This is a genomic window from Actinoplanes sp. TBRC 11911 (assembly GCF_012933445.1).
Classification (GTDB): Bacteria; Actinomycetota; Actinomycetes; order Mycobacteriales; family Micromonosporaceae; genus Actinoplanes.
In genome coordinates this window covers 1-211,287 of sequence record NZ_JABBNC010000014.1, presented here as the reverse complement: position 1 = coordinate 211,287, position 211,287 = coordinate 1, and the positions used below count along the sequence as shown (strand labels likewise).

The window sequence follows — 211,287 nt, the reverse complement described above, 5'->3', positions numbered from 1 at the left end:
ATAACTCTCCAAGGTCCACAAAACATCGCGGAAAGGGGCCGCACAAAGGCCGCATGAGCGGACGAAAAGCGCTCTACAGTGGACTCAGGTCCCACATTGCGGAATCGTCGCCACGATGTGGGCGTCAGTCCCGCACAACGGACGCTTGTCCCACATCGTGAGCATCGCCTAGCCCGTTCCCACCCGGATACGGCGATCCGCGCCGTGCTCACCCCGGCCCGCGAGCGGTGAGGATTTTGCGGAAGAAGACGCGGCGGAAGTCGTTCTGCTCGGCGCGGTGCGTCTCGGTGTAGCCGTGCCTCGGGTAGTACGTGAGGTTCTCGGTCATCGCCTCGTTGGTGTAGAGGGCGCACCTCGCTCAGGTCGTGCTGCCGGGCATAGTCCTCGGCGAAAGCTATCAACCGGGTGCCGATGCCTGTGCCCTGCGCGGACGGCGACACCGCCACGTTCTCCAGCAGGAGGTGATCCTCCTGGAGTATCAGCACGATCAGCCCGACCAGCACGCCGTTGTCCACGGCCGTCCAGACGTGGCCGGCGCGTACGGCTCGGGGGTAATCGGCTTCCATCGGTGCGGGCGGTTTGCCGATGCGGGACACGTAGACCTCGTACGCGGCGAAGGCCATCGCCCGCAGATCGGCGACGTCCTCGGCTGTCGCGGGGCGCACTATGACCACCGCCACAGAGTAGATAAACGCTTTGACGCCGCGCGCTCATGGTCGCCGCGTCTCCGGCGCTATAAACCGGCCGGCGCCGCGATCGGACGCGCCTGGCGAGGCCCACCCGATCGACCGCCGGATGTGCCGGCTTAGAAGAAGAAGCCCTTGAGGATGACCGTTGCGACCAGGCCGACCGAGCCGAGGACCAGGCCGGTGATCGCCTTGCCCTTGCCGGCGCTGCCGAAGCCGGCCTCGGTGAGCACGCCGGCCCTCTTGATTCCGAGGATCCCGTACACGATCGCGCCGATCGCGGGCAGGCAGAGCGGGTTGATGATCAGCGAGATGATGCCGAGGATGAGGGCGTTCCGGGCCGGCATGTTCTTGCCGCCGGGCACGTCGGCGGCCGCGTTGTACAGGCCTCCGCCCGGCTGGGGCTGCCCGGGGTAGCCGACGCCGTAGCCCGGTGCCGACGGTTGCACAACCGCCGCGGGCTGCCCGTACGCCGGGTCAGCGGTCTGACCGTAGAACTGCTGCGCGGAAACGGGCGCCGGCGGGGTCGGCTGGACGTGCGCGGTCCATGCCTGCCCGTCCCACCAGCGCTGCGCCGGCTGCCCGCTCGGGTCGGCGTACCAGCCCGCCGGAGTGGCCGTGAACGGCGTTGCCGAGTTCTGCGACATTCCTGGGTCCCCGTTCTGCTCGCCTCAAGGTGCGGTCGCCCTGTTCAGTCGGCGCGAGCGACAGCGACTTGAGGTTCACGAACCCGGAAAGTAACGTCCCCGCTACTGAACGAGAAGGTGCGCATGCCGAACAGCCGGGACTCCGCACCCTCCGCCACGAGGGCCGGCGCGGCCGCCACGCAAGGCATACGATGTTATCTAGTCCGTTTTACTTGATACGTCTAGCCGACTAGCCTACGCTGCCGTGAAGCGTGTTGACCTGATCAGAAAGATCGGTGCCGCCGCGAGCATCGCGGGCAAGGAGTTCACTCTCTTACGAGAAGGCGGGCAACATTCGATCTTTCGATGCGGCCACCAGAACATCGTTGTTCCACGACACAGGGAAATTAACGAACATACGGCCCGGAGCATCATGCGCGATCTGGACGACGAACTCGGAGAGGACTGGTGGAAATGACGACCTACTCCGTGGTGTGCCGGCGAGTGGGCAACTGGTGGGCCATCAGCGTGCCCGAGATCAAAGGCGTGCACACCCAGGCCCGCCGGCTCGATCAGGTCGCGGCCATGGCCAGGGACGCGATCGCGTTGCTGCTCGAGATCGACCCGGCCACCGTGCACGTCGATGTCCGGCCGGAGCTTCCGAGCACGGTGATCCAGGCGATCGATGCCCGTCAGGCCGCGCGGGAGGCCGACGAAAAGGCCGACCAGGCAACCGTCAGAGCGGTCCGTGCTCTGCTGGGTGACGGCTACACGGTCCGCGACGCCGGCGCCCTTCTCGGCCTGTCACCCCAACGCATCTCGCAGATCGCCACGCGAGGCTCTGCCCCACCCACCTCAACCGCCGCATAGGACGCGCGAGATCGTCGTCGCTGCCGATAAAGGTCAGGTTCCCGGGGGGATCCGGGCCAGCGTCAGGGCGTCGCGCAAGCCCGCCCGGGACGTGATGCCCAGCTTGGGGAAGATGCGGTAGAGGTGCGCGCCGACCGTGCGTGCCGACAGGAACAGCTCCTCGCCGATCTCCTTGTTGGTCAGGCCGCGGGCGGCCAGCTGGGCGATGAGCCGCTCGCGTTCGGTTAGCGCCGGCTCCGACGCTGCGCCGATCGGCTGGCCGGTGGCGCGGAGTTCGCGGCGCGCGCGTTCCGCCCACGTGGCGGCGCCGAGGCGTACGAAAGCGGCGTGGGCTTTGGTGAGATGTTCGCGGGCCTCGCGCCGGGCCCGGTGGCGGCGGTGGTGCTGGCCGGCCAGGAGTTCGACGCGCGCCTGGTCGAAGGGCCAGCGGTCGGCGTCCGGCGTGGCGAGCGCGCGGTCGAACAGCCGGGACGCCGCGTCGCCGTCCGAGACGAGGGCCTCGGCGGCGGTGACCAGCATGCCGATTCGCGGGGAGATCGTGCGCAGGCCGGTCGCGGCGGTCACGTGCGCCCGGGCCTCGGCGTGCCGGTCGGTGCGGACCGCGGCCTCGACCATGTCGAGCACCGTCCAGATCGCCACCGGACGGAACGGCGGGATGGTGCCGGCCGGGCCGATCAAGACCAGTTCCCGGTACGCGCGTTCGTAGTCCTGATTCCCCAGAGCGAGCAACGCGCGGGTGAAATGGCACAGGTGGCTGACGACGGCCACGCCCCGGGGGACCGCCCAGCGGACCAGGTCCTCGGTGATCCGGATGGCCGTCGCGTCGTCGCCCCGGACGGCGGCGAGCGTGGCCACCCAATGGTCGGTGGCCCAGCTCAACAACCGCAGCCCGTGGTCCTTGGTCAGCTCCTGCGCCTCGCGCAGGTACCGTTCGGTGTCCGGCCACTGGCCCATGAAGTACGCGTCGATCGACAGCATCGCGAGGGCCTGCACGATGACGTTCGCGTCGTCGGCGGCGCGGCCCTGCTCGAGCGCGCGGTGCAGTGCGGCACGGCTGGCGGGCAACCGGTCCACCCACGAGCCGGCCAGCGCGACGCGCACGATCTCGGCCGGGTCGGCGACCGTGTGCAGGTTCTCGACGAGCCGGTCGAGCTGCTCGAAGTGGGCCGCGGTGGCGTACGCGGGGTCGGAATGGGTGTGCCGCATCAGGGAGACGACGTCTTCTTCCGAGGCGTACCGGCGGCTGATGTGGGCGTCGAAGACCGTCCACAGGTGACCGCGGCCGCCGAAGAAGCAGACATACAGCAGGGTGAGCAGGGCTTCGCGGGTCTGGAACGACGGCTCGGCGGCCGTGTCGAGGGCGCCGGCGAGCAGCCGATGCGCGGTGTCGACGTCGCCGTCCGCGTTGAGGATGACGAAGGACGTGGCCATCGCCATGTCGAGCGAACCCGCGAACGTCTCGAGGCGGCGTACCTCGCGCAGGGTGTCCTCGGCGCGCGCCAGTCCCCCGCCGAGGTGCGCCCCGACGTAGGCGGCGGTGGCCAGTCGCCGGGCGCGCTCGGCCCGCGCGGGGCTGAGCGTGGCGGCGTGCGTCAGGGAGGTGACAGCGCCCACCGTGTCACCGCGCCGGACCAGGCGGTAGGCCGCGTCCTCCAGGGCGGCGGCGGCCCGCTCGTCCGGGCCGTGGCTGCCGCGCGCGAGATGGGCGGCGCTGCGGTCCGGGTCGTCGCGGACCGCCTCGGCCAGCCTGCGGTGGGCGCGGCGGCGTTCGGCAGCGGTCGAGACGTTGACGACGGCGGACCGCATCAAGGGGTGGGCGAACGCGACCCGGCCGTCCACGTCGATGAGCCGGGCGCGTTCGGCGGATGCCACGGATTCCAGGAACCGCTCCCCCGCCGCGGCTTCGAGAACGCTCAGATTGCCGGTTGCTTCCAGGGCCACCAGCAGCAGCGCTTTGCGGGTGGCCGCGGGCAGCCCGGCGATGCGGTCGGCGAACGCGGCGTGCAGGCGGCGATTGAGCGGAACGACGTCGGCGTCCCCCGCTGGCAGCCGTCGATTCAGCGCCACCACGTCCGGGTTCGCCGGCACGGTCGGCAATTCGACGAGAGCGAGCGGATTCCCGGCCGCCAATGCCAGCACCCGGCGCCGGGCCGCCGGGGACAGATCCGGATGCCGGGTGGTCAGCATCTCGGCGGACGCCTGCTCATCGAGCGGGGTCAGCGTGTACTCGTTCAGGCGCGCGCGTTCGAAGAAACCCTCCGCCTCCGGTCGCGTCGATCCGAGAAAACCGATGCGCGTTCCGGTGAGGCGGCGCGCGAGAAGGGTGAGGACGGCGGCGCTCGACCGGTCCAGCCATTGAATGTCGTCGACGAGGATGAGGGTGGGGCTTTCGGCGTCCCGCAACCTATCGAGCAATGACTCGGCGACGGACAATCGGTCGCCGCTCAGGTCGGGCAACGCGTCGGGTGGCAGGAGCTGCCGCAGACCCGCGAAGCCGAGATCCGCCTCGAATTCCACGGCGGTCGCCGACAGGACCCGCCCGCCGCGGCTGGTCCACTGCCGGGAGGCGTACGAGAGAAGCGTGGTTTTGCCGAGCCCCGGATCGCCGACGACGATCAATGCGTTGCCGGGGTCACCGAACTTGTCGATGACGCGCAGGGCGTCCCCTCGGCCGACAATTTCGTTCGTCATTCCCCGTACGCTTCCGGTGGTCGCCACGCCAGCGGTGAAGTGTATCCCCGCCGGCGCGAGCGGCCACGAAGCGTAACGGGACGGCTACCAGACCGAGGTGTCCAGCCAGGCGCGAATACGGTCGGCGGTCCGGCCGGATTCGGAACCGAGGGTCATACCGTGGCCGCGTCCGTGCAGGAACAGATAGTCGGAACCGAAGTATTCGGCGGTGCGCCGGGCCACGTCGACCGGGACGATCATGTCGTGCTCGCCGGCGACCACCAGCGACGGGCCGCCCAGCCGGAGCCGGTCCAGCTCCAGCAGGTGATCGGCGCGTCCGACCTCGGCGAAAGCCTTCGGCGACTCCGGAGTGATCATCGCGTAGTAGCGACGGGCGTCCGCCTCGGTGCAATCGGCGAAGAACGCCTGCCGGACGAACTCGAACGGCGGCACCGCCAGCGGCACGGCGAAGTCGAGCGGCAACGGGAAATCCGGAGCCGGCGCCTCCTTGAACGCGGCCGGCGCCAGCAGCACGCGAGCGGCGACGGGGTAGTCCTCGGCGTATTTCTGCACGACGAGCGCGCCCATGCTGTGCCCGATCAGAACGGGCGTCGGGCCCACCCGGGACACGACGATGCCCAGTTCCTCGGTGATGTCGAACAGTGAGCGCTGTATCAGTTCGGCGTCGGTCAGCGTGCGCGATCCGCCATGACCGAACCAGTCGAACGCGTAGCAGTCGCGGCCGTGTCCGGCGAAATGGGCGAGAAACTCGTCCCACACCCACGCGGCCTCACCACCGCCGTGGACGAACACCAGAGGTGCGCCCACCGGCGGGGTATCGGGTGCGACATGGACGATACGAACGCCGGCGGACTGAAACTCCTCGAACTTCAACGCTTCCTCTTTCCAGGCTCCTGCATTTGCCTGGTCGAGTCTCGAACCGCAGCCGTGGCCGCCGCGCCTGCCATGTGACTGCACGGGACCGGCCGCGGCGGGTAATCGCGCCGCTACTGCTCGCGCATCCCCCAGGGGGCGCCGTACTCGATCAGCTTGTCGAGGAACGGAACCGGGTCGAAGGCCTCGGGGCCCAGGACGCCGGTGCCGGACCACGTGCCGGAGGCGAGCAGGTCCAGGGCGATGATCGGGTTCACGGCGGTCTGCCACACCACGGCCTGCGCGCCGTACTCGGCCATCGACCACTCGTTGTCGACCAGGTGGTAGAGGTAGACCTCGCGGGGTGCGCCGTCCTTGCCCAGGCCGGTGACCAGGGTGCCGGCGCAGGTCTTGCCGGTCATCTTGGAGCCCAGCGTGGCCGGGTCGGGGAGCACGGCCGCGACCACGTCACGCGGCGACACGGTCTGGTCGCCCACCCGCACCGGCGTGGTGCGGTCCAGGCCCAGTTTGCGCAGCGTCTTCAGGACGTCGATGAACTCGCTGCCCAGCCCGTACTTGAAGGTCACCTTGCGGGCGTCCACCCAGCGCGGGATCAGCAGCACCTCCTCGTGCTCGACGTGCACGCACTCGACCGGGCCGATGCCGCCGGGGAAGTCGAACATCTCCGGCTCGGCGAACGGCTCGGTGGTGTACCAGCCGCGGTCCTTCTCCCAGATCACCGGCGGGTTCAGGCACTCCTCGATGGTGGTCCACACGGAGAACGACGGGGCGAAGTCGTAGCCCTTCACGCTCAGGTTCGCGCCGTCGCGTACGCCCGCCTCGTCGATGCGACTGAAGAGGTGGTCCGCGGCGTACCGGGCAAAGATGTCGGAGAGTCCGGGCTCGACGCCGATGCCGACCAGGGCCAGCCGCTCGGCCTTCTCCCAATCGGGGGCGGCGGCGAACTGCTGGTCGCCCAGCTTGACACCCGTTTGGGCGTACGGGAGATCGGGGTGTGGTTGGGAGAGTGACATGGCCATGTCGAGATAGTCGGCGCCGGCGGCGAGCGCGCCCTCGAAGACCGGCATCACGAAGCGCGGGTCGACGGCGTTCAGCACGTGCGTGATGTCGTGTTCGCGGCAGAGCGCGGTCACCGCGTCGGCCTGCGAGGCGTCGAGGCGGGCGGCGACGAACCGGTCGTCCCGCACCGCGCGCGCGGCCCGCGCCGGATCGTAGTCGGCGATCACAAAACGCTCGAAAAAGTCATGCCGGGCCGCAATGCCGGCCGCCGCGGACCCTACCCCGCCGGCGCCGACAACCAGGACGCGCATGGAAAACACACCTTCCGGGTGGTTTGACCAAGGAAATCGTTTCCCAAGAGCCTCTAGGCCACGGAAAGACTTGTCAAGAGCGTTTGTCGCCCGGCCTACCGGTGTCGGTCGCGACCACGGATTCCATCGATACGGGTGAACCGTGCGAGCGATTCCATTGCCTGGCACCCGTACGAGGGGAAAGAATCGCGGCGTGACGGCGGAAGTGGCACTGGACGACATCAACAAGCAGATCATCGAGCACCTGCAGCGGGACGGGCGGATGTCGTACGCGACGCTCGCCAAGACCATCGGGCTCTCCGAGGCCGCCGTGCGCCAGCGCGTGCAACGCCTGCTCGACGGCGGGCTCATGCAGATCGTGGCGGTGACCGATCCGCTGACGCTCGGGTTCGCCCGGCAGGCCATGGTCGGCCTCAAGGTGACCGGCGACCTGCGCGCCATCGCCGACGAGATCGCCGCCATCCCGGAGGTCGACTACGTGGTGATCTGCGCGGGCGGCTTCGACCTGCTGGTGGAGCTGGTCTGCACCGACGACGAGCATCTGCTCGACCTGCTCAACGAGAAGGTGCGGGCCATCAAGGGCGTCCAGGTCTGCGAGACGTTCATGTACCTCAAGCTGGCGAAGCAGACGTACGCCTGGGGCACCCGATGAGTTTCTGGCTGCGGAGCCTGGGACCGCTCGCCCGGCGCAAGCCGCTGGCGGGTGACCGGAGCGCGGACGTCGCGATCGCCGGCGGTGGCTATACCGGACTGTGGACGGCCTACTACCTGGCGACGGCGGCACCGCATCTGTCGATCGTGGTGCTGGAGGCCGAGCATTGCGGGTACGGGGCGTCGGGGCGTAACGGCGGGTGGGCTTCGGGGTTGTTTCCCGTGTCGCACGCGAAGCTGACCCGCCGGTACGGGGCCGCGGCGGCGGACGCGATGTACGCGGGGCTGGCGGACGCGGTCGACGAAGTGGGGCGGGTCGCCGACGCGGAAGGGATCGACTGCCACTACGTGAAGGGTGGGACGATCTCGCTGGCGCGTTCGGCCGCGCAGTTACGGCGGGTGCGGTCGGATCCCGGGTTCGTGGGGGCGGCGGAGGCGCGGGCGATCTGCGGGGCGTCGCATGTGCTGGGTGGGGTGTACAGCCCGGACTGTGCGGCGTTGCATCCGGCGCGGCTGGTGCGGGGGCTGGCGGATGCGGTGGAGCGGCTCGGGGTGACCGTGCATGAGGGGACTGCGGTTCGCGGGTTGTCGCGTGGTGCGGTTGTCGCGGACCAGGGCACCATCACTGCCGGTACGGTCGTACGGGCGTTGGAGGGGTATACGGCCCGTCTTGATCGGCGGGCCATCGCGCCGGTGTACTCGCTGATGATTGCCACCGAGCCGCTGCCTTTGTCCGATTGGGAGCGGATAGGGTTGGGGCGGCGGGAGACTTTCACCGACGAGCGCCACATGATCATCTACGGTCAGCGGACGGCGGACGATCGGCTGGCCTTCGGCGGACGCGGGGCGCCGTATCACTTCGGCTCCCACATTTCGGACAAATACGATTTAGTGCCATCCGTGTTCGAGAGTTTGCGGCAGACGTTGACCGAGATGTTCGGCATCCGCCCGGCCATCGCGGACCGTTGGGGCGGACCGCTCGGCATCCCGCGCGACTGGATGCCGTCGGTGGGCCTGCGCGACGGCGTGGGCTGGGCGGGCGGCTACGTCGGCGACGGTGTGGCCGCGTCGAACCTCGCCGGCCGCACCCTGGCCGACCTGATCCTCGGCCGGTCCACCGAGCGGACCGCGCTGCCGTGGGTGGGCCACCGCTCCCGCCGCTGGGAGCCGGAGCCGTTACGGTGGATGGGCATCAACGCGGGCTTACGCGGCGCGTCCCTGCTGGACGTCCTCGATCGATGAGCGCGCGCATCCTGCTCGTCGCCCTCGGCGGCACGATCGCCATGACCGGCACCGGCCGCGGCGTGACGGCGACGATGACCGCCGACGACATCCTGGCCGCCGTCCCCGGGCTGGACCGCCTCGGCGTCACCCTCGAGACGGTCACCTTCCGCAACCAGCCGAGCGCGTCGCTGAGCATTCTTGACATCCTTTCCCTGTACGAGCTCATCGGCTCCCGTCAGCCCTACGGGGTGGTGGTCACGCAGGGCACCGACACGCTGGAGGAGACCGCGTACGCCCTCGACCTGCTCCACGATGGACCGTCGGCGCTCGTGGTGACGGGCGCGATGCGCAACCCGACGCTGGCCGGGGCGGACGGCCCCGCCAACGTGCTGGCCGCCGTGGCCGTGGCGGCCTCGCCCGCGGCGCGCGACCTGGGCTGCCTGGTGGTCGCCTCCGACGAGATCCACGCCGCGCGGCGCGTGCGCAAGACCCACGCGACGAGCGTGGCGACGTTCGCCTCCAGCGAGGGCGGCCCGCTCGGCTACGTCGTGGAGGGCATCCCCCGCTTCGTGAATCGCCCGGCGCGGCGGTCGCGGCCGTATCCGCTCGCCGGGTGTTCGCCCGCGCCGACGTCCGGCGCCGGGTGGACAGCGTTACCCTGGGGCCGCACCGAGGAGCGGCAGCCTGCCTCCGACCACAAGGCCCGGCCGCACGATCTCCCCGCCCACGAGCGGCAGCCGCCTGACGTCCACGGCCAGCAGCCGCACTACCTCGCCGCCCACGAGCAACAATCGCCTGATGTGAGCTACAGAGCGGCCCGGCCAGCTCATCTCCCCGACCACGAGCGGCAACCGCCCGACGTCAGCCACCAGGCGGCCCGGCCGCAGGACCTCCCTGCCCACGAGCAGCAACCACCCGATGCCCGCTCCGAGGAGGTCCGGCCGTTCGACGTTCCCGCGCCGGGGGCGCGGCTGCCCGGCGACGCGGGTGCGTCAGTTTGGCTGCCGCGCGTCGGCCTCTACACCGCGACCCTCGGCGACGACGGTGAGTTGCTCGACGGATTCGCGTCTGCCCTGGACGGTTTGGTGATCGCCGGGTTCGGCGTCGGGCATGTTCCTTCGGCGTGGCCGGAGCGGCTGTCCCGGATCGCGGGGCGTATCCCGGTGGTGCTGACCTCCCGAACCGGCGCCGGCTCGGTGCTGCACCGCACATATGACTATCCCGGCTCGGAGCAGGACCTGCTGCGCCGGGGCTTGATCCCGGCCGGTTTCCTGCACCCGTACAAGGCCCGCCTGCTCCTGCAGTTCCTGCTGTCCCGGGGTGCCGACCGCGACGAGATCACCGAGGCGTTCGCGGCGGAGGGCTAGGGACGATCCCGCCAACGGGAATCACGGCGCACCGGCATCAGCCGACTTGCTCCGGCCGCGCAGGAAGACGACCGCGGTGGTGAGCGCGGCGCCGAGCCAGACCGCGCCGACGACCGGGCGGGCCATCGGGCTGTCGTGCTGGGGCGGCCACAGCCCCATGTTGAGCACCGCGCAGACCGGCACCACCATCCCGGCCAGCATGCCGACCGTGCCGGGGCGGCGGGTGAGCGCCCCCACCGCCCCGAGCAGCGGACCCAAAATGACGGCGCAGACCAGCCACACCTTGGTCGCTCGATGCCAGAAGCCGCCGCCGTCGAACAGCGCGTCCACCCCGTAGTAGACCGCGGTCGCAGCCAGCAGCACGACGGCACCAGCAAGCGCGGAGGCCGGGAGACGTGCGCCCCGACGCGCGATGACCCACCCCACCAGAACGGCGACCGCGGCCCACGCCCAGGCTGCGTCAAGAACCATGCCCAGGAACTCCGCGGCCTGCGTCAAGCCGCCACGGTCGGAGCGCGCGAGCACGCTATCGCCCCGCAGGCCGGCCACGTGGTTGACCACGGAATCCGTTGCGCCCAAAGCAATCCCCGCCACCAAGGGCACAAACTTAGCACGCACCGCACAACCTTAGACGAGGTTATCCACAGTGGATGCGACGGCGCCGAGCGGAGGCTTAGGCTGGCGGGAAGAATGGGCATCCAGGCGCTTGGGCGATCCGCATCCGCGTGGCCGCAATTGATTCGGCATGCCGAAACGGCGCAGTGCACCGGTGTGCGAGAACTCCGCGGCCACGAGAGTGCGGGAACTCCGCAGCCACGAGCATGGGGGAACTCCGCCACCACGAGCGTAGGGGAACTCCGCCACCACGAGCATGGCGGAACTCCGCCACCACGAGCGTAGGGGAATTCCGCCACCACGAGCGTAGGGGAACTCCGCCACCACGAGCATGGCGGAACTCCGCCACCACGAGCATGGCGGAACTCCGCCGCAACGAGCGTGCGCGAACTCCGCAGCAGACGGGCGTGTGGGAACTTGGCAGCAGACGGGTGTGGGAACTCCGCATGCTGAAGGGGCGCAGCGGGTGCGGGCGATCGTCGCGGGCGGCGCCGATACAGGTGGGGCGCGGGCCAAGTGGAGGCGGAACGTGGGGGCGATGCCGGGCTTACCGCCGATGCCCCGGGGAGGAATAGATCGGCCGCCGCCCACCGCAGGACGCGGGCCGGGGAAATTCGGAGGCGGCGGGGCACGGGGCGTGGCAGCATGAAGGGATGACGTGTCTTGTGAGCTTTGGTGGGCCCCCAGGTGACCCGCGGACACGCATGTGACGAATCAAAGGGTCGCCCACTGGGCGGCCCTTTGCGGTCTCTCCCCCGTGGGCGTTCCCGCGCACACGAGAGGGGAGTAACGATGCGCGATCTCAGCGATCCGGCTTGCGGGCCGCACGCTATTCAGCTGATCATCGACGACATCCTGCAGGCGGTCGACGAACGGTGGCCTGGACGCCTCGTCGTTCATCGCGGGCAGCATGTTGTCGACGTGGCGGACAACTATGACCGGCTTGGGTATGAGGCGGAGGCCAAGGCTCGGGACGCGCGATACAGCCGGTATGTCGGGGCCGGGCGGATGTGGCGGTCGCAGACGTCGGCGCTCGTGCCGGGTGGGCTGCGGGGTATGGCGCGAGCCGGGATGGACACCGGGATCCTCGCCTGCCCAGGGATGGTCTATCGCCGGGACGTCATCGATCGGCTGCATACCGGTACGCCGCATCAGCTCGACATCTGGCCGATCGGGCGCCACGTGGGTGAGCGCCGGAAGAGTGGTGAGCCGGTGCCGGCGGTTGGACCCGGGGACGAGCGCGACGGCGGCCGACGGGACGCACTCGAGGACGGCGGGGGTGGCGGGGGTCGGGCGCTCGGACGTAAGGACAGCGGCGACGACGGCAACGGCGATCGGGCGGACAGACTCGGAGATGGCGATCGGGCGAACCGACCCGGAAACGGCAGTCGGTCGAACGGTCTCAGGGATGGACGCGACGGCGGGCTGGCGCTCGGGGGCGAGGTCGCGGACGGCTGCGAGGTTGGGGGCGAAGGGCTCTACGACGTTGCCGGCCTGTGGGAGCTCATTGACGTCGCGGTGACGGCGGCGCTGCCGGGATGCCGGTGGCGGGTGCGGGCGGCGCGGCATCCCTATACGACCGACGGGCTGGAGATTGAGGTTGACGGGGTCGAGGTCGGGGAAGCGGGGATTGCGGGGCAGCATGTGCTGGGTGGGGCGGGGCTTCCGGCGTACGTGCGGGGGCTGGCTCTGGGGTTGGGGTTGGATCGGCTTGTGATGCTGCGCAAAGGGATGGGGGACATTCGGCTGTTGCGGTCGGTGGATCCCCGGGTCGCGGTGCAGCTCACCGATCTGACGCCCTATCGGCCGGTGTCGGCGCAACCGGCGGCGCGGCGGGATCTGTCGGTGGACACGCCGGTGGGGGTGACTGCCGAAGACGTCGGGGATCGGGTTCGTGAGCTGCTCGGGGTCGATGCCTGTCTGGTGGAGGAAGTGAGGCTGCTCGCGGTCACCCCGGCGGAGGAACTGCCCGAAGGCCGGCTGCGGGAAGGTCAGGTGAATGTGCTGCTGCGTATGGTGCTCCGGGATCCGGACGCGTCGCTGCCGCGGCAGCGGGTCAACGCGCTGCGCGACCGGGTTCTCGCGGGGTTGGCGGGGCGGTCGCACTAGACGGGGCCGTCACCCAGCGCCCCTCGCATATCCGACATTTTCGGTCACCACGTCCGATCTGTTGGTGCTGCCGGGCTGCGGATCGCGCGCTCGCTTCCATTCTGTGAGACGGGCGGCCGCCTGGTGAGACCGGCGCCCACGTCCTGGACTCTGCATCCGAGATGTGGGACTCGCGTCCATTATGGAGGATAATTTTGCCCGATAAAGCAGCTTTCGCCCGGCGGGCTTCTCCGGCCAGATGTGAACCTTGGAGAGTTATGGCTCGTATGTGGGCGCAACTCTCCAAGGTTCGCAAAAGGTCCACGATGTGGCTGCGTTTGTCCACATAGTGGAACCAGCGCCGGGAGCGGGATCGCCGTGCGACCATGACGATCTCCGCGGGCGCAGCCGCAGCCGCAGCGGTGCCCGGTGGCAACCGGTCGGCCGTAGCGGTGCCGGTGGCAGCCGGTCGGTGCGCCGCCGGAGGGCTGACGGAATCTCGCGGAGCTCGCGCTCCCGACCCCGCATCACCGGAACCACGCTAACCCGCAGGGCCACCGCATGGTGCGATGCGGTGGCCCTGGGGTGTCCGGTGTTACAGCTGGTTCCAGGCCTCGGTGAGCACCGAACGCAGGATCTGCTCGATCTCCTGGAACTGGGCCTCGCCGGCGATCAGCGGCGGCGCGAGCTGCACCACCGGGTCGCCGCGGTCGTCGGCACGGCAGTACAGGCCGGCGTCGAACAGGGCGTGCGACAGGAAGCCGCGCAGTAGCCGCTCGGACTCGTCGGCGTCGAACGTCTCCTTGGTCGCCTTGTCCTTGACCAGTTCGATGCCGAAGAAGTAGCCGTCGCCGCGGATGTCGCCGACGATGGGCAGGTCGTTCAGTCGCGAAAGGTACGAACGGAAGAGGTCGCTGTTGTCCCGTACGTGGCCAAGCAGGTTTTCCCGCTCCAGAATGTCCATGTTGGCCAGCGCGACGGCGGACCCGACCGGGTGCCCGCCGTAGGTGACGCCGTGGGCGAACCAGTTGGTGCCCTGCAGGAACGGCTCGGCCAGGCGCTCCGACGCGATCATCGCGCCGAGCGGCACGTACCCGCTCGTCAGGCCTTTCGCCACGGTGATGATGTCCGGCGTGTAGCCGTAGCGAACACCGCCGTAGTACTCACCCAGCCGGCCGAAGCCGCAGATGACGTCGTCGGAGACCAGCAGGACGTCGTACCGGTCGCAGATCTCGCGGACCCGCTGGAAGTAGCCGGGCGGCGGCGGGAAACAGCCGCCCGAGTTCTGCACCGGCTCGAGGAAGACCGCGGCCACCGTGTCCGGGCCTTCGTACTCGATCGCCTCGGCGATCCGGTCGGCCGCCCAGATGCCGAACTGCTCGGGCGTCATCGACTCGTCGGGGCGACGGTAGTAGTTCGTGTTCGGCACCCGGAACGTCGACGGCACCAGCGGCTCGAAGTCCTCCTTGAGCGCCGGGATGCCGGTGATCGACAACGCGCCCATCGAGGTGCCGTGGTACGCCACGTACCGGGAAAGGACCTTTGTCTTGGTGGGCTTGCCGGTGCGCTTGAAGTACGAGCGGGCGAGCTTCCACGCCGACTCGACCGCCTCGGAGCCGCCGGTGGTGAAGAAGACCCGGTTGAGATCGCCCGGCGTGTGGTCGGTCAGCCGGGCGGCCAGCTCCACCGCCTTCGGATGCGCGTACGACCAGATCGGGAAGTAGGCCAGCTCACCGGCCTGCTTGCCGGCGGCCTCGGCCAGCTCCTGGCGTCCGTGGCCGGTCTGCACGGCGAACAGACCGGACAGGCCGTCGAGATACCGCTTGCCGGTGGAGTCCCAGATGTAGCAGCCGTCACCGCGCACGATCATCGGCACTTCGGCTTTCTGGTACGAGCTCAGCCGCGTGAAGTGCATCCAGAGGTGGTCGCGGGCGGCTCCGGAGAGCTTCGCGTAGTCAGGTGACTGCAGGTCGGACAAGATGGCGCTCCCAGATCTTTGTTTTCGGGTCAGGACGGTTCGAAGGCCCGCTCGAGCAGCGTGAGGCCGCGGTCGAGCTCCGTGTCGGAGATGACCAGCGGCGGGAGCAGGCGGATGACGTTTCCGTAGGTGCCGCAGGTGAGCAGCAGCAGGCCGCTTTCGTGCGCGGCCTTGGCCACCGCGGCGGTGGTCTCCGGGTCGGGGGCCGGGCCGTTCGGCCCGCTCTCGCCCGGCACGACGAGCTCCAGCGCGAGCATGGCGCCACGGCCGCGGACCTCACCGATCTGCGGGTGTTTGGCGGCCAGCGCCTGCAGCCGCGGCATCGCGATCTCGGCGATGCGCCGGGCCGCTGCCGCGAGGTCCAGCTCGCGCATCGTCTCGATGGTGGCCAGGGCGGCCGCGCAGGCGATCGGGTTTCCCCCGTACGTCCCGCCGAGTCCCCCCGGGTGCACGGCGTCCATGATCTCGGCGCGGCCGGTGACCGCGGCGAGCGGCAGCCCCCCGGCGATCCCCTTGGCGGTGGTGATCAGATCCGGGACGACGCCCTCGTCCTCGGAGGCGAACCACGCGCCGGTGCGGCAGAACCCGGTCTGGATCTCGTCGGCGATGAACAGCGCGCCGGCCTGTTTCGTCCATTGCGCCAGCGCCGGCAGGAAGCCGGGCGCGGGCACCACGAAACCGCCCTCGCCCTGGATCGGCTCGATCAGCACGGCGGCGACGTTGCCGGCGCCGACGTGCTTCTCGATCAGCCCGATGGCATACGTCGCGGCGTCCGCCCCTCCACGGCCGTCGCGTAACGGATAGGACATCGGCATCCGGTAGATCTCGCCCGCGAACGGGCCGAACCCCTGCTTGTACGGCATCACCTTGGCGGTCATCGCCAGGGTGAGGTTGGTGCGGCCGTGGTAGGCGTGGTCGAAGACGACGACGGCCTGCCGCCCGGTCGCGTGCCGGGCGATCTTCACGGCGTTCTCGACCGCTTCGGCGCCGGAGTTGAACAGCGCCGAGCGCTTCTCGAAGTCGCCCGGAGTCAGAGCGGCCAGTTGCTCGCAGACCGCCACGTACGACTCGTACGGCGCGATCATGAAGCAGGTGTGGGTGAATCTCTCCACCTGCGCGCGGACCGCTTCGACCACCTTCGGTGCCGCATTTCCGACATTGGTGACCGCGATGCCGGACGAGAAGTCGATCCACTCGCGTCCGTCCACATCGGTCATCACGGCACCGGAAGCGGTGCCGACGTAGGACGAGATCGTGCTCGAGACGCCCCGCGCGACGGCGGCGCCACGACGACGGTGCAGATCGGCCGAGGTGGCCATCTCTCAACTCCTTCAGGCTTTGAGAACCGATCATTTCACTGATTCCGTCGCATGCAAGAGGCCCGACAACTATTTCCGTATTAAGTAACCCGGTACGCTGCCCGCGTGACCCCCTATTACGTGGCCGGCCGCGCGATGACCAGCGCCGATGTCCGGACGATTCGTCACCCCTTCGACGGTTCCATCGCCGGCGAGACCTCGTACGCCACCCCGGAGCACGTCGAGGAAGCGGTCGCGAGCGCCGTGGCCGCAGCGGCGAAAGGTGCCGCGCTGAGCGCCGCCGAACGGGCCGCCGCCCTCGACGAGATCAGCGCCCAGATCGCGCGCCGGGCCGGCGAGTTCGCCTCGCTGATCACCGCGGAGAACGGCAAACCGCTCAAGTGGGCACGAGCCGAGGTGTCCCGGGCCGTGTCGACGTTCCGCTGGGCCGCCGAGGAGGCGCGCCGCTTCTCCGGCGAGCTGCAGCGCCTGGACACCGATCCGGCCGCGGCCGGGCGCATCGCGCTGATCCGGCGGGTGCCGCGCGGACCGATCCTGGCGATCAGCCCGTTCAACTTCCCGCTGAACCTGGTGGCGCACAAGGTCGCCCCGGCGCTCGCGGTGGGCGCGCCGATCATCGTGAAGCCGGCCCCGGCGACGCCGCTGACCGCGCTGCTGCTCGGCGAGATCATGTCCGGGCTCGATCTGCCGGCCGGCATGTTCTCGGTGCTGCCGCTGCCCAACGAGCGGGCCGCCGCGCTGGTCGAGGACCCGCGCCTGCCGGTCGTGTCGTTCACCGGCAGCGGACCGGTCGGATCGCAGATCCAGGCCGCGGTGCCGCACAAGCACGTCACGCTGGAACTGGGCGGCAACGCGGCGGCGCTGATCTGCCAGGACTGGACCGACCTGGCGCACGCGGCGCAGCGGATCGCGGTGTTCGGCAACTACCAGGCCGGGCAGAGCTGCATCGCGGTGCAGCGGGTGTTCGTGCACCGCGACCACGTCGAGGCGTTCACCCCGAAGCTGCTGGCGGCCGTGGCGGCGCTGCGCACCGGCGATCCGCGCGACACGGACACCGACGTCGGCCCGGTGATCGACGAGCGGGCCGCCGAGCGGATCGAGCAGTGGATCGGCGAGGCGGTCGCGGCGGGAGGGCGGGTGCTCGCGGGCGGCGGCCGCAAGGGCACCACGATCGAGCCGACGGTGCTGACCGGTGTGCCGGCGGACGCGAAGGTGCGGGCGGAGGAGGTGTTCGGGCCGGTGCTGGTGGTGACGCCCGTCGACTCGGACGACGAGGGATTTGCTGCGATCGACGACTCGGCGTACGGGCTGCAGGCTGGGGTTTTCACGCACCGCCTGGATACGGCGTTCGCCGCGCACCGGCGGCTGCGGGTCGGTGGCGTGATCGTCGGTGACGTGCCGAGCTTCCGGGCCGACCAGATGCCGTACGGCGGGGTGAAGGCCAGCGGGTCGGGGCGTGAGGGCGTGGCCAGCGCGATGGAGGACTACACGGAGCCGCGTCTGCTGGTGCTGACCGGAGTCGCCCTCTGAGACCGGTGGTGGGGCGATGGCGGCGCCCCACCACCTCGCAGTGCGGCCTCGGCTCCCTCGCGACGCGCACGCGGGCGGCGGCCTGCAAGCGGGCGGCGTTTCGCGGCGGCCTGCTCAGTGATCCGTGGCCGCGACGGGCATCCACATGGCGTGGGAGGCCTCGGCGACAACAAACCGGTGTCCGATAAATCCGAGTAAAACGCGCTTTCGCCGTTCTAGGTCTCACGGATGAGCCGACGGGTAACGTTGTCGTCCGCCGCCGGTCTCACGATGCGGTCGTGGACGTCCACATACTGGTCAAGAGTCCGAATAGGACACTAGTTTTGTCCAGATTAGGGGCTTTTAGGCGGGCCCTCGGACGGTTGATTTCGAGACCTTGGAGAGTTGCGCCCACATGCGAACCCGAACTCTCCAAGGTCTCGAAATCCGCCCGCGAGCACCAGACACGAGGCCGGCGTCTCTACAACGCCCGCGCCGAGCGTCATCTCGACGGTAATGGCGGACCACGCCCGCGGTGGATCTTGATCCACAGCCGCGTAGACCCTAACCACCCCCACCCTGTTCTGGGTGGGGCGATTAAACCAGGCTGGGGTGACATTTTTGCGTGGTCGTCCACAGGGGGTGGTGGCTCCTCGGCACACAGCACACCGAATCCGGCCACCGCATCCCCAAGGCGTCTCTACGAGTCGAAGCCGAGCCCCATCCGGTCAAGCGTCCGCAACCACAAGTTTCGCCGCCCCTCGTTGCGGTCCGCCCGGGCGATCGACCAGCGGGTCAGCTGAATAACCGCGGACCGCAGCGGCTCCGGCGGGAACGGGATCGGCTTGCGGCGCACCATCTTCAGCCGGGTCCGCTCGGTCTCGGCACCCCCGAGCAGGTCGAGCATCACGTTCGCGCCGAAGCGGGTGGCGCCCACGCCCAGCCCGGTGTAGCCGATCGCGTACGCCAGCCGGCCCCGGAAGGCCGTGCCGAAGAAGCCGCTGAACCGGCTGCACGTGTCGATCACGCCGCCCCACTTGTGCGTGAAGCGTACGTCCGCGAGCTGCGGAAACGTCTCGGCGAAGTGCTGCGCCAGTACCTCGAACGTGGCCTCGCGCTGGTCGTCGCCGACCGCGATCCGGCCGCCGTTGTAGTAGATCGCGTCGTACCCGCCCCAGAGGATGCGGTTGTCGGCGGTCAGCCGGTAGTAGTGGAACTGGTTGCCGGAGTCGCCGATGCCCTGCCGGTTCTGCCAGCCGATCGCCTTGAGCTGCGCGTCGGTCAGCGGCTCGGTCATCAGCGCGTAGTCGTAGACCGGGACCACGAAGTGCCGCAGCCGTTTGAGCAGCCGGCCGTGCGCGCCGGTGGCCAGCGCCACGTGTTTCGCGTCGACCCGCCCGCGCCAGGTGTGCAGCGCCAGCCCGTCCGTCGACGCGGTGATCTTCTCGACCGGGCTGTTCTCGTAGAACCGCACGCCCAGTGACTCGCAGGCACGGCGCAGGCCCCAGACCAGCCGGGCCGGGTCGACCATCGCGCAGCCCGTGCGATCCCACAGCCCGGCCACGTACGTAGGTGAGTCCACCTCCGCGCGTACGGCGTCGGTGTCCAGGTAGGTCACGTCGAGACCGCGCCGCGCGGCAGCGGCCGCCGCCGACGCCAGCTCGCGTGCCTGCCAGTCCGCGGTCGCCACCAGCAGCTCGCCGGTGCGCGCGAAGTCGCAGTCGATGGCGTAACGCCGGACCGTCTCCTCGATCTCGTCGAGGTTGGCCCGGCCCAGCCGTTCCAGCGTGTCCATCTCGCCGGGGAACCGGGACATGCCGTTGTCGAAGCCGTGCGTGATCGACGCCGAGCAGAACCCGCCGTTGCGGCCGGACGCGGCCCAGCCGGCCGTGCCCGCCTCGATCACCACCACGTCGCGGTGCGGATCGCGTTCCTTGGCCAGCAGCGCCGTCCAGAGGCCGCTGTATCCGGCGCCGACCACGGCCAGATCGGCCCGGTCGGCGCCGGCCAGCGCGGCGGCGGGGGCCGGAGCCCCCGCCTGGGTGAGCCAGTAGGGCTCGGGCCGGGCATCAATCACGCTGGGCGCGCCGCGACCGGATGTTGAACGCCACGGCGATGACCACGCCAGCCACGAAGATCAGCGTGCCCATGACGTTCACCTGGGGTGGGATGCCGACCCGGGTCGCTCCCCAGATCCACAGCGGGAACGTGACAGCGTTGCCCGCGGTGAAGTTGCTGACCACGAAGTCGTCGATGGACAACGCGAACGCCAGCAACACGCCGGAGAACACGGCGGGCAGGATGATCGGGAAGGTGATCTTCCAGAAGGTCGTCCAGGCGGTGGCGCCCAGATCGGCCGCCGCCTCCTCGATCGACCGGTCCAGGGTCATCACCCGGGCCCGCACCACGGTGGCGACGAACGAGATCGAGAACATGATGTGCGCGATCGTCAGCGTCACCACGCCCAGCCCCACGCCCAGCGAGACGAAGAACGTGAGCAGCGAGGCCCCCATGACCAGCTCGGGCGACGAGATGGTGGCGAACATGATCAGGTTGACCGAGCCGGATCCGCGGAACCGGTAGCGCCCCAGCGCGTAGCCGATGCCGGTGCCCAGCGCCCCGGCGGCGAGGCTGCTGACCACGGCCACCACCAGCGACGTGATCAGACCCCTGGTGAGGTCGTCGATGTCGAAGAGCCGGCCGTACCACTTGAGGGTGAAGCCCTCCCACGACTGGTTGTACCGGCCCGAGGTGTCGTTGAACCCGAACAGGATCATCACGAAGATCGGGAGGATCAACCACAGGATGATCAACCAGGTGTACGCCCGCATCACGCCCGGACCGGTGATCCGCCGCTTCGGCCGCAGGTCCGCGCCCTTGTCCGTCCGGGCCGGTCGTTGCAGTGTCTGGGGTTGAGCCGTCATCGCGCCGCCACCTTCATGACGTCCTCCGTGCCGAGCACCTTCGCGTACGCGAACACCCCGATCAGCAGGACCGCCATCAGCACGAAGGAGAGCGCCGAGGCCGTCGGGTAATCGGAGTTCGCCAGGTACTGCGCCTGGATCACCTGGCCGATCATCGTGGTGTCCGTTCCGCCCAGCACCGTCGAGTTGACGTAGTCCGAGCTGGTCGGCACGAACGTCATCAGCACGCCGGCGAAGACACCGGGCAGCGCGAGCGGGAACACCACCTTGCGGAACGCGGTCGCCGGATCGGCGTACAGGTCCCGTGCGGCCTCCACCACGCGTGGGTCGATGCGCTCGAGCGCCACGTAGATCGGGAGAACCATGAACGGCAGGAAGTTGTAGACCAGGCCGAAGATCACCGCGGTGGGTGTGCCGAGTATGTGGAACGACTCGGGCACCAGCCCGGCGCTCTTCAACGGCGACAGCACCGGCCCGTCGTCGGTGAGGATCTGCCGCCACGAGATCGTCCGCAGCACGAACGACACGAAGAACGGCAGCAACACCAGGAAGAGGTACGTGGCCTTGCGGCGGCCACCGTAGAAGGCGATCCAGTACGCCATCGGGAACGCCAGCGCGATCAGGATGATCGTCGCGATGGCGCCGTAGATGAGCGAGCGGATCAGCTGCGTCCGGTAGTCGTCGAGGGCGTCCACATAGGTCTGCCAGTGACCGGTGAACGTGTACCCGTTGACGATGTCGCCCTCCTGCAGGGACAGCGACAGCATGGTGATCATCGGGATGGCGAAGAAGACGATCAGCCAGATCCCGCCGGGTAAGACCAGCAGGTACGGGGCGATCGTGCGCTTGAGACGGCTCATGTTATCCCAGCACGATGGGGTCGAATGTTTTCTGGAACTGCTGCTGCTCGGCGACCGACTCGAAGGCGACGTAGTAGTGCAGGTTGGCGTAGGCGGCCTGGGCCGGGAACACCAGCGGGCTGCTCGCCAGCGCCAGCAGGTCGGTCTTGTCCTCGCCGGAGAGCTTCGCCGCTTCCTTGCGCATCTCCGCCTGGGCGTTCGGGACCGGGCAGACGTAGTTGATGTACTCCGCGAGCGAGGCCGCGTTGGGCACCTCGTAGAAGAAGTCCATCAGCGTGATCGCGTCGACCGGGTTCTTCGCGGTGATCGGGATCGTCATGTTGTCGGTCCAGATCGTGCCGCCCTCCTCCGGGATCACAAACTTGAGGTCCCGGTGCTCGGAGAGGTTCTTCTGGTAGATGTCGCCGGACCACGCCTGGGTGAGCCAGACCTCGCCCGAGCCGAGCGCGTCGATGTAGCCCTGGTCGTAGTACTTGCGGACGATGCCGGCGTCCTTCTGGTCCTGGAGCTTTTTCGCCGCCTTCTCCCAGTCCGACGCCGACGACTTGTCCGGGTTGGCGCCGACCGCCATCAGGCCGAAGTTCCCCAGTTCCTGGACGTCGGACATCATGCCGACCTTGCCCTTGAACTTCGGGTCCCACAGGTCGGCCAGCTTGGTGATGTCACGGCCGGTCTTGGTGCGGTCGTACGCGATGCCGGTGATGCCGGACGCCCACGGAATGCTGTACTGGTTGCCCGGGTCGAACGCCTCCTTCTTGTAGGCGTCGCCGGCGAACTTGGCGAAGTTGGGCAGCTTCGCGTGGTCCAGCGGCGCGAGGAAGCCCGAGTCGCGGAACTGCGAGAACTGGAAGCTGTTGGTGATGACCATCAGGTCGTACCCGATGTCCTGGCCGGCCGACAGCTGCGGCTGCACCTTGGCGAACCAGGAACCCATCTCCTGGATCACCTCTTTGTAGGTGAAGTTGATGCCGGTCTTCGCCTTGAACGCTTTCAGCTCCGGCTGCTTCGGGTCCATGTAGAGCGGCCAGTTCGCGAAGCGCACCAGGTTGTTCTGCTTCTTGTCGGACCAGTACTGCTGGACGGCGTCGGGCGCGGCGCTCGCCGGCGCCTTGGTGCCCTTGCCTTGGACGCCGCAGGCCGCCAACGCCATGCCGAGCGCCGATAGCCCGGACATCCGAAGCGCGTCCCGCCGGCCTAGCCGGCGCTGGGACAGGCCACGAACCAGGGAGGGGTCGGGAATATTCGACGCAGACATCAGACTCCGATCAGATATGAGTGCTGGGGGGCCCAGGTCAGGTAGACGCGGTCGCCGCGATCCGCAAGATCGTCGGCGTTGGCCGCGTTTTGATCGAAGACAGTAAAGTCGGCCCCGGCCGCTGTGGCTACGGTGTAATTGGTCGAAGTTCCGTGATAAACGACCTCATTGACGATCCCGGAGAGAACGCTGCCGCCGGTTGCGGTAACGGGGGGTACACCTCGGTGCAAATCGATCTTCTCTGGACGGACCGAGACCTCGAGTTTGTCGCCACGCCGCACCGCACCGGGTACGGGGCATACCACGCGGTCCTGTGTGGAGTAATTCAGCAGGGCCAGTCCGCCCTCGATCCGCTCGACGTGACCGTCCACAATGTTCGACGTGCCGATGAAGCCGGCCACGAACCGCGACGCCGGCTTCTCGTAGATCTCGCGCGGCGAACCGAGCTGCTCGATCACGCCGGCGTTCATCACCGCGATCCGGTCGGACATGGTCAGCGCCTCACCCTGGTCGTGGGTGACGTAGACGAAGGTGATGCCGACCTCGCGCTGGATCCGCTTGAGCTCCACCTGCATCTGCTGGCGCAGCTTGAGATCGAGGGCGCCGAGCGGCTCGTCGAGCAGCAGCGCGCGCGGGCGGTTCACCAGCGCCCGGGCCAGCGCGACCCGCTGCTGCTGGCCGCCGGACATCTCGCGCGGCGCCCGCTTGTCCATCCCGGACAGTGAGACGATCTCCAGGATCTCGCCGACCCGCCGGCGGATCTCGTCGCGCGCGACCTTCTTGCGCTCCAGCCCGAACGCCACGTTCTGGAACACGTTGAGGTGCGGGAAGAGGGCGTACGACTGGAACACCATGTTGATGTCGCGCCGGTTCGGCGTGACGCCGGTGACGTCGCGGCCGTCCAGGTAGACCTTGCCGGCGGTGGGCTCCTCGAAGCCGGCGATCATCCGCATGGTGGTGGTCTTGCCGCACCCCGACGGGCCGAGCAGGGAGAAGAACTCACCCTGAGCGATCTCCATGTCCGTACGCTTGACGGCCGCCACGGTCTCGCCATGCGCGAGATAGTTCTTCACGACGCCGTCGAACCGGATCGCCGGGTGGTCGCCGGTCGCCGTCCGGCCGTTGCCGGCAAGGTGCTGGGGGGTGGTGGTCATCTTGGTGGTCCTCTTCGCGCGGTGTGGGGTGGGTCAGCCGAGGTAGCTCATGACGTGTTTGACGCGGGTGTATTCCTCGAACCCGTACATGGACAGGTCTTTGCCGTGGCCGGAGTGGCCGAACCCGCCGTGCGGCATCTCCGAGACGAAGGGCAGATGGGTGTTGATCCAGACGGCACCGAAGTCGAGGCGCCGCGAGACGCGCATCGCGCGGCCGTGATTCTGTGTCCAGACGCTGGCGCTCAGACCGAATCGGACGTCGTTCGCCCAGCGGACGGCTTCGTCCTCGCCGTCGACCTCCTGCACCGTGATGACCGGTCCGAAGACCTCGTCCTGGATCATCTCATCCCGCTGATCCAGTCCCGCGACAACGGTGGGCTCCAGGAAGTAGCCGCGGTCGCCGACCCGGTTGCCGCCGGTCACGATCCGCGCGTGCGCCGGTGTGCGGTCGAGGAAGCCGCGCACCCGGGCGAGCTGGTTCTCGTTGTTGACCGGGCCGAAGAACGCGTCCGGGTCGCTGCCGGTCTTGGTCGCGCGCGCGGCGGCCGCGAGGGCGTCGGTGAAGTCCGCGGCGACGGCCGAGTGGACCAGGACCCGGGTCGCGGCGGTGCAGTCCTGCCCGGCGTTGAAATATCCGGCGGCGGCGATCGCGGCGGCGGTGGCCTCGATGTCGGCGTCCTCGAAGACGATGACCGGCGCCTTGCCGCCGAGTTCGAGGTGGGTGCGCTTGAGGTCGGCGGCGGCCGCGATGGCGACCTCCGTGCCGGCCCGCGTCGAGCCGGTGATCGAGACCAGCTCGGGCGCCGGGTGGGCGACGATCTGCCGGCCGGTGTCGCGGTCCCCGCAGACCACGTTCAGCACGCCCGGCGGCAGGAACTCGGCGGCGATCTCGGCGAGCAGCAGCGTGGTCACCGGGGTGGTGTCGGCCGGCTTGAGCACCACCGCGTTGCCGGCCGCGATCGCCGGCGCGAACTTCCAGACCGCCATCACCATCGGGTAGTTCCACGGGGTGATCTGCGCGCACACGCCGATCGGCTCGCGCCGCACGTAGGAGGTGTGGTCGCGCAGGTATTCCCCGGCCGACTTGCCCTCGAGCATCCGCGCGGCGCCCGCGAAGAAGCGCAGCTCGTCGAGCAGCGGTCCCATTTCCTCGCGATGGGTGGCCTCGACCGGTTTGCCGGTGTTACGGCATTCCGCCGCGACGATCTCGCCGGCCCGGGCCTCGACCGCGTCGGCCAGGCGCAGCAGCGCGCGCTGCCGTTCGGCCGGTGTCGTGTCGCGCCAGATCTCGAAACCGGCCTCGGCCGCGGTCATCGCGGCGTCGACATCCTGCTTCGAGCTCAAGGGCGCGAGAGCATACGCGTCGCCCGTGGCCGGATCGATTACCGGTGTGGTGGCGCCCTCCGACGTATCGGTGTGTTGTCCACCGACAAAGTTGCGCAACACGGGCAAAGCGGCAATCACCGATCGGACCTCCCGCTCCCAGCCTGTGACAGCTCCCACATGTAACGATCTGCGAGACCTTGACACAAAGTGAGGACGGAAGACAAGGGAATCCGAAAGGATTTTCCCGAAGCGAAACGGAATCAGAGGCGCAACAACCCCCGGACGTACGCATTCGCGCGTACGCCGGGGGTCGCGGGGCTTCGTTATCGGGTCTGCGGGAAGCCAAGATCCACGGTGGAGGTGCCCGGGTCGGGCCACCGTGACGTCACGACCTTGGTGCGGGTGTAGAAGTGGATGCCGTCCGGGCCGTACATGTGCGTGTCGCCGAACAACGAGGCCTTCCAGCCACCGAACGAGTAGTAGGCGACCGGCACCGGGATCGGCACGTTCACCCCGACCATGCCCGCTGCCACGTCGAATTGGAAGCGCCGGGCCGCCCCGCCGTCCCGTGTGAAGATCGCGGTGCCGTTTCCATATTCATTGTTGTTGATCAGTTCGACCGCTTCGGCGTACGTCCTGGCGCGCAGCACGCACAGCACCGGGCCGAAGATCTCGTCGGTGTAGACGGCCATGTCCGGGGTGACGTTGTCGAGCAGCGTGACGCCCAGGAAGTAGCCGTGGGCCGGCAGGTCCGCGTCCCGGCCGTCGGCGACCACGGTCGCCCCGCTGCGGGCGCCGGCCTCGATGTAGCCGGTGACCCGCTCGCGGTGCTCGGCGGTGATCAGCGGGCCCATCTGCGACTCCGGGTCGGCACCCGCGCCGATCTTCAGTTTCGGCAGCCGGGCCGCGATCGCGTCGACCAGCGGATCGGCCACGTCGCCGACGGCCACGACCACCGAGACGGCCATGCACCGCTCCCCCGCCGAGCCGTAGGCGGCACTGACCGCGGCGTCCGCGGCGGCGTCCAGCTCGGCGTCCGGCAGCACCACCATGTGGTTCTTGGCACCGCCCAGAGCCTGCACCCGCTTGCCGTGCGCGGTGCCGGTCTCGTACACGTGCCGGGCCACCGGGGTGGACCCGACGAAGCTGACCGCGGCGATGTCCGGATGGGTCAGCAGCGCGTCGACCGCCTCCACATCGCCGTTGACGACGGTGAATACGCCGTCGGGCAGCCCGGCCTCGCGCCACAGCCGCGCCAGGAAGATCGACGCCGACGGATCCTTCTCGCTCGGCTTGAGCACGAAGGCGTTCCCGGCCGCGATGGCGGTGGCGCACATCCACAGTGGAACCATCGCCGGGAAGTTGAACGGGGTGATGCCGGCGACCACGCCGAGCGGCTGGCGGATCGAGTAGACGTCGACACCGGTGGCGGCCTGCTCCGAATAGGAGCCCTTCATCAGGTGCGGGATGCCGGTGGCGAACTCGGCGTTCTCCAGCCCGCGGGCGATCTCCCCGGCGGCGTCGGCGAGCACCTTGCCGTGCTCGCTCGTGATGATCGCGGCGAGCTCCCCCTCGCGGGCGGCGAGCAGCTCCCGGAACTTGAACATGACCGCGGAGCGGCGCGACAGCGAGGTGGCGCGCCAGGCCTTGCCGGCCTCCTTCGCGACCGCGACGGCGTGGCCCACCTCGGCGGCCGAGGCCAGGGCGACCTCGGCGGTCTGCTCACCGGCGGCCGGATTGAAGACGGGCCCGACCCGGCCCGAGGCGCCGGCGACCTCGCCGCCGCCGATCCAGTGCGCGATACGAATCATGCCCGCACATTACGTACCAGCCACGCACCGAACAATGCCCGAAACGTACTGTCACAATCCGGGTTGCTCAGCGCCAACTAGGCATGAGACACTTTTCGGCATGACCGCGTGCGACACTCTGACCATGACAAAGGCGGACTTCAACCACCCGGATCCGTGGACCGAGGCCGAATATCTCGCGCTCGACGAGACAAACAGCCGAATCGAACTGATCGACGGGGGACTGTGGGTGAGTCCGGCACCAACGAACGAGCATCAGGAAATTTCGTACCTACTGACGACCATCCTGCGACCGCCGGCAAGCGCGGCGAAGCTCTGCGTCACACAGGCAGGCAACGTGCGCCTCGGGCCCGACCGGCTGGTCTCGCCAGATATCACGGTGAGACGGCCGAGCAAGCCCGGAACTCGGACCGAAGCCGCCGACGTCGTCATGGTCGCCGAAATCACCTCGCCGAGCAACGCGACCGCCGACCGCCGCTTCAAGAAATTGCTCTACGCCGAGGCGGGCATCGGCTGGTACCTGCTTGTCGAGCCGGATCATGGGACTTACCAGAGCATCTTCCTGCGACTGCTTCGCCTCGAAGACACGAAGTATGTCGAGCACGCCTTTGCCGAGTACGGCGAAACACTGATCACCGACCTGCCCTTTCCGGTCGAGATCAGCACTGAGCATCTGCTGGACTTCGCCGGGGATTGACCAGTGACATCTGGTCTCTTGATAATGTTCTAGTGACCACCACCATCACGGAGCACTTCGGGCCTTGGGCGGAAGCCGATTACCTGGGCCTCGACACCGGCATCAACCGGGTCGAACTGATCAACGGCAATCTCCTCGTCAGCCCTTGGCCGGACAACTGCCATCAGATCGCCCTCGCGCCCCTGGTCTTCGGCACCATGCGCGCGGCGCGAAAAGCCGGCCTTCACGCGGTCGGTAACGTGTGGGTACGCCTGACCGCTGACACCATCGTGATACCGGATGTCGTCGCGGTGGACAAACGCCAGAACGAAGACGTCACCGACGTGTCCGACGTGATCCTGCTCGGCGAGGTCATCTCCCCCACCACCGAATTGATCGACCGCGTGCTCAAGGCGCACCTGTACGCCGCCGCCGGCATCGGCTGGTTCCTCACGGTCGAGCTGGAGCCGGCGGTCGTGCGGTTACAGCGACTGCAGGGCGACCGCTACTTCGAGCACGCGGTCGCGGTCGCCGGGCAGACGTTGAAATCCTCGTTCCCGTTCCCGTTCTCCATCACCGTCGACGAACTGTTCGACTGACCGTGCGCTAAGGGGCGGCGACCGCGTCGCGCCGCGGTGAGCGGCCAACCGCCACCGCGGCCGCACCGGCCACCGCCACCGGCGGCAACAGGTTCAGCAGCAGGACCGGGATCTCCTCGGCTGCCGAGTAACCGGCGGCGAACACGCCGATCAGCAGATTGACGACGGTGAGGGCGAGCCACAGCGGGACGAACAGCACGGCGGCGACCCGCAGGGCGGCCGCCGCCGTGGCATTCGGCACCAGCAGGCCCGCCAGCAGCGTGATCGCCAGCCACAGGGCCATGCCGGCACCGAGGATCGCCGGAGCGCGGCCCGCGCCGATGAGCGGGCCGCCGTGCCAGCGGTCCCACGTCCACCACCAGACCAGGCCCGCGATCAGCGCGGGCACGCCGAACACGGGGGCCAGCACGACAGATTCCTCGGCGGGCCGGTAGCCCGCCGCGTACACGCCCATGGCCGCGTTGACGACCGCGACCGCGAGCCACAGCGGGGTGAAGACCGCGAACGCGGTTACGCCCACCGACCGGAACGGGGGCTGCGCGAACAACGCCGTCAGCAGCAGGACCGCCGTGAACAGCAGCACGCCGGCCAGCAGTAACCGGGGAAGGCGCACCTCAGGCCCGGATGGTCATGCGGCTGACCTGGTCGCCCGCCACACGGAAGGTGAAGTGCGACTCGCCGTTGAAGCCGTCGCCGCCGACCTGGGCGGTCACCACCACGTCGTCGCCGTTGATCTGCACGTCGGTGACCCGCAGGCTCACCTTCACGCCGATGAACTCGCCGTCGCTCCAGCCGCGGATCCGGTCGTGGCCGCGGAACTCGCGGCCCCAGTCGTCGACCACGCCGTCGGCCGGGAAGCAGGCCAGGAAGGCTTTGGTGTCGTTGGCGTTGGCGGCGTCCAGCGCGGCTTGGACGGCGGCGGGCGGCTGGGTGGTCATGGCGGGTCCCCCGAGGTGAAAAGCGGTGATGGAAACGGCTCCATCATCGTGGCGCGAATGCCACCAGGGGAAACCCGGACCTGGTGAAATCGGTGTGGTGTGCAATACTTCCCGCACCCGAGTGCGAAAGTTTCGGGGGTGCCTTTGCCTGGAGACGAGGAGAGATCGATGGCCGCGGGCGGACGACGCGTAACTATCGCGACCATCGCGGAGGCCGCCGGAGTGTCGGTGCCTACCGTGTCGCGGGTGCTCAACGGGCGTACGGATGTGTCACCGGAGACGCGCGACCGCATCGAACATCTTCTCCGGGAGCACGATTACCGTCCTCGCAACTCTCGGCAACCGCTGCGGGCCGGTCTCATCGACCTCGTCTTCCACGACCTGGACAGCCCGTGGGCGGTGGAGCTGATCCGCGGCGTCGAGGAGGTCACGCACGCCGCCGGGGTCGGCACCGTGGTGTCGGCGGTGCACCGGCGTACGGCGTCGGCGCGGCAATGGTTGCAGAATCTGCGGGCCCGCCAGTCCGACGGGGTGATCCTGGTGATCTCCGACGGCGCCGGCCCGGTCAGCGCCGAGCTGCACCGCCTGAACGTGCCGATGGTGATCATCGATCCGGCCGGCGGGAACGCCGCGGACGTGCCGACGATCGGCGCCACCAACTGGTCCGGCGGGCGCAGCGCCACCGAGCATCTGATCGCGTTGGGGCACCGCCGGATCGGCCTGGTCGAGGGTCCGAAGAACCTGCAGTGCAGCCGGGCCCGCCTGGACGGCTACCGGGCCGCGCTGGAGGAGGCGGGGCTGCGGGTGGACCGGCGGCTGATCGAACCGGGCGACTTCCGGCACGAGTCGGGTTTCACCGCCGGGGTGCGGCTGCTGGACCGCGACGACCCGCCGACCGCGATCTTCGCGTCCAGCGACCAGATGGCGCTGGGCGTCTACGAGGCGGCGCGACTGCGCGGTCTGCGGGTGCCGGACGACGTGAGCATCGTGGGCTTCGACGACCTGCCGGAGGCGCGCTGGTCGTCGCCGCCGCTGACCACCGTGCGTCAGCCGCTGGCGGACATGGGTGGGCTCGCCGCGCGCACCGTCCTGCGGTTGTCACGCGGCGAGCCCATCGAAACTCCCCGGGTGGAGCTGGCGACCGAGCTCGTGATCCGGGAGAGCACCGCCCTATTTGCCGAAACCGGCGGTAAGTCCGCTCAGTAGCTGGCGGCGCCCGATGGCGTACGCGAGCACGATCGGGATGGTGGTGAGCGTGACCGAGGCGGCGACCGCGGGCACGTTCACGCCGAACTCCGACTGGAAGGTCCACAGCGCCAGCGGCATGGTGCGCTGGTTCGGGCTCTGGGTGAGGATCAGCGGCAGGATGAAGCCGTTCCAGATCTGCAGCGCGCTGTAGATCGTCACGGTGACCAGCGCGGGGCGGGTCAGCGGGAAGGCGAGCCGCCACAGCGTGCCCCACTCGGTGGCACCGTCCATCCGCATCGATTCGAAGAGTTCCTTCGGCACGTCCCGGATGAAGTTGCCGAGCACCAGCACCGACAGCGGGATCGCGAACGCGGCCGACGGCAGGATGATCGCCAGCAGCGAGTCGTACAGGTGCGCCCGGATGATGATCAGATACACCGGGATGATCACGGCTTGCAGCGGGATGGCGAGACCCATCAGGAAAAGCGCGTTGATGCCCTTGAGCCACCGGTTGGTCGCGCCCCGCACGACCGCGTACGCCGCCATCAGCGAGAAGAGCACGGCCGGGATGGTGGCTCCGGCGGTGACGATCACGCTGTTGAAGAAGAACCGGACGAAGTCGGCCTCGATCACCGTTTTGTAATTCTCGAAGGTGATGTCGGTCGGCGGCTTCAACGGGTTCGTGATGAAGTAGTTCGACTGCGTCTTCAAGCTGGTGATGACGATCCAGTAGAGCGGGAGCATCACGATCAGCAGCCAGATCCAGCCGAGGCTGCCGCCGACCCAGTTCAGGCGCAGCAGCCGGCCGCCCAGCGACGTGCCGCGCTGCGGTGCTTTGCCGCCGTGTCGCGGCGCGGACTCCTGGGTGATGGTGGAGGTCGCCATGTCACATTCCTTCCAGCTGGCTCTCGTCCGCCCGGCCACCCAGCCGCCGCAGCAGCAGGGAGATCGCGAGTCCGATGAGGACGAGGATGACGGCGATGGCGCTCGCCGGGCCCATCAGGCGGGCCTGGAAGCCGAACTGGTACATCTGCAGCGCCAGGGTGCGCGTGGAGTCGCCGGGGCCGCCGGCGGTCAGCACGTAGATCAGGTCGAAGGACGTCAGCGAGCCCACCACCATCAGCGTCGAGGACGTGATGATCGTGTATTTCAGCTGCGGCAGCGTGATGCTGAAGAACTGGCGCATCCGGCCGGCGCCGTCGATCTGGGAGGCCTCGTACAGCGATTGCGGGATCTGCCGCACGCCGCCCTGGTAGATCAGTGAGTGGAACGGAATGTACTGCCACGACACCACGAAGACGACCACGCCGAGCGCGAGACCGCTCTGGCCGAGCCAGTCCTGGGCCAGCCAGGACACGCCGAGGCCGGCGCTGAGCCCGAAGTTCGGGTCGAGCAGCGCCTTGTAGGTGATCGAGATGGCCGCGGAGCTGAGCAGCACCGGCACGAAATACAGCACCGCGAGCAGGCCGCGGTACTTGGAGCGGGCCGCGATGAAGACGCCCAGCAGAATGGATATCGGCGTCTGCACGAGCCAGGACAGCGCCATGATCACGAACGTGACCCACAGGGCCCGGGGCAGGCCCGGGTCGGTCAGCGCGGCCTTCCAGCTGGTGAGGCCGGAACCATGGATCGTGCCGATGCCGTTCCACGTGGTGAAGCTGAGCAGGAGCACGCCGATCAGCGGAATGACCGCGAAGATCACGAACCACACCAGAGCCGGCAGCGCCATCCATAGGACGGCGCCGCTCCGCCCGCCGCTGGTCCTGGTGGGCTCCTTCACCCGTACGGCGGGCGGAGCGAGCGTCGTCATTTACCGATGACCCCGTTCATGCTGTCGACCCACTGCTGCGGGGAAATCTGCAGTTGGAACAGCTTAGCGATGTTATCGAGCAAAGTCTCTGCCGCGGTCGGGCTCAGCGCCTGGTCCCAGGACTGCGCGAAGATCTTGGCCTTGGACGCGATGTCGGCCATCGACGTCAGGAACTCGGCGTCGTCCGAGCCGGTGAACGACGCGCCCTTGAGCACCGGCACGCCACCCGACTTGATCCAGCCGGCCATCTCGTCGTTGTCCACGAGGGTGGTGGAGAAGAACTTCTTCGCGGTGTCCTTGGCCTCGGCGCTCGCCTTGGACGAGATCGAGAGGTACTGGCCGGGGTTGCCGACGGTGTTGCTCGGGTCGCCCTTGCCGCCCTCGACCGCCGGGAAGTTCATCCAGCCCAGGCCGCCGTCCTTGACGAAGCTGCCGCCGTTGGCCTTCTGGATCCCGTACGACCAGGAGCCGTGCACCATCATCGCGGCCTTGCCGGTGTAGAGCAGGGCCTGGTCCGCGTTGGAGTCCGCGGTGATCGAGGAGAAGCCCTTGACGAAGCCGTTGGCCTTCACCAGGTCCTGGATCTGGGTCAGCATGGTCAGCACGGCCGGGTCGGACCAGGCGTCCTTCTGACCGGCGAAGACGTTGTTGAACACGTCGGAGCCGGCGGTGCGGTCGAGCAGGAACTCGAGCCACATCATGTTGGTCCAGCGGGACTGGCCGCCCAGCGAGAACGGCGCGATCTTCGCGGCGTTGAACTTGGGTACCAGGGCCATGATGTCGCCCCAGGACTGCGGGGGCTGCACGCCGACCTTGTCGAAGACCTTCTTGTTGTAGAACAGCACGATCGGCTGGACCGTCTCGACCGGCATCGCGTAGATCTTGCCGTTGACCGTGGCGGCGCCGAACGACGAGTCGAGGATCTTGCTCTTGACCGCGGCGTTCTGGCCGAACCAGTCGGTCAGGTCCTCGACCTGGCCGGCCTCCACATAGGCCTTGAGGCCGCCGCCGCCCCAGCCCCAGATCATCGTCGGGCCCTGGCCCGCGCCGATCGAGGTGGTGATCTTCTGCTTGTACGCGTCGTTCTGGAAGAACGTCGGCGTGATCTTGGTGTTCGGGTTCGCCTTGTTGAACCGGTCGACCGAGGCCTGGCGGTACTCCTGGCCGGGCGGGCCGCTCAGGGACCAGTAGCTGGCCGCACCGCCGCCGCCACCGCCCGAGCTGCCACCATCTTCGCTCGGGCCGGAGCTGCCACATGCGGCGAGAGCCGCGGCACCGGCGGTTCCCCCGACCAGACCCAGGAACCTGCGCCTGGAGTAGTTGCTATCGATCACGGTGATCTCCGTACTCGAAGTGCCGCTTCAGCTGCGGCGAGTGGATCGTCGTGGTTGGAAGGTCGCCTCTGTCACAGATCCTGCAACTTTCGCGAAACGACCGCAAGTTAACGTGAGGTTTCGTTAACGTAGGGTTTCAGCTTGATCATGTCAAGGGTCTTGCCCTGGTCGCGCTCCCAGCGCAAGAGTGGACGCATTCGTGAGGAACCCGAATGCGGCCGTTCAAGATCCGCCGCGTCGTAACATTGCGCGTTGGTAACAGCGAAACTTTCGGAAATGAGGAACGTGCGCCGTGACCACAGATCGGGCGAATCAGCCATGGCAGGACCGGGCGTTGCCGATCGCCGACCGGGTGGAGGCGCTGCTCTCCCGGATGACGACGAGCGAGAAAATTGCGCAACTCGGCAGCCGATGGCTGGGCAACGACATGCAGGACACCGGTGACGACGCCCGCGCCGACCCGGAGGAGCAGATGAACGTCGCCCCGATGCAGGACGTCTTCGCGGCGTCCGGGACGATCTCGCTGCAGGACGCGAGCCGCGACGGCCTGGGCCAGCTCACCCGCGTGTTCGGCAGCGTGCCGCGCACCGCCGCCGAGGGAGCCGCCGAGGTGGTCCGCCAGCAGCGGATCGTGCTCGGCAACTCGCGTCATGGCGTGCCGGCCATGGTGCACGAGGAGTGCCTGACCGGTTTCACCACGTACGGGGCCACCGTCTATCCCGCCGCGATCGCGTGGGGCGCCACCTTCGACCCCGAGCTGGTCGAGCGGATGGCCGCCGCGATCGGGCGGGACATGGCAGCGGTGGGCGTGCATCAGGGACTGTCCCCGGTGCTCGACGTGGTCCGCGACTATCGCTGGGGACGGGTCGAGGAGACCATCGGCGAAGACCCCTACCTGGTGGCGATGCTCGGATCGGCGTACGTGAAAGGGTTGCAGAGCGCCGGGGTGATCGCCACGCTGAAGCACTTCGCCGGCTATTCGGCGTCGCGGGGCGCCCGCAACCACGGCCCGGTCCCGATGGGCCGCCGCGAGCTGATGGACGTCATCCTGCCGAGCTTCGAGACGGCGATCCGCGAGGGCGGCGCCGAGTCCGTGATGAACTCCTACTCCGATCTCGACGGGGTGCCGGCCGGCGCCGATCGGTGGCTGCTGACCGAGGTGCTGCGCGAGCAGTGGGGGTTCACCGGCACGGTCGTGTCGGACTACTGGGCGGTGCCGTTCCTGGCCACCATGCACCGGACCGCCGCGGACACCGACGACGCCGGCGCGCAGGCCCTGGTCGCGGGCATCGACGTGGAGCTGCCGGACACGCTCGGCTTCGGGCCGGGCCTGGCCTCGCGGGTGCCGGAGGAGGTCATCGACCGGGCCGCCCGCCGCCTGCTCACCCAGAAGGCGTCGCTGGGGCTGCTGGACGCGGACTGGACGCCGGAGGGCTCGGTGGCCGCCGCGGCCGCTGTCGACCTGGACTCGCCGGCCAACCGCGCGCTCGCGCTGGAGATGGCCGAGCGCTCCGTCGTGCTGCTCGACGCGGGCACCGCGCTGCCGGTGTCGCCGTCGGTGCGCCGCATCGCCGTCGTCGGGCCGGCCGCCGCCGATCCCCGGACGTTCATGGGCTGCTACGCCTTCCCGAACCATGTCCTCCCCCGCTACCACGACGTCGGCCTGGGCATCTCGGTGCCGACCGCGGTCGATGCCCTGCGAACGGAGTTTCCCGCGGCCTCGCTCGTATTTGAACAGGGATGCCCGGTGCTAGGCGAGGACCGGTCCGGGTTCGAGGCGGCGCTGGCCGCGGCCCGCGACGCCGATCTGGTGGTCGCCATGGTCGGTGATCTGGCCGGCCTGTTCGGCCACGGCAGCTCCGGCGAGGGCTGCGACGCCGAGGACCTCTCGTTACCCGGCGTGCAGGGCGAACTGCTCGATCAACTGCTTTCCACCGGTACGCCCGTGGTGGTGGTCGTGGTGTCCGGCCGGCCGTACGCGCTGGGGGCGATCCACGCTCGCGCGGCGGGTCTGGTGCAGGCGTTCATGCCGGGCGAGGAGGGTGGCGCCGCGATCGCCGGGGTGCTCTCCGGCCGGGTGCAGCCGGGCGCGAAGCTGCCGGTGCAGATCCCGCGGCACGCGGGCGGGCAGCCCGGCACCTACCTGCAGCCGCCGCTGGGCGCGGAGAACAGCGGGGTCAGCAACCTCGACCCGACACCGTTGTTCGCGTTCGGGTACGGCCGCTCGTACACCACGTTCGAGGTGGACGACCTGCGGATCAGCGCGTCCTCGATCCCGGTGGACGGCGCGTTCACGGTGACCGCGCGGGTGCGCAACACCGGGTCGCGCGGCGGCGACGAGGTGGTGCAGCTGTATCTTCGCGACGTGGTCGCGCAGGTGACCCGCCCGGTCCGCCAGCTCACCGGGTTCGCCCGGGTGCCGCTGGAGGCCGGCGAGGCGAAGGACGTGACGTTCTCGGTGCACGCGGACCGCACCGCGTTCACCGGGCGCGACCTGACCCGGATCGTCGAGCCGGGCACGATCGAGATCATGGTCGGCACGTCCTGTTCGGACCTTCCGTTGCGGGGCACGGTCACGCTGACCGGCGCGGTCCGGGAAGTGGGCCGGGACCGCGTCCTCACGACTCCGGTCGAGGTGCAGAAGGCCTGACCGGATCGGACCGCGTGCCGCCCGGCACTTCAGCGGGGACCGACACCGTCCAAAGGTCCCCGCCGCCGCGGCGGCACGCGCCCGGTCGCGACCAACCGGGCCAGCTCGGTGCGCGAGCGCACGCCCAGCCGGGCGAAGACGTTGCGCAGGTGGTGGTCGACGGTGCGCGGGGAAAGGTGCAGGTGCTGGGCCACCTCACGGTTGGTGGCGCCGTCGGCGACCAGGCCGGCGATGCGCTGCTGCTGGGCGGTGAGCTCGGTGGCCGGCGCCCGTTCGGCTGCCGCGCCCTCGCCGCCCGCGCTTTCGCCGGCCGCCCGCAGCTCGTGGGTGGCCTGGTCGGCCCACGGGGCGGCGTCGAGGCGGCGGAAGGTCTCGGCGGCGCGGCGCAGGTGCTCGCGGGCCTCCACGTGGCGCCGGCATCTGCGCAGGTGACGACCGTAGAGCAGGGCGGTGTGCGCGGCCGGGAAGGCGGCGCCGTCGCGGCGATGCCAGCCGATCGCCTCGCGGAAGAGGTCGTCGGCGTCGTCCGGAGTGGACGCGGTCAGCGCCCGGCACCGGGCGCGCAGCGCCAGCCAGGAGCTTTCGCCGGTACGGGCGGCCCAGCGGTCGAACGGGCCGGCCACGTCGCCGGGGGCACCGGCCTCGATCAGGTGCGGGGTGACGGCGATCCGGAGAATCGGTGAGCCGTGGCCGGTGACCAGCGGGAACAGGCGGGCCAGGGCGTCCGTGCGGCGGCCCTCGACGAGGTCGAGCAGGCCGGCCGCCCAGTCGCCGAACTCGCCGGTCGCGTAGTGCCCCGCCGCGTCCCTGATCGCGCCACCGCTCGCCGGCTCCATCGAGGCTCGGTCACCGCGTAGGGCGGCCAGCACGGACAGCAGTGCGTGGTGCGCGCCGGGGCGGCCCGCGACGGCGGCTCCGTCCAGGGCGGCGTCGGTCGCCGCGTCGTAGCGGCCGGCGGCGAACTCGGCGAACGCGGCCACTTCCAGGGCCGCGGGAATCTGCCCCTTTGTGCCCAGGGCCGCTGCCCGTCCGGCCAGTGTCGCGGCGCAGCGGTCGCGTCCGGTGAGGATGCCGTCGGCGGCCGCGGCGATCAGCAGCGCGGGGTCGGTGACGTGGCCGGCGAGGCGCAGCACCTCGTGCAGGTGGCCGAATCCTTGATCGTCGGCGCCGGTGAGCAGATCGGCCAGGCCGCAGAGGTGGTGGACGGCCAGCCTGGTCTGCGGGTCGGAGGTGTCGCGGTGGTGGGCGGCCGCGTGCCGGGCGACGGCCGGGAAGTCGCCGGGGTCGCCGCAGTGGCCGCAGGCGTCGCCGGCCGCAAGGAGTGCCTCGAGGGCGCCCTGCGGGTCGTGCGGGAGCAGTTCGGTGGCCACGTCCAGGAGCACGTCGCGGGCGGCCGCCGGGTCGTGGTGCAGCGTCAGCCGGGCGGTCAGGGCGCGGGCCCGGTTGCGGACCACGGCGGGTGCCTGTTCGCGTCCCAGGCGGCGCAGCAGGCGGGTGGCCTCGTGCGGGCGCCCGGCGTCGGCGGCGGCGCGGGCGGCGGCCAGCACGGCGCCGGCTTTGTCCGCCCGGCTGTCGAACAGGCCGGCGGCCAGCAGGTGGGCGCGGGCGGCCCGGTCCGGCGTGGCGTGTCGGGCGGCGGCGGTGAGGGCGCGGGCCAAGGCGTCGTCGGGTGCCGGGGTGATCTGGGCGCGGTGCAGCAGGCTTCCGTTGTCGGCCAGCCGGCGGTGGGCGTGGTGGCGGTCGGCGAGCGGGGCGTCGTGGTAGATCAGCGAGCGCAGCAGCGGCGGGGTGAAGGCGATCGTGTCGTCGTGGACGCTGACCAGTCCGGCCCGTTCGGCGGGGGTCAGGGCGGCCGGGTCGGTGACGTCCGCGGGGCGCAGTTCGGGGGCCGCGGCGGCGAGCAGGAGCAGGTCGCGGGTGCCGGGCGGGAGGGCGGCCACCTCGGCGCGGAAGCGCTGCCGCAGCCGGCTGGACGGGGGCAGCGTGGCGGGCGGGTCGGCGAGGCCGCGGCGCTGCCGGGGGCTCAGCGCGGCGGCCAGTTCGACGAGGGCGGCCGGGTTGCCGCCGGCCAGGTCGATGAGGGACGCGGCCACGTCGTCGGCCAGGCCGGGGGCGCGGTCGTGCAGCAGGGTGCGGCTCTCGGCGCGGGTCAACGGGCTCAGGCGCAGGTGCGGCAGGCCGGGCAGCGGTGCCGGGGCGGTGGCCAGGATGGCCGCGCGAACACCGTCCAGGCGGTGGGCCACGAGGGTGAACAGCCGGCGCGATTCCGCGTCGAGCAGGTGCGCGTCGTCGAGCAGCAGGAGCACGGGACGATCCGCGGCGGCCAGCCGGTCGAGCACGACGCGCGCGGCGCCGAGAGCATCCCGCGGGAGGAGACCGGCGTCCGGGTGGGGCCGCACGCCTCCGCGCGGCGTGGACGGGCACTCGCTCAGGCGGGTCAGGAGGCGGTGCGTGGCCGCGTAGGGCAGCGACGATTCGTCGGCGTGGCCGGGGACCGCGATGACTCTCCGGTTGCCGGGGACGGTGCTCACGGCGTACGCAAGCGTGGTTTTGCCCTCGCCCGGGCCGCCCGTCAGGACGAGCGCGCCGCCGCCGAGCAGGAGAACTTCCTGCACTGTCTGTGCAACAAGCATGGGCCGAGTGTGGCCGGTCGTCGAGGCGTACCGGAAGCATCGATGACTTTCTTTTCGAGGGATGCGATTTCGACAGGCCGGTGATTTCGCCGATGCGCGCTCGCGGCGGGGCGGAAAACACTGACGACCATCGATCCCCTATCCCCTGGAGCGTGAACGGTGAAGCCACTCCGTCTCCTCGCCACGATCGCCGCCGCCGTCGCGATGACCGTCGGTTCCGGCACGTCGGTCGCCCTGGCCGCCGACAATCCCTACGAGCGCGGGCCGGCGCCTTCCCTGTCCGTGCTGGATGCCTCCCGAGGGCCGTTCTCGGTGGGCACTGAGAACGTGTCGTCGCTGGTGAGCGGGTTCGGCGGCGGGGTCATCTACTATCCGACCGACACCAGTCAGGGCACGTTCGGAGCGGTGGCGATCTCGCCCGGCTTCACCGCGACCTGGTCGAGCCTGTCGTGGCTGGGGCCGCGGATCGCCTCGCACGGCTTCGTGGTGATCGGCATCGAGACCAATTCGCTGCTCGACCAGCCCGCGTCGCGGGGTCAGCAACTGCTGGCGGCGCTCGACTATCTGACCCGGTCCAGTTCGGTGCGGGGGCGCATCGACGCGACCCGGCTCGCCGTGGCCGGCCACTCGATGGGTGGTGGCGGCACGCTGGAGGCGGCCCGCAGCCGGCCGTCGCTGCAGGCCGCGGTGCCGCTCGCGCCCTGGAACACGACCAAGTCGTGGTCGACGCTGCGGGTGCCGACGCTGATCGTGGGCGGCGAGTCGGACACGGTCGCGCCGGTGGCGTCGCATTCGGTGCCGTTCTACACCAGCATCCCGTCGTCGGCCGAGAAGGCGTACCTGGAGCTGAACAACGCGTCGCACTTCTTCCCGCAGTCGGTGAACACGCCGACGGCGCGGCTGGCGGTGTCCTGGCTGAAGCGGTTCGTGGACAACGACACGCGCTACGACCAGTTCATCTGCCCGGGGCCCACGGGTAGCCAGATCGAGGAATACCGCAATACCTGCCCGTTGACCTGACCCGCTCCCACCCGAGACCGGCCGGCGGTGATCCCGTCGGCCGGTCGCGTGCTGTCGCACCTGAGATCGTTAACACTCGGACGGCGTACGGGAGGGAGGCCTTTGACCTTCTCCGCGGGGCACCGACGCGCCTGCAGACCCCGGTTCACCCGCTTGTTTAGGCGAAGTCGAATATCACGAAAACGTAACGGGCGGGTTGCGGTCCCTTGACAGTACGGGCGTCCGGCACGCATGTTTGCGTTCACAATCCGCCTTTCATCCCCGGCGGTCGATACCCGCGAAGGACGGTCTCGCATGCCCGCAATCCTGTCCGCCGGACCGGTATGAGCCGCCGCCCCGTGATGTCGGACGTGGCGGCCCGCGCCGGCGTCTCGCATCAGACCGTCTCCCGGGTGCTCAACGGACATCCGCACGTCTCCGCGACCACCCGCACCCGGGTTCTCGCCGCGATCGCCGAACTCGGCTACCGGCGTAACCTCTCCGCGCGCGTGCTGGCGACCGGACGGTCCAATGTGGTCGGAGTGGTCGCGCAGAACACGACGCTGTACGGGCCGTCCAGCATGGTGCAGGCGATCGGCGAGGCCGCCCTGGGCGCCGACCTGTCGCTGACCGTCGGGCACGTGGCCGGGTACGACGCGACCGCCGCCTCGCGCCGCATCGTGGAACGGCTGGTGCAGCAGGGCGCCGCCGGGCTCGTGTTCATCGCGCCGGTCGACGCCGCCGCCGAGTCGATGGCCCTGGTGCCGTCCGGGCTGCCGATCGTCACCGTGGACGGCCTGCCCGAGTGGGAGGTCGCCAACGTCTCGGTCGACCAGTACGCCGGCGGCATGCTCGCCACCAGACATCTGCTCGACCAGGGCCACAAGACCGTCTGGCACGTGGCCGGCCCGGAACAGTGGCACGGCAGCCGCGCCCGCGAACAGGGCTGGCGGGCGGCGCTGGCCGAGGCCGGAGCGCAGGCCCCGCCGATGCCCCGGGCGGGCTGGTCGGCCGCGTCCGGCTACCAGTGCGGCCGGATGCTCGCCCGCATCCCGGACTGCACGGCGATCTTCGCGGCCAACGACCACGTCGCGCTCGGCGTCATGCGGGCCATGGCCGAGCACGGCAAGCGCATCCCCGACGACATCAGCCTGATCGGCTTCGACGACGTGCCGGAGGCCGGATACTTCCATCCCGGGCTGACCACGATCCGCCAGGAGTTCGCCGAGGTGGGCCGCCAAGCCCTGCGCCTGCTGCTGGAACAGCTCGCCACCGGGGCCCGCTCCGCGGAGTCGGCACTGGTCGAACCCGTCCTGATCGGCCGCGACACGGTGGCCGCCCGGCCCGCTTGATCACAGCCGCTGGGGCTATTCTGCCTGCAACAGGCGGATGCGGGGTACGAGTGAGCGTGAAGCGCGGACGTCCGCCGGGCATGATGGACGTCGCCCGGCTGGCAGGGGTGTCGCACCAGACCGTCTCACGGGTGCTCAACGAGCACAAGAACGTGAGCGAGCAGACCAGGCTGAAGGTGCGGGCGGCGATCGCCGAGCTGGGCTACCGGCCGGACCGGGCGGCGCGCGCCCTCGTCACGGGCACCTCCAAGGTGATCGGTGTGGTCGCGCAGAACTCGTCGCTGTTCGGGCCTTCGTCGATGCTGGCGGCGTTCGAGGAGGCGGCCCAGGCGACCGGCTTCGCGGTGAACGTGGGCAGCGTCCGCAACCTGGACGAGCGCTCCATCGCCGAGGCCGTAGAACGCCACCTCGATCAGCGGGTCGCGGGCCTCGTGGTGCTGGCGCCGGTGGCCGGGGCGGGCGCCGCGCTCGAGCACCTGCCCGACGACGTCCCGCTGGTCACCATCGACGGCGACCCGGAACGCGCGAGCACCCTCGTGACGGTCGACCAGGTCTTCGGGGCGCGGGCGGCGACCGAGCATCTGCTGGCGGCGGGTCACCCGTCGGTGTGGCACATCTCCGGGCCGTCCGACTGGTTCGACGCGGCCGGACGCGTACGGGGGTGGGAGTCGGCGCTGAAAGACGCCGGGGCCGAGATCCCGCCGCTGCTGAGCGGGGACTGGAGTGCGGCGTCCGGCTACCGCAACGGCCAGCTTTTGGCCCGCCTGCCGGAGGTGACGGCGGTGTTCACGGCGAACGACAACATCGCGCTGGGGTTGCTGCGGGCGCTGAACGAGCACGGCCGGCGGGTGCCCGAGGACGTGAGCATCGTGGGGTTCGACGACGTGCCCGAGGCGGCCTATTTCACCCCGCCGCTGACCACGGTCCGGCCCGACTTCGACGCGGCGGCGGCCGCCAGCCTGGAGTTATTGCTCGCCCAGATCGAGTCGGGCACGGTGGATACGTCTACCCGGCGCACGATCGCTCCGGCCCTGGTCGTGCGCGACAGCGTCGCACCCCCTGCCTGATTTCCCCGTACGCCTGCCGGCCCGCCGTTTCCGCTCCCCACATGGGGCGGCGGCGCACCGCGGTGTGGGAAGGCACGACGGCCGGGCTCCCCACACCAGGCCGCGCCGCACCCGGGTGTGGGAACTGGCGACGCCCCCATCGCCCGAACTCCCCACACCACGCCGCAGCACACGCGGGTGTGGGGACTGGCGACGCCCCCACCGCCCGAACTCCCCACACCAAGCCGCAGCACACGCGGGTGTGGGAACCAGCGACGCCCCCACCGCCCGAACTCCCCACACCACGCCACGACACACCCCGGTGTGGGAACCAGCGACGCCCCCACCGCCCGAACTCCCCACACCACGCCACGACACACCCCGGTGTGGGAACCAGCGACGCCCCCACCGCCCGAACTCCCCACACCAGGCCGCGGCACACCGGTGACCCGCGCGGTCGTAGCTCTCCGCTCTGGCGCGCGCGGGCAACCAAGGGAGGCCGCCCCCGACGGTTCGCGGCCGCGCCTGCCGCGGGGCTGCGCAGGTCGGCGGCCCTGTCCGGGTGGCGCGAATTTCGTGTATTGACTTCCAACGTTGTTATCGTTCACATTCTATGCAGCGCGCGAGCCGACCCGCTGCAAGATTCACTCTTGTGAACGTGAACATCGACGGCCCGTGCCTGCGTGGATGCCCGCCGGGGCCATCAGGGGAGTGATGGTTCCGGCGGGTCGCGCGTACGCTCATCGGGTGCCTGCCGCCCCGCCGCTGCTGCTCGTCCTCGACGGGAACAGCCTGCTGCACCGCGCCTACCACGCGGGTGCGGCCGAGGCGATGCTCTCCCCGGACGGTGCTCCGATCTGGGCGTTGCGCGGCCTGATCGGCTACCTGGCTCGCGGCGCCGCTCAGCTCCGCCCGGACGCGGTGGTCATCGGCTTCGACTGTCCGGTGTCGTCGGCGCGCCGCACGCAGTTCCCGGAATACAAGGCGCACCGCCCGGACAAACCCGCCGACCTGACGGCCCAGCTCGCCGTCGCACCGGGCCTGTTGCGCGCGGCGGGGGTCTGCACGGTCGTACCGGCCTCGTGGGAAGCCGACGACGTGCTGGCCAGCGCGGCAGCAGCGGCCCGGCGCGCGGGCTGGCGTTCGGTTCTGATGACCAGCGACCGGGACGCGTTCGCGCTGATCGACGAGCAGACCTCGGTGCTGCGGGTGCGCAACGGCGGCTTCGACGAGGCCACCCTGATCGACACCGCGGGCCTGCCGGCGCTCTACGGCGTCGACCCGGGCCAGTACCGCGATTTCGCCGCCCTGCGCGGGGATCCTTCCGACAACCTTCCCGGTGTACGCCGGTTCGGCTCCACAACCGCAGCCAAACTGCTCGCCGTGTTCGGCAGTGTGGAGGCCGCCTGGCAGGCCGACCACGCGCTGGTCCGCTCCACCGTGGGCGACCACGCCGCCTCGTACTTCCTGGACCCGTCCGCGCGCGCGACCATCGAACGCAATCGCCTGATCATGCGCATGCGCGACGACCTGCCGCTGCCCGACCTGGCCACCGCCCGGCTGCCGCTGAGCCTTCCGGTGATGCGGCGCGCGTTCCGCGAGCGGGGCATCAACCTGGGCCCGTCCTTGTGGGCGCTGGTGGATGCCCCGCCCCCGCCGGACGACTCGGTACCCGAGTTCCACCCGTGGGCGTTCCGCGGTGGCCTGACCTCACGCCGCGACCCGACCCCTGGGCAGCTCGCCCTCTTCTGACAGCGGAATCCCGGCGCGAGTTCTTGTCAGGACTGTCGATACGGTCAGGGCATGCCACCGTCTGTCTCGGCACCAGCGTGAGGCCGCCGCCCGGACCGCCCGGCCGGATCGTGCTGCTCAACGGCACGTCCAGCTCGGGGAAATCGAGCGTCGCGCGCAGCCTGCTGCAAACCCTGGACACGCCATGGTTCCACCTGTCGGTCGACGCGTTCGGGGAGATGCGCGCGCTGGTCCGCGTCCCCGAGGCCGACATCGACGCGATGCTGGCCCGCACCCGGGCAGGCTTCCACCGCGCGGTGGCCGGCATGGCCGCCGCCGGCAACGACGTGGTGGTCGACCACCTCTTCAGCGAGCCGTGGCGCCTCGACGACTGCCTGACGTTGTTCGAGCCGTTCGACGTCGTGTTCGTGGGCCTGCACTGCTCGGCGGCCGAACTGACCCGCCGCGAACTGGCCCGTGGCGACCGAACCCCCGGACAGGCGGCTGCGCAGCTTGCCCTGGTCCACGCCCACCGCCGGTACGACCTGGAGCTCGACACGACGGCTTTGAACGCCGACTCGGCCGCGCGAATCGGCGCGTTCCTGCGTAGCCGGCCGACCGGCCCGACGGCTTTCGAAAGGCTGCGGGTCGCGCATAAGCGGAACGGTGCGTCCTGTGGACAGGGAGTGAGCCCGGCCGGCGAAACGGATACGATGCCCGCATGAGCTCAGAGGCTGTCGACAGGTACATGCCAGCGGACGTGACGCTCGACGACCTCACCGCGATGATGGCCGCGGACGAACACCACCGCTACGAGATCAGCCCCGACGGGGTCCTGTCTGTCATGCCCCCGCCGGGCCTCGCGCGCGCCATCATCGCCAACCGCCTTACGGCGTGGCTCATAGCAGCCGGGTTCCCTCTGGATCGATTCGCCCAGGGCGTCGGACTACGGATTCCCGGCCGGAACGGTGGCCTCGGCGGCCGGATCCCCGATCTTGTCCTGTGGAGCAAGGCTCAGGCCGACGGTGTCTGGCTGCCGGTCACCAACGTCCTCCTCGTCGTCGAGATCATTTCCCCCGGGTCCGAGGGTGTCGACACAGTCACGAAACGAACTGAATACGCCGGGGCGGGCATCCCTCAATACTGGCTCGTCGACCAGGATCCGGCTCACAATGTCACCATGCATGAACTCGACGGTGGCCACTACACCGTCCGCGAATCGATGCCCCTCGCCTGGCTTCTCAACATGACGCCCGCCGACCACGACCTCGTATAGCGGGCAGCTAGGCGCGGCGGCGCAGCTTCACCGTCGCGTCCGTGCGGGTTGCCGGCTTCCCGTCCGGGCCGGTCTGGGTCCGGGGGTGGACCTGGCTCGTCTCCACCTGCCACGCGTCGTCCAGGGCCAGCGCGGCGATCACCTCGTCCGGCGCCGGGAAGCGCATCTCGTGCTGGTGCTCGTGGTGGAACGGGCCCGGGTCCATGTGGCCCTCGATCAGCAGCGTGCCGCCCGGGACACGTGGGGCTTTCCACCGGCTGCGGGACCGGCGTAGGCGGAACGGTGCGTCCTGTGGACAGGGAGTGAGCCCGGCCGGCGAAACGGATACGATGCCCGCATGAGCTCAGAGGCTGTCGGCAGGTACATGCCAGCGGACGTGACGCTCGACGACCTCACCGCGATGATGGCCGCGGACGAACACCACCGCTACGAGATCAGCCCCGAGGGGATCCTTTCCGTCATGCCCCCTCCCGGGTATGCACATGCGATCATCGCCACCCGCCTCATGATGTGGCTGGCCGCGGCCGGTGTTCCTGCCGAACGCGTCGCTCAGGCTGTCGGCCTGCGGATACCCGGCCGCGACGGGGGCGTCGGCGGCCGGATTCCCGACCTGGTCGTCTGGAGCAAGCCGCAAACCGACGGTGTCTGGCTGCCGGTCACCGATGTCATGCTCGTCGCCGAGATCATCTCCCCGGGGTCCGAGGGCATCGACACCGTCACCAAACGCACCGAGTACGCCGCGGCCGGCATCGCGCAGTACTGGGTGATCGACCAGGACCAGGGCCAGACGGTGACCATGCATCAACTGGATGGTGGCCACTACACCGTGCGCGCGACGATGCCCCTGGCCTGGGTCCTCAACACGACGCCCACCGACCACGACCTCGCCTGACCCCTACGCGCGGCGCCGCAGCTTCACCGTCGCGTCGGTGCGGGTTGCCGGCTTCCCGTCCGGGCCGGTCTGGGTCCGGGGGTGGATCTGGTTCGTCTCCACCTGCCACGTGTCGTCCAGGGCCAGCGCGGCGATCACCTCGTCCGGGGCCGGGAAGCGCATCTCGTGCTGGTGCTCGTGGTGGAACGGGCCCGGGTCCATGTGGCCCTCGATCAGCAGCGTGCCGCCCGGGGCCACGTGGGACGCCGCCGTGCGCAGGATCTTCTCGCGGTCGAAATCGCCCCAGAAATGCAAGAACTGGGCGGACACCAGGTCGTACGAGCCGGACGGGAAGGAGTGCTCCAAGTTGTGGTGCTCGAAGCGCACCCGCACCCCGGCGTCACTCGCGTGCGCGGCGGCCCGGGCCAGCGCCACCGTCGAGATGTCCACGGCCGTGACATCCCAGCCCTGCGTCGCCAGCCACACCGCGTCGGCGCCCTCGCCGCAGCCCAGATCCAGGGCGCTGCCGGGCGTCAGCGAGGACACCTCGGCGACCAGCGCGTCGTTGGGCTTGCCGCTCCAGATGCGGTCGCTCTCGGCGTACCGGGAATCCCATGCTTGTTCGTCGCTCATGCGCTCAGCCTGCGCCGGACCGCGAAGATCGGGCAAAATTCATTGCCAAAACGGCAACATCAGCCGGCGCGCCGGCGTGCCCGGCGGGCCGCCAGCTCATCGCCCGCGGCGGCCGGAGCAGGATCACCGCCGACCGGCTGCGGCCCGGCGGCGGGCTCGGCCGGCAGATGCGACAGCGAGCCCTGGATCTCCTTGAACGCTCCCCCGATCGCGATGCCGAACACCCCCTGACCACCCTGCAGCAGGTCGACGACCTCCTCCGGGGAGCGGCACTCGTACACCGTCGTGCCGTCCGAGATCAGCGTGATGCCGGCCAGGTCCTCGACGCCGCGTGAGCGAAGCGTTTCGATGGCGCGGCGGATGTTCTGCAGGGAGACCCCGGCGTCCAGCAGACGCTTGACGACCTTGAGGACCACTAAATCGCGGAACGAGTAGAGCCGCTGGGTGCCGGACCCCTCGGCGTCGCGAATGCTCGGTACGACCAGCGACGTCCGGGCCCAATAGTCCAGTTGACGGTAGCTGATACCGACCGCCTGGCAAGCCGTGACGCCGCGATAACCGACCGAGCCGTCCTCGCCGACGAACGGGCCCTCGAGTGGCTGCTCGTGCACGCGACTACCTCCCCGCTGCGCGATGCCGCTTCACCTGGACTTCACGAGCGTATATCTCAGTGGCCGCCGAAACAGGGAGGTAACGCCATGACACGCCGCTTACGGGCTAGCCCTTTGTCGATCAAACTGGTGAGGCGCAGGTCAGCCCGCGAAATCCTCGGGGCGCACCTGGTCGAGGAACTCGCGGAACTTCTCCACCTCGTCCTCCTGCTCGTCCGGGATGACGATGCCGGCCTCGGTCAGCACCTGCTCGGCGCAGCGGATCGGCGCGCCCACCCGCAACGCCAGCGCGATCGAGTCGCTGGGCCGGGCGGACACCCGCACATCCTCACCGATCAGCAGGTCGGCGTAGAAGACGTTGTCCTTCAGCTCGGTGATCTCCACGGCCTTCAGCGGCGCCTTCAGCGCCGCCAGAATGTCCCGCAGCAAGTCGTGCGTCAGCGGCCGGGCGGGCTTCACACCCTGCTGCTCGTACGCGATGGCGGTCGCTTCCACCGCACCGATCCAGATCGGCAGGTACCGATCACCGTCGACCTCCCGCAGCAGGACGATCGGCTGGTTGCTAGGCAGCTCCACCCGAACTCCGACCACGCTCAGCTCGCGCACCGCCCGCCTCCGTGTCGTTTGTCGTTGTGCTCCGCACTTGAGGTGCACCCGTACGGCCGCCCTTTGAGTCACGGTACACGCACGCCGTACGGATCCAACCGCTGCGGCATACCCCGTGCAGCGTAGGTGAATCGGCTCAGCGACCGAGTTCGCCGCGCAGGCCCGCCCGCACCAATGCGGCGTGCAATCGCTGCGAAAGAGCCTGCAGCTCGCGTGCCGTCTCCGCGGCCCGCGCCCGGGCCGCCGGATCACTCTGCCGCACCAGCGGCGCCAGAAGCTGCGTGAACAGGCCGACCTCCCGATCGGAGGCGGCCCGGAACGCACGCAGATGACGCGTCTCCAACCCGTAGCGGGTCAGACCCACGACCGCTTCGACGATGATCACCGCGTCGCCGTCGTACCAGCCGGGCGGCTTGGCCGTGACCAGACCGATCTGCTCCAGGTCGTCGAGCAGTTCCCCGCTCACCCCAGTGCGTTCGATCACATCCTCCCGGGGGATCCGGGTGTCGGACGGATCGGCCGCCTTCTCCGTGCCCACCGCGACCAGGGTCGGCCGGGCGGGCACGGGCGGCTCATCGGACATCCTGTCGAGCTGCTCGCGAATGACGCGCAACGGGAGATACTGATCTCGCTGCGCGGTCAGCACGAAACGCAGCCGGGCCACGTCGTTCCACGAGTACTTGCGGTACCCGGAGGCGGTGCGCTGGGGGTCGACCAGCCCCTCCGCCTCCAGGAACCGCAACTTCGAGATCGTGGTGTCGGGGAACTCGGCGCGCAGATGGGCCAGCACCTCCCCGATGCTCATCAGCGCGGCCTCACGCCCGGCCCCGGGGCGAGCCCCTGGGTCGCGCGCTGCCGCCCCCGACGAGTTCACGCCCGGCTGCCCTCGCCCTCCGGCCGGGGGCCGGCGATGAACACGAGGCGGAACTTGCCGATCTGCACCTCGTCACCGTTGCTCAGGGTCGCCGCTTCGACCCGCTCACGGTTCACATAGGTGCCGTTGAGCGAGCCCACGTCGCGGACCGTGAAGGTGCCGCCCTCACGGTGGAACTCCGCGTGCCGGCGCGAAACCGTCACATCGTCCAGGAAGATGTCGCTGTCGGGGTGCCGGCCGCTCGTCGTCACGTCGTGATCGAGCAGGAAGCGGGCACCCGCGTTCGGGCCACGGCGCACCACCAGCAATGCCATCCCCGGCGGGAGCGAGCCGGACATGCGGCTCGGCACCACGTCGGTGTCAGGACCCTCGAGCACCTCGTCGAGAGCGCCGAGGTTCAGCGTGGACGTGACGTCGAGTGGGGGGAACTCGTCGTCTGGGCGCGTCATCGGACCACCTCACGGATCAGTTGGTCGCCGCCATGCGGCACGGGAACTCCCCCACCGCGGCCAAAAGGCCCGGACGCACGACTATCGGTTTCAGGTTTCAAAGGAATAACAGTTGTTGTGCCCCGCGAGCCTAGTAAGTGCCAATATCGCGGGGCAACCGGACGCGCGGATATCGATCAGCTCTCCGTCAGTGCCTTGTAGGCATTCGCGTCGAGCAGACCGGCGATCGCACCCGGATCACTCGGTGCGATCTCCACCAGCCAGCCCGCCGCGTACGGCTCCGCGTTGATCAGTTCCGGCTCGTCGCCCAGCGAAGCGTTCTTGGCCACGACAGTGCCGGACACCGGCGCGTAGATCTCGGAGACGCTCTTGGTCGACTCGATCTCGCCGAACGCGTCGCCGGCCTGCACCTCGGTGCCCTCGTCGGGCAGTTGGACGAACACGATGTCGCCCAGCGCGTCCTGCGCGTAGTGGGTGATGCCCACCCGCACCGGCCCGCTGCCGTCACCGGCCACCCACTCGTGTTCAGCGGTGTACCGCAGGTCCTCAGGAATCACGCCATCTCTCCCGTATCACGCTCTGCCCCTATGACGGCGCCCTCAGGACGCCGGACGCGCATATTGCAATGTCGTCGCTTTACGCAACGCGGTCACTTCGACCATGGTGCGCTGCTCCAGCGTCACGCTACCGCCGTCGCTGTTCACGGACGCCACCACCCCGCCGGGGATCTGCAGCGCGGTCTGCATCGTCTGCGGCGGGCCGATCACATCCAACGTGTACGGCCCGGACAGGGCGATGCCGTCGGCGACGAGTCCGCCACCGTCCGCGTCCACGAAAAAGCTGGACGCCACGATCCGCACGGCCGTCCCGTCCGAGCCGTAGAGCTGCATCACCTCGCCGCCCGCCCCGCGCAACTCCTGCACGGCGTTGAGGATCGCGGCGGCGTTGACCTTGTCCATCACGATCCGCAGGCCCGGTCCCCGGCCGGGCAGCGTGCCCGCCAGCAGACCCAGCTCGTCGGCCCGCTTGTCCGCCTCGGTGAGCGCCGCCTGCCGGCCCGCCACACCCGAGGTGAGCTGCCGCTGACTGCTCTCCAGCCCGTTGATCTCGGACTGCAGGCGGCTGTCGCGCGAGTCCAGGTCGCTGAGGATGCGCACCAGGTCCTCCTGGCGGGCGGTGGCCAGGCCCTGGTCGCCGTCGTTGCTGCGCAACTGCACCACGAGCGTGAAACCGAACACGGCCAGCAGTACGGCGATCAACGCACCGGCCGAGGTGAGGCGGCGCTTACGGCCCGGTTTCGCGTCGGTCACCCTTTCGGGTTCCGCTTGCGCTTCCTCTCCCGTACGCCCGTCCGCCTCGTCCGCCACGGAATCGTCCGCGGGCCGGGGCTCGACCGGCGGTGGCTCGTCGTCCGCGGCCGCGGGGAACGCGGAGGCCGCGGGCTCGGCCGGCGACTCGTCGAGCATCGCCACCGGCTCGTCGGTGTGCGGCGGCTTACGCCCCGCGGTGGGCAGTTCAGGCTCGTCAGTCACCGGCGCACCACCTCAAGCCCGGAACAGGTGACGTCGGATGGCCGCGACATTGCCGAAGATGCGCACCCCGAGCACCACCACCACGCCGGTGGACAGCTGCCCGCCCACCCCGAGCTGGTCACCCAGGTAGACGATCAGGGCCGCCACCAGCACGTTGGAGATGAACGAGATCACGAACTGTTTGTCGTCGAAGATGCCGTCCAGCTTCGCCCGCACCCCGCCGAACACCGCGTCCAGCGCGGCGACCACCGCGATCGGCAGATACGGCTGCAGGGCGGGCGGCACCGCCGGATGGAACACGATGCCCAGCGCGGCACCCGCGATCAAGGCGATTACGGCGATCATCTGCCGCCTTCCGACGAGGACGGTGAGGGTTTCGAGGGCGTCGGCGCCGGCTGCGCCACCCGCAGCTTGAGCTCGGTGGCCGCGTCCAGGGTCACGTCCTTCACCCCGGACGCGCTGAACGACATCCCGTACTGGCTCGCCAGCTGCTTGAAGAACTTCCCGGCGTACCCGTCGCGGAAGTCGGCGGCCAGCGAGTCCGGGCCGATCGCCACCACCTCGTACGGCGTGGTCACCGGCCGGAAGTCGACCAGGATCGCCTCGCCGGCCTGCCGGATCGTCGAGGTCGCGGTCAGCCGCTGCCCGTTGATCGCGATCGCCTCGGCGCCCTGCGACCACAACGCGTTGGTGGCGAGCTGCAGGTCGGTGTCCTTGACCCGGGCCGCGCCGTTCTGATCATCCCCGGTCACCGGATTGACCTTGGCGGGACCGTCCCCGATGGTGATCTTCGCCCCGGAACCGTGCACCGAGGCCAGCCCGGTCTGCGCCTCCAGGTTGCGCAGCTTCGCCACCGCCGACGAGCCGAGCTCCTTCTCCCGCAGGTCGTTGACCTCGGCGCCGAGCGAGTCGGCACGGTCCTGCAACGCGGCCGTCGCGTCCCGGCGCTTGGTCACCTGGTCGATGAGCTCGGCGCGGGCCTTGCTGCGGGCCGGCTCGTCGGCGACCGTCTGCTGGTACGCCACGACGAGCAGGAACCCCAGCAGGACCAGCGTGAGCAGCAGAACCCCGCTCCCGGCGATCTTGCGGGGGCCGCGCGGCTCACCGTCGCGTGCCTTGCGGGCGGCCGCGTCGGCGTACCCGGGGTCGAGGGGGTTGCGGAACAGCTCGGTGAGGAAGTCCGGGGTGTAGTTGCGCTTGGGCGCGGTCATCTCACGACCGCCCCGGCACGGTCCTCCCGGTCGGCCCGCAGCAGCTGGGCGGTCTGGATGAGGTAGAGCGCCGCCGCGGCCCAGTAGAGGGCGAGCGCCCACCAGGCCAGCGCCCACCCGATCGGGCCCATCCACGAGTCGATCGACGGGACGGCCTTGGCGAGCAGGATCGCCGGGAACGCGGCGAGCAACACGAACGTGCCGGTCTTGCCCAGGTAGTGCACCGGCGGCGGACCGTACCCGTGGCGGCGCAGCACCAGCAGCGCGATCGCGAGGACGACCTCGCGCAGCAGCAGGGCGCCGGTCAGCCAGTACGGCACGACGCCGCGCACGGTGAAGCCGATCAGCGTGGCCAGGATGTAGAGCCGGTCCGCGAACGGGTCGAGCAGCTCGCCGAGCCGGCTCACCGAGTTCATCCGCCGGGCCACGAAGCCGTCCACCCAGTCGGTGGTGCCGCCGACCGCCAGCACGATCACCGCGGCCACGTCGTGGTGCGGGCCGAGCAGCAGATACAGGAACAGCGGGACGCCGAGCAGCCGGATGAAGCTGATGACGTTGGGAATCGTCCAGATGCGGTTCGAGGCAACGTAGGACGGCGCAGGCTGCTGCGACATCGCGCTTCCCTCTCCCCCAGTTCGAACCCGGGCATGACGCACCCGGGCGGCGGTTCCCCGAAACTCGCCGAGCAACTATAACCAGCGCCCGATGCTGCCTGATCACCCCGTCACGTCCCGCACACCGTGTGCGTCGTCCTAGGAAACTAGTACTCCAGGGTGGACCGGCGCCAGGAAGCCCCGGCCGACCGGCCGGGGCTTCCCGAAATACCTGATCAGGCGGCGGATCGACCGCGGCCACGACCGCGGCGCGCGCGGACGTAGTCGTCGACCACGTATCGACCGAGCTCCGCGGCGTCCGGGCTGAACACCCGGCCGCCGTTGCGCTCGGCCACCGCCCCGACGAACCGCTGCAGGCCGGGATCCTCGCCCAGCATGAAGAAGTTCAGCGTGGCGCCGAAGCGGGTCAGGTGATCCACCTCGTGGACCGTCGCCCGGATCGTCTCCGGCAGCGGCGGCCACCAGAACATCGCCTCGCCGTCCGGCTCCAGGTGCGAGGTCGGCTCGCCGTCGGTCACCACCAGCACCACCGGCTCCGAGCCCGGGTGCCGGCGCAGGTGACGGCCGGCCAGCTGGAGGGCGTGCTGCAGGTTCGTGCCCTTCTCCGCGTTCGGGTCGAACGCGGCCAGCTCCGCCTCGGACATCGTCTGGGCGTACAGGCCGAATCCGATGATCTGCAGCGAGTCCTGCGGGAACTGCGTGGCGACCAGGTGTGACAGGGCCAGCGCGGTCTGCTTCATCGGCCCCCAGCGGTCGTCCAGCCACATCGAGTACGACAGGTCCACCAGCAGCGCGACCGCCGACGAGGCCCGCCGCTCGGTCTCGGCCACCTCGAAATCCTCGGGCAGCAGCCGGACCGGGACGGTGCCGGGACCGGAGCGGCGCACCGCGTTGCCGATCGTGCGGACCACGTCCAGCGGCTGCTCGTCGCCGAACTCCCAGCGCCGCGACGACCCGATCAGGTCGCCGGCCGCCCCCGCGTCGCGCAGATCGTGCTGGCCCTGGCGCTTGGCGGACAAATCATCGAAAACCTTTGCCAGCGCCGTACGCCCGAGCCGGCGCAACGCCTTCGGCGACAGCGTCAGCCCTTCGGCGTCGCGGGTGACCCACCCCTGCCGGCGCAGCTCGCGTTCCAGGTCGCGCAGCCGCCGCACGTCGTCGCCGGCGGACCGGCCCAGTTGCCGCTCCACCATCTCGACGTCGACATCGTCCAACGTGGCGCCCGGATGCTGCTGACCGAGCTGGTCGAGCAGCTCGTCCAGTTCGCTGATCTCGCCGAGCGCCGCGGTCGCGTCGCCGTAGCCGAGATCGTTCGGGCCGCGCATGCGCTCGCCGCGGCCCCAGTTGAGCTGCGGCCGCAACGCCCGCAGGTTGTCGGTGAGCTCGGCGAGCTGCCCGCGCAACGGACCGTCGCCGAGCGCGGAGTCCATCAGCCGGGACAGCTCCTCCTGCTGCTGCGGGCTGAGCGAGCGCATCAGCCGCTCGGCCGCCGCGGCCCGGCGGGCGAGCGAGTCGATGAGCTCCTCGACGTTGGCCGGGTTGTCCGGGAAGAACTGCCCGTGCTTGTCCATGAACTGCGCGAACGCGTCCGAGGTGTCCTCGCCGCGGGCGTGCTTGGCCAGCAGGTCGTTGAGGTCCGAGACCATGTCGGAGACGCCCTGCATGTCGCCGTTCTCCAGGGCCTGCTTCATCCCGGCGAACCGCTGCTCCACCACCTCGCGCCGTAATCCGTCGAGGATCTGCTGGTACATCTGCCGGGCCTCGTCCGACGCCCACTCGTACGAGGAGAGCTCCTCGACGGCCCGTGACGTCGAGTTCGGCAGGCTGTCCAGCACCGCCTCGTTGAAGCGGGACGCGTCGTCGTCGCGGCGGGCCAGTTCCTCGCGCTCGGTGGACAACGCCTGGTCGAGCATCTGCTGCGCGCGGGTGACCGCGCCGTCCAGGTTGCCCCGGCGCAGCGCCTCCTTGCGCATCCGGCGGGCCCGCTCGCGCAGCGCGTCCAGGCCGCGTCCGTCGCGCGGGCCGCGGCGGATCAGGTCGCGCAGCACGTCGCGCAGGCTGTCGCCGGCCAGCACCCGCTCGCCGACCTCGTCGACGGCGGCCCGCACGTCGTACGGCGGGGCGAGCGGATCGGGCCCGTCCCGCCATGCCCCGTAACGGAATCTGCTTCCGGCCATGTCAGCTCCCGTACAGGGTTCGGCCGTCGTCGGTCAGCTCCTTGGCCAGCCGGCGGGTGAGGTGCAGGCCCTCGAGGACGAACTCGACGCCGGACGCCGCCTGCGCCGGGCTGGGCGCGTCGCCGAGCCCGAGCCGGTCGAGCACCTTGGCCAGCCCCGGCACGGTGCCGATCTGGCCGAGCAGCTCGTCGGCCGAGACCAGGTCACCGGTCTCGATGATGGCGCCCTCGGCGACCAGGTCGGTGAAGCCGGACAGGTCGAGCCCGCCCAGCCGGTCGCGGAACGTCTCGGCGGTGGCGATCCGCAGCAGGTGCGCGAGGACCTCGGTCTCCCGGCCCTCCTCGCCGCTCTCGAACTCGACCTTGCCGCGCAGCGTCGAGGTGACCGAGACCGTGTCGCCGATGCGGGCCACGGCCTCGTTCTCGCCGCGCAGCCCGGCCCGGCGCAGCGCGGACGCGGCCACCGTCTCGGCCGCCGCGATCGCGAACCGGGCCGAGATGCCGGAGCGGGCGTCGACCGCGGGCGACTCCCGCACCGCCCGGGTGTAGCGCGCGAGGACGTCGATCAGGTGTTCCGGCACGGCCGCGACCAGCGTCGCCTCCTGCCGGACCAGCGCGGTCTCCAGCGCCAGGTCGACCGGGTAGTGGGTGCGGATCTCGGCGCCGAACCGGTCCTTGAGCGGCGTGATGATCCGGCCGCGGTTGGTGTAGTCCTCCGGGTTCGCGGAGGCGACCAGCAGCAGGTCCAGCGGCAGCCGCAGCTGGTAGCCGCGGACCTGGATGTCGCGTTCCTCGAGCACGTTGAGCAGCGACACCTGGATGCGCTCGGCCAGGTCGGGCAGCTCGTTGACGGCGAAGATGCCGCGGTTGGTGCGCGGTACCAGGCCGAAGTGAATGGTGTCCGGGTCGCCGAGCGGACGCCCCTCGGCCACCTTGATCGGGTCGACGTCGCCGATCAGGTCGCCGACGCTGGTGTCCGGGGTGGCCAGCTTCTCGCCGTACCGCTCGCTGCGGTGCAGCCAGGCGATCGGCAGCAGGTCACCGGTCTCGGCGGCGAGCCGCCGGGAGGCCGGGGTGAGCGGCTGGTACGGGTGTTCGCGCAGCTCGGAGCCGGCGATGTACGGCGTCCACTCGTCCAGCAGGTCGACCAGGCCGCGGATGAGCCGGGTCTTGCCCTGGCCGCGCTCGCCGAGCAGGACCATGTCGTGGCCGGCGAGCAGGGCCCGCTCGACCTCGGGAAGCACCGTGTCGTCGTAGCCCACGATGCCGGGGAAGCGCGGCGCACCGCTGCGAAGCCGGTCGAGCAGGTTGTCGCGCAGCTCTTCCTTCACGGTGCGGAACTCGTGTCCCGCGGCCCGCAACTCGCCCAGCGTGCGCGGCAGATCGTTTGGTGGGGTGGGTGTGATCGCTGTTGGTGCGTCTGTCACCGCAAGAACGCTACTCCGCGTCGGTGGCACGCCAAGTTGTCCACCGCATCGGTGCCGGGCAGGCTGTCGGGATGACGGAGATTCTGCGGTACGCGGCGTTCACCGACGACCCGCGCGGCGGCAACCCGGCCGGGGTGGTTCTGGACGCGTCGAAGCTGAGCGACGCCGAGATGCTCGCGATCGCCGCCGACCTGGGCTATTCCGAGTCGGCATTCCTCACCGGACCGGCACCTTCGCCGACCTCCGCGTCGCCCGACAAATCCGGAAAGCCGGAAATGTCTGGCGGCCGGGCCGATGCCGAGCCGGCGGGGGTGCCCGCTCCTGGCGCAGCCGCGGCGGTGCCCGCTCCTGGCGCAGCCGCGGCGCCCCGGCGCGTCCGCTACTTCAGCCCGCTCGCCGAGGTCCCGTTCTGCGGTCACGCCACGGTGGCGGCCGCGGTCGCGCTGGGCCCGGGCGAGCACGTCTTCGTGACCAACTCGGGCGAGGTCCCGGTGACCGTGGACGATCACGGACGCGCCACCCTCACCAGCGTCGCGGCAAGCGTCGGCGATCTCGGCGGTGACCGGCTCACCGCGCTGCTGGCGGCGTTGCGCTGGAGCGAGTTCGACCTCGACGACACGCTCCCGCCCCGGGTCGCGTACGCCGGGGCGTACCACCCGGTCATCGCGGCGGCCTCGCGCAAGCGCCTCGCCGAGCTGGACTACGACGTGCCGGCGCTGAAAGCGCTGATGGAGGCCCACGACTGGACCACGGTGCAGCTGGTGTTCCGCACCGGCGACGACTCGTTCGACGTGCGCAACCCGTTCCCGGTGGGCGGCGTCTACGAGGATCCGGCGACCGGGGCGGCCGCCGCGGCGTTCGGTGCCTACCTGCGCGACCTGTGGCTGGTCGAGGACGACGCGGTGATCCACCTGGCGCAGGGCGACGACCTGGGCCGGCCGAGCCGGATCACGGTCCGCCTCACCCCCGGCGAGCCAGGCGTCCGGGTCACCGGCACGGCGGTGCCGATAACCGCTTGAGCCGCGCCTTAGCATGGTGCTCGAGATGAGTGCCACGATGATCGCCCGGGACCTCGCCGCCGGGCACGGCGACCGCCACCTGTTCAGCTCCCTCGATCTCGTGGTCGCGCCCGGCGACGTGATCGGCCTGGTCGGGGTGAACGGCGCGGGCAAGACCACGTTGCTGCGCACGCTGGCCGGCCTCGCCCCGGCCGGGAACGGCACGGTGTCGCTGAGCCCGCCCACCGCCACGGTCGGCTATCTGCCGCAGGAACGCGAGCGGCGGCCCGGCGAGACCGTGCGCGAGTTCCTGGCCCGCCGCACCGGTGTCGGCCCCGCCCTGACGACCATGGACGAGGCCGCCGCCGCGCTGGCGAGCGGGGCGAAGGGCGCCGACGAGGCGTACGGGATCGCCTTGGAACGTTGGCTGGGTCTGGGTGGCGCCGACCTGGAGGAGCGCGCCGAGCACGTCACCGCCGAACTGGGCCTGGATTTCGCGCTGGACGCCGCGATGACCTCGCTGTCCGGCGGCCAGGCGGCCCGCGCCGGCATGGCATCGCTGTTGCTCAGCCGCTACGACATCGTTCTGCTCGACGAACCCACCAACGACCTGGACCTGGACGGCCTGAGCCGGCTCGAGATGTTCGTGACCGGGCTGCGCGCGGGGACGGTGGTGGTCAGCCACGACCGCGAGTTCCTCACCCGCACGGTCACCAAGGTGCTCGAGCTCGACCTGGCCCAGCAGCAGATCAACCTGTACGGGGGTGGATACGCGGCCTACCTCTCCGAGCGCGAGCGGGCCCGCCGGCACGCCCGCGAGGCGTACGACGAATACGCCGACAAGAAGGACGACCTGCTGGAACGCGCCCGGATGCAGCGGGCCTGGATGGAGAAGGGCGTGCGCAACGCCCGCAAGAAGGCCACCGACAACGACAAGAACATCAAGCACTTCCGCGGCGAGACCAGCGAGAAGCAGGCGGCGAAGGCCCGGCAGACCGAGCGGCTGATCGAGCGCATGGAGGTGGTCGAGGAGCCGCGCAAGGAGTGGGAGCTGCGGATGGAGATCGCCGCCGCGCCCCGCGCCGGGGCCGTGGTGGCGACCATGCGCGACGCCGTGGTCCGGCGCGGCGGCTTCGTGCTCGGCCCGGTCACCCTGCAGATCGACTGGGCGGACCGGGTGGCGATCACCGGGGCGAACGGCTCGGGCAAGTCGACGCTGCTGGCCGCGCTGCTGGGCCGCCTCGAACCCGAGTCGGGGACGGCGAGCCTGGGCCCGGGTGTGGTGGTCGGCGAGGTCGATCAGGCCCGCGGCCTGTTCCTCGGCGACGACGCCCTGGCGGCGGCGTTCGGCAAGGCGGTGCCGGATCTCAGCGACGCCGACGTGCGCACGCTGCTGGCGAAGTTCGGGCTGCGCGCCCAGCACGTGCTGCGCCCGGCGGGCACGCTGTCCCCCGGCGAGCGGACCCGGGCGGCGCTGGCGCTGCTGCAGGCGCGCGGGGTGAATCTGCTGGTCCTGGACGAGCCGACGAACCACCTGGACCTGGCGGCGATCGAGCAGCTCGAGTCGGCCCTGGCCTCCTACCCGGGGACGCTGCTCCTGGTCACGCACGACCGGCGGATGCTGGCGGCGGTGCACACGACCCGGCATCTCGAGGTCGCCGACGGCAAGGTCACCGGCTGAGCGTCCCGGCCCGGAAGGCGCGCGGCGACGAGCCGGTGACCCGCTTGAACGCGGTGCTCAGGGCGCTCTCCGAGCCGTAGCCGACGGCCCGCGCGATGGCCGCCACCGAGTCGCCGCGGCGGAGCCGGTCGGCGGCCAGCTCGATGCGCCAGCCGGTCAGGTAGTCGAGCGGCGCCTGCCCGACCACCAGCTTGAACCGGGCCGCCAGGGTGGAGCGGGACACGGCCGCCTCGGCGGCCAGATCGGCGACCGTCCACGGCCGGTCCGGCCGGCCGTGCAGGGCCCGCAACGCCGTGGCGATCATCGGGTCGGCCAGGCCGGCCAGCCAGCCGGTCGCGGCGCCGGCCCGGGCCAGGTGCAGCCGCAGCACGTGGATCAGCATGACCAGGGCGAGATGCTCGGCGACCAGCGTGGAGCCCGGCGGCCGGTCGCGCAGCTCGGCGTCGATCTGGGCGAGCGCCCAGCGCAGGGTCGCCGCCTCCGCGGTGTCGCCGGGCACGTGGATCACCGGGGGCAAGCCGTCGAGAAGCAGCCTCCGCCCGCGGTCGCCGAGCCCGAACCGGCCGCCGATCATGTGGAATTCGTCGCCGGTGCCGACGCGGGCGACGCCGTCGCGAGCCTCGGCGAAGAAGGGCGCGGCGGCCACCGGTGCCAGGCCCGGCCCGGACGCGGCGACGAACGGCAGCGAACGGGTCAGCAGGAAGCAGTCGCCCTCGTTGAGCCACCACTCGGTGTCCTCGACCACGATCAGGCATCGGCCCCGGCGTACGGCATTGAACTTCACCGCCGGAGGCGCGTCGAACGCGAGCGCCCAGTCGCCGCCGGCCCGCATGCCGATGGACAGGTGGCTGGTGGTGCCGACGAGCGCCAGGACGTCTTCGAGGGGATCGATCTGGACGCTCACGAAACCATGGTGGACGCTGAGCGATTCACCGTCCAGATCGGCGGTCCTAATTTTGAAGCATGACATTGATCACCACCCCTTTCGGACCGAAGGCGACCGCGGCGCAGATCCTGGACGGCGTCGATCTGGGCGGCCGGCGCTACATCGTGACCGGTGGCTCGTCCGGCATCGGCCGCGCCACCACCGAGGCGTTACGCGGGGCGGGCGCCGAGGTCACGGTGGCCACCCGCAGCCCGGGGCCCGGCGAACGTCACGTGGATCTGACCGATCTGGACTCGGTCGCCACGTTCGTGGCCGGCTGGTCCGGGCCGCTCGACGGGATCGTCGCGAACGCCGGGATCATGGCGCTGCCGCGGCGGGAGACCTCCCGTGACGGCTGGGAACTGCAGCTCGCGACCAACTTCCTGGGGCATTTCGCGCTGATCACGGGGCTGCGCGAGAACCTGCGCGGCGGGCGGGTCGCGATCGTCTCGTCCGGCGCCCAGCTCCGGGCGCCGTTCGACTTCGACGACCCGCAGTTCGAGCGGCGCCCCTACGACCGGTGGGCCGCCTACAGCCGGTCGAAGACCGCCGGGGTGCTGCTCGCGGTGGCGATCGGGCGGCGCTGGCCGGGCGACGGCATCGCCGCGAACGCGCTGGACCCCGGCTACATCCACACCCGCCTCCAGCGGCACGTCGACCGCGCGACGATGCGGGGCTTCGGCGGCATGGACGCCGACGGCAATCTGATCATGCCGGATTTCTACAAGACCCCGGAGCAGGGCGCCGCGACGTCCGTGCTGCTCGTCGCGTCGCCGCTGCTCGACGGCGTGACCGGCCGCTACTTCCTCGACAACCGGCAGGCCCCCACCGGGCCCGGCGGACCGGACGCGCCCGCGGGCACGGTCGCGGACTGGTCGGTCGACCCGGCCGCCGCGGACCGGCTGTGGGACCTGGCGCTCACCGTGACAGCGGGGCGCTGAGCGGTCCCTGGTTGCCGGAGCGGTCGAGCCCGCCGAGGCAGTAGGTGGATGGGCCGCCGCGCGGCGCCGGGTCGGCGACCGGCACGCCGGCCCGTCCGGTGTTCACCAGCGTCGCGGCCTTCCCGTCGACCCGGTACAGGGCCCAGCTCGTCCCCGTCATGCCGGTGCTGGTGAAGCGCAGCACGCCGTCCTGGCCGCGGGTCGCGTCGGTGAGCTTGGGCGCCGGCGGCGGGTTGGCCGGGAGCTGCTTCATCAGCGGTACCAGTGCGGGCGTCGCGTAGTGGTCGTCGCGGTAGCGGGTCACCGCGCCCAGCTTGTCCCGCCGGATCGAGGCGGCGCTGAAGTGGATCTCGCCCTGGACCGGGTACTTCTCGTTGAGGGTCATCTCCCGGTCGAGCAGGGTGGGGTCGCTCCAGGCGCCCTTCTCCCCCACCCGGTAGTCGGCCTGGCCGATCCACAGCTGCACGCCGGTGCCCTTGACCACGTCCGACCACCAGGGCAGCAGCTTCGCGTAGTCGGCCTTCGAGAAGCCGATCTGCCAGTACAGCTGCGGGACGATGTAGTCGAGCCAGCCTTCCTTGACCCATTTGCGGGTGTCGGCGTACTGGGCGTCGTACGACTCGAGGCCGTTGGTGGGTGAGCCGAGCGGGTCGGTGGACTTGTTGCGCCAGATGCCGAACGGGCTGACCCCGAACTTCACCCACGGCTTGAGCTGGTGGATCCGCTCGTGCAGCTCGCGGATCAGGGTATCGACGTTGCCGCGGCGCCACTGGGCGCGGGACTGCCCGGCGCCGTACTTCGTGAAGCTGGCGTTGTCCGGGAAGTCCTGCCCGTCCTCCGGGTACGGGTAGAAGAAGTCGTCGAAGTGCACGCCGTCGATGTCGTACTTGCGCACCGCCTCCAGGATCGAGTCCTCGACGTACTTGCGGGCGGCCGGGTTGCCCGGGTCGAAGTAGAGCCGGGCCCGCTTGCCGGTCGGGTACGAGATCGCCCAGTCCCGGTGCTTGAGCAGCGGGTGGTCCGGCGCGAGCTTGCTGAAGTCGGCGCCCGGTCCGTCGGGGCCGGGCTGGGTGCCGCGGTAGGGGTTGAACCAGGCGTGGAACTCCAGGTTGCGCTCGTGCGCCTCGGCGACCATGAAGGCCATCGGGTCCCACCCCGGCGACTTCCCGTCGCGCTTGCCGGTCAGCCATTCCGACCAGGGCGCGTACGCCGAGGGCCAGAAGGCGTCGCCGCTGGGGCGCACGTGCACGAAGATGGCGTTGTGGTGCTGCGCCACGGCCAGGTCGAGCCAGCCCAGATATTCGGCCTTGACCTGGGCCTCGCTCAGGCCCGGCCGGCTCGGGAAGTCGATGTTCGTCACCGTGGTGAGCCACATGCCGCGCAGCTCGCGCGGGGCCTGAGCGGGCACCCCGGCACAGCTGCCGGTCTCGGCGGCGGCCTCGACGACGTCCGGCGGGACGGCGGCCGCGGGCGGTTCGTAGGTCGCGGCGCGCACCAGCCCGAGCCCCAGCACGGCCACCCCGAAGAGCACGGCGGCGAGAACGAGAGTGAGCTTCAGCGGGGGGCGGCGCATGGCGACCAGTGTGCCTTTAGAGTGCGAACGTGTGACAGTCGTGGTGGTGGGAGCCGGTATGGCCGGCCTGGCGTGTGCTCGTGAACTGGTCGATGCCGGGGTGCCGGTGCGGGTGCTGGAGCGATCCGGCGAGCCCGGCGGGCGGTTGGCCTCGATCAAACGGGACGGGCGGATGGTGGATGTCGGCGCCGCCTATGTGACCGCCGACGACCCGGCCTTCCACGGCAGACTGCAGACCTGGCGGATCGACGGGCTGGCGCATCCGTGGACCGACACGTTCCAGGGGCAGCACGGGACCGCGCCGATGCGCTGGTCGGCCCCGGGCGGGCTGCGCAGCCTCGCCGCCGACCTGGCCCGCGAGCTGCAGATCGGCTACCGCACCGAGGTCACCGAGCTGCCCGAGGCCGAGGCCGTGGTGCTGGCCATGCCCGGCCCGGAGGCGCTGCGCCTGGCGGACATCCCGGCGGCCCGCGAGCAGGTCTGGTCGCCGGTGGTCACGGCGATCCTCACGTACGCCGAGAGGACGTGGCGCCCGTTCGCCGGCGCGTTCGTCAACGACCATCCGGTGCTGGCCACGGTGTGCGACGACGGTGACCGCCGCGGGGATCTGGCGCCGGTCCTGGTCGCGCATTCCACTCCGGCGTTCGCGGCCGGGCACGAGGGGGACGACGAGGGGCCGGCCGGGATGCTGCTGGCCGAGGCGGTCGGCGAGGCGATCGGTATCGGCGGCAAGCCGGAGGTGGAGCTGATCCGCTGGCGGTACGCGGCGCCGCGGCCCGGGCACGGCGGTTTCGCCCGGCACGGCAACGTCTATCTGGCCGGGGACGCGTTCGGCCGGCCGCGGGTGCAGACCGCCTGGCTCAGCGGCCGGGCCGCCGCCCGCGACCTGATCCAGCGGCGTCAGAGCACCGACTGGTAGACCTGCATGGTGTCCTGCGCGATGCGCGACCAGCTGAACTTCTCGACCGCGCGGCGGCGTCCGGCCAGCCCCATCGCCTTCGCGCGGGCCGGGTCGGCCACGAGGTCGTTCATGGCGGCGGCGAAGTCGGCCACGAACCTCTCCGGGTCGACCGGGGTGCCGGAGCCGTCCTGGAGCTGCTCGATCGGGACCAGCAGGCCGGTTTCGCCGTCCGCGACGACCTCGGGGATGCCGCCGGTCGCGGTCGCCACCACCGCCGTCTCGCAGGCCATCGCCTCCAGGTTGACGATGCCCATCGGCTCGTAGATGGACGGGCAGACGAAGACGGTGGCGTGCGTGAGGACCTGCACGACCTCGTGCTTGGGCAGCATCTCCTGCACCCAGATCACACCCTGCGGCCCGCGTTCGGCGCTGAGCTCGGCGGCCAGGGCCTCGACCTCGGCGGCGATCTCCTTGGTGTCCGGCGCCCCGGCCAGCAGCACGATCTGCACGTCGGCGGGCAGGCTCCGGCAGGCCCGCATCAGGTACGGCAGGCCCTTCTGCCGCGTGATGCGCCCGACGAAGACGACGCTCGGACGGCTCAGGTCGATGCCCAGGCGCTGGGTCACGTTCGTACGGGAGTCGGGCTGGTATTGCTCTGTGTCGATGCCGTTGTAGACCACCCGGATGCGGTCCGGGTCGACCGACGGGTACGCCTGGAGCACGTCGCGCTTCATGCCGCCGGACACCGCGATGATCGCGTCGGCGTTCTCGATGGCGGTGCGCTCGCAGAACGAGGACAGCGCGTAGCCGCCGCCGAGCTGCTCGGCCTTCCACGGCCGCAACGGTTCCAGGCTGTGCGTGGTGACCACGTGCGGGACGTCGTGCAGCAGCTTGGCGCTGTGCCCGGCGAAGTTCGCGTACCAGGTGTGGCTGTGCACGATGTCCGTGCCGGCCGCCCCGGACGCCATCGCTAAATCGATTCCCATCGTGCGCAGCGCCGCGTTGGCCCCGGCCAGCTCGACCGGCTCGGGGTAGGCGGTGACGCCCGGCTCGTCGCGCGGGGCGCCGAAGCAGTGCACCCGCACGTCGGCCAGCGCCCGCAGGTCACGGGCCAGGTACTCGACGTGGACACCCGCCCCGCCGTAGACCTCCGGCGGGTACTCCCGGGTCATCAGATCGACGCGCAGCTCGGTCACGCCCGAAGCCTAATGGTTCACCGGACCGGCGGCGCCATGGCGTACAAGATCGGGTAGGTTGGTCTCGCCCTGTTCCGCCCATCGGCTGGCGTTACCGCTGGCGGAAAGTTAGCGTCCTTCCATGGCTGTCAAGGTGCTTGCAATCGTTCTGGCCGGTGGTGAGGGTAAGCGCCTGATGCCGCTGACGGCCGACCGGGCCAAGCCCGGGGTTCCGTTCGGCGGCATCTACCGCATGATCGACTTCGTGCTGTCGAATCTGGCCAACGGCGGCTACCTGAAGATCGTCGTCCTGACCCAGTACAAGTCGCACTCGCTCGACCGGCACATCTCCAAGACCTGGCGGATGTCGACGCTGCTCGGCAACTACGTCACGCCGGTGCCGGCCCAGCAGCGCCTCGGTCCGCGCTGGTTCGCCGGGTCCGCCGACGCCATCTACCAGAGCATGAACCTCATCCGGGACGAGTCGCCGGACTATGTGATCGTGTTCGGCGCCGACCACATCTACCGTATGGATCCGAAGCAGATGGTCAACGACCACATCGCCTCGGGCGCGGCGGTCACGGTGGCCGGCATCCGGCAGCCGAAGTCGATGTCCGACCAGTTCGGCGTGATCGACGTCGCCGAGGACGGCAAGCGGATCCGCGCGTTCCGGGAGAAGCCGAAGGAGGTCGACGGCCTGCCCGACGCGCCGGACGAGATCTACGCGTCGATGGGCAACTATGTCTTCACGACCCGGGCGCTGGTCGACGCGGTGACGCAGGACGCGCAGGACCCGGACTCCAAGCACGACATGGGCGGCAACATCATCCCGATGCTGGTCGAGCGTGGCGAGGCGAACGTCTACGACTTCCGCGAGAACGACGTGCCGGGCAGCACCGACCGCGACCGCGGGTACTGGCGGGACGTGGGGACGCTGGACTCGTTCTACGAGGCCCACATGGACCTGATCGCCACCCTGCCGATCTTCAACCTGTACAACCACGACTGGCCGATCTTCACCAACGGCGGCTCGTGGCCGCCGGCGAAGTTCGTGCACAGCTACGACGACCGGCAGGGCCGCGCCATCGAGTCGATGATCTCGCCCGGGGTGGTGGTGTCCGGGTCGCTGGTCGAGCGGTCGGTGGTCTCCCCCAACGTCCGGGTGAACTCGTGGTCGCACGTCGAGGGCGCGGTGCTGATGGAGGGCGTGTCGGTGGGCCGCCGCGCGATCGTGCGCAACGCCATCATCGACAAGAACGTGGTGATCCCGGAGGGCGCGCAGATCGGCGTCGACCTGGACCGCGACCGCAAGCTCTACACCGTCTCCGACAACGGCATCGTGGTGATCGGCAAGGGCCAACGGGTGGAGCTCTAACGCCTTTCCCGCAGGGTGTGCGAGGGCAGAACCCCAAACCTTTCCCGGTACGCCCCGGCGAAGCGCCCGAGGTGCGTGAAGCCCCAGCGGAACGCGACCTCGCTGACGCTGGCCCGCCACGGGTCGCCGCGGGACAGTTCGGCGTGCACCCCGTCGAGCCGGATCCGGCGCAGGTAGGACAGCGGCGACAAGCCCACGTGCTGGCGGAACGCCTCCTGCAGCACGCGCACCCCGACCCCGGCGATCGAGGCGAGCTCGGCCGCCGTGTACTGCTTGGCGGGCTCGGCGTGCATCGCGTCCAGGGCCCGCTTGACCGTGCGCGGCCGGCGCGGTCCGAGCATGCCGGCCGGTTCCTCGGCGCCGTACGGATGCTCGACGATCAGCGCGAGCCCGCTGATCAGCATGTCCCGCCAGCGGGCCGCCACCCTGGGCTGGGCGGCCAGACCCTTATCGTCGCGCATCTCGGTGTGCAGCAGGCGGACCAGCGCGGCCCACGTGCGCCCGGGGCCGTCGGCCAGGTCGAAGCTGGCGCCGAGCAGCAGCGGCGAAACGATCCGCGAGTCGGAGCCGGCGTCCAGTTCGCGTTCCAGCGCGTGCCGGTCCACCTTCACGCTGAGTAGCCGGCAGCCACCCGGCCAGTCCAGGTCGATGTCGCCGACCGGGCGGTACACCGCGGCCAGCGTCGGGTCGGCGACAACCGTGGTGCCGCCGTGCCGCGACTTCAGGCTGCCGGTCAGCGGGGCGAGCACGTGGTAGGCCGTCTCGAGGTCGGCGATCCACAGGTGCACGTCGCTGGCGTAGCTGATCTCGCCGACCGTGATGGAGCCCAGCACGACGACGTCGCCGTCGAAGGCGAACCGGGTGCGGTCGCCGACCGGCTCCATCCGCAGCGGACCGTAGAACATCGAGCGGCAGAAGGCGCGTGCCTGATCCACGTCGGTCGTTCGTAACGCGACGTGCACCGGCGGTTCAAAGAGCGTTCCGCCTGCCATGGGTCCACCCTAGACCCGTGGCGACCCCAGATAGGGAAACGTCGACAGCGGTCCGTCCACCCCGGCACCCTCTCCGGGCTCGGCCAGCGCGGCCGCGTCGTCCGGCCGGAAGTCCTCGTCCACCAGCGGAAACGTGGCACCGGCCAAGCACCGCAGCATGATCGATACGACGTCGTCGCCCGGCCGGCGGCCGTTCGGGAAGCCGGCCAGGTCGCCGCCGAGCAGCCCGAACGGGTTGGGGTCGGCGCTCGGCGGCACCGCGAGCGACAGGCGCAGCATGTCCGCCTGGGTCTCGCCGGTGGCGTTGCCGAAGCCGTCGACCAGCCCGTCCGGGATGCCGGTGAGCAGCAGCGCCACGAGATCCGAGCGCGGAGTGCCGGCCCGGACGAGACCGGCCAGGGCACCGAAGGCCCGCGGGTAGCGCGCGACGAGCCGGTCCGCGAACTCCGGCTTCTCGACGAACGCGGCGAACCGCTTGTCCTCGGCGGGCGGCAGCGTGTTCCACGTGTCCCGCTCGGCGGCCGGCATGACGACGTCGCCGACCAGCGGGTTGCCGAGCCGGGCCACCTGCAGGTGCGGGCCGACCACCACATCGTCGCTGTCGGTGTCCAGGCGTACCTCGCGGCGGCTGGCCGAGGTCCACACGCCGGCCACCGCGCAGTCCAGCAGGCTCCGCGGCATCTGCACGGCGATGGCGTGCACAGTGGACCGGCTCGGCCGGCTCGGCCTTTCGAAGGCGTACGGGCCCTGCTCGCCGAGGTCGAAGATCGCGCCCGGGTGGACGAAGAACGCGTCGGCGCGCTCGCCGGCGAACACCTTCTCCCCGGTGCGCAGCACCGAAACCCCCTGGTCGCAAGCCAGGTGATCGGCCAGCACGCGGTGTTTCCCGTACGCGTCGACGGTCGTCACCGAGTAGAACTGGCGCCGGTTCTCGCGCAGTTCGGTGCGGAAGCGGAACTGGTAGGACAGATCGGGGCGGGCGTCGCCGTTGACGTCGAGGTGGATCTCGTAGAGGACGTCGTCGCCGAAGTCGGCCTCCGGTTGCTGGGACGTCGCGTAGGTAGCGATGATCGTCACGGTGTCCGGCTTGTCCGGGCTGCGGAACGCGTACAGATCACTGGGCTGCGCTGACATACCGACCTTTCGTAGGTGCGACACCGTTGTGGTCAGCTTTGCCGCCGTCGCCGCCGGATTCCGCCGATCGCCGCCCAGAGCACCGCGCCGCCGCCCAGCACCGCCGCGCCCGCGATGAGCGAGTGACCGAGCGTGGCGCTGCTCTGGTCACCGACCGGAGTGAGGACCTGCGCCTGCTCGGACGGTTCGGTGGTCGCGGCCGGCGCGGCCGACGTCGTCGTATCCGGGGCGGCCGCGGCCGGGCTCGCCGTGGCCTTCTTGCTTGCCGGCGCCGAGGAGGCCGGGGCCTTGGTGGTGGGCTTCGGCTTCGCGGCCGCCTTGAACGAGAGGTCCGAGCACGAGTAGTAGGTGTCCGGCGTGCTCGACGTCTCCCAGACGATGTAGAGGATCTGCCGGCCGGTGCGCTGCGGCAGTTTCACCGTCATCGAGTACGCCCCGTCGTGCAGCGCCGGCTCCTTGACCTCGGCCAGGGGCTTGCTGCCGAGATCCGACCAGGCCAGCTTCTTCGTCGCCTTATATCCCGAATTCGTGAGGTAAATCCGGAATGATCCGGCGTGCGGGATCGTCGCCCGGTACTTGACCTTCAGCGTCTGCCCGCTCGACACCGACGTGGCCGGGAAGTCGTCCCTCGCGAGATCGAGACCCCGGTACGCGTCGAGGCCGCCGCTGCACAGCTTCCCGTCCGGCACGCGTGCCCGGTCGTTGCCGTTCACGTCCGGGATACGCAGGTTGTCGAAGTTGCCCAGCGCACCGCCGTTGGCCGTCTTCGCCGCCTTGCAGGCCGCGGCCCCGGTGTCGCTGCCGCCCGACGCGCAGGCGGCGGTCCGGCTGATCGGCGTGGTCGGAGCGCCGTGCGCGGCGGCGGGCAGCGCCGGCAGCAGTGCCGCGGCGGTGACGACGCCGGCCATGGCGGCGAGACGACGGATGATCATGGTGGCTCTCCCTGCTGCGCTTCTCCGGCGGTGCCGCGCAGGGATACGGAAAGAGAGCTTGAGTCGTTCAGCACATCGGGGGATCGATCCGGACGAGCCCGGCCGCATCGGGCTGTGATTGCATGGTGTGGGGCCCGGCCTCGCCGATCACGCTCTTACCGGCGAACCGGCCCCTGCCCAGAGGAAACGAAGGAGAACGTCATGGATAAGCCCGAGGTCGGCCCGATCCAGGGTGACCCGCCCGCGGAGCTGACGATCGAGGACATCACCGTCGGTGAGGGCCCGGAGGCGACTCCCGGTCACGTCGTGAATGTGCACTACGTCGGTGTGGCACATTCGACCGGCCGGGAGTTCGACGCGTCGTACAACCGTGGTGAGCCGTTCGCCTTCCCGCTCGGCGGCGGACAGGTCATCGCCGGCTGGGACCAGGGTGTGGCCGGGATGAAGGTGGGCGGCCGGCGCAAGCTGACCATCCCGCCGCAGCTCGGTTACGGCGCGCGCGGCGCCGGCGGCGTGATCAAGCCGAACGAGACCCTCATCTTCGTGGTGGACCTGCTCGGCGTGCAGTAACGCCGGCGGGTCCGCGGGGCCGGGGCGGGCACGTCCCGCTCCGGCCTTTCGCCGGGCTCCTCGCCGATCGGGATCATCCGCGGTTGCCCTTCATCAGCACGCCGCAGCCCTTCTCGTCGGGCAGCAGCGGACGGAACGTGATCAGGTACTTGTCCTTGCCCGAGGTCCACGGGGTGATCGAGGTGGCGGACTCGGCGGCGGCGAGCACCTTGTCCTTGTCGGCGCCGGTCACCGTGACACAGCCGATCTTGAAGCTCGGGTTCACGTAGGTGCCGGGCAGCGCCGGGCCGGGCCACGCCTTCGCCGGGCTCTGCATCCCGTCGCCGGGCTTCTGCCAGGGCCGGGCCAGCACGGCGACGGCGTCCGGGGCGTACGGCGCAGAAGCGGAACCACCGGCGAGCGTGAGCTCGGAGAGGCTCTTGACGTAGGCGGTGAGCTTGGTGCGGGCGTCGCGCTGCGCCGGGGTGAGCATCGGGTCGTCGGGCTGGCTCTGCTGCAGCGCCTCCACCGCGACCGACTGATCACCGACGGTCACCCGGGTGGTCGGCGCGTCGGCGACGTTGGGCCGGCCGAAGTCGGCGCCGCTGCGCACCCCGGCCGCCTCGCCCTGCTTCACGATCTCCTGGATCTTCGCCTGGCTGATCGTGGTGACCTGCACGTTGGGCAGCGCCGGACCCGGGTAGATCGCCGGGACCGGGCCCTGCGAGATCACCCGTCCGTCGGCGTAGACGCTGATCTCCGGCAGCCGGCCCACGGTCAGGCTGGCCGGGACGAACCCGCCGTACGACTCGGAGCGCACGACCAGGTCGTCGGCGTCGGCGGCGGGCTTGGCGGGGGCGGCCGGCTGGGCGGCGTCCCCGGCCGGCCGGGCGCAGGCGGCGAGCAGGACCAGGGGCACGGCGGCGGCCATCAGGGTGCCGTGAAGTCGAGTCATGCCGGTTCGACGATCCGGAGCGTGCACCGGTTCCGCCCTGGCGGGATATTTCACCCGGTTTCCGCTGACCGTCCGGTGGCCGGCCCCTTTTCTCCAGGGACCGGCCACCGTTTATTCGGGCGGAGTGAGGCTGGTGTGCCTCCTCTTATTTCACCGATCCCAGGGAAAGCCCCTGGACCAGCTTGTCCTGGGCCGCGAAACCGGCCACCAGCACCGGCAGCGACACCACGAAGGCGGCCGCGCACAACTGCGCGAGGAACAACCCCTGGCTGGTCACGAAGCTGGTGAGGAAGACCGGTGCGGTCTCCGCCACGGTCGCGGTCAGCACCCGGGCGAACAGCAGCTCGTTCCAGCTGAAGATGAAGCAGATCAGCGCGGTCGCCGCGATCCCGGGCGTGACCACCGGGGCGACCACCGAGCGCAGCGTGCGGATCAGCCCGGCGCCGTCCACCGAGGCGGCTTCGAGCATCTCGACCGGCACCTCGGACAGGAACGAGCGCATCATCCACACCGCGATCGGCAGGTTCATCGAGGTGTAGAAGATGATCAGCAGCCAGATGTTGTCGAGCAGGCCCACGTACTGCGCGAACAGGTACAGCGGCAGCAGCCCCGCCACCACCGGCAGCATCTTCGTGGACAGGAAGAAGAACAGCACGTCGGTCCACTTGCGCACCGGTTTGATGCTCAGCGCGTACGCCGCCGGCATGCTCAGCAGCAGCACCAGCGCCGTCGACACGATGCTGGCCGTGAGCGAGTTCAGCAGCGGCGGCCACGGGCTCGCGCCGCCGGAGAAGAACTCGCGGTACCCGTCGAGGGTGAGCGGCGCGAACAGGGCCGGCGGGTTCTGCGCGGCCTGCTCCTCGGAGTGGAACGAGGTGAGGATCATCCACAGGACCGGGAGCACGAACAGGATGCCGACCACCCAGGCGAGCAGGCTGAGCCAGGGACCGCCGCGGTCCTTGCGTTTGGGCACTGCCGGGGCGGTCACGGCGGTCATCGGCCTGCCTCCTGCCGGAACAGCGACGAGACGGTACGCAGCGCGAACGTCGCGATGATGATGGTGCCGATCACCACGATCACGGCGGCCGCGGAGGCCCGGCCGTAATCGTGCGCCTGGTAGAAGATCTGGTAGATCGTGTACGGCAGGTTCGCCGTGCCCAGCCCGCCGGACGTGATCGTGAAGACCGCGTCGAAGTTCTGCACGATGTAGATGGAGCCGAGCAGCGCGCCCAGTTCCAGGTACTGCCGCAGGTGCGGCAGCGTCATGCTGCGGAAGATCTGCCAGCTGTTCGCGCCGTCGATGCGGGCCGCCTCGATCACGTCGAGCGGCCGGCCCTGCAGCCCGGCCAGCAGGATCAGCATCATGAACGGCGTCCACTGCCAGACCAGCGCGAAGATGACCGACCACAGCGGCATGTTGCTGATCCAGTCCGGCTGCGGCGGGTGGTCCGAGCCGAACAGCCGCCACACCCAGGTCAGCGCGCCGTTGAACAGCCCGTACTCGGGGTTGTAGAGGGCGTGCTTCCAGAGCAGCGCGGCCGCGACCGGCACCACCAGGAACGGCGCGATCATCAGGGTGCGGACCGCGCCGCGGCCCCGGAACTTGCGGTCCAGCAGCAGCGCGATGCCCAGGCCCAGGAGCAGGCTGAGCAGCACCACGCCGGCGGTGAGCAGGATCGTCGTCCACACCGCGTCGCGCATGTTCACGTCGGTGAACACCCGCTTGAAGTTGGCGAAGCCGGCGAAGCCCCGCTCCTGCGGGTAGTACGCGTTCCAGTCCATGAAGGAGATGACCAGCGTCGCCACGAACGGCAACTGGGTGACGATGATCATGAAGACCAGGGCGGGCAGCAGCGGTGCCCGGCGCGCCCAGCCGGCCGCGCGCGGGCCGCCGGTGCGCGGCGGTTTCGGTGGGCGCGCCTCGACGGTGCCCTCGCCGGTCTGCGTGGCAACGGACGTCATCGGTCCTCCCTCACCCTTGCCGTGACTGGTAGCGCTCGGACACGTCCTCGGCGAGCCGCTGACCCCTTTCGAGCGCCTCGTCGACGCTCATCTGGCCGGCGATGGCCGAGCTCACGTACTGCGACACCTGGGTGCCCAGGTCGGTGAACTCGGGGATGTCGATGAACTGGATGCCGATGGCGGGACGCGGCTGCACGCCGGGGTTGCGCGGGTCGGCGCTCTCGATCGACGCGCGGGTGGGCTCGGCGAACGCGGACGCCACCTTGAGGTAGTCCGGGTTGTCGTACGTCGAGGCGCGCTTGCCGGCCGGCACGCTGGACCAGCCGACCTGCCGGCCGACGAGCTCCTCGTACTGACGGCTGGAGGCCCAGGAGATGAACTTCCAGGCGTTGTCCTTCTTCTTACTGGCCTCCTGGATGCTCCACGACCACGCGTACAGCCAGCCGGAGCTCTTGGTCTGCTCGACCGGCGCGGCAACGTACCCGATCTTGCCCTTGACCGGCGAGTCGTCGGCCTCGAGCGAGCCGGCCGCGCTGGTCGCGTCGTACCACATCGCCACGTTGCCCTGGACCATGTTGTTCAGGCACTCGGTGAAGCCGGCCTGCGGCGCGCCGTTCTCGCCGTGCGCGCGGACCAGGTCCACGTAGAACTTGGTGGCGGCGGTGAACTCGGGCGCGTCGACCTTCGGCGTCCAGTCCTTCTCGAACCAGGTGCCGCCGAAGGTGTTCACCACCGTGGTGAGCGGCGCGAAGATCTGCCCCCAGCCGGGCTGGCCGCGCAGGCAGATGCCGCGCATGCCGGGCTGCTTGCCGTCGACGCGGGCGGCGATGCCGGCGACCTGCTGCCAGGTGGGCCGGGCCGGCATGGTGATGCCGTTCGCGTCTAGCACGTCCTTGCGGTACATCAGGAACGACGACTCGCCGTAGAAGGGCTCGCCGTAGAGCTTGCCGTCGTCGGCGGTCAGCGACTGGGTCATCGGCGGCAGGATGTCCGACTGGTCGAACTGGGTGTCGGCCTGCGTGTATCCGTCGAGCGGCGCGATCCACTTCGACTTGGCGTAGATGGGGATCTCGAAGTTGCTGAGCGAGGCCACGTCGTACTGTCCGGCCTGGCTGGAGAACTCCTGGCTGATCTTGTCGCGGACGTCGTTCTCCGGCAGCACCGTGTAGTTCACGTTGATGCCGGTCTGCTTGGTGAAGTTGTCCGCGGTGAGCCGCTGCAGGTCGATCATCTGCGGGTTGTTCACCATCAGCACGTTGATGCTGTCCGGGCCGCCGCCGCCCGGTCCGCCGCCCCAGCCCGCGCAGCCACTGACGGCGAGGACGAGGACGGCCGCTGCCGCGGGGATGCGCCTGCGAAGCATGGGCCCTCCCGGTCGGTCGTGTGACGCCGGTAACACCCAGCCAGTTAATGCTGTCGATCTCGAACATGTCAACCGTTCGTCGCGCTCCGATCGACGAACGGTTACCCGATTTAGCCGAAAGTCCTATGTGGAGGAAACGCGTGCCTGCTGGCCGAGCACCGCCACCACGTCGCCCGGGTGCAGCTGGCGGCCCCGGCGGGTGTCCACCTCGCCGTTGACCGTCACGTCACCCGACGCGATCAGAATCTTGCCCTCGCCCCCGGTGTCGATGAGGTCGGCCAGTTTGAGAAACTGCCCCAGCCGGATCATGTCGCCATCAATCGGCACATCACGCATGCCCCCATCATCTACCGGCGGGTTCGAAAACTTTCCGGCGGGCTTGAACCTTTCGAGGCCCCGGTACGAACTACCCGTCGTGAGGTACTTCCAGCTGGCCCGCCGTGCGGGCGTCCCGGCCGCCGCCGTGCTGTTCGGCGTGCTGGCCGCCGGCCCGGCCCTCGCCGACGTCTCGGTCAACCCGCCCAGCGCACCCCAGGGCAGCGCGCAGAACTTCGTCTTCCACGTCACCAACGACGGCACCGCCGCGATGACCCAGGTCAAGCTCAGCCTGCCCGCCGACACGTCGGTGGCCGAGCTGTACCCGTTGTCGGTCGACGGCTGGGCTCCGAAGATCGACACGAAGACACTGGCCACGCCGATCCCGCAGATCCACGGCGGGGTGCCGACCACGCAGGTGGCCGAGGCGATCACCTGGATCGCGATGCCCGGCAAGGCGCTGGCCCCGGGCAAGTCGGCCGACCTGACCGTCGCGCTCGGCCCGCTGCCCGCGCTGAGCCAGATGAAGTGGAACTTCGCCGCCACGTACGGCGACGGCAAGCCCGGCCCGGCGCTGACCGCCCCGGTCGTGAAGCTGACCCCGGCCGACCCGAACGACCCGTCGGTGGCCGAGCACGCGGCCCACGAGGGCGGCACCGCCGCGACCGGCACCACCACGACCGGCTCGGACGACGCCGAGAACCAGTTCTTCGCGAAGACCGCCTCCGACGCCCAGCGCGGCACGTCGATCTGGGCGATCCTCGGCTGGGTAGTGGCCGGCCTGGCCGTGCTGGCCGGCGCCGTCATGATGCTGCGTGGCCGGCACCGCGCCGAGCAGGACGAGGAGCCCTCGTCGTCCTCCTCATCGTCCTCGGACGACGACGAGACGGAGTCCTCGTCCGACGGCGACGAGAAGGAGCCGGTCACCGCCGGGACCAGCAAGTGGAGCTTCAAGGGCTGAGAAAGACTCCCGCGCGTGGTGGACGCGGGCGATGTCGTGCCGACGCGCGTGGGGCGCGAAGCACGACCGAGCGGGTGGGACCTTTTGGGCAAGGTCCACGACCCGCGACGAGGGGGATGGGAGAGGGTTCGGCTCTCCCATCCCCCTCAATAATCCCTCGCTGAAATCCCTTGCTGAGACTTCGCTCAGACGAGGAGTCCACGCAGCTCGGCGAGCTTGCCGTCGGCGGGCGAGCCGGCCGGGGCACTGTGCACGTTCATCTTCTGGACCGCGTCGCCCGGTACCGGGAAAGCCTCGCAGTCGAGCCGGAACTCGCCGACGGCGGGGTGGCGCATCACCATCCGGGCGAGGGTGCACTCGAAAGCGCCCGGCTTCGCCCACATCACACGGAAGTCCGCACTGCGCTCACGCAGCGTCGCGATCACCTCGGCCACCCGGGCGTCGCCGGGATTGCCCGCCGCTTGCAGGCGCAGGCCGTGGACCATGCCTTGGGCGATCCGCTGCCATTCGACGTACCGCTGCCTGGCCGCCGGATCCAGGAAGGTCCACACGGCGAGATTCCGCTCGGCGGCCGGCGCGGCGGCCGGGTCGAAGAAGATCTCGGCCGCCAGCTTGTTCACCGCCAGGACGTCCATACCGCGACCGGTCACCATCACCGAGACGTCGCTGAAGGCGTCCACGAGGTGCCGGATCGTCGGACGCACCCGCTCCCGGCGAGACGGCGAGGTGCCGGCCCGCCGGCGTGGCCCCTCCGTCAGATCGCGCAGGTAGCGGCGCTCCGCCTCGTCGAGCCGCAGCGCGTCCGCGACGCCTCTCAGCACCGCGTCGGAGACGTGGCCGACGCGGCCCTGCTCGAGCCGGGTGTAGTAGTCGAAGCTGACGCCCGCGAGCTGGGCGACCTCCTCGCGGCGCAGGCCCTTGACCCGGCGCTGCCGGGGATCGGCGCCGGAGCTGCGGAGTCCACTCACGGTGGCGGGCGCCGTACGGGCGCGGGCCGCACGCAGAAACCCGCCGAACTCTTCCCTGGCGTTCATCGGCTCCTCTGGCTGCCCTGATGAGTACTGGCAGTCCTAGGTAACGCGAGGCCGACCGAACTGCATTCCAGCCGCTTGTTCTTGGTTGTGATGAGCGGACGCGAAACACCGCGCCCGAAAGTCGCATCCCCGATCAAGGAGATCGCATCACCATGTCCGACTCGAAGGTTGTCCTCGTCACCGGCGGCGGAACCGGCATCGGCGCGGCCACCGCCCGCCGCCTGGCCGCGGCCGGCCACCACGTCGTCCTCGGCGCCCGCCGCAAGGACCGGCTCGCCGCGGTGCACGAGGAGATCGCCGAAGCCGGCGGCTCCGCCGAATACGCCGTCCTGGACGTCGCGGACCCGGAGGATTTCACCAGCTTCGTGCGGCAGGCCGCCCACCGGCACGGCCGGATCGACGTGCTGGTCAACAACGCCGGCGTGATGCCGCTGTCCCCGCTGAGCGCGCTACGCGTCGACGACTGGCAGCAGATGATCGACGTCAACCTCCGCGGCGTGCTCCACGGCATCGCCGCGGTCCTGCCGATCATGCGCGGTCAGGGACACGGCCACGTCATCAACGTCGGTTCGACGCTCGCCCACCAGGTGGCCCCCAGCACCGCCGTCTACAGCGCCGTGAAAGCAGCCGTCCGCGCCGTCTCCGAGGGACTGCGCATGGAGAACCCCACCCTGCGGGTGTCCGTGATCAGTCCGTCCTTCGTCGAATCCGACCTGATCTCGGACGGCGGGGATCCCGGCACCATGGCCTGGGTGCGGCAGATGGCCGCGACCCGCAACATGCCCGCCTCCACCATCGCGGACGCGATCGCCTACACGGTCGGCCAGCCGCCCGACATCAACGTCTTCGAGATCCTCGTCCGCTCCACCGTCGACGTCCCCGCCGCCGGCTGATCCCGCAGAAGCAGCGGGCCCCAACCCCTTGGGGCCCGCCCTCTGAATCGATAACTCCAGATATTGGCGTTAGTCATTCCGCGGTGGGCACTCCGGCCCGGACGAGGAGGTCGCCCTTACGACGGGATCGTCTGGACCCGGCGTTCGGCCAAGTCGGGAAGGTGTCGTGCGGCGGTGACGAAATCGTTGTCGTCGTGCAGGACCACCAGCCCGCGGACGGCGGCGCACGCGCAGATCAGCAGATCGACGCACGACAACGCGCGATGCGCTCCGGCACGCAACAGGCGATACTGCGCGGACTCGACCCATTGCCACGCCGACTTCGGCACCGGGACGTCGGGGTACAAGTCGGTGAACATGGCGGTCATCTGCTCGTAGTCGTCGAGGTTGCGAGCCGAGCGGCGAAACTCGGTGCGCTGCGGCTGGCATGATCCGATCGCGTGGTCAGAGATCACGTCGGACCAGCCGGCTCGCACCTCGGAATCGCGCAGCAATCGCCACAGAGCCGACGAATCGGCCAAATAGCGCATCACGCAGCGGGCCCCTTGCCGGCCGCGTGCATGTCCTGCCAGCCTTCGTAGTCCCAGGTCTGGGCCGCGGCGGCGTAGTGCTCGAGTGCCGCGATGCGGCGATGCCGGGCCGCGTACTCACGCAGGGCCAGGTTCACCGTCTCCTTCTTGCTGCGCGCGCCGGACAGCCGCATGGCCTCGGCCAGCGCGTCGTCATCGAGATCGATCTGAGTGATGGCCACGGCGACCTCCTGTTGATGATGTACAACGCGCTCATACATCTCCACCATAGCAAGCAGCCCGCCCGGTGCCGTCAGCGCCGGGCGTTCAGGTCCTCGATCAGCTCCTTCTCGACCTGGCCGGCCTGGTCGTGCGGGACCTGGCAGGTGCCCGCTGCGATGTGGCCGCCGCCGCCGTAACGCAGCATCACCTCGCCGATGTCGACCGGGGAGGTGCGGTCGAGGATCGACTTGCCGCAGGCGAAGACGGTGTTCAGCTTCTGGCGGCCCCAGATGACGTGCACCGACACGCGCGCCTCGGGGAACAGCGCGTACACCATGAAGCGGTTCCCGGCGTGGATGACCTCCTCGTCGCGCAGGTCGACCACCACGACGTCGCCGTGCAGGGTGCTCACCCGGTGCAGCTGGGCCACGAACGGGTCGTGTTGCGCGTGGTAGAGGTCGGCGCGCTCCTTCACGTCCGGCTGGGCCAGGATCTCGTCGACGTCGTCGTGGGCGATGCACCAGTCGATGAGGTTCATCATCAGGTCGTAGTTGGAGATCCGGAAGTCGCGGAAGCGGCCCAGGCCGGTGCGGCTGTCCATCAGGAAGTTCAGCAGCGTCCAGCCGCGCGGGCGCAGGATGTCCTCGAGCGCGTAGTCGGCCGAGTCGGCCTGGTCCACGGCGCGCATCAGGCCGTAGGAGACCTGCGGGAAGCGCTGCTGGCCGCCGAAGTGCTCGTAAATGACGCGTGCGGCGGACGGGGCGTCGGCGTCGATCACGTGGTTGGCCAGGCCGCCCGCGTTGCGCAGCGTCTCGGAGTGATGGTGGTCGAACACCATGTGCGCGCCCGAGGCGTACGGGAGATTGGTCAGAATGTCTCTGTCGGTGATCTCCACCGCACCGTCCTGCACGTCCTTGGGGTGCACGAACGTGATGTCGTCGATCATGTCCAGGTGGCGCAGGAGCACCGCGCACACCAGGCCGTCGAAGTCACTGCGCGTAACCAGGCGGTACTTCACGGGCTCTCCCCTGAGTGTGTTCGGATTCACCCCAGTTTGCCACTTTTGCCGCTGAGGCCCTGGTCGCATCGACGGATGAGATCGAACTTGGGAGCCGCGGGCTGCGTAAGGTTTTCGGTGAAAACAAGTTCCGTATGAGGACTCGGAGACCATGGACAACGCCCCCCAGCTCATTCAGGAGCGCAGCGCCCCACCCGCCACGCTGGTGATCTTCGGCGCCTCGGGCGACCTGACTCGCCGCAAGCTGCTCCCCGCCGTCGAGAGCCTGGCCCGTCACCACCGCCTGCCCAACGAGTTCGCCCTGGTCGGCGTCGCGCGCACGCCGATGCTCGACGAGCAGTTCGCGGACAGCGCGCTCGGCGGCCTCAAGCTCGCCGACAAGGTTCAGCTCGCCGGCGGCATCCGGTACGTCTCGGGCGGCTACGACGACCCGGAGACGTACAAGCGGCTGGCCGAGACGCTCGACGAGCTCGACCGCACCCGCGGCACGTCCGGCAACCGGCTGTTCTACCTGTCCACCCCGGCCGAGGCGTTCGAGCCGGTGATCAACGGGCTGGCGTCCGCCGGGCTCAACCACACCAAGGAGGGCGTCTTCTCCCGCCTGGTGATCGAGAAGCCGTACGGGCGGGACCTGACCACGGCGCGCGAGCTCGACGCGGTGGTGCACAGTGCGTTCGACGAGCACCAGGTGTTCCGCATCGACCACTACCTGGGCAAGGACACCGTCCAGAACGTGCTGGCGCTGCGCTTCGCCAACTCGATCTTCCAGCCGATCTGGGACCGGTCCTGGGTCGACCATGTGCAGATCACCGTGGCCGAGACGCTGGGCGTGGGCACCCGCGGCGGCTTCTACGAGAACGCCGGCGCGATGCGGGACATCGTGCAGAACCACGTGCTGCAGGTGCTGGCGCTGTCGCTGATGGAGCCGCCGGCCTCGTTCGACGCCGAGGGGCTGCGCAACGAGAAGGTGAAGCTGCTGCAGGCGATCCGGCTGCCCACCCACCGCGACATCGCCGACCTGGCGGTCCGCGGCCAGTACACGCGGGGCGGCACGCGCGACGACCTGATGGCGGGCTACCGCGAGGAGGTCGGCGTCGATCCGCTCTCGCGTACCGAGACGTTCGCGGCGATGCGGCTCAACGTGGACAACTGGCGCTGGGCCGGGGTGCCGTTCTACGTGCGCACCGGCAAGCGGCTGCCAGCCCGGGTGACCGAGGTGGCACTGACCTTCCAGCGGCCGCCGCACCTGCCGATCCCGCAGGACCAGCTCACCGAGCTGGAGGCGGACGCGCTGATCCTGCGGATCCAGCCGAACGAGGGCATCTCGCTGCGCTTCGGTGCCAAGGTGCCCGGCCACTCGTTCCGGGTGCGCACGGCCAGCATGGATTTCTCGTACGACCAGACGTTCACCGAGGAGTCCCCGGAGGCGTACGAGCGCCTGCTTCTGGATGCCCTGCTGGGTGACCCGACGCTGTTCATCCGCACCGACGAGGTGGAGCAGTGCTGGCGGATCGTCGACCCGATCATCGAGCACTGGGCGAACGACGCGTCGCCGATCCCCACCTACGAGGCCGCGTCCTGGGGGCCGACCGACGCCGACCGCCTCATCGGACGGTCGGGCCGGCAGTGGCGTAATTAAGATCTAGCTCTTCTTGGCGGCCAGGGCGTCCAGCGCCCTGGCCGCGTGGTCTTCCGGGGACCGTTCGTCGTGGATGATCTCGATGACGCGGCGGTCGGTGCCGATCACGAACGTCATCCGACGCGTGCTCATCGGGCCCAGCGGCAGCTTGCGCTTGACGCCCATCGCCTCGGCCACCTGGTAATCCGGGTCGCTGAGCAGCGGGTAGTCGAAGTTGTTCAGCTCGGCGAACTTCTTCTGCTTCGCGGGCAGGTCGCGGCTGATGCCGGCGCGCTGCACGCCGGCCTTGCGGTACTCCGCGGCCAGGTCGCGGAAGCTGCACGCCTCCTTGGTACAGCCGCCGCTGAGCGCCGCGGGGTAGAAGAACAGGACGAGCGGGCCGTCCTCGAGCAGCGTGCTCAGCCGCCGGGGGGTGCCGTCCTGGTCGGGGAGTTCAAAATCGGGGACGGTGTCGCCTATGTCTAACGCCATACCCACAAGTTACTTCGCGAGTGAACCAGGCGGCCTGTCCGCCGTATCACGGCATTTCATGATCGACAGCCGAGGCCCTAACATAGGGGTCCCTTATCGATATAGCCCCTTGGAAAGCGACACGTCATGCAGGTCTCGGTCGCGCACCATCCCCCGAACACGGCCGTCCTGGTGCTGCGCGGGTCACTCGACATCGACACCGCACCGTCCCTGAAAGCCAACCTGAACCGGCTCGTCGAACGGCCCGCTCCCCGGGTCATCGTGGACGTGTCCGGCCTGGACTTCTGCGACTCGATGGGGGTGGGCGTGCTGGTCACCGCGCACGGCCGGGCCACCGAGCGCGGCGGCTGGGTGCGCCTGGCCGCACCGTCCGGCTTCCTGAAACGGCTGTTCAGCACGTTAGGCCTGCTCGACTACCTGGCGATCTTCGACGACGTGGAGACCGCCCTCAAGGACTGAGGACGGTCTCCCTTTCTCGTCAGCTGGTGACGCCGAAAACGATCCGGCCGAGCGTGTCCTGGGTGCCGGTGAAGCCCTCGGCGGGCAGGAACGGGCTGTCACCGAAGTCGACGTCCACGTCGTCCGCGGTGCCGCCCACCTGGTCCGGGCCGACGCCGAACAGGGTGGCGAAGCCGCTGCCCCCGGCGTCCATGATGTTGGCCGCCGCGTCGGCGTTGTCGGTGTGGAAGTCGCCGAAGAAGTGGCCGCCCTCGTGCGAGATCACGTTGCCCAGGGCGTGACCGAGGAAGGTGATCCGGTCACTAGCCGGGGTCAGGTACGTGTTCAGCGAGGCGGCCGAGTCGCCGGCCGGCGCGCTGAGCACGTCCAGCAGCACCAGCGCCAGCTCTTCCGGCTCGAAGTTGCCCGGGTCGATGCTCTGCGAGATGCCGATGGTGTCGACCCCCGACTCGTCGATCGTGCCGCCCACGACGATCCGGCTGACGTTGGCGCCGCCGGTCGGGTCGGCGTCGTCGCGGCTGTTCGCGATCTTCAGCTTGAACCGCTCGTTGAGGCCGCTGACCTGCATGTCCTTCTTCAGGTTCTCGGTCACCGTGGCCACCACGCCGTCGATCAGCGCGTCCTCGTCGGCGCGGGTCAGCCCCCAGCTCGCGAGGAACGACGACAGCGGGCTGAGGTCGCGGTTGCCGAACCCGCCGAACACCCCGGTGTTCACCCGGGCGCCGTCGAAGTCCAGGTAGAGGGTCTGCGTCGGCTTGGCGCCTTGCAGAATTGGCCGGTACGCCTCGACGGTGAGCTGGTAGGCCCCGGTGCCGCGCTCGACTCCCACGTAGTGCCAGCCCGCCGTGGTGGCCACGTAGTCGGTGACCGCGTTCCCGCCGGCCGGCAGCGGGCTGGCGAGCGGGTAGATGTACGAGGCGTCCTGGTCCGATCCGTGCACCTCACGCGGCGTCGTGTCGTACACGGTCAGATAGGCCGGTGACCCGGTGACCGAGGCGCCCAGCACGTCGCCGGGCTTGAGCTTGACCGCGAAGTAGTCCACGTCGACGCCGGTGGAGCTCAACGTCACCGTGTACGGGCCTTCGCTGGGCGGGCTCGGGTTGCCGATGCCGTCGCCGCTGCCCGAGTCGAACGGGTCGCCGGGCAGCCCGCGGTAGGCGACCACGGCCGCGTAGTAGTCGCCCTCGCCGGGAACCTTGTACACGATCCGGCTGTCCAGCCCGACCGAGTCGTCGTTGCTGGCCAGCAGCGTGCCGTCGGCCGCGAACAGCAGCAGCACGGTGTCCAGCGGCCCGTCCGGCGTGGCGGTCGCGACGGTCAGCGTCTTACCCGCCGCCGCGTGCATCTTGTAGAAGTCGAAGTCGTTGCTGCCGTCGCCGCCGCCGGAGCGCCCGTGCGGGCCGTCACCGAGCTGCGAGTCGATGCTCGCGCCGGTGCGCACGGTCCCGATGCCGGTGTCGCCGGCCAGGGGGATCGCGCCGTCGTCCTCGGGGGCGGCCGCCACCGCCGGGGTGCTGATGCTCTCGTGGTCGAGGCTGCCCAGCACCCGCATGCGCGAATACTGCTTGGCGCCGGTGCCGAAGCCGGCGACCCGCTGGGCGTAGGCGCCGGGGCCGTCGTTGGCACCCCAGGTCCCGTCGATCTCGTCCTCGTCGACGACCACGGTGGGTGGCGGGGCTTTCAAGGCCTTGCTTGCCGTACGCGATTTCGCCTTCGCCGCGGACTGGGTCTTCATGTAGTTGCCCCAGCCCGACCAGTCGATCTTCGAGGCGTCGCTGACCTGGGCCAGGTAGGGGTTGGGGCCCTTGGGTCGGGTCCCGTAGGCGGCCTTGGGCGCGATGCCGATGCCGGCGGCCAGGGAGGCCTTCTCGGCGGGGGTGAGGTCGGTGGGCTTCGGCGTGGGAGTGGGATCGGCGAGTGCCGGGCCGGGCGCGAGGAACACGAGGCCGAGCACGACCGTGGCGGCCGTGATGCTTCGTCGCATCAATTCCCCCTTCTCATCGTCCGGACCCGGGGCGGCCACGGACGGCAAGGGGGACGCTACATAACGACTACTGTCTATATCTAGAGGCGACCATCGCTCCTCCGGATGTGGCACAAATTTGTGATACCTTTTGGTTGTGACGACTCTTAGTGAGCATTCGGTAGGTCTTCGGGAGCTACGGCACAACACCAGTGAGGTGCTGGCGCGGGTGCGCCACGGCGAGACGATCGACGTAACGGAGTACGGCAAGCTGGTCGCGCGGATCGTCCCGGTCGGCGACCGGAAACCGACGCCGGTGCTGGACCGGTTGGTCGAAGAGGGCCGGGCGCGTCTGGCAGTGCGACCCGGGTTCCGGCCGCGGATGCGTGCCGGGGATGGCACGAACCGGCTCAGCGATGCGCTCGCGACGCTGCGTGACGAGGAGCGCTGGTGAGCCTCTACTACATCGACACCTCCGCTGCGCTCAAATTATTGGCCGAGGAGAGCCATTCACGAGCGTTCGCCGAGTTCTATGACGTCAGCACGGGCGCGTCATGGGCCAGTTCGACGCTTCTGCGCATCGAGGTGATCCGCGCGGTCGGCCGCGTCATGCCGGCCGCGCTGCCGGATGCAAGGGCCCTTCTCCTGGCCTTTGACTATGTGAGCATCGATGACGAGGTGGTGGACGCGGCGATGAACGAGCCGGACCGGATGCGGCGTTCGCTGGACGCGATCCACCTCGCCACAGCCCGGGTGCTCGGGCCCGATCTAGATGGCCTGGCTACCTATGACGACCGGTTAGCCGCCGCGGCCAAGGACGCGGGAATCTCGATCGTCGACCCGCGGGATTGAGCCGGCGCGGTCGTAAGCGTCAGCCGGCGTTCACCCGTTCCAGGGCGGCCACCGCCGCCCCGCGGGCGCCGGCCATGTCCAGGTCGGCGACCAGGGCGAAGGACGCCACCGCCTGCTGCTCCTGGCGCAGCTGGGTGTGCTCGCGGACGGTGTTGAGGAACCACTGGCGGAAGCGCGGCGCGGCCTCGACCACCCCGCCGCCCAGCAGGTAAGCGCCGGGGTCGGTGAAGTTCGCGGCGATGGTGAACAACTTCCCGATCGCCTTGGCCTGCTGCCCGAACACCGCCATCGCCAGGGGGTCTTCCTTTTCCCCGTACGCCCGTAGTTTCTTGGCGGCCTTCGCCAGTGGCTCGGCGGCCAGCGGGTGCTCGGGGAACCGCTTCAGCCAGTACGGCAGCAGGTTGTTCTTGATGGCGGTCAGCGACGCGATGCTCTCCACGTCGCCCTCGAAGCCGCAGTTGCAGGCGGGCACCGGCTGGTCGTCCTCGAGCACGTCGTGCAGCGGGATCTGCACGTGGCCGAGCTCGCCGGCCATCCCGGCCGCGCCGCCGATGACCCGGCCGTTCTCGACCACGCCGCCGCCGAGGCCGGTGCCGACGATCGCGGACACCGAGGAGCGGGTCATGGCGTCGGCGCCGAAGTGACGGTGGTGGGCGTACAGGGCCGCGGCGTTGGCGTCGTTGTTGTAGATCACCGGCAGGCCGATGCGGGACTCCAGCGCGCCCCGGATGTCGTAGCCGTGCCAGGACACGTGACCGAAGTTGGTGCCGCCCTTGGAGGAGATCACCCCGGTGGCGCTGGCCGGGCCGGGCGTGTCCAGGCCGACCGCGCGGACCAGGGTTCGCGGGGTGCTGGTGAGCTCGATGATGTTCTCGAAGGCCTCGGCGAGCGATTCGACGGCCGATTCGGGGCCCTCGGTCACCAGGCTCGGGTTCTCCACCAGGTGGTCGACGAGGAACTGGCCGGTGGCGTCGAGGACGGTGGCGTTGTTGCAGGTTCCGCCGTTGTCGAGACCGACCACGACCCAGGAGGAAGGGGTGCGTACCGATTCAAGCTGATCCACACGGCTGAGCGTACGTCCGGTTCCGCCCGCGCGGTACGGGTGCGAGCGGATTGCGGGTTCGTTAGTCACGGTTGCAGCCGCGACGCGACCGCCGGTCCGGGCCGAAGGGTTCGGCATGACGACCCGACGCACCGTTCTCGCCGCCGGAGCCGCCACCACCGTCGCCGTTGCGCTGGGGGCCGCCCCCGCCGCCGCCGCTCCCGCGACCGCCGAGACCTCCTTGCTGGGCAACGACCCGATCGCGCACCTGCTGCGCCGGGCCACCTTCGGGCCGACCCCGTCCGCGCTGGCCGAGGCCGCCAAGCTGGGCGTCTCCGGCTGGCTGGACAAGCAGCTGAACCCGGCCGCGATCGACGACGCCGTCTGCGACAAGGTCCTCGCCCGCCTGCCGCTGGCCGGCGCGTCGATCGCCGCCGTGCGCGCCGCGATCAAGGTGCACTCGTACGAGGCGTTCGGGCAGCTCGGCCGCGCCGCCGTGGCCCGGGCCGCGTGGAGCGAGCGGCAGCTGTTCGAGACGACCGCCGCGTTCTGGGCGAACCACCTGCACGTGACCGCGCCGTCCAGCGGGGTCTGGGACAGCCGCATGGACTACGAGACCACGGTGCTGCGCAAGCACACCTTCGGCACCTTCGCGGACATGCTCAAGGCGTCCGCGAAGCACCCGGCCATGCTCACGTACCTGGACAACCGCTCGTCGAGCAAGGCGCGCCCGAACGAGAACTACGCCCGTGAGCTGATGGAGCTGCACACCGTCGGCATGATCTACAGCGAGGAGGACGTGCAGGCGGCGGCCCGGCTGCTCACCGGCCTCACCGTGGGCACCAACGGCACCTACACGTACGACGCGTCCAAGCACGTCACCGGCGCCGTCAAGATCCTCGGCTTCAGCCACCCGAACGCGACGGCGGGCGGTGGCGAGGCGGCCGCGCTGGCGTTCGTCGACTACCTGGCCACGCACCCGGCCACCGCGGAGCGCATCGCCACCAAGCTGTGCGTGCGGTTCGTCGCCGACGAGGCGCCCGCCACGCTGGTCGCCAAGCTCGCCAAGATCTACCTGGACAACGGGACCGCGATCGTCCCGATGCTGCGGGCGCTGTTCACCTCGCCCGAGTTCGCGGCGTCGATCGGGCGCAAGACCCGCACCCCGTTCGAGGACGTGATCGCCACGGTCCGCACCCTGGGCCTGGGCCCGGAGGCGTCCGGGATCAAGTCGCTCGACGCGCTCTACAACGGCCTGGTCAACGCCGGCAACGCGCCGTACCGCTGGAGCCCGCCGAACGGCTTCCCGGACGTCGCTGCGGCCTGGTCGTCGCCGTCCGGCTTCCTGCTGCGCTGCAACACCCACCTCAACCTGGCCACCGGCTGGTATCCCAGCCAGCTCATCCGTCCCACGGACATGCTCAAGCACCTCGTGCCGGTCCTGCCGGGGACGTGGGGCGCGCTGGTGGACAAGCTTGCCGTACGCCTCGCCGGGGCCCCGTTGCCGGCCACGCACACCGCCGCGGTGCTCAGTGTCGCGGGCAAGCTGCCGACGAGTCCTCTGACCGCCACGGACTCCTCGCTTCCCGGGCACCTGCCGTACCTGGTGGCGCTGGTCCTGGACTCGCCGACCTTCCAGCTGAGGTGAATCATGAAGTTCCCGGGCTGTGACGAACTTTCCCGGCGCTCGGTGCTGGGTGCCGGGGCCGCGGTGCTCGGCGGCCTCGCCACCGCGGGCGTGTCCACCCGGACGGCGTACGCGGCGCCCGGCTACACCGGGGACACGCTGGTCGTGCTGTCGCTGCACGGCGGCTTCGACGGGTTGTCGGCGATCGTGCCGATCGGGGACGCCGACTACTACAAGGCGCGGCCCGGGATCGGCGTACCCAAATCGCAGGTGATCGCCGGGGACGGCACGTTCGGCCTGCACCCGGCGCTGACCCCGTTGCTGCCGTTGTGGCAGGGCGGCAAGCTGGCCGCGGTGCACGCGGTGGGCCAGCCGAACCCGACCCGCTCGCATTTCGCGGCCATGGAGGCGATGGAGAACGCGGCGCCCGGCACGTCGCTGCGCAGCGGCTGGCTGGACCGGATGCTCGGGACCACCGGCGCGTCCGGCCCGCTCGCCGGGGTGTCGCTCGGCTCGGCCCGGCCGAACCGGCTGTTCGCGGGCCCGGCGTCGGACGTGTCGATGACCGGCGTCGACACGCTCACCCTCGCCGGGGACTCGGCGAAACGTCCGATCGCGGCGGCGCTGCGGGCCATGTACGCGGACGCGCCCGCCGCGCAGGCCGGCCCGGCGCTCGCCGCCGACAAGGCGCTGACCGCCACGTCCGCGCTGCGCGGGGTGGCGTACACGCCGGCCAACGGGGCGGTCTACCCGGCCACCGACCTCGGGGCGGCGCTCAAGGACGTGGCCCGGCTGATCAAGGCGAACGTGGGGCTGGCGACCGCGGCGGTGGACTGCGGCGACTGGGACATGCACGAGGGTCTCGGCGCGGCGGGCAAGGGCCAGCGCATGTACGACAACCTGAACGAGCTGGCCCTGGCGCTGGCCGCGTTCGCCACCGACCTCGGTCCGGCGGGCATGGCGTCGGTGACGCTGCTGACGATCAGCGAGTTCGGCCGTCGGGTGGCGGAGAACGGGTCGCGCGGGGCCGACCACGGGCACGGCAACGCGATGTTTCTGCTGGGGGGAGGCGTACGGGGCGGAAAGGTTTATACGAAGTGGCCGACGCTGGCACCCGGGGCGCTGGTGGCCGGTGATCTGGCGGCGACCACCGACTACCGCGCGGTGATCGGTGAGGTGCTGCAGAAGCGGTGCGGGACGGGCGCTCTCGGCGACGTCTTCCCGTCCGTGGCGCCGTCGACGTTCGGGCTGGCCGCGGCGCGCTCCTGACGTCCCAGGCTTAGGCTGGGCGCAATGGAACCAGCGAACGGGCGGATCGTCGTCGATACCGGGCACGAGGGCGGATTCGCCTCACTGCGCCGGGCCGCCCGGCCACGTGCCGAGCGCTACGAGCTGGGCCGGTCGTTGCGCGAGCGGGCGCACCGCTCGGAGATGGGGTACTGGTCGGCGCCGGCCGGGCGGGCCGACCCGGTCACCCAGATCACGCACGCCAACCAGGGCCGCCAGGACTGGCTCATCCCGGTCCGGATCGGGCGGATGATCTCCTCGCCGTACGCGTTCCTGCGCGGCTCGGCGAACGTGATGGCGGACGACTTCGCCGGCCTGCCGTCGACCGGGATCACGCCGGTCATCTGCGGTGACGCGCACCTGGGAAACTTCGGCTTCTACGCCTCGCCGGAACGGCAGCTGGTGTTCGACCTCAACGACTTCGACGAGGCGCACCCCGGCGCGTGGGAGTGGGATCTGCGGCGGCTCACCGTCAGCGTGTACGTGGCGGGGCGGCAGAACGGGTTCCGGGAGAGCGCCTGCGAGGAGGCCGTGCGGCACTGCGTCGAGGAGTATCAGGAGCAGCTGGCGCAGCTCGCCGAGCGGCCGTTGCTGGCGCGCTCGTTCGACCGGCTGGATGTGGACGGGCTGCGCTCGGCGGCGTCCAAGGAGAGCTTCCGGTCGGAGATCGAACGGGCGGCGCGGCGGGCCCGGCGGCGGACCAGTGACCGGGCGCTCCCCCGGTTCACCGGCGGCAGCTCCCGCCTGGTCGAGGAGCCGCCGCTGATCACCCGGCCGTCGCCCGCCGAACAGGAACAGCTGGCCGAGGCGCTGGACGGGTACCTGAACACGCTGCCGCCGCACTGGGCGCGCATCCTGGCCGGGTACCGGATCGTCGACATCGCGCACAAGGTGGTCGGGGTCGGGTCGGTGGGGCTACGGGCGTACGTGGCGCTGTGTGAGGGAAGCACCCCCGACGACGTGGTGTTCCTGCAGCTCAAGCAGGCCCGCCGGTCGGTGATCGCGGTGCACCAGCACGGCGAGGCGGCGTGGCACCGGCATCAGGGTCAGCGGGTCGTGGAGTACCAGCAGGCCCTGCAGACGGTGTCGGACCCGCTACTCGGCTGGACGACGGTCGGCAGCATCCAGTACTACGTGCGGCAGTTCCGCGACATGAAGGGCGCGATCGTGGTCGAGGGCATAGACGCGGGGGCCCTGGCCGACTACGCCGGCATCTGCGGCTACCTTCTGGCGAAATCGCATGCACGAACGAGCGGAGCCTCCATGATCGCCGGGTACATCGGCAGCAGCGGCAAACTGGCGGACGCGCTGTGCCGGTTCGCACGGACGTACGCCGACCAGGTCGAATCCGACCACGCCTTGCTGACCCGCGCGGTCCGCACCGGGGTGCTGCCGGCGGAGGTCGCGTGAGCGGCGTGCTCGACCCGGCCGACCCCGGGCTGCGCGAGTTCTGGACCGAGCGGCACCTGTGCACGCTGACGACGCTGCGCGAGGACGGCTCGCCGCACGTGGTGGCGGTGGGCTCGACATTGGACCCGGCCGCCGGGCTGCTGCGGGTGATCTCGTCACGGTCGTCGGCCCACGTGCGGCATGTCCTGAAGGGACAGGACCGGGTGGCGTTGTGCCAGGTGGACGGTGCGCGGTGGGCGACGTTCGAGGGCCGGGCGGTGATCCGCGACGACCCGGCTTCGGTGGCCGAGGCGGAGCGGCGGTATGCGCAGCGGTATCGGACGCCGCGCCCGAACCCCGCGCGGGTGGTCATCGAGGTGGCGGTCACGAGGGTGCTGGGGTCAAGCCGCTTCCGCTGACCGGCGCGCCGGCCGACCGCTGCCGATCACGAAAGCGCTGCGCTCAAGGCCACTGCCGTTGACCTGCATGCCGGCCACCGCGACGCCGATCACGACGGTGCTGGGCTCAAGCCCACTGCCGTTGACCCGCATGCCGGCCACCGCGGCGCCGACCACGACGGTGCTGGGCTCAAGCCCACTGCCGTTGACCCGCATGCCGGCCACCGCGGCGCCGACCACGACGGTGCTGGGCTCAAGCCCACTGCCGTTGACCCGCGCGCCGCCCACCGGGGCCGATCACGGAGGAGCCGGACTCAAGCCCCTCTTCCGGCCCTTTCACCCACCGAGGTGCCGCTCTCCTTGCGCCGCGCCGCCAGCGAGCGGCCGCGTTGGCTTTGAAACGCGTCAAGACCGAGCGGGCCGTGACCGGACGGGTGGGTCACAGTCCGGGTGTGGCGCCATGCCCGCGTTGATGTGCCCGCCGCCGAGCGTGGACGTCCCCCTCCGGGCCACTTGGCGTCCGGTTTACACGTATTCGACGATTTTGGTGCGGATTGGTGGCGGCGCAGGCCCGACATATATGCGCTCGCCATGCCGGCGGTCTCACTATTCGGACTCCGATGACTGGATCGTGGACGTTCGTCCGAAGAGGACAGCGCTTTTGTCCGATGATACGGCCTTTGCGAAGGCGGCCAGGCGCCTGATTACGAGACCTTGGAGAGTTACGCCCACATACGAGCCATAACTCTCCAAGGTCTCGAGAATCGCGCGGCTAGCACTTAAACGGCGGCTGACAAATGTGGTGGAAGGTGACAAAGGAGGCATCGATCTTGCCCGTTGGCCCGACAACCGCGACCGGCGGCAGACGACGCGCCCAAGTTGCCAGCCTGGCCATGCAGCGCATCCACCCTCGCTCGGCGACCGGCCGCAAACCGCGCCACCACGCACGCCGCCCGCATGGCCACCCAGCGCACCCACCCCCGCACCGCGACCCGCCCCACACCGCGCCACCACGCACGCCGCCCGCATGGCCGCCCAGCACACCCACCCCCGCACCGCGACCCGCCCCACACCGCGCCACCACGCACGCCGCCCGCATGGCCGCCCAGCGCACCCACCCCCGCACCGCGACCCGCCCCACACCGCGCCACCACGCACGCCGCCCGCATGGCCGCCCAGCGCACCCACCCCGGCCGCAGGCGGCCATCGTCAAGCCACGTCGCCCGGCGTCGGCGCGCGGCGCGCGAACCCGGGCACGGCGACCGACCGTAACTGGTGTGACCAGCGGCGTTTGCCGGCAGGGCAGCGTAGGGGCACCCCCCGCGCAGAGCGTCATCCCAGCACAGGGCGTCACGCCGAGCACAGGACGTCACATCGAACGGCGGCCGACATGACCACCGATGGGTGGCTGGGCGGCAGGCCGTGGGAGCCAGAAGCGGCCGTCCGTGGCGGCGGCTAGAAGCGGGCGTCCGTGGCGGCGGCAGGAAGCGGGCGTCCGCGGCAGCTAGAGGCGGCCGTCCGTGGCGGCTAGAAGCGGCCGTCCCGCGGCGGCTAGAAGCGGCCGTCTGTGGTGAACGGGCCGACCTTTGCCGGGAGGACCAGGCCCGCGCGGGACAGGTCGCGCAGGATGGTGATCAGCTCGTCTCGGGACAGGGCGCCTGGCACGTCGGGGTCGCGGTGGGGGACGTCCAGGGCCTTCGCGGCCTCGACGGCGCGGGCGGCGATCGCGGCCTCGACGGCCCACAGGCGGTGGGCGCGCATGGCCAGGTGGGCGGAGGCGGTCAGCTCGCCGTGCAGGCGTAAAAGGCGGCGCAGGTCGGCGGCCAGCTGCTCGATGGGTGGCCCCAGCGGTCTCAAGGGCTGGCGGCGGGAGTCGCGCCAGCGGTCGGCCAGCCTGGCGCACCACTTCGGACCGTAGACGACCAGCGCGCCGAGCAGGGTCGGCGTGGCGACGATCAGTACTAGTTTTGCCACATCCACGGCGTTCACGACGGGCTCCCAGGTGGCCGGGACTGACGGCCGTCTCCGGGTGACGATCCGCCCGTCCACGGCGGTCGTCAAGCTGGGTGCCCGGATGTGCTCCTTCCTGCGGAAAGTGCCCCGGTCAGCGGACGCGGCCGCGGGGCAGGAGGCGGGCGATGGGCATCGGCGGGGCGGGCAGGGGGTCGCCGGCGTAGCCCCGGACGGTGCCGAAGCGGGGCGTGGCGGCGGACCAGTCCGCGCGGGCCTGGACGATCTCGTCGTGGTCGCGGGCCACGAAATTCCACCACATCACGAGGCGCTCGGTGAACGGCTCGCCGCCCAGGAGCAGCAGGCGCGCGCCGGAGGCGGTCTCGAGGCGTACGGAATCGCGGCCTGAACCCAGATAAAGCAGTGGGCCTGGCTTGACCGTCACGCCGCGAACCGTGGGGGCGCCGTCGAGGGTGAGAACCGCGTACTCAAAGGCGGGGTTGAGCGGCAGTGTGGCCTCGGCCCCGGCAGTGAGGGTGATCTCGGCACCCACCAGGGGGGTGTAGCAGCGCGCCGGTGACGTGACGCCGGCCAGCGTGCCCATCAGCACGGTGGCGCTGAGGCCGCCGTCGGTGAGCACCGGAAGATCGCTGTGGTGGTCGAAGGCGGGCGCCATGTCGCGGTCGGTGTGCGGCAGCGCGACCCACAGCTGCACACCCTGCAGGACCGGCGTGTGGGTGGCGGGTGTCTCCTCCGAGTGCGAGATGCCGCGGCCGGCCGTCATGATGTTGAGGCTGCCGGGACGGATCTCCTGGAGCGTGCCGAGGCTGTCGCGGTGCAGCACCTCACCGGCGACCAGCCAGGTCACCGTCTGCAGGCCGGTGTGCGGATGCGGTGCGACACGCATGCCGGGCGTGCCGGTGAGATCTTGCGGCCCGTACGCGTCGAGGAAGCACCAGGCGCCCACCATGCGTCGATGCTTGTTCGGCAGGGTGCGGGTCACGGCGAAGCCGCGCGGGCCGCCGAGCGCGACCGGCGCACCCTCCAGCAACTCGAGGCCGGCCTGGTCACCGGCACTGCTCGTGTCTCGCCCCAGCACCTCGGGGTCGGCTTCGAAGCTGCTCACGGACAAACGCTACCGCTCTCGTACGACAAAAAGGTTTGGCGGAACGGCGGCGGTGTGCACCCCGCCGCCGTTCCTTCCCGGCCGATCCGCGCCGATGTGACCTCGCACCCGATGGGGGGCATCTCGGTGCGAGCGTCCCAGGTGAGGACACGGTGGCGGGCCCGCATTGACGGGATTGCGGTAGCCGCCGGCCGGGGGAATCGGGATCCGAGGCTCATGGGTGAGCCCCTCAACCGTGACATCCATGCCTACCTTGATCCGCCCGCGGCGGGGGTGTGATGCGCCACGTCTGATGTGTCACGTGGCGTCACGGCGGCTGCCGGGTCGCTCGAACAGGGTCGGCCGTTATCCGTGGGGATCCTCAATTCGGGTTTAAGAATTGCTTAAGTAACCCGGGCGCCGCGAACGCCGTCCACCCCGGATCGCATCGACGATCTCCATAGGAGCTCCCGGCATTTGAACTGTTCCCCGCCCGAACACGTACTCTCCGCCGAAGGGAGCCGGGCGGCGGCGAAGCCGGACGTGATCCACCGAGGGTCATGACATGATCGCGGCGCCGTACGAAGCGCACCGGGGGGCTGGTAGCGCGCTTCGCAAATCCATGGTTAACCTTCCACATCCATCGCGCGGAGGGACGATCCGGACGCGTACGGGACATGGGGTCAGGAACGGGGGAACGATGCGGCGACGGGGTGAGAAGCACTCCCCCGGCCGCTTCGCGTTCGTTTTCGGTTGTCCCGGGGCCGCCGTATGAGCTTCGAGGACGACGAATATTGGGAAGAGGAGTACGACCAGTACTCGCTCATGCCGAACACCGCCGTCGTGCAGGAACGCCACTTCACGAAGCGGAGCGAACCGGACCCGGTGATCCCGACCCGGCGGCGCCCGTCTGATCCCGACCAGTCGGTGGACGAGCTGGCCGAACGGCGGCAGCGGCGCGCCGGTGGCGGGCGGGGCTCGTTCGACGCGGCGCGGCCCAGCTGGCTCGACGACCCGGACTTCGTCCCGATCGACACGTCGCGGCCGAATCTGGCCGGCAGCGAGTTCGACGATGTCGACTTCAACCGGCCTGAGCTGGGGGCCGATTTCGATTCGCCCGAGTTCGGGGTCGGCCCGGCGGCGAGGCGCGACGACCGGTTCGGGGATTTCGCGGACGACATCGATGAGCCGTACGACCATCGGGAAGGTGCCGGGGGCGCCAAGGTCGTCGGGGCCAATGGGCCGTCGCCGGAGGAGCACCAGAAGCGTGGGCGCTGGGGGCGGCGAGGGCGGCGTGGGGAGGCGGCGCCGGAGCGGCGGCGTGAGCAGGAGCCGCATCGCGACGAGCGCCGGGATCGTCGGCGGCCGGTGGACGCGGATTTTGACGTTGAGGTTGATCGACGGCGGCCGGTTGAGGGCGAGCGGCGTCGCTCGGCAGCTTCGGTGCCGGTTGAGGGAGAGGTGCGGCGGCCCCCGGCGCCGGCTGAGAAGGAGCGGCGCCGGCCGCCGCTTGACGGTGAGCGGCGGCGGCCTGGTTCGTCGCCGGACGAGGCGCGGCCGGGCGCGGACGAGTCGTGGGATCGGCGGCGCGGGCGCGACGAGGACATGGTCGCGTACGACTCGCGGCGTGCGCGGGACGAGGAAGAGGCGGCCGACTACGACCGCGGATTCCGGCCGGTGTCGCGGCGCGGGGCGCGTACCGAGGAGTACGGGCCGGATGACCTCGTCGGGGGTGACGACGAGCGTCCGGCGTCGTCCGCGCCTCGGGTCATCAGCAAGGCGACGCCGCCCGCGCAGCCGCGGGTGGTTCGTAAGGAGGCGCCGCCGGCACTGCCCAAGGTGATCAAGAAGGCGGAGCCGGTCGCGCCGCCCAAGGTCGTGGGGACGTCGGCGCCTACGCCGCCGGCCCGTGTGGTGCCGGCCGCGGGGGCGCCTACGTTGCCGATGCCTACGTCGCCTGCTCGGGGTGGGGCGCCGGCGGGTGGTCAAGGTGTGCGGCCGGCGGCGGCTTCTGGGCAGGAGTACGCCGGTGGATATGCCGGTGCGGAGCCGCAGGTTCATGGGGGTGCGGCTTCGCCGGCGGGCTATCCGGCGCAGGGGCCTACGCATGACTTGAGTCAGCATGGCGGGCGAGAGGGGTATCGGGGCCAGGGCTCGGTTCCGCAGGGTGGTCCCGTGGCACCGGCCGCCGCAGCGCAAGCGGGACAAATGCCGAATGGCGGCCAGAGCTCGCAAAGCGGGTATCCGCCGGCCGAGTACGGCCAGGTTCCCGTCATGCCGCCGCACGGCTTTGCGGCGTCGGCTCAGGGATATGCCGCGACGCCACCGAACGAGTGGACGCCTGAGGGCGGCCAGGTGCCGAACGGTGGCGGGGGTCTGCCGGGCGGTCAGGCCCCGGTGTACGGCTACGGGCCGCAAGGCGTGCCGTCACCGCAAGGCGTGCAGGGGCAGCCGCCGGCTCTCGCCGCGCAGGGTGGATATCCCGCGCAGGGCGGGCAAATGCCGCAGGGCGGCCAGCCTCCCGCTCAGGGCTATGGGTCATCGGGCGGGCAGCCTCAGCCGAATCAGTACGGTCAGCAAGTTCCGCAGGGGCCGCATGCTGCCCAAAACGCGCAGGTTGCTCAGGCGGGACATGGCGCGCAAGGCGCATACGGACCGGTCCAGCAGGGAACCCAGACTCCGCAAGGCCCGCAACGTGGTGTGCCGGTCGGCTACCAACCGGCCGGGCCGTACGCGGTACAAGATGGGCAGATTCCGCCGGGGCCAGCGGCCGGATACGGCACTGGTGGATCGTCGCAGACTGGCGAGGCCCCGTACGCGGCTCAGGTGGGTTACGGTCCGGCTCAGGGCGGGCAGGCTCCGCACGGTGGGCACGCTCAACAAGGTGGATGGGTTCCGCAGGAGGGGTACGTCCAGCAGGGCGGGCAGGTTCCGCAGGGCGGATACATGCCGCAGGCAGGGCCGGTACCGCCTGCGGCGCCGGGCGTGCAGGGTGGCCAGTCCGCGCAGGCTGGGTGGCAAGGGTCGCAGGGTCTCGGGAATGCTCCGCGCGTTGCGGGAGAGCCGCAGCGGAGTGAGGCGGCGCCGGTCGAGCAAGGCGGCGATCCGGCCGACACCGGGTCGCGGCTCGGCATGCCTTATCCGCAGGATGTGCCACGTTCGCGGCGTAGCCCGCGCACCGCACACGTGCTTGTTTCCGATTCGGACGGGCCGTGGTCGATGGTGCCGGACGAAGCGCCGCCTGCGGCGTTGCCCAGCGCCGGGCTTGGGCGACCGGTGTCGCCTGGGGCTCCGCGACCGGGCGCTCCTGCCGCGCCGGCCGTCCCGCATGCTGGTGCTCCGAATCAAGGTCCGGCTTCGCAGCCTGCGGCTGCCGCTTCGGCGCACGGCGTCGGTGACGTCCCGCAGTTCCCTGCCACGTACGGGACCGTCTCGGGCACTGCCCCGCAGCGACCGGGTTCGGCTCAGCCCACTCCGCAACCGCAGCCGGCTCAGCGGACGGCCGCGCAGCCATCCGCTGCCGCACCGGCGAATCCGGGACACGAGGCTTCGGTCCCGGCGAATGCAAACCAGCAAGCGACGCCTACGGCCCGCCCGCAGGGGGCTGCCGCGGCCACGCCTTGGCCCGCATCGCCGGGTGCGGACGCGCTCGCGACCACGGGTCAGCCGGCATCAGCGCCGTCCGACACGTGGCGCCCAGCTTCACCGCCCGCCGCCCCAGGCCAGCCAGCGTCGCCTTCGGCCGACCCGCGACTGACCGCATCGCCCTCGATCGACCTAGGGCAGCCCGGATCGCCGCCGCACGAGCAATGGCAGACGGCATCACCGTTGGCCGAGCAACGGCAGCCCGCAACGCTGCCGACCGACCCACGGCAGCCCGCATCGCCGCCCGCCGACCTACGACAGCCCGCACCGCCGCCGGCGGAGCAACGGTACCCCGCGCCGCAGCCCGCCGACCCACGGCAGGCCGCATCGCCGTCGGGCGAGCAACGGCAGGCCACTTCCCCGCCAACGGCCACGCGACAGCTGGCCTCACCGTCGGCTGGCACACGCCAGCCTGCGCCATCGGCGCCGGAAACTTGGCGGCCGGTCGCACCCGGCCCTGATACACGGCAGGCCGCATCGCCGTCGGCCGAGCAACGGCCGGCCGCATCGCCCTCAGGCGACCAACGACAGGCCACTTCCCTGCCGGGCGGCCCACGGCAGCCTGCTCCACCGTCCGCTGGCACACGCCAGCCTGCGCCACCGACGCCGGAGACATGGCAGCCAGTCGCCCCCGGTCGCGACACAAGGCAGCCTGCGTCGCCGCCGGCGGACATGCGGCAGGCCGCCTCGCCGTTGGCCTCGGGCGGCCAGTCTGACCTTCCCGCAAGCGCGACGCAGCAGACCGCTGGCGCCTGGGAAGTCGACGGCCAGCCCACGTCGCGTCCGGCGGCTTCGCAGCCGCCTGGCGTCGGGCGAGTCGCGTCTGGACCGGGACAGGCGGCGGAGGGCGACGACGTCCGCGATGCGGTGAGCCCGGACGCAACGCGGTCTGGCTTCTCGGGGGACGTCTCTGGGCGGCCCACCGTCGCATACGCGCCGAGTCAGATCGGGCCGCCGATGCCGGTGGACGAGCCGGGCGGCGCGCCGCCGCGGCCGACCACGTTGGCGACCGCGCCGATCAGTTCGCCCGCCGCGTCTGGCTCTAACCCGAGCGGTCGCTCGGGTGCGACGGCACCGCAAGCTCCGAGTTCTGTCCCGCCGCAGGCGTACCGCCAAGGCGCGCCCACCCCGCAAACGCCTGGGCGACCTTCGGCGCCCGCGCCGCAAACGCCTGGGCAGTCTTCGCCCGCGCCCACATTGGCCGGGCCGGACCAGCGGAGCGCGGGGGCGGTCGAGACGCAGGCGGGTATGCCGCGCGAGACACCGCCCGCATCGGCGCCGCGGCCTCCCGCGCCGTCGGCCTCGGGCGGCCAAGGGCCGCCGACAACGCCGCACTCGGTGGCGCCGGAACGGACGTCGGGTGAGGGCTCGGCGGCACCGCAGTACCGCGATGCGGCGGAGACGTCGGGCCGGCGTAGCGCTCCCCCACCGGCGGAGACAGCGGCGCCGAACTCCCCCTCGGTGCCGGGCCGGCGACCGGAAGCACAGTCGGCGGGCGGGTCGCGAGGAGCGCAGGCCGGGGACGTGCCGCGGGCCGGTGCGGCTCAGGCGTCGGCGACCACGCAGGCGCTGGATCCGCGTGTTGCCTTGAGCCGGGCGCAGGGTCCGCGGGACGCCGGATCGGTTCCGGCCGGGGACGGGCGGACAGGCGAGGGCCATGCCGGGCAGGCGGGCGAACAACAAGATGCCCAGCCAAACGCCGCCGAGCGGGATGGGCGCGTCGCTTCGGTTCCGATGCCTCGGGTGCCTCTCGATGCGGGGGCCCGCGAGAAGGGTGGCGCGGGGGCGGAGGGCGCCGGCGTACGGGAAATGGCTGGTCCTCGGCATGAGGCTGTGGGGGGTCCGAGCGCGCCGGGCGGTGCGGACGGCGACGGGGAACGTCGGCTGGGGGCGCACGCGGCGCCCTATATGGACGCCGATGGCACGCTGCACAATCTGCGGCCGATCGGGCGGCTGGAGTTGTCCGGGGCGGATCCGGAGCCGCTGCGGGTCGGGGACAGCGAGTTCGGGGGGATGTGGTTCTCCGCGGAGCCGGAGTCCGGCAAACCGGCGTCGGGTGCGGGTGGTGGAGAAGGCGCCGCTGACGAGGCTTCCGCGGCCCGCGAGTCGCACGGCGGCGGAGCGGGGGCGGCGCAGGACCAGCACGGTCAGGCCGCCGTGAATCAGCGCGCTGCCGAGCGCGGTCCCACGGGCGGGACCGCGCGTGCACCCCACCACCCCGAGCCGAACGGCAACGCGGCCGCGGCTCCGGCACAGTCCCAGCCCGCCGCCGCGCAGGAGCACCTCGTCGTGGACATGGACATCACGGGGCTGCTCAACGGGGTCGCGATCACCGGGGATCCGTCGATCACCGTGCGCTCCTCGGACGGCTCGCCACCGGTGACGCGGTCGGGGCTCGACCCGGCCGCGGTACGGGCCGAGGTCGCCGAGCGGGTGGCCGCGGTCGTGTCCGGCGGTGGCACCACCGAAGAATCGGATCAAACCGGCACGGAGCGGCCGGCGCTGTCCGCGGCGGACCTCGAAGCGATCCGCTGGCGGCTGGACGGCGGGACGCTGCGGGAAGTCGTCGATGACCGGGACGCGCTCCGGGAGCTGGGGGAACGCCTCGACGGGCCACTCGCCGACGAAGAGGACAACATCGCCAAGGCGGGGCTGCTGAGCGTACGGGCCGAGGTGTACCGCCTGCTCAACGAGCTCGGCATGGCCGCTGCGGCGAGCCGGCTCGCGCTCGCCCATGCGGAGTCGGCCGGGGACACGCAGTCGATGGTGATCGCCCAGGCCGAGCTGGCGCACGTGCTGCGGCTGCGCGGGGACCACAAGGAGGCGGACCGGCTGTTCGCCAAGGCGCTCGGTGCGGCCGTTCCGGATGCGCTGCGCAGCGTGGTCCACGAGAACGCCGGACGCAGCTGCTTCGATCAGGGCCGGCACATGGAGGCGCTGGATCACTTCGCCCGCGCCGTACGCCTCGGCAAGCAGGACGACACCGACCTGGCCGAGCGTGTCGGGGTGTGCCTCGAGGCCGTCTACATTCACGTGCTGCGCGACGGCTGGGGACCGTATCCGCGGGAGACCGCCGACATCCTGGGACCGGCGAAAGCCAAAGCCTGAAGCGGTCAGCCCGAGATCGACGCCGGTACCGGAGGCGCGACCGGCTCGGCGGCGGCGGCCCGCTCACGCCGGGCCAGCGTCACGCCCGCGCTGGCCACCGTGACCAGCACCAGGGCGACCACCTCCGCCCCGCCCAGCCGCTGATGCAGCACCAGCAGCCCGGCGATGGCCGCGGCCGCCGGCTCGAGGCTCATCAGGATGCCGAAGACGCGCGTCGGGATCCGGCGCAACGCGTTGATCTCCAGCCCGTACGAGATGACCGACGACATCATGGCCACCGCGAATCCGCCGATCAGCAGCGTGGGATGGTCCACGACGGCGCTCGCGCCGGACACGCCGAACGGCAGCACCAGCAGCGCGGCCACCCCGACCGAGACGGTCAGCCCCGAGGTGCCGGGCACGACGCGGCCCAGCCGGGAGCTGAGCACGATGTACCCGGCCCAGCACAGACCCGCGAGGAACGCCAGCACCAGGCCGCCGATCGGGGCGGTGCCGCCGTTCGCCAGCCCGAGCAGGACGACCCCGGTCGCGGCCAGCGCCGCCCACAGCATGTCGATCACGCGGCGGGTCTGCACGAGCGCGAGCAGCAGCGGGCCGAGGAACTCGACGGTCACCGCGATGCCGAGCGGCACGGTCCGCAGCGACAGGTAGAAGATCAGGTTCATGGCGGCCATCACGACGCCGAGCAGCACGGCGGCCCGCCAGGCGGCACCGGACCAGGTGCGCAGGCGCGGCCGGGTGGCGACCGCGAGGATCACGGCGGCGAGGCCGAGACGCAGCAGTGTCACGCCGGCGGCGCCGAGGTCGTCGAAGAGTGTCCGGGCCACCGCGCTGCCCACCTGCACCGAGGCGATCGACGTGAGAACGAGCAGAGGGGCGGGCGGCGTACGCGATGTCATGATGCCTCGGGTCGTAGGGTGGCGAGCGTCCTATGGTGCTGGACTCGATCCGCCGCGGAGACCCTTTGTGTCGACTGACACTATTCGGTGCGGAGCGCCACCACGGGATCGAGCCGGCCGGCCCGCTGCGCCGGCACCACCCCGAAGATGATCCCGACGGCCGCCGACACCCCGAACGCCAGCGCCAGCGCCCACCAGGTGATCGCCGCCGGCACCGGGGACAGCCGGTCCACCACCAGCGCGGTGCCGATCCCGAGCGCCATCCCGAGCACCCCGCCGATCGTGGTCAGCAGCACTGCCTCCAGCAGGAACTGCACCCCGATGTCCCGCGGCCTGGCGCCGACGGCCTTTCGCAGACCGATTTCCCGCGTACGCTCGCGAACCGACACCAGCATGATGTTGGAGACACCGACCCCGCCGACGAGCAGGCTGATGCCGGCGATCGCGGCCAGCACCCCGGTCAGCACCCCGAGGATCTGGCCCAGCACCCCGAGGATCTGCTCCTGGGTGACGGCGCTGAAGTCGGTGTCCGGGTGCGCCTTCTGTAACGCGGCGACCACCGAGGCGCCCAGCTGGTTGATGGTGTCGCGGTCGGGGGCGCGGATCGCCAGCCCGTCGATGCGGTCGGTGCCGAGGAGACGCTGCGCCGCGGTGACCGGGATGTGCACCTCACTGTCGCGGTCCACGCCCAGGCTCTGGCCGAGCTTTTCGAAGGTGCCGATCACGCGGAAGCGTACGCCGGCAATCGTCACCTGACGCCCGATCGGATCACGGTCGCCGAACAGCGAGCCCGCCACGCCGGCGCCCAGCACCGCGACCCGGCGGCCGGTCGTCACGTCGGTGCGGGTGAGATAGGTGCCGCGGTCGAGCTTGCGCACGAAGACCGACGGCGTCGTCTCCAGCACCCCCTGCATGCTGGCGAAGGCGGACTGCGACCCGGCGCGTACGGTCTCGCCGGACGCGATGGTGACCGCGACGCGGGACGGATCGCCGACCACCCGGTTGACCGTGTCCAGGTCGTCGAGGGTCAGCGGCGAGACGGTCGGCGGCGACCCGGCGGCGACCCGGCCCGGGACCACCACCAGCAGGTTCGAGCCGAGCCCCTCGACCTGCCGTTCGATGAGCTGCTTGGTGCCGGTGCCGATGGAGACGAGCGCGACGACCGCACCCACCCCGATGACCACGCCGAGCATGGTGAGCACGCTGCGCAGCCGGTTGGCACGCAAGGCGTCCAGGGCGACGCGCCAGGCCTCGGCGATCCTCACCGGACGAGATCCGTCGCGGAGACGATCAGGCCGTCGCGCATCACGATCTGCCGGTGGGCCCGCCCGGCGACGTCGCGGTCGTGGGTGACCAGGACGACCGCGACCCCTTCGGCGTTCAGCGACTCCAGCAGCGTGAGCACGGACTGGCCGGTGGTGGAGTCGAGGTTGCCGGTGGGTTCGTCGGCGAGCAGCACGGACGGTCCGGTCACCAGGGCGCGGGCGATGGCGACGCGTTGCTGCTCGCCGCCGGACATCTGGTTGGGCCGGTGGTCCAGGCGGTGCGCGAGGCCGACCCGCTCGAGCATGGCGCTGGCGCGTTCCCGGCGCTCCCGGCGGCCGACCCCGCGATAGACGAGCGGGAGTGCCACGTTGTCGCGTGCGGTCGTACGGGGAAGCAGGTGAAAGGATTGGAAGACGAAGCCGATGGTCTCGTTGCGCAGGCGGGCCATCTCGCCGGGGGTGAGTTTGGCGACGTCGCGGCCGCCGATCAGCAGGGTGCCGCTGGTGGGGCGGTCGAGGCCGCCGAGCAGGTGCATCAGGGTCGACTTGCCGGAGCCGGACTGGCCGACGATCGCGACGTAGTCGTCGGGCGAGACGGTGAGGGAGACGCCGCGTAACGCGGGCACGGAGACGCCGTCCAGCTCGTAGATGCGGGTGACGTCGACCGCGACGATCGCGTCGCCGGGCGCGCCGGGCGCGTCCGCTGCGTCCGACATTTCCGGAAATTTCATGGCTTGTCGCCGGCGGTGATCTGATCCGTTCCGGAGACCGCGATGCTCTGTCCAGGCTGGACCCCGTCGGTCACCTGCACGACGTCCTCGCCCTGCACCCCCAGCGTGACCGGCACCCGCTCGTAGCGCCCGTTCCGCACCGCCCACACCGCGTTCTGTCCGTCGGTGTTCACGATCGCCGACGCCGGCACCGTCACCGCGTCCGTGGCCTGGCGAACCTGCAGGTGGATCACCGCACTCATCCCCGGCCGCGGCGTAGGGGCGGTGGTGCCGTCCGCGTTCTTGCCGGCGCTGAGGTCGAGGCGTACCTGATAGGAGACGCCACCCCGCGCCGAGTTGGTGGGCAGCATGTCGATGGCCTTGACCTTCGCCCGGTAGGTCGCCCCCTCCGCGGCATCCAGCTCGACCGTGGCGGCGGCGCCGGTCTTGACCAGCAGCACATCGGTCTCGTCGACCGCGGCGGTCAGGCCGAGCGTGCTGACATCGACGACGGTGGCGATCGGGGTGCCCGCCGCGACGAACGCCCCCTGCGGCACCGCGGAGTCGACGCCGGCCGATCCGGTGCTCGTCGTGCCGCCGGCCGGGTCGGCGCCCGTGCCGCCGGTCGCGCCGCCGGCCGCGTTGAGCAGATCGGACAACGACGAGCCGCTGCCACTGGCCGGCCCGGGTCCGCCGAGCTGCACCGTACCGGCGACCGGCGCCTTGAGCGTGAGGGCATCGACGGCCGCGTCGGCCAGCTCGAACGCCTGCCGCGCCTGCAGCTCCTGCGCCTTGGACAGCGAGCTGACCGCCGCACCGAGCGACGCCACGCCACGCTGCACCGACCGGACCGCCGCCGCGGCCGCACCGGACGCCGCCTCGTACTGCTGCTGCGCCGCGTCGACCTGCTTGACCAGCGCCGCCTTCACATTCGGATCGGTGATCTTCGCGGCCGCCGCGCGGGCATCCGCGAACGCCTTCTCGGCCTGCTTGTCGGTCCGCTTCCGCACGGTGGTGAAGCCCGAAGTGCCTCCCGCCGGTACGCCCGTGGACCCCGCCTGCTGCAGCGCCCGCTCGGCGTCGTCGCGCCGTTGTTCCAGCTCCGGGGCGTCGATGACGGCGAGGACCTGGCCTTTGCCGACCCGTTGCCCGGCCTCGACGCGCAGCTCCTCAAGCGTCCCCGACGAGGGCGCGCTGACCGTGGCGGCCGCCCGCGCGGTGACCGACCCGGGCGCCTCGACCACCTCGTCGACCGTGCCGCGACCGACCTGCCCCATGCTCACGCTGCTGGTCTTGCCGCCGCACGACGCCGCCGTCATCGAGAAAACCAGAACCCCCGCCAGCGCCATCACCAGGGTCTGCTTGCGCCTTCCCCGGTACGCCCGGACCCCGTGACCGCCCCGCCGTCCCTCGGCGTCGGTCGGCGTCAGCGCGTTCTCCTCGCGGGCCACGCAGGCCACTTTATGTCGCACCGGTGCGAAATATCGGCCGTGATCGCTTCCGGTTGTCCAAAACCACACAGGTCCCGTTGCCGACAGTGACGAACCGTGCCTAAAAGGGCAGGTCGTTTGACACCACCCCGCACGCTGAGTGAACCGTTCCCCGCGTTCGTCCGTACCCCGTGGCAGCAACCGCGAAGGACGTGACCGACATGCAACGAGCCGACGAACTGACCGTGGTACACCACGACGACACCGTCAGCCGCTTCACCGACGTGCGCTACACCTTGACCCGCGAGGGCTTACACCTGATCACGGCAGCCGGCAGCGAGCGCCTGTTCCCCAGCCACCTGGTCCTGACCACCCACGCCCGTCACCACTGCGACGCCGCCTGAGGCCAGCAAGGGGGACGCGCTCGGCGGCCGGATACGCTGCGCAGCCACGCAGGCGGCGCGCGGCAAAGGGGACGCGCCCGGCGGCCGGATACGCTGCGCAGCCACGCAGGCGGCGCGCGGCAAAGGGGACGCGCCCGGAGGCCGGATACGCTGCGCAGCCACGCAGGCGGCGCGCGTGGCAACGCGACTGCCGCCGGTCGCGGTATGCCGCCGGATACGCGGTGCGGCCACGCGGAAGCATCGTCCTTATAACGCGATTTGCCGCCTGTCGCGGTATATATCCCACGCCGCCCCGGTCCACGTCTCGTGCATCGAGACCGGGCTGCCGTTCCCGATGCGCTGCGCAGTTAGTCGGCTGTGTTGGCCACGCCGTCTTCCGCAGTCGTGGCTCCAGGTTTGCCACGAGCACGATTGAGGCCCGCTTCCTATGCCTTGATCCCATTTGTCGCTGGCCCGTTAGGTGCTAACCGCGCGATTTTCGAGACCTTGGAGAGTTATGGCTCGTATGTGGGCGTAACTCTCCAAGGTCTCCCAATCGGGCGCCTGACCGCCGTCGCAAAAGCGGCATGGCTAGCTAAAACGACCGTCCTGTTCGGACGATCGTCCACCATTCAGCCATCCGAGTCCGAATGGTGAGACCACGGGCGTCAGACACCGACCAATGTCGATCGAACGATGAGACGAATCCGGGCTAAAAGCATCCGGTACGGACTAATCGGACGCCAAAAGCTGGCAGTGAGGGTCGAAACGAGCATCGGCGGGGCCACTGGTGCCTCGGCCCGCCTACGGGGAGAGTGGACCGGCCGCCGATGTGGGCGGGGCGGCCGCCGGCGGGCACAGCGGACCGGCCGTCGCCGCAGGCAAAGTGGTCGCTAGCGGGCAAAGCGGACCGCCCGCCGTCGCGGGGAGAGCGGACCCGCTGCCGAGGTGGGGCACCGGACGAACCCGAGGTGCACGGGCCGCTGCGGTGCGGCCGCCGGTGGGCAGAGCGGACCCGCTGCCGAGGTGGGCGGCGCAGCGCCGGTAGGCAGAGCGGACCCGCTGCCCAGGTGGGCGGCGCAGCCGCCGGTAGGCAGAGCGGACTGGCCGCCGGCGCGGAGAGCGCGGATCGGCGGGCGGCGTGGGTTACGTGCCGGGGCGGCGGCCGAACAGCTTGACGGTCATGCCCTTCTGGCCGTAGGACCAGTACGTGCCGGCGTCCTGGGGCAGCAAGTTGACGCAGCCGTGCGAGCCGCGCCACTTGTCGTGGATGTACGTCGTCGTCTGGTGGAAGCCGCGGCCGCCATTGAAGCGCTGCCAGTACGGGAGCCAGACGTGGTACGGGTTGGACCACTCCTTCTTGGTGCGTTTGTTGATCGCGTACGAGCCGGCCGGGGTGCGGTAGCCCTTCTTGCCGCTGCGGACGACCGTCGGGGTGGTGAGCCGGTGGCCGTTTCGCATGATCCAGGAGGTCTGGTGGGTGAGGTCCACGCAGAAGGTGGTGCCGGAGCTCCTGGCCTTGCACGCGGCGATGTCGGTCGAGGCGATGCGCTTGGCCACGTCGTAGGTCGTGGGGCCGGCCGCGCCGGATGCGGGCACGATGCCGAAGCGCTGCTGGAACTTCTTGATCGCGGCGCAGTCGGCGGCGGACTGCCGGCCGTCGACCGTCAGGGTCCCGTATCCGCCGATCTTGCGCAGGTAGCCCTCCACCTGCCGCTGATACTTGCCAGTCGGGCATGCCGCGGCCGCCGTCAGCGGCGCGGCCACGGTTGCGGCGATCGAGCTGGCCGCACTGGCTGCGGCGCTTTTCCGGCCCGGACCGACGGCGCCTACGGGAATAGGGCTGGCACCCACCGGAGCGGCAGCCGCGGACGGGGCAGTCGCGGAGCTGGCGCCCGCGGGGGTCGCGGCCAGCAAAACGCCGGCGGCGGCCAGCATGCCGGCGGCCGCCAGCGAGGCGGCCAGGCGCAAGGGGGTGGGGCTCTGTCGCACGTCGTCCTCCGGGGGACGCGCGGTCCTGGGGGAAGGACGAGGGGGCGCGCGCCTGCCTGGGCAATCGGCGCGCGCCCGGTGGAGCTGAGTTAATTCATCGGGGTCGCGAAGTCCTGGACCCAGTACGGCGTGCCGTCGCCGGAGAGTGCCAGGCCGATGCCCATCTGGTGCAGGCGGCAGTCGAGGATGTTGTGGCGGTGTTCGGGGCTGTTCATCCAGCCGTTCCACACCTCGTAGGAGCTGTCGGCGCCGCGGGCGATGTTCTCGCCGTAGCGCTTCCAGCGGTAGCCGGCCTCGCTCACCCGGTCGCCGGCGCTGTCGCCGTTGGGTGACTCGTGCGCGAAGTAGCGGCGGCGGGCCATGTCGGCGGCGTGTTCGTTGGCGGCGTCGATGAGGCGCCGGTCCAGCGACAGCGCGTCGCAACCCCCGCCGCGCCGGCTCTGGTTCATCAAAGCCAGCAATTGCCGCTGTACGGGCGACGAAGGGCTCGACGACACGTCCGCCGAGGTGACCGCACGCCGCGCGGAGGTTGCCAGGGTGGCCGCCGGACGCTGGCGGGCCGCTCCCCCGTCCTGCTGCGGGGCGACGGGACGATTGCGGGCGGCGGCAGCGTCGTCGGAGCCGGAGCCGGAGCTCGCATCCGACCCGGCCGCGTGCGACCCACCCGACGCCGAGCCACCGCCGGAGACCGAACCACCGCCGGCGACCGAACCACCGCGCGCACCGGAAGCACCAGGGGCAACGCCGTGCGCATCCGACCCGCCCGCCGAGAATCCAGGGGCCGAGCCGCGGCCGGCAGCGGAGCCGCCGTCAGCACCGGAGTCAGCAACGGAGCCGGAAGCCGAGCCGTCGTCATCAGCGGCGGAGCCCACACCCGAACCATCCCCCGCCGCGGAATCCCCGGAGAACCCGTTCCCCGCGGAATCGCCGAACAGCGACCCATCCGCATCCGCACCGCCACCATCAACCCCCGAGGCATCCGACCCCGACCCGGCCGACCACCCCCACTCCCCCGAGCCCGAGTCGTCCTCGTCGCCGAAGTCCGGCCATCCCCACCCCGGCAGCGAGAACCCCGGCCCGTCCGGTGTCTCCCCGGCATAGGCCGCGGTCGCGACCCCGCCCGCGAGCACCACCGCGGCCGTCGCCGCGCAGACCACCACCAAAGGTTTCCGCATGCCCCGTAATCCCCACCGATCGCCGGCCCCGGCCGTTCCGGGGCGCCCACGCCAGGGGTCAACGTCACGAACCGGGCACGGACACTTCCCACGGCCGGACCCGTCACCGGGCGCCGGGCGACCAAAAGTGCGGGGTGCAGGCGTACGACCAGGGAATTTGACCGTGACGGGGGGATCAGACGAATCGCACAACCGCACAGACATTCCGGACAGATCATCCATTGGGGGTAAGCCGCGGGGGCGTTTCTTGCCGACCGGCCGGACGGTGTGGGCGCGGTGCCCGCCCTGGCAGGGTTCACGCGGTGCGTAACCGCTACCTCGATCTCCTGCGTGCCGCCGCCATCGTCCGTGTGATCGTCTACCACCTGTTCGGCTGGCCGTGGCTGTCCATCGTGCTGCCCGCGATGGGGATCATGTTCGCGCTGGCCGGCTCGCTGACCGCCGCGTCGCTGGACAAGCGCGCCGCCGGGCAGGTGGTCGTGTCCCGGCTGCGGCGCCTGCTGCCGCCGTTGTGGCTGCTGGGCCTGCTGACGGTGCCGGTGATGCTGGTGGCGGGCTGGGCGCACGAGGACGGCGGCGAGCACCCGTTCAAACCGTCGCACCTGCTGTTCTGGGTGCTGCCGCTGGCCGACCCGCCGGGCAGTGACCGGGGGGCCGCGGTGTGGGAGACGCTGTGGTACATCCGGGCGTACGTCTGGTTCGCCCTGTTGTCGCCGGTGATGTACGCGGTGTACCGCAAGGTCGGCTGGGCCGCGATCGCGCTGCCGCTCGTGATCATGGCGGCGCTCGACCTGACCGGTGTCGAGCTGCCTGGCTCGGCCGACGCCGAGATGTGGGACTTCGTCACCTACGGTGCCTGCTGGGCGCTGGGTTTCGCTCATCACGACGGCCGGCTCCAGCGCGTACGCCCGTGGCTGCTCCTGCCCGTCGCGGCGGTCCTGGGCACGACGGCCCTGTGGTACCACGCCGGGCACCAGGGCGAGACGCCGTGGGATCTCAACGACGTGTCCGAGTCGCAGGCGCTGTGGTCGATCGCGTTCGTGCTGCTGGCCCTGCGCTGGCAGCCGCCGATGCAGTGGCTGGCCCGGATCCGGCCGCTGGACTCGGCGGTGTCGGTGCTCAACGCGCGGGCCGTCACCGTCTATCTGTGGCACAACCTGGCGATCGCCGTGGTGTGGCCGGTGCTGGCGGTGCTCGCGCTGGACGACTTCGGCGCCCGGCTGGAGGGCCTGACCGAGTTCGCGGTGGCGCTGGCGCTGACGTTCTTCGCGGTGCTCGCGTTCGGCTGGGCCGAGGACCTCGGCGCCCGCAAGCGCCCGTCGCTGTGGCCGGCCACCCGGCCCCGTAAGGAGAAGCCGGTCACGCCGCCGCCGGGGATGCCGGTCGACTTCGAGCCGGCCGTGGCCCGCCGGACGACCGCGGCCGCCGCGATGCACCGGATGCCGGCGAACTGGCCGCCGCAACCCCGGGGCGCCCGCGACGAGCAGGACGCCGGCGACGCCCGCCCCGAGCCCACCGTGGGCGAACTGGCGGTCCGCGCCTGGCCGGCCGCGCAGGCCGCGAGCCCCGACGCGGCGGCACCGCGGACCGAGCACGCGCTCGGCCGCAACCCGGTGACGCCACCGCCCGGGCGCAACCCGGCGACGCCACCCCCCGGCCGCGACCCGGGCATGCCGATCGCCGGGCGCCCGGCCGAACCACTGACCCCCGACCAGCCCTCGGAGTGGTTCAAGCCCTGACGATTTACCTCGGAAACACGGCGACGAATCCGTACGAGCCAGGCGAGAGTGAAGAAATCTCGCTAACCTGAGGAAATGCGGCAGTACGGACAGGCTCCGGTGTCCGCGGACGAGGGCGCCGTCACCTCGCTCGTCTTCCGCGCGGGATCGCTGCTGTGCGCGCTCAGCCTCGACGAGGTCATCGAGACGATGCGCCCGCTGGAGACCCGCCCGCTGGCCGGGACGCCGACCTTCGTGCGCGGCATCAGCGTGCTGCGTGGCGTCCCCACCCCGGTGGTCGACGTGGCCCGGCTGCTCGGTGGCGGCGAGGGCGAGATCGACCGCTATGTCGCGGTGCGCACCGAGCGTGGCGCGGTCGCCCTGGCCACCGGCGCGATCCTGGGCATCCGCCCGGTCACCGCCGAGTCCGCCGGCGGGCATCCGGCGCTGCTGACCGGCGGCGGCAGCAGCCGGCTCGTCGCCGGGGTCGCCACCATCGGCGCCGACCCGTTGCTGCTGCTGCAGAGCATGCGCACGGTGCCGGACGAGGTGTGGGAAGCCGCGGCCGCGGCGGGCGCGCCGTGACCGAGGCCGGGGTGAGCCGTTTCCGCGAGGTGCTCGGCAAGTCACTCGGCTGGAGTTTCGCGGACGCCGACGCCGCAGCCCTGGCCGCGCTGATCGGCGAGCGGGCCGCGCTGCACGGGATGAGCGGCGCCGACTACGTGATCCGGCTGGCCGCGCGGGAGTGGCCGGCCGAGACCTCCTACCTGGTGGAACGGCTGAGCATCACCGAGACCTACTTCTTCCGGCACGGCGAGCAGTTCCGGGCGCTGGCCGAGCAGGCCCTGCCGGAGCGGGTGGCGGACCGGGGCACGCAACGGCTGCTGCGCATGCTGTCGGTGGCGTGCTCGAGCGGGGAGGAGGCGTACACGCTGGCGATGGTGGCCCGGCAGGAGTGCGCCGGCCCGGACTGGATCGTCGACGTGCTGGGGGTGGACGCGAACCCGGCGGTGCTGCGCAAGGCCGAGGAAGCCTGGTATTCGTCGTGGTCGTTGCGGGAGACCCCGGACGCGGCGCAGCGCCGCTGGTTCCGGGTCGGCGACGGCGGCTACCGGGTGCGCGACGAGGTGCGCCGGTGCGTGCGGTTCCGGCGCTACAACGTGACCGACGCGGACGAGTCGCTGTGGCGGCCCGCCCAGTACGACGTCATCTTCTGCCGGAACCTGCTGATGTATCTGACCCCGGATGTCGCGTCGTCGCTGGTGGCACGGATGACCGAGGCGCTGGTGCCGGGCGGCTACCTGTTCCTCGGGCACACCGACTCGCTCGGCAGCGCCCCGGCCGGCCTGGAGCTGCTGCACACGCACCACAGTTTCTACTACCGGCGGCCGGGCGGGCGCTCGCCGGGACCGCGGCCCGCTCCCCCGGCGACCGCCCCGGCCTGCACCGAGGAGGACGCCTACAACCGGGCGATCTCGCTGCTGCGCGAGGAACAGTTCGCCGAGGCGCTGGAGCTGATCACCGCGGGCCTGCCGGGCCGCCCCCGGGAACGTGACCGGCTGCTCGAAGGGGTGCTGCTGGCGCAGGCCGGCCGGCTCACCGAGGCGATGGCGCTGGCCCGCCGGCTGATCGACGGCAACGGCCTGTACGCGGACGCGCATCAGCTGCTCGGCCTGTGCCTGGAGGACGTGTCCGACACCGACGAGGCGATCGGCCAGTACCGGCTGGCCGCCTTCCTGGACACCGGGTTCGCGCTGCCCCGGCTGCGGCTCGGGCAGCTGGCCCGGCGGCGCGGCGACGACCGGGCCGCGGCCGGTGACCTGGAACGCGCGCTGGACCTGCTGCCGCACGAGGACGAGGAGCGGATCGCGTTGTTCGGCGGCGGGTTCGGCCGGATCTCGCTGACCGTGCTGTGCCGCTCCGAACTGGACGGATGCGAGGTGCGCCGGTGACCGACGTCAAAAGCCGGATCGACCAGCTGCGCGGCGAGTTCGACTTCTCCTTCACCGAGCCGGCCCGCAGCCACGACGTCGAGCATGTCGAGCTGCTCGCGATCCGGGCCGGGGGCCGCCCGTACGCGATCCGCCTGTCCCAGACCTCCGGACTGCACCCGGACCGGCCGGTGACCGCGCTGCCCGGACCGTTGCCCTCGCTGCTCGGGCTGGCCGGGTTCGCTGGGACCGCGGTGCCGATCTACGACCTGGCGGCACTGCTCGGCCATCCGGTGAGCGAGCGGCCGCGCTGGCTGGTGCTGGCCACCGGCCGGCCGCCGCTCGGACTGGCCTTTCACGAGCTGGACGGGCACGTACGCGTCGACGCGGCGGCGATCGTCGGCGAGCAGGACGGCGGGCAGGGCCCGGTACGCGGCATGGTCGCGTTGCCCGGCGGCACCCGGCCGATCATCGACGTCCCGGCCGCGCGGGCCGCCGTGCACACCCTGACCGGACATGACCATGGCACCGAGCACGGTGCCGACGAGGAGACCCGACCATGATGGGCGAACGCACCTTCGGCGCGAAGCTGGCGGCCGGATTCGGCCTGACCCTGGCGCTGACCCTGCTGATGACGGTGACCTCGGTGCTCGCGCTGCGCTACGTGATGAGCGCCAAGGACGCGGTGATCAAGTCGGCGCGGATCAATCTGTTCGGGGCCGAGGCGCTGAGCAAGACGATGGAGTCGCGGATCTCCGACTACCGCGCCTACCTGCTGGGCGGCAACCAGGAGAACTTGACCGCGACCAACGCGGACCGGGCCGCGTTCCTGAACCAGGTGGAGGCGCTGCGCACCACCCTGGAGGATCCGGCCGCGATGAAGCAGCTCGAGGTGGTGGTGGAGAAGGAGGCGGCGCTCAACGAGGTGCTGAACCCGGTGCTGGAGCGCCGCGCCGGCATCACCGACCTGCGCGACGTGCGGCAGCTGGGCAGCAGCGGGCAGATCAAGCCGGCCCGCGTGGCGGTGCAGAGCGCGCTGGACACGCTGATCAACCGGGAACGCTCGGTCGTCGAGTCGAAACGCAACGACTCCTCGGACCGCACCACCGCGGCGATGATCTTCATCATCGGTATCGGCGTGGTTCTGGTGAGTGGCGCCGGCGCGGTCGCGTGGAAGCTGAGCCGCGACCTGAAACGCGAGGTGGCCTCCGCGGTCGGCCACATCCGCAGCTCCTCGGCGGAGCTGGAGTCGGCGGCCGCGCAGCAGGCCACCGGCGGGCGCGACCAGGCCAGCGCGATGAACGAGATCACCACGACGATCAGCGAACTGCTGATCACCTCGCGGCAGATCGCGGACAGCGCGCAGCGAGTCTCGAAGATCGCCGAGGAGACCGCGGAGGCGGCCCGCAACGGCGACGCCACCATCGACCAGACCCGCGCGTCGATCACCGCGATCCGCACCCAGGTCGACCAGATCGTGCAGCACATGCTCGCGCTGGGCGAGAAGTCGCAGCAGATCGGCGGGGTCGTCGACCTGGTCAGTGAGCTGGCCGAGCAGACCAACATCCTGGCGATCAACGCGACCATCGAGGCGAGCGGCGCCGGCGAGTGGGGCCGCCGGTTCGCGGTGGTGGCCGAGGAGATCCGCAAGCTCGCGGACCGTACGGCCGGGTCGGCCAAGGAGATCCGGGCACTGATCGAGGACGTACGGGGTGCGGTGAACACGACCGTGATGGCCACCGAGATCGGCGCGAAGGCGGTGGACGCGGGGTCGCGGCAGTTCGACGACGCCACCAACTCGTTCCGGCGCATCGCGCAGCTCGTCGCCACCACCAGCGACGCCACCCGGGAGATCGAACTGTCCACGAAGCAGCAGACCACGGCGGTCGAACAGGTGAACGTGGCCGCCTCGGACACCGCCCGGGTGACCCGGGAGACCGAGGCCAGCGCCGTGCAGACGAAACAGACCGCCGCGCATCTGAGCTCGCTGTCCGGGGACCTCGCCAACCTGGTCGGCTCCGGGAAGCACTGATGGGAGAAGTGCGGGACCCGCTTCGCTACTTCCGGGTCGAGGCGCGCGAGCTGGTCGACCAGATCAGCGCGGGCGTGCTCGACCTGGACCAGCAGCACGGGCCGGACCTGGTGGCCCGGCTGCTGCGGTTCGCGCACACCCTCAAGGGCGCCGCCCGGGTCGTCCGCCAGCAGGAGATCGCCGAGCACGCGCACGCCTTCGAGGAACTGCTGGTCCCGCACCGCACCGAGCCCGGGCCGCTGGCCGCCGACGAGATGCGCGAGCTGCTGCGCCTCAACGACGAGATGGCCCAGCGGGTGGACGCGCTCACCCCCGCCCCGGAACCGGCCGCCACCCCGAGCGAGCCGGTGCCGCTCGTGCCCGAGGAGCTGGAGAAACCGCCGGAGCGCGCGGCCACCGCCGACCTGGACGACCTGCTCGACGCGATCGGCGAGACCAACGCCCGGATAGCCCCGCTGCGCGAGAGCGGCGGCACCCTGGCGCGGCTGAACCGCGACGTGGACCGGCTCGCCGACGGGTTGCGCTCGGGCCGGCTGGCCGCCGCGGACGCCGCCTGCCGCACCGCCGTGCAGCGCGTGGCCGGCGACCTGGGGGCGCTGGGCCGCCGGTTCACCGACGCGGTCGACCAGATCGAACGGGAGCTGGACGAGGTGCGCGGCCGGGCCGAGGGCCTGCGCCTGGTCCCGGCCGGGACGATCTTCACGGCGCTGCACCGGGCGGTGCGCGACGCCGCCGACGCCGAGGGCAAGCGAGTGCGTTTCACCGGCACCGGTGGCGACGTGCGCATGGGCCCGCACCTGCTGAACCAGGTCAGCGGCGCGTTCCTGCACGTGGTCCGCAACGCGGTGGTGCACGGCATCGAGCCGGAGCCGCACCGGCTGGCGGCGGGCAAACCGGCCGAGGGCACGATCACCGTGGAGGTGGTGCGGCGCGGCCGGTGGGCGAGTTTCCGCTGCGTCGACGACGGCCGCGGGTTCGACCTGGCGGCGCTGCGCCGGGCCGCGCAGTCCCGCGGTCTGCTGCCGCCGGGCGTCGCCGAGCCGGAACCGCAGGAACTGATCGACCTGGTGCTCGGCGGCGGGATCAGCACGTCGCCGGCGGTGACCGACGTGGCCGGCCGGGGCATCGGCATGGACGTCGTGCGCGACGTCGCGGTCCAGTTGCACGGCGACGTCCATCTGCGCAGCACCCCCGGGCGGGGCGCCACGGTCGAGCTGGTCGTGCCGCTCACGCTGCTCAGCATGAACGGCCTGATCGTCGAGGCCGGCGGCATGGTGGCCACGGTCCCGCTCGATGCCGTACGCCGGTGCGTACGGCTCACCGCGGAGGAGACGGCCGGGGCGCTGGCCACCGGGCGCCTGGCGCACGAGGGCCGGGTGGTGCCGTTCCTGGCGTTGTCGCGCACGCTCGCGCTGGGCCCGGCGGTGCCGGAGGACGGCGGCGCCGGAGTCGCGGTGGTGCTCACCGCCGACGACGACACGGTCGCGGTCGGCGTGGACCGGCTCAGCGGCACCACCACGCTGGTCGCCCGGCCGCTGCCCGACCTGGCCCCGGCCGCCGCGGTGATCGGCAGCGTGGCCATCGACGTGGAGGGCAATCCACGGCTGGTGCTGGACCCGCACGGGCTGATCGCCGAGTGCCGCCGCGACCAGGCCACCACCGGGGCCGCCCCGGAGAAACCGGCGCCGCCGCTGCCGGTGCTGGTGGTCGACGACTCGCTGACCACCCGGATGCTGGAACGCTCCATCCTGGAGTCGGCCGGCTACGAGGTGGACCTGGCCGCGTCCGCCGAGGAGGGCCTCGAGAAGGCGGCCGCACGGGCGTACGGGCTGTTCCTCACCGACATCGACATGCCCGGCAAGGACGGGTTCGCGTTCGTCACGGAAACCCGCGCCGACCCGGCGACCGGGCACGTCCCGGCGATCCTGGTCAGTTCCCGCGCGAGCGCCGAGGACCGGCAGCGCGGGGCCGCCGCCGGGGCCGCCGCGTACGTCGTGAAGGGCGAGTTCAACCAGGAGGAACTGCTCGCCCACATCCGGAGGCTGATCCTGCGATGATCCGTGTCCTGCTCGTGGAGGATTCGCCGACGATGCGGCACCACCTGCGCGAGTCGCTCGCCGCCGACCCGGAACTGCAGGTCGTCGGGGAGGCGGCGGACGGCGCGCAGGCCGTCGACCTGGTCCGCCGGCTGCGCCCGGACGTGGTCACGATGGACATGATGCTGCCGACGATGAGCGGCATGGTGGCCACCGAGCACATCATGGCCGAGCATCCGACGCCGATCCTGGTGGTGTCCTCGGCGGACCGGCAAGAGCTGTTCACCACCTACAACGCCCTCGCGGCCGGGGCGGTCGACGTGCTGGAGAAGCCGCGCGGCGACGCCAGCGACGCGGACTGGGGGCTCCGGCTGCGCTCGGCGGTGCGGCTGGTGTCCCGGATCCGGGTGATCACCCATCCGCGGGCGCGCCTGGACGGGCGCGGCCGGCCGCCGGCTTCCGCCGAGCCCGTGGCCGAGCCGCGGGTCGGCGATCTGCTGCGGGTGATCGCGCTGGGCGCGTCGACCGGCGGGCCGGGTGCGCTGACCGAGCTGCTGCGCGCGTTGCCCGCGGTGTTCCACCCGCCGGTGTTGTGCGTGCAGCACATCGCGGCGAGCGAACCGTTCGCGGTGGCGTTCTCGGACTGGCTGGCCGGGCAGACCGGCCGCGACGTCAGCTACGCGCGTGAGGGCACGCCGGTCGGCGCGCTGGGCGGCCGGGTGATCCTGGCCCCGCCGGACCGGCATCTGACGGTCCGCGACGGGGTGCTGCGGCTCAGCGACGCGCCGCCGCGGCATTCGTGCCGCCCGTCGGTGGACGTGCTGTTCGAGTCGATCGCCGCCGAGTTCGGGCCGTCGGCCGCCGGGTGCCTGCTCACCGGGATGGGCCGCGACGGCGCCGAGGGGCTGCTGCGGATGCGCGGGCGCGGGGCGATCACGTTCGCCCAGGACGAGGCGAGCTGTGTCGTGTACGGGATGCCGCGGGAGGCGGCGCTGCTGGACGCGGCCGCGTACGTGCTGCCGCCGGCCCGGATCGCGGCCCGGCTGGTCGAGATGCAGCCCGCCGGGAGTCAGCGATGACGCACCGGGTGCTGATCGTGGACGACAGCCTGACGGTCCGGATGGATCTGCGCGACGCGTTCGAGACGGACGGGTTCGGCACCGTGCTGTGCTCGACCGGGGAGCAGGCGCGGGCCGCGTTCGAGTCGGCGGTGTTCGACGTGGCCGTGCTGGACGTGATGCTGCCGGACGCGGACGGGCTGGACCTGCTCGCCGAGCTGCGCGCGCTGCCGGCCCGGTCCGGGGTGGTGATCCTGCTGCTGTCCACCGAGGACGAGGTGGTGGACCGGCTCGCCGGGTTACGGACCGGCGCCGACGAGTACGTGGGCAAGCCCTATCACTCCGGGTACGTGGTGGCGCGGGCCCGGCAGCTGCTCGGCGACCGCCCGGACGTGGAGACCGGCGGGCGTACCTCGGTGCTGGTGGTGGACGACAGCATGACCTTCCGCGAGGAGCTGCGGGAGCTGCTGGAGTCGGAGGGCTACGCGGTGCTGACCGCGCCGAGCGGCGAGGAGGGGCTGCGGATGGCCGCGGACCGCCGGCCGCAGGCGGTGATCGTGGACGGGGTGATGCCGGGCATCGACGGCGCCACGGTGATCCGCCGGATCCGGCTGGACCCGGCGCTGCGCGACACCCCGTGCATCCTGCTGACCGCGGCCGACGACTACGCGACCGAGCTGCAGATGCTGGACGCGGGCGCCGACGCGTTCGTACGCAAGCAGCAGAACCTGGCGATCGTGCCGGCGAAGCTGAACGCGGTGCTGCGGCAAAGTGCCGAGCAGCTGCCGATCGAGGTGACCGGCAGCCTGCACGGGCCGAGCCGGGTGCTGGCGCTGACCCCGGACCGGGCGCAGCTCGACGACCTGTCCGCGTCGTTGCGCGACGAGGGCTACGACGTGATCCCGGTGTCGGTGCCGGACGACGCGCTGGATCTGCTGGCCGAGCAGCCCGCGGACTGCATCGTGCTGGGCACCGGCCTGTCCGGGGACGTGGGCCGCGACGTGTGCCGGCGGATCAAGGACGTGCCGGTGATCGGGGAGACGCCGGTGGTGATGACCGGCGAGACCGACGACGACATGCTGGCCTGTCTGGCGTCGGGGGCGGACGACTACGTGGTGGCGGGTTCCGGGGCGGAGGCGTTGCGGGCGCACGTGCGTACGCAGATCCGCCGCAAGCAGTCGCACGACGAGAGCCGCCGGATCCGTGAGGAGCTGATGCGCCGGGAGCTGGACGCGGCCGAGGAGCGGGCGGCGCGGCAGCTCGCCGAGACCCGGGCGGCGCTGGTCGAGGAACTGGAGTGGCGTAACCGGGAGCTGGAGGCGTTCTCCGGGTCGGTGTCGCACGACCTGCGCGGCCCGCTGCAGGTGATCAGCAGTTTCGCCGAGCACATGCTGGACGACGAGGACGACCCGCTCAGCGAGGAGGCCCGCCGGCGGCTGGGCCGGATCCAGGCGGCGGCTACCCGGATGGCGGATCTGGTGGAGTCGTTGCTGATCCTGGCGCGGGCGTCGCGAGGGCAGCTGCGCCGGGCCACGCTCGACATGACGGACACGACGTGGCAGGTGATCCGCGAGGTGGAGGCCCGCGACCCGGAGCGCAAGGTGGACTTCACGGTGCAGGACGCGATGACCGCGGACGCCGACGAGGGCCTGGTCCGGGTGATCCTGGAGAACCTGGTCAACAACGCGGTCAAGTTCACCCGCAAGGTCGGCAACCCGGCGGTCGAGGTGGGCTGCACGCCGCGCGGTTTCTTCGTGCGGGACAACGGCGCCGGCTTCCCGGCCGGGCAGGCCGGCGAGTTGTTCCGCCCGTTCGCCCGGCTGCACAAGGCGGAGGACTTTCCCGGGACCGGGATCGGCCTGACCACCGTGCACCGGGCGGTCGAGCGGCACGGCGGGGAGATCTGGGCGGAGGGCGAGGACGGCCGCGGCGCCACGTTCTGGTTCACGCTGCCGCCGCCGGCCGCGCCGGTGCCGAACGACCGGCGGGCCCAGGCCCGTAAGTCGGGCTGAGCCGCGCCGGTCGCCCTGCTACTCGGTGGCCAGCGCGACGACCGGGCTGACCTTCGCGGCGCGCCGGGACGGCCACACCCCGGCCAGCGCGGTGAGCCCGACGAGAACGACGAAGACCACCGCGAGCTGCCCGATCGGCAAAGTCAGCGGCGCGTTCACGCCGAGTGCTTTCACGGCCAGCCAGGCGTACGGGATACCGAGCACCAGCCCGAGCCCGGCGCCGATCACCCCGTACAGCGCGGACTCGGCGGTCAGCATGGTCCGCAGCCCGCCCCGGGAGAGCCCGACCGCGCGCAGCAGCCCGGCCTCGCGCACCCGCTCCACCACGGACAGTGCCGTGGTGGTGCCGACGCCGACGACCGCGACGAGCACCGTGAGGCTGACCAGGCCGAGCGCGATCACCAGCAGGATCGTGATGAGGCCGTCGATCTGGTCGCGTTGGTCGGCGAGCACGTCGATCTTCCAGCCGCCGCCGGCCGCGTTCTGCACCTGGTCGATGGCGGTCCGCCCGGCGGTGCGGGCCTTCTCCCCGGTGGTGGCCGCGTCGGCGAGCACCCCGGAATACGTGGCCGGCGCCCCGAGCCGGGTGAGGTCGGCCGGGTCGAGGACCATCGCCGAGCCCAGCGGCGCGGTGTCCGGCAGCACGGCCGTGACCCGGAGGCGTACGCGGGACTTGCCGTGCGTGAGCTCGGTCTGATCGCCCAGCTTGAGGCCGGTGTTGTCGGACGTGAAGCCGGAGATGATCATTTGGCCCGGCGCGAGATCGGCGATCGAGCCCGCCGTCACGTCCACTTTGCTCAGTTCGGGCAGCGTGGTCATCGCCAGGTCGTTGGCGTTCAGCTCGGTCTCGCCGATCTTCACGTCGAGCCGCCGGTACGGGGTCACGTGCGCCAGCTGCGGGCGGGACTTCAGCTGCTCGACCAGCGCGGCCGGGACCGGTTTGTCGTCGATCGGGGTGACCTCGTAGTCGGCGGGCGCGTACTTCGCCTCGTTACGGTCGGCGAGGACCCGGATGGAGGCCCCGCCGACGAGCGCCCCGGCGATCAGCGTGACGCCGAGCGCGACCACGACCGACACGGCGGCGGCCCGGCGCGGCGCCCCGCCCACTCCCCCGGCCGCGAGCCGGCCGACCGGGCTGATCCGGAACGGCCGGCCCAGCACCGCCAGCACCGGCCGGATCAGGACCGGGCCGAGCGCGATCAGCGCGAAGAACGCCAGCGCGCCGGACACCACGGTGGCGAGCAGGAACGGCAGCGCGTTGTAGTTCTCCGGGTCGCGGCCGGGCACATTCATGGCCACGTACGCGGCGGCGAGCCCGGCACCGAGCACCAGCAGGATGCCGAGCGTGGCGCGGGCCTTGCCGATGTCGCTGCGGGCGCCGGTGACGCTGGAGCTGCGCAGCGCCTCCAGCGGCGACACCCGCGAGGCGGACGCGGCGGGAGCGAGCACCGCGATCGTGGTGATCAGCACGGCCAGCGCGACCACGCCGAGCGCGGCCGGGATCGGGAAGCCCGGGGACGCGAGGTTCACCCCGTACGCGCGTACCACCACCGGCACGAGGTGTCCCGCTCCGAGCGCCAGCAGCACGCCGGCCACGCCGGTGGCCAGGCCGGTGAGGGCGCCCTCGGCGGCGAGCGACCCGGTGATGGCCCGGCGCCCGGCGCCGACCGCGCGCAGCAGGGCCAGCTGTTTGAGGCGTTGCGCGAAGACGATCCGGAATGTGGAGGTGGCCACCAGGCCGGCGGCGACGACGGCGACGGCGACGAACATGGCGATCACCGCGAAGACGCTGTCGAGCTGGGACGCCTGCTGCTCGGCCTCCTCGTGGCGCACGTCGTCGCCGGATCGCACCCGGGTGCCCGCCGCGACCGCGGCCTCGACCCGCGAGCGTACGGCCGAGGCGTCCGCACCCGGCCGCAGGCGCAGGTCGATCTCGTCGAGGACGTCCCCGCCGGTCAGCGCGGAGACCAGCGGCTGGGGAGCGTACGCCTGGTAGCCGTGGTCGCCGTCGGCCGTGACCGTGCCGACCACCTTGAGCGGCACGATCTTGTTGCCGATCGTGGCCCGGACGTCGGTGCCCACCTTGAGGCCGAGCCGGTCGACGGTGCGCGGGGTGACCGCGATCTCGCCGGGTTTCGCCGGATAGCGCCCGGACGCGAGGGTCGCGGCGGCCAGCGGTCCGGTGCCCGAGTCGCCGTCGATCTGCAGGAATTCGCGGCCGACCTCGGCGCCCGCGCCGACCTGCCCGGCCGCCTCGGCCACCCCGTCGATCTTCTTGATCGTGTCGAGTTCGCCGGTGGTGACCGTGCCGTCGCGCACCACCAGGTCGACCGCGGCGGGGGTGCCGCTGAGGCCGTCGAGCAGGTTGCGCTCGGTGATGCGCTGGGCGAGCACCGTGGCGAACACCACGAACGACACCACCAGCACGGCCAGGCCGGTGAGCAGCAGCCGGGCCGGGCGGCGGGCCACCCCGGTGAGCTGGGTGCGCAGCACGCTCATCGGGCCGCCGCCAGACCCTGCAGGGCGTCGGTGACCGAGGTGATGCTCGGGTTGTCCAGCTCGCCGGCGATCCGGCCGTCGGCCAGCAGCACCACCCGGTCGGCATAGGCGGCCGCGCCCGGGTCGTGGGTGACCATCACGATGGTCTGGCCCAGCTCACGCACCGAGTTGCGCAGGAACAGCAGCACCTCGGCGCCGGACCGGGAGTCCAGGTTGCCGGTGGGCTCGTCGGCGAACACGACCTCGGGCCGCGACACCAGCGCCCGGGCCAGGGCGACGCGCTGCTGCTGGCCGCCGGACAGCTCGCTGGGCCGGTGGTCGAGCCGCGAGACCAGCCCGAGCACGTCGGTGAGGTGCTGATAGAGGCCCGGGTCGGGGCGTTTGCCGGCCAGTTCCAGCGGCAACGTGATGTTGCGCGCCGCGGTGAGCTGCGGCAGCAGGTTGAACGACTGGAAGACGAAGCCGATCCGTTCCCGGCGCACCTTGGTGAGCACCTTGTCGGACTGCCGCGTCAGATCGGTGCCGCCCAGCAGCGCCTGCCCGGAGGTGGCCGTGTCCAGCCCGGCCAGGCAGTGCATGAGCGTGGACTTGCCGGAGCCGGACGGTCCCATGATCGCGGTGAACCGGGCCCGGCCGAACCCGACCGTGACCCCGTCCAGGGCGCGGACCGCGGTGTCCCCGCTGCCGTAGACCTTCACCAGGTCGACGGCGGCGACCGCGGCCATCGTGTCCTGCGTCTGCATGAGCTCTCCACTCGCTAGATGTCGGCCCCGATGATCGGGTTTGCGCCCGGTCGTCCGCATCGGCCGCGCGCCAGGGCCGCGCCTGCGACTTTCGGCCGATGGAGCGGCCGCGCCCGCCGTTTACGCTGGGCAGGCGATGACGACCAACAACACTTCCCTCCTGGTACGCCTCGGGCAGCTCGCCGGGCTGGCCGCGATGGCGGTGCTGGGCATCTTCGACGTCGCGTTCGGTTTCGTCCGCGGCGATCTGACACTCGGCCTGCTGCAGGTCCTGATGGCGTGCGCGACGGCCGCGGTGTGGCTGCCGCGGCACCGGCAGAACACGACGGTTCTGCCGAAAGTCGCAGTCGGCCTCGGCATGGCGTCGCTGCTGGTGACCGCGATCGTGACCGCCGGGCACGCCGGGCCCGAGGGCAACAGCTGGGGCCTGGCCGAGTCCCTCGGGCTGCTGGGCGTCCTGTTCGTGGTGGCCCGGCGTGCCAGTTCCGGCTGGGCGGTCTTCGCGGTGATCTCGGTCGGCAGCGCGGTCAGCCTGCAGCCGTTGCGCGGCGCCACCGACCCCGTCTTCGTGATCTTCGGGCTGATCCAGGCGCTGGCCGCCGCCATGGTCATCGGCCTCGGCGTCTATCTGCGCATCCTGGAGAGCTCCCGGCTGCGCGCGCTGGCCACGGTGCGCTCCGAGCAGCGCGCCGAGTTCGCCCGTGACCTGCACGACTTCATCGCGCACCACGTCACCGGCATCGTGGTGCAGGCGCAGGGCGCGAAGTTCGTCGCCGAGCAGGACCCGAAACGCGTGCTGCTCGCGCTGGAGCAGATCGAGCAGGCCGGGGCCGAGACGATGGCGTCCATGCGGCGGATGGTCGCGCTGCTGCGTGACCCGCGTTCCGAACCGGACGCGCCGCTCGCCCCGATCGCCGGGGTGGGCGACCTGCCGGCTCTGCTGGAGCAGTTCAACGCCGTCGACGGCCCGCTCGCCCGGCTGCATCTCGACGGTCCGCAGGACGGGTTGCCGGTGGAGGTGTCGACATCGGCGTACCGGGTGGTGATGGAGGCCTTGACCAACGTGCGGCAGCATGCCGCCGGCGCGCGGGTGGCCGATGTCTGGGTGCGGCGCACCCCGCAGTGGCTGCTGGTGCGGGTGGCCAACGACGGCGACGCGGCACCCGCCCGCGACCGCCCGGGCTACGGTCTCGTGGGGCTGACCGAGCGGGTCCGCGCGGTCGGCGGCCACCTCACGTCGGGACCCGGCATCGCCGGCGGCTGGCTGGTCGACGGCGCGTTCCCGCTGGAAAACGCCGGCCTCAAGGTGGCGCCGTGATCCGGGTTCTCATCGCCGACGACCAGGCCATGGTCCGCACCGGCTTCGGCATGATCCTCGGCGCGCAGCCGGACATCGAGGTGGTCGGCGAGGCGTCGGACGGCGTGGCGGCGGTGGCGCTGGCCCGCAAGCTGCGCCCGGACGTCGCGCTGCTCGACATCCGGATGCCCAAGATGGACGGTCTGGAGGCGTTGCGGCTGCTGGCCGGGCCCGGGGTGGCCGACCCGGTGAAGGTGGTCGTGGTGACCACGTTCGACCTGGACGACTACGTGCATCAGGCGCTGCGCAACGGCGCGGCCGGGTTCCTGCTGAAGGATTCGGGGCCGGCGCTGCTGATCGAGGCGGTGCGCGCGGCCGTGTCCGGCGACGCGCTGATCAGCCCGTCGATCACCGTACGGCTGCTGGAGCATCTGTCGGCGCCGGCACCGGCCGGCGGCGACGGCGGGTTGTCGCCGCGCGAGCTGGACGTGGTGAAGCTGGTCGCCCGCGGGCTGACGAATGCGGAGATCGCGAGCCAGTTGTTCATCTCGGTCGGCACGGTGAAGACGCATCTCGGCAGCGTGCAGAGCAAGCTTGGGCTGCGAAACCGGGTGGAGGCCGCGGCGTGGGCCTGGGAGCGGCGGCTGGTGCGCTAGTCAGCCACTCGCCGCCATCGTGAGCAGGGCGCGCACCTGCGACTGCCGCCTCTCGGTGATCGTGCGGGCCAGCGCGCGGGCCGGTGGGTAGGCGCCACCGGCGGACTCCATCCGGCTGGTCTCGACACAGTTGCCCAGGTGACTCAGGAGCAGACCGACGGCCGTACGGTCGAAGTCTGATTTCCGGCTTTTGAGGTCGGCCAGATCGGCGGGCCGCAGCGTGTGCAGATGGCCGTGGCCGGCGTGGTCGGTGCCGGGGCCCGGGGTCAGCGGCTGCTGCCAGCCCAGCAGCCAGCGGCGCATGGTGCCGTCCTCCTCGCGCCACTGCCCGCCGAGATCGGTGGCGAGCGTGCGCAAGGCGGGGTCTTCGGCACGCTGAGCGACCAGCGTGGCCAGGTCGTCGCCCTCGTCGATCTGTGCGAGGCCCATCTGCAGGAACATGACGTCGGTCGCGTTGTTCGCCTGTGCCGGCGTGGTCTCCGGACGCGGGGTGCATCCGGAGACCACGAGCAGCAGGACCAGCGCGATTAGACGCGTTCCCACAGGGCCGGGACGTTCGGCGGTTCCCACCCGGCGATCGCGGTGTGCGCCTGCCGGCAGCGGTAGGTGACCCCGTTGTAGGTGACCGTGCTGCCCACCGCGTAGGCGGTGCCGGCCCGCCAGGTGCCGGTGGCCGGCGGCGTGGTCGTGGGCGGCGTCGTCGGCGGACGGGTCGTCGGCGGCGTGGTGGGCGGGGTGGTCGGCGGCGGCGTGCTGCCACCCCCGCCGCCGATGTTCAGGTCGACGCACGAGTAGAACGCGTTTGTCGTGTCGGCGATGTTCCAGCGGGCCAGCACGGTCTGCCGGCCGGTGAAGCCGCGCATGCTGACCGTGTGCTGCTTGGTGGCGCCGGGTTGCGCGCCGCCGTCGTTGAAGGAGGCCAGCAGCGTGCCGCCGATGAAGTACTCCCACGTGCTGGTGGAGTGCCGGGCGGTGAGCACCCAGTTGAACGTGACGGTCTGCCCGACGCTCGCGGCCGGCCAGTTCTTGCTGTTGTCGTTGAGCACGGCGAACCGGCTGCCGCCGCCGTTGCACTGGGTCGAGCCTTTCGGTGCTTCCACGCTCTGCGGTTCGTAGACGATGTCGCCGCAGCCGGAGACCGCGCCGCTGGCGCAGTTGGCCTGACGGCTGGGCGGGGACGAGATGTAGCCGTGCGCCTGCGCGGGCGTGACCGCGACGAACAGGGATGCGGCGAGCGCGCCCGCGGAGAGCACGGCAAGGACGAACTTGCGTCTCATGGGGACTCCTTCGACCGTGGGGGACGGCGTGGGGTCAACATATGTTGAAGAGTGTTAACAGTAAAGAGACGCAGTGAAGTTTTTCGATATGTGGCCGGTAAATCGGCTGACCGGCGGCGGTGCGGCAGCTAGCGTCACCGCCATGGAACCGCTCACCGAGGCGCAGATCCGCGCGTCTCTGATCAACTGCAGCAAGGGCGAGGCGTCCCGGATCAAGATGCCGCCGGCGTTCGCCTGGGAGGATCTGGACTTCCTCGGCTGGTCCGATCCGGGCGCTCCGCTGCGCGCCGTGATCGTGGTGCCCGGCCCGGTCGGGATCGTGCTGCGCAAGCCGGAACGCAAACGCACCAGCGTGGTGCGCTCCAGCATGTGCCGCGTCTGCCTCACCCAGCACACCTCGGACGGCGTCACCCTGTTCGTCGCGCCGCTGGCCGGCCCGGCCGGGCGCAACGGCAACTCGGTCGGCGAATACCTGTGCACCGACCTGGCCTGCTCGCTCTACCTGCGGGGCAAGAAGCAACCCCGGGGCCGTCTCGTACGCCAGGAGGAGTCCCTCACCCTCAGCGAGCGCGTCGACCGGGCCATGACCACCCTGAACGGTCTGGTGAAACGGGTGGCCGCCTGACGGGCAGAATGGTCCGGTGACGATCAAAGCCCTGGTGTTCGACTTCGACGGCCTGCTCATGGACACCGAGACGACGTTGCTGGAGAGCTGGCGCTACGAGTGGCGCCAGCACGGCCTGGAGCTCGACGCCACGAATTTCTTCGCCGACCACGGCGGCGACGTGTCCGAGGAGCGGTACTTACGGCTCGCCCAGGCCGTCGGCGAGGGCTACGACCGGGCGACCAGCCACGCCCGGCGCACCGCGTACCGCAACGGCCTGCACCGCTCGCTCGCCCCCGCACCCGGGATCGTCGCGTGGCTCGGCGAGGGTGCCGCGCTCGGGTTGCGGCTCGCGGTGGCCAGCAGTTCCGCCACCGCGTGGGTGACCGGCAACCTCTCCCGGGTGGGGCTGCTGGACCGTTTCGACGTCCTGGCCTGCGGCGACGAGGTTGCGGCCCACAAGCCCGACCCCGCGGTGTACGAGCTGGCGCTGCACCGTCTGGGGTTGGAGGGGTCGGCGGCGGTCGCGTTCGAGGACTCCCCGCACGGCGTGGCCGCGGCCCGGGCGGCGGGGTTACGGTGCGTGGCGATCCCGAACGCGTACACGCCGGCGTCCCGTTTCGCCGACGCCGACCTGGTGTTGACGACGGCGGCCGGCGTCAGCCTCTCAACGGTCCTCGGCTAGATCTTCGAGCGTCGCCCGTGCCCCCTTGTGGTGCAGGCTGGACAAAACCGATTTATACGTCGAAACGAACCGCTCGTTGTCGATCAGATCCCCGAACAGGTCTCGGTTACGGACGAACGCCAGCGGATCGTGCTCGTACTGCTGGGCCGTCGCCATCAGGTCGTCCCGTAACCGGTCCACCACCTCGATCGGCTTGCCGTGCTCGTCGACCCCCTCCGCATACCGGGCCCACGACGCCACCACCGCGGTCGAGCGCAGAATGTCGCCGCCGCTGTCCAGATTGTGCCGGATCACCGGAAGCAGCCACTTCGGAATCCGGTCCGAGCTCTCCGCGCACAGCCGGGCCACCGTGTCCCTGACCTGCGCGTTCGAGAACCGCTCCAGCAGCTGCCGCCGGTATTCGCCGAGGTCGACGCCGGGCACCTCGTCCAGCGTCGGGGTGGCTTCGCGCTCCATGTACGCCATCAGGAACCGCGCGAACAGCGGATCCTGCGCGACGTCGTGCACAAGCCGGTAGCCGGCCAGGTACCCGAAGTAACACAGCGCCTGGTGCGACGCGTTGAGCAGCCGCAACTTCATCAGCTCGTACGGCTCGACGTCGCTCACCACCTGCACGCCCGCGTCCTCGTACGGGGGCCGGGTTTCGTCGAATTTGTCCTCGAGGGCCCACTGCGTGAACGGCTCGCACACCACCGGCCAGTCGTCCTGCACCCCGAACGTGCCGCGCACCAGCTCCCGGTCGTCGTCGGTGGTCACCGGCGTGATCCGGTCCACCATGCTGTTCGGGAAACTCACCTTCTCTCCCACGTACGCCCCGAGCCCCGCGTCCTTGAGCGTGGCGAACGCGACGAAGCTGCGCCGTGCCGCATCCCCGTTACCTTGGATGTTGTCGCAGCTCATAATCGTGAACGGCGGCAGTCCCCGCTCGCGCCGCCGTTGCAGGGCCGCCGTGACAAGCCCGAACGTGGTCCGCGGCACCGCACCCGGGGCGAGGTCGTGGCGTACGTCGGGATGGTCCGCCATGAATTCCCCGGTGACCGCGTTGAAGTTGTACCCCCCTTCGGTAACGGTGAGTGAGACGATCCGCACGTCCGGATCGGACATCTTCTCGACGACCGCCTCCGGATCGTCCGGCGCGTACAGATATTCTTTGATCGACCCGATGACGCGGGCGTCGAGTGTGCCGTCCGGCGCCTTCACCACCAGCGTGTAGAGCCCGTCCTGGTTGGTGAGTACGTCCCGCATGCGCTTGTCGGCGGGCATCACCCCGACCCCGCAGATAGCCCAGTCCGTGGCTTTGCCCTCGCTCATCAGCCGATCCAGATACATGGCCTGATGCGCGCGGTGAAAGCCACCGACCCCAAAGTGCACGATGCCGGTCCGCAGCGCGGCTCGGTCGTATGTGGGCACCGGCAGGTCGGCGGGCAGCTTGGCCAGGGTGTGCGCGGTAAGTCGCATGGGGATCAGTCCTCTCCGGCGTTGGCATCGGACGTGCCCCTCAGCATCCCACCGCTCCCCGAAGAACACCCGCCACGTCGATGGCCCCCCGCGGCTCCCGAGCCCGCCGTGCCGGATAGCGATCCGGCCCGGCGCCACCCGGCAACGCATCCACGCCCAGGCCGGCAGATCTCCGTCGGCGGATGACCCCAATCGCACCCGAGTCCCATGTGGCCATCGGAGGCCTCCTGTCGACCTGACGTCAAAGGCCAAGTGGCGGGAGCACCCCAATCGGGACGCCCCCGAGCACGTCCGCGATCAGGCCGAACTGTGGGCGGGACACGCACGCACCGAACTGGAGTGGGCGAAGAGCCTGAGCAAACGACTGTCTGAGGGCGCCTACACCATGGCCGATGATCCGGGTTCGTGGCGAACGATCCCCGATCACCGCAAGATGCGCGTCTAATCAACCTTGACTAGACGTTTCCCCCTCGTGCACTCTGGCCAAGTAGTCAAACTGGACTAGTCTCTACCAATCCGTTCGCAAGACCGAGAGAAGGAATCGAACCCATGGAAAGGTTCGCGATCGAGACGAGAGGGTTGAGCGGAGGTGGGCGCGTGTCGGCGACGAAGCTCCTGGTACTCGGTATCGTGCACCTCTCCGGCGGCGCGCATGGCTACCAGGTGCGGTCCGAACTGCAGAGCTGGGGTGCGGAGAGTTGGGCCAAGATCAAGCCCGGCTCGATTTATCACGCACTGAAGAAGGCGGCGGCCGATGGCCTCCTCACCGAACACGCCGAGCCGGGCAACTCTGGGCCGGAGCGCGTTCTGTACCGCGCGACAGCTCGGGGACGTGACGAGATGGTCGAACTGGTCCGCGACGGTCTGCGGCGCACCAACGACGCGGACATGCTCAACGCGTCCATCGCCATGTTGCCCATGCTGACCAGGACAGATGCCATCGCGCAGGTTAACGAGCGGGTCGCACGCCTGGAAGCGGAGCTCGTAGTGCAGGCCAAGTGGCGGGAGCACCCCAATCGGGACGCCCCCGAGCACGTCCGCGATCAGGCCGAACTGTGGGCGGGACACGCACGCACCGAACTGGAGTGGGCGAAGAGCCTGAGCAAACGACTGTCTGAGGGCGCCTACACCATGGCCGATGATCCGGGTTCGTGGCGAACGGTCCCCGATCACCGCAAGATGCGCGTCTAATCAACCTTGACTAGACGTTTCCTCCTCGTGCACTCTGGCCAAGTAATCAAACTTGACTAGCTCTCAACCAATCCGTTCGCAACACCGAGGGAAGGAATCGAACCCATGGGAAAGCTCGCGATCGAGACGAGAGGGTTGAAAAAGAGCTTCGGCACGACCCACGCGGTCGCCGGCGTGGACCTGGCCGTGAGCGCCGGGGGCGTGTACGGCGTGCTCGGTCCGAACGGGGCAGGCAAACCACCGCGATCCGCATACTGGCCACGCTCCTGCGCCCCGACGCCGGAGAGGCGCAAGTGCTCGGCTACGACGTCGTGCGTGACGCCCGGGCGGTGCGGAGCCGGGTGAGCCTCACCGGGCTCGACCCGCGCAGCAACAACCAGGTCTGGGAGATCGTCAGGGGCATGGTCGCCGAGGGCACCACCGTGTTGCTGACCACGCAGTACCTCGACGAGGCCGACCAGCTGGCCGACCGCATCGCGGTGATCGACCACGGGAAGGTCGTCGCCGACTTCTGATCCCGGCTCTGGCGGGCCTGGCCAGTCTTGGGTTGGCGGCATTGCTGACCGGTGCTGTCATCACCGTCGTCGGCACGCTGCTCAGGCGCTGAGACAAACCTCTCGAACGGAGATGTGAGATGAACGAGATGGCCTTTCGCGTGACATCAAACGATGGCACCACCATCGCCTACGACAGGGAGGGAAGCGGTCCGGCCGTCATTCTGGTGGGCGGAGCACTCGACGACGGAGCCGAGAACGCTCCCTTGGCGCCGGCTCTCGCCGAGCACTTCACGGTCTACAACTATGCCCGTCGGGGACGCGGCGCGAGCGGCTTCACCGAGCCGTACGCCGTGGAAAGGGAGATCGAGGACCTGGATGCGTTGATCGCGGAGGCGGGCGGCTCGGCACACCTGTTCGGGGCGTCCTCAGGCGGCGCGCTGGCGCTGGAAGCCGCCGCGGCCGGGTCAGCCATCGACACGATCGCCGTCTGGGAGGTGCCCTACGCGGTCGGGGACGACATACGCCCGCGATTCGAGGAGTACATCGCAGACACCCGACGCGCCTTCGACGCCGGGCGAGACGAGGAGGTTCTCGAATTGTTCATGCGCATGACCGGCGCCTCCGACGACAACATCGCGGCCAGGAAAGCGGCAGGCAAGCAGACGGCGCATTGGGCGCATTCGGTCGCCCTCGCGCCCACGCTGGTCCACGACAGCGTCTTCCTCAACCGCTACCAATTGCCGGCCGATCGACTGGCAACGGTCACCCAACCGGTCCTGGTCACTACCGGAGGGCCGATCACGGTCCCTTATATGGCAGGCCTGCCCTCGGACTTCTTCGACCGCGCAGCCGACGAGCTTGCAGACCTACTACCCCACGCTCAACGGGAGACCCTCGAGGGGCCGGACCACGTCGTCGACCCACAGACCGTCGGCCCGCTGTTGCTACGGTTCTTCAGCACCGAACACTGAGGGGCCCGCGAGGTGTCGTGGGAATACCGATTAGGCACCGCGCAAGCAGATCTTCGTCGCGCCAGGGACACGGGGCGAACAGGTGTGTCGAGGTTGATGTCGTCGGCGGCATCACAGGCCTGATCCTGGGGGTGCTCGTCACCAACGTCTTCGTCACCACGCAAGGCCGGGCCGTCGTACTGACCTGGGCTTCAGTGGGACTCGACCTGGCCTACTCGCTGCTCATCGGCTCCGTCGTCGGTCGTACCCCGCACTCCGGGCCGACTCAGTACCGCCCACCGAAGCCCTGCGCAGCACATGACCAGGCACCTCGGTAGGGCCAGTGATTCCGGGCTGTGGTCGCATGCGGTCACCGTTCCCGGGCGGTGGCCCGGTGCCGAAAGTGGTGCCCACGGTGTCGTACTGGATGGTCCGCGAGTACGTCGCCACCCGAGGCTGGGCAGGAAGCCTTCTTCGAGGGCCGCGCTACAGCTCGCGGCGCATCACGACCCGGCGGGGGGACGGGCGGGCGACCTCGGTGAAACCGCACGCCGCGAACAAGCCCTCGGTGCCCAGGTAGCGGTCGTCGCGGTGCGGGCCGGGGCCGGCCAGTGGGAAGCCCTCGATGGCCTTGGCGCCGTGCCGGGTGGCCTCGGCCGCGGCGGCGTCGAGCAGGCGGCGGGTCAGGCCGGCGCGGCGAGAAGCTGGGCGGACGTAGAAGCACGGCACGAACCACACCGCGTCGTCCTCGGTGGCGTCGCGGGTCGGGGCCGTCAGGGGCGACCGCAGCACCCGCGCGTACCGGGAGCGCGGGCCGGTCGCGCACCAGCCGACGGGCCGGCCCTCGGAGTCGTACGCCAGGACCCCGGCCGGCTCAGCACCGTCGCTGACCAGGTGTTCGAAGCGTTCCTGGTTGACCGAGCCCCAGCCGTCGTGGGCCGCCTGGCCGCGAACCAGGAACCACACGCACCAGCAACCACGGGTGACCGAGCTGGTGCCGAACAGGTCGCGCACGTCGTGCAGCGCGTGCGGGGTGAGCGCTCTGACCTCCACGAGCAGCACACTACGGCGTACCTCCGACAAAATGGGGGTATGGCCTTCGGTATGCGCGAGCACGGGCTTGGGGTGCGCCTGGCGGTGGCCACCGTCGGGGCCGTCGTGCTGCTCGTGCCGTTCGGCGTGATCGCGGCACTGGTGGTGGCGCACGCCGGCTGGCTGCGGGAGCTGGACGTCTCGGTGGCGCAGACGATGCACACCTACGCGGTGGGGCATCCGGGCTGGGTGCGGTTCATGAGCGTGTGGAGCATCGTGTTCCATCCGACGGTGCTGCGGATCGCGGCGGCGGTGCTGGTCGGGTGGCTCCTGCGGCGCGGGGCGTGGCCGGTGGCGGCGTGGGTGGCGGTCACGTTCGTGGCCTCGGGGCTGGTCGGCCTGCTGCTGAAGCTGCTGTTCGAGCGGGCCCGGCCGGAGTGGCTCGATCCGGTGGCGCGCGCTCCCGGGTATGCGTTCCCGTCCGGCCACGCGATGACCAGCGCGCTGTTCGCCGCCGTGTTTCTGCTGGTGCTACTGCCGCTCGTACGCCGGGGGCGGCCGCTGCTGTGGGCCGCGGCCGTGCTCATCCCGGCAGTGACGGGGCTGAGCCGGGTCGCGCTGGGCGTGCACTGGACCAGCGACGTGGTGGCCGGGTGGCTGCTCGGCGTGGCGGTCGTCGCGGTGACCGCGGCCGCCTACCTGCGCGGACGGCGCCGGGCACCAAGCGACATCGATGCCCGTCTCGTTCGACAGGCGTAGATCTTCCGCGGAGCGGGTAGGAGACCAGGCGTGTCCGGACTCCTCGCGCAAGCCGCCAAACGCATCCTGCTGCCGCTCGCCGTCCTCCAATTAGTCATGATCGGGCTGGGGCTGCTGATCAGCGGGATCACCGCGGAGGACGCGGTCAACCGTTTCCTCGCCGGTCACCGCACCGGGGTGGGCAACGCGATCACCGCGTTCTGGAGTTTCGTCGGCAGCACCCCGGCCATCATCGGCGTCACCGTGATCGCGGCGATCGTGCTACGGCTGACGCTGCATCGCTGGCGGGAAGCGATCTTCCTCTGCGCCGCCGTCGCCGCCCAGGCCGTGATCTTCTTCTTCACGACGCTGGCGATCGACCGGCACCGCCCCGCCGTGCAGCATCTCGACGAGTCGCCGCCCACCTCGAGCTTCCCGTCGGGGCACACCTCGGCGGCCACCGCCCTCTACTGTGGACTCGCAGTCGTGTTGACCATGCTGCTGCACCACACCTGGGCGAAACGGCTGGCCTGGCTGCTCGTCCTGGTCCCGCTCGCGGTCGGCGCGTCACGCCTGTACCGCGGCATGCACCACCCGACGGACGTGCTGTCGTCCCTGTTCAGCGCCTCGATGTGCCTGGTCATCATGGCAAAGTCGATCCTGGACCGCGCCGTGTCGTGGACGATCCCGCATCATCGGCGCGCGCTGCAGCAAGCGTGAGATGCTGTCGATCATGGCGATTCGTGGACTGCGGCGCATCATCGTCTCGGTGGCCGACCGGCAGCGTTCCCTCGTGCTGTACCGGGATGTGCTGGGCCTGACCGAGAAGTACAGCGCCGGCGCGATGACGATGCTCGCGATCCCGGGCACCGACGTGGAGATGCTGCTGCACGAGCGCCCGCCGACGAGCGGCCCGGCCGGGGTGGCGCCGTCGTTCCTGGTCGACGACGTGGACGCGGTGTGCGCGGCCGCCGAGACAGCCGGTGCGACCGTGATCGACCCACCCGCGGACCAGCCGTGGGGCGAGCGCCAGTCGGTGCTCACCGACCCGGACGGTCACGTTTTCTGCTTGACGGCCGGAACGGCGGTCTAGGAACCGGCACGGCGGTCCAGGAACTGGAACACGTCCTGGGCGTCGACCCCGGGAAACGTCCCGGGCGGCAGCGCCGCCAGCAGATGCGAGTGCACCCGCGCGCTCGGCCACGCGTTACCCGACCAGCGATCGACCAGGTCGGCGGGCGGCCGCCGGCAACAGTCCGGATCCGGGCAGCGCGACACCGTACGCCGCGTCGTGTCGCCCCCACGAAACCACCGGGCATGCTCGTACGGCGTACCGACGGTCACCGAGAACTCCCCGGAACGCGTCGACTCGATGTGGACCGTACACCAGTACGTCCCGGCCGGCGTGTCAGTGAACTGGTAATACGCCGAGTACGGGTCGTCCGCCGCGAACACCGTGCGTGACGCCCACCGGCGGCAGATCGGCTGCCCCTCGATCGCCCCGGTCACGTCGGCTGGAAAGCGCACCCCGTCATTCTCGTACGCCTTGTACACGATCCCGTTCTCGTGCACCCGCGTGAAATGCACCGGGATGCCGAAATGGTGCGTGGCCAGATTCGTGAAACGGTGCGCCGCCGTCTCGTAGGACACGCCGAACGCGTCCCGGAAGTCGTCGATCGCCAGCGCCCGGTCGGCCTTCGCCTCCTTGAGGAACTGCACCGCGAACGTCTCCGGCATCAGCAGCGCCGCCGCGAAATAGTTGGCCTCGACCCGTTGCCGCAGGAAATCGCCGTAGCCCAGCGGATCGGCGTGGCCCAGCACGAAATGGCCGAGCGTCTGCAGCACGACGGCACGCGGATCGCGGCCCTTGCCGCTGGCCACCTGCGGCAGGTAGACGCGCCGATGCCGCAGGTCGGTCACCGACCGTGTGGACCCGGGCAGGTCGGTCACGTAGTGCAAGGTGAAGCCGAGCGTCGCCGCGATGTCGAGGATGCCGCGCTGCGACAGCGGCCCGGTGGTGTGCCGCACCGAGCGCAGCACCTCGGCGGCGGCCCGCTCGATCTCGGCGAAGTAGTTGTCGCGCTCGCGCATGTCGGCCCGCAGCTGCGCGTTCGCCCGCCGTGCCACCTCCGGCGTGGCGGCCTGCTCGGTCAGCACCCGGTTCAGCTCGCGGTGCAGTCCGACCAGCGATTCCAGGGCGTCCGCGGGCAGCCTGCGGCCACCGCGGACCAACGGCAGACCCAGGTTCCCGTACGCCGGTGAGCGTTGAAAATGCGCGAGCTCGATCTCGAGTCCGGCGCGCCGCGTGGGGGCCTCGGGCCGCAGAAGATCCTGCATTTGTACGCCCAAAGCGCCGGCGATGGCCTGCAACACTGACAGCTTCGGTTCGCGTTTGCCGTTCTCGATGAGCGACAGCTGCGACGGCGCGCGGCCGACGACGGCGCTGAGCTGCTCCAGCGTCATGCCCTTCGCCTTACGCAGGTGGCGGAGCCGCTGGCCGAGCAGGACAAGGTCCACCGAATGGGATGTACCAGACACTGAAGAAAGTGAAGCCGCCATGGCTTTCACGTTAACGGAAATTCGGCGTTTCTTCTGTTCACAAATGCCTCCCTCGCCCCACCGGTCGTGGGCAACAGTCGAGTTCTTCCACGGGAAGGGAGAACTTCCGATGACCGATCAGCTGACCCCCAGGGGCGGTACCGCCACGGACCTCACTCGGGCGTGGGCCGGCGATCCGAGGTGGCGGGGTGTGGAACGCAGCTACACCGCCGACGACGTGGTCCGCCTGCGCGGCACCGTCCAGGAGCAGCACACCCTCGCCGCGCGCGGCGCGCAGCGGCTCTGGGAGCTGCTGCACAGCGAGGACTACATCAACGCGCTGGGCGCGCTCACCGGCGGCCAGGCCGTGCAGATGGTCCGCGCCGGGCTCAAGGCCATCTATCTGTCCGGCTGGCAGGTCGCGGCCGACGCGAACCTGTCCGGGCACACCTACCCCGACCAGTCCCTGTACCCGGCCAACTCGGTCCCCGCCGTGGTCCGCCGGATCAACAACGCGCTGATGCGTGCCGACCAGATCGACACCGCGGCCGGCCGGTACGAACGGGACTGGCTCGCCCCGATCGTCGCCGACGCGGAGGCCGGGTTCGGCGGGCCGTTGAACGCGTTCGAGCTGATGAAGGCCATGATCGCGGCCGGCGCCGCGGGCGTGCACTGGGAGGACCAGCTCGCCAGCGAGAAGAAGTGCGGGCACCTGGGCGGCAAGGTGCTCATCCCGACCGGGCAGCACATCCGCACGCTGAACGCCGCGCGCCTGGCCGCCGACGTGCTCGGCGTGCCCAGCCTGATCATCGCGCGCACCGACGCCCTGGCCGCTGACCTGCTGACGACCGACGTCGACGAGCGGGACAAGGTGTTCTGCACGGGAGAGCGTACGGCCGAAGGGTTTTTCCGGGTGCGCAGTGGCCCGGACGCCGCGATCACCCGGGGTGTCGCCTACGCCGGCTTCGCCGACCTGCTGTGGGTCGAGACCGGCAAGCCGGACCTGGAGTTCGCGAAGACGTTCGCCGAGGCGGTGCACGCCGAGCACCCGGGCAAGATGCTCGCGTACAACTGCTCGCCGTCGTTCAACTGGCGGCGCAACCTCGACGACGCCGACATCGCGCGGTTCCAGAAGGAGCTCGGCGCGATGGGCTACAAGTTCCAGTTCGTCACGCTGGCCGGGTTCCACGCGCTCAACCACTCGATGTTCGAGCTGGCCAAGGGCTATGCCACCGACGGGATGACGGCGTACGTGAAATTGCAGGAAGCGGAGTTCGCGGCCGAGGCCGACGGCTACACCGCGACGCGTCATCAGGCCGAGGTCGGCACCGGCTACTTCGACGCCGTCTCGACCGCCCTCAACCCGGACAGCTCGACCACCGCGCTGCACGGCTCGACCGAAGCGGAGCAGTTCTCATGAGCGTCGAGGAAATCACCATCACCGGTACGACGGACGGACGGTACGCGGAGATTCTCACGCCGGAGGCGATCGCGTTCGTGGTCGCGCTGGACCGGGAGTTCGGGGCGCGGCGCGTGCAGTTGCTGGAACGCCGCCGTCGCCGGCACGCCACCCGCACCACCTCGCTGGACTTCCTGGCGTCGACTGCCGCGATCCGGTCGGACCCGTCGTGGCAGGTCGCGCCGCCGGTCCCGGACCTGATGGACCGGCGCGTCGAGATCACCGGGCCGCCGGAACGGAAGATGACGGTCAACGCGCTGAACTCGGGCGCGAAGGTGTGGATGGCCGACTTCGAGGACGCGTTGTCGCCGACGTGGGAGAACGTGGTGCTCGGCCAGCTCAACCTGCGCGACGCGCTGGACGGGCGGCTCGACTTCACCGGCGAGGACGGACGGGCGTACGCGGTCGGGTCGTCCATGCCGACGATCATGGTGCGGCCGCGCGGCTGGCACCTGCCGGAATGTCATTTGCGCATCGGCGGGCGGGCGGTGTCGGCGTCGCTGTTCGACTTCGGCATGTACCTGTTCCACTGCGGCGGCCGGCAACCGTACTTCTACCTGCCGAAGCTCGAGTCGCATCTGGAGGCTCGCCTCTGGAACGACATTTTCGTGTACGCACAGGAGCTGCTCGGCATCCCACGCGGCACCATCCGGGCAACCGTGCTGATCGAGACGCTGCCCGCCGCGTTCGAGATGGACGAGATCCTGTACGAACTTCGCGAGCACTCGGCGGGGTTGAACGCGGGCCGCTGGGACTACCTGTTCAGCATGATCAAGCACCGGCCGGACGTGGTGCTGCCCGAACGGTCCCAGGTGACCATGACGGTGCCGTTCATGCGGGCGTACACGGAGTTGCTGGTCCACACCTGCCACCGGCGCGGCGCCCACGCGATCGGCGGGATGGCCGCGGTGGTGCCGAGCCGCGACCCGGTCGCCGCGCGGCGCGCCCTCAACCAGGTGCGCCAGGACAAGCGGCGCGAGGTCGGCGACGGCTTCGACGGCTCCTGGGTGGCGCATCCCGGCCTGGTTTCGGCGTGCCGCGACGTGTTCGACCAGTGGCTGGGCGACGAGCCCCACCAGATCGTCCGCAAGCGCGACGACGTGCGGGTGACAGCGGCCGACCTGCTGGACGTGCGCCCCAGCACGGTAGGGGTGAGCGAGGTGGCGCTGCGCACGAACGTCAGCGTCGCCCTGCGCTACGTGGCGGCGTGGCTCGGCGGGCGGGGTGCGGTGGCCCTGGGCGGCCTGATGGAGGACGCCGCCACCGCCGAGATCTGCCGCGCCCAGCTCTGGCAGTGGATCAGCAACGGCACGCCGACCGACTACGGGGTGCCGGTGAACGCGGCGCTGGTCGGCCGGATGCTGCGCGAGGAGCTGGATGTGCTGAGCGAGACCGGGGCGCTGGACGAGGAGTCGGCGCGGCGGTTCGGGCAGGCCCGGATGTTGTTGTCGGTGCTGCTCTCCGAGCGGGTGTGCACGGAGTTCCTGACGCTGCCGGCTTATCTGCGGCACCTGGCCCGCGGCGACAGCGGGGTGACGGCCCGCGCGGCGCTAGCGGCCTGACCGTTGTCTGACCTGTTACGTACTACAGCGGCACCGCCGACACCGGCGGTGCCGCATTTTCGCCCCGGCCGTCCTCCTCGATGAGGCCGATCAACGCCTCGCGAAGGTCATCCAGTGCGGCTTCCTCGGTGTCACCCTCGCCGTGTGCGCCCACGCCCGGGCGTAGTTGAGCATGAGCGCCCCACACGCCGTCTTCATCGCGCTCAACGACGACGGGCACTGTAACGGTGCGAGCCTCAGCCACGCTGCCAGCATAGCGCGAGCCCGGGCCTGCCGATGGCTCGGTTGCGGGACGTGGAGCCCCCCAGCCACGGCCGTACCAGCGTTCGAGTCCGTTCGGCCCGCCCATCCGGCTGCCGAGACGGACGGGTGGTGTCCAGGTCGCCCACTCCCGTCCTCGGCTCTGTCACGGACCTCGCTCACGTACTGCGAGCAAGCTTTCCTTAGTCGCGTCACGCCTCTTTTCAACTGAACAAGGTCATCGACGCCAGCGCTAAGGCCGAGTACCCCGAACGCCGAGGAGGTGGACAATCTATTCACCGTCGCCGATTGCACAGCGCAATCGAAGTTCCATCGCAGTGTCTCGTCAGGCGTCGCCGGACAATCGAGTGGTCGTGAAGATCGATCCGGCCGCTACCGCGGGGTCATCGACTCCCTCGATCTGTCCTCGTGGTCCGGTGCGCTAGCCGCGAGGCTCGCAGGCGAATCGCCGGCCATGAGTAAACCGCAGGTGGCGGTGGCGATCAGGAGTACTGATCTGTGCGGTAGTAGCGTCGCTTTGGATCCTGCGGGCCGGTGCCGACTTCGCGAACGAGTCCGCGCTCGGCGAGGCCGGCCAGCCGAGTTCGGGTAGCGCGCGTGCTCATCTCGACAATTTTGGCTATCTCGCTGGTTGACATGCCGTGGTCGACATTCTCGAAAGCGTTGAGGATCGCTTGGTCTTTCTCGCCGAGCGTCAATACCTTGACCCGCGTGGTGGACAGAGTGACCCGGAACCGAGTACCGATCTCTTCCAGGATTGGGGCGGCGAGGCCGGCTTCGCGGCATGCGGAGGTCATGCGTTGGATGCCGCTGCCCCACTGTTCGATGAGGCCGAGCGAGTGGAAGACGCGGCCGATGACGCGGTTGCGGAGTTTGGAGACGCCACGCTGCACGTCTTCGACGGTGAGGCCGAAAGGTAGCAATCCTGGGTTCTCAACCTCCATCCTGTCGTCGAAGATCGCGACTCGGATGGGAGCGCCGCGTTGCCGGTAGTCGGCGTGGGCGATCGCGTTGATGACCGCTTCGCGTACGGCGACCGGCGGGATGCTCCACAGCTCGGTGCGGCGCACCGGGCCGATCTCTGCCCCATGCAGGCTGTGTTTACGAACGAACGCGATTGCGTCATCCGCAGCTCTGACCAGATGAGTTCGGATCTCCGTGTGATCGATGATCCGGCTCTTATCCGTCCCGTGAAAACGGCCGACCTGCAGCCAGGCGTCGGGGAAGTGCCGTTCACGATCCCGCCCGAACAAGAGGATGCCACCTACGGTAGGGACCATGCGTCCCTGATGCGCGGTGACGAGCCGGAGGGTCTCCAGATCTGGGCGGCGTAGCGTCCGCACGGGAGCGAACGACTCGGAAGCTGCTCGGAAGTCGACTGCTTCTGAGTTCAGTTCCGGCAACGGCTGCTCGTCGTACGCCTCGCCGCGTGCGTAGCGCCGGAGTTCTTCGATGAGTTCAGTATCAGCCAGTCGGTTGGTCGAACCGACCCGGACATACACGCCGTCGGTGAGGCCCTCGCGTTCAAGAAAGTGAGGACGCGTCGGGCTAGGAAAGATCTGCATGGCCACAACGTGGGTGCCGCGCCAGGGCACGATCTCCAGCTCTGGGACCAGGCGTGGTGAGATCTGGTCGCTTATCAGGTTGGCTATCCGCTCCTCAAGATCGAGGGGATCGGGGACCCCACGCACGTTGCGGGTCCCGTCCTCGACACCGATGACGATGATGCCGCCGGCGGTATTAGCGAACGCAACGATGGTCTTGAGCACGCCGCGCGGTGAAGAAACGTCGCGCTTGAACTCGAGCGTTTTACCCTCTGGACGCTTGAGCAGTTCGAGCAAGTCCACAAGCTCGGAAGTCTACTACGAATCACGGGGCATCACTCGACACGTTGAGGGCTGCTGCTCGGCGAGCTGTACAGCAAGCAGCCCGCGCCGACAGCGGGTTGACGACGGCCCCAACCGCGCTAGCGGTCTGACTGCTCCGGAAGGGTGAGGCCGGGCCGCATATGGTGGGAGATGGTCACGTGACCGGGACCGCCGGCGCGCTGTACGGGGTGTCGCCCCAGCAGGACCGTCTCCGCTGAGCAGACGCCGGGGCCGGTGACGCCCGCAGCCGTGGTCGCGGTCAACGTGACCTGGACCGTACGAGACTTGCCCGGAGCGAGCGTGAAGCCGACCGGCCGAGCGGAGAGCCAGGTGGCGCCGCCGTGCGAGCAGCAGTCACCGAGGCCGTTCAGGAACAGCGTGCTCGTCGAGGTGTCGCCGTCCGCCTCGGCCCGGCGCATTAGACGAGGCTGCCGATGATCCGCAGTTCGCCCACGCCACCTCGGGTGGATAGGCGGCGCCGGCGCTGAACCTGCCGGTCGTGGAGTCGAACACCACGGTCGAGGCGGACGTGTCGCAGCCGCTGTTCACGCACCCGCCGACCAGGTAGCCTCGCCGGCCACGGACGGTCTCGGTTCGGCCGCCACCGCCGGGCCGCCGGTGGGCAGTCCGGCGAGGGTGACGGCCAGCGTCAGGATCCCGGCGGCGACGGTCCGTCGCCACCCGGGCCTGCGACGCGATGCAGGCATGAAGTCTCGCTTTCTCTCGCCCGGCCACAAAGATCGACCGGGGTGCATAGGATCGTCCCGGTCATCGACGTCGATGATCAAGACTTTGTGTCCTATGTCGAGAGAAAATGTCCTCTCAGGACCAGCCCGCCCGGTGCCGGGGAATCCAGTCCCCGGCGAAATCCACCACCTCTCGCTGGCTCATCAACCGCGCCGTCGCCGACCCGACCGCCCCCACCGAAACCGCCCCGGTCTTCTCGAACGCCTCCCCCAGCAGGCCGAAATCGCTCGCGTCGACCGCCACCTCCGACCACGTCTCCCAGCGCGCCCGCCCGTCCCGCCCCCGGATCGACGAGCCGGTCACGTGCCGCGGCGCCGCCGCGATCCGCGACTCGGCCAGATGCAGCGACGTGTTCGACTCGTACCCGCAGCCCAGCAGCAGGATCCGCCCGTCCAGCCGATACACCGCCCCGATCGGGGACCGCTCCCCCAGCCCGTCGGCCCGCGCGTGATCCCCCACGATCTCCGCGGCCCGCGCCCCCACCGCCGCGAACGACACCTGCGGATGATCACTGCGCAGCGCCCCGGGCCAGTTGCGCACGAGCTCGGCCAGCACGCCCATCCACCGGCTGGCCGGCGTGCGCCCGACATCGAACCCGGGCGCCTCGTGCCGGATCGCCTCCCACATCGACGACGGCACCGGCGGATTGCCCCAGCTGGCCGGATCCGTGTTCTCCGAGGTGTGCGTGGGCACCACCAGCGTCCCCGCCACGCCGAGCAGCGCCTCCACGACAGCCTGCGGCCCACCCACCACGAACCCCAGGCTCCGGTACGCCGAATGGACCACCACCACCGCACCATCACCGAGCCCGAGCCGTCGCAGATCGGCGGTCAGCGTGTCCCGGGTCGCGTATTCCATGCGGGCGACCTTAGCCCTCCCGGCGCATCGATCCCGAGTTATCCACAGGGGCGGCGGAGCCGGTTGGCCCCGAAGTTACCCGGCGGTACATTGCGGTGGTGAGCGAAACCCACGAGGTCTTCAATCAGGCGCCCCCGCTGGCCGGCTACGACGTCGCGGCCGACACCGCGCTGCTGGCCGCCGTGGCCCGCGAGGGCGCCCCGTGGTCGGTCGGCGACCTGCACCGCCTCGGCAAGCTGACCGGCTCCGCCGAGCCGCAGCGCTGGGCCGACGACGCCAACCGCTTCCCCCCGCGCCTGGTCACCCACGACCGGTTCGGGCATCGCGTCGACGAGGTCGAGTTCCACCCCTCCTGGCATCGCCTGATGGAGGTGGCCGTCGCCGAGGGCCTGGCCGGCACCGCCTGGAGCACCGGCCACCCGGGGGCCCACGTCGCCCGCGCCGCCGCTCTCTACGTCTGGTCACAGGTCGAGTCCGGCCACACCTGCCCCATCTCGATGACGTACGCGGTCATCCCCGCCCTGCGCCACGCCCCCGACCTCGCCGCGCGGTACGAACCACTGCTCACCGCACGCGCGTACGACCCGGGTCTGCGCACCCCCTCGGCGAAGGCCGGGCTCCTCGCCGGCATGGGCATGACCGAGAAGCAGGGCGGCTCCGACGTCCGGGCCAACACGACGACCGCGACCGCGGCGGCCGACGGCACCTGGCGGCTGCGCGGCCACAAGTGGTTCACCAGCGCACCCATGTGCGACCTGTTCCTGGTGCTGGCCCAGGCGCCGGCCGGGCTGTCGTGTTTCCTGGTGCCACGGGTGCTGCCGGACGGCACCCGCAACGTGTTCCGCATCCAGCGGCTCAAGGACAAGCTCGGCAACCGCAGCAACGCGAGCAGCGAGCCCGAGTTCGACGACACCACCGCCTGGCTGGTGGGCGGCGAGGGCGACGGCATCCGCACGATCATCGAGATGGTCGCGATGACCCGGGTGGACTGCGTGATCGGCAGCGCCGCCGGCATGCGCGCCGCGCTCAGCCAGGCGATCCACCACACCCGGCACCGCAACGCGTTCGGCGGCCCGCTGGCCGGCAAGCCCGCGATGCGCAACGTTCTCGCGGACATGGCGCTCGAGTCGGAGGCCGCGACCCTGCTGGCGGTGCGGCTGGCCGGTGCGGTGGATCGCGGCGAGCAGGGATTCAAGCGCCTGGCGGTCGCGGTGGGCAAGTTCTGGGTGTGCAAGCGCCAGCCCGCCCTGGTGGGTGAGGCGCTGGAATGCCTGGGCGGCAACGGTTACGTCGAGGAGTCGGGCATGCCGCGCCTGTACCGGGACGCCCCGCTGAACTCGATCTGGGAGGGTTCCGGCAACGTGCAGGCGCTGGACGTGCTGCGCACGCTGCGGCGCGACCCGTCGTCGCTGGACGTGTTCCTCGACGAGGTCGCGGCGGCGGCGGGCGCGGACCGCCGGCTCGACGACGCGCTGCTCGGCCTGAAGAGTGAGCTGACCGACGACCCGGAGGGGCAGGCCCGCCGGGTGGTCGAGCGGATGGCGCTGGTGTTGCAGGCGTCCCTGCTGGTCCGGCACGCACCGGCCGACGTGGCCGACGCCTTCTGCGCGAGCCGCCTGGCCGGCGATTGGGGACACTCCTTCGGCACGCTTCCGCGGGGCGTCGACACGGCCGCACTCGTCGACCGGGCGGCACCCGCCTAGTGCTAAGGTTCCCGGCAGCCGTGCGAGAGACCGAGGAGGTGGTACCCGTGAAGCAGCAGACATGGGTGCTCCCCCGCGGGGTCACGGCCGGGCGATAGGTCGTCCGGGAGCACCGTCATCGCGTACTCCCGAAAGGCACGACCCATGGAATTCACCGCTGAACAGCACCTCGACGACGGTGTCCTCGAGCGCCGGTTCACCCTCGGCGACATCCCGGGCATCCTGTGGACCCCGGCTTCCGCGCCGGCACCGCTTCTTCTGCTGGGCCATCCGGGCGGACTGCACCGCATGTACCCGCGGCTGGCCGGCCGGGCCCGGCACGCCGCCGCGGAGGGCTTCGCCGCGGCCACCATCGAGCTCCCCGGCAGCGGCGACCGGCCCGCTTCCGCCGTCGCCGAGCAGGCCCGCGCCGACCTGCGCCGGGCCCTGGCCGCCGGCGAGCCGGTCAGCGACGACATCGTCGACCGGCTCATCCTTCCGCTGGTCGAGGACGCGACCCCGGAATGGCGGGCTCTGCTCGACGCCCTCCTGCCGCTCCCGGAGATCGCCGGCCGGGTCGGATTCGCGGGTGGGGTGATCTCCCTCGGCGTACGGCTGGCGGTGGTCGAGCCCCGCATCTCGGCCGCCCTGCTGTTCGCCGGCAGTTTCGTGCCGCGCACCATCATCGAGCAGGCCCGGCAGGTCACCATTCCGCTGCATGTGCTGCTGCAGTGGGACGACCAGGGAAACGACCGGCAGATGGCGCTCGACCTGTTCGACGCGTTCGGCTCGACGGAGAAGACGCTGCACGCCAACATGGGCGGCCACACCGGCGTCCCGCGGTTCGAGGGGGACGCCGGGAACCGGTTCTTCGCCCGGCACCTGTCGGCTACTGCGACGTGAGCACTTCCCGGATGCTGCCGAGCAGGTCCTGCTGAGAGATCGGCTCGACCTGCCCGCCGCCGCTGCGGGCGTCCTGCATCGCCTTCGCCAGCTGCACCCGCCGCAGCACCTCCTTGATGTCGGCGCCGGTCATGCCGGCGCTGGCACGGGCGAGCTCGTCCAGGTCGAGATCCTCGGCGAACATGCGGAAGCCGGGCGCGTCGTGCGCGGCGATGAGGCTGCGGATCATCTTGCGGAAGATCTCGGCGCGCCCGGCCTCGTCCGGCCGCGGCACGTTGATCTTGACGTCGAAGCGGCCGGAGCGGATCAGCGAGTCGTCGACGCGGTGCGGGAAGTTGGTGGTGGCCACCACGATCACGTTGGGGTTGGCCTCGATGAGGTCGTTCATCTCCTGCTTGAAGATGCCGGCCACGGCGTTGATCGCCTGGCTGGCCGCGTCGCCGCCGGCGCCCGCGTAGCTGATGATCGAGTCGAACTCGTCGAACAGCATGAGCGTGGGCACCCGGTAGCGGCGGGCGTCCCGGAAGATCTGCTTGATGTTGCGTTCCGAGCCGCCGAGCCACTTGTCCAGGATCTCCGGGGTGCGGATCTCCCGGAAGTCGGCGCCGATCTCGTTGGCGAGCGCTCGCGACAGCATGGTCTTGCCGGTGCCGGGCGGCCCGAACATCAGGATGCCCTGCGGCCGGCGGGCACCCCAGCGGGCCATCGCCTCGGGATGCCGGAACGACACGGCGATCTGGCGGAGCTCGGCGACCAGATCGTTGAGTCCGCCGACCATGTCGAGCGTGACCGTCTGGGTGGTCGGCGGCACCTTCGACACGGTTTCCCGGCTGATCACGTAGCGCCGGCCGCGGAGGGCGTCCGGGCCGGTCAGCTCGAGCACGGTCTGCAGCATCAGCCCGGTGAAAGCCTGCAGGTGGGCGGGGGTGACGTCGTCGCGCGGCACCTCGGCGTGCAGCCGCACGACGGTTCCGCTCTCGTCGTAGGTCACGCCGGCCTGCAGGCCGACCACGGCATCCGCGAGAGTGGCGGGCGGGCGGTTCGGCGTCGGCTGGGCGGGGCGATCCAGACCCAGTTTCCGGTACGCCGCCGCGGCCGCCGCACCCACACCATCGACGATGCGGGTGGCGACCGGATCACCGGCTTCGATCCGTTTCGCGAGCAGCAGCCCGACCGGGTCGTTGCCGAGCACCAGCGCGCGGATGCGCTCCTTGGACATCGGCTCGTCGGCGGTGCTGATCGCCGCGTCGAACGTGTGCACCGGCCCGCCCGGCCGGTCCGCGCTGGCCACCGTCAGGTCGACCCGCTGCACCGGCGCCGGCCAGGTGCTGCGGCGGAGCAGCTCGACCGGGTTGACCCGGGCGGCCGCCAGTATCGTGCCGGCGTCGACCAGCTCGACGGTGGCTCCGGCGTACTCGAAAGTCTCGCCGCGCGGACGTGCGAAGCTCGCGTCTGACATGGTCTTCCTCCGACCTGGGCCAGGCAGTGTCCCGCACCAAGAGTGACACGCCCGCACACCCGACGCCCTCCAGAAGTAGCGTGTGCGCATGACCGTCGATGCGATCTACGCCGATCCGCGGCTCGCCGCGCTGTACGACCTGTTCGAGGACGACCGGGACGACCTGGACGCGTACGTGGCGATCGCGGCCGACCTGGACGCGCGGACGGCCCTGGACGTGGGCTGCGGGACCGGGCGCCCTGGTTAGACCGGCTTCTCGATCGCGCTTCGTGACGAGGCGCCGTCAGACAGCCTTCTCGATCGCGGCGACCAGGTCGTCGTCGCCGGCCAGCTCCGGGGCCAGCAGCCCGAGCACGGCCCGCACGTCCGAGGCCCGCTGCCGGTACGGCTCGGCGCCGGCGTCCGCCACCGGTGCTCCGGCGCCGCGCAGATGGGCGATCCACGCCGCGACGATCCGGACGGTGCCCGGCGGCATCCGGCCGGCGGCGCGTTCGGCGCGCAGCACCGGCAGCACCCGGATCGGGATCTTCTGCGAGCCGTCGGCGGCGATCTGCGCCAGGGTGTGCCGGATCCGCGGGTTGGCGAACCGGGTCAGCAGCGCGGCCCGGTAGGCGGTCAGCTCCGCGGCGGGTAACGGCAGGTGACGGCTCGCCTCGTCCCACCATTCGCCGAGCCAGGCGCGGCACGTGTCGTCAGCGACGGCGTCGGCCACGGTCTGGTGGCCGCGCGCGCTCCCCGCGTACGCGAGAAGGCTGTGCCCGCCGTTGAGCAGCAGAAGTTTGCGCTGCTCATGCGGCGTGACATCAGCGACAAAACGGGCGCCGGCGTCGTCCCAGCGGGGGCGGCCGGACGGGAACACGCCGCTGAGCACCCATTCGGTGAACGGCTCGGTGACGACCGGGACGGCATCGTCGAAACCGGTCAGCGCGCGGGCGGCGGCCACGTCGTCGTCGGTGCTGCGCGGGGTGATCCGGTCGACCATCGTCGAGACGAACGAGACGTGGTCGCGGATCCACGGGACCAGGGCGGGTTCGGCCAGTTCGGTGAAGTCGTAGAGCACCCGGGCGACGGCGGCCGCGTTGTCCGGCAGGTTGTCGCACGGGACGATCGCTATCGGTCCTCCGCGATAGACGCGACGTTCCGAGAGTCCCGCCATCAGCCGGCCGGGCACGGTGCGGACCGGATCGCCGCGCCGCCACGCCGCCACGTCGGCCCGCACCCGCTCGGAGGTCGAGTCGAGCCGCCCGTCCGGGCCGCGCAGATAGCCGGCTTCCGTCACCGTCAGCGTGAGCACGGCGGTGTGCGGCGACGCCAGGTGCGTCCGCCAGGCTTCAAGATCATTTCCCGCGTACGCCCGATCGACCGCCCCGATGATCGACGCCTGGTCCGTCACCGGCCCGCGGACCAGCAGCGTGTACCGCCCGTGCTGCCGGTTCAGCGCGTCGGCCGCCGTCGGCGAGCGCCCGGTGAACGCGGCGATCGGCCACTGCTGCGCGTCCGGGGCGGCCGACGTGTACCAGGCCTGGTGCGCGCGGAAGAAATTGCCCAGGCCCAGGTGCACGATCCTCATAGCTTGAACACTCGTTTCGGTTGCTCGGCGACCAGCGTGCGCAGCGTGCCGGCGGCCTCGTCCTCGCCGAGCCGGTGCTCGGCGACCAGCTGGGCCAGGTGGCCGGCGTCGAGCCGCCGGGACATGTCGTGCCGGGCCGGGATCGAGCAGAACGCGCGGGTGTCGTCGATGAACCCGGACAGCCGGGCGAACCCGGCGATCTCGGTCACCGACCGCTGGAACTCCCGGATCGCGGACGGGTTGTCCAGGAACCACCAGGGCGCGCCCGCGTACACCGACGGGTAGAACCCGGCGAGCGGCGCGATCTCGCGGCTGAACACGTCCGCGTCGACGGTGAACAGCACCAGGTGGAAGCCCGGTTCGGTGCCGAACGCGGCGAGCAGCGGCTGCAACGCCCGGGTGAACTCGACAGCGACCGGGATGTCGTGACCGGTGTCCGGCCCGTACCGGTGCAGGGTTTCCGGGTGGTGGTTGCGGTAGATGCCCGGGTGCAGGGTCATCACGAGTCCGTCCTCGACCGACATGCGGGCCATCTGGAACAGCATGTGCCGCCGGAACGCCACGGTCTCCGCGCTGGTCGCCTGGCCGGCCAGGGCACGCCGGAAGATCCGTTCCGGCTCCCGGCCACCCAGCGGTTCCGCGTACGCGTCGGCATGGCTGTGGTCGGCGGACACGGCGCCGTGCTCGACGAAGTGCCGGCGGCGCTGCCGGAGCGCCGCCACGTACCCGCCGTACGTGCTGACGTCGACGTCCGCGGCCTCGCCGAGGGTCTTGACCAGGTCGGGCCAGTCGGTGCGGCCCGCCTCGAGGTATTTGTCCGGCCGGAACGTCGGCGCCACCCGGGTGCGGATCGCGGGGTCGGCGGCGAGCGCCGCGTGCGGGGACAGGTCGTCGGCCGGGTCGTCGGTGGTGGCCAGGAACTCGATGCCGAACCGCTCGAGCAGGGCCCGCGGCCGGTGACTCGGCGCGGCCAGTTGCTCGGCGATCCGGTCGTACAGGGCATCGGCGTTGTTCGCGTCCGGCCGTGACGTGATTCCGAAGATGTCGCCGAGCTCGGCGTCCAGCCAATACCGCACCGGGGTGCCGCGCAGCAGATGCCAGTTCTCGCACAGCAGCCGCCAGGCCGCCCGCGCCCGGTCGGCCGGCAGCGGCCCCTCACCGACGCCGAGCCGGTCGAGGGTGACGCCACCGGCGTGCAGCAGCCGCGTCACGTAGTGGTCGGGCTGGATGAACAGCGCCGCCGGATCGGGGAACGGCGGGTCGTCGAGCAGCATGCGGGGGTCGACATGCCCGTGCGGCGAGATGATCGGCAGGTGCCGCACCTCGTCGTAGAGACGGCGGGCGATCGCCCGCACCTCGGGCTGCGCGGGCAGCAGCCGGTCGGGGTGGAGCAGCGGTTCGCCCATGAATCCATCGTGGTTTGCGCTCCGCGGCCCGGCAAGCCGGATCCGGAAGATCAGCGGTTGTTCCGCTCGGAACGGCCGTGACATGCGACACGGGCGAGGTTGTCAGGAGTGCATGAGGATCACGGCGGCGGGGCATCGCTCGACGGCGAGGGCGACCGCCGCCCGCTCCGACTCCGGGGGCGCCTCATCGAGCACCACGACCAGCGCCTGCTCCTCATCCTGGTCGAACACCGCCGGAGCGGTCATCGCGCAGGTCCCGGAGCCGATGCACAGCCTCGTGTCGACCGTGACCTTCAAGGCAGCACCCCCACCTAAAGTGAACGCCAATACACTGCCCGTCATAGGAACGTCCGTCAATACCGCCCGGCGCCGCCGCACCGCCGGGGCGACGCCGACCCGGCCAAACCCCCGGCCCGTCATATCAACGACACGCAGGCCAGTCCACTGTCGACCATGCTCAATTCCGCGCGCAGGATTCTCGTCGAGGCGTACAAAAGCAACCCCGCGGGCGGAAATTGCCCGGTCGGATGATACGAAACGACCGATCGATGCTTATCGGTGTGATTCCGGACGGTTACTCATCCACAACGGCCGATGCGCGGAGAGTGCCCAATTCGGTTAGGTGGAGTGGCTCGCGCCCCGGCGGCGCGGCCGAGTGAAGGGGACGGAGTCCGTGATCAACGCAGTGATTTTCGTGCGCCCGGAAAACTACGGAGTCACCGCCGCGCGATGCCTCGACTACTGCGCCGCCAAGCGATACAACGTGATCGGCCTGATTCCGGGCGACTGGCCCGCCGCCATGCGCATGCTCAACGAGGGGCTTGCCGGGGTGGTCGTGGTCGCCTCCGCCGAGCAGCTCGACCCGGATCGGGAACCGCGCGTCGAAGTCGTGCCGCGGCGCCTGAACAGCCGTCGCCGCCCGGCGAACGCGCGGCAGTACAGCACCGCCTCGGCGCCGGCGCTGCGAAAGATCAGGTGAGTGCGACCGGGTTCGTCCGCCGATAGCATGCGGCAATGACCGAACCTCTCGCGGAGCTGGACGCGCGGTTCAGCTCGCCCGGCGCGGTGGCGCGGCCCTGGGATGACGTGGACCGGGTGCTCACCGACGCGAAAATCTTCTGGCTGTCGACCGTGCGGACCGACGGGCGCCCCCACGTGACTCCACTGCCGGGCGTCTGGACCACGGGCGCGCTGCATTTCTGCACGGGCGCCGAGGAGCAGAAGGCCCGCAACCTCGCCCACGAGCCGCGGTGCGTCCTCACCACCGGCACCGACCACCAGGACCAGGGTCTGGACGTGATCGTCGAGGGCGCGGCCGGACGCGTCGGCGACCCCGGGCTCCTGCGCACCCTCGCCGGGCTGTGGAAGACCCGCCTGGGCTGGGACTTCACCCCCGGCGACGGCGCGTTCCGCGGCGACGACGGCACCGTGGCCCTGGTCTTCGCCGTGCCCCCGTCGAAGATCCTGGCGTTCGGCAAGGGCGAACCGTACTCACAGACGAGGTTCCGCTTCCCGGCGCGTAGGTGATCTTTTGTTTCGGCGCCCCTCGCGCCCGGGGCGGAATCGCGACTAGCCTGCCGTGCCATGACGTTCTCGATCGTGGCGCGATCCGCCGACGGTAAAGCTCTGGGTGTGGCCGTGGCCAGCAAGTTCCTGGGGGTGGGAGCGGCGGTGCCGGCCGCGTCGGCGGAGGTCGGAGCCGTGGCCACCCAGTCGTATGCGAACCTCGCGTACAAGCCGCAGGCGCTCGCGATGCTCGGCACCGGCACGGCGGCGGCGGAAACCGTGAAGGCGCTGATCGCCGGGGACGCCGGCGCGGTCGACCAGCGCCAGGTCGGGGTGGTGGCGCCGAGCGGCGACGGGGCGACGTTCACCGGGACCGCGTGCCATCCATGGGCGGGCGGGGTGGCCGGCGACGGCTACGCGATCCAGGGAAACATGCTCGCCGGCCCGCAGGTCGTCGCGGACATGGAGAGCACCTGGCTGGCCGGCGCGGGCGAGGACCGCCTGGCGTACCGCTTGCTCGCGGCGCTGCGGGCCGGCGACCTCGCGGGCGGCGACCGGCGCGGCCGGCAGAGCGCCGCGTTGCTGGTGGCGGCGAAGGGCATGGGCTACGGCGGCACCAGCGACGTGTGGGTCGACCTGCGCGTCGACGACCACCCGGACCCGGTAGCCGAGATGGCCCGGCTGCTGGCGATGCACTCGCTGTACTTCGAGCGCCCGGACCCGGCGACGCTGATCCCCCTGGAGGCCGAGGCGGCGGCCGAGGTGCGGGCGTTGCTGACCGCCAAGGGGTTCGAGGCCGCGGACCTGGACGAGGCACTGGCCTCCTGGGCAGGCGTCGAGAACCTGGAGGAGCGCATCGTCGCAGGCGCCGTCGATCCGCTGGTGCTGGAGCATCTGCGAGCCAAGTGAGGCTCAGGCGCCCACGATTCTCGACAGGTTGCGCAGGCTGGTGACCAGGGCGCTCGTGTAGCCGAGTAGCCGGCCCGCCCACTTCGTGACCGCGCCGGCTATCTGGGCGGCCACCAGCGGGATCGTCACCACGAAGAGGGCCTCGGCCGCCCAGACGATCACGCGGGCGACCAGGTCGGCGATGAGGTCGCGGACGATGTCGCGGGTGAACCGCACCAGGTTTCCGGCGGCCTGGGTCGCGGCCGCCATCGCCGACGAGGCGGCGCCCAAGCCGCCTGCGGCCTGCACGTTGCAGGTCATCATCGCCCGGTACGCGTCGGCGGCGGCGCCCTGCCAGTCGGGCAGGTCGGCGGACACCTGCGACTGCAGGGTGGCGGACACGTCGGCGAGCTCGGTAGCCATCCGGTCCCAGCTCGCGGCGTGCGCGGCGACCACGTCGGGCATGCCGGTGAGCCTGTCGAGCATCTCCCGCAGCGGGTCGAAATACTCCATCGCCCAGCCGAGCCCGTTCGCCAGCAGCGCGCTGAGCGGGTCGAGCGTGATGGACACGCCCTCGATCGCGAGTGAGCCGCCGGCCAGCAGGTCGTCGACCCAGCCCTCGCTGCGGATCGCACTGGTCAGGCCCGAGATGCCGTCGGGCAGAGACGTGCCGGTCCACGGGGTGCGAGTCGAGACGACCGGGGCGATCAGGGCGTCGCTCATGCGCCGCCGCCGCCCGCCTGGCGGATGGTCCGGGCCGCGGCGTCGTCGGTTTGCCCGTACGCCTCGGCGGACTGTTCGAGCGCGTCGGCGGCCAGCGCGAGGTTCTCCTCGACGTAGGCGAGCAGGGTGTCATGGCGTACCCGGCGGCCCTCGAGAATGCCGGGGATCCACGAGCACAACATCCCGTACGCGGCGTCGTCCTGGGTGATGTGCGCACCGGCTGACCGGACCGCGGCGAAGCGGGCGCGCACGGCGTCGACCTGCGTGGCGTGCCGCCGGATCTGGGTCGCGTCGGCCTGGAAACCGTCCACCATGCCCGGCGACGGTATCAACGAGCATCAACATGGCGTACGTCCTTTCAGGCGCGCAGGTAGGCGAGGACGGCCCGGACGCGCCGGTGGTCGTCGGCGTCGGGTGGCAGTTCCAGTTTCGTCAGCACGCTCCCGATGTGTTTGGCGACGGCCGCCTCGGTGACGACCAGCGCACGGGCGATCGCGGTGTTGGACCGGCCCTCCGCCACCAGGGCGAGCACCTCACGTTCCCGCGGTGTCAGCAGCAGGAGCGGGTCGCGGCGGCGCGCCAGCAGCTGGCGGACCACCTCGGGGTCGACGACCGTGCGGCCGTCCGCGATGGCGAGGATCGCGTCGACGAACTCGGTCACGTCGCCGATGCGGTCCTTCAGCAGGTATCCGACAGCTGTCGAGCGGCCCGAATCGAGCAGCTCGGACGCGTACGTCTGCTCGACGTACTGGCTCAGCACCAGGACCGGCAGGTCCGGATCGGCGGCGCGCAGCGCGATCGCGGCCTGCAGGCCCTCGTCGCTGAAGCCGGGTGGCATACGCACGTCGGTGACCACGACGTCCGGTGCGAGCTCGACGACCGCGTCGCGCAGCGCGTCCGCGTCGCCGACGGCCGCGACGACTTCGTGGCCGAAGCGTTGGAGGATCACCGCGACGCCCTCGCGCACGATCAGGCCGTCTTCGGCGATGACAACGCGTAGTGCACGGTTCTCCGGGGCGGTGGACGTCGTCATGCCGGCACCGGAATCTCGATACGCACGAGGGTCGGCCCGCCCGGTGGGCTGCTCAGCGCGACCGTGCCGTCGACCGCCGCGACCCGGTCGGCCAGGCCGATCAGCCCGGTGCCCCGGGTGGGGTCGGCGCCGCCGTGCCCGTCGTCGCGGACCTGCAGGACGAACTGCCCGCCGGCCAGCTCGCCGGTGACCGAGACGCGCTGCGCCTCGCTGTGTTTGGCAACGTTCGTCAGGGTCTCCACCACCACGAAATAGGCCGTCACCTCGATGATCGGCGACAGACGCCCGGGCAGTTCGATCGTCACGTCGACCGGTATGGGCACGGTGGCCACGACCTCGCCGACGGCGGCTTCCAGACCGCGGTCGGTGAGGACCTTCGGGTGTACGCCCCGGATCAGCTCACGAATCTCGGTCAGCGCCTGTTTCGCCAGCTCGTGAGCGGTGGCGACCTGCTCGGCTGCGGCTGAGCCACTGGGTATCTCGAGCCGTGCGAGACCGAGTTTCATGCTGAGCGCGACCAGACGCTGCTGGGCGCCGTCGTGCAGATCGCGCTCGATGCGGCGGCGCTCCAGCTCGAAGGCATCGAGCAGCCGGGCGCGGGAGCGGGTCACCTCGACCAGCTTCACGTCGGCGTCGTCGGCCCGGGGCGCGAGGATCGCTCGTGCCATGGCGGCGCGAGCACCGGCCCAGGCGGTCACCGGATAGGCCATGATGATCGCCAAGGGGACGCCCCCGAACGCGACCGGGACCGTCACCCACAGCGACTGGTCGTTGGCATAGAACGGGGTCAGGATCACCCAGAACGGGATCAGGATCGCCCCGGCGAGCACCGCGGCGTCCATCCAGCACAGCATGAGCGCTGACAACAAGGTATAGCCGAGCTCGCGCCAGGTCGCCGTCTCGCGCAGGCGGAACATTACCCAGCCGCGGATGCCACGCCGTGGTGGTGGCCCGTGCGGGTCGGGAAGGGTGTCGTCGTCGACTAGTCTCATGCGCCAGCGCTCCATGCGCGCGATGCCGACGGCGGCGAGAACGGTGCCCACATACGCCGCGACGCCGACGACCACGATGGACAGGATGACGCCGACGCCGATCAGGACCGTGAGGAGCGCGAACGTCACCAGGCCGAAGCCGACGCCGCCGACAAGGTAGGTCAGGGACCGCCAGGGCCAGGCCGAGCAGAGGAACTGCGTCGGCCGCATCGTGAGCGCTTCGAGCGCGTTGCGAACCGGCATGCGAGGCACCGTACCGGCCCGGCCGGGGCCCTGTCGGTAGTGCTGGATATACCTTCAAGACTCCATCCAGCTCCACTGTGCTCGCCGCCGCCGGCCGCTTAGCTGGACGCCATGACGAGGCAGCACACACCACCAGCGGTCGAGCTCCACGAGGTGACCAGGACGTACGGCACCGGGCCGCACCGCGTCACCGCTCTGGACCGGCTCGACATCGCGTTTCCGAGGGGAACGTTCACGGCCGTCATGGGTCCGTCCGGTTCCGGCAAGTCGACGTTGCTTCATTGCGCGGCGGGGCTCGACCGGCCGAGCGCCGGCGAGGTGATGATCGACGGCACGGCGATCGGGGGCCTGTCCGAGCGGATCCTCACGGAGTTGCGACGGTCCCGAGTCGGCTTTGTCTTCCAGGCCTTCAACCTGATCGCCGCGCTGACCGCGGCACAGAACGTGGCATTGCCGTTGCGCCTGGCCGGGCGGTCGCCGGCGCCCGGCGAGGTGACGGCCATGCTCGGCGAGGTCGGGCTCGCCGAGCGGGCCGCGCATCGCCCGGTGGAGCTGTCCGGCGGGCAGCAGCAGCGCGTCGCCATCGCGCGCGCCCTGGTCACCCGCCCGGCGGTGGTGTTCGCGGACGAACCGACCGGTGCGCTGGACGCGACGTCCGGGCGTGAGGTGCTGCGACTGCTGCGGCAGGCCGTGGACCGGCATGGCCAGACGATCGTGATGGTCACGCACGACCCGTTCGCGGCCGCGCACGCCGACCGGGTGTTGTTCCTGGGCGACGGCCGGATCGTTGACGATCTCCACAGCCCGTCCGGCGCGCGGGAGATCGCCGTGCGGACCGCGCGGCTCGAGGAGGCCCGTCCGGGCCGTGGCACCGCGGCGGTGGCGCCGTGACCCTGGCCTGGCAGATGGTGCGGCACCGTTTCGGCAGCTTCGCGGGCACGTTCGTGGCGATCGCGGCCGGTGTGGCGCTGGTCGCGGGCGCCGGCACGTTACTGCTCGCGTCCCGCCCGGCGACGCCCGAGCGCTACTCCGCCGCACCGGTGATGGTGCAATCGCCGGCGGTCGGTCAGGACGACCTGGGCCACCCGGAATATCGCTCGTGGACGCCGCCGGAGGCGGCCGGGCTCGCCGCCCGGCTGGGTTCGCTCCCGGGGGTCACCGCAGCCGTGCCCGATCCGATCTTCTACGTGCAGCGTCTGACGGGTGGGCACGCTACCGGCGACCCGGAAACCGCACGCTCCGACGGGCACGCGTGGTCCGCGGCCGCGCTCGGTGGTTACCGGCTCACCTCCGGACGGGCACCCGCTCGCGACGGTGACGTCGCCGTCGGGGGTGCCACGCCGGGATCGCTGATCGAGGTGGTGACCGCGGCCGGGCCGGCGACCTGGACCGTGACGGGGACACTCGACGGACCCGGCTTGTACGTCGCGGACACCACCGCGTCGCGCCTCGCGGGTGGGGTCCGCGTCATCGGACTGACCGGCACCGGCGATCCCGAAACGGTCGCGGCTGCCGCGCGGGGTGTGGTGGGCAGCGCCGGAACAGTGCTGACCGGTGGCGCACGCAGCGTGCTCGAACCCGGCAGCGAGTCCCGCGTCCGGTGGATCGGCGCGCAGCTCCTCATCGCGATGATGGGGCTGAGTCTGTTCGTCATGGTGTTCGTCGTCGCCTCGACGTGTGCGCTGAGCACCAGGCAGCGTGCCCGCGAGATCGGTCTGCTCCGGACGATCGGGGCCACGCCGGGCCAGGTACGGCGTCTGATGTATTCCGAGACGCTGGTGGTCGCGACGATCGCGGGGCTGGTCGGCGTGCCGGCCGGCGCGTTGGCGGCACCCCTGCTGGCACGGCCGATGATCGACGTCGGAGTCGAGCCCGCCACGTTCGTGGTGCCGGCGCAGCCGATGGCCTGGGTCGCGGCGTTCGTTCTCGGCGTGGTCGTCGCGGTTGCCGGCGTCACCGCCGCTGCCCGCCGGTCCAGCCGGATCTCCCCGCTCGGCGCGTTGCGGGAGGCTGCCGCCGACCGGCGTCCGATGACGGCGGTGCGGTGGATCGCCGGGGTCGGGACGACCGCGGGTGGGGTGGCGCTGCTGGCCGGGTTGCCGTCGATGCCGATCACCACCCGGTCGACCGCCGGGCTGGGCGCGGCGATGCTGCTGCTCACCGCGGCCGCGATGCTGGCGCCGCCGCTGATCGTGCCGTTGGTGCGGGTGGTGACCTGGCCGTGGCGGCGGGCGGCGACCGGCATGCTGGTGCGGGAGGGGACGCTGGTCGCGGTTCGCCGGGTGGCCTCCACCGCCGTGCCGGTGCTGCTGACGGTCGGCTTCATGGTGCTTCTCACCGGGACGGTGGCGACCATCGAACGGGCCACCGGCGCGGACGAGACCGCGAAGATCCCGGTGGCTGAGATCCTGGCGCCGGACGGCACACCGGGACTCAGCGACGCGGTGGTCCGCGCACAGAGCGGGACGTCCAGTCTGCCGACCCGGGTGCTCATCGGAACGGCGGCGGGCGCAAAAGGCTACGACGTCGCGGGGGTGGACGACGATCGCGCGAGCCGGGGTGCCGTCCTGAACCGGTCGACGGCTCGGGAACTGAAGGCCGCCGCCGGGACGACGCTTACTGTCCGCTGGGCGGACGGCTCCGCGGACCGGTTACCGGTCACGGCCGTCGTGGCGGACACGGAGCCGGGTGTCGCGGTGCCCCGGGACCTGGTGCGACGGCACGATCCGGTCGCGCTCACCGATGCCGTGCAACTCCGCGGCCACGCGGTCGCCGCGCCCGGCGCCCAGGTGATGTCCGCGCGGGCGTACGTCCAGGGTCAGATCGACCAGGAGGGCCGGCTCCTCGACCTGTTCCTGGTGGTCCTGATCGGGCTCACCGTCGGCTACACGGGGTTAGCCGTGGCGAACACGCTGCTGATGGCTACGGCCGCACGGCGGGCGGAATTCCGGGCGCTGCGGCTCACCGGCGCGACCACCGGTCAGGTGCTGCGGGTTACCTCGGCGGAGGCGGTGCTGGCGGTCGTCATCGGGACCGGCCTGGCGGCGGCGGTCGCGGCGGTCTCTCTCGACGGCATGCGGTCGGCGGTCGCGGCCGAGCTGAACCGGGCGGTGGACGTGGTGATCCCCTGGCCGGCGGCGCTGACGGTGATGGCGGTCTGTGTCGTGGTGGCCGTGATCGCCACCGCGGTTCCGATTCTGCGGGGGCGGACGGTGACATGATCGGGAAGAGGACAATGTCGGGGGCGAAACACGACCGGAACGTAGGGTTCTTCATCCCGTCGGGGCATGCTGGGATGAGACGGCCGTCACACCCACGCGTGGAAGGGACCCCACCGCATGCTCAACCTCTCGATCCTGCTGGAGGACAGCGCTCGGACCAATCCGGAGCGGGCCGCGGTGGTGCTCGGCGAGCAGCGGCTGACGTATGCGCAGGTCAACGCCGCGGCGAATCAGGTCGCCGGCATGCTGGTCGCGCGGGGGATCCGGCCCGGCGACAAGGTGGCGCTGTCCTGCCCGAATCTTCCCTACTTCCCGATCGTCTACTACGGCATCCTCAAGGCCGGCGCGGTGGTCGTGCCGCTGAACGTGCTGCTCAAGGGACGCGAGATCGCCTACCACCTGGACGACTCGGACGCGAAGGCGTATTTCTGCTTCCAGGGCACCGCCGACCTGCCGATGGGCACCGAGGGATTTGCCGGGTTCGGGCAGGTGGAACACTGCGAGCATTTCTTCCTGATCACGGCGGATCCGGCGGCGCCGTCGCCGATCGACGGGACGGAGACACTCGGGGCGGCGCTGACCGGGCAGTCCCCCGTCTTCGAGCCGGTGCTGCTGACCGAGACGGATCCGGCGGTCATCCTCTACACGAGCGGGACGACCGGGCAGGCCAAGGGTGCCGAGCTGTCGCACTCGAACCTGGTCCTCAACGCCCTCACGTGCAACCGGCTGTTCCAGACGGTGCCGGGGACCGACACGCACCTGGCCGTGCTGCCGCTGTTCCACTCGTTCGGCTCGACGGTCAACATGAACGCGGGCTTCGCGACGGCGTCCACGCTGGTGCTGCTCCCCCGGTTCGACGCGGAGGCGGCGGTCCAGCTGCTCGAAAAGGAGAACGTGACGTTCTTCGCCGGGGTGCCGACGATGTATTGGGGGCTGCTCAACGCGCTCACCGCCGGCGTGGACGTGGAACGGATCGCGCGGAACATGCGACGGGCGGTGTCCGGGGGGTCGAGCCTGCCGATCGAGATCATCCGGGAGGTCAAGGAGCGCTTCGGGGTGACGATCCTCGAGGGGTACGGGCTGTCGGAGACCTCGCCGGTGGCGACGTTCAGCGACCCGAACGGCGATCCTCGGCCGGGATCGATCGGGATTCCGATCTGGGGCGTCGAGCTGAAGCTCATCGACGAGCTGTGGAACACGATCGACGCCGTGGACGAGATCGGCGAGATCGCGATCCGCGGGCACAACATCATGCGCGGGTACTACAACCGGCCGGAGGCGACCGCGGAGGTCATGCGGGACGGCTGGTTCCGCAGCGGCGACCTCGGCAGGCGGGACAAGGACGGCTTCTACTACATCGTGGACCGCGCCAAAGACATGATCATCCGGGGTGGGTTCAACGTCTACCCGCGGGAGATCGAAGAGGTCCTCATGATGCACGAGGCGGTCTCGCTCGCGGCGGTGATCGGCGTGCCGGACCCGCGGCACGGCGAAGAGGTCAAGGCGTTCGTGATCCTCAAGCCGGGTGCGGCGGTCACCGAGGACGAACTGGTCGAGTGGGGCAAGGAGCAGATGGCGGCATACAAATATCCGCGGATCGTCGCCATTGTGGAGTCGCTGCCGATGACGGCCACCGGTAAACTGCTCAAACGGGCCCTGAGCTGAGAGTCGCGCGACGCGACCTTTCCGGCTCCGATGGGCGAGACGGACCAAACGCGCGCGCTCGGTGATCGGCCGATGCCGATTCGTAAGCGTGGTGTGATCGATCGAGACCGTTGGCGGACCGCACCGAGACCGAGCCATCCATAGACTCAGCCGATCACGCGGAAGCCAGCCGTGTGGTGGACGCCGGTTGACAGCCGGCATCCGCTGCCGGTGGCGTGCAGCCGCGGCGCGACTGCGGCGGCGGGCAGGCCGCCGCGCGGGGACACGCAGCCCCGGCGTCGCGGCGTGCATGCCGTTGCCTGCGGCAGGCACGGCATGCCATGCGGCGAGGACGCCGCTGCCAGTGGACGGCAGCTGAGCGGAGGGCCACGAACGCCTGTCCACCGGCTTCGGCAAGCAGGGCCTGCGAACGCCTGTGCGCAGGCCTCGGTAAGCAGCGCCCGCGAACCCCTGCCCGCCGGCTTCGGTGAGCAGGGCCTGCGAGCATGGCCGCACCCTCAGCGGACAAGCGCGCCGTCCGGGCGATGGTCAGCGCGAGGGGCAACGGCGGCAACGGGATCGGGTGCCAGGCCTTGATTCTTGCGTTCGTACCGCACAGTAGGAACCGGGCGACCGGGGACGGAACGGGGGACTGGAAGGTGAGTACAGCGTTAGCGACCCGGCCTGCGCCGGGTGGACGGGAGCTCCGCAAAACCGCTCCCTCAGGTGGCGAGCTCACGCGGCGGCGAGGGCTCGCCCGGCGGGTCCGCGGGCTGCGACGGACCTCGCCGGGGCGCCTGCAGCTCATGATGGGCCTGCTCGTCGGGCTCGCGATCCTGGTCGGGCTGGTCGCGGGGCTCGCCGGATACTCGACACGCTCCGGCACCAGCGATCTCGGCGGGCGGGCGCAACCGCTCTATGTGGAAGCGGAGACGATCTACTCGGCGCTGGCCGACGCGGACACCACGGCGGCGCAGGCCTTCCTCGCCGGCGGGCTGGAGCCCCCGGCGTTGACCCGGCGCTATGAGGACGATCTCGAACGAGCCTCGGTCGCGCTGAGTGCGGCGGCACGGCGTACCGGGGAAGGAAGCGCGACCGCGGCGGCCGTGCGGGACCTGACGTCAGGGGTTTCGCGGTACGCGGAGCTCGTCGCCACCGCGCGCGCGGACAACCGGCAAGGGCTGCCGGTCGGGGCGTCCTATCTCGCGGCCGCGTCCCGGCTCAACCGCGACACGCTGCTGCCGCGTGCCGATGCGCTGTTCACGCTGTCGCGCGGCGAAGTGGACCACGGGTTCGCCGGGGCGCGCAGTGTGCTGTGGCTGGTGTTCCTGGGGCTGCTGCTGGTCGTGCTGGTCGTCGCGCTGCTGCGGGCACAGCGTTATCTGAGCCGGGCCACGCGGCGGACCTTCAACGTGCGCCTGATCGCCGCGACCGGGCTGACCGTCGCGCTGGCCGTGGGCGCCACCGGACTGTTCATCGCGCAGAACGTGCACCTGCACCGGGCCGCGCACGACGGGTCCACGCCGATGAAGAGCATCGCGGACGGGCGGATCCTCGCGCTGCAGATCCGCGGCGACGAGGCGCTGACGCTGGCCGCGCGCGGCAGCGACACCGAGTCGGAGAAGAAGCTGCAGGCGGCCAAGCAGCAGCTCGAAGCACGCGACGGGCCGCTGACCGACCCGGCCTACGCGAGGATCGATCCGGGGCTGGGCCTGCGGATGCGGCAGGCGGCGACGCAATTCCAGCGGTACGCCGACCTGCACACCAAGGTGCATGCGATGGACACCGGCGGCGACTACGAGGGCGCGGTCAGGCTGGCGATCGGCACGGACACGACGGCGACGTTCGAGAACGTGCGCTCGGCGATGGACGAGGCGTTCGAGGGGCGCAAGGCCGTGTTCACCGAGGAGATCCATTCGGCGGGGCGGGGGCTGGGCGTGTTCACCGTGCTGGGGCTGGTCCTGGCACTGATCATTTGCGCGCTGGTGATCGCCGGCGTCCGGCCGCGGCTTGAGGAGTACCGATGATGCGTCGTCGTGTGGTAGCCGTGATCGCCTCCTTGGCCCTGCTCGGCCTCGCCGCCGGGTGCGCGGGCGACTCGTCCACCTTGGACCGGCCGAAGCCGCAGGCCGCGCCGGGCCACCGCATGATGCCCGCACAGCCCACACCACCCGCACAGCCCGGCGAAGCGCAGAAAACGGACGAATCCTGCAATCCCCGGGCCAGCGTGCGCCCCACGACACCGCTGCCCCCACCGGGGAAGATGCCCGCCGGCACGTACATGGCGAAGATTCAGAAGGACGGGCGGCTCATCCTCGGGACCAGCCAGGACACGTTGCTGTTCAGCTCGCGCAACCCGTTGACCGGGCGGGTCGAGGGCTTCGACGTCGACATGGGACGGCAGATCGCGCAGGCGATCTTCGGGGATCCGGACAAGATACAGATCAAGGTGATCGCCTATGACGACCGCGTGGATGCCCCGCGCAACGGGGATGTGCATATAGTCGCGGACACCATGACCGCGAACTGCGCACGCTGGAAAGACGTGAACTTCTCCAGCATCTACTACGAGGCCGGGCAAAAGGTCCTGGTCTCCACGAACTCGCCCGCCAAGAGCATCGAGGACCTCGGCGGCAAGCGGATCTGCTCGGCGGCCGGGTCGACGTCGTACGACAACATCGCGAAGGTGAAGACCAAACCGATCCCGGTGGCCATGCCCGCGTTCGGCGACTGCCTGGTCGCCTTCCAGCTGGGACAGGTCGACGCGATCTCGACCGACGACACGATCCTGGCCGGAATGGCGGCGCAGGACCCCTTCGCCAAGGTGATCGGGCCCCGCTTCACCGAGGAGCCGTACGCCATGGCGATGTCGGCGGATCATCCCGAGTTCACCGCGTTCGTCAATGCTGTCCTGCAGAAGAACCGCGAGAACGGGACATGGGCAGCGACGTACAAGAAATGGCTGGGTGCGTTCGGCCCGGCACCAAAACCGCCGGCGGCTCAGTACAAATGACAGCGCCCTCGATCGCCCCGGCCGACGCCGAGCTCCTGCGCCTGGAGACGGCGGTGACCGCGATCGCCACGAACCTGGTCGACCTGGACGACAACCCGGCCCGCAAGGACCTGGACAAGACCTCGTTGACCGGGCGTACGGCGGCGGCCTGGGCGGATGCGACCGAAGCTCTCGGCCAGTTGTGGGACGGCTACCGCATGCTGACCGAGCTGATCGCGCGTGCCCGCACGCTGCGCGACCAGCGCAGGCTCAGCGATGCCGATCGGGCCGCGTTCGTGCACGAGGTGCTCGGCAAGTCGGTCACGCTGTCCACGGCGACGGTGCCGCTGGCGCAGCGCGGGCTGCTCGGCGCCGGGCAGGTGCGCACCACGTGCACGCCGGGTGAGCTGCTGTCCGCGATGGAGGCGGCGTTCGCCACCGCGGTCGACGTCGCGGTGAAAGCCGGTGAGGCGTGGCAACGGATGCTGCCGGTCGCGGCGGAACTGGCCGCGGCGGTCGATAACGTGCGTGCGCTGACCCGGGCCGCGGGCGGCTCGACGGCGGCGATCGACGAGGCCGACCGGCGGCTGGGACGGTTCACGGCACTGCTCGCGACCGATCCCCTCGGCGCACCGGAGAACGACCTTTCCGGCGTACGGGAAATGATCGTGAAAGCCGACGCCGAGCGCACCTCGGCCGCCGAGCTGCGCGACTCTCTCAGCCATCGTCTGTCCGAGGCACATCGTCTGGCTCTCGAACTCGACGAGGCCCGGACGAAAGCGGACGCCGGGGCGTTCGCGGTCGCGGACCGATTCGAGGAGAAGGACATCATGCGCGTACGCAGTGGCGATCTGCGACCGGACCTGACCGCCGTGGAGGCGCTCGCCGCGGCCGGTCAATGGACCCTGATCAGCCCGCGACTGGCCGAGTGGACGCGGCGTGCCCGGGAACGCCTGACCGCGCTGCGCGCCGCCGACGCCGGTAACGCCGGACTGCTCGCCGCCCGCAACGAGCTGCGCGGACGGCTCGACGCGTTCCGGGCGAAGGCGCTGTCGCGGGGGCTCGGCGAACACACCGCGCTGACCCCGTTGCACGACGCCGCCCGCGCCGCGCTCTACACCGCACCCTGCGACCTGGCGGCCGCCCGCGCCGCCGTGAACGCCTACCAGGAAGCGCTGACCGCCGAGATCGCGAGGTACCACCGATGAGATGCGAACGCCCAGGCTGCGACGGAACGATCGACGACGGCTACTGCGACACCTGCGGCCTGGCGCCGTTACTGCGGCCCGGGACGGCGGCGAGCTCCCCGTCCGCCCGCACCGGTCCACTGTCCACGCGATCGGCCGGAAGCGGCCGCACGACCGGCTCCCGCACCGCGTCCCGCCGTCGCTTCGGGGGCGGGCTGGTCGACGTCGCGCCGATCGTGCAGGCCGACCCGGCCACCGCCATCATGGCGAACGCCGAGATCGCCGAGGACAAGCGCTACTGCGCGAAGTGCAAGAACCCGGTCGGGCGCTCGCGCGGCGACCGGCCCGGACGGCCCTCCGGCTTCTGCCCGGCCTGCGGCGAGCCGTTCAACTTCACCCCGAAACTGGTCAAGGGCGACCTGATCGGCGGGCAGTACGAGGTGGTCGGCGCGCTCGCGCACGGCGGTCTCGGCTGGATCTACCTGGCCGTCGACCGCAACGTCTCGGACCGGTGGGTGGTGCTCAAGGGCCTGCTCAACTCCGACGACGAGGACGCGCTGGCGGCGGCGGTCGCGGAACGCCGGTTCCTGGCCCAGGTCGAGCACCCGAACATCGTCAAGATCTACAACTTCGTGGAGCACGACGGCGCCGGGTACATCGTGATGGAGTTCGTCGGCGGGAAGTCGCTCAAGACCATCCTCAAGGACCGGATGACGGCCAACGGCGGGCGCATCGATCCGCTCCCGGTCGACCAGGCCCTGGCGTACATGCTGGAGATCATGCCGGCGTTCGGTTATCTGCATGACCGTGGCCTGATCTTCTGCGACTTCAAACCGGACAACGTGATCCAGTCCGGCGACCAGATGCGGCTTATCGACCTGGGCGCCGTCGTCCGCGTCGACGACCTGGACGCCGACATCTACGGCACGCCCGGCTACCAGGCGCCGGAGATGGCGGCCGAGGGGCCGTCGATCGCGTCCGACCTGTTCACGATCGGCCGCACCCTCGCGGTGCTCACCACCGACTTCCGCGGGTACCAGTCCACGTTCTCCGACAGCCTGCCGGCTCGCACCGAGTTCGACGTCTACGAGCGGTTCGAGTCGTTCTACCGGCTGCTGCTGCGCGCGACCCGCAAGGAGGCGGCCGCCCGGTTCGTCGACGCCGCCGAGATGACCGAGCAGATGCTGGGCGTGCTGCGGCAGGTGCTGGCCACCGACGGCACGCCGCGACCGGCGCCGTCCCGGCTGTTCACCGGCGAGCTGCGCACCGACCTCAAGTCGGACATACCCCGCTGGCAGGACCTGCCGACCCCGCTGATCGACCTCACCGACGAGGCCGCGGCGTTCCTGGCCTCGGTCACCGTCACCGACCCGGCCGAGGTGCTCACCCTGCTCCGGACCGCCCCGGCGCAGACGTTCGAGGTGCGCCTGCGAGAGCTGCGGGCCCGCATCGACCAGGGGCAGTTCGACGAGGCCGCCCGTACGCTGCGGGCGATCGACAACGCGGACTGGCGGGTCGCCTGGTACGACGGGTTGCTCGCGCTGGCCACCGGCCGGTACGACGACGCGCGGCAACGGTTCGACGCGGTCTACTCGGCGCTCCCCGGCGAGCTGGCCCCGCAACTGGCGCTCGGCCTCTGCCTGGAACTGGCCGGGGCGCACCAGGCCGCGGCCGGGTACTACGACGTGGTCAGCCGCACCGATCCGGCGTACACGACGGCGGCGGCCGGGCTGGCTCGCTGCCGCCTGCACGCCGGCGACCGCAGCGGGGCCGTCGAGGCGTACAACCGGGTGCCGGGCACCTCCTCGGCGTACCGCAGCTCGCAGGTGGGCGCGATCCGGGCGCTGGTGCAGGGGGCCACCGACCACGACTCGCTGTCCGCGGCGGCGGCGCTGCTCGACCGGCTGGAGATCGAGGCGGCGCAGCTCGCCGCGCTGCGGGCGGAACTGCTGGAGGAGGCGTTGCGCGGGATCGGCGGACGGGACACGATACCGGCCACAGTGCTGGGTGCGACCCGCGTCGGGCAGGTCCGGGAACGGGACGTACGGTTCGCGCTGGAGAGCGCGTACCGGGAGATGGCGCAGGCGGCTCACGGGCCGGAGAAGATCCGCCTCGTCGATCTCGCGAACGCCAGCCGTCCGCGGACCCGGACCTGAGGAACGAGGCACGATGACGATGACCGAATGCGCCTCGTGCGCGGACGAGCGGGCCGCCGGCGCGGCCTTCTGCGAAGCGTGCGGACGGCAGCTGAGCGGCGAACCGGCCTGCCCGAACTGCGGTACCGCCGGCTCGGTGGGCGCGGACGGCTACTGCGAGAACTGCGGCATGCTCGCGGTCCGGCCCCGCGATCACCTGGAGGCCGACGCGGGCGAGGTGGCCGCCGCGGTGACCGACCGCGGGCAGCGCCACCACCGCAACGAGGACGCGATGTGGCTGGCCACCCGCGGCACCGATGTGGACGTGGTGATCAGCGACGGGGTGTCGGCGTCGTTCGATCCGGACGTGGCGTCGCTGACCGCCGCCGAGACGGCCGGCGCGCTCCTGGCCCAGGCGCCCGACGTCGCCGCCGCCGACGTCGCCGCCGCCATCGTCGCCGCGAAGGAGGCGGTGGCGGCACTGGCCTCCGAAGGCGACGACCCGCGGCGGCAGATGTCCAACCCGGCCTGCACGATCGTGGTCGCCGCGGTCCGCGGCGCCGACGTGTCGATCGGCTGGGTCGGCGACAGCCGCGCCTACTGGTTGCCCGCCGACGGCCCGGCCGAGCAGCTCACCGAGGACGACTCCTGGGCCACCCACGTGATCAAGATGGGTGCCGACCCGGAGGTGGCGCTGCGCGACCCGAAGGCGCACGCGATCACCGCGTGGCTCGGCGCCGATGCCGGCCCGGTGCCGCCGCGGACCGGCGAGTTCACCGTGACCGTGCCCGGTCACCTGGTGCTGTGCAGTGACGGCCTGTGGAACTACCTGCCGGACGCGGGCGATTTCGCCGACGTCGTCCGGGCGGCCTTGCGCTCGCAGGGCACATTGATCGATACGGCCCGCGCGCTGGCGGATCTGGCCAACGAGGCGGGCGGCGCCGACAACATCACCGTGGCCCTGATTCCCGTACACCCAGCAGACGTCAAGGAGTAGGGATGCCGTACACCGCCGAGGCCTTCCAGAACGAATTTCTCGCGCTGGGCGCGACCGAGGTCAACGCGATCGTCACGGTGACGTCGTCCGGGGCCGAAGGCGGCCACCGGACGTCCGGCGCCACCGAGATCATCATCGTCGACGCGTCCGGGTCGATGCAGGCCGAGGGCCGTATCAGCGCCGCCCGGCAGGCCGCCAAGGCGGCCGTCGACTGCATCGACGACGGCGTGCATTTCGCGATCATCGCCGGAGTGAGCACGGCGCAGCAGCTCTACCCGGCGCCTGGCGAGCTGGCCGTGGCCAGTGCGCAGACCCGGGCCGACGCGATCCGCTCGATCGACCGGCTGCAGGCCAGCGGCGGCACCGCGATGGGCGCCTGGCTGCTGCTCGCGTCCCAGCTGTTCGGGCTGCGGCCCGGCGACATCGCGCACGCGATCCTGCTGACCGACGGCGACAACGGCGAACGCTCGGGCTATCTGGAGACCGTGCTCGCCTCGATCGCCGGGCAGTTCACCTGCGACTGCCGCGGCGTCGGCGTGAACTGGAAGGTCTCCGAGCTCCGCAAGATCGCCGAGGCGATGCTCGGGACGGTCGACATCGTCGCGCACCCGTCCGGGCTGGCCCAGGCGTTCCAGGAGATGATGACCGCCGCGATGGGCAAGACCAGCGCGGACGTCCAGCTCAAGGTGTGGACGCCGGTCAACGCGTCGGTGCGTTTCGTCAAGCTGGTCGAGCCGCAGGTCATGGACCTGACGGGCAAGCGGATCGAGGACGGGCCGCGCGCCGGGCGCTACCCGCTCGGCTCGTGGGGTGCCGAGAGCCGTGACTACCACCTGTGCGTCGACGTGCCGGCCGGGTCCGCGGGCGACGAGATGCTGGCCGCTCGCGTGTCCGTCATGGAGGGCGACGACGTGCTGGTGCAGGCCCGGATCCGGGCGGTGTGGACGGAGGACACGGCACTGTCCACCCGGATCAGCCGCGAGGTGGCGCACTACACCGGGCAGGCCGAGCTGGCCGAGGCGATCCAGGACGGCATCAAGGCCCGCGAGCACGGCGACGACGTCACGGCCACGCTGAAGTTCGGGCGGGCCGCGCAACTCGCGCACGAGAGCGGTAACACGGCCACCGAGGAGCTGCTCGCCACGGTCGTCGACATCGAGGACGCGGCCACCGGTACGGTCCGGTTGCGGCGCAAGGTGAACGCCGAGGACGAGATGGCGCTGGACACGCGCTCGACGAAGACGGTCCGGGTGGGCCGTTCGCAATGACGACATACACGTGCCCCAAGGGGCATTCGTCGGAAACCGACGACTTCTGCGACACCTGCGGCGCGAAGATCGACGGCGTCTCCCCTCCCCGTACGCCGGTGCCCCAGCCCGTAGCGGATTGCCCGAACTGTGGTGCTCCCCGCGCGGGCGGCACCCGGTTCTGCGAGGACTGCGGGTACGACCACGACACGGGGAAGATCCCGGTGCTGTCGGTGGCGCCGCCGGTCGTGGCCCCCGTCGCGGCGTGGACGGCGACGATCGCGGTCGACCGGGAATACTTCGAGGACAACGCGATCGAAGGCGTCGACTTCCCGGACGAGACGCCGTCGCGTACGGTCGCGCTCCCGCCCCCGCAGCTGCGCATCGGCCGGCGCAGCTCGTCGAAGGGCACCAACCCGGAGATCGACCTGTCCGACACCGATCCGGGGGTGTCGCACAGCCACGCGCTGCTGACGTTGAGCGTGGACGGGGTGTGGCTGGTGTCCGACCTGGGCTCGACCAACGGGACGTATGTGAACGGCGAGCAGCAGGCGATGGGGGCGGGGCAGTCGCGGGCGCTGAAGGACGGCGACCAGGTGCACGTCGGCGCCTGGACGACGATCACGCTGCACGCGCCGATCTAGCCGGCTCGTGTCCAACACCACAACCGTTGCGGGGTTGCGGCTGGCAGGATCGATGGGTGCTGCAACGTGTGGATCTCGGCGAGGTGCCGTATCAGGAAGCGACCGACGACATGGCCCGCTGGGTCGCCGAGCGTCAGGCCGGCTCCGAGCCTGACCGGCTGTTCCTGCTGAGCCATCCCGAGGTCATCACGTACGGCAAGCTCACCCCGCCCGCCGACCTGCCGTCCAGCGACGAGATCCCGACGGTGCCGGTCGACCGCGGCGGGCACGCCACGTACCACGGTCCCGGCCAGCTGATCGGGTACCTGATCATGGACCTGCGGCAGAAGTCCGGCCCCGCCGACGTGGTCCGCTGGCTGGAGAACGGACTGATCGCCGCGATCGGCTCGCTCGGCTTCGAGACGGTCCGCCGCGACACGCCGAAGGGTGCGGCCAGCCTGGTCGGCGTCTGGACTCCGGCGCACGCCAAGCTGGTCTCCATCGGCATGCGGATCCGGGGCGGCGTGACCAGCCACGGCTTCGCCCTGAACATCGACCCCGACCTGACGGTCTTCGACCGGTTCACCGCCTGCAGCCTGCCGGGCGTCGAGATGACCTCGCTGCGGCGCCTGGCCGAGGCTCAGGGCCGCCCGGTCCCCACCGACCTGCAGGTCCGCGACGCGGTGGCGGCCCACCTCGGCGAGGGCCTACGCCCGCGCGACTCCCACCAGACCGCAGCAGCCTGACCCGTACGTCAGGTGACATGCGGCTCGGTTGCGGCGCCGCACACGGCGGCCAGGGCAGGATGAGCGAGTGGAGACCGACCTTCGATTGGCACAGCGCGCCGCCATCACCGGCGCGGCCGTAGCGTTGCCGCACTTCGCCGCCCTGGCCGACCTGCCGCGCGAGCTGAAGTCGGACGGTTCGGTCGTCACCGCGGCGGACCGTGCCGTCGAGTCGGCGATCCGTGACGTCCTGGGTGCGGCACGTCCCGGCGACGCCGTCCTCGGCGAGGAACAGGGCGAGACCGGCGACATGGCCACCGCCGCCCGGCGGTGGATCGTCGACCCGATCGACGGCACGGCGTTGTTCGTCAACGGCGAGGACCGGTGGCTCATCCTGATCGCCCTGGAAGAGGCCGGCGAGATCACCACGGCGGTGGCCGCCCACCCGGCGCAGGGATCGATCTGGTGGGCACGACGCGACGCCGGCGCCTTCGAGGGCCGCGTCGTGGGCGGCCGGGTGGTGGCGGAGACCGCCGTCCGCGTCTCCCCCGACGGCCCGTCGTCACCCGCCGGCAGCCGCCTTGCCGTGGTCCCCGAGGGCTGGGGTTCCGACATCGTGGCGCCGCTGAAGGCTCTGACCCCGGCCCGCCCGTGGCCCATCCACCCCGCGCTGATGATCGCCCGCGGCGACCTGGACGTGGCCGTGCAGACCGGCGGCCAGATCTGGGACTTCGCCGCGACGTCGCTGATCGTGACCGAGGCCGGAGGCGCCTACTCCGGCGTCAACGGCAGCCGCCGGCCAGGGCCGGGCGCCTCGGTCTACGCCGGGAGTGAGCCCCTCCTCAAGTCCACCCTGGACGTGATCACCGAGTCGTAGCCGTGAGTAAGCCGCCGGCCCGGCCCGCGCCCCGATGCCCGGGCCCGATCACGAAGTTGTCAAAGGTCTACCCGACGCGTACCTCCTGGAAGCCGAGGAAAGTCGTCACGCCGGAGATCAGCGAATCTCCGAAATCGAAGACGAGCAGGCCGAACGGCTCGGGCGCGCCACCCGGGCTCGCGGGCCGCAGCTGCCAGAGCGCCGGCCCGCCGTTCGCCCGGACCGGAACCATCCGGTCCTCCAGGCACGCGTCGGACGCCGCCATCACCGCCCCCACCGTCTCGCGGCCGCGCAGCCACCAGGCGAACGGCGGCATCGCGGTGGTCACGTCCTCCTGGAGGAGTGACACCAGCTCCGGGATGTCGTGCCGCTGGAAGGCATCGGCGTAGCGATCGACCAGAGCACGCTGGGCGGAATCGGACAGCGACGTCGCGGAGCCGGGCGACGCGGCGCGCAGCGTGGCCCGGGCCCGCTGCAACGCGCTGGTCACCGACGGGACACTCGCGTCCAGAAGGGCCGCCACCTCGACGGCCGGCCAGCAGAGGACGTCGCGTAGGATCAGCACCGCGCGCTGCCTCGGCGGCAAATGCTGCAGGGCCGCCACGAAGGCCAGCCGGATCGTCTCGCGGCGCTCCGCCTCGGCGGGCGGGTCGCCCAGCAACGGCAGCACCCACGTGGACTCGGGCAGCGGCGGCCCGAAGTCGCCGTCGCAGGTGAAGTCGGTGGCGCGGGACCGGCGCTGGGCCGAGCGCAACATGTCCAGACAGACGTTGGTGGCTATGCGGTAGACCCACGTGCGCAGCGACGCGCGCCCCGGATCGTACGAGTCGCCGTGACGCCAGGCGCGCAGCAACGTCTCCTGCGCCGCGTCCTCGGCCTCGAACGGCGAGCCCAGCATCCGATAGGCGAACCCCACCAGCTCGCCACGCATTGTGGTGAGCTGATCGTCGAGAACCTTCGGCATGCCGCACAACATACGCGGCGGGTGCGACAAAAATCGGGGTGTGGCGATGAGGATCCGGGACAAGAGACCCGAGGACCAACCCGCGGTCGAGCGTTTCCTGGAGACGCGCTGGGGCGGCACGATCGTCGTCGGGCACGGCACGACGTACGACGCGGCCCGGCTCCCCGGCATCCTCACGACGGATAAATCGGAAATGTCCGGGCTGCTCACCTACGCCGTCGGCGGCGACGGTCTCGAAGTCGTCTCCCTCGACGCGGTGGCGAAAGGCCGCGGCATCGGCACCGCCCTGCTCGAGGAGGCGAAGCGCCGAGCCAAGCCCACCGGCCGCCTGTGGTTGATCACGACCAACGACAACCTCGACGCCATCCGGTTCTACCAGCGTCGTGACCTGCGGATCGTCTCCGTCTCCCCGGGCGCCGCCGACGAGGCCCGCCGGATCAAACCCACGATTCCGCGGATCGGCGACTACGGCATCCCGATCCGCGACGAGATCACCTTGGAGATAATCCTGGGCTGAGGCGCCGCCGAATATCTTGCCCAGTTGCCGACAGAGGTGTTGCGCGTACGGTTCTTTCCGTGTGCAATGGGCTGCGGGGTAAAGGACACCGTGGCCGCGTGGGGGTGCCGCCATCATCCGTGCGCGGCCACGGTCAGCCACAGCACGTCTCCGCGATATCGTTGCGGCACAACGCTTTCCGCCGGTCTTCGGCGATAGTCCTGCGGGCTCACGCCACGCTCGCGTTTGAACGCCGCACTCAGCGCGAACGCACTGCCGTACCCCACGCGCCGCGCCACCGCGGCGATCGTCGCGTCCTCCTGCCGCAACAGATCGGCGGCCAGCGTGATGCGCCAGCTTCCCAGGTACGCCATGGGTGGCTCGCCGACCATCTCGGTGAACCGGCGGGCGAGCGAAGCCCGGGAGACTCCCACGCGAGCGGCGAGCTCGGCGACCGTCCACCCGTACGCGGGATCCTCGTGCATGGACCGCAAGGCGGCACCCACGATCGGGTCGGCCTGGGCCCTGTGCCAGCCCGGGGCGCCGTCGTCCGCACCGGCCAACCACGCGCGCAGCACCGAGACCAGGAGCAGGTCGAGGATGCGGTCCAGCACCAGCTCCTGGGCGGGCCCGGTCGCGGCCATCTCGCGGACGAGGAGGTCGATCAGCGCTTGATCGCCCGCCCCGGCCGGACGGATCAGCAGGCCGGGCAGCGCGTCCAGCAGGCGGCGGCTGACCTCGCTGTGCATCTGATAGGTGCCGCTGAGCATCTCGGTCGCGCCGTCCGGCCCCGCGCCCCACGTGCGCACGCCCAGATCGGTGAAGGTCATCTCGGTGCCGTCCACCGACTCGCATCGCTGACCCGGGTGAATGACGATCTGCGGCGGCGTCTGCGGGCGGTCCGCGATCGTGTACGCCTCGGTGCCGTTCACGACCGCGACGTCCCCCGGCGCGATGCGCGTCGCGGGCGCGTCGTCCTTGATGATCCAGGCATCCCCCCGGACGAGCGTGATCAGCGACAGCGGCGACCGGTCCCGGATCCGCAGCGACCACGGCGGATCCAGGATCGACCGGAGCAGAAAGGCCCCGCGAGCACGCGGCCCGTCCAGCAGCCCTGTCAGCGCATCCATCCGTCAAGCTTTCCAGACCGGCGGCCCGAGCCGGCGTTTTCCACAGCGGCGGCCTCGCCCCAGGTTTTCCACAGGCCGGGCGGCCGGACTTTGCCCATCGGCCGGCCATGCCCCAGACTTTCCAGACCAGCCAGCCAGGCATGGAGAGACCAGGCCGGCACCACCTCAGACTTTCCACACCAGCCGGCCAGGCCCGGAGAGACCCGGCCGGCAAGACCTCAGACTTTCCACACGCTGGTGGCCGCGGCGTCCCTTGCATAGTCCGCGAAATCCTAGGCGGGCCGGCCCAGCGCCTCGCGCACGCCGTCCGCCGGCTGGGCGTTGCGGCCGTCGAGCACGGTCGTGAACACGTCGCCGAGCTCCACCGGCAGGCCGTGCTCGCGCAGGATCTGGGCGTACTCGGTGCCGCTCACCGGCCGGTACGTGATCGTCCGTCCGGTGGCGTGGCTCAGCTCGGCCGCGACGTCGTCGAAGCTGAGCGCGCGCGGTCCGGTCAGCTCGTACCGTTTGCCGTGATGACGCGGGTCGGTGAGGGCCGCGGCCACCACGTCGGCGATGTCGTCCACGTCGACGAACGGCTCCACCATGGCCCCGGCCGGGATCACGATCTCGCCGGCGAGCACCGCGTCCAGCAGGAAGTCCTCGCTGAAATTCTGGCTGAACCAGGCGCACGTCACCACGGTCCAGGCGGTGCCGGCCTCCTGCATCGCGCGCTCCGCCGCCTGCGCGACCTCTTCACCGCGCCCCGACAACAGGACCAGATGCCGTACGCCCATACCAGCAGCCAGTTGCGCGATTCTGCCGACTTTCTCGGCGGCGCCCGGGAGCGCTAAGTCCGGATAAAAGGTGATGTACGCCGCGCGCACCCCGTCCAGCGCCGGCGCCCACGTCCCCTCGTCGTCCCAGTCGAAGCGCGGCTCACCCCGTCGTGATCCGATTCGGACATCGATCCCTTGTGCAGTCAGTCGTTCCGCGACCCGGCGCCCGGTCTTGCCGGTACCGCCGATGAGAAGCGTCGTGTTATTCATGCCTCTCAGTACAGCGACTCACGCTGAGACGCAGAATGGCCGAGAGCCTCAGCCACATAAGCCAGGCTCTCACTGGCTAGCCCGGCCACCGTCGGCCACCTCGGGCGGCGCGGCGCTGCCTTCGGCCACCCCGGGCGGCCCGGCGCTGCCGTCGGCCACCTCGGGCGGCCCGGTGCTGCCTTCGGCCACCTCGGGCGGCCCGGTCACCGACTCCAGGCTCTCCGCGAGAAACCGCTTCTCGGCGGCGTTCGACGTCAACTCCCGAGCCTCCCGGTACGCCTCGGCCGCCTCCCGCCGCCGGCCCAGGCGCCGCAGCAGATCCGCCCGGACGGCATCCCGCATGTAGTGCCCGTCCAGCCCGTCGAGCCCGTCCACGATCTCCAGCGCGACGGCCGGACCGTGCACCTCGGCGACGGCGACCGCCCGGTGCAGCGCGACCACGGACCCTCCGGCGTGGACGGTCAATTGGTCGTACAGGGAAAGGATCTGTCGCCAATCGGTCTCGGCGTCGCTGTGCACGGCGTTGATCGCCGCCTGGATCTGGTAGGGGCCGGGCCGCCCCCGCCGCAGGCACTGCCGGACGAGTTCGCGCCCCTCCGACACAAGCCCCGCGTTCCACCGGCCGCGGTCCTGGTCGGCGAGCCGGATCAGCCGCCCGTCGGCACCCACCCGGGCCGGGCGTCGCGCGTGGATGAGCAGCATGAGCGCGAGCAGCCCGCGCGCCTCGGGTTCGTCCGGCATCAGAGCGACGAGCCGCCGCGCCAGCCGGATCGCCTCGGCCGCCAGGTCGTCGCGGGTGAGGGTGTCGCCGCCGCTCGCCGCGTACCCCTCGTTGAAAATCAGGTAGAGCACCGCCAGGACCCCGGGCAGCCGGTCCGGCAGTTCCTCGTCGCGCGGTATCCGGTAGGGAATGCCCGCATCCCGGATCTTCCCCTTGGCACGCACGAGACGCTGCGCCATGGTGGACTCCGGCACCAGGAACGCCCGCGCGATCTCCGCAGTGCCGAGCCCGCCGAGCAGCCGGAGCGTGAGCGCGACCCGCGCCGGAAGCCCCAGCGCGGGGTGGCAGCAGATGAAGATCAGCCGCAGTTCGTCCGCACGTGGTGAGGTGTCCATGAGCCGCACCGCCTCCGCCTCCTTACCGCCGCGCACCGCTTCGCGGCGGACCCGGTCGACCGCCCGGTTCCGTGCCGCCGTGATGATCCACCCGGCCGGACTGGGCGGCACCCCGTGCGCCGCCCAGTCCACCAGGGCCGCCGCGAAAGCCTCCTGAACGGCTTCCTCCGCGAGGTCGATGTCGCCGAAGTAGCGGATGAGCACCGCGACGGCCCGCCCGTACTCGCGCCGGAAGACCCCCTCGACCCCACGACGGTCCACCACGACGAGCCTCCTCACGCCAGCGGGCGAACCTCGATCGGGAGCGGGGCGACGATGTCGGCCATGCGTCCGGCCCAGGTCAGCGCCTCGTCCAGGTCCTCCGCGTTGATCACGGTGAAGCCGCCGAGATGTTCCTTGCCCTCGGTGAACGGGCCGTCGGTGAGCAGCCCGCCCGCGCGGACGACGGTGGCCGTGGAGCCGGGGTGCAGGCCCGCGTGAAAGACCCAGGTGCCGGACGCGCGCATCTCGTCGTTCAGCGTGGCCAGGCCCTGCATGATCGGGTCGAGGATCTCGGGCGGCGGCGGGTCGCCGTCGGGCTGGTAGATGCTGAGCAGGTACTGCTTCATGGTGTCCTCCTCGTTCGTTGTCTACCCCTACACGAACGGGGACACCCCGGAATCGACAGCCACGGTCAGTTTTCGGGCAGCGGGCGTACGCCGTGACTACATCCCGGCCTGGTAGGCCAGCACCCCCCGGTTGACCTCGTTGATCGCCTTGCGCGCCGTCTCCCGCACTCCGGCCGACGCCGACGCCGCGTCCTTGATCTGGCCCAGCAGGTCCAGCACCTGCCGCGCCCACCGCACGAAGTCACCGGCGGGCATGTCGGCGTCGTAGTTGTGGCCGCTCGCCAGCACCTTCGCCAGCGGCTCGCCGCGGGACCAGCGGTACATCGGCCACACGAAACCCTGGTCCGGCTCGCGGGTCAGCGACAGGCCGTGCTCGGCCTCGTCGCCCGCGATCTCGGCCCACAGCTTGGTGCCGGCGTCGACGGCGTCGGTGATCGGGCCCTTCGGCACCGAGGCGCGGTCGTCGCCCTCGCGGCGCGACTCGTACAGCATCATCGACACCGCGGCCGCCAGCTCGGCCGGGTCCAGACCCTCCCACACGCCCTGGCGCAGGCACTCGGCGACCAGCAGATCCGCCTCGGACCAGATGCGGCCCAGCATGCGGCCCGCCTCGGTGACCTCGCCGTCGGCGGACAGGTAGCCGCGCTCGGTCAGCACCGCGCAGACCTGGTCGAACGTGCGGGCCAGCGAACCCGTCCGCCCGGCCACCTTGTCGCGCAGCGCATCCGTGTCGCGCTGCAGGCGGTGCCGGCGCTCGGCCCAGCGGGCGTGCTCCTCACGGTCCGGGCAGGCGTGGCACGGATGCTGCCGGAGCTGCACCTTGAGCAGCGCGATCTCCGCGTCCTCGCCCGGGTTGCCCCGCCGACCCCGGCGGCTCTTGGCGTCGTGGCGGTCCAGACCGGTCGCGCTGACCTGGGCGGCGAGGTCGCGGCGGGCGGCGGGCGAACGGTGGTTGAAGTGCTTCGGGACACGGATGCGGTCCAGCACCTCGACCTCGCCGGAGAAGTCGGCGGCGCTGACCCGGCCCGCCCAGCGATCCTGGGTGAGCACCAGCGGCCGCGGCTCACCGAACCCGCCGCTCGGTGCCTCGAGCACCACGGCCAGCCCGGACCGGCGGCCCTGCGGCACCCGGATGACGTCGCCGATGCGCAGTTTCTCCAGCGACTGCACCGCCGCGTTCCGCCGCTGCGACGCACCCTGGCGGGCCATCGCGCGCTCCCGGTCGGCGATGGCGACCCGGATCGCGAAATACTCGTCGAAGTCGCCGTGGTGGCAGGCCGCGTCCTCGGCGTACGCCTGCATGGTGTCCACATTGCGCTGCACCTGCCGGGCCAGCCCCACCACCGAGCGGTCGGCCTGGAACTGCGCGAACGACGACTCCAGCAGGTCGCGCGCCTGGTCCGCGCCGACCGTGCCGACAAGATTGACGGCCATGTTGTACGACGGGCGGAACGACGACCGCAACGGATAAGTCCGCGTGGACGCCAGACCGGCGACGTGCCGCGGGTCGACCTCGGGGCTCCACAGCACCACCGCGTGGCCCTCGACGTCGATGCCCCGGCGCCCGGCCCGGCCGGTGAGCTGGGTGTACTCCCCCGGCGTCAGGTCGACGTGCGCCTCGCCGTTGAACTTCACCAGGCGTTCCAGCACGACGCAGCGGGCCGGCATGTTGATGCCCAGCGCCAGGGTCTCGGTGGCGAACACCGCCTTGACCAGGCCCTGCACGAAGCACTCCTCGACCGCCTCCTTGAAGGCGGGCAGCATGCCGGCGTGGTGCGCGGCGACGCCACGCTCGAGCCCGTCGAGCCACTCCCAATAGCCGAGGACGGACAGATCCTCCCGCGGGATCGAGGCGACCTTGGCCTCGGCGATGCGCCGGATCTCCGCGCGCTCGTCGGCGTTGGTGAGCCGCAGCCCGGCGGCCAGGCACTGCTGCACGGCGGCGTCGCAGCCGGCACGACTGAAAATGAACAGGATCGCGGGCAGCAGGTCGGCGCGTTCCAGCCGGTCGACCACCTCGTACCGGGGCGGCGGCTGCCAGCGCCGGCCACGGCCGCCGCGATAACCGCCGGGACCGGCCCGCTCGGTGAGATCGAGCCGGCGCATCATCTCGCGCGTGTAGCGCAGCAGCTCGGGGTGCACGTCGTGTTTCTTGGCGGCGTCGGCGTCGTGGAACAGATCGTGCATGCGCCGGCCGACCAGCATGTGCTGCCAGAGCGGGACCGGACGGTGCTCGCTGACCACCACCTCGGTCTCGCCGCGCACGGTGACCAGCCAGTCGGCGAACTCCTCGTAATTGCTGACCGTCGCGGACAGTGAGACCAGGGTCACGGACGCCGGAAGGTGGATGATCACCTCTTCCCAGACCGCGCCGCGGAACCGGTCGGCGAGGTAGTGCACCTCGTCCATCACCACGTACGCCAGGCCGTTGAGGCTGGCGGACCCCGCATACAGCATGTTGCGCAGGACCTCGGTGGTCATCACCACCACCGGGGCGTCCCCGTTGATCGCGTTGTCGCCGGTCAGCAGGCCGACCTTGTCGGCGCCGTAGCGTTGCACCAGGTCGTGGTACTTCTGGTTGGACAGCGCCTTGATCGGCGTGGTGTAGAAGCATTTGCGCTGGCCCGCGCGCAACGCCAGGTGCACCGCGAACTCGCCCACCACCGTCTTGCCGGCGCCGGTGGGCGCGCACACGAGCACGCCGCTGCCACGCTCCAGGCTCTCGCAGGCCGACCGCTGGAAATCGTCCAGATCGAAGCCGATGTCGAGCATGAAGTCGTCGAGCGCCGGAAACTCGGCCTGCCGGGCCGCCCGCCGCTTCGATTCCGCATACCGTTCGGCGGGACTCGTCATGAACACAAGGCTAGTTCGTCGGTACGACAAGTTGCAGCACCGGCAGTCGGTCCGCGATCGCCTGGGACCGGTCGGTATGGTGCAGCACGTGCCGGAAGCCGCGGAAAGGACCCAAACACCCGTGGATGCAGTGCTCTTCGACTTCCACGGCACGCTCGCGCAGGTCGAGGACTCGGTTCGCTGGGTCCAGAGGGCCGCGCTCGCTCGGGGTCGCGAGATCGACAAGGCACGTGCGACGGTGCTGGCCGACCGCCTGGTCACGGCCGGGCGCGCGGGCGGCCCGCTGCCCCATCGGGTGCCGCCGCATCTGGCCGATCATTGGTCCAGCCGTGACCTGTACGCCGAGAGCCACCGCGCCGCCTACACGGGACTCGCCGCGACGGTCGCCACGGATGTCGACGGCCTGGCGGACGCGCTCTACGATCGGCTGCTCGACCCCGACGGCTGGCTTCCGTACGCGGATACCGAGGCCACCCTGCGTACGCTGCACGAAGCGGGTGTCAAGGTCGCGGTCGTCAGCAACATCGGTTTCGACATCCGGCCGCACTTCGCCGCGTGGGGGCTGGACGGCCTGGTCGACGCGTTCGCGCTGAGCTACGAGGTCGGCCGCACGAAGCCGGACCCGGCGATCTTCCTGCGCGCCTGCGGGATGCTGGGGGCCGACCCGGAGCGCACGCTGATGGTCGGGGACTCCCCGGCGGACGCGGGCGCGGTCCAGGCGGGTTGTGCGGCGCTGGTGCTGCCGGCGGCCGAGCCGGGCCGTCCGAACGGCCTGGGCGCCACGCTGGCGCTGGCCGGCTGCTCCGCCTGAGAGCCGACTGCACCGCTTGAGGGCCGGCCGACGGCTGATGGGGCCCGCCGGACATTTCCGAAATTTCGGAAATGTCGCTCAGGCGGGCGGTAAGCGGGAATCAGGCGTAGGCGTCGAGCTTCGCGCCCTGCCGGCGACCGATGGCGGCCTTCGGCTCGCGTTGCTCGGCGGAGGTCGCGACCGGCGCCGCAACGACGGGCGCCGAAGCGGCAGCATCCACGGCGACCGACGCGGCGTCCCCGCCGGCGGGCCGCGCCTGCGTGGCGTCCCCGGCAGACCGCGCCTGCGCGGCGGCGTCCCCGGCGGACCGCGCCTCGGTGCCGGCGGCCGCGACGGCCAGCCCCTTGAACGTCGAAACGGCGGTGGACGCGAACGAACCGAGCGAGAGCGACATGCCTACCCGTTCGGCCGCCCCCACGGAATCTGACCGCGAACTCACCGCAGCAACCGAACCGCACCCGGCACACACGAGATCTCGAAGGCCAGCGGCCCGACACGCTCCCCGTCCGCGTACCCGACGACGCCCTCGGACCGCAGCCGCACTCGCCTCGCCCGGAAGACCGTCACCCGCGGGTCACGCACATGCGTCCCACGACGCATCCGCGGTTTCAGGCGCACCAGCGCGGCCCGCCCCAACGGCTCCGCGATCACCACGTCGAGCAACCCGTCGGCCGGGTCGGCGTCCGGCAGGATCCGCATCCCGCCCCCGTAGCTGGCGCAGTTCCCGACCGCCACCAGCGTCCCCTCGAATCCGTGATCGGCGTCGTCGAGCACCAGCTCGTAGACCCGGGGCCGCGGCCGCACGAGCTCCAGCGCGATCGCCAGGTCGTACCGCCGGGGCCCACGCGGCCAGCGCATCCGGTTCGCCCGCTCGTTGACCAGCGCGTCGATCCCCGCCGCCAGCACCGCCCCGAACCACCGGTCGGACTGCCCCGCTCGCTCAATGCGAGCCAGATCGATGCGGTGGTCACTCCCGTCACGCAGGGCCGCGCCGATCGCCTCCGCGGCCTCAAACAGGTTTCCCCGTACGCCGGTGCCCGCCGCGAAGTCGTTGCCGGTACCCGCCGGCACGACTCCCAGCGGCACCGTCGTCCCCGCGACGGCCTGCAGGACACGATGGACCGTCCCGTCCCCACCGATCGCGACGACCGCGGCCGCACCACCGGCCACGGCCGCCTGACACGCCTCTTCGGCCTCTTCACTACTGGCCGCCGTCAGGGTCCGAACCGGATGACCGGCCGCCCCGAGCCGTCGCACCACCCCGGAAACCAGATCGCGGTGCCGGCCGCGCCCCGCTCTCGGGTTGGCCAGCACCGCGATCTCGTCGCTTTTCACGGCGGGAGGGTACTACGTCATGTCGTCGAAACGACCCTCCAACGGGCGGGGTTTCGCCACCGGTTCGGGCGCGTCGATCGGCGTCGGACCGTCGATCGGGTCGGAGGCGCCGACCGGGACCCGGTCGTCCTCGAGCGGCGAGATGGTGTCGTCGTCGAGGTCCGCGTAGATCTCCTTGCCGCGGCCCTTGCGTTTGTCGTTGATGGCGGCCACGCCCACCGCGGCGAAATACAGGATGGTCATGCAGGCCGCCAGCAGAGTCATGCCGAACGGGCCCGGATCGGGCGTGGCGATCGCGGCGAACGCGAACGACAGGAAGATGACGATCCGCCACCAGCTGACCAGCCGCCGCGCGGAGACCACACCGGTGAAGTTGAGCATCAGCAAGATCAACGGGAACTCGAACGCCACCCCGAAGAGCAGGATCATGCTGGTCACGAACGATGTGTATTTCGTGACCTCCAACTGTGTCGTGCCGCCGATGACGCCGGCGTCCATGATGAACGCCAGGCTGTGCTTCACGACGAGGAACGCGAGGATCGCGCCGGCGACGAACAGCGGGGCGGCGATCGCCACGAAGACGTACGCCCACTTGCGCTCGTGCTTGTGCAGGCCGGGCGCGATGAACGCCCACAAGTTGTACATCCACACCGGGGCGCCCACGATGAGGCCCACCCACAGAGCGATCTTCAGGCGCAGGATGAGCTGGTCGCCGACGCCTAGCACGAGGAACCGGCATTCGAGCTGGCCGGTCTTCGGGTTGAGCTGCCACGACGTGTCGAGCGAGCAATATGGCTGTTCGAGCTGGTGGAAGACCCACTTGCTGATGATGAAACCGACGATCAGGCCGGCGACGATACCCAGCGACGCCCAGAACAGGCGGTTACGCAAGTCCCGGATGTGCTCGATGAGCGTCATCGAGCCATCGGCCGCCTGCTGGAACTTCGTCGGCCCCCGGCGGCGCAGGGTCAGAGCCATGGTGCCGGGTCAGCGGTCGTTCGTGCGCTGCACGGGATCGACGAACGGCGGCTGCTGCTGGGGCTGCGGCTGCTGGTAGCCCTGCGGCGGCGGCGCCTGCTGGTAGCCCTGCGGCTGGCCGGGCTGCTGCACGTCACCCTGCAGCGGCTGGCGGCCGTACTGCGGTTCGGCCTTCTCAGCGACGTCGTTGTTGTCGTCGACCAGGCCCTTCGTCTCCGCCTTGATGATCCGCAGCGAGCGGCCGAGCGACCGGGCGGCGTCCGGCAGCCGCTTCGCGCCGAACAGCAGCACGAGGACGACAACGAAGATTGCGATGTGCCATGGCTTGAGGGCGCCCATGGAGAACTCCAGTCGATCGGATCAGGGTGTGCGGGCTCCATCGTACGTGTCAATTCCGATGAAGTAGCCCGTCGGACCGTTGCGGTTTTCGCGCCATTCCGGCGAAGTCTGGGACAACAAGGAAGGAACAGATCACGCTACCGGCCACGAAACCGCGCTGTAAAGATTACTTGCGGTTGCGGCTCAGCTCGCCGACCCTTTCCTCCAGGTTTGCGACGGTCCGCTGCAGCTCCTCGGCGACCGCTTGCAGGGCCATCGCCTCGTCCCGGCGGTGCTGGAGCTTGGCGGCCGCGCGGGCCAGCCCGCCCAGCCGGCCGAGCAGCCGGGCCGCCACGACTCCCATGATGACCACCGCGACCACGACGACGGCGATCCAGATCCAGAGCACTAGCACGGCGACACCCTACCGGGCCGGGGCGCTGTATTGGTCGAGCGCGGCCGTGGCCTGGTCACGGATGCGGGCCAGCAGCTCCGGCGGGCCGAGCACGGTGACGTCGCGGCCCATGCCGAGCAGCAGTCGCTGCGCCCAGCCCAGGTCGGTGACCCGCATCGTCACGATCCACTCGTGGCCGTCCCGGCGGATCTCCTCCACCGGGTAGTACTCGGTGATCCACCGGCTGTGCCGCCCCACCCGCAGCGTGACCAGCGGCAGGTCGGCGGTGGGCCGGAACACGCCGGCGCTGACGTCGTGCGGCACCGCCTCGCGCGGCGGCGCCGACGGCTCGTCCAGCTCGGTGAACGCGTCGATGCGGTCGGCGCGGAACAGCCGGGTCGCCTCGGCCCGGCGGCACCACGCTTCCAGGTACGCCCGTCCGCCCACCATCAGAACCCGCATCGGGTCGACGATCCGTTCGGTGGTCTCGTCGCGCGCCGCCGTGTAATACGTCATCGCCAGCGCGTGCCCGCTCTCCACCGCGGCCCGCAGCCGGTCCAGCCGTTCCGCGTTGGCCGGCAGCCGCACCTCGACCGGAGTGCCGGCCAGGTCGCCGGCCGCGTGCTCGATCTTCGCGAGCGCCCGCTCGATCGCGTCCCGGGTGCCGGTGCCGGGCGTCTCGGCGAGCATCCGCAACGCCACCACCAGGGCGAGCGCCTCGTCCTGGGTGAGCCGCAGCGGGCGGTCGATGCCGGCGTCGTGGCTGATCGTCACCCGGTCGCCGTCGATCGCCATGTCGATCAGGTCGCCCGGACCGTAGCCGGGCAGCCCACACACCCAGAGCAGTTCGAGATCCTCGTTCAGCTGCTTCTCGGTGACATGGAACTCGGCGGCCACCTCGGAGATGAGGATGCCCGGCCGGGTCAGCAGGTACGGCACGAGGTTGAGCAGCCGCCCCAGACGATCCACGGATGGTGTCATGCTGAGCCTCCTGGGCATGCCCTCCTGGCCCTGCGCGTGCAGTCGGTCATGCCGGGACTCCCTCGTGCCTCGCCACGACCTCTTTGAGCTGCTGGATGACCGCCTCGCGCACCTCGGGCGGGCCGTCGACGCGGACGTCCGGCCCGTACCCGGCCAGCGTCGAGGCGAGGCGCTCGGCGTCCGAGTACGGCACCGTGAGCCGGTCGCCGTCCGGGCCGGGCAGCGCCTCCACGGCCCAGCGCCGCAGACCCGCCGCGCGGCCGGGACGCACCGTCACGGTGGCGCGCCCGGTGTGCGGCACCGACGAGTCCCAGCCGACCACGTGGCTGATGAGGTCGGCGTTCTCGGGCGGGGTGAACGCGCCGGGCCGGCCGGCCGCCCGCACGTTGCCGACGATGCGGGACAACCGGAAGCACCGGGTGGCGTCGCGGTCGCGGTCGTGGCCCACCACATACCACCGGCCGCGCCAGCACACCACGCCCCACGGTTCGAGCCGGCGGGTCATCGGGTCGTCCACCTCGGGCACCCGGTAGCTGAACGTCACCGCACGACGGTCACGCGCCGCGGTCGTCAGCGGGCCGAACGCCGGGTCGACGGTGACCACCGGCTCCACCCCGAGGGTCGCCTGCGGGTCCACCTCGACGCCGGCCGCCCGCAGCTTGGCCAGCCCGGACGAGGCGGCGGCGGCGAGCCCGGCGTGCTGCCAGAGCCGCGCCGCGATGCCCACGGCGGCGGCCTCGTCGGGTTCCAGGATGATGTCCGGCAGGGCGTACTCGCGGTGGGCGATGCGGTACCCCGGTTCCTGATCGAACACGCTCGCGGTACCGGTCTCCAGCGGGACACCCAGCTCGCGCAGCTCCGCCTTGTCACGCTCGAACTTGCGCTGGAACGCCTCGTGGTCCTTCGGGTCCTCGGGGTCATGCTCGTAGCCGGGGACGGTCGCGGCGATCTGCGCGGCGGTGAGAAACCGTCGCGTGGACAGTAGGCAGATGACCAGGTTGACCAAACGCTCGGTGCGGGTCCGCGACACGAGAGGCAACGTTAACAGCCTGGACGACTCTGTGACGCACGCGGAAGGCCCGTGTGGTTATTCGTAACCGGCTAGGGGAAGAATCGATCAGGTGACACCACCCGAGACCCCCGACGACCAGGCACGCGTCGGTCTCGCGGCCGCCGAGCCGCTCCCTTTGCCGGAAACTTCCGACCAGTCCGAAGAACCGCAGAACGAAAGCGTCGGCACGGTCATCATCGCCGGCGTCGCGAACCTCGTCATCGCCGCCGCCAAGCTGTTCGCCGGCGTGCTCTCCGGGTCGGCCGCGATGCTGTCCGAGGCGGCGCACTCGCTGGCCGACACGGTGACCGAGATCTTCCTGTTCGTGGCTCTGCGCCGGGGCAGCCGCCCGGCCGACGAGGACCACCCGTTCGGATACGGCAAGGAAGGTTACGTCTGGGCCTTCATCGCGGCGCTGTTCACCTTCATCGGCGGTGCCGGGTTCTCGATCTACCACGGCGTCACCACGATCATCGACGGCGAGCACACCGGGGACTACCTCTGGTCGTACATCGTGCTCGGGGTCTCGTTCCTGGCCGAGGGCACCTCGTTCCTGCGCGCCAAGCGTCAGGTGGCCGGCGAGTCGGCGCGCTGGGGCATCTCCCCGTTCCGGTTCCTGCGGCTCACCCCGGACACCACGGTCAAGGCGGTCTTCTTCGAGGACTCGGCGGCCCTGATCGGCCTGATCCTGGCCGCCGCCGGTCTCGCCCTCTCGCAGCTCACCGGCGACGAGATGTTCGACGGCCTGGCATCGATCGCGATCGGCGTGCTGCTGTTCTTCGTGGCCGGCATCCTGGCCCGCAGCAACGCGTCGCTGCTGGTCGGCCGCGCGGTGCCGCGCCGGATGCACAACCAGATCGCGGAAGACCTGAACAGCATCCCGATCGTCGAGGACGTGCCGACGCTGATGACCATGCAGCTCGGCCCGGGCGACATCCTGGTGGCCGCGAAGGTCGACTTCCGCGACGACGTCTCCGCCGCCGAGGTGGAGGCGGCCTCGGACGAGGCGGAACGCCGGTTGCGGGCCCGATACCCGGCCATCCGGTACGTGTTCCTGGACCCGACGCGCGGCATGCCCGGGCGCAGCCACGTCGACGGCGGGCTCGACTTGTAAGGTTCGCGCCATGGTGCGGTGGCGATCCGGGACGGTTCAGGCGACAAGACGGACATGGCACGGCGCTGCCGAACTGGACGTGACCGTCGACGACGGCGAAAAGGTGCGCGCTCTCGCCTACCCGCACCTGGTCGGCACGCCGGAGCCGGGCGATCGGGTGCTGCTCAACGTCGGCGCGCTGGTCATGGGCCTGGGCACCGGCGGGTACGCGCTGGTCGTGGCACTGCCCGACCGGCTGCCCGCGGACCCGCCGGACGACGGCACCAGCCGCGACGCCGGGCACCTGGTCAAGGCCCGCTACACCCCGCTGCAGACGATCCGGCTCGGCGTCGACGAGGAGGCCTCCCCGCACCGTACGGTGATGGCCGCGGCGGAATCGCTGGACGGCATGCCGGTCGTCACCGCCGACCTGCACTCGGCGCTGCCGGCGATCCTGGCCGGGATCCGCGCCGACCGGCCGGAGACCAGGGTGGCGTACGTGATGACCGACGGCGGTGCGCTGCCGGCCTGGTTCTCCCGCACGCTCGACGGCCTGCGCGACCATCTGGCCGGCACGATCACCACCGGGCAGGCGTTCGGCGGCGACCTCGAGGCGAGCACCGTGCACACCGGGCTGCTCGCCGCGCGGCACGTGCTGGCCGCCGACGTCACCGTCGTGGCGCAGGGACCGGGCAACCTCGGCACCGGCACCACCTGGGGCTTCTCCGGTGTCGCGCTGGGCGAGGCGGTCAACGCGATCGCCACCCTCGGCGGCCGGCCCGTCGGATCGCTGCGGCTCTCCGAGGGGGACGGACGGGCCCGGCACCTCGGCGTGTCACATCACAGCCTCACGGCGTACGGGAAGGTGGCCCTGGTGACCGCCGACCTGCCGGTGCCCGACAAGCTCGACCCCGCGCTGGAGGAGGCGCTGATGCCGCTGGCGCAGCGGCATCGGCTGGTCCGCGTCCCGGCGGACGGCCTGGACGAGGCGTTGCGGGCCAGCCCGGTGCCGTTGTCCACGATGGGCCGCGGGCTGGACGGCGACCATCTCTACTTCCTGGCCGCCGCGGTGGCCGGCCGGCACGCGGTGTCGCTGCTGGGGTGAGTCAGCGCAGCTTGCGCAGTCAGCCCAGCTTGCGCAGTCAGCCCAGCTTGCGCAGTCAGCCCAGCTTGCGCACGAGGGTGACGCCGTCGCGCAGCGGCAGCATGACCGACTCGACCCGGTCGTCGGCGACGATGCGGTCGTTGAGCCCGGCGACGACCCGGTCGCTGTCGCTGGACGGGGACAGGACGTTGCCGCCGCGGAGCACGTTGTCGAGCGCGATCAGGCCGCCCGGACGCATCCGCGGCACCAGCTCGGCGTAGTAGTCCGGATAGCCGGTCTTGTCCGCGTCGATGAACGCGAAGTCGACGGCCGGCTCGCGCGGCAGCGCCCGCAACGTGTCGGCGGCCGGGCCGATCCGCAGGTCGATCAGCTCGTCCACGCCGGCGCGCGCCCAGTAGCGGCGGGCCATCGACGTGTACTCCTCCGACACGTCGCAGGCGATCAGCCGGCCGTCCTTGCCGAGGCCGCGGGCGATGCAGGTGGACGAGTAGCCGGTGAAGACGCCGACCTCGACCGCGTACCGGGCGCCGATCAGCCGCACCAGCATGGTCAGGAACTCGCCCTCGTCGTGCGAGATCTGCATGCCGGCCATCCCGCCGTACGTGCGGCGGGTCTCCGTCGCCAGGTCGCGCAGGACGTCGTCGGCGGGTGTGCTGTGGGCGAGCAGATAGTCGCTGATGTCCGGATCGATGATGTCCGCCATGCCGGCCTCACTCTCAGGACGCGATCACCAGGATGACCCACGCCAGAATCACCAGACCGAGCAGCGCTGCGAGGGCCCAGGTGGGCACCTTGTGGTCGCCGGCCCGGTTGCGCTCGATCTCGGCCCGGATACGGGCCTGCTTGCGCTGCACCCGCGCCCAGCGGACATCGGCCGCCGTGTACTCGGGGTGCTCATCTTCCGCCGGGGCGGCGCTGTCGGGCTTCTCGGTCGTCATTGACCGGCAATGCTAGCCGAGCGTGCTGAGGCCCCGGCAATGCCGGGGCCTCAACTGCTACATGCTCGCGATCAAGCGCTCCACACGCTCGTCGTAGGCGCGGAACGGGTCCTTGCACAGGACCGTGCGCTGCGCCTGGTCGTTCAGCTTCAGGTGCACCCAGTCGACGGTGAAGTCGCGGCGCTTCTCCTGCGCGTGCCGGATGAACTCGCCGCGCAGCCGCGCCCGGGTGGTCTGCGGCGGCGTCTCCTTGGCCTCGAAGATCTCCAGATCGTTCGAGATGCGGTCGACCTGCTTGCGCTTCTCCATCAGCGCGTACAGGCCGCGGCCGCGGCGCACGTCGTGGTACGCCAGGTCGAGCTGCGCGATCCGCGGGTGGCTCATCGGGATCTCGTGCTTGGCCTGGTAGCGCTCGATCAGCTTGTACTTCGACACCCAGTCGATCTCGCGGGAGACCGGGTCGAGGTTGCCGCTCTCGATCGCGTTGAGCACCCGCCCCCAGAGCTCGACGACGCGCTTGGCGGTCTGGTCCCCGCCCCGACGCTCCACGAACTCGGTCGCCTTCGCCAAGTACTCCTGCTGGATCTCGAGGGCGCTGACCTCCTTGTTGTTGGCCAGGCGGATCTTGCGGCGGCCGGTGACGTCGTGCGAGACCTCGCGGATCGCCCGGATCGGGTTCTCCAGGGTCAGGTCGCGCATCACCACGCCCGCCTCGATCATCCGGAGCACGATGTCCGCACTGCCGACCTTCAGCAGCGTGGTCACCTCGTTCATGTTCGAGTCGCCGACGATGACGTGCAGGCGGCGGTACCGCTCGGCGTCGGCGTGCGGCTCGTCCCGCGTGTTGATGATCGGGCGGGACCGGGTGGTGGCGCTGGACACGCCCTCCCAGATGTGCTCGGCGCGCTGTGACAGGCAGAACACCGCGCCGCGCGGGGTCTGCAGCACCTTGCCGGCACCGGCGATCAGCTGACGGGTCACCAGGAACGGGATCAGCACGTCGGCGAGCCGGCCGAACTCGCCGTGCCGGGACACCAGGTAGTTCTCGTGGCAACCGTAGGAGTTGCCGGCCGAATCGGTGTTGTTCTTGAACAGATAGATCTCGCCGGCGATGCCCTCGTCATGCAGGCGCTTCTCAGCGTCGACCAGCAGGCCTTCCAGGATGCGCTCGCCGGCCCGGTCGTGGGCGACCAGGTCGGTGACGGAGTCGCACTCGGGAGTCGCGTACTCAGGGTGGGAACCGACGTCGAGGTAGAGACGGGCGCCGTTACGGAGGAAAACGTTGCTGCTGCGTCCCCAGGACACCACTCGGCGGAACAGGTACCGGGCCACTTCGTCCGGCGACAGCCGCCGCTGCCCCCGGTACGTGCACGTGACTCCGTACTCGGTTTCGAGGCCGAAAATTCGCCGTTCCATGTCGAAACATTAGCCGGATTGCACTGCCATTGGCAGCCACCACTCGCGCATTCCCCGTCAGTCCCCCGCACCGGCCCCCCGGCGCGCCGCTCACCTGCGGATAGACTCCCGTGAGAGATGAAACTCTTGGTGACCGGCGGGGCCGGCTTCCTCGGCTCGCACTTCGTGCGGGCCGTCCTGGCCGACCGGCTGCCGGGCCTGCAAGGCGCCACGGTCACCGTCCTCGACAACCTGTCGTACGTGGGCGCGTTCGCCAACCTGGGCGCCGTCGCCGAGAACAATCGCCTGGATTTCATGCCCGGCGACGTCACCGACGCGCCGGTGGTGCGGGCCGCGGTGCGCGGTCACGACGCGATCGTCCATTTCGCCGCCGCGACCCCGGCGGCCGGCGGGGAGATCCTGGCCCGGGCCAACGCGCTGGGCACGCAGGTGCTGCTCGACGCCGCGATACGCCACGACGTGGGGCGATTTGTTCAGGTTTCCGGGGGCCGGGTGTACGGGTCCATCGACGACGGTGCGTGGGACGAGACCACAAGCGTCACACCCGTCACCCCGTACGCCGCGACGAAGGCCGGCGGTGACCTGCTGGCCCTCGCGTCGCACCGCACGCACGGCCTGCCGGTGGTGGTGACCAGGGCGGCCGACACCTACGGACCGCGGCAGCATCTGACCGCGACCATCCCCCGGGCCGTCATCCACCTGCTGGACGGGCGCACGGTGCCGCTGGCCTCCGACGGTGGCGCGGTCCGCGAATGGCTGCACGCCGACGACCACTGCCGCGCGCTGGCGCTGGCCCTGTCACGTGGCCGGGCGGGCGAGATCTACCACATCGGCGGCAGCGTCGAACTGTCCGACCGGGACCTGATCGGCGAGATCCTCCAGGAGCTCGGCGCCGGCTGGGACCGCGTCGCCGTCGGACCGGAGCCGCCGGCCGGCCGCTACGCCCTGGACGACGGCAAGATCCGCCGCGAGCTCGGCTGGCAGCCCGAGGTCGAGTTCCTCACCGGCCTGAGCGCGACCGTCCGGTGGTACCGGCAGAACCCGGACTGGTGGCGCCCCCTCCTCTACTACTGAGAGGGCGCACACCGGTCTTACGAGTTGTCGCCGTTCGTCTCGTCTGCGGGCGTCTCGTCGGTGGGCTGCTCCTCGACCACGGCGGCGGCCGACGCGGTCGGCTTGTCCTCGCCCGGGTGCGGCGGGGCCGAGTCGACGTCGCCCAGCTTCTCCTCCGGCACGTCCTTGGTGCCCTCGAGGAGCTGGATCAGCGCCGGGCCGGCGATCCGCCGGAACGCGCGGCCCTTGCGCCGGCGGTCCAGCACGGCCACCTCGAGCATCTTGGCGTCCAGGCTGCGGGTCTGGCCGTTCTCGCCGCCCACGCTGCCCAGCGCCTCGGCGGCCAGCGCCAGCGCGTCGGACAGCCCCGCGGCCGTGTCGTGCCGCTCGCGCAGCACGTTCGCGATCGCCTCGGCCTGACCACCCATCGCCATGAAGCCCGGCTCGTCCATCACCGAACCGTCGTAGGTGATCCGGTACAGCTCGTCGGTCTCCGGGGTGGCGCCCACCTGCGCGACGCAGATCTCCACCTCGTACGGCTTCTGGGTCTCGCTGAAGATGGCACCGAGCGTCTGGGTGAACGCGTTCGCGAGCCCACGCCCGGTGACGTCCCGCCGGTCGTAGCTGTAGCCGTTCACGTCGGCCATCCGGATGCCGGCCCGGCGAAGGCTCTCGAACTCGTTGTACCGCCCGACCGCGGCGAACCCGATCTTGTCGTAGATCTCGCTGATCTTGCGGAGCGTGGTGATGTTCTCGGCGACCAGCAGGATGCCGCCCTCGTAGGTGAGCACCACGGCGGAGCGGCCGCGGGCGATGCCCTTACGGGCGTACTCCGAGCGGTCCCGCTGAACCTGCTCGGGTGATGCGTAGAACTGCATGGCCACGGGTGGCTACTCCCTCTCGTCCCTCGTCATGTCGCCCTGGAGCACAGCTGGACTCAGCCGCCCGGATTCTCCATCCGGCCCGCCACCACCTGCTCGGCCACCGCGGTGATCTCGTCCTCGCTCAGCCGGTGCGTGCCCTGGGCCGTCGCCGACATGACCACCGGGAAGATCTTGCGGGTCATGTCCGGCCCGCCGGTCGCGGTGTCGTCGTCCGCCGCGTCGTAGAGTGCCTCGACCGCCAGCCGCACCGCCTCGTCCGTGCTGATGCCCTGCCGATACTTCTTCTTCAGCGCCGACTTGGCGAACAGCGAACCCGAGCCGATCGAGTCGTAACCCGTCTCCTCGTACAGCCCGCCGGCCACGTCGAAGCTCCAGATCCGGCCCACCTTCGCGGGATCCGACGGGGCCAGGTCGTACCCGGCGAACAGCGGAACCACCGCGAGACCCTGCAGCGCGGCACCCAGGTTGCCGCGCACCATGCCGGCGAGGCGGTTGGCCTTACCGTCGAGGGACAGCATGATGCCCTCGATCTTCTCGTAGTGCTCGAGCTCGACCTGGAACAGCCGCATCAGCTCGATGCCGATGCCGGCCGTGCCCGCGATGCCGATCAACGAGTACATGTCGGCGGGGTACACCTTCTCGATGTCCCGGCTGGCGATCAGGTTGCCCATCGTCGCGCGGCGGTCGCCGGCCATGACGACACCCTCGGCCGTGGTGAGCGCCACGATCGTCGTCCCGTGCGGGGCGACGCCGCCCGCCGACAGGCCCGGCGGCAGCGGGCGGCGCCCCGGCAGCAACTCGGGCGCCGCATGGGTCAGGAACTGCGTGAAGGAGGACGTCCCCGCATTGGTGAAGATATCCGGTAGACGCCCGGATGGATCAAAGTCCTTTGCCACGTGGTTCCTTTCAGATACGTGATCGCACCGGCGAGGAACTCTGGGCTGTCCCGGAACTGCCCCAGCCCGCCGTTGCAGTTGAAGCACAATATCCCGCGCACCCAGCCAGTGCGATGATCGTGATCAACGTGTTGAGGGTCGGGGCCGCCACAGATCGCGCAGACGCCCCCTTGCTCGGCCACCAACTCGTCGAACTCAGCTTGCCCGATCCCGTAGCGCCGCCGAAGGTGATACTCACGGCTGCTGCCATGGAGGCGGATATTCGTCTCGATGCCTCGGGCGTTATGACACGGAAGGCAGTAGGAGTGGTAGCCGCTGGCCTTGCTCTTGGTTTGCGCGAACTCTGCCAACGGCTTGATGGTGTCGCAATCCGGACACCATTTCGATCCTGGCGGAACCGGCTCGGTCGACTGACGCCGCTCTTGAACGCCGCGCTTTCGCCGGCTCTGCTCCGACCGGACGTTCGCGCAACTCTTGCAGTAGAAAGCCAAACCATCGGAACGCCGGACGTTGCTGTGAAACTCGGAGAACGGCAACGTCCGGCGGCATTGAGGGCAGACCTTGCCGCCCGATCCTAACGAATCGGACATTTAGTCCTATTCCCCCCCTTTTTGGACATAGCCCCTCACGAATTCCTCGGCGTTTTCCTCCAGGACGGAGTCGATCTCGTCGAGCAGGTCGTCGACGTCCTCGGTGATCTCGGCGTGCCGCTCGGCTACCTCCGGGTTGGCCTCGGTGGTGACGTCCTCGATCTCCTCGTCCGTCCGGCTCTTGCTCGACTGCGACTGTCCACCGGTGTCTCGGGCTGCCATGGATGTCCCCTTCCTCAGCCACCCGGAGCCTGCGACTACGGGTGAAGAAAACCTACCTCGCGGCTACGACAAAAACCTGCCCGCCGTGACGGGTGTTTCCTCAGCGACTCGTAATCGCCTCGAGGAGATCCTTGGCGCTCTCGCACTTGTCGAACAGCGCGCCCACGTGCTTCCTCGTGCCGCGTTCCGGCTCCATCATCGGGACCCGGACCAGCGACTCGCGCCCCACGTCGAAGATGACCGAGTCCCAGCTCGCCGCGACCACTTCGGACGCGTACTGCGCCAGGCAGCGGCCGCGGAAGTAGGCCCGGGTGTCCTCCGGCGGCTCGTACATGGCGGTGTGGGTCAGCTCGGGGTCGAGCAGCGTCTTCATCGAGCCGCGCGCGACCAGGCGGTGGTAGAGGCCCTTCTCCGGCCGGACATCCGCGTACTGCAGGTCGACGAGCTGCAGTTTCGGCGACGACCAGCCCAGGTTCTCGCGCTCGCGGTAGCCCTCGAGCAACCGCAGCTTGGCCACCCAGTCGAGGCTGTCGGACAGCGCCATCGGGTCGCGGCCGAGCTGGTCGAGGACGGCCTCCCAGCGGTCCAGCACGTCGCGGGTCTGGTCGTCGGCGTCGTCACCCTCGCGGTCCTGCACGAAGTCACGGGCCCGCTCGTAGTACGCCCACTGCAGGTCGAGAGCGGTGAGCCGGCGGCCGTCGCGGAGCCGGATCAGGTGCTTGAGCGACGGGTCGTGGCTGACCGACTTGAGCTCGCTGACCGGGTCGGCGATGCCCAGCTCGCCGGTGAACACCTTTTCCTCGATCATGTTGAGCACCAGCGAGGTGGTGCCCATCTTGAGGTAGGTGGCGATCTCGGACAGGTTCGCGTCGCCGATGATCACGTGCAGCCGGCGGTATTTGTCCGCGTCCGAGTGCGGTTCGTCGCGGGTGTTGATGATCGGGCGCTTCAGCGTGGTCTCGAGCCCGACCTCGACCTCGAAGAAGTCGGCCCGCGAGGAGAGCTGGAAGCCGGAGCCGGAGCCGTCCTGCCCGATGCCGACCCGGCCGACCCCGGTGAAGATCTGCCGGGTGACGAAGAACGGGGTGAGATGCGCGACGATGTCGGCGAACGGGGTCTGCCGGCGCATCAGGTAGTTTTCGTGCGACCCGTACGAGGCGCCCTTGTTGTCGGTGTTGTTCTTGTAGAGCTGGATGCGGTGCGTGCCCGGGATCGTCGCCGCGCGCCGGGACGCCTCGGCCATCACCCGCTCGCCCGCCTTGTCCCAGCGGACCACGTCGAGCGGGTTGGTGCACTCGGGCGTGCTGTACTCCGGGTGGGCGTGGTCGACGTAGAGGCGGGCGCCGTTGGTCAGTATCACGTTCGCCAGGCCGAGGTCCTCGTCGGCGAGCGCGTCGGCCGGGTCGTAGGCGGCACCCGAGTAGGTGAACCCGCGGGCGTCGCGCAGCGGCGACTCCTCTTCGTAGTCCCAGCGGGCGCGACCACCTCGATTGAGCTCCGGGCGCGCCCCGTAGGCGTTGACGACCTGTGAGGACGTCACCATGGGGTTGGCGCTGGGCTGGCCGGGCACCGAAATGCCGTACTCGACCTCAGTGCCCATAATTCGTCGAACGCTCATGCGACCACCCTGCCCGCCACGACACTGACCCTGCTGCTCATGTATCGAGCCTAGACGCTCCGGCGCTCGTTCTCGCCCCGCCCCGTGCGCGAGACAGCACTCTGGGTGGCACCATCTGCAGTCCCGGCCCGCCGTGATTGATCGGGTGCCCGACGTTTGCCCAGGTAGCGCTCGACCGACCGGCCGCTCGCCGGTTCCGGGCCACTTGACAAATCGGCAGGACGCGCGGTGGCCCCAAGGGGGCGGCTCGTGACCCAGCGGCCCAGCGCCTGGCCCGGCCGCTCCACGAACCGGTAGCAGAGCCACGCGAGCGTCAGGGCGACGGCCAGGTAGGCGAGGCCGCCCGCGACCCGGGCCGGCGCCGGCCACGCGGCGAGATCGGCACCGATCCGCGGCAGCATCACGAGCACGACGGCGTGCAGCAGGTAGAGCGAATAGCTGATCTGGCCCAGCCAGGTGAGAAATCCCGGCACCGTGCGCTGCCTCCAGGCGTACGCCAGCAGGAATGTGCCCGCGACGGCCGCGACGTTGATCGCCCAGGTCCGGGGCGCCACGCCGTTCGTCGCATGCGCACCGATCACGCTGAGCGTGACCACCGACAGTGACGCTATGGCGACGGAACGCCGGATCTGGCCGTGCTGCACGCGGTAGACGACGGTGCCGGCGAACATCACGGCCAGGAACAGCAGGCCCTGCCAGGAGGCGATGACGGTGCTGTTCGCGGTGGCGTGGCCGTTGAGGGCGGGGACGAGCAGCATCGCGATCCCGGCCGCGCCGGCGAGACGTACCAGGCGGCGCTTGAGGTAGGCGGTGATGCTCAGGGCAAACACGATTGCCAGTACGCCCGCGAGCAGCCGCCGGTCCGCGAAGGTGCCGCCGAGCAGGTCGTCCGGCAGGTGGTTGCCGAGGAGCAGCCCGGTCAGCGCCAGGCCGGCGGCGAACAGCGCGCTGTGCCGGTGCAGGCGCCAGGCGAACAGGCCCGCGACCACCAGGTAGAACGTCATCTCGTAGGCGAGCGTCCAGAAGACCCGGACCGCGCCGCGCAGCCCGAGCAGGTCGGGCGTCATGGTGGCGTGCGCGAGGACGCCGGTGACCGTCTCGGCGCGCAGCGACGCCTGCCAGCTCATCAAGCCGGTCGCCACGAGGATGCCGACGACCGCGATGGTAGCGAGATATGCCGGATATATCCGGCATAGGCGGCCTATCCAGAAGCGGCGCAGGCTGCCGTGCCGCTCCAGCGACATCGGGATGACATAGCCGCTGACCAGGAAGAACAGCAGTACGCCGTACTTGCCGAGGTCGATGAACCGCATGATCGCGAGGTGCCGCTCGGTGCCCAGGATCTGCGGGCTGAGGTGGAAGCCGACCACGACGAGCGCGGCCCAGCCACGGAGCGCGTCGAGCCAGCCGAGCCGGGCAGGGCTTGGAGCGGGGACGCCGGTGGAACTCACGCTGGTGCAACGAAGCAGCGGATCGGCAGACACCCACCTTGGACCAGAGGCGCCCTGGCCGCGATGGTCCCGCAGGGCTGATCCGAACGCCTCGGATCGTCTTCGCGAGCCCGGCGGTCGGCGCCGCCGACGGACGCGACGCGGTCAACCGCCATGCGCTTTTGGTGCCTTTGTGCGGATCGAGCCGCCGTTGTCAGGCGTTCACGGTCGGATTTCGAGACCTTGGAGAGTTAGGGCTCGCATATGGGCGCAACTCTCCAAGGTCTCGAAATCGAGGGGTCAGCCGCGCTCAGAAAACCCCCGAAAGCGGATAAAATGACCGTCCTGTTTGGATGATCGCTCACGATGCGGGCATCTCTGACCGAATCGTGAGACAACCGCCGAGCACGAGCGTCACGCCTCGGCGCGCAGATGCCCACCCGAGGGTGACAAACGACGTTTTATACCGACTTACCGGACCCGGACGCCGGCGGCTGCAACCGAGAACGGACGACAGCGGCGCGGTGCCTGCCGAAAACCGCGGCGGCGCGGGGGCGGCCGAGAAGCCGGGGGCGCGGGGCTTGGCTGGGCAAGGGCCGGAGGCCGGGGACGGCCTGTTGTGGCAGCTAGAGCGGCCGTAAAACCCAGGGGACTCTTCGCGCGCCGTACCTCTGGATCTTTGTCGGGTTGCTGTTTGAGCTGCAACCGCGGGCCTGGAGAGTCCAGGCCCGCGGTGGCACGGCTTCTTGCTACAGGTACTGACCGGTGTTGGTCGCCGTCTCGATGGAACGGCCGGCCTCCGCGCCCTTGCCGCCGGAGACGAGCGTACGGATGTAGACGATCCGCTCGCCCTTCTTGCCGGAGATCCGGGCCCAGTCGTCCGGGTTCGTCGTGTTCGGCAGGTCCTCGTTCTCCCGGAACTCGTCGACGCAGCTGTCGAGCAGGTGCTGGAGACGCAGTCCCTTCTTGCCGGAGGTGAGGAACTCCTTGATCGCCATCTTCTTGCCACGGTCGACGATGTTCTGGATCATCGCGCCGGAGTTGAAGTCCTTGAAGTACAGGACCTCCTTGTCACCGTTCGCGTAGGTGACCTCCAGGAAGCGGTTGTCCTCGCTCTCCGTGTACATCCGCAGGACGACTGCCTCGATCATCGCGGCGACGGTGACGTCACGGTCGCCGCCGTGCTCGTTCAGGTCGTCGTCCGACAGCGGCAGATCCCGCAGGATGTACTTGCCGAAGATGTCCTTCGCCGCCTCCGCGTCCGGACGCTCGATCTTGATCTTCACGTCGAGCCGGCCGGGCCGCAGGATCGCCGGGTCGATCATGTCTTCCCGGTTCGAGGCGCCGATGACGATCACGTTCTCCAGGCCCTCGACGCCGTCGATCTCGCTGAGGAGCTGAGGAACGATGGTGTTCTCCACGTCGCTGGAGACACCCGAGCCACGGGTCCGGAAGATCGAGTCCATCTCGTCGAAGAACACGATCACCGGAGTGCCCTCGCTGGCCTTCTCCCGGGCCCGCTGGAAGACCAGGCGGATGTGCCGCTCGGTCTCACCCACGTACTTGTTGAGGAGCTCCGGGCCCTTGATGTTGAGGAAGTAGCTGGTGTGCTTCTCCTCGCCCATCCGCTCGGCGATCTTCTTGGCCAGCGAGTTGGCCACCGCCTTCGCGATCAGGGTCTTGCCACAGCCGGGCGGGCCGTAGAGCAGGATGCCCTTCGGCGGGCGCAGCTGGTGCTCCCGGAACAGCTCGGAGTGCAGGAAGGGTAGCTCGACCGCGTCCCGGATCGCCTCGATCTGGGTGTGCAGGCCGCCGATGTCGGTGTAGTCGACGTCGGGGACCTCCTCCAGGACGAGCTCCTCGACCTCGCTCTTCGGGATCCGCTCGTACGCGTACGCCGAGCGGGGCTCGATCATCAGCGAGTCGCCGGCCCGGAGCAGGCCCACCTGGAGGGAGTCGGCGAGGGACACGATGCGTTCCTCGTCGGCGTGCGACACCACAAGGGCGCGGTCACCGAGCTCGCCATGCGGGCCGGTGAGCACCTCCTTGAGCACCACGACCTCGCCGGTGCGCTCGTAGCCGAACGCGTCGACCACGTTGAGCGCGTCGTTGAGGAGAACCTCCTGGCCGCGCTTGAGCTCCTCCACCTCGAGGGACGGCGACACCGCCACGCGAAGCTTGCGCCCACCCGTGAAGACATCGACCGTGCCGTCCTCGTGGGCGGACAGGAATACGCCGTAGCCGCTGGGCGGCTGGGCGAGCCGGTCAATCTCTTCCTTGAGAGTGACGATTTGGGCTCGTGCTTCCTTGAGGGTCGCCACGAGCCGCTCGTTGTTCTCGGTCAGTCGGGCCAGCTGCGCCTGCGTCGCCGCAAGCCGTTCCTCGAGCTGCCGGACGTGTCGGGGGCTCTCGGTCAACTTACGCCTAACCAGCGCCAGTTCCTCCTGAAGGAACGCGACCTGGCTGGAGAGATCGTTGGCCTCTTTCTCCCAACGTGCGGCGCGTGTATCCGCGTCGTCGTTACGTGCCACGTCCCACCTCCCCGGGGGCTCGAACGTCTTGCCTCAACATTAGCCGCTGTGACACCGAATCCGGTCCCTGCAACACCCTCGTCACCGACTCTTGATCCATTCGGCCGGTACGCGACGGTTGGTCGTCGGAGAGATCCGGTACCGTCGGGTGGGGCAAATTGCGGGAGGTACTAAGTGTCGGTGCAGACCGGTACGGATGAGCTTCAGGTCTGGGTGGATCAGGACCTGTGCACCGGCGACGGTCTCTGCGCGCAGTACGCGCCGGAGGTGTTCGAGCTCGACATCGACGGGCTGGCATACGTCAAGGACAAGGCCGGTGACCTGCAGCAATCCCCCGGTGCACGGGTTGGCGTACCGGCCCACCTCCGCCTCGAGGTGATCGACTCGGCGAAGGAGTGCCCGGGCGACTGCATCCACGTGCGGCGGGCCTCCGACGACGTCGAGGTGGCCGGTCCCGACGCGGAATGACCGCCGGGTTTGTCAGGTCTAACCGGGCCTTGGTGATCTTGTAGCCGGCCCGGCCGGCATGCGAAAAAAAGTCACGCGCGTCTCAGAGTGTCGGACGTCCCACTAATGAAGCGACCACCCGGCTGAACTCCTCCAGACGGGCGATCTGGCCCGGGCCGCCGTCGTCCAGCGTCTTGCCGAAGCGCAGCGCGTCGTGCCGGATCGTGGTGCGGCTTTCGCCCTCGTCCATGCCGGGCGGCGGGACCGCGTCGTCGACCGAGCTGAGCAGCAGGTAGACGTCGATGCTGTCGACCCGCGCCTGCCCGTTGCTGGTGCGGGTGAGGCGCCGCCGGCAGCCCACCTCGGTGACCGTGGACAGCGGCACCACCCGCAACGAACTGGTCATCGAGCCCACCGGGCCGTCGCCGGGCGCCACATCCTCCCCGTGCCACAGCACGAGACGGCTGCCGTCACAGATGACGACCTCCTGCCAGACGCCGTTGACCTCGTTGACGAAGCGTTCCAGCGTGAAGCACAGCACCGAGGCGCCGCGCAGCACACCGAACAGCGCGTCCAGCGCCACCTCGGGATCGCGCAGATAGGCCCGGGCGGCCGAGTCCAGGTCCTGGTACGGAGACCAGTCCGGGAAGACCGCCGGCATCTCGTTGCTGCCGCCGAACGGCGGAGAACTCATCGCGCCCACCCGATCCTCCCGGTCGTGCGTTGCCTGCCAGTTGGGGAAGCTACCCGAGCTCAGTGCCCGGCGTCACATCTCTGGCCTTCTTTTGCGCGTACGCCTCGGCACCCTTGCTGGGCTTGCGGCGGCGCGGCGGGGCGATCACGCCCGGGGCCAGCCGGCGGGCCGAGACCAGGAACGCGGTGTGGGCGACCATCCGGTGGTCCGGCCGGACCGCGAGGCCCTCGGCGTGCCAGTCCCGGACCAGCGACTCCCAGGCCCGCGGCTCGGTCCACCCGCCGCGTGCGCGCAGCGCCTCCACCAGCTCGGACAGCTGCGGGGTGGTGGCCACGTACCCGATGAAGACGCCACCGGGGATCAGCGCCTTCTCGACCATCGGGAGGGCCTCCCACGGGGTCAGCATGTCCAGGATGATCCGGTCGAAACCGGTCTCCGTGTTGTCCGCCACATCACCCTGGTGCAAATGCCACGCCGGGTGCGGACGGCCGAAGAACGCCTCGACGTTCTTGCGGGCGATCGCGGCGAAATCTTCCCGGAGCTCGTACGAGTGAAGTTGCCCCTCGTCGCCGACGGCGCGCAGCAGCGAGCAGCTCAGCGCGCCCGACCCGGCGCCGGCCTCGAGCACCTTCGCGCCGGGGAAGACGTCACCCATCGCGACGATCTGGGCGGCGTCCTTCGGGTAGATCACCTGGGCGCCGCGCGGCATGGACAGCACGTAGTCGCTCAGCAGCGGGCGCAGCGCCAGGTAGGGGGTGCCGCCGGCGGAGGTCACGACACTGCCCTCGGGGAGGCCGATCAGGGCGTCGTGATCCAGAGCGCCGCGGTGCGTGTGGTACGACTTGCCGGGCTCCAGCACGATTGTGTGCATTCGTCCCTTGGGATCGGTGAGCTGGACGCGGTCGCCGGCGTGGAACTCGCCGCGGCGTGCCTCCTGCCGCGTTCCCGGGCGTGTTTCCGGCTCGGCGGCCGGTTCCTGCCGGTCGGCGTCGTGCTCTTCCTGGTCGGCGGCGTGCGTGATGGTCAAAGCTCTTCTCTCTGGTCGGTCACCGAGCCGGGCGGGGCCGGCGTGGCTCGAGGATCGCGGCGACGTCACCGACGCGCAGCACCCCCACCACATCCTCGCCCGAGGTGACCACGTACTGCGCGGCCGGGTGCGCCTGGAGCGCGCGCACCACCTGCTCGCCGGTCAGGCCGAGCCGCAGCGCGGGAACCGCGTCACGGGAACGGGCCACGGTGTCGACCGCCACCCACGGGCGCCGGTCGACCGGGACGCGCTCGGCGGCGACCGGATCGACCAGTGCGGTGAGATTACCGGCCGAGTCCGAGACGGCGAGCACCACGTTCGGGCGCGGGTCCTCGGAGCGGCGCCGCTGTGCCTCGCCCAGCGGGGTGCCGGCCGGGACGACCAGCAGCGGACGGGTCAGGCTGGCCAGGTCGACGAGCGGGAACCGGCTGGTCATCCGGGCCAGCCGGATCGACTGGCCGGCGCCCTGCCATAACGTGAAGACCACGAGCAGCACGAAGAGCAGGCCGAAGATCGTCAGAGTGTTCAGCTGATACAGCCAGACCGCCACGAGAGCGGTGACCCCGGCCAGCGCCCGGCCCGCCCAGCCGGCCGCCGCGGTGGCCCGGTTGCGGTCCTTGAACAGCGCCCACAGGCCGGCCCGTAACGCCCGGCCCCCGTCCAGCGGCAGGCCCGGCAGCACGTTGAAGATCGCGACCAGGATGTTGCTGGCGGCCACCTGGAAGACGATCTGCCCGACCACGGTGCGGTCCGGTAACACGAACGAGGCGGCGGAGGCAGCCCCGCCCAGCACCAGCGAGACGGCCGGACCGGCCAGACTGACCAGGGCGTCGACCCGCGGGCTGGGGGCGTCGCGGTCCATCTCGGTCCAGCCGCCGAGCAGCTCCAGGGTGATCCCCCGCACGCCGATGCCGAACCGGCGGGCGGTGAGAGCGTGGCCCAGCTCGTGCAGCAGCACCGAGCCGAGCAGGCAGACCACGAAACCCAGCCCGACCAGATAGCTGAACGGGTCGGCCAGGGCGAGCTGCTCCCGCACGTAGTTCCCGTAGACGACGGTCACCAGGGCGGCGAGCAGCAGCATCGATCCGTTCACGAAGATCGGGATGCCCATGACCTGGCCCACCGGCCGGGCGCCACGCGCCGTCCGGCGGGGAGGCGGTGGACTGTTCTCGACCCGGCCGTTGCTCACGACGTTGATGCTACGAAACGCGTGTCACAGGGCTTCCCCGGCTCGTTCTTCGTTTTACGGGTGCCCTCGGCGTTTTTGTCGTACCCCTGGCCTAGCCTGCTTTCCATGACGGCCCCGACAGTTCCCCCGCAGCCTGCGAACGAAGCGTTCACGGGTCCTTCGCTCTCGCCGTCGCGCGCGGCCGACTTCAAGACCTGTCCGCTGCTGTTCCGCTTCCGCACCATCGACAAGCTGCCCGAGCTGCCGTCGGCCGACCAGGCCCGGGGCACGCTGGTGCACGCGGTGCTGGAGAGCTTGTTCGACCTGCCGGCCGCCGAGCGCACGCCGGAGGCGGCCGCGGCGCTGGTCGCGCCGTCGTGGGCGCGCCTGCTGGAGCAGGAGCCGGCGCTCGCCGACATCTTCACGGCCGCGGCGCCGCCGCTCACCGATCCGGCCGCGCTGGCCGCCGAGGCGGACGCGACCGGCCTCCTCGATATCCCCGTTCCGGACGCGCCGGCGCGGCTGGCGGCCTTCCTGGAGAGCGCGGGCAATCTGCTCGACGGCTACTTCGCGCTGGAGGACCCGCGCCGGCTCGAGCCCGCCGAGCGCGAGACCCTGGTGTCCACGCTGGTCGACGACGAGTTGCTGATCCGGGGTTATGTCGACCGGCTCGACATCTCCCCGGCCGGCGACCTGCGCGTCGTCGACTACAAGACCGGCGGCGCCCCGCGCGAGGCGTTCGAGGGCCGCGCCCTGTTCCAGCTGAAGTTCTACGCCTTGGTGCTGTGGCGCACCCGCGGTGTCGTCCCCCGGGTGCTGCGCCTGGTCTACCTGCGCGACGCCGAGATCCTCGACTACAGCCCCGAGGCCGAGGAGCTGGAGCGTTTCGAGCGCACGCTGGTCGCCCTGTCCCAGGCGATCGAACGCGCCAAACAGGACAAGGACTTCCGCCCGAAACCGAGCCGCCTGTGCGGCTGGTGCAGCCACCAGGCCGTGTGCCCCGAGTTCGGCGGCACGCCCCCGCCGTTCCCCGAGCCGGCGCCACCGGCCACACCGGACACTGACGGGAGCGACGATCGCCTAGGGTGACGGTCATGCCTTTACGGGTGCTGCTCGTCGACGCGGCGCCGATGCAGCGGTCCGGCCTGCGCGCGGCCTTGACCGCGGCCCGCCGCCCGACCCCCGCCTTCGGCGACGGCGCGGGCGCTGACGGCACGGGCGCTGACGGCACGAGCGCTGACGGCACGAGCGGCACGGGCGCTGACGGCACGAGCGGCACGGGCGCTGGCGGCACGAGCGGCACGGGCGCTGGCGGCACGAGCGGCACGGGCGCTGGCGGCACGAGCGGCACGGGCGCTGGCGGCACGAGCGGCACGGGCGCTGGCGGCACGAGCGGCACGGGCGGCACCGGCGCTGGCGGCACGCGGAGCGCGGGCTCTGGCGGCGCGAATGACGGGCGCTCGCGTAACGCGGGCGGCGCTGGTGCGGGCGGCGCTGGTGCGGGCGGCGCTGGTGCGGGCGGCGCTGATGACGTCGAGATTGTCGTCGCCGGGGAGACCGGGGACGGCGGGGAGGCCGTCGAGCTGGCCCGGCGGCTGCTGCCCGATGTGCTGATCACCGACCTGGTGCTGCCGCGCGTCGACGGGCTTGGCGTGACCCGGGCCGTCACCGAGGCGGGGCTGCCGGTGCGGGTGCTGGTGCTGACCGCGCACGACGAGGACGAGCACGTGCTGGGCGCGATCGCGGCGGGCGCGGGTGGGTTCATCCGCAAGGACGCTCCCGCCGCCGAGCTGGTGGCCGCCGTCCGGACGGTGGCGGCCGGCGGCGCGGTGATCACCCCGGCGGTGCTGGCCCGGATCCTGACGAGGGTCGCCGAGGCGTTGCCCGCCCCGGAGACGACGACCACGTCCAAGCTGGACGCCTTGACCGAGCGCGAACGCGAGGTCCTGGTGTACGTCGCCCGCGGCCACTCGAACGCCGAGATCGCCGCCGCCCTGCAGGTGAGCGAGACGACGATCAAGACCCACGTCGGCCACGTCCTCACCAAGCTGCGCCTGCGCGACCGCACTCAGGCAGTGGTCCTCGCCTACGAAACAGGCTTGGTGAAGCCCGGCGCCTAGAGCGTGCGACCCGCGCCCGCCTAGCCGTCCGGTCAAAACTTCGGGAGTTCCCCGTTCGGGGCTCGGTCCGGGCCTCTCCGTGGTGGCCGCAAGCCTCGTCGCCGATCCCACTATGCGGCGATCCCGACCACATCCTGGACTTTCTTGAGACCTTGGAGACCTACGCCCATATGCGAGCCATAAATATCCAAGGTCCACAAAACAGGGCGGAAAACCACCGCACAAAAGCCGCGTGAGCGGACGAAATGAGCCTCCACGGTGGACCTAAATCCCACATCATGGACTCGCCGCCAGGATGTGGTCGCCGGTCCCACACATCGGACACATGTCCCACATCATGAGCCGCGTAGGACGGCGGGCGCCGCTTGGCCGGCTCGGCGGCCGCCGTGCGGATTACGCGTCCCGGCCGCCGCGTAGCGAACCCGGGCCCCCGCGACGATCCCGTCCGACGCTCGGTCAACCCGACCCCCGCGACGACCCCGTCCGACGCCCGGCCAACCCGACCCCCGCGACGATCCTGTCCGGCGCCCGGCGATCCTGGCCCGGCTGCTGCCGAACCACCTGGTCCCGACGCACGCGGCAAAGCCGACCAACCCCGCGACCTCTGACGCATAGTCGCCGGCGGTACGGGCACCAACGCCGGCACCGCCCGCACTCCCCACACCTCGGCCCCCGAGCCCGAGGTGTGGGGAGTGCGCCAGCCCGCCGTTCGGAGTCCGCACACCCGGCGCCGGTCACGCCGGGGCCCGCTGCCTGGGCATTTCCGGGGGCGGTAACGGACGCTCCAGGAAGCCGAGAGCCGCTGATACCTGCCCGCGCGCTGACGCCGGGCGCGGCCGGCCGCCGATCGACGCGGCCACCCGCATCACCAGATCCGCGCTCCGCGGGCCCAAGCGCCCAGCCCGCATCACGAACTCCCCGCTCCGCGGGCCCAAGCGCCCAGCCCGCATCACGAACTCCCCGCTCCGCAGGCCCAAGCGCCCAGCCCACATCACGAACTCCCCGCTCCGCGGACCCAAGCGCCCAGCCCGCATCGCGAACCCCCGGCCTCGAGGGCCCAGGGACCCGGCCGGCATCAGGCGGCCGCCCGGACCGCGGCTCGGTGGATGTGGATGTCGCCGCTCGCGGTGCGGGCGCGCAGCTCCAAGGTCGCGGTCGAGTCGGGGACCGGGGCCTCGCCGCGGGCGGTCAGGTCGCTGATCGTCTTGCCGGACATCGTGTTCAGGTCCATCCAGACGCCGGTGCCGGGGGCCACGCCCACCTGGATGTCGCCGGACGCGCTCTTCAGCTGGGCCTGGCCCGCGCGCAACTGGCCCACCTGGATGTCGCCGGAGGCCGTGGACGCCTGCAACGAGCCGCCGCCGAAGCGCAGCCGCAGGTCGCCGCTCGCCGTTTCCATGGTGACGTCACCGGTGACGTCACCGATGTTCACGTCGCCCGAGGCGCTCTTCGCCCGGAGCGTCCCGCCGACCCGGTGGATCGTGATGTCGCCGGAGGCAGCGCGCACGTCGGCGTCGCCGGTGACCTCGGCCAGGTCCACGTCGGACGAGGCCGTCTCCAGCTCGACCGCGGACCACACGCCGGCCGCCCGCACGTCGGCGGCCGCGGCCCGGCCGGTCAGTGCGCTGCCGATCGGCACCCGGGCGACGATGCGCAGCTTGTGCGAGCGCCGCCACATCCAGGAGTCGGAACCCGGTGTCTGGATCACCAGCGTGTCGCCCTCGATCTCGACGCGGGTCTTGTCGGCCGCCTCCTGGGCGCCGGCGCTGCTGCTGACCGGCGTCACCTCGACGACGATGGCGTCACGCTCCTCGGCGACCATCTCGACGGTGCCGGTCTGGGTGCGCAGCGCGACGGTGACCGGGGTGGAACGGGGGAACTCGTACATGAATCAGCCCTCCTAGGCCTGGAAGAAACCGGTGACGCGCTTGCCCGCGCGCACCGTGGGGGTAGCCGGAACGATTGCCTGCGAGACCGCGCGGACCAGCCACGCGTTGACCGAGATGCCCTCGGCCGCGGCGGTCTGTTCGACCTGAGCCTTGAGTGCTTCGGGCATGCGCAGCGTGAGCCGGGTGAGGTCACCGCCGTCCGGCACCGGCGCCGCCGGGGCGGCGGGAAAAGCCGCGGCGGCGGGAAAAGCCGCGGCGGCGGGGAAAGCCGGGGCGGCGGGGAAAGCCGGGGCGGCGGTGACATCCGGTGCGGCGGAGGTGACCACCAGATCGGCCGAGCGGCCGCGCAGCCGGACGTCGACACTCGCGTCCGGCAGCCGGGTAGTGATCTCCGCGGCCGCGTCGGACAGCGCCTCGAGAAGCGCCAGCCGGGCCGAGGACTCCAGCGCGTGCCCGAGCAGCTCGGCGGCCCGGGTCGTCTCCTCGCCGCCGGGGGCCGCCGCGGCGGCCAGGTCGGCTCGGAGTGTTTCGAGGTATGGCGTCAAATCCATGACACCACTATGACGTCATCGATGACGTCAGTCAAGCGTCAAACCAAGAAACTCAGGGTCACCCCTGAGACATCCCTGGGTGCCACCCGTACCCGAAGACCGGTGTCCGGTTCCGCCTCGGGACGGACGATTCCGCGTCCGCACGTCGAAACACTGAGCGTGCCGGCCGGGTGGAAAAGCCCGGCCGGACCAGACGAACGGCCCGGCCAGACGGGGGCGGGCCGCACGCCGGAAACCAAGGGGGCAGGCAGAGATGATCGGGACCAAGGCGCTGGAGCCGGTAGCGGCGCGCGCCGACGGCTTGTGGAAGGTGTACGGCGACGGAGACGCGCGCGTCGTCGCCCTGCGCGACGTCAGCGCGAGCTTCGCGCGCGGCCGGTTCACGGCCATCATGGGCCCCTCGGGCAGCGGCAAGTCGACGCTGATGCACTGCCTGGCCGGCCTCGACACGGCGACCCGCGGCACCGTCCACATCGGCGGCACCGAGGTCAGCGGCCTGCGCGACAAGGCCCTCACCCGGCTGCGGCGCGACCGGGTGGGCTTCATCTTCCAGCAGTTCAATCTGCTGCCGACGCTGACCGCGGCGGAGAACATCCGGCTGCCGCTGGACATCGCCGGCAAGAAGCCCGACCCGCAGTGGTGGGACACCGTGATCGAGACGGTCGGCCTCGAAGACCGGCTGTCGCACCGGCCCAGCCAGCTCTCCGGCGGCCAGCAGCAGCGGGTCGCGTGTGCGCGCGCCCTGATGAGCCGGCCCGACGTCATCTTCGCGGACGAGCCGACCGGCAACCTGGACTCGCACGCCGGCGCCGAGATCCTGTCGTTCCTGCGGGCCAGTGTCCGCGAGCACGGCCAGACCATCGTGATGGTCACGCACGACCCGGTCGCCGCCTCCTACACCGACCGGGTGATCTTCCTGGCCGACGGCGAGGTCGTGGCCGAGCTGGACCACCCGACCCCGGAGGCCGTGCTGGAGAAGATGAAGGCCCGGGAGGTGCTGGTCTGATGCTGCGCGCGACGCTGAAGAGCCTGCTCGGCCGCAAGCTGCGCCTGGTGCTCTCCGGTCTGGCGGTGGTGCTCGGGGTGATGTTCGTGGCCGGCGCCTTCGTGGTGACCGACACGCTGGGACGCTCATTTGACTCGTTGTTCGCCGACGGGTTCTCGCAGACCGACGTGGCCGTCGAGGCCAAGCCGAAGATCGCCGTCTCGGAGGCGGAGGGCGAGCAGGTCGCCACTCCCCTGCCCGCGTCGATAATTCAACAAATATCCGGAACAACCGGCGTCGAGAGCGCCACCGGCATCGTCAACGCCGACGGCGCCCGCGTGATCGGCTCCGACGGCAAGGTGCTGACCAGCTACGGCCCGCCAAGGATCGGCCAGAACTGGGTCGGCGAGGACGCCCTGCTCCAGCTGCGCGAGGGACGCGGCCCGGACAAGAATGATGAGATCGCCGTCAACGCCGCCGTCGCGAAGGCCGCCGGCATCCACCTCGGCGACCGGGTCGGCGTGCTCACGCTGGAACCCAAGAAGACGTTCACCCTGGTCGGCATCTGGGGCTACAGCGGCAACCGGGACTCGATCGGCGGCCTGCAGGAGGTCGCCTTCACCACCCCGGTCGCCCAGCAGCTGATGATCGGCGAGAAGAACGCCTTCACGATGATCAACGTCAAGGTCAAGGACGGCGAGACCCCCGAGGCCGTACGCGACCGGATCGCCACCGCGGTCGGCGACAACTACCAGGTCCGCACCGGCAAGCAGCTCGCCGCGGACAGTTCCAAGGAGCTCAAGGAGGGGCTCAGCTTCTTCAACAAGATCCTGCTCGGGTTCGCCGGGGTCGCCCTGTTCGTCGGCGTCTTCCTGATCCTCAACACGTTCTCGATCATCGTGGCGCAGCGCACCCGGGAGCTGGCACTCATGCGGGCGCTGGGCGCGAGCCGGCGCCAGATGATCGGATCGGTGCTGCTCGAGGCCATCATCATCGGCCTGGTCGCCGCGGCTCTCGGGCTCGCCGCCGGGGTCGGCGTCGGCGCCCTGCTCGGCTTCTTGTTCGTGCAGCTCAGCGGCGGCGGGTTCGCGCTGGCCCCGCTGGCCGTGCCGATGTCGGCGATCCTCAGCTCGCTGATCGTCGGCGTCGTGGTCACCGTGGTCGCCGCCGTGATGCCGGCGCTGCGCGCGTCGCGGATCGCGCCGGTCGCCGCCATGCAGGACGTGGCCACCCCGGACCGGCCGCTCACCCGGGTCAGCGTGGCCGGCGCCCTGGTCGGCGCGGCGGGTGCCACCCTGCTCGGCGTCGGCCTGTACGCGACCAGCAGCCTCATCCTGACGCTGAGCGGGATCCTCATCACCTTCATCGGCGTGGCGCTTTTGACTCCACTGCTCTCCAAGCCGGTGGTGGCCCTGCTCGGACGGTTGTTCGCATGGTCAGTGCCCGGACGCCTCGGCCGGCTCAACTCGGGGCGCAACCCGAGGCGTACGGCGATAACCGCGGCCGCCCTGATGGTCGGCATCGCCCTGGTCACCGGCGTGACCGTGGTGATGAACTCGGCGAAGACCAGCCTGAGCGCGCAGGCCGAGGACACCATCAAGGCGCAGATCGTGATCAACGGCGATCAGAACAGTCCGCGTCCACCGAGCTTCGACCCGGCCGTGCTGCGTCAGGCGAGCGGGATCACCGGCGTACGGGCTGTCGCGGGGTTGTGGAATGACCAGGCCGTGGTGAACGGCAAACGCACGTACGTGCACGCGACCGAGGATTTGGCGCAGCTCAGCGAGGCGTTCGGCGGCCCGGCGCTGGCGAGGTTGAAGCCGGACCAGATCGCGGTCAGCACCCAGGAGGCCACCGATCGGCACTGGCAGGTCGGCAGCACGCTCGACGTCCAGCTGTCCCGGGGCGACCCGGAGAAGCTGACGATCGCGGCCACCTACGACGAGGACACGATGCCGGGCAGCTACTTCCTGCCGGCCGCGGCCACCAAGGAGTTCTCGGTTCCGCAGCCGGTGTTCGGCTTCGTGCGGCTCACCGACGGCACCCCGGTCGCGCAGGCGCTGCCGCAGGTGAAGGCGCTGCTGGTGGACAGCCCCGAGGTGTCCGCCGAGGACCGGACGGCGTTCATCGAGGGACAGGCGTCGACGTTCGACACCGTCATCACGATGGTGCAGGTGCTGCTCGCGCTGGCGATCCTGATCGCGGTGCTGGGCGTGGTGAACACGCTGGCGCTGTCGGTACTGGAACGCACCCGCGAGCTGGGCCTGCTGCGCGCGGTCGGGCTGGGCCGCGCGCAGACCATGCGGATGGTGACCGTCGAGGCCGTGGTGATCTCGGTCTTCGGGGCGCTGCTCGGCGTCGCGGTCGGGGCCGGGCTGGGCGCCGCGGTGGTCCGCGCCCTGAACGGCGAGGGCATCACCGACCTGGTGCTGCCGTGGACCAACATGGGCCTCTACCTGGTGCTGGCCGCCGTGGTCGGGGTGCTCGCCGCGGTGCTGCCGTCGATCAAGGCGGCGCGGCTCAACGTTCTGGCCGCAATAGCTCACGACTGACGAGCAGGTTCGCCAGATAGGCGGGGTCCACGCCCACCAGCGAGGTGCGCAGGTGGACCCCGTCGGTCGGCGGCAGCTCCAGCTCGGCCGGCACCGCGAGCACCGCGGCCCCGGAGGCGAGCGCGCTGGCCACCCCGGTCGGCGAGTCCTCGATGGCCACGCAGTCCTCGATCGGCACCCGTAACAGCGTCGCCGCCGTGCGGTACGGCTCCGGGTCCGGCTTCGGCATGCGCACGTCGTCGCCGCAGACCACGACGTCGAAGTTCTCCGCGCCGATGGTCTTCAGCGCCACGTCGACCAGGGCCCGCCCGGTGGAGGTCACCAAGGCGGTCGGCAATCCCGCCATCCGGACAGCGTGCAGCAGCTCACACGCGCCCGGCCGCCACACCAGACCCTCCGCGAACAGCTCCAGCACGCGCGCGACCAGCCACGCGACATCCGGCGGCTCGGGCCGGTCGGGCTGACCCAGGTCGTCGCGCATGATCTGCATGCTGACCGCCATGCTGGTGCCGATCATCGCCTTGCGGCCCGCGTCGGAGAGCGTGCCCCCGGCGCGAACGGCCAGCTCGCGCAGGGCGATGTCCCAGACTTTCTCGCTGTCGACCAGCGTGCCGTCCATGTCAAAAAGAACCGCGGCGGGTTGTCGTGTGTTCATCAATCGCCATTCTTCCCGGTACGCCGCAACAAAGGCAGGCGCCGGTTACATGTGTCACCCGGCGACTCGTTCATTGCCGGCGTAGCTTTCGCTGTATGAAGCATCTATCACTCGCGGGATTAGACGTGACCCGCCTCGGACTCGGCCTCATGGGCATGTCCTCCGCCTACACCGGCGCGCACTCCGACGACGCGGAGTCGATCCGCACCATCCACCGGGCGCTGGACCTGGGCGTGACGTTCTTCGACACCGCCGAGTCGTACGGTCCGTACACGAATGAACGCCTGGCCGGAAAAGCCCTGGCCGGCCGCTGGGACCAGGTGGTGATCGCCACCAAGTTCGGCTACTACTCGCATCGCGACGGCACCGCCGAGCCGACCGAGCGCCAGATCGACAGCCACCCGGACAACGTGCGCTTCGTCCTGGAGGCTTCGCTCAAGCGTCTCGGCACCGACCACGTGGACCTGCTCTACCAGCACCGGGTCGACCCGACGGTGCCGATCGAGGACACCATCGGCGCGATGGCCGAGCTCGTGCAGCAGGGCAAGGTGCGGCACATCGGCATGTCCGAGGCCGCCGTGAGCACGATCCGCCGGGCCCATGCCGTGCACCCGATCACCGCGCTGCAGTACGAGTACTCGCTGTTCACCCGCGAGCCCGCCGAGGAGATCCTGGCGCTGTCCCGCGAGCTGGGCATCGGCTTCGTCTCGTACTCGCCGCTGGGCCGCGGCATCCTCACCGGCAAGGTGCGCGACACGAAGGCGATGGACCCCACCGACTTCCGCTACGGCAACCCGCGCTACGCCGACGAGAACATGGCGCACAACCTGGCCCTGGTCGACGAGGTGGAGGCGATCGGCCGGGAGACCGGCGCCACGCCCGCGCAGGTCGCGATCGCGTGGGTGCTGGCCCAGGGCGACGACATCGCCGCGATCCCGGGCACCAAGGCGGTGGCGCGGCTCGAGGAGAACGCGGTCGCCGACGGCCTGGAGCTCACGAAGGACCAGTTGGCTCGCCTCGACGGCCTGCAGCCCGCGGCCGGCGACCGCTACGTCGGAATCAACGCCGCGCAGGCGGGCCTCTAGGGCAGAATGCGGGCATGCCGGCCTTCGTCGAGGACATCAGCGCCGAGACGCCCCGGCCGGTCCGCACGCCCGCCCTCACCCAGCGCTGGACCGACCTGGCCTTCCTGCATTGGCCGGTCGATCCGGCGCGGGTGGCGCCATTGCTGCCGCCCGGCACCGTCCCGGACACGATCGACGGCGTGACGTACGCCGGCCTGATCGGTTTCCGGATGGAAAACATCGGCTTCCTGAGCGGCCCCCCGATCCCCTATTTCGGCACCTTCTGCGAGACCAACATCCGTCTATACAGTGTGGACGGCGAGGGCCGGCGCGCCGTCGTCTTCCTCTCACTCGACGCGGAGCGTTTACTGCCGGTTCTGGTCGCCCGCGTGACGTTGCGCCTGCCGTACGTCTGGTCCCGCATGCGCCTGACCCGCACCGGCGACGTCCTCGACTACCGCTCACGCCGCCGCTGGCCGGGCCCTCCCGCGACGTCCCGGATCCGGATCCGCACCGGCCCGGCAATCCCCGACCCGAGTCCGCTCGACCATTTCCTGACCGCCCGCTGGGGACTGCACACCGACGCCTGGGGCCGCACCATCCACCTGCCCAATGAGCATTCACGCTGGCCATTGCATCGCGCCGAACTGCTCGACCTCGACGAAACACTGCTCGCCACCGCCGGCATCGGGGTGAGTGGCCCACCGGTGAGCACGCTCTACTCTCCTGGCGTCAGCGTTGCGTTCGGCAAACCCCGTTAGCCGTACGGGATCATCGCAATGGCGCTCGTGGGCAACGACGAGGCCGTCGCCACGCCAGGCCGTCGCGACGACCGGCCGGTGCGCGGCTCCAGGCCGGCAAGTCCTAACCGTGGTGGTAGGCGGTGAGTGACGTGGTCCCGGTGCAGCCCGTGGCGCGGTGGCGCGGTGGCGCGGTGGCGCGGTGGCGCGGTGGCGCGGTGGCGCG

General features: G+C 70.7%; 193 protein-coding genes and 4 pseudogenes. 87 read left to right on the top strand and 110 right to left on the bottom strand.

The features are described from left to right. Positions 1–365: 365 nt before the first annotated feature. Positions 366–566: pseudogene (locus tag HH310_RS45835) on the bottom strand (GNAT family N-acetyltransferase); the annotation flags it as partial. A 239-nt stretch (positions 567–805) separates the two neighbouring features. Beyond that, positions 806–1,333, bottom strand: coding sequence for a DUF2510 domain-containing protein (locus HH310_RS21110; RefSeq protein ID WP_169177301.1), 528 nt, complete (start codon positions 1,331–1,333; stop codon positions 806–808). Positions 1,334–1,577: 244 nt separating this feature from the next. Here HH310_RS21110 and HH310_RS21105 point away from each other — a divergent pair, with 244 nt between their 5' ends. Further along, a complete protein-coding gene (locus HH310_RS21105; protein WP_169177300.1) occupies positions 1,578–1,790 on the top strand; it encodes a hypothetical protein in 213 nt (70 codons plus the stop codon). Beyond that, the gene (locus HH310_RS21100; protein WP_169177299.1) at positions 1,787–2,182 is read left to right on the top strand and encodes a type II toxin-antitoxin system HicB family antitoxin; all 396 of its coding nucleotides are present in this window, start codon (positions 1,787–1,789) and stop codon (positions 2,180–2,182) included. Before HH310_RS21105 ends, HH310_RS21100 begins: the two co-directional genes overlap by 4 nt. Positions 2,183–2,215: 33 nt before the next feature. Here the strand turns inward: HH310_RS21100 and HH310_RS44870 are convergent, their stop codons facing one another. The 3 genes from HH310_RS44870 to HH310_RS21085 form a co-directional block, all read right to left on the bottom strand. Beyond that, complete coding sequence (locus HH310_RS44870; protein ID WP_169177298.1) at positions 2,216–4,873, bottom strand: LuxR C-terminal-related transcriptional regulator; 2,658 nt, start codon at positions 4,871–4,873, stop codon at positions 2,216–2,218. A gap of 84 nt (positions 4,874–4,957) precedes the next feature. Next, the gene (locus HH310_RS21090) at positions 4,958–5,680 is read right to left on the bottom strand and encodes an alpha/beta hydrolase (protein ID WP_211192409.1); all 723 of its coding nucleotides are present in this window, start codon (positions 5,678–5,680) and stop codon (positions 4,958–4,960) included. A gap of 179 nt (positions 5,681–5,859) precedes the next feature. Beyond that, positions 5,860–7,056 carry a saccharopine dehydrogenase family protein gene (locus tag HH310_RS21085; protein WP_169177296.1) on the bottom strand — a complete coding sequence of 399 codons (1,197 nt, stop codon included), beginning with the start codon at positions 7,054–7,056 and terminating at the stop codon, positions 5,860–5,862. Positions 7,057–7,267: 211 nt separating this feature from the next. Here HH310_RS21085 and HH310_RS21080 point away from each other — a divergent pair, with 211 nt between their 5' ends. The 4 genes and pseudogenes from HH310_RS21080 to HH310_RS45825 all read left to right on the top strand — a co-directional run bounded on the left by HH310_RS21080 (position 7,268) and on the right by HH310_RS45825 (position 10,298). Next, positions 7,268–7,708, top strand: coding sequence for an Lrp/AsnC family transcriptional regulator (locus HH310_RS21080; protein ID WP_282438500.1), 441 nt, complete (start codon positions 7,268–7,270; stop codon positions 7,706–7,708). Then, positions 7,705–8,949: an FAD-binding oxidoreductase gene (locus HH310_RS21075; protein ID WP_169177295.1), complete on the top strand. Its 1,245-nt coding sequence runs from the start codon at positions 7,705–7,707 to the stop codon at positions 8,947–8,949. The genes HH310_RS21080 and HH310_RS21075 overlap by 4 nt, the downstream gene beginning before the upstream one ends. Beyond that, a pseudogene (locus HH310_RS45830) lies at positions 8,946–9,521 on the top strand (asparaginase domain-containing protein); the annotation flags it as partial. The gene HH310_RS21075 and the pseudogene HH310_RS45830, both read left to right, overlap by 4 nt. Further along, the gene (locus HH310_RS45825) at positions 9,501–10,298 is read left to right on the top strand and encodes a hypothetical protein (RefSeq protein ID WP_396027533.1); all 798 of its coding nucleotides are present in this window, start codon (positions 9,501–9,503) and stop codon (positions 10,296–10,298) included. The pseudogene HH310_RS45830 and the gene HH310_RS45825, both read left to right, overlap by 21 nt. A 21-nt stretch (positions 10,299–10,319) precedes the next feature. Here HH310_RS45825 and HH310_RS21065 read toward each other — a convergent pair whose 3' ends face one another. Further along, the gene (locus HH310_RS21065; RefSeq protein ID WP_169177294.1) at positions 10,320–10,916 is read right to left on the bottom strand and encodes a DUF6518 family protein; all 597 of its coding nucleotides are present in this window, start codon (positions 10,914–10,916) and stop codon (positions 10,320–10,322) included. Between the two features lie 789 nt (positions 10,917–11,705). On the opposite strand from HH310_RS21065, the gene HH310_RS21060 reads away from it, so the two are divergent. Further along, entirely contained in the window at positions 11,706–13,022 is a 1,317-nt protein-coding gene (locus tag HH310_RS21060; protein WP_248294212.1) for a hypothetical protein, read from the top strand. A gap of 574 nt (positions 13,023–13,596) precedes the next feature. Here the strand turns inward: HH310_RS21060 and HH310_RS21055 are convergent. Both HH310_RS21055 and gabT read right to left on the bottom strand, forming a co-directional pair. Then, entirely contained in the window at positions 13,597–14,979 is a 1,383-nt protein-coding gene (locus HH310_RS21055; protein WP_169177293.1) for an aspartate aminotransferase family protein, read from the bottom strand. Positions 14,980–15,008: 29 nt separating this feature from the next. Beyond that, positions 15,009–16,298 carry a 4-aminobutyrate--2-oxoglutarate transaminase gene (gabT, locus tag HH310_RS21050; protein ID WP_169177292.1) on the bottom strand — a complete coding sequence of 430 codons (1,290 nt, stop codon included), beginning with the start codon at positions 16,296–16,298 and terminating at the stop codon, positions 15,009–15,011. A gap of 135 nt (positions 16,299–16,433) precedes the next feature. Here gabT and HH310_RS21045 point away from each other — a divergent pair, with 135 nt between their 5' ends. Next, complete coding sequence (locus tag HH310_RS21045) at positions 16,434–17,828, top strand: aldehyde dehydrogenase family protein (protein WP_169177328.1); 1,395 nt, start codon at positions 16,434–16,436, stop codon at positions 17,826–17,828. A 679-nt stretch (positions 17,829–18,507) separates the two neighbouring features. Here HH310_RS21045 and HH310_RS21040 read toward each other — a convergent pair. The 7 genes from HH310_RS21040 to HH310_RS21010 all read right to left on the bottom strand — a co-directional run bounded on the left by HH310_RS21040 (position 18,508) and on the right by HH310_RS21010 (position 27,137). Then, positions 18,508–19,884, bottom strand: coding sequence for an FAD-binding oxidoreductase (locus HH310_RS21040; protein WP_169177291.1), 1,377 nt, complete (start codon positions 19,882–19,884; stop codon positions 18,508–18,510). Continuing rightward, positions 19,877–20,731, bottom strand: coding sequence for an ABC transporter permease (locus HH310_RS21035; protein WP_211192408.1), 855 nt, complete (start codon positions 20,729–20,731; stop codon positions 19,877–19,879). The genes HH310_RS21040 and HH310_RS21035 overlap by 8 nt, the downstream gene beginning before the upstream one ends. Continuing rightward, the gene (locus HH310_RS21030; protein ID WP_169177290.1) at positions 20,728–21,591 is read right to left on the bottom strand and encodes an ABC transporter permease; all 864 of its coding nucleotides are present in this window, start codon (positions 21,589–21,591) and stop codon (positions 20,728–20,730) included. The genes HH310_RS21035 and HH310_RS21030 overlap by 4 nt, the downstream gene beginning before the upstream one ends. 1 nt (position 21,592) lies before the next feature. After that, a complete protein-coding gene (locus HH310_RS21025) occupies positions 21,593–22,765 on the bottom strand; it encodes a spermidine/putrescine ABC transporter substrate-binding protein (RefSeq protein ID WP_312034242.1) in 1,173 nt (390 codons plus the stop codon). Between the two features lie 80 nt (positions 22,766–22,845). Next, positions 22,846–24,000, bottom strand: coding sequence for an ABC transporter ATP-binding protein (locus tag HH310_RS21020; protein ID WP_169177288.1), 1,155 nt, complete (start codon positions 23,998–24,000; stop codon positions 22,846–22,848). A 33-nt stretch (positions 24,001–24,033) separates the two neighbouring features. After that, positions 24,034–25,461, bottom strand: a complete 1,428-nt coding sequence (locus HH310_RS21015; RefSeq protein WP_169177326.1) for an aminobutyraldehyde dehydrogenase — start codon at positions 25,459–25,461, stop codon at positions 24,034–24,036. 188 nt (positions 25,462–25,649) lie between these two features. After that, positions 25,650–27,137 (bottom strand): CoA-acylating methylmalonate-semialdehyde dehydrogenase, encoded by a 1,488-nt coding sequence (locus HH310_RS21010; protein ID WP_169177287.1) that lies wholly within the window; start codon positions 27,135–27,137, stop codon positions 25,650–25,652. Between the two features lie 124 nt (positions 27,138–27,261). On the opposite strand from HH310_RS21010, the gene HH310_RS21005 reads away from it, so the two are divergent. Together HH310_RS21005 and HH310_RS21000 are read left to right on the top strand one after the other, a co-directional pair. Next, entirely contained in the window at positions 27,262–27,834 is a 573-nt protein-coding gene (locus HH310_RS21005) for a Uma2 family endonuclease (protein WP_248294211.1), read from the top strand. A gap of 32 nt (positions 27,835–27,866) precedes the next feature. After that, complete coding sequence (locus HH310_RS21000) at positions 27,867–28,412, top strand: Uma2 family endonuclease (RefSeq protein ID WP_169177285.1); 546 nt, start codon at positions 27,867–27,869, stop codon at positions 28,410–28,412. A gap of 7 nt (positions 28,413–28,419) precedes the next feature. Here the strand turns inward: HH310_RS21000 and HH310_RS20995 are convergent, their stop codons facing one another. Together HH310_RS20995 and HH310_RS20990 are read right to left on the bottom strand one after the other, a co-directional pair. Further along, positions 28,420–29,025 (bottom strand): hypothetical protein, encoded by a 606-nt coding sequence (locus HH310_RS20995; RefSeq protein WP_169177284.1) that lies wholly within the window; start codon positions 29,023–29,025, stop codon positions 28,420–28,422. A 1-nt stretch (position 29,026) separates the two neighbouring features. Next, positions 29,027–29,350, bottom strand: coding sequence for a nuclear transport factor 2 family protein (locus HH310_RS20990; RefSeq protein ID WP_169177283.1), 324 nt, complete (start codon positions 29,348–29,350; stop codon positions 29,027–29,029). A 168-nt stretch (positions 29,351–29,518) separates the two neighbouring features. On the opposite strand from HH310_RS20990, the gene HH310_RS20985 reads away from it, so the two are divergent. Then, positions 29,519–30,556, top strand: a complete 1,038-nt coding sequence (locus HH310_RS20985) for a LacI family DNA-binding transcriptional regulator (protein ID WP_169177282.1) — start codon at positions 29,519–29,521, stop codon at positions 30,554–30,556. On the opposite strand, the gene HH310_RS20980 is transcribed toward HH310_RS20985, so the two are convergent. From HH310_RS20980 to HH310_RS20970, 3 genes are read right to left on the bottom strand one after another with little or no spacing between them, the layout of a single operon-like run. After that, positions 30,521–31,423, bottom strand: coding sequence for a carbohydrate ABC transporter permease (locus tag HH310_RS20980; RefSeq protein WP_169177281.1), 903 nt, complete (start codon positions 31,421–31,423; stop codon positions 30,521–30,523). The two genes, HH310_RS20985 and HH310_RS20980, sit on opposite strands and share 36 nt — an antisense overlap. Position 31,424: 1 nt before the next feature. Further along, positions 31,425–32,348 (bottom strand): carbohydrate ABC transporter permease, encoded by a 924-nt coding sequence (locus HH310_RS20975; protein ID WP_211192407.1) that lies wholly within the window; start codon positions 32,346–32,348, stop codon positions 31,425–31,427. Next, the gene (locus HH310_RS20970; protein ID WP_312034241.1) at positions 32,345–33,682 is read right to left on the bottom strand and encodes an extracellular solute-binding protein; all 1,338 of its coding nucleotides are present in this window, start codon (positions 33,680–33,682) and stop codon (positions 32,345–32,347) included. The genes HH310_RS20975 and HH310_RS20970 overlap by 4 nt, the downstream gene beginning before the upstream one ends. Positions 33,683–33,974: 292 nt before the next feature. Here HH310_RS20970 and HH310_RS20965 point away from each other — a divergent pair, with 292 nt between their 5' ends. Further along, positions 33,975–36,332, top strand: coding sequence for a glycoside hydrolase family 3 N-terminal domain-containing protein (locus HH310_RS20965; protein WP_312034240.1), 2,358 nt, complete (start codon positions 33,975–33,977; stop codon positions 36,330–36,332). Between the two features lie 29 nt (positions 36,333–36,361). Here HH310_RS20965 and HH310_RS20960 read toward each other — a convergent pair whose 3' ends face one another. Further along, entirely contained in the window at positions 36,362–38,965 is a 2,604-nt protein-coding gene (locus HH310_RS20960) for a helix-turn-helix transcriptional regulator (RefSeq protein WP_169177280.1), read from the bottom strand. Between the two features lie 204 nt (positions 38,966–39,169). On the opposite strand from HH310_RS20960, the gene HH310_RS20955 reads away from it, so the two are divergent. The 6 genes from HH310_RS20955 to HH310_RS20930 all read left to right on the top strand — a co-directional run bounded on the left by HH310_RS20955 (position 39,170) and on the right by HH310_RS20930 (position 45,369). Continuing rightward, a complete protein-coding gene (locus HH310_RS20955) occupies positions 39,170–39,985 on the top strand; it encodes an alpha/beta hydrolase (protein ID WP_169177322.1) in 816 nt (271 codons plus the stop codon). Positions 39,986–40,326: 341 nt separating this feature from the next. Next, positions 40,327–41,316: a LacI family DNA-binding transcriptional regulator gene (locus tag HH310_RS20950; protein ID WP_169177321.1), complete on the top strand. Its 990-nt coding sequence runs from the start codon at positions 40,327–40,329 to the stop codon at positions 41,314–41,316. A gap of 80 nt (positions 41,317–41,396) precedes the next feature. After that, on the top strand, positions 41,397–42,383 hold the full coding sequence (locus tag HH310_RS20945) for a LacI family DNA-binding transcriptional regulator (RefSeq protein WP_169177320.1): 987 nt from the start codon (positions 41,397–41,399) through the stop codon (positions 42,381–42,383). A gap of 726 nt (positions 42,384–43,109) precedes the next feature. Beyond that, complete coding sequence (locus HH310_RS20940) at positions 43,110–44,114, top strand: 5'-3' exonuclease H3TH domain-containing protein (protein WP_312034239.1); 1,005 nt, start codon at positions 43,110–43,112, stop codon at positions 44,112–44,114. A 77-nt stretch (positions 44,115–44,191) separates the two neighbouring features. Beyond that, positions 44,192–44,818, top strand: coding sequence for a phosphotransferase-like protein (locus HH310_RS20935; protein WP_169177278.1), 627 nt, complete (start codon positions 44,192–44,194; stop codon positions 44,816–44,818). Between the two features lie 35 nt (positions 44,819–44,853). Beyond that, positions 44,854–45,369, top strand: a complete 516-nt coding sequence (locus tag HH310_RS20930) for a Uma2 family endonuclease (RefSeq protein WP_312034238.1) — start codon at positions 44,854–44,856, stop codon at positions 45,367–45,369. 7 nt (positions 45,370–45,376) lie between these two features. Here the strand turns inward: HH310_RS20930 and HH310_RS20925 are convergent, their stop codons facing one another. Beyond that, entirely contained in the window at positions 45,377–45,574 is a 198-nt protein-coding gene (locus HH310_RS20925; RefSeq protein ID WP_169177277.1) for a hypothetical protein, read from the bottom strand. Between the two features lie 132 nt (positions 45,575–45,706). On the opposite strand from HH310_RS20925, the gene HH310_RS20920 reads away from it, so the two are divergent. After that, on the top strand, positions 45,707–46,261 hold the full coding sequence (locus HH310_RS20920; RefSeq protein WP_248294207.1) for a Uma2 family endonuclease: 555 nt from the start codon (positions 45,707–45,709) through the stop codon (positions 46,259–46,261). 3 nt (positions 46,262–46,264) lie between these two features. Here HH310_RS20920 and HH310_RS20915 read toward each other — a convergent pair whose 3' ends face one another. From HH310_RS20915 to HH310_RS20860, 12 genes are all read right to left on the bottom strand, one after another. Next, complete coding sequence (locus HH310_RS20915; protein ID WP_169177276.1) at positions 46,265–46,873, bottom strand: class I SAM-dependent methyltransferase; 609 nt, start codon at positions 46,871–46,873, stop codon at positions 46,265–46,267. A gap of 59 nt (positions 46,874–46,932) precedes the next feature. Further along, positions 46,933–47,484: a MerR family transcriptional regulator gene (locus HH310_RS20910; RefSeq protein WP_169177275.1), complete on the bottom strand. Its 552-nt coding sequence runs from the start codon at positions 47,482–47,484 to the stop codon at positions 46,933–46,935. A gap of 141 nt (positions 47,485–47,625) precedes the next feature. Continuing rightward, positions 47,626–48,090 (bottom strand): bifunctional nuclease family protein, encoded by a 465-nt coding sequence (locus HH310_RS20905; RefSeq protein ID WP_169177274.1) that lies wholly within the window; start codon positions 48,088–48,090, stop codon positions 47,626–47,628. Positions 48,091–48,226: 136 nt separating this feature from the next. Next, the gene (locus tag HH310_RS20900) at positions 48,227–48,895 is read right to left on the bottom strand and encodes a MerR family transcriptional regulator (RefSeq protein ID WP_169177273.1); all 669 of its coding nucleotides are present in this window, start codon (positions 48,893–48,895) and stop codon (positions 48,227–48,229) included. 65 nt (positions 48,896–48,960) lie between these two features. Continuing rightward, positions 48,961–49,413, bottom strand: coding sequence for an FHA domain-containing protein (locus HH310_RS20895; RefSeq protein WP_169177272.1), 453 nt, complete (start codon positions 49,411–49,413; stop codon positions 48,961–48,963). 176 nt (positions 49,414–49,589) lie between these two features. Continuing rightward, the gene (gene gcvH / locus HH310_RS20890; RefSeq protein ID WP_169177271.1) at positions 49,590–49,970 is read right to left on the bottom strand and encodes a glycine cleavage system protein GcvH; all 381 of its coding nucleotides are present in this window, start codon (positions 49,968–49,970) and stop codon (positions 49,590–49,592) included. Between the two features lie 42 nt (positions 49,971–50,012). Beyond that, positions 50,013–50,945 (bottom strand): DUF881 domain-containing protein, encoded by a 933-nt coding sequence (locus HH310_RS20885; RefSeq protein ID WP_312034237.1) that lies wholly within the window; start codon positions 50,943–50,945, stop codon positions 50,013–50,015. A gap of 12 nt (positions 50,946–50,957) precedes the next feature. Beyond that, positions 50,958–51,290 (bottom strand): small basic family protein, encoded by a 333-nt coding sequence (locus HH310_RS20880; protein WP_169177270.1) that lies wholly within the window; start codon positions 51,288–51,290, stop codon positions 50,958–50,960. Then, positions 51,287–52,156, bottom strand: a complete 870-nt coding sequence (locus HH310_RS20875) for a DUF881 domain-containing protein (protein ID WP_169177269.1) — start codon at positions 52,154–52,156, stop codon at positions 51,287–51,289. The genes HH310_RS20880 and HH310_RS20875 overlap by 4 nt, the downstream gene beginning before the upstream one ends. After that, on the bottom strand, positions 52,153–52,770 hold the full coding sequence (locus HH310_RS20870; RefSeq protein WP_169177268.1) for a CDP-alcohol phosphatidyltransferase family protein: 618 nt from the start codon (positions 52,768–52,770) through the stop codon (positions 52,153–52,155). The genes HH310_RS20875 and HH310_RS20870 overlap by 4 nt, the downstream gene beginning before the upstream one ends. Before the next feature lie 215 nt (positions 52,771–52,985). After that, positions 52,986–54,947 carry a VWA domain-containing protein gene (locus HH310_RS20865; protein ID WP_169177267.1) on the bottom strand — a complete coding sequence of 654 codons (1,962 nt, stop codon included), beginning with the start codon at positions 54,945–54,947 and terminating at the stop codon, positions 52,986–52,988. 1 nt (position 54,948) lies between these two features. Further along, the gene (locus HH310_RS20860; protein ID WP_169177266.1) at positions 54,949–56,373 is read right to left on the bottom strand and encodes a sigma 54-interacting transcriptional regulator; all 1,425 of its coding nucleotides are present in this window, start codon (positions 56,371–56,373) and stop codon (positions 54,949–54,951) included. A 71-nt stretch (positions 56,374–56,444) separates the two neighbouring features. Between HH310_RS20860 and HH310_RS20855 the strand changes: the two genes are divergently transcribed. After that, positions 56,445–57,392 carry a PhzF family phenazine biosynthesis protein gene (locus tag HH310_RS20855; protein ID WP_169177265.1) on the top strand — a complete coding sequence of 316 codons (948 nt, stop codon included), beginning with the start codon at positions 56,445–56,447 and terminating at the stop codon, positions 57,390–57,392. Between the two features lie 25 nt (positions 57,393–57,417). Continuing rightward, positions 57,418–59,052, top strand: coding sequence for an ABC-F family ATP-binding cassette domain-containing protein (locus tag HH310_RS20850; RefSeq protein ID WP_169177264.1), 1,635 nt, complete (start codon positions 57,418–57,420; stop codon positions 59,050–59,052). Here HH310_RS20850 and HH310_RS20845 read toward each other — a convergent pair. Continuing rightward, positions 59,042–59,956 (bottom strand): AraC family transcriptional regulator, encoded by a 915-nt coding sequence (locus HH310_RS20845; RefSeq protein WP_312034236.1) that lies wholly within the window; start codon positions 59,954–59,956, stop codon positions 59,042–59,044. The genes HH310_RS20850 and HH310_RS20845 overlap by 11 nt on opposite strands. Positions 59,957–60,015: 59 nt before the next feature. Between HH310_RS20845 and HH310_RS20840 the strand changes: the two genes are divergently transcribed. Continuing rightward, positions 60,016–60,918 (top strand): SDR family NAD(P)-dependent oxidoreductase, encoded by a 903-nt coding sequence (locus HH310_RS20840; protein WP_169177263.1) that lies wholly within the window; start codon positions 60,016–60,018, stop codon positions 60,916–60,918. Here the strand turns inward: HH310_RS20840 and HH310_RS20835 are convergent. Then, entirely contained in the window at positions 60,896–62,491 is a 1,596-nt protein-coding gene (locus HH310_RS20835) for a glycoside hydrolase family 10 protein (protein WP_169177262.1), read from the bottom strand. The two genes, HH310_RS20840 and HH310_RS20835, sit on opposite strands and share 23 nt — an antisense overlap. On the opposite strand from HH310_RS20835, the gene HH310_RS20830 reads away from it, so the two are divergent. Further along, positions 62,490–63,410, top strand: coding sequence for an NAD(P)/FAD-dependent oxidoreductase (locus tag HH310_RS20830; protein WP_169177261.1), 921 nt, complete (start codon positions 62,490–62,492; stop codon positions 63,408–63,410). The two genes, HH310_RS20835 and HH310_RS20830, sit on opposite strands and share 2 nt — an antisense overlap. Here HH310_RS20830 and glgA read toward each other — a convergent pair. Then, entirely contained in the window at positions 63,392–64,588 is a 1,197-nt protein-coding gene (gene glgA / locus HH310_RS20825) for a glycogen synthase (protein WP_169177260.1), read from the bottom strand. The two genes, HH310_RS20830 and glgA, sit on opposite strands and share 19 nt — an antisense overlap. Positions 64,589–64,709: 121 nt before the next feature. Here glgA and glgC point away from each other — a divergent pair, with 121 nt between their 5' ends. Next, a complete protein-coding gene (gene glgC, locus HH310_RS20820; RefSeq protein ID WP_169177259.1) occupies positions 64,710–65,942 on the top strand; it encodes a glucose-1-phosphate adenylyltransferase in 1,233 nt (410 codons plus the stop codon). Here the strand turns inward: glgC and HH310_RS20815 are convergent. The 3 genes from HH310_RS20815 to HH310_RS20805 are packed head-to-tail and all read right to left on the bottom strand — an operon-like array spanning position 65,939 to position 69,000. Next, positions 65,939–66,934: an AraC family transcriptional regulator gene (locus HH310_RS20815; RefSeq protein WP_169177258.1), complete on the bottom strand. Its 996-nt coding sequence runs from the start codon at positions 66,932–66,934 to the stop codon at positions 65,939–65,941. The genes glgC and HH310_RS20815 overlap by 4 nt on opposite strands. Positions 66,935–66,943: 9 nt before the next feature. Further along, on the bottom strand, positions 66,944–68,068 hold the full coding sequence (locus HH310_RS20810; RefSeq protein ID WP_169177257.1) for a DUF4331 domain-containing protein: 1,125 nt from the start codon (positions 68,066–68,068) through the stop codon (positions 66,944–66,946). A gap of 32 nt (positions 68,069–68,100) precedes the next feature. Then, positions 68,101–69,000, bottom strand: coding sequence for a lytic polysaccharide monooxygenase (locus HH310_RS20805; RefSeq protein ID WP_169177256.1), 900 nt, complete (start codon positions 68,998–69,000; stop codon positions 68,101–68,103). Positions 69,001–69,201: 201 nt separating this feature from the next. On the opposite strand from HH310_RS20805, the gene HH310_RS20800 reads away from it, so the two are divergent. Continuing rightward, positions 69,202–69,570: an FKBP-type peptidyl-prolyl cis-trans isomerase gene (locus HH310_RS20800; RefSeq protein ID WP_169177255.1), complete on the top strand. Its 369-nt coding sequence runs from the start codon at positions 69,202–69,204 to the stop codon at positions 69,568–69,570. A 73-nt stretch (positions 69,571–69,643) separates the two neighbouring features. Here the strand turns inward: HH310_RS20800 and HH310_RS20795 are convergent, their stop codons facing one another. The 5 genes from HH310_RS20795 to HH310_RS20775 form a co-directional block, all read right to left on the bottom strand. Further along, positions 69,644–70,504 carry a hypothetical protein gene (locus HH310_RS20795; RefSeq protein WP_169177254.1) on the bottom strand — a complete coding sequence of 287 codons (861 nt, stop codon included), beginning with the start codon at positions 70,502–70,504 and terminating at the stop codon, positions 69,644–69,646. Between the two features lie 145 nt (positions 70,505–70,649). Then, positions 70,650–71,501, bottom strand: coding sequence for a carbohydrate ABC transporter permease (locus tag HH310_RS20790; RefSeq protein ID WP_169177253.1), 852 nt, complete (start codon positions 71,499–71,501; stop codon positions 70,650–70,652). Continuing rightward, positions 71,498–72,466 carry a carbohydrate ABC transporter permease gene (locus HH310_RS20785; RefSeq protein ID WP_169177252.1) on the bottom strand — a complete coding sequence of 323 codons (969 nt, stop codon included), beginning with the start codon at positions 72,464–72,466 and terminating at the stop codon, positions 71,498–71,500. Before HH310_RS20785 ends, HH310_RS20790 begins: the two co-directional genes overlap by 4 nt. A gap of 10 nt (positions 72,467–72,476) precedes the next feature. Next, on the bottom strand, positions 72,477–73,829 hold the full coding sequence (locus HH310_RS20780) for a sugar ABC transporter substrate-binding protein (protein ID WP_169177251.1): 1,353 nt from the start codon (positions 73,827–73,829) through the stop codon (positions 72,477–72,479). A gap of 123 nt (positions 73,830–73,952) precedes the next feature. Next, the gene (locus HH310_RS20775) at positions 73,953–74,165 is read right to left on the bottom strand and encodes an RNA-binding S4 domain-containing protein (protein WP_169177250.1); all 213 of its coding nucleotides are present in this window, start codon (positions 74,163–74,165) and stop codon (positions 73,953–73,955) included. A 79-nt stretch (positions 74,166–74,244) separates the two neighbouring features. Between HH310_RS20775 and HH310_RS20770 the strand changes: the two genes are divergently transcribed. Then, positions 74,245–75,105, top strand: coding sequence for a DUF1775 domain-containing protein (locus tag HH310_RS20770; protein ID WP_169177249.1), 861 nt, complete (start codon positions 74,245–74,247; stop codon positions 75,103–75,105). A 185-nt stretch (positions 75,106–75,290) separates the two neighbouring features. On the opposite strand, the gene HH310_RS20765 is transcribed toward HH310_RS20770, so the two are convergent. After that, a complete protein-coding gene (locus tag HH310_RS20765) occupies positions 75,291–76,139 on the bottom strand; it encodes a helix-turn-helix transcriptional regulator (RefSeq protein WP_169177248.1) in 849 nt (282 codons plus the stop codon). Between the two features lie 152 nt (positions 76,140–76,291). Between HH310_RS20765 and HH310_RS20760 the strand changes: the two genes are divergently transcribed. After that, the gene (locus HH310_RS20760) at positions 76,292–77,032 is read left to right on the top strand and encodes an SDR family oxidoreductase (protein WP_169177247.1); all 741 of its coding nucleotides are present in this window, start codon (positions 76,292–76,294) and stop codon (positions 77,030–77,032) included. Positions 77,033–77,148: 116 nt separating this feature from the next. Here the strand turns inward: HH310_RS20760 and HH310_RS20755 are convergent, their stop codons facing one another. The 3 genes from HH310_RS20755 to HH310_RS20745 form a co-directional block, all read right to left on the bottom strand. Further along, positions 77,149–77,565, bottom strand: coding sequence for a PIN domain-containing protein (locus HH310_RS20755; protein ID WP_169177246.1), 417 nt, complete (start codon positions 77,563–77,565; stop codon positions 77,149–77,151). Further along, the gene (locus HH310_RS20750) at positions 77,562–77,783 is read right to left on the bottom strand and encodes a type II toxin-antitoxin system VapB family antitoxin (RefSeq protein WP_169177245.1); all 222 of its coding nucleotides are present in this window, start codon (positions 77,781–77,783) and stop codon (positions 77,562–77,564) included. The genes HH310_RS20755 and HH310_RS20750 overlap by 4 nt, the downstream gene beginning before the upstream one ends. A gap of 71 nt (positions 77,784–77,854) precedes the next feature. Next, a complete protein-coding gene (locus tag HH310_RS20745; protein WP_169177244.1) occupies positions 77,855–78,781 on the bottom strand; it encodes an exopolyphosphatase in 927 nt (308 codons plus the stop codon). Positions 78,782–78,932: 151 nt separating this feature from the next. Here HH310_RS20745 and zwf point away from each other — a divergent pair, with 151 nt between their 5' ends. Then, positions 78,933–80,420: a glucose-6-phosphate dehydrogenase gene (gene zwf, locus HH310_RS20740; protein ID WP_169177243.1), complete on the top strand. Its 1,488-nt coding sequence runs from the start codon at positions 78,933–78,935 to the stop codon at positions 80,418–80,420. Between the two features lie 3 nt (positions 80,421–80,423). Here the strand turns inward: zwf and HH310_RS20735 are convergent, their stop codons facing one another. Beyond that, the gene (locus HH310_RS20735) at positions 80,424–80,891 is read right to left on the bottom strand and encodes a peroxiredoxin (protein WP_169177242.1); all 468 of its coding nucleotides are present in this window, start codon (positions 80,889–80,891) and stop codon (positions 80,424–80,426) included. 126 nt (positions 80,892–81,017) lie between these two features. Here HH310_RS20735 and HH310_RS20730 point away from each other — a divergent pair, with 126 nt between their 5' ends. After that, the gene (locus HH310_RS20730; protein WP_169177241.1) at positions 81,018–81,350 is read left to right on the top strand and encodes an STAS domain-containing protein; all 333 of its coding nucleotides are present in this window, start codon (positions 81,018–81,020) and stop codon (positions 81,348–81,350) included. 19 nt (positions 81,351–81,369) lie between these two features. On the opposite strand, the gene HH310_RS20725 is transcribed toward HH310_RS20730, so the two are convergent. Beyond that, a complete protein-coding gene (locus HH310_RS20725) occupies positions 81,370–83,334 on the bottom strand; it encodes a PPC domain-containing protein (protein ID WP_169177240.1) in 1,965 nt (654 codons plus the stop codon). Between the two features lie 136 nt (positions 83,335–83,470). On the opposite strand from HH310_RS20725, the gene HH310_RS20720 reads away from it, so the two are divergent. Together HH310_RS20720 and HH310_RS20715 are read left to right on the top strand one after the other, a co-directional pair. Then, positions 83,471–83,767 (top strand): type II toxin-antitoxin system Phd/YefM family antitoxin, encoded by a 297-nt coding sequence (locus tag HH310_RS20720; protein WP_169177239.1) that lies wholly within the window; start codon positions 83,471–83,473, stop codon positions 83,765–83,767. Next, positions 83,764–84,165 carry a type II toxin-antitoxin system VapC family toxin gene (locus HH310_RS20715; RefSeq protein WP_169177238.1) on the top strand — a complete coding sequence of 134 codons (402 nt, stop codon included), beginning with the start codon at positions 83,764–83,766 and terminating at the stop codon, positions 84,163–84,165. Before HH310_RS20720 ends, HH310_RS20715 begins: the two co-directional genes overlap by 4 nt. 19 nt (positions 84,166–84,184) lie before the next feature. On the opposite strand, the gene HH310_RS20710 is transcribed toward HH310_RS20715, so the two are convergent. Next, positions 84,185–85,228: an ROK family protein gene (locus tag HH310_RS20710; protein ID WP_312034235.1), complete on the bottom strand. Its 1,044-nt coding sequence runs from the start codon at positions 85,226–85,228 to the stop codon at positions 84,185–84,187. A gap of 115 nt (positions 85,229–85,343) precedes the next feature. Between HH310_RS20710 and HH310_RS20705 the strand changes: the two genes are divergently transcribed. The 4 genes from HH310_RS20705 to HH310_RS20690 are packed head-to-tail and all read left to right on the top strand — an operon-like array spanning position 85,344 to position 89,929. After that, positions 85,344–86,855, top strand: a complete 1,512-nt coding sequence (locus tag HH310_RS20705) for a DUF1800 domain-containing protein (protein ID WP_169177236.1) — start codon at positions 85,344–85,346, stop codon at positions 86,853–86,855. A gap of 3 nt (positions 86,856–86,858) precedes the next feature. Then, positions 86,859–88,103 carry a DUF1501 domain-containing protein gene (locus HH310_RS20700; RefSeq protein ID WP_169177235.1) on the top strand — a complete coding sequence of 415 codons (1,245 nt, stop codon included), beginning with the start codon at positions 86,859–86,861 and terminating at the stop codon, positions 88,101–88,103. 24 nt (positions 88,104–88,127) lie between these two features. Then, positions 88,128–89,531, top strand: coding sequence for a DUF2252 domain-containing protein (locus tag HH310_RS20695; protein ID WP_169177234.1), 1,404 nt, complete (start codon positions 88,128–88,130; stop codon positions 89,529–89,531). Continuing rightward, on the top strand, positions 89,528–89,929 hold the full coding sequence (locus tag HH310_RS20690) for a pyridoxamine 5'-phosphate oxidase family protein (protein ID WP_169177233.1): 402 nt from the start codon (positions 89,528–89,530) through the stop codon (positions 89,927–89,929). The genes HH310_RS20695 and HH310_RS20690 overlap by 4 nt, the downstream gene beginning before the upstream one ends. On the opposite strand, the gene HH310_RS20685 is transcribed toward HH310_RS20690, so the two are convergent. From HH310_RS20685 to HH310_RS20675, 3 genes are all read right to left on the bottom strand, one after another. Continuing rightward, entirely contained in the window at positions 89,912–90,196 is a 285-nt protein-coding gene (locus tag HH310_RS20685) for a hypothetical protein (RefSeq protein WP_169177232.1), read from the bottom strand. The two genes, HH310_RS20690 and HH310_RS20685, sit on opposite strands and share 18 nt — an antisense overlap. Before the next feature lie 1,263 nt (positions 90,197–91,459). Continuing rightward, positions 91,460–91,897, bottom strand: a complete 438-nt coding sequence (locus HH310_RS20680) for a hypothetical protein (RefSeq protein WP_169177231.1) — start codon at positions 91,895–91,897, stop codon at positions 91,460–91,462. A 115-nt stretch (positions 91,898–92,012) separates the two neighbouring features. Beyond that, positions 92,013–92,984, bottom strand: coding sequence for a pirin family protein (locus HH310_RS20675; protein ID WP_169177230.1), 972 nt, complete (start codon positions 92,982–92,984; stop codon positions 92,013–92,015). A gap of 5,457 nt (positions 92,985–98,441) precedes the next feature. On the opposite strand from HH310_RS20675, the gene HH310_RS20670 reads away from it, so the two are divergent. After that, complete coding sequence (locus tag HH310_RS20670) at positions 98,442–99,716, top strand: tetratricopeptide repeat protein (protein WP_169177229.1); 1,275 nt, start codon at positions 98,442–98,444, stop codon at positions 99,714–99,716. A 5-nt stretch (positions 99,717–99,721) separates the two neighbouring features. Here HH310_RS20670 and HH310_RS20665 read toward each other — a convergent pair whose 3' ends face one another. The 4 genes from HH310_RS20665 to HH310_RS20650 form a co-directional block, all read right to left on the bottom strand. Continuing rightward, positions 99,722–100,615: a DMT family transporter gene (locus HH310_RS20665; RefSeq protein ID WP_169177228.1), complete on the bottom strand. Its 894-nt coding sequence runs from the start codon at positions 100,613–100,615 to the stop codon at positions 99,722–99,724. 80 nt (positions 100,616–100,695) lie between these two features. Beyond that, entirely contained in the window at positions 100,696–101,880 is a 1,185-nt protein-coding gene (locus HH310_RS20660) for an ABC transporter permease (RefSeq protein ID WP_169177227.1), read from the bottom strand. Then, a complete protein-coding gene (locus tag HH310_RS20655) occupies positions 101,877–102,596 on the bottom strand; it encodes an ABC transporter ATP-binding protein (protein WP_169177226.1) in 720 nt (239 codons plus the stop codon). Before HH310_RS20655 ends, HH310_RS20660 begins: the two co-directional genes overlap by 4 nt. Before the next feature lie 11 nt (positions 102,597–102,607). Next, the gene (locus HH310_RS20650; protein ID WP_312034234.1) at positions 102,608–104,041 is read right to left on the bottom strand and encodes an efflux RND transporter periplasmic adaptor subunit; all 1,434 of its coding nucleotides are present in this window, start codon (positions 104,039–104,041) and stop codon (positions 102,608–102,610) included. A 200-nt stretch (positions 104,042–104,241) separates the two neighbouring features. Here HH310_RS20650 and HH310_RS20645 point away from each other — a divergent pair, with 200 nt between their 5' ends. Continuing rightward, positions 104,242–104,424 carry a hypothetical protein gene (locus tag HH310_RS20645; protein ID WP_169177225.1) on the top strand — a complete coding sequence of 61 codons (183 nt, stop codon included), beginning with the start codon at positions 104,242–104,244 and terminating at the stop codon, positions 104,422–104,424. Positions 104,425–105,549: 1,125 nt separating this feature from the next. On the opposite strand, the gene HH310_RS20640 is transcribed toward HH310_RS20645, so the two are convergent. Together HH310_RS20640 and HH310_RS20635 are read right to left on the bottom strand one after the other, a co-directional pair. Next, entirely contained in the window at positions 105,550–106,395 is an 846-nt protein-coding gene (locus tag HH310_RS20640; RefSeq protein WP_312034233.1) for a L,D-transpeptidase family protein, read from the bottom strand. Positions 106,396–106,484: 89 nt separating this feature from the next. Beyond that, entirely contained in the window at positions 106,485–107,570 is a 1,086-nt protein-coding gene (locus HH310_RS20635; RefSeq protein ID WP_169177224.1) for a CAP domain-containing protein, read from the bottom strand. A 302-nt stretch (positions 107,571–107,872) separates the two neighbouring features. Here HH310_RS20635 and HH310_RS20630 point away from each other — a divergent pair, with 302 nt between their 5' ends. The 8 genes from HH310_RS20630 (at position 107,873) to HH310_RS20595 (ending at position 118,357) form a co-directional block, all read left to right on the top strand. Beyond that, on the top strand, positions 107,873–109,309 hold the full coding sequence (locus HH310_RS20630; protein WP_169177223.1) for an acyltransferase: 1,437 nt from the start codon (positions 107,873–107,875) through the stop codon (positions 109,307–109,309). Positions 109,310–109,384: 75 nt separating this feature from the next. Then, complete coding sequence (locus HH310_RS20625) at positions 109,385–109,873, top strand: chemotaxis protein CheW (RefSeq protein WP_169177222.1); 489 nt, start codon at positions 109,385–109,387, stop codon at positions 109,871–109,873. Further along, positions 109,840–111,240 carry a CheR family methyltransferase gene (locus HH310_RS20620; RefSeq protein ID WP_312034232.1) on the top strand — a complete coding sequence of 467 codons (1,401 nt, stop codon included), beginning with the start codon at positions 109,840–109,842 and terminating at the stop codon, positions 111,238–111,240. Before HH310_RS20625 ends, HH310_RS20620 begins: the two co-directional genes overlap by 34 nt. Beyond that, entirely contained in the window at positions 111,237–111,782 is a 546-nt protein-coding gene (locus HH310_RS20615; RefSeq protein ID WP_312034231.1) for a chemotaxis protein CheW, read from the top strand. Before HH310_RS20620 ends, HH310_RS20615 begins: the two co-directional genes overlap by 4 nt. Further along, positions 111,779–113,251: a methyl-accepting chemotaxis protein gene (locus tag HH310_RS20610; protein ID WP_248294205.1), complete on the top strand. Its 1,473-nt coding sequence runs from the start codon at positions 111,779–111,781 to the stop codon at positions 113,249–113,251. Before HH310_RS20615 ends, HH310_RS20610 begins: the two co-directional genes overlap by 4 nt. Then, on the top strand, positions 113,251–115,308 hold the full coding sequence (locus HH310_RS20605; RefSeq protein WP_169177220.1) for a response regulator: 2,058 nt from the start codon (positions 113,251–113,253) through the stop codon (positions 115,306–115,308). Before HH310_RS20610 ends, HH310_RS20605 begins: the two co-directional genes overlap by 1 nt. Then, positions 115,305–116,366: a chemotaxis-specific protein-glutamate methyltransferase CheB gene (cheB, locus tag HH310_RS20600; protein WP_169177219.1), complete on the top strand. Its 1,062-nt coding sequence runs from the start codon at positions 115,305–115,307 to the stop codon at positions 116,364–116,366. Before HH310_RS20605 ends, cheB begins: the two co-directional genes overlap by 4 nt. Next, entirely contained in the window at positions 116,363–118,357 is a 1,995-nt protein-coding gene (locus HH310_RS20595; protein ID WP_169177218.1) for a response regulator, read from the top strand. Before cheB ends, HH310_RS20595 begins: the two co-directional genes overlap by 4 nt. 18 nt (positions 118,358–118,375) lie before the next feature. On the opposite strand, the gene HH310_RS20590 is transcribed toward HH310_RS20595, so the two are convergent. Beyond that, positions 118,376–120,856, bottom strand: coding sequence for an ABC transporter permease (locus tag HH310_RS20590; RefSeq protein WP_169177217.1), 2,481 nt, complete (start codon positions 120,854–120,856; stop codon positions 118,376–118,378). Then, positions 120,853–121,599, bottom strand: coding sequence for an ABC transporter ATP-binding protein (locus HH310_RS20585; protein WP_248294204.1), 747 nt, complete (start codon positions 121,597–121,599; stop codon positions 120,853–120,855). Before HH310_RS20585 ends, HH310_RS20590 begins: the two co-directional genes overlap by 4 nt. Positions 121,600–121,735: 136 nt before the next feature. On the opposite strand from HH310_RS20585, the gene HH310_RS20580 reads away from it, so the two are divergent. Together HH310_RS20580 and HH310_RS20575 are read left to right on the top strand one after the other, a co-directional pair. Next, complete coding sequence (locus HH310_RS20580; RefSeq protein ID WP_169177215.1) at positions 121,736–122,917, top strand: sensor histidine kinase; 1,182 nt, start codon at positions 121,736–121,738, stop codon at positions 122,915–122,917. Then, positions 122,914–123,552 carry a response regulator transcription factor gene (locus HH310_RS20575; protein WP_169177214.1) on the top strand — a complete coding sequence of 213 codons (639 nt, stop codon included), beginning with the start codon at positions 122,914–122,916 and terminating at the stop codon, positions 123,550–123,552. The genes HH310_RS20580 and HH310_RS20575 overlap by 4 nt, the downstream gene beginning before the upstream one ends. Here the strand turns inward: HH310_RS20575 and HH310_RS20570 are convergent, their stop codons facing one another. Further along, a complete protein-coding gene (locus HH310_RS20570) occupies positions 123,553–124,095 on the bottom strand; it encodes a DUF305 domain-containing protein (protein ID WP_169177213.1) in 543 nt (180 codons plus the stop codon). It lies immediately after the preceding gene. Beyond that, on the bottom strand, positions 124,080–124,829 hold the full coding sequence (locus tag HH310_RS20565) for a lytic polysaccharide monooxygenase (RefSeq protein WP_169177212.1): 750 nt from the start codon (positions 124,827–124,829) through the stop codon (positions 124,080–124,082). The genes HH310_RS20570 and HH310_RS20565 overlap by 16 nt, the downstream gene beginning before the upstream one ends. A gap of 73 nt (positions 124,830–124,902) precedes the next feature. Here HH310_RS20565 and HH310_RS20560 point away from each other — a divergent pair, with 73 nt between their 5' ends. Both HH310_RS20560 and HH310_RS20555 read left to right on the top strand, forming a co-directional pair. Next, positions 124,903–125,454, top strand: coding sequence for an FBP domain-containing protein (locus tag HH310_RS20560; RefSeq protein ID WP_312034230.1), 552 nt, complete (start codon positions 124,903–124,905; stop codon positions 125,452–125,454). A 16-nt stretch (positions 125,455–125,470) separates the two neighbouring features. Further along, entirely contained in the window at positions 125,471–126,118 is a 648-nt protein-coding gene (locus HH310_RS20555) for an HAD family phosphatase (protein ID WP_169177211.1), read from the top strand. On the opposite strand, the gene HH310_RS20550 is transcribed toward HH310_RS20555, so the two are convergent. Next, on the bottom strand, positions 126,101–127,576 hold the full coding sequence (locus HH310_RS20550) for a mannitol dehydrogenase family protein (protein WP_169177210.1): 1,476 nt from the start codon (positions 127,574–127,576) through the stop codon (positions 126,101–126,103). The genes HH310_RS20555 and HH310_RS20550 overlap by 18 nt on opposite strands. A gap of 597 nt (positions 127,577–128,173) precedes the next feature. Here HH310_RS20550 and HH310_RS20545 point away from each other — a divergent pair. The 3 genes and pseudogenes from HH310_RS20545 to HH310_RS20535 all read left to right on the top strand — a co-directional run bounded on the left by HH310_RS20545 (position 128,174) and on the right by HH310_RS20535 (position 130,235). Further along, positions 128,174–128,767 carry a PadR family transcriptional regulator gene (locus HH310_RS20545; RefSeq protein ID WP_169177209.1) on the top strand — a complete coding sequence of 198 codons (594 nt, stop codon included), beginning with the start codon at positions 128,174–128,176 and terminating at the stop codon, positions 128,765–128,767. 105 nt (positions 128,768–128,872) lie between these two features. Continuing rightward, positions 128,873–129,276 (top strand): annotated as a pseudogene (locus HH310_RS20540) (ATP-binding cassette domain-containing protein); the annotation flags it as partial. A 125-nt stretch (positions 129,277–129,401) separates the two neighbouring features. Further along, entirely contained in the window at positions 129,402–130,235 is an 834-nt protein-coding gene (locus tag HH310_RS20535) for an alpha/beta fold hydrolase (protein WP_169177208.1), read from the top strand. Positions 130,236–130,700: 465 nt separating this feature from the next. Here the strand turns inward: HH310_RS20535 and HH310_RS20530 are convergent, their stop codons facing one another. After that, positions 130,701–131,267, bottom strand: coding sequence for a GNAT family N-acetyltransferase (locus HH310_RS20530; protein ID WP_169177207.1), 567 nt, complete (start codon positions 131,265–131,267; stop codon positions 130,701–130,703). Positions 131,268–131,306: 39 nt separating this feature from the next. On the opposite strand from HH310_RS20530, the gene HH310_RS20525 reads away from it, so the two are divergent. The 3 genes from HH310_RS20525 to HH310_RS20515 are packed head-to-tail and all read left to right on the top strand — an operon-like array spanning position 131,307 to position 133,077. Further along, positions 131,307–132,005 carry a phosphatase PAP2 family protein gene (locus HH310_RS20525; RefSeq protein WP_169177206.1) on the top strand — a complete coding sequence of 233 codons (699 nt, stop codon included), beginning with the start codon at positions 131,307–131,309 and terminating at the stop codon, positions 132,003–132,005. A 30-nt stretch (positions 132,006–132,035) separates the two neighbouring features. Continuing rightward, on the top strand, positions 132,036–132,704 hold the full coding sequence (locus HH310_RS20520; RefSeq protein ID WP_312034229.1) for a phosphatase PAP2 family protein: 669 nt from the start codon (positions 132,036–132,038) through the stop codon (positions 132,702–132,704). Between the two features lie 13 nt (positions 132,705–132,717). Beyond that, entirely contained in the window at positions 132,718–133,077 is a 360-nt protein-coding gene (locus tag HH310_RS20515; protein WP_169177205.1) for a glyoxalase/bleomycin resistance/extradiol dioxygenase family protein, read from the top strand. On the opposite strand, the gene HH310_RS20510 is transcribed toward HH310_RS20515, so the two are convergent. Continuing rightward, positions 133,074–134,522, bottom strand: coding sequence for a helix-turn-helix domain-containing protein (locus HH310_RS20510; RefSeq protein ID WP_312034228.1), 1,449 nt, complete (start codon positions 134,520–134,522; stop codon positions 133,074–133,076). The two genes, HH310_RS20515 and HH310_RS20510, sit on opposite strands and share 4 nt — an antisense overlap. Positions 134,523–134,652: 130 nt before the next feature. Here HH310_RS20510 and aceA point away from each other — a divergent pair, with 130 nt between their 5' ends. Both aceA and aceB read left to right on the top strand, forming a co-directional pair. Next, the gene (gene aceA, locus HH310_RS20505; RefSeq protein WP_169177203.1) at positions 134,653–135,942 is read left to right on the top strand and encodes an isocitrate lyase; all 1,290 of its coding nucleotides are present in this window, start codon (positions 134,653–134,655) and stop codon (positions 135,940–135,942) included. Continuing rightward, positions 135,939–137,543: a malate synthase A gene (gene aceB, locus HH310_RS20500; protein WP_169177202.1), complete on the top strand. Its 1,605-nt coding sequence runs from the start codon at positions 135,939–135,941 to the stop codon at positions 137,541–137,543. Before aceA ends, aceB begins: the two co-directional genes overlap by 4 nt. Before the next feature lie 22 nt (positions 137,544–137,565). On the opposite strand, the gene HH310_RS20495 is transcribed toward aceB, so the two are convergent. The 5 genes from HH310_RS20495 to HH310_RS20475 all read right to left on the bottom strand — a co-directional run bounded on the left by HH310_RS20495 (position 137,566) and on the right by HH310_RS20475 (position 141,277). Beyond that, on the bottom strand, positions 137,566–137,787 hold the full coding sequence (locus HH310_RS20495) for a type II toxin-antitoxin system HicB family antitoxin (RefSeq protein WP_169177201.1): 222 nt from the start codon (positions 137,785–137,787) through the stop codon (positions 137,566–137,568). Positions 137,788–138,286: 499 nt separating this feature from the next. Next, positions 138,287–139,645 (bottom strand): helix-turn-helix domain-containing protein, encoded by a 1,359-nt coding sequence (locus tag HH310_RS20490; protein WP_211192401.1) that lies wholly within the window; start codon positions 139,643–139,645, stop codon positions 138,287–138,289. 125 nt (positions 139,646–139,770) lie between these two features. Further along, on the bottom strand, positions 139,771–140,091 hold the full coding sequence (locus HH310_RS20485) for a hypothetical protein (RefSeq protein WP_169177199.1): 321 nt from the start codon (positions 140,089–140,091) through the stop codon (positions 139,771–139,773). A gap of 126 nt (positions 140,092–140,217) precedes the next feature. Beyond that, positions 140,218–140,379, bottom strand: a complete 162-nt coding sequence (locus HH310_RS20480; RefSeq protein ID WP_169177198.1) for a hypothetical protein — start codon at positions 140,377–140,379, stop codon at positions 140,218–140,220. 115 nt (positions 140,380–140,494) lie between these two features. Continuing rightward, a complete protein-coding gene (locus HH310_RS20475; protein WP_169177197.1) occupies positions 140,495–141,277 on the bottom strand; it encodes an aminoglycoside N(3)-acetyltransferase in 783 nt (260 codons plus the stop codon). A gap of 98 nt (positions 141,278–141,375) precedes the next feature. Between HH310_RS20475 and HH310_RS20470 the strand changes: the two genes are divergently transcribed. After that, positions 141,376–142,980, top strand: coding sequence for an acyl-CoA dehydrogenase family protein (locus tag HH310_RS20470; RefSeq protein WP_312034227.1), 1,605 nt, complete (start codon positions 141,376–141,378; stop codon positions 142,978–142,980). 144 nt (positions 142,981–143,124) lie between these two features. Continuing rightward, the gene (locus tag HH310_RS20465; RefSeq protein WP_169177196.1) at positions 143,125–143,862 is read left to right on the top strand and encodes an alpha/beta hydrolase; all 738 of its coding nucleotides are present in this window, start codon (positions 143,125–143,127) and stop codon (positions 143,860–143,862) included. Here the strand turns inward: HH310_RS20465 and HH310_RS20460 are convergent. After that, complete coding sequence (locus HH310_RS20460; RefSeq protein WP_169177195.1) at positions 143,849–145,321, bottom strand: 26S protease regulatory subunit; 1,473 nt, start codon at positions 145,319–145,321, stop codon at positions 143,849–143,851. The two genes, HH310_RS20465 and HH310_RS20460, sit on opposite strands and share 14 nt — an antisense overlap. 88 nt (positions 145,322–145,409) lie before the next feature. Here HH310_RS20460 and HH310_RS20455 point away from each other — a divergent pair, with 88 nt between their 5' ends. Then, positions 145,410–145,568 (top strand): hypothetical protein, encoded by a 159-nt coding sequence (locus tag HH310_RS20455; RefSeq protein ID WP_248294201.1) that lies wholly within the window; start codon positions 145,410–145,412, stop codon positions 145,566–145,568. A 36-nt stretch (positions 145,569–145,604) separates the two neighbouring features. Here the strand turns inward: HH310_RS20455 and HH310_RS20450 are convergent, their stop codons facing one another. From HH310_RS20450 to HH310_RS20440, 3 genes are all read right to left on the bottom strand, one after another. Then, positions 145,605–146,891 carry a mannitol dehydrogenase family protein gene (locus HH310_RS20450; protein ID WP_169177194.1) on the bottom strand — a complete coding sequence of 429 codons (1,287 nt, stop codon included), beginning with the start codon at positions 146,889–146,891 and terminating at the stop codon, positions 145,605–145,607. After that, a complete protein-coding gene (gene uxaC / locus HH310_RS20445) occupies positions 146,888–148,297 on the bottom strand; it encodes a glucuronate isomerase (RefSeq protein ID WP_169177193.1) in 1,410 nt (469 codons plus the stop codon). The genes HH310_RS20450 and uxaC overlap by 4 nt, the downstream gene beginning before the upstream one ends. A gap of 102 nt (positions 148,298–148,399) precedes the next feature. Then, the gene (locus HH310_RS20440; RefSeq protein ID WP_248294200.1) at positions 148,400–148,594 is read right to left on the bottom strand and encodes a ferredoxin; all 195 of its coding nucleotides are present in this window, start codon (positions 148,592–148,594) and stop codon (positions 148,400–148,402) included. A 376-nt stretch (positions 148,595–148,970) separates the two neighbouring features. On the opposite strand from HH310_RS20440, the gene HH310_RS20435 reads away from it, so the two are divergent. From HH310_RS20435 to HH310_RS20425, 3 genes are read left to right on the top strand one after another with little or no spacing between them, the layout of a single operon-like run. Next, positions 148,971–149,276 carry a hypothetical protein gene (locus tag HH310_RS20435; protein WP_169177191.1) on the top strand — a complete coding sequence of 102 codons (306 nt, stop codon included), beginning with the start codon at positions 148,971–148,973 and terminating at the stop codon, positions 149,274–149,276. A gap of 35 nt (positions 149,277–149,311) precedes the next feature. Next, positions 149,312–149,824, top strand: coding sequence for a pyridoxamine 5'-phosphate oxidase family protein (locus tag HH310_RS20430; RefSeq protein WP_169177190.1), 513 nt, complete (start codon positions 149,312–149,314; stop codon positions 149,822–149,824). Positions 149,825–149,881: 57 nt separating this feature from the next. Beyond that, a complete protein-coding gene (locus tag HH310_RS20425; RefSeq protein ID WP_169177189.1) occupies positions 149,882–150,712 on the top strand; it encodes a DUF1028 domain-containing protein in 831 nt (276 codons plus the stop codon). A gap of 3 nt (positions 150,713–150,715) precedes the next feature. Here the strand turns inward: HH310_RS20425 and HH310_RS20420 are convergent, their stop codons facing one another. The 4 genes from HH310_RS20420 to HH310_RS20405 are packed head-to-tail and all read right to left on the bottom strand — an operon-like array spanning position 150,716 to position 153,682. Next, positions 150,716–151,414 (bottom strand): WXG100 family type VII secretion target, encoded by a 699-nt coding sequence (locus HH310_RS20420; RefSeq protein ID WP_169177188.1) that lies wholly within the window; start codon positions 151,412–151,414, stop codon positions 150,716–150,718. Further along, positions 151,411–151,728 (bottom strand): type VII secretion target, encoded by a 318-nt coding sequence (locus tag HH310_RS20415; protein ID WP_169177187.1) that lies wholly within the window; start codon positions 151,726–151,728, stop codon positions 151,411–151,413. The genes HH310_RS20420 and HH310_RS20415 overlap by 4 nt, the downstream gene beginning before the upstream one ends. A 44-nt stretch (positions 151,729–151,772) precedes the next feature. After that, a complete protein-coding gene (locus HH310_RS20410; RefSeq protein WP_169177186.1) occupies positions 151,773–152,447 on the bottom strand; it encodes a response regulator transcription factor in 675 nt (224 codons plus the stop codon). Further along, the gene (locus tag HH310_RS20405) at positions 152,444–153,682 is read right to left on the bottom strand and encodes a sensor histidine kinase (RefSeq protein WP_169177185.1); all 1,239 of its coding nucleotides are present in this window, start codon (positions 153,680–153,682) and stop codon (positions 152,444–152,446) included. Before HH310_RS20405 ends, HH310_RS20410 begins: the two co-directional genes overlap by 4 nt. A 111-nt stretch (positions 153,683–153,793) precedes the next feature. On the opposite strand from HH310_RS20405, the gene HH310_RS20400 reads away from it, so the two are divergent. From HH310_RS20400 to HH310_RS20345, 12 genes are all read left to right on the top strand, one after another. After that, positions 153,794–154,573: an ABC transporter ATP-binding protein gene (locus HH310_RS20400; RefSeq protein WP_169177184.1), complete on the top strand. Its 780-nt coding sequence runs from the start codon at positions 153,794–153,796 to the stop codon at positions 154,571–154,573. Further along, positions 154,570–156,903 carry an ABC transporter permease gene (locus tag HH310_RS20395; RefSeq protein ID WP_169177183.1) on the top strand — a complete coding sequence of 778 codons (2,334 nt, stop codon included), beginning with the start codon at positions 154,570–154,572 and terminating at the stop codon, positions 156,901–156,903. Before HH310_RS20400 ends, HH310_RS20395 begins: the two co-directional genes overlap by 4 nt. 117 nt (positions 156,904–157,020) lie before the next feature. Continuing rightward, positions 157,021–158,568 carry a long-chain fatty acid--CoA ligase gene (locus HH310_RS20390; RefSeq protein ID WP_169177182.1) on the top strand — a complete coding sequence of 516 codons (1,548 nt, stop codon included), beginning with the start codon at positions 157,021–157,023 and terminating at the stop codon, positions 158,566–158,568. A gap of 785 nt (positions 158,569–159,353) precedes the next feature. Further along, positions 159,354–160,574 (top strand): hypothetical protein, encoded by a 1,221-nt coding sequence (locus HH310_RS20385; RefSeq protein ID WP_169177181.1) that lies wholly within the window; start codon positions 159,354–159,356, stop codon positions 160,572–160,574. Then, a complete protein-coding gene (locus HH310_RS20380) occupies positions 160,571–161,560 on the top strand; it encodes a glutamate ABC transporter substrate-binding protein (protein ID WP_248294199.1) in 990 nt (329 codons plus the stop codon). Before HH310_RS20385 ends, HH310_RS20380 begins: the two co-directional genes overlap by 4 nt. After that, positions 161,557–162,747 (top strand): hypothetical protein, encoded by a 1,191-nt coding sequence (locus HH310_RS20375; protein ID WP_169177180.1) that lies wholly within the window; start codon positions 161,557–161,559, stop codon positions 162,745–162,747. Before HH310_RS20380 ends, HH310_RS20375 begins: the two co-directional genes overlap by 4 nt. Next, positions 162,744–164,882: a serine/threonine-protein kinase gene (locus tag HH310_RS20370; RefSeq protein WP_169177179.1), complete on the top strand. Its 2,139-nt coding sequence runs from the start codon at positions 162,744–162,746 to the stop codon at positions 164,880–164,882. The genes HH310_RS20375 and HH310_RS20370 overlap by 4 nt, the downstream gene beginning before the upstream one ends. A 13-nt stretch (positions 164,883–164,895) precedes the next feature. Beyond that, positions 164,896–165,858, top strand: a complete 963-nt coding sequence (locus tag HH310_RS20365) for a PP2C family serine/threonine-protein phosphatase (protein ID WP_169177178.1) — start codon at positions 164,896–164,898, stop codon at positions 165,856–165,858. A gap of 2 nt (positions 165,859–165,860) precedes the next feature. After that, a complete protein-coding gene (locus HH310_RS20360) occupies positions 165,861–167,126 on the top strand; it encodes a VWA domain-containing protein (protein ID WP_169177177.1) in 1,266 nt (421 codons plus the stop codon). Continuing rightward, entirely contained in the window at positions 167,123–167,749 is a 627-nt protein-coding gene (locus tag HH310_RS20355) for an FHA domain-containing protein (RefSeq protein ID WP_169177176.1), read from the top strand. Before HH310_RS20360 ends, HH310_RS20355 begins: the two co-directional genes overlap by 4 nt. Positions 167,750–167,805: 56 nt before the next feature. Then, positions 167,806–168,474 (top strand): lipoyl(octanoyl) transferase LipB, encoded by a 669-nt coding sequence (lipB, locus tag HH310_RS20350; protein ID WP_312034226.1) that lies wholly within the window; start codon positions 167,806–167,808, stop codon positions 168,472–168,474. Between the two features lie 67 nt (positions 168,475–168,541). Further along, a complete protein-coding gene (locus HH310_RS20345) occupies positions 168,542–169,330 on the top strand; it encodes an inositol monophosphatase (RefSeq protein WP_169177175.1) in 789 nt (262 codons plus the stop codon). 67 nt (positions 169,331–169,397) lie between these two features. Here the strand turns inward: HH310_RS20345 and HH310_RS20340 are convergent, their stop codons facing one another. After that, positions 169,398–170,294 carry an RNA polymerase subunit sigma-70 gene (locus HH310_RS20340; RefSeq protein ID WP_169177174.1) on the bottom strand — a complete coding sequence of 299 codons (897 nt, stop codon included), beginning with the start codon at positions 170,292–170,294 and terminating at the stop codon, positions 169,398–169,400. A gap of 46 nt (positions 170,295–170,340) precedes the next feature. Here HH310_RS20340 and HH310_RS20335 point away from each other — a divergent pair, with 46 nt between their 5' ends. Further along, positions 170,341–170,811 carry an N-acetyltransferase gene (locus tag HH310_RS20335; RefSeq protein WP_169177173.1) on the top strand — a complete coding sequence of 157 codons (471 nt, stop codon included), beginning with the start codon at positions 170,341–170,343 and terminating at the stop codon, positions 170,809–170,811. 113 nt (positions 170,812–170,924) lie between these two features. On the opposite strand, the gene HH310_RS20330 is transcribed toward HH310_RS20335, so the two are convergent. The 5 genes from HH310_RS20330 to HH310_RS20310 all read right to left on the bottom strand — a co-directional run bounded on the left by HH310_RS20330 (position 170,925) and on the right by HH310_RS20310 (position 177,525). Then, positions 170,925–171,920, bottom strand: a complete 996-nt coding sequence (locus HH310_RS20330; RefSeq protein WP_169177172.1) for an AraC family transcriptional regulator — start codon at positions 171,918–171,920, stop codon at positions 170,925–170,927. A 272-nt stretch (positions 171,921–172,192) separates the two neighbouring features. Then, entirely contained in the window at positions 172,193–172,948 is a 756-nt protein-coding gene (locus HH310_RS20325; protein WP_169177171.1) for an NmrA family NAD(P)-binding protein, read from the bottom strand. Positions 172,949–173,017: 69 nt separating this feature from the next. Continuing rightward, positions 173,018–174,328, bottom strand: coding sequence for a DUF6596 domain-containing protein (locus HH310_RS20320; RefSeq protein ID WP_312034225.1), 1,311 nt, complete (start codon positions 174,326–174,328; stop codon positions 173,018–173,020). Between the two features lie 11 nt (positions 174,329–174,339). Then, positions 174,340–174,672, bottom strand: coding sequence for a YciI family protein (locus tag HH310_RS20315; RefSeq protein WP_169177170.1), 333 nt, complete (start codon positions 174,670–174,672; stop codon positions 174,340–174,342). Between the two features lie 96 nt (positions 174,673–174,768). Continuing rightward, entirely contained in the window at positions 174,769–177,525 is a 2,757-nt protein-coding gene (locus HH310_RS20310; protein ID WP_169177169.1) for an RNA helicase, read from the bottom strand. A gap of 76 nt (positions 177,526–177,601) precedes the next feature. On the opposite strand from HH310_RS20310, the gene HH310_RS20305 reads away from it, so the two are divergent. Next, positions 177,602–178,336, top strand: coding sequence for an HAD family hydrolase (locus HH310_RS20305; protein WP_169177305.1), 735 nt, complete (start codon positions 177,602–177,604; stop codon positions 178,334–178,336). 100 nt (positions 178,337–178,436) lie between these two features. On the opposite strand, the gene HH310_RS20300 is transcribed toward HH310_RS20305, so the two are convergent. The 7 genes from HH310_RS20300 to HH310_RS20270 all read right to left on the bottom strand — a co-directional run bounded on the left by HH310_RS20300 (position 178,437) and on the right by HH310_RS20270 (position 183,372). After that, complete coding sequence (locus HH310_RS20300; RefSeq protein WP_169177168.1) at positions 178,437–178,730, bottom strand: hypothetical protein; 294 nt, start codon at positions 178,728–178,730, stop codon at positions 178,437–178,439. Between the two features lie 41 nt (positions 178,731–178,771). After that, positions 178,772–179,671 (bottom strand): diacylglycerol kinase family protein, encoded by a 900-nt coding sequence (locus HH310_RS20295; protein ID WP_169177167.1) that lies wholly within the window; start codon positions 179,669–179,671, stop codon positions 178,772–178,774. 12 nt (positions 179,672–179,683) lie between these two features. Continuing rightward, positions 179,684–180,649: a twin-arginine translocase subunit TatC gene (tatC, locus tag HH310_RS20290; RefSeq protein ID WP_169177166.1), complete on the bottom strand. Its 966-nt coding sequence runs from the start codon at positions 180,647–180,649 to the stop codon at positions 179,684–179,686. 9 nt (positions 180,650–180,658) lie between these two features. Continuing rightward, on the bottom strand, positions 180,659–180,988 hold the full coding sequence (gene tatA, locus HH310_RS20285; protein WP_169177165.1) for a Sec-independent protein translocase subunit TatA: 330 nt from the start codon (positions 180,986–180,988) through the stop codon (positions 180,659–180,661). 166 nt (positions 180,989–181,154) lie between these two features. Further along, positions 181,155–181,382 carry a hypothetical protein gene (locus HH310_RS20280; protein WP_169177164.1) on the bottom strand — a complete coding sequence of 76 codons (228 nt, stop codon included), beginning with the start codon at positions 181,380–181,382 and terminating at the stop codon, positions 181,155–181,157. A 9-nt stretch (positions 181,383–181,391) separates the two neighbouring features. Then, positions 181,392–182,342 carry a YafY family protein gene (locus tag HH310_RS20275; protein ID WP_211192399.1) on the bottom strand — a complete coding sequence of 317 codons (951 nt, stop codon included), beginning with the start codon at positions 182,340–182,342 and terminating at the stop codon, positions 181,392–181,394. 46 nt (positions 182,343–182,388) lie between these two features. Next, positions 182,389–183,372 (bottom strand): YafY family protein, encoded by a 984-nt coding sequence (locus tag HH310_RS20270; RefSeq protein WP_169177162.1) that lies wholly within the window; start codon positions 183,370–183,372, stop codon positions 182,389–182,391. Positions 183,373–183,529: 157 nt separating this feature from the next. Here HH310_RS20270 and HH310_RS20265 point away from each other — a divergent pair, with 157 nt between their 5' ends. Further along, a complete protein-coding gene (locus tag HH310_RS20265) occupies positions 183,530–184,507 on the top strand; it encodes a cation diffusion facilitator family transporter (protein WP_169177304.1) in 978 nt (325 codons plus the stop codon). A gap of 10 nt (positions 184,508–184,517) precedes the next feature. Then, positions 184,518–185,591 carry a DUF3866 family protein gene (locus tag HH310_RS20260; RefSeq protein ID WP_169177161.1) on the top strand — a complete coding sequence of 358 codons (1,074 nt, stop codon included), beginning with the start codon at positions 184,518–184,520 and terminating at the stop codon, positions 185,589–185,591. Between the two features lie 55 nt (positions 185,592–185,646). On the opposite strand, the gene HH310_RS20255 is transcribed toward HH310_RS20260, so the two are convergent. Genes HH310_RS20255 through pafA form a run of 3 tightly spaced genes read right to left on the bottom strand, consistent with a single transcriptional unit; the run spans position 185,647 to position 187,945 of the window. Then, entirely contained in the window at positions 185,647–186,294 is a 648-nt protein-coding gene (locus HH310_RS20255; protein WP_169177160.1) for an O-methyltransferase, read from the bottom strand. Positions 186,295–186,307: 13 nt separating this feature from the next. Then, positions 186,308–186,529 carry a hypothetical protein gene (locus tag HH310_RS20250; protein ID WP_169177140.1) on the bottom strand — a complete coding sequence of 74 codons (222 nt, stop codon included), beginning with the start codon at positions 186,527–186,529 and terminating at the stop codon, positions 186,308–186,310. Between the two features lie 57 nt (positions 186,530–186,586). After that, positions 186,587–187,945: a Pup--protein ligase gene (gene pafA / locus HH310_RS20245; RefSeq protein WP_169177159.1), complete on the bottom strand. Its 1,359-nt coding sequence runs from the start codon at positions 187,943–187,945 to the stop codon at positions 186,587–186,589. A 117-nt stretch (positions 187,946–188,062) separates the two neighbouring features. Here pafA and HH310_RS20240 point away from each other — a divergent pair, with 117 nt between their 5' ends. Further along, entirely contained in the window at positions 188,063–189,019 is a 957-nt protein-coding gene (locus HH310_RS20240) for a dTDP-glucose 4,6-dehydratase (RefSeq protein WP_169177158.1), read from the top strand. Between the two features lie 17 nt (positions 189,020–189,036). Here HH310_RS20240 and prcA read toward each other — a convergent pair whose 3' ends face one another. From prcA to arc, 7 genes are all read right to left on the bottom strand, one after another. Then, the gene (gene prcA, locus HH310_RS20235; protein ID WP_169177157.1) at positions 189,037–189,882 is read right to left on the bottom strand and encodes a proteasome subunit alpha; all 846 of its coding nucleotides are present in this window, start codon (positions 189,880–189,882) and stop codon (positions 189,037–189,039) included. Between the two features lie 53 nt (positions 189,883–189,935). Then, a complete protein-coding gene (gene prcB, locus HH310_RS20230) occupies positions 189,936–190,778 on the bottom strand; it encodes a proteasome subunit beta (RefSeq protein ID WP_169177156.1) in 843 nt (280 codons plus the stop codon). Beyond that, positions 190,697–191,368, bottom strand: coding sequence for an endonuclease VII domain-containing protein (locus tag HH310_RS20225; RefSeq protein WP_169177155.1), 672 nt, complete (start codon positions 191,366–191,368; stop codon positions 190,697–190,699). The genes prcB and HH310_RS20225 overlap by 82 nt, the downstream gene beginning before the upstream one ends. A gap of 6 nt (positions 191,369–191,374) precedes the next feature. After that, positions 191,375–191,590 carry a ubiquitin-like protein Pup gene (locus HH310_RS20220; RefSeq protein ID WP_169177154.1) on the bottom strand — a complete coding sequence of 72 codons (216 nt, stop codon included), beginning with the start codon at positions 191,588–191,590 and terminating at the stop codon, positions 191,375–191,377. A gap of 100 nt (positions 191,591–191,690) precedes the next feature. Beyond that, the gene (gene dop / locus HH310_RS20215) at positions 191,691–193,208 is read right to left on the bottom strand and encodes a depupylase/deamidase Dop (RefSeq protein WP_169177153.1); all 1,518 of its coding nucleotides are present in this window, start codon (positions 193,206–193,208) and stop codon (positions 191,691–191,693) included. A 50-nt stretch (positions 193,209–193,258) separates the two neighbouring features. Continuing rightward, complete coding sequence (locus HH310_RS20210) at positions 193,259–194,659, bottom strand: acyltransferase (protein WP_169177152.1); 1,401 nt, start codon at positions 194,657–194,659, stop codon at positions 193,259–193,261. 728 nt (positions 194,660–195,387) lie between these two features. Further along, a complete protein-coding gene (gene arc / locus HH310_RS20205; RefSeq protein WP_169177151.1) occupies positions 195,388–197,169 on the bottom strand; it encodes a proteasome ATPase in 1,782 nt (593 codons plus the stop codon). A 180-nt stretch (positions 197,170–197,349) separates the two neighbouring features. Here arc and HH310_RS20200 point away from each other — a divergent pair, with 180 nt between their 5' ends. Then, positions 197,350–197,637, top strand: coding sequence for a ferredoxin (locus tag HH310_RS20200; RefSeq protein ID WP_169177150.1), 288 nt, complete (start codon positions 197,350–197,352; stop codon positions 197,635–197,637). An 82-nt stretch (positions 197,638–197,719) separates the two neighbouring features. Here the strand turns inward: HH310_RS20200 and HH310_RS20195 are convergent, their stop codons facing one another. Genes HH310_RS20195 through HH310_RS20185 form a run of 3 tightly spaced genes read right to left on the bottom strand, consistent with a single transcriptional unit; the run spans position 197,720 to position 200,448 of the window. Beyond that, the gene (locus HH310_RS20195) at positions 197,720–198,310 is read right to left on the bottom strand and encodes a hypothetical protein (protein ID WP_169177149.1); all 591 of its coding nucleotides are present in this window, start codon (positions 198,308–198,310) and stop codon (positions 197,720–197,722) included. A 49-nt stretch (positions 198,311–198,359) separates the two neighbouring features. Next, positions 198,360–199,337: a tRNA (adenine-N1)-methyltransferase gene (locus HH310_RS20190; protein WP_248294198.1), complete on the bottom strand. Its 978-nt coding sequence runs from the start codon at positions 199,335–199,337 to the stop codon at positions 198,360–198,362. A gap of 19 nt (positions 199,338–199,356) precedes the next feature. Continuing rightward, positions 199,357–200,448, bottom strand: coding sequence for a site-2 protease family protein (locus HH310_RS20185; RefSeq protein WP_169177303.1), 1,092 nt, complete (start codon positions 200,446–200,448; stop codon positions 199,357–199,359). A 183-nt stretch (positions 200,449–200,631) separates the two neighbouring features. Here HH310_RS20185 and HH310_RS20180 point away from each other — a divergent pair, with 183 nt between their 5' ends. Both HH310_RS20180 and HH310_RS20175 read left to right on the top strand, forming a co-directional pair. Continuing rightward, the gene (locus HH310_RS20180) at positions 200,632–201,594 is read left to right on the top strand and encodes a PD-(D/E)XK nuclease family protein (RefSeq protein ID WP_169177148.1); all 963 of its coding nucleotides are present in this window, start codon (positions 200,632–200,634) and stop codon (positions 201,592–201,594) included. 428 nt (positions 201,595–202,022) lie between these two features. Further along, positions 202,023–202,625, top strand: a pseudogene (locus HH310_RS20175) (LuxR C-terminal-related transcriptional regulator); the annotation flags it as partial. Positions 202,626–203,700: 1,075 nt separating this feature from the next. Here the strand turns inward: HH310_RS20175 and HH310_RS20170 are convergent. Further along, on the bottom strand, positions 203,701–204,513 hold the full coding sequence (locus tag HH310_RS20170) for a DUF4097 family beta strand repeat-containing protein (protein WP_169177147.1): 813 nt from the start codon (positions 204,511–204,513) through the stop codon (positions 203,701–203,703). Between the two features lie 12 nt (positions 204,514–204,525). Beyond that, positions 204,526–205,065 carry a toxin-antitoxin system HicB family antitoxin gene (locus HH310_RS20165; protein ID WP_169177146.1) on the bottom strand — a complete coding sequence of 180 codons (540 nt, stop codon included), beginning with the start codon at positions 205,063–205,065 and terminating at the stop codon, positions 204,526–204,528. 253 nt (positions 205,066–205,318) lie between these two features. Here HH310_RS20165 and HH310_RS20160 point away from each other — a divergent pair, with 253 nt between their 5' ends. Both HH310_RS20160 and HH310_RS20155 read left to right on the top strand, forming a co-directional pair. Continuing rightward, positions 205,319–206,071, top strand: coding sequence for an ABC transporter ATP-binding protein (locus HH310_RS20160; RefSeq protein WP_169177145.1), 753 nt, complete (start codon positions 205,319–205,321; stop codon positions 206,069–206,071). Further along, complete coding sequence (locus HH310_RS20155) at positions 206,071–208,602, top strand: ABC transporter permease (protein ID WP_169177144.1); 2,532 nt, start codon at positions 206,071–206,073, stop codon at positions 208,600–208,602. The genes HH310_RS20160 and HH310_RS20155 overlap by 1 nt, the downstream gene beginning before the upstream one ends. Here the strand turns inward: HH310_RS20155 and HH310_RS20150 are convergent. Beyond that, positions 208,571–209,257, bottom strand: coding sequence for an HAD family phosphatase (locus tag HH310_RS20150; protein WP_169177143.1), 687 nt, complete (start codon positions 209,255–209,257; stop codon positions 208,571–208,573). The genes HH310_RS20155 and HH310_RS20150 overlap by 32 nt on opposite strands. 95 nt (positions 209,258–209,352) lie before the next feature. Between HH310_RS20150 and HH310_RS20145 the strand changes: the two genes are divergently transcribed. Together HH310_RS20145 and HH310_RS20140 are read left to right on the top strand one after the other, a co-directional pair. After that, positions 209,353–210,342, top strand: a complete 990-nt coding sequence (locus HH310_RS20145; RefSeq protein ID WP_169177142.1) for an aldo/keto reductase — start codon at positions 209,353–209,355, stop codon at positions 210,340–210,342. Between the two features lie 14 nt (positions 210,343–210,356). Continuing rightward, positions 210,357–211,082, top strand: a complete 726-nt coding sequence (locus HH310_RS20140) for a YqjF family protein (RefSeq protein ID WP_169177141.1) — start codon at positions 210,357–210,359, stop codon at positions 211,080–211,082. The last annotated feature ends 205 nt before the right edge of the window (positions 211,083–211,287 follow it).

Excerpts from the sequence above, each read along its gene's own strand:
- HH310_RS21110 (WP_169177301.1), bottom strand. The coding sequence starts at position 1,333 with ATGTCGCAGAACTCGGCAACGCCGTTCACGGCCACTCCGGCGGGCTGG.
- HH310_RS21100 (WP_169177299.1), top strand. The coding sequence starts at position 1,787 with ATGACGACCTACTCCGTGGTGTGCCGGCGAGTGGGCAACTGGTGGGCC.
- HH310_RS44870 (WP_169177298.1), bottom strand. The coding sequence starts at position 4,873 with ATGACGAACGAAATTGTCGGCCGAGGGGACGCCCTGCGCGTCATCGAC.
- HH310_RS21085 (WP_169177296.1), bottom strand. The coding sequence starts at position 7,056 with ATGCGCGTCCTGGTTGTCGGCGCCGGCGGGGTAGGGTCCGCGGCGGCC.
- HH310_RS21075 (WP_169177295.1), top strand. The coding sequence starts at position 7,705 with ATGAGTTTCTGGCTGCGGAGCCTGGGACCGCTCGCCCGGCGCAAGCCG.
- HH310_RS21060 (WP_248294212.1), top strand. The coding sequence starts at position 11,706 with ATGCGCGATCTCAGCGATCCGGCTTGCGGGCCGCACGCTATTCAGCTG.
- gabT (WP_169177292.1), bottom strand. The coding sequence starts at position 16,298 with ATGGCCACCTCGGCCGATCTGCACCGTCGTCGTGGCGCCGCCGTCGCG.
- HH310_RS21045 (WP_169177328.1), top strand. The coding sequence starts at position 16,434 with ATGACCAGCGCCGATGTCCGGACGATTCGTCACCCCTTCGACGGTTCC.
- HH310_RS21035 (WP_211192408.1), bottom strand. The coding sequence starts at position 20,731 with ATGACGGCTCAACCCCAGACACTGCAACGACCGGCCCGGACGGACAAG.
- HH310_RS21030 (WP_169177290.1), bottom strand. The coding sequence starts at position 21,591 with ATGAGCCGTCTCAAGCGCACGATCGCCCCGTACCTGCTGGTCTTACCC.
- HH310_RS21025 (WP_312034242.1), bottom strand. The coding sequence starts at position 22,765 with ATGTCCGGGCTATCGGCGCTCGGCATGGCGTTGGCGGCCTGCGGCGTC.
- HH310_RS21020 (WP_169177288.1), bottom strand. The coding sequence starts at position 24,000 with ATGACCACCACCCCCCAGCACCTTGCCGGCAACGGCCGGACGGCGACC.
- HH310_RS21010 (WP_169177287.1), bottom strand. The coding sequence starts at position 27,137 with ATGATTCGTATCGCGCACTGGATCGGCGGCGGCGAGGTCGCCGGCGCC.
- HH310_RS21005 (WP_248294211.1), top strand. The coding sequence starts at position 27,262 with ATGACAAAGGCGGACTTCAACCACCCGGATCCGTGGACCGAGGCCGAA.
- HH310_RS20990 (WP_169177283.1), bottom strand. The coding sequence starts at position 29,350 with ATGACCACCCAGCCGCCCGCCGCCGTCCAAGCCGCGCTGGACGCCGCC.
- HH310_RS20985 (WP_169177282.1), top strand. The coding sequence starts at position 29,519 with ATGGCCGCGGGCGGACGACGCGTAACTATCGCGACCATCGCGGAGGCC.
- HH310_RS20980 (WP_169177281.1), bottom strand. The coding sequence starts at position 31,423 with ATGGCGACCTCCACCATCACCCAGGAGTCCGCGCCGCGACACGGCGGC.
- HH310_RS20975 (WP_211192407.1), bottom strand. The coding sequence starts at position 32,348 with ATGACGACGCTCGCTCCGCCCGCCGTACGGGTGAAGGAGCCCACCAGG.
- HH310_RS20960 (WP_169177280.1), bottom strand. The coding sequence starts at position 38,965 with ATGCTTGTTGCACAGACAGTGCAGGAAGTTCTCCTGCTCGGCGGCGGC.
- HH310_RS20955 (WP_169177322.1), top strand. The coding sequence starts at position 39,170 with ATGACCGTCGGTTCCGGCACGTCGGTCGCCCTGGCCGCCGACAATCCC.
- HH310_RS20950 (WP_169177321.1), top strand. The coding sequence starts at position 40,327 with ATGTCGGACGTGGCGGCCCGCGCCGGCGTCTCGCATCAGACCGTCTCC.
- HH310_RS20945 (WP_169177320.1), top strand. The coding sequence starts at position 41,397 with ATGATGGACGTCGCCCGGCTGGCAGGGGTGTCGCACCAGACCGTCTCA.
- HH310_RS20925 (WP_169177277.1), bottom strand. The coding sequence starts at position 45,574 with ATGGACCCGGGCCCGTTCCACCACGAGCACCAGCACGAGATGCGCTTC.
- HH310_RS20920 (WP_248294207.1), top strand. The coding sequence starts at position 45,707 with ATGAGCTCAGAGGCTGTCGGCAGGTACATGCCAGCGGACGTGACGCTC.
- HH310_RS20915 (WP_169177276.1), bottom strand. The coding sequence starts at position 46,873 with ATGAGCGACGAACAAGCATGGGATTCCCGGTACGCCGAGAGCGACCGC.
- HH310_RS20900 (WP_169177273.1), bottom strand. The coding sequence starts at position 48,895 with ATGAGCATCGGGGAGGTGCTGGCCCATCTGCGCGCCGAGTTCCCCGAC.
- HH310_RS20895 (WP_169177272.1), bottom strand. The coding sequence starts at position 49,413 with ATGACGCGCCCAGACGACGAGTTCCCCCCACTCGACGTCACGTCCACG.
- HH310_RS20880 (WP_169177270.1), bottom strand. The coding sequence starts at position 51,290 with ATGATCGCCGTAATCGCCTTGATCGCGGGTGCCGCGCTGGGCATCGTG.
- HH310_RS20875 (WP_169177269.1), bottom strand. The coding sequence starts at position 52,156 with ATGACCGCGCCCAAGCGCAACTACACCCCGGACTTCCTCACCGAGCTG.
- HH310_RS20870 (WP_169177268.1), bottom strand. The coding sequence starts at position 52,770 with ATGTCGCAGCAGCCTGCGCCGTCCTACGTTGCCTCGAACCGCATCTGG.
- HH310_RS20865 (WP_169177267.1), bottom strand. The coding sequence starts at position 54,947 with ATGGCCGGAAGCAGATTCCGTTACGGGGCATGGCGGGACGGGCCCGAT.
- HH310_RS20855 (WP_169177265.1), top strand. The coding sequence starts at position 56,445 with ATGACGGAGATTCTGCGGTACGCGGCGTTCACCGACGACCCGCGCGGC.
- HH310_RS20850 (WP_169177264.1), top strand. The coding sequence starts at position 57,418 with ATGAGTGCCACGATGATCGCCCGGGACCTCGCCGCCGGGCACGGCGAC.
- HH310_RS20840 (WP_169177263.1), top strand. The coding sequence starts at position 60,016 with ATGACATTGATCACCACCCCTTTCGGACCGAAGGCGACCGCGGCGCAG.
- HH310_RS20830 (WP_169177261.1), top strand. The coding sequence starts at position 62,490 with ATGGCGACCAGTGTGCCTTTAGAGTGCGAACGTGTGACAGTCGTGGTG.
- HH310_RS20835 (WP_169177262.1), bottom strand. The coding sequence starts at position 62,491 with ATGCGCCGCCCCCCGCTGAAGCTCACTCTCGTTCTCGCCGCCGTGCTC.
- glgC (WP_169177259.1), top strand. The coding sequence starts at position 64,710 with ATGGCTGTCAAGGTGCTTGCAATCGTTCTGGCCGGTGGTGAGGGTAAG.
- HH310_RS20815 (WP_169177258.1), bottom strand. The coding sequence starts at position 66,934 with ATGGCAGGCGGAACGCTCTTTGAACCGCCGGTGCACGTCGCGTTACGA.
- HH310_RS20810 (WP_169177257.1), bottom strand. The coding sequence starts at position 68,068 with ATGTCAGCGCAGCCCAGTGATCTGTACGCGTTCCGCAGCCCGGACAAG.
- HH310_RS20805 (WP_169177256.1), bottom strand. The coding sequence starts at position 69,000 with ATGATCATCCGTCGTCTCGCCGCCATGGCCGGCGTCGTCACCGCCGCG.
- HH310_RS20800 (WP_169177255.1), top strand. The coding sequence starts at position 69,202 with ATGGATAAGCCCGAGGTCGGCCCGATCCAGGGTGACCCGCCCGCGGAG.
- HH310_RS20795 (WP_169177254.1), bottom strand. The coding sequence starts at position 70,504 with ATGACTCGACTTCACGGCACCCTGATGGCCGCCGCCGTGCCCCTGGTC.
- HH310_RS20790 (WP_169177253.1), bottom strand. The coding sequence starts at position 71,501 with ATGACCGCCGTGACCGCCCCGGCAGTGCCCAAACGCAAGGACCGCGGC.
- HH310_RS20785 (WP_169177252.1), bottom strand. The coding sequence starts at position 72,466 with ATGACGTCCGTTGCCACGCAGACCGGCGAGGGCACCGTCGAGGCGCGC.
- HH310_RS20780 (WP_169177251.1), bottom strand. The coding sequence starts at position 73,829 with ATGCTTCGCAGGCGCATCCCCGCGGCAGCGGCCGTCCTCGTCCTCGCC.
- HH310_RS20775 (WP_169177250.1), bottom strand. The coding sequence starts at position 74,165 with ATGCGTGATGTGCCGATTGATGGCGACATGATCCGGCTGGGGCAGTTT.
- HH310_RS20765 (WP_169177248.1), bottom strand. The coding sequence starts at position 76,139 with ATGAACGCCAGGGAAGAGTTCGGCGGGTTTCTGCGTGCGGCCCGCGCC.
- HH310_RS20760 (WP_169177247.1), top strand. The coding sequence starts at position 76,292 with ATGTCCGACTCGAAGGTTGTCCTCGTCACCGGCGGCGGAACCGGCATC.
- zwf (WP_169177243.1), top strand. The coding sequence starts at position 78,933 with ATGGACAACGCCCCCCAGCTCATTCAGGAGCGCAGCGCCCCACCCGCC.
- HH310_RS20735 (WP_169177242.1), bottom strand. The coding sequence starts at position 80,891 with ATGGCGTTAGACATAGGCGACACCGTCCCCGATTTTGAACTCCCCGAC.
- HH310_RS20730 (WP_169177241.1), top strand. The coding sequence starts at position 81,018 with ATGCAGGTCTCGGTCGCGCACCATCCCCCGAACACGGCCGTCCTGGTG.
- HH310_RS20725 (WP_169177240.1), bottom strand. The coding sequence starts at position 83,334 with ATGCGACGAAGCATCACGGCCGCCACGGTCGTGCTCGGCCTCGTGTTC.
- HH310_RS20705 (WP_169177236.1), top strand. The coding sequence starts at position 85,344 with ATGACGACCCGACGCACCGTTCTCGCCGCCGGAGCCGCCACCACCGTC.
- HH310_RS20700 (WP_169177235.1), top strand. The coding sequence starts at position 86,859 with ATGAAGTTCCCGGGCTGTGACGAACTTTCCCGGCGCTCGGTGCTGGGT.
- HH310_RS20695 (WP_169177234.1), top strand. The coding sequence starts at position 88,128 with ATGGAACCAGCGAACGGGCGGATCGTCGTCGATACCGGGCACGAGGGC.
- HH310_RS20665 (WP_169177228.1), bottom strand. The coding sequence starts at position 100,615 with ATGACATCGCGTACGCCGCCCGCCCCTCTGCTCGTTCTCACGTCGATC.
- HH310_RS20655 (WP_169177226.1), bottom strand. The coding sequence starts at position 102,596 with ATGTCGGACGCAGCGGACGCGCCCGGCGCGCCCGGCGACGCGATCGTC.
- HH310_RS20645 (WP_169177225.1), top strand. The coding sequence starts at position 104,242 with ATGCAACGAGCCGACGAACTGACCGTGGTACACCACGACGACACCGTC.
- HH310_RS20635 (WP_169177224.1), bottom strand. The coding sequence starts at position 107,570 with ATGCGGAAACCTTTGGTGGTGGTCTGCGCGGCGACGGCCGCGGTGGTG.
- HH310_RS20625 (WP_169177222.1), top strand. The coding sequence starts at position 109,385 with ATGCGGCAGTACGGACAGGCTCCGGTGTCCGCGGACGAGGGCGCCGTC.
- HH310_RS20610 (WP_248294205.1), top strand. The coding sequence starts at position 111,779 with ATGATGGGCGAACGCACCTTCGGCGCGAAGCTGGCGGCCGGATTCGGC.
- HH310_RS20605 (WP_169177220.1), top strand. The coding sequence starts at position 113,251 with ATGGGAGAAGTGCGGGACCCGCTTCGCTACTTCCGGGTCGAGGCGCGC.
- cheB (WP_169177219.1), top strand. The coding sequence starts at position 115,305 with ATGATCCGTGTCCTGCTCGTGGAGGATTCGCCGACGATGCGGCACCAC.
- HH310_RS20595 (WP_169177218.1), top strand. The coding sequence starts at position 116,363 with ATGACGCACCGGGTGCTGATCGTGGACGACAGCCTGACGGTCCGGATG.
- HH310_RS20590 (WP_169177217.1), bottom strand. The coding sequence starts at position 120,856 with ATGAGCGTGCTGCGCACCCAGCTCACCGGGGTGGCCCGCCGCCCGGCC.
- HH310_RS20585 (WP_248294204.1), bottom strand. The coding sequence starts at position 121,599 with ATGCAGACGCAGGACACGATGGCCGCGGTCGCCGCCGTCGACCTGGTG.
- HH310_RS20580 (WP_169177215.1), top strand. The coding sequence starts at position 121,736 with ATGACGACCAACAACACTTCCCTCCTGGTACGCCTCGGGCAGCTCGCC.
- HH310_RS20565 (WP_169177212.1), bottom strand. The coding sequence starts at position 124,829 with ATGAGACGCAAGTTCGTCCTTGCCGTGCTCTCCGCGGGCGCGCTCGCC.
- HH310_RS20550 (WP_169177210.1), bottom strand. The coding sequence starts at position 127,576 with ATGCGACTTACCGCGCACACCCTGGCCAAGCTGCCCGCCGACCTGCCG.
- HH310_RS20535 (WP_169177208.1), top strand. The coding sequence starts at position 129,402 with ATGAACGAGATGGCCTTTCGCGTGACATCAAACGATGGCACCACCATC.
- HH310_RS20525 (WP_169177206.1), top strand. The coding sequence starts at position 131,307 with ATGGCCTTCGGTATGCGCGAGCACGGGCTTGGGGTGCGCCTGGCGGTG.
- HH310_RS20515 (WP_169177205.1), top strand. The coding sequence starts at position 132,718 with ATGGCGATTCGTGGACTGCGGCGCATCATCGTCTCGGTGGCCGACCGG.
- aceA (WP_169177203.1), top strand. The coding sequence starts at position 134,653 with ATGACCGATCAGCTGACCCCCAGGGGCGGTACCGCCACGGACCTCACT.
- aceB (WP_169177202.1), top strand. The coding sequence starts at position 135,939 with ATGAGCGTCGAGGAAATCACCATCACCGGTACGACGGACGGACGGTAC.
- HH310_RS20485 (WP_169177199.1), bottom strand. The coding sequence starts at position 140,091 with ATGCGCCGGGCCGAGGCGGACGGCGACACCTCGACGAGCACGCTGTTC.
- HH310_RS20480 (WP_169177198.1), bottom strand. The coding sequence starts at position 140,379 with ATGCCTGCATCGCGTCGCAGGCCCGGGTGGCGACGGACCGTCGCCGCC.
- HH310_RS20475 (WP_169177197.1), bottom strand. The coding sequence starts at position 141,277 with ATGGAATACGCGACCCGGGACACGCTGACCGCCGATCTGCGACGGCTC.
- HH310_RS20465 (WP_169177196.1), top strand. The coding sequence starts at position 143,125 with ATGGAATTCACCGCTGAACAGCACCTCGACGACGGTGTCCTCGAGCGC.
- HH310_RS20460 (WP_169177195.1), bottom strand. The coding sequence starts at position 145,321 with ATGTCAGACGCGAGCTTCGCACGTCCGCGCGGCGAGACTTTCGAGTAC.
- HH310_RS20455 (WP_248294201.1), top strand. The coding sequence starts at position 145,410 with ATGACCGTCGATGCGATCTACGCCGATCCGCGGCTCGCCGCGCTGTAC.
- HH310_RS20450 (WP_169177194.1), bottom strand. The coding sequence starts at position 146,891 with ATGAGGATCGTGCACCTGGGCCTGGGCAATTTCTTCCGCGCGCACCAG.
- uxaC (WP_169177193.1), bottom strand. The coding sequence starts at position 148,297 with ATGGGCGAACCGCTGCTCCACCCCGACCGGCTGCTGCCCGCGCAGCCC.
- HH310_RS20430 (WP_169177190.1), top strand. The coding sequence starts at position 149,312 with ATGACCGAACCTCTCGCGGAGCTGGACGCGCGGTTCAGCTCGCCCGGC.
- HH310_RS20425 (WP_169177189.1), top strand. The coding sequence starts at position 149,882 with ATGACGTTCTCGATCGTGGCGCGATCCGCCGACGGTAAAGCTCTGGGT.
- HH310_RS20420 (WP_169177188.1), bottom strand. The coding sequence starts at position 151,414 with ATGAGCGACGCCCTGATCGCCCCGGTCGTCTCGACTCGCACCCCGTGG.
- HH310_RS20415 (WP_169177187.1), bottom strand. The coding sequence starts at position 151,728 with ATGGTGGACGGTTTCCAGGCCGACGCGACCCAGATCCGGCGGCACGCC.
- HH310_RS20410 (WP_169177186.1), bottom strand. The coding sequence starts at position 152,447 with ATGACGACGTCCACCGCCCCGGAGAACCGTGCACTACGCGTTGTCATC.
- HH310_RS20405 (WP_169177185.1), bottom strand. The coding sequence starts at position 153,682 with ATGCCGGTTCGCAACGCGCTCGAAGCGCTCACGATGCGGCCGACGCAG.
- HH310_RS20400 (WP_169177184.1), top strand. The coding sequence starts at position 153,794 with ATGACGAGGCAGCACACACCACCAGCGGTCGAGCTCCACGAGGTGACC.
- HH310_RS20390 (WP_169177182.1), top strand. The coding sequence starts at position 157,021 with ATGCTCAACCTCTCGATCCTGCTGGAGGACAGCGCTCGGACCAATCCG.
- HH310_RS20385 (WP_169177181.1), top strand. The coding sequence starts at position 159,354 with ATGATGGGCCTGCTCGTCGGGCTCGCGATCCTGGTCGGGCTGGTCGCG.
- HH310_RS20380 (WP_248294199.1), top strand. The coding sequence starts at position 160,571 with ATGATGCGTCGTCGTGTGGTAGCCGTGATCGCCTCCTTGGCCCTGCTC.
- HH310_RS20375 (WP_169177180.1), top strand. The coding sequence starts at position 161,557 with ATGACAGCGCCCTCGATCGCCCCGGCCGACGCCGAGCTCCTGCGCCTG.
- HH310_RS20370 (WP_169177179.1), top strand. The coding sequence starts at position 162,744 with ATGAGATGCGAACGCCCAGGCTGCGACGGAACGATCGACGACGGCTAC.
- HH310_RS20365 (WP_169177178.1), top strand. The coding sequence starts at position 164,896 with ATGACGATGACCGAATGCGCCTCGTGCGCGGACGAGCGGGCCGCCGGC.
- HH310_RS20360 (WP_169177177.1), top strand. The coding sequence starts at position 165,861 with ATGCCGTACACCGCCGAGGCCTTCCAGAACGAATTTCTCGCGCTGGGC.
- HH310_RS20355 (WP_169177176.1), top strand. The coding sequence starts at position 167,123 with ATGACGACATACACGTGCCCCAAGGGGCATTCGTCGGAAACCGACGAC.
- HH310_RS20340 (WP_169177174.1), bottom strand. The coding sequence starts at position 170,294 with ATGCCGAAGGTTCTCGACGATCAGCTCACCACAATGCGTGGCGAGCTG.
- HH310_RS20335 (WP_169177173.1), top strand. The coding sequence starts at position 170,341 with ATGAGGATCCGGGACAAGAGACCCGAGGACCAACCCGCGGTCGAGCGT.
- HH310_RS20330 (WP_169177172.1), bottom strand. The coding sequence starts at position 171,920 with ATGGATGCGCTGACAGGGCTGCTGGACGGGCCGCGTGCTCGCGGGGCC.
- HH310_RS20325 (WP_169177171.1), bottom strand. The coding sequence starts at position 172,948 with ATGAATAACACGACGCTTCTCATCGGCGGTACCGGCAAGACCGGGCGC.
- HH310_RS20315 (WP_169177170.1), bottom strand. The coding sequence starts at position 174,672 with ATGAAGCAGTACCTGCTCAGCATCTACCAGCCCGACGGCGACCCGCCG.
- HH310_RS20310 (WP_169177169.1), bottom strand. The coding sequence starts at position 177,525 with ATGACGAGTCCCGCCGAACGGTATGCGGAATCGAAGCGGCGGGCGGCC.
- HH310_RS20305 (WP_169177305.1), top strand. The coding sequence starts at position 177,602 with ATGGTGCAGCACGTGCCGGAAGCCGCGGAAAGGACCCAAACACCCGTG.
- HH310_RS20300 (WP_169177168.1), bottom strand. The coding sequence starts at position 178,730 with ATGTCGCTCTCGCTCGGTTCGTTCGCGTCCACCGCCGTTTCGACGTTC.
- tatC (WP_169177166.1), bottom strand. The coding sequence starts at position 180,649 with ATGGCTCTGACCCTGCGCCGCCGGGGGCCGACGAAGTTCCAGCAGGCG.
- tatA (WP_169177165.1), bottom strand. The coding sequence starts at position 180,988 with ATGGGCGCCCTCAAGCCATGGCACATCGCAATCTTCGTTGTCGTCCTC.
- HH310_RS20275 (WP_211192399.1), bottom strand. The coding sequence starts at position 182,342 with ATGACACCATCCGTGGATCGTCTGGGGCGGCTGCTCAACCTCGTGCCG.
- HH310_RS20260 (WP_169177161.1), top strand. The coding sequence starts at position 184,518 with ATGGTGCGGTGGCGATCCGGGACGGTTCAGGCGACAAGACGGACATGG.
- HH310_RS20255 (WP_169177160.1), bottom strand. The coding sequence starts at position 186,294 with ATGGCGGACATCATCGATCCGGACATCAGCGACTATCTGCTCGCCCAC.
- HH310_RS20250 (WP_169177140.1), bottom strand. The coding sequence starts at position 186,529 with ATGACGACCGAGAAGCCCGACAGCGCCGCCCCGGCGGAAGATGAGCAC.
- pafA (WP_169177159.1), bottom strand. The coding sequence starts at position 187,945 with ATGGAACGGCGAATTTTCGGCCTCGAAACCGAGTACGGAGTCACGTGC.
- HH310_RS20240 (WP_169177158.1), top strand. The coding sequence starts at position 188,063 with ATGAAACTCTTGGTGACCGGCGGGGCCGGCTTCCTCGGCTCGCACTTC.
- HH310_RS20225 (WP_169177155.1), bottom strand. The coding sequence starts at position 191,368 with ATGTCCGATTCGTTAGGATCGGGCGGCAAGGTCTGCCCTCAATGCCGC.
- HH310_RS20220 (WP_169177154.1), bottom strand. The coding sequence starts at position 191,590 with ATGGCAGCCCGAGACACCGGTGGACAGTCGCAGTCGAGCAAGAGCCGG.
- dop (WP_169177153.1), bottom strand. The coding sequence starts at position 193,208 with ATGAGCGTTCGACGAATTATGGGCACTGAGGTCGAGTACGGCATTTCG.
- HH310_RS20195 (WP_169177149.1), bottom strand. The coding sequence starts at position 198,310 with ATGAGTTCTCCGCCGTTCGGCGGCAGCAACGAGATGCCGGCGGTCTTC.
- HH310_RS20185 (WP_169177303.1), bottom strand. The coding sequence starts at position 200,448 with ATGGGCATCCCGATCTTCGTGAACGGATCGATGCTGCTGCTCGCCGCC.
- HH310_RS20180 (WP_169177148.1), top strand. The coding sequence starts at position 200,632 with ATGACGGCCCCGACAGTTCCCCCGCAGCCTGCGAACGAAGCGTTCACG.
- HH310_RS20170 (WP_169177147.1), bottom strand. The coding sequence starts at position 204,513 with ATGTACGAGTTCCCCCGTTCCACCCCGGTCACCGTCGCGCTGCGCACC.
- HH310_RS20165 (WP_169177146.1), bottom strand. The coding sequence starts at position 205,065 with ATGGATTTGACGCCATACCTCGAAACACTCCGAGCCGACCTGGCCGCC.
- HH310_RS20160 (WP_169177145.1), top strand. The coding sequence starts at position 205,319 with ATGATCGGGACCAAGGCGCTGGAGCCGGTAGCGGCGCGCGCCGACGGC.
- HH310_RS20155 (WP_169177144.1), top strand. The coding sequence starts at position 206,071 with ATGCTGCGCGCGACGCTGAAGAGCCTGCTCGGCCGCAAGCTGCGCCTG.
- HH310_RS20150 (WP_169177143.1), bottom strand. The coding sequence starts at position 209,257 with ATGAACACACGACAACCCGCCGCGGTTCTTTTTGACATGGACGGCACG.
- HH310_RS20145 (WP_169177142.1), top strand. The coding sequence starts at position 209,353 with ATGAAGCATCTATCACTCGCGGGATTAGACGTGACCCGCCTCGGACTC.
- HH310_RS20140 (WP_169177141.1), top strand. The coding sequence starts at position 210,357 with ATGCCGGCCTTCGTCGAGGACATCAGCGCCGAGACGCCCCGGCCGGTC.